Origin of the sequence: Chryseobacterium sp. JUb7 (assembly GCF_024806495.1) — a bacterium.
Taxonomy (GTDB): Bacteria; Bacteroidota; Bacteroidia; order Flavobacteriales; family Weeksellaceae; genus Chryseobacterium.
Window position 1 is genome coordinate 1 of the sequence record NZ_JANUFF010000001.1, and the last position, 230,686, is coordinate 230,686.

Sequence of the window (230,686 nt, forward strand, 5' to 3'; positions counted from 1 at the left end):
ATTATCTTTTTTTTTTTTTTTATAATTTTTTTTTATAAAAACATAAAATATTACCCCCCCACTTCATTTTTTTTTTTTTTTTTTTTTTACCGGCGCCCCCCCCCCCCCCCCCCCCCCCCCACACTTCTCAAATAGCGAGTGCGGAGAGCGGGAAATAGCTCCAGATAAATAATTTAGTCATTGTTGTCCGATATGGTGAAATAAATTTTCGAAAAAATAAATCGAAATAAAAGGATAAAATCGGGACAATAGATAAACCATATGGTTCTTTGTGATTAAAAACCGTAAATTTGCGGCATGAATAACGATACCATTTGCGCACTGGCTACGGCCAATGGAGTAGGAGCTTTAGGCATAATCAGAGTTTCGGGGAACGATGCTTTATCGGTCGTTCAAAAATCTTTTCCGGCAAAAAGTCTTGTAAAACAAAAGTCTCATACGATTCATTATGGGTATTTTGTGGATGGTGAAGAGGCGATAGATGAGGTGATGGTTTCTATATTTTTAGCCCCAAAAAGTTTTACAACTGAAAACTCTGTGGAAATTGCTTTTCACGGCTCGCCGCATATTGGAAAACGTATTCTGGAAACCTTAATTAAAAACGGGGCGAGAATGGCAAAAGCCGGAGAATTTACGCTTCGTGCTTTCATTAATGGGAGAATCGATCTTTCTCAGGCTGAAGCGATTGCTGACGTTATTGCATCGGAAAATGAGGCTTCTAGAAAAGTGGCTATTAATCAGTTGAAAGGGGGAATTACCAATGAAATTTCTTTTCTGAGAACAGATTTGCTGAATTTCGTTTCTTTGATTGAGCTTGAGCTTGATTTTGCAGAAGAAGATGTAGAATTTGCGGACAGAAGTGCTTTGAATCAGTTGCTTGATAAAATTGAATTAAAATTAAATTCCCTGATCGAAAGCTTCCAGTATGGAAATGCTATTAAAAACGGAACTGCCGTCGCGATTATCGGAAAGCCTAATGCCGGAAAATCGACCCTTCTGAATGCATTACTGAAGGAAGAAAGAGCCATTGTAAGCAATATTGCTGGGACAACAAGAGATACGATTGAAGAAGTTTTACATATCAAAGGACATGCTTTCCGTCTGATTGATACGGCAGGATTGCGTGAAACAGTGGATGAAATTGAAGCAATCGGTGTGAAAAAGGCAAAAGAAAAAGTAGAGAATGCCAATATTCTTGTTTATCTGGCAGACGCTGCGACAGCAGATTTTTCTGAAGATATTGAAATGATACAGTCTTTGCTGAGAGATGATTTGAAATTAATTATCTGTGCTACGAAAATTGACGAAGTTTCTCCTGCTGCTTATGAAAAGGTAGAAGATATCTTTAGAAGTGCTATCTCTCAGGAGTTTGATTTTATAAAAATTTCGGCAGTCGAAAATCAGAATATTCAGGATCTTAAAAACGAACTGTCCTCTTATGTAGAACAGTTGAAATCAGCAGAAAATAATGTAGTCATCACCAACCAACGTCACTTCGAGGCTCTTGGAAAATCCTTAGATGCAGTAAATAAAGTGAAGGAAGCCATTTCTTTCCAAATTTCAACAGAGCTGCTGGCTTATGAGTTGAGAAATGCTTTGGAGCATCTTGGTGAAATTTCAGGTGAGGTGACCAATGATGAGGTGCTTGGGAATATTTTCTCTAAGTTTTGTATAGGAAAGTAGACGGCGTTTTAGATTGTATATAGATTGCAATTAAAATAATACGAAAAACCCTTTAAATGTAATGTTTAAAGGGTTTTTCATTTGCATTCTATTTTGTTTCAAAATTTAATATTGCAACATATATACATTCTATTTGTTTCTATTTCGTTTCTATGAATTTGATTTGGAATAAAATTTGTAATTTTATCGTTAAAAAATGTTACATTTTGAAACAGTGGGAAACATGGGGAAACAATATGAAACATTTTTGGGGAGAATTTAGACGTTATGGAAGTCAATAAAATTTGTCAATTCTGCGGAAATAGGTTTGTAGCTAAAAAGACTACAACAAAATGCTGTTCCGATGACTGTGCTAAGAAATTCTACAAAAAGAGAAAGCGTGATGAAAAGATTCAAGCAAGTGATAAGGATTTAGAAGTACAAATTAAAGGTTATGATATTGAAGAAATCCAAAAGAAAGATTACTTATCAATCAAAGAAGTTATGCTTTTGCTTAATATTAGTAGAACATCAATTTATCGAATGTTAAAAGATGGCAGATTAAGCAAATTAGAAGGCTTTAAAGCGGTTAGAATTAGAAAGGTTGACTTAGATATACTTTTTAGGCAAAAAGTCGAAAATAATGAAGAAAAACAATATAATTTACCATATTTCTGCGATGATAATTATTACACGATTAATGAGGTCTTAGACGCATTTAAAGTTAGTTCAGGTTCATTTTATCATTTATGCAAAAAACATAATATTCCGAAAATTCCCAAAGGTAAAAATGTGTATGTTCCCAAAAACTTAGTAAATACAATTTTCAATAATGAGTAAAAAAGTAACAGTGCTAAAAAAACTTGTAAAAGGAAATAAGAGCAATCTTTCACTAAATTTTTATCCTCCTGTTTTCAATCGAAAAACTGGAAAAAAGACTCGCTATGAAAAAACGAGCTACTTTGTTTATAATGAATTTCAAAGTGAGACTGTGTATTATACAGATGCAAATGGGAAGAAGCAGTCAAAAATTGAAATTTTAATAGATAAAAAAGGTAATCCTAAGAAATTAACTTTGACTCCTGCTCAAAAACAACATAACAGAGAAACTAATGAAATGGTTGAATTGTATAGAGCTAAAAGATTTAAAGAAGTCATCAATCCAGACATTTACACCGAAGCAGAGTTGAAAGCTTTGGAGTTAGCAGAAAATAGAAGTAAAATCTTTACAGAGTATTTTAAGGAAAAAGCCCAGAATGCAACCAGTTCCGAAGGAGCGTGGAGTGGTTGTTACGGACACTTTGTTAAGTTTTATGGAAATGTTCTATTTCAAGATATTAACAAAACTTTAATTGAAGATTTTAAATCAAAATTACTTAATGCTTATCAGTTAAGAAGTACAACACATAAAATTAGTAGAAATTCAGCAGCAAGTTATTTTATCAGGTTTATACAAGTTTTAGAAATAGCTTATGAAGAAAATTATATTTCTCAAAGTTTTAAAGCACGTATAGAGTGGATTGAAGAGGAAGAAGTGATGAAAAACTTCTTAACTTTAGATGAATGCAAAAAATTGTTTACTACTGATTTTTCTGATGAAGTCTTAAAGAAATATTGCATTTTCGCCCTTTTAACAGGCTTGAGATATAGTGATATTAATAATTTACAATGGTGTGATGTGGTTGAAAGAGAAGGGATTAATTATATATATTTCAGGATGAAGAAAACCTCAGCTTTTCAGTATCACCCTATCTCGAAAGAAGCTGTAAAGCTAATGGGAGATAGAAAATTTAGAACAGATTTTGTTTTTGATAGAATTGCCTATCATTCGCTCAATGATAATTTTAGGAAATGGTTATCAAAAGCTGAAATTGAAAAGAAAGTTACTTTTCACAATTTTAGAACGTCTTATGCTGTTGCACAATTAGAAGCAGGAGCAGATATTTATCTAATTTCTAAAATGTTAGGTCACAAGAATGTAAGTACTACAGAGATTTACGCAAAAATTGTTGACAGTCGTAAAGCAAGTACGGTTAATAATATAGTTTTAGGAATATGATAGATTTTTTACCTGTTTTAGATAATGATTTTGATTTCTCTCCGCTATTTCAACACTTTGAAGAAGGGAACAAAGATGAAGTGGAATTTGGCGTATATCCATTTTCAAAGTTACGTTATTTCTTTTGGGATAAAGAAAGTTTACGTCCAAAAGGTTTAAATATTGATGAGACTAAAATAGAGAACTTTGATATGTTTAAAAATATCTTCATTAGAGGTGATTACTTTTATCTTATAGCATATCATTACTTTATCAATGTTAAAGAATATGAATTTGAGTATAAAGTTGAAGGTAAGATGAGAATTGAAGGTGAAGGTGGAGAGCTTAAAATGGTTTCTTTTTTTGAACCTTTATATAATGCTTTATTAAAAGAAAAGACAAAATCGCAAACTTTGCTTCGGCATGAGTATATCCTGTCAAAGAATAAGTTTAACTATATTAACAAACTTACTGAACTTTTGTTGAGTGATTATAATGATTTAGATGACGCAATTCGCAAGGAAAAAAATGTATTTTCCAAATATGGAATTGCTGTTAAAGAGATCTATTTAGATATTTTTCGTGATTTCTATTCTAATTTTGTTGATTATTTATCTAAAGATAATTTTAATACTTTAAAAAAAATTGTTTATCCATCTAAAAAAGAAATTCAATCTTTTCAAATAGAAAATAGACCTAATTTTAAAAAAGGATTAACTGATGAAGCGAGAAGAGTTGTGATAAATTCAATTAAAAATAGCTTGATAGGTAATGGGTTTATTTCGAATGTAACAACTTATGAACAGGTAGATGATTTGTTCAATAATCGAAGAAGAGAACGAGATAAAATTATTTGGCTTAAAGCACCTTCACTACTAAGAAGTTTTTATAAAGTTTTGAATGATAAAAATATTATTAGTTCAACAAATAATACACATTGGAAGATTTTATCCGATTTTTTCATTTATAAAGATAATGCTGAAGTAAATTCTGATAAGCTAAAAGATTTAAAATATTCTACTAACCAATTAGATATTTTGAACATAGAAAGTTGCTTCAGGATTTTTGATGAAATAGTAAGCATAAAATAGCAAACTCCTACTTTGTATTTTTTATAAAAAAATTATATTTTATTAATAACATCAGATGTTACAAATGAATTGATATTTTATTGACAGCTATAAATAACTGATTGTTAATCGTTTAAAGCTCCTATTGTAAAGTAGGAGTTTTTTTGTTTTTGGCACAGTTGCTAAATTCTTGATGGGTGTTGTGTTATGAAATTAAAACATAACACGACAAAATCCAGTCATAACGGAAATTTCGATTCAATACTCGAAAAATTGGTGCAGACAGAAGTAGATAATCGCTTCACTGCTTACGCAACAGAATTAGAAAAATTAAGTGAAATAGCTCTTTCAAAAGCTGTTTTAACAGTAAAAGATGTTGCAGAACTTCTTGATATGAACGAGCGAGTAATAGTTCAAAAGATTAATACAGGATTAATCCCTGCTTACAAATGTAAGATTACCAATAAGTTTCTTGTTTTGAAGCGTGAATTAATAAAAGAAATTACTTCAGGAACACACTATAAGTCAATTTCAATGGTGGAAGCTGAGGTAAATAAAAATTTTGAAACCAAACAATTTGTATAATTTAAAAATCTCTAAGATCATGTCAAAAAAACTATTATCTAAAAATCAAACAGCAAAAAAGCTAACTAGAAGTGAGAAACAAAGTATTACGATCGCTAATCTAGCATTAATTCCTTCTGTAATTAAAAATTATATAGATGCGCTTCTAAAAGCTTATAATCCTACTTTTACCTACAAATTAAAAGTTGAATTTTTCTATTATATCATTACAACGATAATAAAACGCCAAAATACTTATGAAAATAAAGCGCTTGAAAATATTCCCGTTGCACTTAATGCAACGATTTTAAGAGGTATAAAATCAGATTATAATGAGTATATAGATTGGCTTATTGGGCAAGAAGTTATTTTCAAGGCCGAAAATTACGAGCCTGGCTGCTCTTCAAATAAATATTGCTTTACCGATTTTATATTGCAGTCCCTAAAGGAAGATTCAACCTCTGAAACAGTTGAGTTGAAAGCTCTAGAATCTAGTACAATAACAGTGGCGAGATCAATTCAGGAATCTGAAGTTTATGAAGAAAACAAACATCTTTTAAAGTGGTTTAATGATGGTTTGGAGATTGATTTTGAAGGGGCTAAAACATATATTAAAGATTTATCCTATTATGAAGGGGAGATTGTGAATTTAACGCATAAAAAAGTTCATTGGAATCATCAAATGTCAACTCTAAATCACAAGGCTTTTTATGCTACCCGAAATGAGGAAAGTGATTTTCGTTTACATACAGTTTTAACAAACTTGAAGAAAATATTTAAACCTTTTGTAACATATGAAGGTCAAGAACTCGTAGGATATGATCTAAAAAATTCGCAACCGTTTTTCTTGATATTTTTAATAGATTCTATTATAATTAACAATGATAGAATAAGTAATATATTAAGTAGAATATATACTCATAAAGTTAATAATACCTTTATGTTGCAGAATCTTCGTGAACGCCTTTCTACAGAGGGTTTTCAGAAAGAGTATGAGGTTTTTAAAATATGGGTTCTTAATGGGGAAATTTATGAAAGTATGGAAACCGTAATTAAACATGAGAAACGCTTAGGTTCTTATTTTGCTAATAAATATAATGCTAGAAAGAAAGTGACAGAGATAAAAAAAGTGGATAATGTTAGGGCTTTGATGAAAGGAGTTATTTTCACATTATTCTTTAGTGGTATTAACACTAGAAACTCAAATTACAAAACTTTTAAAGAAGCTTTTCCAAATTTAATTGGGTTGATAGAGGTTTTCAAGATGGAAGATAATGCTCATTTTTCTAAACTCTTACAAAATATTGAATCAGCATGTATAATTGATTTTGTATCGAAGAAAATTGCCAAAGAGCACCCAGAAATGCCTTTGTTTTCAATTCATGACTCTTTGTCTACAACAGAAAAATATGCTCATATTTTGAAGGATTTGATGCCTAAATACATCTTTGAGTATACAGGATTAATACCTAAAATAGAGGAGGAAAAATGGAAGAAGCATGGTTATCAAGTTGATTATAAAAAGAAAGTTAAATTACATCCTGAATGGTATGCTTATAATGGTTTTTGAAATTGTTTTTATCACATTTTAAGCCAATGTGAAATATTAGATGTTTATTTACCACACTAATGAAACTTAAAACAAAGAATTATCATATATTATTAAAAAAAGTAGCTACTTATAAAATTAACGAGAGTAGAATAACCTACTCTCGTTTTCTATTAATTTAAATGTGACTCTTGATTTTAACGATTGAATGCTCGAAAATTATCTGATTACTAAATCTGATACATGATCTTAATTTCGGATAATTTTTTATGAAGCTCTTCTTTAGACATAATTTTTTTGAAACTATCGTCATTCTTAAATTTTAATTGTATTTTTTTTATTTGTTCAATATTTATCCCATATGAGTTCTCTTCGAATTCCATGTAATCAAATTCATTCATATATAGGCTTGCTATAATATTAGGAAAATACCTAATACAGTCTTTTTTGAATTTTAATTTTACATTTTCATTATAAAATATTTCATCCATTAAATCAATCTCTAAATATTTGTGTGTAAACTCTATCAAAGCATAGAAAGAAAAAGAATTAGTGAAATTTTCAATCAAAATAATAATATCATTATAAATTATATTTTCCCATAACTCTGGTAAGCATGCTAATAATTGAACAGTGTAAGTTTCATTTACCATTTCTAAATTATAAAAAAGAAATTCTAAATGATTCACTGATAGTATTTTTTCTAAATAATTATTATCTAGTATATAAAATTTATCCATAGGATAGTATCTTATCTTTTCTGTTTTCCTATCATTAAATAAAGAATCTGATAACTCTTTTACATGTGATGTGATATTAATTTTGTTCATTATTCTTCAAATATTGTTAATTTTGCCTTACTTGTATCTACTCCTGTATTAGATAATATTGAAGGGAAATTTTTCGTTTCTGTTGCAGAAGGAGCATAATGTCCTGAAACATTGTTTATTTCTATGACTTGACCATTGTGCAATCTTAGACTTCCCGCAGCTTGTACGTTTTCAGCTTGCCCTGACATATAATAATGGCCATCACCAGCTTTTAATTCTCCTGACTCAGTAACAATAAAATCAAAATTTCCATTCACTTTACCACCTACCGAAATATTACCATCTTTTATAGTTACTCCTAAACTTTCACCTGCTTGTGGTGCTGTACTTTTTGCAGATATTAAATTACTTGCCTCTTCAATTGCATTAACTGCTTTTGTTGCTCTTCCATACCCACCCCACATATTATATCCACCGCCGCCAAAATCTAGCATCTCTTCTCGTTTACTATTCCCAATTAATCGAAAAATTCTATCTGTTTTTGTTTCTCCTTCATTATAAAAAGGGCTAGCTTGCCATTGGCGATAAGAGTTCAAGCCACCATATTTGTCTGCATTAGTTTTTGGACTGTACTGATTTGTAAAAGCACTTTTAACTTCATTCCAAACTCTACTAAAAAAACTATTTGTGTTTCTTCTTACATTAATGACAATTTCCTGTATCTCAATAGTTTTTCCATCTGTTCCATCTCCTGGGCCTCCTGCAGGAGCCCTTCCATCTGGATCAATAAATCTAATTGGATTATCAAAAGCATAGTTATATGGACTGTATCTTCTCATTTCAGTTGCAAGTGGATCTATAACACCCCATCTTCCAATGTCTGCCATGTAAAATCTCGCCCCATAATCATACATTCCTGATTCCTGTAGTTCTTTCCCGTTGTACTTGTAGTTTTGATATCCGCCTAACAGCCCTTTATTGCCACCGACATGATTCAATCCAAACGGGTAATAATCATTGGTATCTGTAATTTCAAGAGCTCCTGCGCTGTTTTTTGCAAAACTAACCCTGGCATTTCCTAGATGATCTCTGTACTGGTAAATATAGCGATTTTCTGCAAAACTGTAAAATCCTTCCGAAGTAGGTACAAAATCGAGCTTCCACTGTGGATTTACAGGATTAGGATCCAAAGGTATTTCACTAAATGCTCTTTGCTCAAATGCAACACTTGTTCTGCACCAATCACACGGAGCTGTTGTGTCAGTATAATTATACTGGAAACCATTTAAATAATCAGTGATTTTACTGGTAAGGGGTTGTCCTTTTCCACCACCACTTGTATAAATTTTACGAAGCTTTGTTCCATCAGCCTGATACAAATAACTTAATCCAAAATTTACAGATGTTCCGAAGGGATCTTTTTGGGTGATGGAATAGGAGTCAGGCAGGCTTAAATGGTTATAGGCAATACTCTGAATTCCTTTATCTTTCATATTGACCATGTTTCCGTTAAGGTCATAGTCTATTGTATTTCCGCCCCCTTCATATCCTGATGGGTTCATTGAAGCATCGGTCACTGAGCTCAGTCTGTTTCCTGAATAATTGTATGTCAGGATATCAATTCCTTCATACCCACCCGATGGGTTTTTAGCATTTCTCCATAAACTGGTGATATTCCCGTTAGTATCATAGGCAGCTTCTTCGTTATAAAAATTATTATAAGGTACTGAGCTCATCGGTTCACGGTAATGAGCCAAAGTCATTCTGTTTAACCCGTCATAATTATAGTCATACCTTTTCAGGATATCATCATTTGAATTTTTCCAGTCAACTTCCAGAATATTACCGTTATACCTGCCTGCTGTAATCGAAGTATTAGTAGGGGTTTGATATTTTATTTCATACCCGAACAATTTGCCATTCAAATTTGCAGGATCATTGATCTTTGTCATCCAGCCCCGAATATTGTAAGCATAATCTATGGTTTGAAGTGGTGTTGCGATATCAATTCCTCCGACTTTTTTCTTTTCAAGCTGAGACAGCTCATTGTATTTGTTTTGAGCTAAGATCTCCTCAGGATTGCTGTCTACCTTATGTTTGTGAACCAATAATCTGTTTTGATTATCGTACTCAAAATTTTCTGTAATTATTCTGTCTGTATCTGTATCTAACCTTTTATGCGTTGTAATTGTTTGCTGAACAGTGCCAGAAAAATCCAGTTTGGAATCAACTTTTGTACGTCCTCCTAAGTGATTGATAGCATAAGATCCAATTACTCTTCCTTTCTGATCATAATAGCTGTAGTTTTTAGTCCAGTTATCATCTTCGATGTTTTTAACTAAACTCATGACAGGAAGACTTTTCGTACTTTTTCCATCCACAGAAGGATTTTCCGTCAGAGTGGGTTCTCCCAGAATATTGGCAGGGAAAGTAGGATTGAAACTGTATTGAGGGTAGGTGTCATAATAATTCACCGTCAATGCTGTATCAAAATACGGGAAGCTGTCATTGGAATAATAGATCTGCATTCCGTTTTTTGTGAATCCTGTGACATTTCTATTTTCTGTAAGAATAAGATTATTACCGATTGCTGTCTGCATATCGTTTCTGTCTGTTCCCGAAACAAGCCCTGTGATGATCGGTCTTCCCAATTGGTCATATTTGGTAAAAAGCCATTTGCTTTGCGCTCTTAAATTAGCATCCTGAGTAAAGATCAAACGATCTGCTTTGTCATATACCATATGCTCCCAGCCTTTGCCAGGAATTTTCTTTTCAACGAGTCTACCTCTTCCGTCATATCGGTATTCATAAGCAAGAGCCTGTTGATCACTCAAATCCCATGTCTGTTTCTTAGATAGTAAAGGGGGAATGACCCATGCCAGCTGATTATACTCATTGTATACATAATAAGTATCAACATTTTCTGTGCCGTTGATTTTTCTCACTAATACAACCTGTCCCTGACCGTTTTTAAACTCAATAGTTTTGTTTCCGTCTTCATCGGTTACGGTGTTTTTGTATAGTTGATTGGCTCCGTAATTCCCTCCATAATTAATGGTAGATTTAGTTGCATTGTTTTCCCATGTTGTCGTGGTGGTATACTTAATAACCTCACCTGCAATATTAGCATCATAATCAAACTTTATAGGTTTACTACTCCAGTCTGTTCCCACCTGAATCTGTTGCTGAATTCTATCCAACGGGGAGTTTTCCAGTACTTTTTCTGCATAGATCTTTTCAGTTCCATACGATGCAGAAGCATTGGCGAGTGGAGTTGGGAAAATAGCTCCGTTTAATGTTTGAGATTGTGGAATGGGAAGGAAGTCTTTGGTCTGTCTTCCGAATGCATCATATTCGATATGGCTTACTACATCTTTTCCTAAGGGTGATGCTTTGACATTCACCACCTGTTTCGCTCGCCCTAAACCATCGAAATACTGGACCACCTCCGAGGTTTTAGTTGCCGTAGATCCGTTGTAATCTAAATACGTTTTACTATAAACATAGTTTTCTGTCGTAGAAAGCTGACCATACATTATATTGGATAGAAGTATTGCGCCTATTGGGATTAATATTTTTTTCATCGGGTCTTAGTTTTTGTAGTTGTATTTGAATTCTTTTAAAAGTTTTCCTGCCTGATCATTTTCCCTTATCTCCATTAATCGATTGGCTGTATCATACAGATAAACCTCACGGATTCCTGATGGTGGAGTAATACTTCGCACTCCAATCAAAGGATCGAAAGTATAGGTTGTTATCTGATAATTTGATAAACTGTTTCTGAATGTTTTTAAGGCATCTAAAAAGGTTGTCTCATCGTTGTTTCTTCCCGCCAAAGCATCCGTATCGGACGCAGTAATAATTGCAGAGGCTAAACTTTGTACCTGAGCATAGGTTGCTCCTTCGATCTTGGCAATTGGCTGAGTCTGATTGTATCCCCAAATAATAGCTACAGGAACATCATCTTTTGTGGTATATTGTTGTAAGTTACCTTTACTGTCATAAAGATCATAAATAACTTCTGTAGATGGAACTCCATTTTGTAAATCGAAAATTAGTCCTGAACTAGGATAAATATTAACAGGATTATCATATTTAGTTTCTGTTTTTGATATTAATTTTCCAGCATCATTCATATCTTGTTTTTCTAAAACTGAAGTTTCTAGTGGTGTATCTACAATATTAGCATTGATTAATTTTTGATTTCCTTTTTCGTGAGCATATTGATATGAAGTCTCAGTAATTTTACCATCAGAAGCTGTATTTTTGACTTTTGATAGATTTACTTTATTAACAGCTTCGTAAGAATATTCTGTTTTTGAAGAGATCAAATTATTATTGATTATGTCACTGGAAATAGTTTTGCTTGGTGAGAATGACCCTCCAAATAATTTAAAAAAATATTTAGACAATACTCTATCTGTTGAATAAGTGACAAAATTATTGGGCATCACCTCAGATACATCAATAAAATCAGTTGTAGAAGATTTAAGCTTTGTGAAGTTCTGATCATAAACCTCTTGCTTGTATAATTTGCCTCTCTTATAATTATTGGAACGATAAGGTAAATTTATATTTCCCATATTACTAGGTTCATAAGAAATATTACCGTCGGAAGTATTAGAAATATTATTATAAACCTCTTTAAATTCAGAGGAGTCAGGATATATATTATAATCAGTAAAATAATATTTTGTGTATCCCTTATTATCTTCAATTTCTGTCACTTCCGAATATTGAACAGGAAAAGAATTCATAGCAGTTTCCAAAATATTGTCCGAATACAATTTTAAAGATTCTCTATTAATAGTTATACTTCCGTTGGGGTGCTCTATTGTTCTTAAGTAATCTATATTTCTATAATAATTAGACATAATACCACTTGATGTTGTATTTGTACCAGTCGGTGAATAATTATTAATATATTTATATTCTTTTACCCCAATTTGTAATCCGTCATTCGAATAATTGATAATCTTATTTAAACGTCCACCACCTACAGAGCCTGATGCTTGTATCAAAACATTTTTAAACTGTGAGGCAGGATTTCTGTCAACTTTTTTGCTATACTGATGTGGTTCATAGATAAATTCACTCTTCCCTTTAGTAGGATAAGTAATTGTTTTTAGTAGACCGACTGAGCATACTGACGGATTAGGCTCTCTAGTATTATCTGTTATAGTATAATCACCAGTCGTATTATTTAATACAAAATCAGGTATCATTTTATACATAGGTCTGTTATTAAAATATCCCCAATAATCAAGCTTTCCATCATTTTCATAAGGTAAATCATCCACATTATAATAATCAAAACTATATTGCTGAAAATACTCTGCTGAAACTGGTGTTTTTTTGAACATTTTAAGATTGTTTAAAAAGAAATAGTCTTTATGTCTGTAATAGTCAAGAGCTACTTCTTTAACAATATGAGTTCCTGTGAGATCATAAAATGTAATATTTTTGAGCTTCCAAGATGGTATAGCCTGTGTTAGAGCATACTTTTCATATCTTTGATAATCAAAATTCATAATCGTCTTCCCATCTAATAAAACGGAACTTGGAAAACTCTTTTTAGTCCCCGAACGTCCTTCTACAGGACCACTCGCTGATGAAGTGGTGTTTCCCCAATGTACAGCTCCATCATATACTAAATTCCCCATTATGAAATTGAAATTATCCAAATTAATGTACTGTTTATAAATTATGTTGTGATCCAACATTAATTGAAATGGTTCTTTTATATTAAGAACATCCGCAACATTTACACAAAAATTTCTGTCAATAGTATTGATTGCATCTGCTCGGTATTTAATTTCTAAGGTTTTAGAATTAGGATACTCTATTTTATAAAGGTTCCATGCAGTAATGGTAAATCTACTCTTCTTGTCATCAGAATTTGTTTGAAGGCTATAGGAAATATCCAGATTTTCATAATTCCCACCGAAAGAATATTTTATCCCTTTTTCATCTGTAATAATTATAGTGGTAAGTTTCGTTAAACATTTTGAGCCGTTAGCTAACAGCGAATGAAGCGGTTGTCTGGACGAAAGCCCCGAAATGTCAATTTTTAGGTTTTTATTATCAGAAATAATGATTGGTTTCAGATCATTTCCAATAAAGAAATAACCACTTTTACCCATAAAATTAAAACTGAACTTATCAGGTTCAATTTCATAGTTATAAGTTCCGCATTTAATACCTATTCCTCCGTTTCCACTTGGAAGGTGATTGTAGTTTTGGTTATAAATATCATTATTAGTTTTATTACAAACTCTCATTCCTTCTAGATAGCCATATAAAGTATTTGACGAGGGACTATTTTCAGGATAAAAATCATCTGTAACTCCTCTTACCTCCCGACTTATAGTGCCTCCTATATCCAAAGTCCAATCCAACCCCGTATAATTAGATTTTTTTGCGGGTACGAATCCTGTTCCATAATATCTTAATCCTATATTGTATCCTTCCCTATTATAAATGTCTCCATAGCTAAAAAGATTAATGTCATAGGAAACACTTCCTGTATTCAGACTGACAGGAATATTTCCAAACTTTTCGATACTGTAAGTTTGAGGTGACTTTATTATAGGTATTATCTCTTCTGTTGCTGCTTGTCCCATATAAAAAGACATTCCCAGTATGAAAAAAAATAGTGATGTTATTTTATGATATTGTTTCTTCATTGTTTTAATTTATTTCTTAATCAATTTAGCATTAGCAGTTTTATTCGCATCTGTTTTAATAGTTACCAGATAAGCCCCCTGAATGAGTGGCTGAGTATTAATTTTGGTCACCTTATTGTTGGTTTTCAGGCTTTGTAACTGGCGTCCAGACATATCGTAGAGCAGAATCTCAGCTTCTTTGAAATTATGTCCGATTTCCACATATGCATAATCAGATACAGGATTGGGATAAATTTTGATGTCCTGTTTTTCAATCAGCCGATCAATCTGGCTATCTCCAAGCTTTACAATCTTCCAGTTTTCTTTTCCTAATTCCTCAGTACTTGTTCCAGCAAGGATAATCGATCCGTCTTTACTTAATGTAATGTCAGATAATCTTTCTTCTTTTTTAAAAGACTTCCCTTTAACATGTTTTCGCCACTTTTCATTTCCACTTTCGTCCAAATAAAGCATCCAGAATTTTTCATCATCAGCTTCAATTCTTCCCTCAGCTTGTGTGTATCCTCCTAACAGGATTCCTTTTGAAGTTTTATCATCTGAAGAATGTAAAACGCTCATTCCCATCAAAACGTCTCTGTTTTTGAAATTGTAGGATTTCTGCCAAAGTTCATCTCCTTTTTCATTCAAAGAAATTAACCAAAGATCAGTACCTTCTTCAATACCAACTGTCTTGTTGCCAGATCGCTCAGAACGACTTTCGCCACCTATTAAAAATCCTGTAGATGTCAAAGCCAATGTTTTTAAATGATCATCTCCTTTTCCTCCGAAGTTCTTTTCCCATTCTACTTTTCCGTCTTTTGAGAGTTTAATGATCCAATAATCACCTTCGCCATAGTTTTCTGTTTTCTTAGAACCTCCGACACTGCTTCTTGAGTACATCCCTAATAAAACACCTCCATCATGGGTTGGAATCATTTTTTCTACTTCATCTAAACCTTTGCCGCCTAAAATTAATTGGGATAATTCTTTTCCGTTTTTATCAAGTCTGACGATTAAAGCATCTTTCGACCCGTAACCTTTTGCTGAATTCTGAACATTTCCAGCTACAAAGAATCCTAAATCTGTAGTTTGAATCACGGCTCTTGCTTCTTCATCAAAAGTTCCGCCAATGGTTTTCTGCCACAGTTCATCTCCAAATTCGTTCAGACGGATCAGCCAAATGTCGGAACCCCCTTTAGAATCCTCTTTTTTATCCAGAGATTTTGAAGAATAGGAAGTTGAAGAGATCAAAAATCCACCATCCTGAGTGGCTACAGTTCCTGCTAAAAAGTCATGGTTATTTCCAGCGAAATACTTTTCCCAGACCTCCTGACCTTGCTGATCCAATTTGACCAAATGCAGGTCATATCCGTTATTCTGCGCCTGAAGCTTACTGCTTTGAATACTGCTGCCTGAAATTAAGTACTGTCTGTCAATGGTTGTGCTAATCTGATTTAAAAAATCCTGAGTACTGGATTTAATATCTTTTTGCCAGATAACCTCTTGAGCAGACACATTAACTGCCGTGCATAAAAGTAATGCACCCATGTAGAGTTTTCTCATACCTTAGTTTATTTTAATTAAAAAACTTTGCAAAAATATCTTTTTTAGATTATTTTGAAAAGACTTACTACAGAGATTTCATGCAAGTTTTGTCATGTTATATTTTTTCTAAATTATCTTGTAGCAAAGATATTACTGCAAAGCGACAAAATGTGTCGTATAATATTTATAGATGCAAATATTTATACGTAGGTTGGGAAAGTATTTAAACTTCTTCTTTTTTGAAATGATTTTTCATTTTGTTTGTTGTAATTCTTAATCCAAGCATAAAGTAATAAGCAATTCCTGTGTACAAAACAAGGAACGCGAACAGCATCAAGAAAAATAGAATCTCATCCCAAATGCTAAATTCCCTGTATTCCAATGGCGGTATGCAACTTCTTTGAAATTGCAATATCATTTCGCATTATTAAAAGGATTTTTCCCCTCGCGCATAAACACGGTTCCCATTTTTTGATACTGGATTGGCTGTCCTTTTACACAAGCTGTATAAATCCCACTTCCAAAACCATTTTGCGCTCGAATGATAACTACCTCTTTTTCTTCAACTCCGTTATCAATTGCTACGAATTTTTTGAGACGGTTATTTTTGATTGGTTCTTTAAAATCCTTTGGTAAGTCACATTCTTTGGCGGCTGGTGATTCTTTTGGTTTTTCTTCCTGTGCGAAATAAAAAGTTGGTAATGCAAACAGTAAAGTGAAAATTAATTTTTTCATAATGTATAATTGTTTTAAAAGTTAATTTGTAATATCAATAGACTAATAATTCCCATTATTAGTAATAGAACTCCCATACAACCACTTTGTGAGGTGGTGTTTGTATAGGTAGATGATGATTTGATTGTATTTTTTTCAGAATTGTATTTATTGATAACTCCTTGCGGAGTTAAACCACTCATAAATAATGGCTTATTGCCTATCTTTTCTTCAAATACTTCGCAACATTCTTTTGCGTAAATATAAATTGTCGGGGTGAACATGAGACGTGCTATTGCTCCGTCAAGGGGATATTTGTCTTCTCTCCAAAATGCAATATCGCCCTTTGCCCCAATCATTTTGTAGGCATTTATCAAGTGTGGATTGGGTTTTAAATCTCCGAACATGAGATTTTTATGAAAGTCTTGATTAAGAAGATGTTTGGTTTTGCTTACAAATTCCCAGTATTTCATGTTTGTTTTTTTTTCGCCCCATTCAGTTTGGTTATAGCTGATTTCGGCTTCCATGAAAAGAGTAGTAGCAATCTCTTGCAAGTTCTTTTGTTTTTCTAATTCTATGATTTTGTGTAGATACCCCATTTTATAATGTATTATAAACGACAAAGCGTGGAACTGAAGTCAATCTGTTACTGAGGTACTAGGATACCCGACAACCAGAAAGACTACGCCCACGCCCGTATGGAGCATGAGCGTAAATCAATCGGATTTGGTTGTCTTGAAGATTCCTAGTTTTCAGTAACCAATGCGATAGCTTTACGCTTATTATTCGTTGATGTTATTCTAAAATAGCTTGATAGCTTTTTAGATAAATTTTTCTATATCAATAATTAAACCGTTTTTAGTTATTTATCGTTTGCAAAAATGAGAATTTTATTTTTAATCATAAAAGTTTTTATTCATAAATTCATTTGCCCTTCTAATAGATTCTTGTCTTATCCTTTCTTGCTCATTTGCATAATTATGTTTAACATCTTTAGGTGTTATTATAATTCCTAATGATTTTAGTCTGTATTCAACACTTTGTTTACTCGTCCCAAAATGATCGGATAAATGATCTATATAGATGTGAAAGTCTTTTCTATTCTGTTCTTGATGGTCAATATAGATTGAACCTTGATTTCTACTAACTCCCATTTTTCTTTGAACTTCTATTAATCTTGCAAGTATTGAAGTATGAGGCATTAAAATTGAAGATGCAAAACAGTTAGCTTGCCATTCAATCCAGTTTCTATCATTTTTCAATTCATATTGTTGAGAAAATATATTATGAACCGAATCTTTAAAGTTATTATAAATGATTTGGTTCATTTTCAAATTTCTATGCAAAACAAAATGTCCAATTTCGTGTGCTAGGGTAAAAGGAAAGCGTTCTGTTCCAATTATAGAATAATCAATAAGAATTTTATTGTTTTCTGAGTCAAAATAGCCTAACAATGAAGTATTGTCATTATTTAATAGATTAACATATTCTATTTTTAATTGATACTTATTTTCTAAAAAAATTGTCAGTCGTTGTAAATCTAATTTATGTGCGCCTGTTAAAATAGTATTATCAAAATCATTTAAAAAAGTGTTTGCGATATTCTGTATCTGTTTTGCAGAGAGTTGTTTTAATCCGTCTATCTTTTTTGGTAGTAGTGCGTTTTCGATTGTTTTTCTAATCTTTTCATCAAGTTCAATGTCTTTTTCATCTTGATTTTTTAGCTTATCTGTTCTATGGAAAATAATACTATAGTCGTTATCATTTACCTCAATTAACATCATTCCATAAGATTTTAATGTTTCAACAGCACTGCTTTGAAGTCTATTATTGCAAATAAAAATACCTTTTTTGGTAACATCATTTATTTGATTCATATACTCTCCAAATACTGCTATATCGTCGACTGGAATGCTGTTTGAGTAATTTTTACACTCAATTAAGTACAAAAGTGTTGGGTTTTTAGCATTAGGTGGAGTAACCTCAATAGATAAATCGAAAATAATTTCTTTTTTCCTCCTAAAAGAATAGTAACCTTTTTTTCGATAAATTTTACAATACTTCGGTATTAAGCCTAAATCATCATTATTTAGTGCTTGTTCAATAATATGATAGGATTTCTCCTCAAATTCATCTCCGAGCTTTACGGTATTCATGCAATATGGTTTCTTACAAATGTAAAAACATAAATTTTCACTTCAAAATTGAATTACTAACATTATATGTCTTGAAAGAGTACCCATATTAGTCTTAGGGGGAGGGGGTAAGGCGAGTTTTTGATAGTACCCCCACCTTTGGAAATTAGGTCAAAAGTTTTCGAGAGGTCTAAAAACCTGAACTCTTTTTCTGAACATTTTTAGACTGTAACTCAAAGTTAGTACAGGTTTGAGAGAATTTTGTACAGGTTTAAAATATTTCTTCTGTTTCATTCAAAAGTACCCTAAAATTCACACATTTGGCACAGTTTTCGACTACTATAAACCAACAAAAAACCCCATCAATACTACTAATATTGAATGGGGAAGTGTGAAAATTCTAACGTGTAATTAAAACTTATCTACAATGACAAAGTTACAAAATTGTTTGGAGGACTTCCAAATCTATGTCGGTACTTATGGCAAGTACAATTCAGGGAGTATTTATGGCTCATGGCTGAAACTATCAGATTATTCATGTTATGACGAGCTATTAGAAGCTATGCAGGAACTACACCAAGACGAAGAGGAACCTGAATTTATGTTTCAGGACTATGAATGTTCGGAGTTCTTTATCAAACAAAAGCTAATCAGCGAATGTCATCTTTCAGCAAACATTTATGAGATAGCCGAACAAATCGACAGTTCAGATTATGATTTCGAAGTTATAGAAGCCTATGCAGAGTGCATGAGTTATTATCATAAGGACGTAAGCGACCTATTAGACAGTCTTTCGGATTCTTATTATGGCGAGTACGGTTCAGACGAGGATTTTGCGCAGTGTACTTTAGAGCAGGACGGCTCAATTCCTGAAAATTTGCCTTCTTATATTTACATTGATTGGGAAGCGACCGCCAGACAGTTGATGTACGACTATATGAGTTCTAACGGGTATTATTTCAGAAACTAATTACAACAATAATCTGTGCACCTTGCTTAAATGTAGGGTGCTTTATAACAATTTAAAGATGAAAGCAAGATATATAAGAGTTTCCACAGGGGCACAGAATACCGCAAGACAGGAAGAGAGACAAGCTCAGGGAGAAAAAGTCTTTATTGATATTGTTAGCGGTTCTACACCTTTTAAGGATAGAGAACAGGGAAAAGAACTGATAAAGACTATTGAGAATGACGAAATTAATTACGTGTCTGTAAGTTCTATTGACAGGCTCGGAAGAAATCTTTATGATATTCTTACTACTTTGGAATTTTTCAAAGAAAAAGGCGTTATCCTTAAAGTAGATAATCTCGGGATAGAAAGCCTGATTAAGGGTAAAGAGAATCAAGCATTCAAACTTATTATTTCCGTTATTGCTAACATAGCCGAAATGGAGCGAGAAACAATTTTAGAACGTCAACGAGAGGGAATTGCACTTGCCAAAGCTCGTGGAACTTATAAAGGGCGTGAAAAAGGTTCTACGGAAAGCATTGAAGATTTCCTTTTCAAGTACAAAGAGGTAATTAAAAACCTAAAGAAAGGAAATTCTATCAGAGATACGGCTAAAATTTGTAATATTAGTATTGGAACTGTTCAGAAGGTTAAAAATAAAATTTACCCAAAATAATAATTGCTGTTTATAATAAAACTACAAAAAAATTCTTCACAATCAAAAAATGGTGAAGAATTTGTATTTCTGACTTAAAAAATTATTTTTAGTAGTTGATTTCATCAATTAAATGGTCGATTTGCCTTCTGAATTTTAAATGTAAATCGGAATTACTATCAAAGGTTGTATGAAAATGCCCTAGTTCACTTAACTTTTCCTTGAATTCTAAAAGAGTTTTAATCGAATTGTCAATATTTGCAGAACTTATTGATGCGTCTTTGAAATATGTCCATATACGAGGCTTCCCTGTAGAAGAGAATTTTTGATAAGCCGTATCAAATTCTTCTTCTGTAAATTTTCCGACTTTTGAGAAAAATAGACATACTGCGATATCACAATCTCCTAAAGCTTTATTATAATCATCTTGTTTCCTAGTTGTAGAAATATCATCTAAGAAGTTTTCCCAATTAACAAGATTTAAATATAATCCACGTTTAATTAATTGGTCGTTTTCTTCTCGTAAGAAATTACTGAATGCATCCCGCTCATTTTTTAGCTCATTAGACGATGCTAAAAATATTTTGATTGTTTTCTTAAGTTTAATTTCCTTTTTATCACTAAGATTAGAGGTTTTTTTCAAAGGTGATATACCGATATTATATAATAATGTTTCAACTGAAAATCTTTGATCACTAATATTACAGTACACTCTGGCTTCTGTATTTTCCTTTAGCTTATCTAATAACATGTCGTACGAGAAAATTGTTGGATCATTTTTATTTATACATTTCTCACACGGGCACGGAATAACTATTTTAGGTATTACACCTTTATACCCGTCCGTGATATCTTTAATTGCATTCATGATTATCGACATTAACCCTCGACTATCATCTCCCTGGGTCGTAATTACAATTTTACGTTTAAAAAAATCTTCAAATATCTGGCCTGTTGCATTGGAAGCATGCAGGTTAACTGCATTATTCCAAATTTCATTATCATTTACAAAACGGCTAAGCTCAGCACTAATCTGGTTAACAAGACCTTTAGGCATAAAGTCATAAAGATATTCGACTTTGAGAGTGCTGTCTATGTCTGACCAAATATTGTGTGGCTCTATTGATTCTAATCTAGTAGGCATTATATAATCTCTCTTGTTACTTTTTTTAGGAAAAGCAATTTTAAAAACCTCCAACATATTTTTTAAAATGCCATGTTTATCATCATATATTTTGGCTTTCCATACTTTGTCGAAGTCTTCTGATAAAATAATACCATTATTGATATTTTTTTTAAAATCAATAATCTTATATACAGCATCTACCGCCCATTTAGGATTTAGAATAACCCAACTTTCTAATTGTGACTCATTCTGATACCATAATACGACTCCAATTGAATGAAAGAAAGATATGCAATCTTCAATATCTTCCTTTGTTTTAAAACTATCTGAATTACTTTGAATAATTTTTGTTTTTAAGTCAATATAAGAAATACAATTTTGAGATTTGATTTTGTTAAGTAGATCTCGAACTGAAATCCATGACTTAGGGACATTTTTTTTATAGTGTGGTAGATTAGTAATCTGTGCAATAATGGACTTTTTAATTTGTGCTAATCCCTTGTTACCTTTTGGTAAATTTAATTCATGATAATATTTACTATGGTCTTTAATTATATTAAAATTTTCATTTCCAATATAATCACCAATATCATTCCAGTTTGCAATATGTCCATCGTGACAAGTTTGACCAATAATTATTGGACTCCTACCTCCAAACTGATAAATTGTTGGAATCCAATAATCAAAATGATGAGTATTTTGACGAGAGGAAGCCAACAAAACAAATACTGAGTTTTCTGTTAAAAAAAATCTATGCACTGGATAATAAACATCTTGCCCACCGAAATCCCATATATGAGCCACATGTTTTTTGTTTTTTAGCTTTTTGAATTCCCAATCTTCTATGGAAATACCTCTAGTTCTGTTTTTCTCCTGTGGAAACTCTGCTTTTGAATTAATCAATCTTCTCATTAAAGAAGTCTTGCCCGCACTTCCTTCACCTACAAATGTTAATTTTGCTTCATATATTATTCCTTCACCTTCAGCATCTATTTTCTTAAAAAATCGTAGTATTGCCGAATTACCATGTCTAATTGTCTGATATGAAGGGTATTCAAGAGGATTTTCTTCAATAAAGATACCCCTATAATTGTCGTCTCCTTTATTTACAGGTAATCCATTCTCTATTAATGTAATTAAAGGTCTGATATCTTTAATATTATTATTATTTAACCCTAATTGAATTAATTTTGATAGTGGAATGAGGGGGGTTAAATCAGTGATGAAATTATCGTCAATATGCAGTTTAGTTAGACCTTGTAAATCTGTGAGATTTGTTAAATCATCTAATTTATTATGAGCTAAATGTAATTCAGTAATTAGAGGTGAAAAGATGTCTGTAGGTATATTATAAATGTTGTTCGAATTCGCTATTAATATTTTGAGTGAATTTAAGCCCTTAACAACACTTAAATCACTTATGTTGCATTTAGTTATATTAAGTTCAACTAGATTGCTTATTTTATTAATATTCTCAGTATCAGTGATAAGGTTATAACTTACATCTAATCTACGTAGATTGTCTATATTACATAATGGCTGTATGAGTGATACCTTATTAGAGCTTAAATAGAGTGTTCTTATACTTTTCAACTTCGATAAAGTACTGATTTCTGATATGTCGTTATCATCTAAATCTAAATAATTTAAATTCGTTAAAGACGAAAGAAATGAGATATTTGAAATTTTATTATCCCATAAGGTTAATTCTTCTAATTTTGTTAGGCTTTTTATTGGACTTATATCAACTATTTCGTTTCCCCTAAAATTTAGAGATTTTAGAGATTTTAGATTTTTACATTGTGAAATGTCTTTTAATCCACATCTCTTAATACTTAAATTTTGTAAATTTTTATATTCACCTAAAAAATCTAGGTTAGAAATTTTCGATTCAGTTATATGTAATTCTTCTAAGTTTTTTAATTTTTTTAATATTTGAATGTTTTCAGCACAATTTATTATTGAAATCAATTTTAAAAAGGGATAATCTTTAAGAAATGAAATATCAGGAAGGTTTGTTATTATGCCAATAATGTCATTTTCTTCAATTATTATTTTGTTCTCACTTATGTGCTCATTAAATAAGTCATATTTTAAAATGCCGAATTCTACACCAGTAATATTTTTAATTTGGTTGATAGTTACTTCCATTTATTAGTTTTTTGTTATAGCGCAATAATAGAAAATAAATCTTGTAGTACAAAACTATTGGAAATAAATAGCAGTCATTAAAAATATTTGTATGAGACTTCTTTTTCTGCCGCATTTTTTCCGATATCATAAAGCAAAAATCTATTTGCCGCATTACTCATTTTTGATAAATTTATACTATCTTTCATTATGAATATTTTCCCCAGCTCTAATTGGTTTAATGTTCCTTCAGATAAGGATGTATTAAACCTTAAATAGTTTAGTAATGGTTTTTCAAACAAAAATTCGTCTTTCAAGTTCTCCATTTCTAAGTCTATATGTACTGCTGTAGGTGATTTAGAAAGCCATTGAAGTAGTACTTGATTTTGCCAGCTGGCATCTTGCATTAGCATTTCAGGAACGCTTCGTACCCATGATAACAACCAAGCTTTATTGATTTGTTTGGGTTTTTTATGATATTCTGTGTGCCCAGTTCCAACAGATATTAATGTTAATTTGTCTTCTCCTGCAATCCAATTAAATGGGAAACTTTTCATAGTTGCTATCATAAACAAACTTAGCGCTGGGTTGTTTGCCATACTAACGCCGCCATCCACAAATGCTCCAATTTCACCGTTTCCTATATCAATTGATTGAGGAATGAAATATGTGGGAGCCGCAGAACTAGCTCTTAGAAGCTTCCACAATGGAATATTTTTGTTGAATTCATAAAATTTTCCTCTAGGATGGTTAATGAAAAACCAAGGACTATTAGAATCTACTCGTTTGGCAACTATACATAACCCTGTTTTTAAATCATTGCTACCTAAAGTAATTTCTCCAAGATGTTTTTTTAAATTAGTGACTAATTTTTTTTCACTAAACTCTGCTTTTAAGTAGCTATAAGTTTCAAAAGGATTCCACCATATTCGTCTTCCTGAAAAAATTTCACCTCCTAGCTGCATATACATATCTTTTATTTCGTCAACGGACTTACCTAAAGCTAATAAAGTAGCTATTATTGAACCTGTTGAAGTTCCACCTATTAAATCGAAATAATCACTGAGAACATATTTTGGATTTTTTTTTTTTCACGAAAAGTATAATAAAAAAAGAATCGACTCGAACTGTTGCCTACCTCAATTTAGCAGACAGTTATTGGGCAGTAAACAAAAAAGATTTAGCAAAAGAAAATTATAAAAAATATGTTGAGCTTATGAAATCTCAGAAGAAAGATTTGAATAAAATCCCTAAACAGGTTTGGGAGAGGATAAAATAAAGCTCAGTTAATGAAAAAAATATTGTTGTTTGTAGTGTTCACGAATAATTTATTTCATACACAAACAAAACCTATAAAAGACATTATTTAACCTTTTCAAATATCAACAAATCAACAACAGCCTGTATTCGCCATCATGTTCCACAGGAGCACGATGAACACAAGGTAAAACCTTCTGCTCCGGATGATCTACGGCCAATCTCCAGAGATGTCCAAGCCCTAAATTGATGGGCTGAGCATTGGATTTAGGCTGATAATGCAGGTCGAAGAAACAGTCTTTGAGGAAGGTGTCAAATTCTGATTCTGGGCCGTCATGTAGTTTTTTAAGCTTTTCCCGGATCTCGGGAATTAATATTTTTTGTTCGACCTGATCATTGGAAATTAGATCACTTGCAGCACCATGATAAGTGCATAAAAAAGTATCTGTACCAATAGGCGAGCGGTCTACGTGATAAGAATAAACATCGGTGGAAATGAAATCGAATTCTTCATCCCGGTCATAGTTTTTAAGTAAATTAAGCGAAGGTGAAGCTCCAAAATCGGTCAAAAACTGTAAATCAGCTAAAATAATCTCTCTTGCTATAGAACCTTCTTCTGAGAGTTGTAATGCCAAAAGATCTTCAGCAGAAACTTCTGTAACATTTTCTTTTAATTGAAGCTTAGATACAATTTCTTTAAAATCACCTGTTAAATTTCTGTGCCAGCATATTGCATTCATACTTTCCTGAAAATGAGTGTTTACCAGTTCAGAAAAAGAAGAGGCTAATCCAATTTGTGGGTTGTCAGAAAATATAGTGCTCATAAGGTCGAAATCAACAATGGAGTTGCTTAGTTCTTGGCAAAAATAAGGAATAGATTAGAAGATAAGGTTGGTTTACATTTATTTTAGATGGAAATAAACTTAAAAGCAATTCAATTAAAAGTTTAAATAACTTCATAGAACACTTTTATCACTAAAAAATAAAGACCGACTCACCAGAAAAGCAAGTCGGTCGTTTTTATATACTATTTTATGAATTTACCATCCCAGATAATACTTTTCACTCAGCCAGTAAGGGCGATCCAGTCCAAAATATTCCTGCAGCATTTTTTCAGCCTCACAGAATGCACCTTCCACCCAGCCCTGTTGATCGGAATAAGCTTCACCACAGATATGAATCTGTTCATCGGCTACCGGTTTTCTCATATATGGCATTACATTCTTAACAGAGTAGCCTGCTTTCCAGGCATGGTAACCAGCTCCGAAAGGATCATCTGTCCAGTCTTTAAAATAAGTGACATAAGGTTCCGGAATGGTGACCTTATCACCGTGAAGTTCACGAAGCTGATTCATTAATTCACCAACCATCAGTTTGGTAGCCTGTACATCATCGAGCTCATGAAGTTCTTTTAGCGATGCCGATTTGGCGGGTTTTACTTCAAAAAGAATCTTGTCATCGGTAAGAGCTTTCCAGAATGTTTCCGTTTCCATATCTCCGTAGCTTCCCAAAAGCATGGAGTTGTTGGTTTGAGGGTCTGTTCCGAAATAATAGCACTGCCTCATTGGTAAGTCGGTGATGGAATGTCCTGAATCAATTTCAAGTTCAGGTTCTTTCCACCAGGGATATTCAAAGCCCATTAAAATTTTAAAAGCGGGCTCCATAATAACAGAACGAATATTGTAATTAAGAGTTGAGTTTTCATTAGCATTAAAAAAGAAGTTATTTTGATCTAAAAGTTCCAGTGATTTTCTTGGCATGGCAAGAATAAGTTGATTAGCATAAACTTTCCATTGTTTATTGGTTTTAAGATTCAGGAAAGTCAGCTGATATTTATGAGAGCTTGTTAAAGCATGTTCTTTGGTGAAGGTCAGCAATTTATTTTCAGACCAGATACATGCTCCTTCATGTTCCATATAAGCATTGGCTACGGCATAAGCGATGCTGTCGTACCCTTCTTCAATGGTTTTATAAATAGTTCCTGCGGAGAAATCTCCCACCATATAGGGAAACGCTTCAGCAGAATTCCAGTTAATGGTATTAGAATAATATCCACCGGCATTGGCCAAAAATTCATAGCCTTCCTGTGAAACCTGATCTTTGATCAGATTCCAGAAACCTATATCATTTACTTTACGCCCATCGTATGGCGAATTGGGAAAATTATAGACCAATTTAGGCTTAACATCGTCCCAGTCTCTGCTGTCCAGTTCGAAAGAATAATCCAAAGGTGAAGTTCCTTTAATTTTGCTTCCGTAAGTTGAAGCCACCCACGGATCTGCCATCAATACATCATGAATAATTTTATTGAAAAGCTGATCTGAGCTGAAACCTATATCACCTTCATTCAGATAATATCGGGTGGGCAGTTTTTTGCCTTCTCCCTGAGCAACATTCCAGGCGTCCTGTTTGAAGCGTTCTTTTCTAAGATACATGAGAAGTTTTGTAGGATCACCCATTGGAAAAGGAACTGGGGTCATTACATCTTTCAGAACCGGGATACGCTTTGTAGGATCTTCGGGAGAAGGATAACCTTCAATTAAAGTCGTTACAATCTCTTGGGAAGTAAGATAACGCATGCCGCCCAGTTCACCCCAGAAATTCATTCCCGGCATGATGACAGATTCCAGTCTGCCACCCAGTTTGTCGTTCATATCGAAAATCTGTATCTCATGAGCCTTAAACTTTTTATCAGTTACAAGACGATAGGCAGAATATAATCCGGAAGTTCCGGCTCCGATAACAGCGACCTCCACTTTCAGGTCAGGGTGCATTCCTGTGTTTAAAGGAGTGTTTTTATTCATTATTTTTAGTTTTAAAGTGCTTTAAAGTATTTACGTCCTAGCTGGAAAGGGGTAATATCAAAATCCGTATGCCCGTCTAACGCAAGATCTGACATGATTTTTCCTAAAAAAGGTGTGAATTTTGCAGCCCATCCCGTAGCGTATAACACAATGTTTTTATGATTGGGCACATATCCCGGAGCAAAATCGATCAATAGTTCTTTATTCGGTATTTTGCTTAGAGCAATAAGACATGTTGAGGTATATTCCGGTTCGGTGCTTAATCCGGTCATGTGTTCTTTTACCCATTCAGAAGTGTAGTCAAGTTCCTGCTGATTAGGTATTAATGTTCTGTCACCGGGTTCTTCTAAAGGGTTGATCACAAAATCCGGGGCAACTCTGATGTATTCCGGATGATCCCAATCTACTGACGGAAAACCATAAAACTGATTTCCGTTATCACCGATCGAATTTTGAAATACAAACCAGGTCGGGTATTGAATACCCGGATCAGTTTTTTTAAAATAAGCCGAAGACATATTCCAATAGGTAGCCTCAATTTTAAAATCTAATAAGTTGATCACACTGTTGATGTACGGACCGGGGATAATTGCCAGTTTTTTAGCGATATAAATTCCGTTCGGAGTCGTGATTTCAAAAAGCTCTCCGATCTGGTTGATTTTAAGAACAGGCGAGTTCTCTTCTAAATGTACAGTTTCTTCTTTTTTGCATAAATCCAAAAGAGTTTCTATGGTTGCTTTAAAATTGATGCTTGCGCCGTCCGGCTGGAATAATCCGGTATAAGTGTCTGGTAAGTTTCTGAAATGGTATTTTTCTTCAATTTCTTTTGCTGTGAGGGTCGTGTAGGGTACATTAAGTGCTTTTAAAGCTTTCTCAGCTTCAGCAATATTTCCCTCTGTAGAATGTACATTGGGATCTCCAAACCAGAGCGTGCCTACTTTATCAAGTAAAGAAGTATCTGTCTCTTTTTCTAATTCGTCCCAGTAAGGTTGGGCATCCAGAGCCATTTGTACCATATATTGGTCCGGATACGGAATTCTGAACTGGCGCGATACTCCCGCAGAGCTTCCCAGCTGATTCACAAACGTGAACTGTTCCAGTACCAAAGTCTTAGCCTTACGTTTTCCCAGATGGTACGCCGTGGCCAGACCTATAGCTCCGCCACCAATGACAATGACATTGTAGTTTTCCTGATTCATGTGTTATTTTTTAGCTTTTATTGTTGCAATGAGACGGCAGAGAGGTATTAATCCCAAGTTGTCTCAGTATATTCAAAGTAACAAAGAAGAAAAAAGCTGATCTAGAGTAGAAATAACTAATTGCGATATTGAGTAGAAATACGGAATGTTGAAGGCTGTTAATGCTGGAAGAGGGAAGAGGAAGGGTTGGGAGTATAATTAGTTTTGCTATTTAATAATTATTATTTCCAGACTTTATCCAGTATTAGCTAATACTTCAAAAAACGAAAGCTCACCTTTACCGGCAAGCTTTTGTTTATTTTTGATGATGCAAACAGGAGATTATCCTGCTTTACACATAGCGTCCCACGTTGTCCAGAAATGGGCATTGATGGATCCGGGAGGCGGAGTTGTACTGTCTGCAACGATTCCTACCATGGAAGCGCAGTTCGAATTACAGCCTATCTCATTGTAGCTTCCTGCCTGAGGAGGTATTTGGCGCCATGTACCTGTGGAACCGTTTAATAATTCTACTTTTATTTCAAAAATTCCCGAAAGATTTGGGGTTTGAATCTGCTTAGTCGGAGTCTCACTTGAAATGGAATCACTCCAGTTTCCCTGTGAAAAAGTTACACGCCAGGTTGAAATCATTTTGGCAGTATTGTTTTGTGGTGAAAGATATACCCAGAATTGAGCACCTCCTCCTAATTGAACCTGACCGGTTGAGTTTACATTTACGTCTGACATATTAGTTTGTTTTAGTGGTTATTAGAAATGTTATTTGTAGGTCAAAGTAACAACGATAAAGAGAAATAAGGTAGAGTATAAATCACCAATTAATATTTTGAGTATAAATACGTATCCATTGAAAAAAACTTATAACAGAAAGTTTTCGGGGCAATATCTTTCGGCATGCAACTTCCTTACCCAATGAAAAAATATTATCTTCGTACTGATAAATAATCTCATGATGAAAAAAATAATATTTCTGGCCTCGGCCGTTTTTCTGCTAAATTCCTGCGTGGTGCGAACGGCAACAAAAGTGGTAACCGGCGTTGCTAAAGTAGGTTACAAAGCTGTAAAAGGAACCGTAAACGGGATCAGTTGGGCTGTCAGTAAAGCCAAAGGAAAGATTGACGAAGACCGCGTGGATGGTACCTGGAAAGTAGTGGGTGTCTATCGTGGATCTTTTGAAGATTTTTCTAATGATCAGAACCCGGAAAGTTCATTTAATTCAGACTGTGCAGATAGTTTTGATCAGATTATTTTCAATGCTAAAAAATCGAAGTTCAAGCCGGTACATTGTAGTTCTGAAAAAGAAGATTGGGTAAAATATTCAATGGAATTCGGAAAAAATCCGTTGACCAAAGAAAAGGAAAACTATATAGAATACAATTCCAATAATTATATTTCGGTCATTGATGTTAACAATAAAACCATGGTTTTAGAAGGAAATCTGATGCCTAAACTTGCATTTTCGGGTGCCAAATTATACCTGTTGGAAAAGGTGAAATAATAATAAGCATTAAAAACAACAGCAATATTCATGAAGCAAAATATTCCTACCTATGATTTACCGGATGTTTCTCAACATCAGTTTATCATTGAAAGAATGATGCATCCTGAAAATGCTGAAGAAGCTTTGCTGGATAAAGGGATACATCGTGACAGCCATTATATTTTTACGATAATGGAAAGTGGGTATGTCAAAATGATGGTAGATTTTGCTATTGTTGAAGCGCAGGGATCAGGGATCTTTTGTGTATTGCCGGGACAGGTACATCAGGGACTGGAGATGAAAGATGTTGCAGGCTGGTTTTTGGCAGTAAAAGCTGATTTTGTGCCTGACATTATACGATCTGTTTTTGAAGAATCTCTGATAGAAATAGAACCTTTATTTCTTGATAATAAAGAGATTGAAAAAATGGGCATTACTGCGGGCTTGCTTTATGATTTTTATAGGGATGAAGGGTCTGTTTCTAAGGAAGGTATTTTGGTTATCCGCTCTTTGCTGAATGCATTTATGGGAATGTTTGCACACCGTTATTCTCAGGAAAAAGGGTTTGAAATATCCGATAAAAACAGGTCAGCACAACTGACAAGAGCTTTTAGAATTCTGGTTCGTAAAAATTATAAAACAACCAAAAGTCCATCAGCTTACGCAGATCTTTTACATATTTCAAGAGGATATCTTACGGAAGTTATTCGTGAAGTCACGGGGAAGTCTGCTCAGCATTGGATACATCAGGAAATTTTAATAGAAGCTAAAAGATTATTGGTGTTTACAGACCTTACAGTAAAAGGAATTGCTTATGAATTGGGATACAGTGATCATGCTTATTTCAGCAGATTATTCGCTAAGCTTGTAGATGAATCGCCGTCGGAATTCCGGGATAAACATCGTGGAGCGGTATAATCCACGAATAGTCCAATTAAAACCTTGAAAAAGCTATTGAACGAAACATGTTTTGCAGCTTCCTTTGCAATAAAAAAGTATGTCTAGTTTACCAAAATGGATTAATGATGCAGTAGAGAATGTGTTGTCATCCAAATTCCGGGAATGTACTATTATCAAAACTGAAAATATTTCGGATCGGCTGCGTAAGATTCAGTTTAAAACAAATCTGGAAAATCTGTATTTCGAGCCTGCTTATGCAATAGGTATTAGAATTAATGAAAGGGATTTCCGGAATTATTCACCTTTTAATTTTAATGAAAAAGAAGGTTGCTTTGATGTTCTTTTCCATTTGCATGATAAAACGGCATCCGGTTGCCACTTCATTAACAGCCTGTCAGACAGTGGTTCTTTGAAGGTTCTCATTCCCCGGGGGAAAAGATTCTTTGCTAATGAAGCAAAAATTCATTTTTCCATAGGCGATGAAACTTCTTTGGGAACTTCAATTTCTATTAAAGAGGCTGCGGAAAAAATAAACACCTCCTTTTTATGCCTTCATGAAATTGATCAGCCGGAATCTTTGGAAATATTGGGGCTTTTCGGTTATTATGTTGAAAAGAATAATCCATTAAAAATGATCGAAACTTTAACTGAATTTTTAAGAGAGGAAAAGAAGGCGATTTACAATGATGAGGTTGTTTTTTATCTTACCGGAAACGGACAAACCATGAGTCTTATAAGAAAATTCCTTAAAGCAAGCGGGGTTTCAGCGAAATGCATCAGATCTCAGGCTTACTGGATAGAAGGAAAGAAGGGGCTTTAACCGGGTGACGGAAGGTGGAAGTTATCGAAAAAAGAGTACATTGTCATTATAAATTGATTTACTTACTAAATAAAAAAGATGTCCAGACTTATCTGAACACCTTTGTATTAATCATAATAAAAACTTTATTGAAGTAATTTTTGAATCTTCGAATAATTTTCACCCATCTGTGCGCTGGCTTCCTGTAAATAGGCGCGGGTAGTAGGTCCTACGTTTGCTCCGAAAATGATCATGGCTTCATCTCCGTAAGTTTTTCCTCTGTACCGTTGGCTGTTCCAATATATGTATTCGAGAAGTCCAAGTTTTTTGTTATTTTCTATGGTTCTTGCCTGCTTCAGGATTTCCTGAACCTGAGGAGAAAAAAAGACAGTACCGATTTCCTGTTCTCCGATGTTTCCGAAAAACAGATGAATTCCCCGTATGGCAATATGAGCTCCGGCTCCCACTTGGGTATAGTTGAAATCTTTGGTGGCTATTATTGCCCCAAGTCTTCCGCTTTTATCAATTTTATCAGGATTGTTGAGAGCAAATACCTGCTGGTTGTAATTTCTTTCGACCCATTTATAACTTTTTAGGCTACTATACCGAAGACCGATAGTCGCACTGTTTAACAGTAGTTTGTATTTTTGCATAATAATATGATTAGAATAATGTTTGGGATTTATTATTTTTGAAAATAGCCTGTTACAAATGACCAGAACTGTTTCCAGCTTGCTGAGGGTATAAGTATTGTGAAGCCTTCCTGTTCAAATTTAAACTGTGGATTTCTGTTGAAATGAAGTCTTCTGTCCGTTACTCCGAGAGGATTGCCTACATTGGGAGATAAATAATTAATTAAAAATGTTTTGAGTTTCGGGGTCAGATTAATTTTTATTAGATGTTGATAATCGTCTCCATTGGCATTGCGCTCAGCATCCGAAAAGGTGTATGTTTTGTCAATAGCAAATGCTTTCATACCTTCTATCCCTTGCGGGAAAATATCTTCCTTAAGTGCACCTCTTCTATAAGCCTCTTTTTCTGCAGCAGACATTTTTCTAATGAGATAATCACCTTCTATGATTTCGCGTCGAACCCTCTCCAGCTGCTTCAGATAATTACGCTGGACCTGTTCTTCCTGCATTTTTGCCCTTTTGATAGGATTAAAAGTTGTCTTTACGATGTTTCCGCCTTGAAATAAATTGGAAAATACCTTTTCCTGTCTGCTTTCAATAGCATTTAATCCTTGAGTTATTTCTTTTCCTGTGGTACCACTGAGAATTTGTTGTATTCTTTTTTCAGAGCGAGGTTTAGGAATGTATTTCTGACCTCTTTTTCTAATCGCTGTTTTGTCTAAAGAAAAAGAAGATGATCTTTCCCAATTTTCTGCAATATCAATAAGTCTTTTTTCTTCGGAGCTGAGAGCCCAGTCAAAATAAGCATGAGCTTCTTCTTGCATTTCCTCAGCCAGTTCTTTTTCTCCAGCATCAAATACATCGTTAATAAGAGTGATGACTTTTTCTTCGTTTTCTAAAGTCATGAAATAATTCCATATTTTGTTAGACCTTTCAGGATCTTCCATATTGTTCAGAAGTCGTAAGTAATATTTCATAATGTGATGGTTTTATGATCACAAATTTCTACGTAATGATTCTGATAGATCAAGGGGTAAACACCTATTTTTAAAAATTAGGGGCTTACCCTTATCTGCAACTAAAGCATTAGAATGATATTTCTTGGAAAGAATGAGGAAGATAGAAGAGGGAAGTGATGATTAAAGCTATAGCCAGTATGTTATTATCAAAGATATTTAAGGATTAACTTAATCTCAATTCTAAGGAAATACCGGTTGATATTAACTTTCAACCTCCCTCTTCCAACTTCCAACCCAATAAAATAAGCATAAAATCACCAAACATTTCACCTTTGAGAGAATTCCCTTATTTTTTAAAATTCAGTTTTTTCCCTTAACGATGATTTGTTTTTGTTTAAGAAATTTGTAACAGACAAAAGAGATAAAGTAAACGAAATTACTTAAGGCTCACTCGCAATAGAAAAGATTGGCTTGCGATGAATAAAACTAAAAGATAATAACCATTTAAAACCAAAATATGGCAGATACAGTAAACAACCAGACTACAGATGCAGTGACGCAGACGAATGTTACCGTGCTTGGCGAATCTCCGGCACAGGCCATGAGTATGCTTTATCAGATGGCCACCCATGCCAGCGGAATTTCCATTCAGAATTCGGTGACGAATCAGCAGAACTTAAATCAGCTTAACCCTGCGATTGTTGCAGATGCCATAAAAATTTTAAAAGGATAATGTAAAACTTAATAACCATGGATGAGAACAACGAAACAACAGGATCTCAAGGTGCAAATGCAACCACTCCTGCAGAGAAAGCGGTAGTATTTGTGAATACTGAAGTTTTATCACCGCCCAAAGGTGATCCGATGTCCGGAATTGCCAAGGTAATGATCGAGCAGTCTACGGGAATGATGGTTCAGGATTTACAGTCTTTTTTAAAAGGTTTTGAGCAGGTGGGACTTGTCGCATTGAGCAGATTGGCTAATAATTTCCTTACCTACGGAACCTATAGTGAAGAAAAACCTCATCCGGGAAGCAAACCCAGTGATAAAGACGCTCAGAATCTGGCAGCAGGCAATGGAAATGATATGATGAAAGATTTATTTAAAATCGTAAGTGATTATGCTGAAGCTAAAACGAAACTTTCAGGGGCTATTTATAACGGAAACCCGAATCCCGGCCCAACAATAACGCCGGTAGCTCCTGTCGAAACTCAAAAACTTCCCTCATATACTGATGTTTCTCCCGAGCCTGAAGATGCTGAAAAAAAAAACGAGTAACGGCACCGGAGCCTTTTACGGAAGCTATAGCTACCTCAGAACCTAAGGATAATATGAGAAAAAACTTTATCGCGACTGATGATGGGGGAAAATTAGTCTTAAAATCAGTAAAACTGACTCAGCCACTCGTAAAACCGGAAATTAAAGAAGCAGTGATCCCCGCGGAAATCAATGTGAGCGAACCTGCAAAAAAAAATATAATCATAAAACTAATCGAAAAACTAAAAAAATTAAAAGATGAATTATTCTAGCGAAACAAAACCTGCAAAAATTTTAAATTTACCCTCATTAAAGGAACTGAATGATAGTATTTATCTGTCAAGAAATCAGGATAATGTGTATTTCAGTACAAAAACACCTGCCAACAACAGTGACAGAGCTGTATTCAGCCTGGGAACGTCTGATATCAATATACAGCCGATTGTAAGACAGGTAACCTGTACCAGAGGGAAGAGGCCTTATAATTACCAGTCATTTGTCATAGAACCCAAAGATAAAGCTACAGGAATAGCAATAATTATGATCAAACTGGAAGAGCATCAGACTTTTCTGTGTAATGTAAGAATCCTTCCGCTCAATACTTTAAGTGAAATTGCAGATCCGGAAGCAGAATCAAAACTACTTACTGTAAATCTCGAAAAATCAAAATGTGTCCTGAAAACAGATATTACGATCACTGCATCTAATACCGGCGAGGCTCTGTATTCTGTACACGACGTAGATGTAAATGCCGTTTCCGATCTTATTACGCCCGATGAAATTGTAGAATTAAAAAGGGAACTGGAATTTCAGGGTTCAAAACTGATTGCCCATTATTTTCAGGAAGTTCTGGAAATTGTACTGAATGACAATCCTTCGAATACCACGAAAGCTCCCGTTATTCCGGATGATTATATTTTAAACCTTCCTTCGGAAAAATTAAAAGAAATGATGTCAGCCAATGCGATCTCAGGAAGTATTGCCCTTGAAATTATCGGAAGCAACGTAATTAAAGATCTCAATAGAGACTGGACGGCAGCCGGTGCTTTTATAGGCTATTTATTATAGCGGTATTGTCTTAATACGATCAATCAACAAAAAATTAATAACATGCGAAGACGAATCACCAGAAAAAAAACGAATCCGGCCCCAATTCCCGCTCCGGTAGTTGTGGAACAGACCGAACCTGAAATAATAGGGGAAGATATAATGCCGTTTATTCTCAGGCATGAAGATGAAATTATTGATTATATAAAAGATAAGGCGACCAAAGCTACCCTTACTTCATTGGCTCCTTTACTGGAAAAACTGGAACAGGCTGTTCAGGAACAGCAGGCATACCAGGCAGCAACAGTACCTGCTGCAGAACCTGCCCCGATGGATTATGATGCCCAACTGAAAAAACTTCAGGAATCTTCCATGGTAAAAGTAAAAGAAAAAGAACTGAAAATTGCAGAAAGAATGAATAAGCTGCAGGTAAGATTTGCCAATATCCGTAAATAAAATTATGAATCAAAAGCTAATAATATGAATGAAATTAACATAGCAGTCGTAGGAATGTCTGCCTCTTTACCCGCAGCCATATCTGCCCAGGTAAGCGCACATTCCACAGGGCTTATGCACATCAATTCTGCACTGAATCAGCAGCGCGATGCAATGCTGGGAATGAGCAATTATGTGATGGGAGTGAAAAAAATGGGCTCGGGAAGATTAAAATGTAAAGATCCCTTACCCTTTAGAAAAGGACGTTTTTAATTTCCTGTAAAAACCACGGATGCGGTTGAGTTTCTCTGAAGATTATTCAGTGCCCCTCAGCATATATACAGTCAGGTCAACATTTTTGCACTGAGTGATGATGCTGTCAGTCTACAAAAGCAACTCTTATTACTTAGTATTACATTTCTTCAGCCCACGGAATAGAGGCTGGCAGTATAGCTACAGCAGAAATTTATTTTTAGGATATACCTAAAATCTTAACCGCATCCTTTTCTTATATCAATAAAGACGTAAACTCACGCAGATTGTACAGATTACGGTTTCAGCAATTGTATCAGGAATCACCCGTACACCGATCGAATCATCATCTATAAAAGTCTAGAACAATGCTTTTGAAATCTGTTTCATCCGCATGATCTGCTGCGAGCTTACAATACAATAAAAAACTAGTTTAATTCAAATAATTATTAACCGAGAGCGAATCTCAAAACAAACAATCACAATTATGGCAACAGTCAATGAACAAATCACAGATGCAGTAACTCAGTCTAACGTAAAAGTAGTAGGTGAGTCTCCTGCAATGGCTTTAAGCAACGTGTACCAATCAGCGGCACACTCTACAGGAATCATGTTTGAAAATGCAGTAAACACGCAAAATCAACAAAACATTTTAGGACAGGCAGCAACGACACAGGGAATTATGCAGATCTACAGCATGGATACGGTAGCAGATGCAGTTTCTATCGCTAAAATCCTTAAACCTTAATTTTTATCATTAAAAATTAATCTCTTACAACCGGAAAAACCGGTTGTTTTTAACCCCACATTAAAAAAATAATCATTTATGGCAACAGTTAACGAACAAATTACAGATGCAGTAACGCAATCCAACGTAAAAGTAGTAGGTGAATCTCCGGCAATGGCTTTAAGTAACGTGTATCAGACAGCAGCACATTCTACAGGAATTATGTTTGAAAATGCAGTGAATACACAAAACCAGCAAAATCTTGTAACTCAGGCAGCCACTACGCAAGGGGTTACGCAGATTTACAGCAAAGACACCATCGCAGATGCTATTTCTATTGCTAAAATCCTGAATCCTTAAACTTGTCTGTTAATAATAGATAAAAAAATGTACAGCCGGATAAACCGGTTGTTTTAAACCCAATAAACAATAATCATTATGGCAACAGTAAACCAACAAATCACAGACGCAGTTACCCAGACTAATGTAAAAGTGGTAGCAGAATCTCCGGCAGTAGCTCTGAGCAATGTGTACCAGACAGCTGCACATTCTACAGGAATCATGTTTGAAAATGCAGTGAATACGCAAAATCAGCAGAATATTGTAACGCAGGCAGCTACCACTCAGGGAATTACTCAGATCTATAGCTTAGATACGGTAGCGGATGCAGTTTCGATTTCTAAAATTCTGAATCCTTAAGAAACTTTCTGCTAATACCAGAAAAAAATAAACTTTACAGTCGGATCATCCGGTTGTTTTTAAATCCAAATAAACAATAATCATTATGGCAACAGTAAACGAACAAATTACAGACGCAGTTACCCAATCCAACGTAAAGGTGGTAGCAGAATCTCCGGCAATGGCTTTAAGCAACGTGTATCAGACCGCTGCACATTCTACAGGAATTATGTTTGAAAATGCAGTGAATACGCAAAACCAACAGAATATTTTAGGTCAGGCAGCCACGACTCAGGGCGTGATCCAAATCTATAGCCTGGATACCGTAGCAGATGCTGTTTCTATCGCTAAGATATTAAATCCTTAATTTATATAGCGTGTTTTTAGATTTTACGTCAGGGAGTGCTTTATGTACTCTCTGATTTTATGGTTTCATGAGTCACGGAGAAGAGAAGGGAGGTCAGGAAGCGGGAGGCTGGAGGTTAGTCTGAAAATCAATATAGATTGTCCAAGTATGAACTTCCGGGCTCTCTCCTCCAGCTTCCAACCAACTAACTACTTATCAAACAAAATGATTTCATTGGGATCTACAATATTGTTCTGTACTGCATAGATCACCAATCCGGCCATATTTTTAACACAGGTTTTAATCATCAGATTTGTTTTATGGGTTTCAACGGTTTTGGGAGAAATAAAAAGGCTGTCAGCAATCTCTTTTGTGCTTTGCTGCTGGCAAACCAACCGTAAAACATCAACTTCCCTTTCGGTAAGTTCATCTTTAGAAAAAGCATGAAACTCGGGGAGTTTATTAGACAGCTGACCTCTCATTACATCAATCTGCTCGTTGGAAAAATAATGTCCTTTATGATAAACCGAATCGATAACGTGCAGTAGTTCTTCAAGTTCAATTTCTTTGGGTAAAAAGGCATGAGCTCCCATTTTCAGCATCTGCCCCATAAAACTGCGGCGGTAAAAACTTGAAAGAACAACGATTTTTATTTCAGATTCTTTCTGAGATAAAGCGGACATCACTTCAAGCCCGTCACCATTGGCCATCCGAAGATCGAGAATAAGAATGTCTATAGAATGATGATCTATTTCACTCATAAAAGCATTTCCGCTTGTTGCCATCAAACTGACATGATACCGATCGTCCTGCTCGATGTATTTTTTTAATAATTGTACAAAAAGTAAGTCGTCATCTGCAATGGCGATATTAAGTTTTCTGTTTTCCATGTTTATAGTGTTATGGTATTGACAAAGAAGATGTATTTTGTTCCTCTCTGTGGTTTGGTTTTTAGTTTATAAATAGCGTTAATTTGTTTTGTTCTTGACTGAATACTTCGTAAACCAATTCCCGCCGGCTGAGTTCCGGTTTTAAAGCCTTTGCCGTTATCTTCAACAATTAAACTGAGATACTGCTTTGAGATCCTTACCGATACGGTGATCTTTGTAGCATTGGCATGTTTTAAACTGTTGTTGATCAGTTCCTGAAGTATCCGGAAAATATTTAATTTTGTTTGATTATTGATGGTGTATTCTTTTAAAATCAGTGAATAATAATCGACCTTAATATTAGTTTTCACCTGCTCAAGATAATCTGCAATCAGGTCTGATAATTCAATTTCGCTGAGATCGGGAGGTGTCAGATTATGAGAGAGTTCCCGGATAAGCTGCATCGAATTTTTTAAGTCCAGATTCAGTTCATTCATATTTTTGTGTTGCGCATTCAGACGGATAAGGTTAAGCCGCGATATGATATTGTCATGAAGTTCTTCAGCCAGTCTTTCCCTGTCTTTTTCCTGTAGGAAGATGGTGTTTTCCCAACATTCTGTCTGCGTATTCCGGACCATCTGCATGACTTTATGTTTATTTTTTCTGATACTTTTCATATAACTGATCACCAGTAGGGTTATGAATAAGGTGGTTAAAAAAAATAGTCCGATACCTATCCATATCCATACAATTACCACACTTTCATTTTCCCCGTGCGGCATCCCAGGTTAATAAAAGCAACATAAAAAGACCACAGCAGTACGCCTCTAAAAAGCCAGACAGGCGCTACCCATTCCAGATGATTATTAATTAAAAAATTAAAAGTCGTTGAAATAATACTTTCTATTGAGAAAAATAAAAAGATAAAAACATTTAAAATAAAAAGAGTTTTATCTGCTTTTGTATTTCTGATCACATTAAGAAAGTAAACTCCTGCAAAACTGCAGATCAAAATATTGGTAATAATGTTTGAATAAAAGGTAACCGATTCTATATCCTGCTGATAAATGATATTAATTGTTAGTGATACTCCGGCAAAGAGATAAATAATCCATCGTGCTGCGCGGGAAATTTTAAAAAAATATTTATTATAAATTTCCGTAATCATCAAAAGACCAAAACACTGGCTTATGGAATAAATGTAAAAATTAACGGTGTTGATCTTCAGAAGGCGAAAGATGAGATCTGAAAATTCCAGCGCCAATTCGCCCAAAAGGAATAATAGCAACAGCGTTTTTACTTGTTTTCTGTGTTTCAGAAACAATCCAAATCCGATAAGCAGTGTAAAATTGATGGTAAACTGTAAATAAAATGACAGCTCGTTATACGTAGGCATCACTTTTCAGCAATAGTTGATAATTGTCAACAGGATCATTGGCACTAAATGGAGGCCTTGGAGTGGAATAGTTTTCCGCAGTAAGACTTATGGTATCGATGCCGATATTTTTCACGGTAATGATTTCAATGTGATAATCGGCTATTGAAGAATCTTTCAGTGTTTCATTCGTAAGCCCGAAGAAGCAGGTGCATGATTCGTCATCGGTAAGATTCATTCGCTCATAATCGTCAAAAGGAATAGAAATAAGTCGGAAAGGTTCTGATTTTTGAGTCTCCAGCCATGCGCTTCCGTACATATTGAAGCGAAAATTACGATAAACAGCAGCTTCGGAAGTAATCGGAGGATTTGAGATCAGCTCAGAAGACGGCATTAGAGGGTTTTCCGGAGAGCTACGATTAAACTGTTTGATAATAACAGTACTAAAATCTGCATCTGCATCACTTTTAGCATCAATTAGGAAAAATTTCAGCTGATCCTCATCAATGCCAAGATAAGCATGGATCGTCTTTTCTGACTCATTTTCAAGGTTTTTTTTCCATTCTGCAATATTCTTTCCTTCAACAGAAAAGTGGGAGCCTTGGTTCAGATATCTCATGATCTCTTTTCCGCTTTTTTCATTTCCGTTTTTGTAAGAATCGCTTAAGGTTTTCCAGTTTTTAATAGATTGGTAAATGGTGTCAATTAGCATGGTATTGTTTGTTTGTGAAGGGTAAAAAATTTTGTGTTGAAATTTACAAAAAAAAGCGTTTATATTGGTGGTTAAATCACGTTTGAGTGGGAATTTGAAAATGTTTATTATAAATTAATAATAAGAATGCAAATTATGATATAAAGTGTATTTTTCTTAAATGTACAGAGGTCGTAAAATATTTACACATTTCAGGTGATTATATTTGATATTGAAGAAAGGAAACAACGCGAGTGTTTTTTATGTTCTGAGCTAAGACTTTAAGTAATAATGTCTATCGAAAAATAATTTAACGAACTAAGGGTTTAGTTACCAGAATTTTAATAAAATTAATATAAAATATTTCTTTTATTTATTATCTTTATAAAAACTAAAACACTATGGAAACCAGAAACTTAATTGCAAATCTATTTGCAGTAGATTTTACCTGTTTATTAATTTATAGCAACTTTTTGTTGAGCTGTAAAAGAATTCCCAAAGATTTTTCAACTTGATATAAAATTTCTAATCTGGAGATTTTAAAGAATGTTAATGCTATATAATAGCAAATCAATACTCTGAAATTTTGGAATATTGATCGAGTACTTAAATAAAATTGTAAAATGATTTTAATGACATTTCTATTAAGTTGATAATTATGGAAAATTATAAAAAAAAGGAAATTAATAAAAGCTTTGAAAAGATCATCAGAAAGTATGGTCATTTAAAAGCATCGGAGAAAGATAAAAAAACGATCACTGACAGACTTGAGTACCTCAAGAAAAATGGGAAATTTTCGGATGTCACATCTGATGATCCAAATGAAGCAAAAACAAAATTGCAATGGATAGACTTTGTTCAGCAGGGTGGAGGAACATTAGGGATCTCTCTGGTAGGATATACCTTCGTACTGGAATATGTCGGAATACGTTTTTTGAGATTGGCTGGAACCAGTGCTGGGGCTATCAATACGCTTTTCTTAGCGGCTATTGGAGAAAAAGATGATCCCAAAACTCCGGAATTATTTGATATGATGGACGATGTGAGCAGATTTAATATGAAGAGTTTTATTGATACAAAAAATAAGCTGATCAGACAAATGATTTTTAAAGGAAAAGGATTGATAATGAATTTTTTAGGAATTTCGCTTGTTTTACTGCTGCTTGTGCTGTTTCCGTTGCCGGTAATAGGTTATATCGGTGTTGAAGGAAAAGTTGTTTATGTAATCTTTATGATTATTTTCATAGTTTGGATAGGTTACATATATTATCTCTTAACAAGTTTTGGAAAAAATAATTTCGGAATCAGCCCTGGAAACGCTTTTGAATCATTTCTTGAAAAAGAGCTCAGGGATTTTGGCGTGGAAAATCAGAAAAATCTTGATGACAAAGCAAAATTATGCTTTAAGTTCAAAGTAGAAGGCGATCATGCTATAGGTATTGAAATTATAGATGGTCAGACAAAAAATAATAGATCCATTATCTTAAAACTTGACTTGAAAAATAATAAGTTTGATGAAGCTTATCAGTGGCTTAAAGTTGATTATTCTTTTGTAACAACAGACATGTACAATGAGTGTAAGATTGTACTGCCCAGAGAAGCCAATCTGTATTTTGAAAATTCTTCGACACAGAATCCTGCGCAATATGTAAGAGCTTCTATGGCAATTCCTTTTTTCTTTAAGCCTAAAATTTTTAAAACCTATAAGGAGAAAGTAAAAGACAACTACCTCTGGGAATCATGGAAAGGAATAAATATTCAGCGTGTAAAAACGTATGGTGTTTGTATTGATGGGGGATCGTTATCAAATTTTCCTATTAATCTTTTTCACAATTCTAAAATTGAAGTGCCGAGAGTTCCCATATTTGGAGCGAGAATCGTAGATGAAAAACCCATTAACAGAGAGGAAAGAATAATGTCTTTCGGAAGTTTCCTTAAGAAAATAATAAATACACTCCGAAGTAATGAGGACAACTCTTTTTTAGCAATTAATCCATTTTATAAAAAGTATTGTATTGCGGAAATAAAAACTTATGATACCCAAGTTAGCTGGCTGAATTTTGATTTAACACAGAAACAAAAAGATGCACTTTTTATAGAAGGTGTTGAAGAAGCTTTATGCTTCCTTGAAAAATTTGACTGGGAAAATTATAAACTTGAAAGAAAAAAAGTATGATACAGCGCGTACTCAAAGATTTAGGGCTTTTCATGGCAACAGCCTTATGGGGAATAATGACTTATTTACAAATTTCGAAATATCTGGAAGTTCTTAAAAGTGGAAATTGTTTTACTTATCATCCTTTGCAAGATTGGTGTAAGGTTTGCAAATTCGAAATTGATACTTTAAAATATGATAATTTCTTTATCTTTTTTTTCGGGATGTTTTTGATTTGTTATGTGATTACTTTAATGAGTATTCTTGTTACACCGGACCGAACATCAAAAATAAAGGAACAGACTAAAAAAAATATTAAAATATTCTTATGGATGCTTCTTGTTTTTTCAGTTTTGTATATGATCTCCGATGGCTATGAAAATAGCCTGTCGTGCAGAAAATTGATTGAAAAAGGTGGCGATTTTAATTATTTAAGTCAATTAAAAACAATAAAATGGGTATCGGCTTTATTTGTATTGTTTGCGTGTTTATATATCGACTGGATATATTTTAAGAATTATAAGAACATTGGCTTTAGGCTAAGTATACTTCTGATTTTAATATTTATTGTTGTTATCGGATTAGATATCTATCATTATTTTACAGAAGGAAGCTTTCGGTTAAAAGAATTGGTTGATCGGGTCTTTATGTAAATGTTTTTTAGCTGATTAATATTGATAATACAGTGTGTTTTAATAAAAAATGGCGGCTTAACTGAGCCGCTATTTCTATTTTTTCCTTCCATACATCAAAATCCTTTTAAAAGAATAAATAGCTGGGAGCTTGGTGAAGTTTTTCGCAATTCGTTGTTTGAATTCTTTTGTGAAAAGCTGTTGCTGCTCATCATTCAATTTTTCCAGATAAGGAATCAAAGCCGATCCTGATATAAAATTGAATAGTGTCTCATGATCTTCGGCAATAATAGGATATACTTTTTGCGAGAGATTAAGATCTTCGATTCCATTTTCAAATAAAATCTGTGCATATTCATCAATGGAGAGGACTGCAGATGGGCGGTTCCAGCTATTGAGCTGAGTTTTGAAAGGCTCTTCGTTGGCCAGCTCGAATAATATTTGATTCAGGATATTCCCCGGCTGGTAAGGCATTTGAATAGCCAGCTGACCGCCGGTTTCCAACCTCGAAATCAAAGTGGGGAAAAGTTTTTGATGATCATCAGACCATTGGAGTGCAGCATTGCTGAAAATAAGATCCCATTTTTCGTCGCTGTCCAATACCTCTTCGGTAGTTGCCTGTCGGAAATGAAGGCGGTCATTTTCAAGACCTTTTGATTTTTCAAGCATTTCAGCAGAAGAATCAATGCCTACCCATGTTGCGTCAGGAAATTTTTCGGCAAGAATAGCTGTTTGCTCACCGGTTCCACATCCCAGATCGATGGCTTTCATCTGTGGTTTATTCCGGATCAGATCGGCAAGATCAAAAAAAGGTTTGAAGCGTATATTTTTAAATTGATTATAAATATCGGGATTCCAAGGCATAATTTGTAAGTTTAATGATAGTTCAAGTTAACCTTTTTTAGCATTAAAATAATAACTGAAGTATTAAAAAAGCCTTAAAAATTATACATTTTTCATTCGGAATTTAGAATATCTGTTCAGTTTATCTTATAAATCAGGATGAGAAAATTTAGATTATACTACAATAGAAAATCAAAGAATTTGCGGACTTTCCTTGATGCTATTCATGACGAAAATACTTTTTGTCTGTCCGATTCCTTCAATTTCGGATAGTTTATTGACAAAAAATTCATGAAATTCATCCATATTGGGAGCCAGAATCTTCAGCATGAAATCAAAATCACCACTGATATTATAAAATTCCACGACTTCTTTCAGCTTGCTCACTTCTTCAATAAACTGTCCTGCCATTTTTTTATTATGAGCATTCAGTGCAATCATACAAATGACCATCATCCCTTTATTCACTTTTTTGCGGTCTACAACAGTTGTGTATTCTTTAATGATTCCAAGTTTTTCCATACGTTTGATACGCTCATGAGTAGGTGTGGGGCTCAGATTAATTCTGTTGGCAATATCACGGACGCTTAGTTTGGCATCTTTCTGCAAAATTCTCAGGATTGATAGGTCTTTTTCGTCAGGACTGTAATTTTCTGTTGCCATTTGTTCTGTTTTTAGGAAGTAAGTATTGCTTAAAAGAATATTTGTTCTTTTAAAGAGGTTTAAAATGTAAATATGTTCCAAATTTACCACTTAATTTTTATAAATGTTCTATTAAATATAATTTTGCAGGAAATTTGAATATTATGGACGCAAGGAAAAATTTGATATTAATTTTAGCATCGGTGGGAACTTTTGTAGAGGCTTTGGATATTGCCATTATTAATTTAACGATTCCTGCTATTCAGAAACAGTTTGGTATTGGAGCTGAGATGGTTCAGTGGCTTCAGACCTTATATGTATTATTTTTCGGTGGTTTTTTAATTATCGGAGGGAAACTTTCGGATCAGATCGGAAGAAAGAAAATATTTTTGATAGGAGGGTTAATTTTCATGCTGACATCCTTAGGAGCCGGATTATCTGCAAGTTTTGAAACTTTAGCTATTTTCAGAGCGCTTCAAGGGTTGGGGGCTGCCTTTATCATGCCTTCGGCAATGTCTATTGTGACCAATACCTTCAAAGAAGACCAGGAGCGTAACCGTGCGATTGGAATTTTCAGTTCTTTTGCTGCCATCGGATCGGGTAGTGGTTTGTCTATCGGCGGTATCATCAGTACTTATCTGAGTTGGCATTGGGTCTTTCTGATCAATGTTCCTATTTTATTAGTTACCCTGATTCTTGCCTATCAGTATCTCCCAAAAGATGAAAAAGCAGGAAATACTCAAAAAACAGATATATTTTCAGGCATATTATTGGTGGTAGGACTGTTGAGCTTAACCTATGGGACGCATGAACTCATCCATATCAAAGAACAGCCGTTTATGATTGCAGGCTCTCTGGTACTGGCAATTGTATTGTTATTAATGGTATTTTACCGGTTGAAATCAATTTCTGAACCCTTAATTGATCTGAAATTATTCAGATACAAATCACTGGTGATCGCGAATATCGCATTTGTAGCATTAGGTGCATTTTTCATCGGATTTTTATTTTTAATCTCATTAATGTTGCAGAAAGATATGAATCACAGTGCAGCTTCAGCGGGGTTAATGTTGGTTCCTTTCAGTGTAATGTCGGCTTTGGTGGCCAAATTTATACTCCCTCACGTTTCCAAAAGATTAAATTCTTCGCAGATGGGCGTTTTTGGATGGCTATTTATGCTGACAGGTGCTTTGACATTACTGATCTCGGTTTATACGGGACATCCGCTGACGGTTGTTTTATTGGGGGCAGCCTGTATTTCAGGAATCGGAATGACTTTCTGTTTTACTGCTCTGTCGGTTTTAGGAATTCAGGATGCTGATCCTTCAAGTTACGGCGTGGCTTCAAGCTTAAGTTCTACAAGTTATTTCTTAGGAGCAGGAATAGGTTTGTCATTCATGACCTTGATGAGCCAGATTTTTCCGTCAAAATATGCGGTAGGAGAACTGAGTGTTATGATTTTAGTAGCTTATGCAGTATTGGCGCTGGGAATGTTGTTGTATTTTATATTTAAAAGCATAAAAGTGAAAAAAGCAGTTATAGCGGTTTCTTAAGATGGAGTAACAGTGAGCCTGGCGACGCTTTTATTTGAAGCTTTTTCCTGCTCTTTGCACTCGCTATTTTTGTGGTTTCTGCGGGCCAAAGGCCCGCAGAAACCACAAAAATGAGCTCAGACAAATGCGACGATCAGGGCTAGGATAAAGTTATCTTTTCAATCGCTGTCAGTAAACTTCTAACCTTGATCTTCCAGCCATCTGAAAAATTAAAACTATATAAAAGAAAGGATCGGTATTATGCTGATTCTTTTTTATTTTAGCAGCATGAAAATTCAAATCATCAGCGATCTGCATCAGGAATTCGGACTGACAGATCTCTCTTTTGATCATGCAGATGTGGTTGTACTGGCTGGAGATGTCAATCTCGGAACAAAAGGTATTGAATGGATTAAAACTAAAATCCCGGATAAACCTGTTATCTATGTTCTTGGAAATCATGAGTATTATAAAGGCTCATATCCGAAGACTTTAAACAAAATAAAAGATGCTGCGCAAAATTCTAATGTGTTTGTGCTTGAAAATTCTTTTGTCGATATTGATGGGATACGTTTTCACGGAACTACATTATGGACAGATTTTTCCCTTTTTGGAAACCCTATGCATTATGGCTTTATCTGTCAAAATGGGATGAATGATTATAAACAGATCAGAAGAGATCCGTCGTATTCTAAAATGAGATCGGTTGATATATTTAAAATACACCAGCTTTCAAAGGTATGACTTACGGAAAGTCTTGAAAGCTCGGAAGGTCTGAAAAATATAGTCGTTACCCATCACGCACCGAGCATCCGGTCTGTTCCGGAGCAGTATAAAGAAGATCCGCTTACCTCAGCCTATGCGTCAGATTTTGAAGATTTTATTATAAAGCAAAAACCATTGTACTGGATTCACGGACATATTCACACACCTTGCAGATACAGAATTGGCGAAACAGAAATTATCTGCAATCCTCACGGCTATATCGATGAAAAATACAATGGTTATGATAAAGAATTGATTATAGAAGTTTAGTTGTTGCTGATTTCGATCATGAATTTTTTTACGGCATCATAGGCATCAGTTCTTTTGGAAAAGGCTGGATATATTTCTACATGAGCCGCTCCAGAGCTTTTCAGCCACTGGGTCCATATAATTTTCATGATTTCAAAATCTGTAGGCTGTACCGTTGTTGAACCGTTCTTATCAAGTGATCTGTCAACCATTTCTAAGACCAGAACATTCACATTTTTCAAATTATTACTGGTTTTTTTAATTAGATATTCCGGTTTTGATTGAATAAATTTTTCAAGATCTACCGATTTACTATTGATAAATTCCTGTCGTATTTTTTTTATAGACTGTTGATCAAAAGTATATCCGGCACTGTTGTTAGCACTTTCTATATAGCCATCTGTGAAAAGAACCACTACATTTTTGGTGTTCTTGATGATGCTGTTTTTTCCATTAGAAATAGTTATACTGGGCTCATTAATTAGAGAAGGAGTTATTGTTTGATTGAGATAATTCCATACATCTGATCCTGCGGGGTTTTTAAGAGAATAAGTGTAAATTTTTGATATATTTTTTTTAAAAATGGAAATAGCTGGTTTTAAATGATGTCTTTTAAAATTAGAAGCATCTCTTATTTTTCCTTTAAATTCTCTGAAATTGATTTGAAGATTTTTGGCATCAGCTACTTGGGAATTATTAAGAACTCCACGATTAATAAAATCAAATTTATAACTATCCAACTGATTCATTCGCCTGTTATTAACGGTAAGAAAATTTCCGATACTATCAATGACTGTATTTAGCAAAAGGGTATCGTGTATAGGTTTTGGATGGATATCAGGATTGATTCTGTTGGACAAATCCGGTACTAATAATACATTAAAGTCATATGTTTTTGAAACTTTATTGACAATCTCGTTACAGTCTTCTTTTTTGCAACAAATTGTATTCAAGGAAATTATAATGATATATAATAAAAAATAAAATATGTTTTTCATGATTTATAAAATTAATTTTGTGCAAATTCAGAATTAAAACTTTTTTGAATATTGGTTATACTCAGCCAGTTTTCACATTCTCTGATGGCTTCTGTAGTCTTAGCTTCTGCTTTGTGTATTGCATAGATTTCAAATAAATATTTACTCCAGCCTTCCATGAAAATATTCACCCTATTTTTCATTTCAGCTTTTGATACAGGAAGTTTATCATTATCTACCTGACTTTGATAAATATGGGCCAGATTTTCTACTTTTTCTGTAAAGGATAATAAAAGCTGTTTGAGATTATTGATTTTTGTATTTGCCTGTATCGGAAGCTCTTGTAATTGTTTGATGAGGGCGATGTTTTGTTTTTCTAAAGAGGCTATTTCACTATTTATTCTACCATTTTCTTCTTTTAACTCATTAATTTGGGTCTGATGGACAAGCATTTCTTCTTCATATTTACTCACAATGAATTTTGTCTTTTCCTGATGATGAGTTTGTGTTCTTTTTTGATAAGAATGATATAATTTGTCCATGACAAGACCAAACAAATACACGCCTAAAGTTCCAAGTATAAAAACTAACCAAAAGTTTTCTGTTACAATAATATCTTTAAAGCCAATTATTTCATTGGTTTGATTCATCATATAGTCAATATAATTAATGTTTTTGGCAACTCTGTATGCAATAAAACAGTCAACAACAAAAATTAAAAAATAACCTCCATAATTATTATAAAATTTAATGAATTTTGAATTTTGATTAGTTTTAATATCATTAGACTCATCTTTATTTGAAGTAATAATTTTCATAATGCCCAGCCCCAAAGGAATACAGACAAAGAGAAAAAGAAATAAAATTCCTCCTATTCCTTTACTCCATATTTTTGATATGGCTTCAGGATCAAAAACTTCAGGAGTTTCAGGTTTTATATTTGCATCAATAGCAGCTAAGGTTTCGTTTTTGGAAAATATAAAAATGTAGGCAACAGAGGAGTAAAATACAAAGATGTAGAAAAGTAACATTGTAAACATAAAAAGTAATATTGCTGTCAACGGCCAGTTCACAGGAGGTTTTACAAAATCTACTTTAAGCTCATTGATCTTCTTTAATAAAGAATCAATCTTATCTTGTATAAACGGAATTTTAATCGAGTTGGTAGACTCAGCAATCTGTTTTTTCTCTTCAATATTCTTTTCGTTTTGCTGAATATTCTTTTCAGTATTTTGAAGGTCTGCTGTAAGGTTATAGTTCAGGGAGTCAATTTCGTTCTGCGTTTTCATTTCTACATTTCCGATGCTTACTTTCAGCTGTTCTTCGATTCTGTTTTTAAGTCTCGTTTTCTTTTCGGCAATCACTTCGATTTCGTTAATGAAATTCGAATAGAGACTGTCCATTGCCTGAGGAAGCACCTGATGATCACCCTGATTTTCAAAGGCCCTCTGATAAGCATTGTCTTTTAACAGATTTTTATCAAAAGAACCTACTTCAGTAGCAATGATATTATCAAGCACATCTTTAAAATCTTTTAACGACTGTTCCTGAAAATTAAGGGGCTTTGTTTCTGCTTCATTTTTCTCAGTGATGATCGGGCTTACAAAAGCTTTTTCGTCTCTTTCAATTTCCTCAAGACTGTATCCGTTGTTGAGTTTTTCTACACGATCTTTTATTTTAAAAAAACTATCGGTCAGTTCATTTACGGTTTTAGGGAAATTGGTTACCAATACCTGTTCATGGTTGTTTTTTGCATTATTAGACCAGTTGTAGGAGCCGGAAATCGCAATGGTACGGTCGATAACACAGAATTTAAGGTTCATCATCCCGTAACCGACATTTTTTATGCGGGTAAAGTTCAGCCCCTGATTAACCAATACATCAAAGTCTAGTTTTTCATTGTCAGGCTGATCGGATAAGATTAATGAAACCTTTACGTTTTCAGAAAGCTTCTCCTGAATAATGCTATACAATTCGTGATTGGTAAACCAGGCCATGGCAATTAATATTTCTGACCTGGCGTTCTTCAGTTCCGATTTAATTCTTTCCAGAATTTCATCAGTATTCGAAATGGAATCTTGAATCATGCTGTTCATAATTATGGTTATAAAGTTTTATAATGAAAAGTTTTCTATGGTTTAGTTTGTATCGTGATTTTTATTTCACGTTTCAAAAGTAGAAATACTAAAAATGTGTTCTTTACGGTTTCCCGTAAATGAAAAAAGACTTCCCAATGAATATTTTCCATCATTGCATAACATCAAGCCTGAATTCTATAACAGTCCGCTGATCTTTACCTCGATCTTTGCTCAAAAATTTAGAATGAGCAGTAAAATATTAATTGTCGGAGGCTACGGAGCTGTCGGAAGCATTATTGCAGAGAATATAGCTGAAATTTATCCGGAGAAAGTCATTGTTGCAGGAAGAAGTTTTTATAAAGCTAAAAAATTAGCAGAAAAGCTTCATGGAAAAGTGATTCCTATTCAGTTTGATGTCAATAATTCTGAAGATTTTTCAATTCTGAATGAAGTAAAACTGATCATTATGTGTCTTGATCAGAATAATACAGAATTTGTTGAATATTGTATTGCAAAAAGCATTGCTTATGTGGATATCTCGGCACAATATCAAACACTGAAGAATATTGAAACCTTACATTACCAGGCTGTTCACGGTCATGCAAATGTGATTTTAAGTGTTGGTTTAGCGCCTGGAATTACGAATCTGTTGGCTCAATATGCGGTTTCTCAACTTGAAGATACTGACTCTATTGATATTTTTATTCTTCTCGGACTTGGGGAGAAACATGGCGACTTTGCTTACAGATGGACATTTAATAATTTAGACAGCCGGTACAGGCTCACCATTGATAATAAAATTAAGGTTATGAAAAGCTTTACCCAACCTGTAAACACGAATCTTTTAGGAAAACGAAACTTTTATCTTTTTGATTTTTCAGATCAATATTTTTTAGCCAATACATTGAATGTTCCGAAAATTCAGACCAGAATGGCTTTTGATGTTGAATGGTTTACAGAACTGACGGCTATTTTAAGAAAATTGAGAATTACAAAATTATTTAAAAATGAAACCGTTCAGAATTTGGTAATCCGGAGTTTTCACCATTTTCCATTGGGAACAGATGTGTACGGAGTAAAGGTTGTAGCCAAAGATAAAGATGGCAATACCACAGACTTTACTGTTTCCGGAAATAATGAAGGTAAGATTACAGCTTGTGTCGCTACTGAAATAGCTTTATTGGTATTAAATGAAAATCTTCCGAAAGGAGTATTACATAGCCACCAGATCGTAAAAAATATTCCGTTGTTTTTAGATAATCTTAAAAAGTATGATTCAAGTTTTCAATATAATATTTGATTTTTTGATGGTTTTATTCAGTACTTTCGCATCGTAATTTTCACTTCATGTCCAGAAAATCAAATGCCGTGCTTTCCGAATTTATTTCAGTTTTTACCTTTGAAGAACTTCTTCAGGAGGTCGAATTTGATTTAAGGATCAAAGAATTTGTGGTCATGGAGATTGAAACGGTTAATCATGCTGTGGAATTAAATAAACCTTTCCGGTCAGATTATTTTGCCATGTTTATGATTCAAAAAGGGAATATCGGCTTTAGACTGGAAGATAAAAGTTATGAAGCAGAAGAAGGAGATATTGTTTTTTCCCCGATGGCGGAAACCATTTGTATAGAAAAAATTTCTTCGGATTATAAAGCAAAATATATATTTTTCTCTCTTGATTTTATTTCGGAAGCAGGATTCAATTATAAATCAAATGATGTATTGAAAAGTCTTTCTTCAGATCCCACCAACATCATTCGGAATGAACCTGATTTATACCGAAGAATGAATTTCCATCTGGATGAACTGAAGGTTTTAAATAATACCGAAAAAGATAATTATTACTTCAACGAAATGATCTGGCATCATTTTTCGCTGGTCGTTTATGAGGTAGATAATTACTTTAAAAAAATTGATAAACCTCATCAGGTAACGTATCGTGAAGATGAGATTACAACAAGTTTCTTCATTTTGGTTCGGGAACATTTCAAAGAACAGCATAATGTTCAGTTTTATGCCGATCAGCTTTGTATCAGCCGAAAATATTTAACAAAGGTCATTAATAAAACCATGTTCAAATCTCCTCGGGATATTATTCATCAGGTATTGGCGGTGGAAGCCCGGCTATTGTTGAGAAATTCAAATTCCAACGTCAGTGAAGTCGCTTCACAGCTGAAGTTTGCTGATCAGGCATCTTTCAGTAAATTCTTTAAAAAACACGTCGGAAAATCTCCACTGGAATATAAAAAGGATGATTTGTATTAAAAGTAAAAAGTAAAAAGTAAAAAGTAAAAAGTAAAAAGTAAAAAGTAAAAAGTTTTTTGACTAAATTTTTCTGGTGTCTTTTAGATAAATTTGAGTCCTTTTTGAATATAAAAATTAAAATATCAATAAGAGCATGTTTAAATTTGGTTCAAAAAATATCTAAGATTTCGATAGTTTGACAAGCTCACTACAGGCTAAGCTCAATCTGACACCGTTAAATCATACATTTAGTATTAGGTTTGTCAGTCTGAGCCTGTCGAAGACTAGAATTAATATGTATTGAAAATCAATATAATAAAAATATTAGAAAGAATTTTAAACAGGCTCTATATATAAAAAAATCCGGAAAATTATTCCGGATCTTGCTTGTTTTTATGAATTTAAAGCTTTGTTAAGTTTTACAGCGTCCTGATTGGTAGGGTCATACTGTATCGACTTAGCAATATGCTCTTTTGCTTTAGCCGGATCAGTCTTTTGTTCTGCGAAGGCTAAATAAAAGTATGCATAGGCTAGATTTTTCTTATTTTGTTCCACCTCCTCTGGTTTTACAGTGGCTATATACTTTTCGTAAGCAATTTTTGCGTTGGCATCATCTTTAGCAGATTGATAGGCATATGCCTGGCTGTAATAAGATGGAGCCCAATCTGGCAATAATGCTGATATTTTTTTCCATGTTTCCACTGCGTTCGTCCAGTCTGCGGCTTCCTGATAAGCACCAGCAAGTTTTGCTAAGGACTCTGTATCTTTTGGATTGGCCTCAATTTGTTTTTTTAGACCGTCAATAGTAGAATTATTTCCGGTTTGAGCGGTTGCCGTTGTGCTGTTTACTGTATCTGTTTTGGTAGTTTGTGCATTAGCAAAGCTTGCAGTTCCTACTAATATTAAACCTAAAAAAAGGTTTTTGATATTCATTTTAGTCATTTTCATATTCTTACATTTTTCAAATTGTAAAAACTAAAGTTCAATAATAATTCCACAAAATTTTAAATTTTAGAACCTTTAAGTTTTTTTAGAAAATATTAACGGATAAACGATTTTTTTTATCTTAATTTTTGATTCGTTCAGGTTTGAGTTATCTTTGTCATTCAACTATTTTTTTAATCAATTTAATTTTGTATGAATATCATATTAGCCTCAACATCTACACTTTTCGGGGGAGAATATTTAGAATACCTGAGAGAAGAATTAATCAAATTATATAAAGGGATTGATGAGATAATATTCGTTCCGTTTGCGAGACCGGGCGGAATATCTCATGACGAGTATACTGCAAAAGCCAGATCTTTCTTTGAAACAATAAATATCAAAGTACAAGGTCTTCATGAGTTTGAAGATAAAACAGAAGCTTTAAATAATGCCAAAGGTTTTTTTACAGGAGGCGGAAACACCTTTTTACTGGTAAAAACATTACATGAAGAAGGGCTAATGTCTGTTTTGAAACAGAATGTGGAAAAGGGCAAACCTTATCTTGGATGTAGTGCGGGAAGTAATATCGGCGGGCAAAATATGAAAACTACGAACGATATGCCCATTGTTTATCCGCCAAGTTTCGACTGTATGGGATTGGTGCCATTTAACTTAAATCCACATTATCTTGACCCTAATCCGGATTTGAAGCATAACGGAGAAACCCGAGAAACCCGAATCAAAGAATTTTTAACTCAGAACGATCTGATAGTAGTAGGGCTGCGTGAAGGAAACTGGATCAGAAGAATCGGCGATAAAATAACCGTTGAAGGAAATGAATTGACCCGGATTTTTGAGAAAGATAAAGAGCCTTACGAGATTGAAGCCGGTTCAGAATTATAAGAGCATGTTTAAATTTAGTTCAAAAAATATCTAAGATTTCGATAGTTCGACAAGCTCACTACAGGCTAAGCTCAATCTGACACCGTTAAATCATATATTTATTATTAGGTTTGTCAGTCTGAGCCTGTCGAAGACTAGAATTAATATGTATTGAAAATCAATATAATAAAAATATTAGAAAGAATTTTAAACAGGCTCTAATAGTATTTTAATTATATTTGAATAAGGTTTAATTGGTGCTTCGACAGGTTCAGCATGACATTCTAATACTAAAACGTCATTTTGTGGCGTTGTCATGCTGAGCCTGTCGAAGCATACTCTATATATTAAGAAAACAAAAACGCAATGAAAAAAACAGTTGCTGTACTTGCCCTGTCAACACAAATATTTTTTGCTCAGAATATCACTCAGAAGCTTGATGAAGCTACAAAAAATTTAATGAACTCCTCAGGAGCAATTGCAACCAATTTATCTTTTTATGTTGCCGATGAAAACGGGAACCAGATCTATGATTATCAGGGTAACAAAGGTCTTTCTACAGCTTCTACACAGAAAATATTCACCGCAGCGGCGGCTCTGGAAACTCTGGGGAAAAATTATACTTATAAAACCACTTCAGGTTATTCCGGGAATATCTCAGGAGGTCAGCTCAATGGAAATCTTTTTATCAGTTCAAACGGCGACCCTACTCTGGGAAGCTGGAGATATGATTCATATAAGCCGGAAAATTTCAGAAAAAAATTGATCGACGCTGTAAAAAGCTCTGGAATTACAAAAATTTCCGGAGATTTGGTTATTGATGATTCTTATTTTGATCATCAGACAATTCCTGGTGGATGGCCTTGGGATGATTTGGGAAATTATTACGGAGCAGGGGTTTGGGGAATCAACTGGAAAGAAAATCAGTTTGATATCAATATCAGTGGAACGGATTTTAAAAGTTTTTCCTATCCTCTGGAAGGCGTAAAATGGCTGAATGACCTGAAAACAGGAGGAAGCTCTGATCAGAGCCTGATTTTTACGGCTCCTCATTCTGAAGTGGCTTTAATAAACGGGACTTTACCTGCCGGTAAAACGGTGACGGTTTCGGGAGCTACACCTAATCCTCCTTTGCAGTTGGGAACGGAAGTAAAACAATGGCTGAAAGAATCGGGAATTGAAGTTTCCGGAAAGGTAATTACAAATTCCCAGCTGGAAATTGAAGGAAAACAGACTTTAACAGTTCCGAAAAATAATATAATTCTTACCTATCAGTCGCCTACACTGGATAAAATTGTATACTGGTTTTTAAGAAAAAGTATCAATTTATATGGTGAAACATTAATTAAAACATTAGGAAAAGAAAAAAAAGATAATCCGGGTTTTAAAAGTGGAGTAGCTTATCTGAAAGAATTTTGGAAAGGAAAGGGAATTAATGGAAATATGATCAATTTTGCCGATGGAAGTGGGCTTTCACCACAGAATTATGTTTCTGCAAAAGCAGAAGTTCAGGCTTTATTGTACGCTCAGAAACAACCTTGGTTTGATGTGTATTATGATGGATTTCCGACACAGGATAACGGAATGAAGATGAAAAGCGGTACGATGAGAGATACAAAATCTTTTGCAGGCTATCATACCGCTAAAAATGGAAAGAAATATGTATTTTCGATCATTATTAATAACTATCAGGGCGGTGGAAGTGCTGAATTACAGAAAATCCTGAATGTTTTAAAATAAATTATTTTGAGAAAATCCATCTTTGCCAGATTAAATAACTGGATTATTTTTACTTTAATGACCATTGTTGTATTGACGATCGTTATTGCATCTACAATTCTGATTAATTTTTTACGTAAGGAAGAAGTTAAAAGGGTGGATATTTTGGTAAGTGCTCTGAAATTTCAGCAGGAAGTTGAAAGTCCTAATTTGGAAGTTCAGGCATTGCTTCTTCAGATTTATAGCTCAAATACGACAATTCCCCTGATTATTTTAGATAAAAACGATCAGATTATTGAACATAAAAATATTCCTCAGGATATAGGAGATAATCCTGAAGAAATAAAAGCTTTAGCTAATAAAATGGCTAAAAGCTACGTTCCTATTGAAATTGAACTGGTAAAAGGAAACAAGCAGATTGTTTTCTATGATAACTCTCCGTTGCTGAATAATCTTCAGTATTCTCCTTTTATATTGGGCTTTTTCATTCTTTGTTATTTTCTTTTCTCATTCTGGTTTTTACGGACGATTAAAAAAACGGACGAAGGTTATCTGTGGGCGGGTCTGGCAAAAGAGACGGCCCATCAGATCGGAACTCCATTGTCTTCGATGATCGGATGGATGGAAATTATGAAGCTGGATACTCCTGATTCTGAAGGGGTACATGAAATTGAAAAAGATATTGAAAGACTGAGAACAATCTCCGAGAGATTCTCTAAAATAGGCTCTATTCCTGAATTAAATGATATGAATTTTAATGAAACAATTCAGGAAAATTATGATTATTTGAAGACCAGGATTTCAAGGAAAATAAATTTTGGACTGCATCTTCCCAATTATAATATCCTAGTTCCTCACAATAAAATTCTGATGAGCTGGGTGATTGAAAATCTTGTTAAAAATGCGGTTGATGCCATGAAAGGGGAAGGTTCGATTTCGATGTCTGTTTTTGAAAGAAATAAAAATATTTTAATCGAAGTACAGGACACCGGAAGCGGAATGACAAAACAACAGGCTAGAAATGCTTTTAAACCAGGATATTCAACCAAAAAAAGAGGCTGGGGTTTGGGATTGTCATTGGCTAAAAGAGTCATTCAGGAATATCATAATGGGGATATTAAAATTGCACAAACCGAAGTAGGAAAAGGAACGACTTTTAGGATAACGATAAAGAAGGGATAAAAATCAGATCGCTTGTTACTGAGATTACTTTATTTTTGTTTACAATGATCTGAAAAAAGCGGAGAAAATTCCCCGCTTGTCTATTATTTTATGATGATGGTATTATTTCTTACCGGTCAGCCACTGAGTCTGTAGTTTCAGTTCTGCCGGGGTAGGATTTGCCTTGTACTGAAGTGTTTCCACTGTGAGTTTATCTAAAACGGCTTTTCCTTTCAGGTCAATTTTTTCAGTTTTTCCGCCGTTATTTCTAAGGACTGTTAGAGTTACATTCTGCCCGTCTTTAATGGTTTTGGCATATTCTATAAAAGCTTGAATATTTTTAATATCTATTGTTTTACCGTCCAATGCCGCCACTTCATCTGTAATTTTGAAACCGATGCTTTTCGAGAAAGGTGATAATGCTGAGCTTTCGTCAAAAACAAAAGTATTGTTCTTTTCGTTGTACCCGGTTTGGCTGGGGTCTTTTACAAACCAGAAAATAGGAGGAGTTTCCTGCTTTTTGATTTCCACGCCTACCTGATTCAGATAATCTGCATAAGGAGTCGGCTGATTTCCTGCAATATATTTAGTATAGAAATCTTTAATTTGAGGATATCCGGTAACAGTAACCAGTTCATCAATCAGTTTGTCGTCTTTGAAAGGTTTATTTTCTCCAAATCTCTGAGATAACTTTCTGATCATATCACGATATCCCATTTCGCCGTTTGATAATTTTCTCAACTCGATATCAAGACACATGGCTAAAAGAGTTCCTTTTTCATATACATTTCTGTACTGATCTTTGTAAGGCTCTTTTAATACATTCTTGCTCATAACAGTGAATGGCATCGTATCATCGTAGTTCTTAGAATTGGTTATTTTTTCATTAATTCTCTGCAAAAATTCATCCTTATTGATCAGGCCTTCCTGAATCTGGAATAAATTGGCGAAATATTCTGTTCCGCCTTCATACATCCAAAGATGCTGAGACATTTTCGGATCTGCATAATCAAAATAATGAATTTCTTCAGAATGAGTTTTTAGAGGATTCACGGTATGGAAAAACTCATGGGAAACAACATCTGTTAAGGTCTTATCAATAGCATCTTTCGGCATCATTTCAGGAAGCACGACACTGGTAGATTCATGGTGTTCCAATGCTCCGAAACCTTTGATCTGAGGTCCGTCTGTACCTGCAAGATAAAGCATAATGGCGTACTTTTTATTGGTATTCATGTCCCCTAAGAATTTCTTCTGGGCAACTACCATTTTTTCTAAATTTTCTTTAAAATCGGCAGCTTTATACTTGCCTGAAGGTGAATATACTCCCAACACAAGATCCATTCCTCCGGCATTAAACGTAATATAATCAGGTTTGGTGTACATTAATGGAGAGTCGGTCACTTTTGCATAATTGGCCAAAGTATAAGTGTCGGTGGATTCAGATTTATCCTGGTCAACCAATGCTGTCGTTCCGTAGAAATCCGTTGGTTTCTGGATCACGAGCTGATAGGGTACATCCTGCATATTATCGATATAGCCCACAAAACCATGAGTGTTGATCAGATATACTTTTCCCTGTTCGATATCTGTTCCTGAAGGTGAAAATACAGCTTTATGTTTTGACGTATCTGTTTCTTCATCGAAACTGTCATTTACCAGATAGGTCACTTTGGTTAGATTCTGGGCATTTTTTAAAGCATAAGTATTATCATTAACTTTTGTATAGGTTAATTCTTTTCCTTTGTTATCGTAAAACTTAATACCTTCAACGAATCTTCCGTAATCATCTTCAGAGTAGGTTCCCGGAACTGTTTTTGGAAAATGGAATTTCACATCCCCGGATTTCATCTTTGGAAATTCCATGGTAACGGCTACTTTATCATCTTTTACATTCACCAGATCAATGGTGGTCTTTATCGATTGGGCATTTGCCGCAAAAGCAGCCAGAATCCCTACGCTAAGTGCTATTTTTTTCATTAAGTTTGAATTTATAGTTAAATAGTTGTTCTAAAAATCATTTTGTTACGAACGGTCATATTAAACTTTTCTTAAAATTCTGAAGAATCAGTTTATTGATTAATAAAAAAGGCAAATTCATGCTTTCACGAATTTGCCTTTTACCTTCAATTACTGTACCTTTTTATAGTTGATATAATAATTTTTGTTGAATTCCACCGGAGTTGCTTTCTTTAATTTTACGGTTTGCCACTGCTCAGTCGGGGTGATGGTTTGTTCACCGTCAATTCGGATCGGAAGCTTAAGATTTTTAACGACATCTGTATATCGGAACTTCAGGGCTTCTCCATTTTGAGAATACTCCAGGGTCGGAATTTTTGTTGTTCTTAAATATTGATTAAATACACTTGAAAAGTCAATTCCTGACTTTTTGTTGATATAGCTTTCAATTTGTTCAGTTGTTACGGTCTGGTGATAAAAATCTTTGCTGATTCCTCTTAAAATTTGTCTGAATTTCTCATCATTATTGATGATCTGGCGGATGGTATGAAGCATGCTTGCCCCTTTAGGATACATATCGCCGCTTCCTTCGTTTCTTACACCGTATTTTCCGATAATAGGTACATCGTTGGCAACTTTCGTCCGATATCCTAAAGCATATAAATCTGCGGATTTTTTATCCATGAATTTTTCTGTAAATAGCGTTTCAGAATAAGTGGTAAAGCTTTCATGAATCCACATATCTGCCTGATCTTTTGCTGTGATATTATTGGCAAACCATTCGTGGCCGCTTTCATGAATGATGATGTAATCCCAATTCAGACCAATTCCCGAACCGAAATAGTCTCTTCCGCGATAGCCGTTTTGGTAGCCGTTTCCATAGGCTATATTACTTTGATGTTCCATTCCAAGATGTGGAGATTCCACAATTTTATAAGAATCCTCATAGAAAGGGTAAGGTCCAAACCAATATTCAAACGCCGAAAGCATCGGTTTTACCTGTTGGAATTGTTTTTTTGCTTTTTCTAAATTATAATCCAATACCCAATAATCTAAGTCTAATTTTCCTTTTTCTCCATTGAAAGTATCTTTAAAATTCACATACTTTCCGATACTTGGAATGATAGAGTAAGCATTGATCGGATTTTTAACTTCCCAGGTATAAGAGGTTTTATTTCCTTCGGTTTTTTTGTCAGTTAACCTTCCGTTTCCTATTCCAACCAAGTCTTTTGGGGTAATAATTTTCATAACAATACCATTATCCGGTTCATCACTCCAGATATCTTTTGTCGGAAGCCAGATTGAAGCTCCGATGCCTTCATCTGCTGCAGTCATCCATGGATTTCCTTTTTCATCTTGTGTAAAGATCCAGCCTCCATCCCAAGGGGCATTTTGGGCGATTACAGGATTTCCGGAATAGGCGACATCAATGGTGTATTGCTCTCCTTTTTTAAAACTTTTTTTAGTTTTAATCCAAATGAAATCACCTTCCTGCTTGTATTCAGCGATGGGGAAATTGCCTTCCACTTTATCGGCTTTCATGGGTTGCTGAAGATCAATCTGAAAAGTCGGATTGGTAATATCTTTTGTAATTTCGAAACTGATTTTATTGTTTCCTTTTATACTTTTCTGGTTAAAATCAGGCTCAACAGACAGATCATATTTTTTTACGTCCCAAAAATTTCGAAATTGTGTATTGGAACCTTTTAAAGTATCTTGTTTCGTGAATGCCTTACCATGTTCGAAGAATTGCCCAAAAACCAATCCTGATGCAAATAAAAGGGTATACGACAGCTTTTTCATTTGAATTTAAATTATTCTTTCAAAAATAGAAAATTTAATGATTGCAATATTGTGAAAAAGGAAAAATATCGCAAATACTTTTATTTAATTAATACAAAAAAATCCCGCAGAATGAATCTGCGGGAATATTTTAAAACTTAATTTTCAGTTTTATTTCTGAACTGTCGGAAGATTTCCGGCGGCTTTCTGAACTCTTTTATAAGTATAAGAACACATTAAAATACTGAATTCATATAACAATAATAGCGGAAAAGCGGCCATCATCATACTTAAAACGTCGGCTGGTGTTATAATAGCTGCAACTACCATGATCAAAACAATCGCATGACGACGGTAGGTTCTCATAAACGTAGGCGTTAAAATTCCGATGCTTGTAAGGAAATAAATAAGAACAGGGAAAAGGAAAATAACGCCCATTCCCAAAACAACCTGTAAAAATAAAGTTGTATAGTCACTTAAGTCATAAAGAGGAACAATAATATCTGAGATTTTGAAAATAACTCCAAAATTTACAGCAAAAGGAAGAATTAAAAAATACCCGCATAAAACACCCGTCATAAATAAAATCCAGACTGCATTAATGATAAATATTGAATTTTTTCTTTCTTTTGGATGCAAAGCAGGACTGATAAATCTCCAAAGCTCCCAAACGATATAAGGAAAAGCTGCGACCATTCCTCCAAAAATGGAAACCGCCATCATGACATTAAACTGCTGATAAAGCTTACTGGCACGTACCGGAAAATCTTTGGGAAGATGAATGCTGTTTTCTCCTAAAAGCATTCTGGAAAAGTGATTCACTAGCTCAAAAGTCGGAAAATCATTTCTCGTCGGACCAAAGAAAATATGATCCATAATCCAGTTAATATTAAATCCGACAATGAATGCCGCTACTACAATCGCAAGAATCGAGCGGATGAGGTGACCTCTTAATTCTCCAATATGCCCAAGAAAGGACATGTCTTTACCTTCACTCACAGAATAATATTTTTAAGGCTTCAAATTTATGAAAAAAGTTTCAGTAAAGGAGGACGTTTTGCTGTTTAAAGTTTTGAAGTCCTCGTTTAATTTTTTTTGTTTAAATATTATGGTTTTTGATGAAAGATGCTTCGAGAGCCTCAGCATGACACTGCTGTAAATAAGTTGTTAAGATATGAAGGCTGGTATAGGTAATAGCTGAATAGTTAGCTTGTTGAATAATTGAAGGATTGTTTCATTATATGGTTTTTGATGAAAGATGCTTCGAGAGCCTCAGCATGACACTGCTGCAAATAAGTTGTTAAGATATGAAGGCTGGTATAGGTAATAGCTGAATAGCTAGTTTGTTGAATAATTGAAGGATTGTTTCATTATATGGTTTTTGATGAAAGATGCTTCGAGAGCCTCAGCATGACAATACTATAAATACGGTTTGTTATATTAAATTATATCAAAGCAGTTTAGTATCAGAAGTGTCATGCTGAGCCTGTCGAAGCATTTAGTTATCCTTAAAAATCGAGGCTTAATTTATCCCTTCATCCAATAATTTATGTAGATCAATAATCCCGAAATATTTTCCGTTTTCAGTGACGATAAGCTGACCGATATTGTTGTCTTTTAAGATCTTCATCGCTTCTTTTGCCAAAGCATTTTTTTCAACCGTTTTAGGATGCAGAGACATAATGTCTTTCGCTAAAACTTTTGTTACATCATCGCCTTTCATCAACATTCTTCTCAAATCTCCGTCTGTAATTACTCCAATAATTTCATCACCGTTGGTAACGACTGTAATACCGTGACGCGAGGCACTGATCGAAATAATTACGTCTCTTACAGGAGCATCTTCCGCTACCTGAGGTTTTTGTGAAGAAAGAAAATCATCAACTTTAGAGATTAAATTTTTCCCTAAGCTCCCGCCCGGATGAAATTTTGCAAAATCATTGGCCTTGAAGTCATTCATTTCCATTAAAGAAACAGCTAGAGCATCGCCTAAAGCCATTTGCAGGGTCGTCGAGCTTGTAGGAGCCAGTTTATTCGGACAGGCCTCCATATCAACATGAGTATCTAAAATAACCTCGGAAAATTCCGCAAGTTTACTTTTTTTATTTCCGGTCATCCCGATCAGAGCAGAAGAATAATCTTTCAGATAAGAAACCAGGTTTACAATTTCAGGTGAGTTTCCGGAATTGGAAATACATAAAACCACATCCTGTTTCTGAATTACTCCCAGGTCGCCGTGGATGGCTTCTGAAGCATGTAAAAACTGAGAAGGCGTGCCTGTAGAATTTAAAGTGGCAACAATTTTATTGGCTACGTGAGCAGACTTTCCGATTCCTACTACGATTAACTTTCCTTTCGCATGATGTATGATTTCAACTGCCTTTACAAAATCTTCATCGATTCTGTTTTTTAATTTTTCAAGTTCTGAAATTTCTATTTCTAAAGTGCTTTTTGCTATTGAAATGATCTTGGCTTTTTCCATTTTACTTTTATAGGGTATACAAAAAATCTCTTAAAAAATGTTATATTTTAAAAACAATATTTAATATAAATTTTATTTTTAATAAATTCGTTCGCTTTTATTTTAAGCAAAAAAGTTATAACTTTGGGTTAGATGCAAATTTAGCAATAGAAAATTAGATGAGCGCAAAAAAAGCCAATTTATCAGGCGAATTGAAAAAATATTTCGGGTTTTCTACTTTTAAAGGACAGCAAGAGCAAATCATAGAAAACCTGTTAGAAGGAAAGGATATATTTGTCTTAATGCCGACTGGAGGTGGTAAATCCTTATGCTATCAACTTCCGGCACTTATTTCTGAAGGTACGGCAATCGTGGTTTCACCTTTAATAGCGTTAATGAAGAATCAGGTAGATGCCGTAAATGGTCTTTCTTCCGATGACGGAGTAGCACACGTTTTAAATTCATCATTAAATAAAACACAGACCAAGCAAGTCTTTGATGATATTAAAAGTGGGAAGACAAAACTGCTGTATGTAGCTCCTGAATCATTGATTAAGGAAGATTATTTAGACTTTTTGAAAGAAGTAAAGATTTCTTTCTTTGCGATCGATGAGGCCCACTGTATTTCAGAATGGGGACATGATTTCAGACCGGAATACAGAAATTTGAAATCCATTATTGATAAAATTGCAGATGTTCCTGTGATTGCATTGACGGCTACGGCAACGCCTAAAGTTCAGGATGATATTCAGAAAACTCTGGGAATGATCAATGCTCTGGTTTTCAAAGAGAGTTTCAACAGGCCCAACCTTTATTATGAGGTACGCCCGAAAGTGAATATTGATAAGGAAATCGTAAGATTTATTAATCAGCATAAAGGGAAATCGGGGATTATCTACTGTTTGAGCCGAAGAAAAGTTGAAGAATTCGCTCAGCTTTTGCAGGTTAACGGAATTAATGCACTGCCTTATCATGCAGGTCTTGATCAAAAAGTAAGGGTGACTAATCAGGATAAGTTTCTGATGGAAGAGGTGGATGTAATTGTGGCAACGATTGCATTCGGAATGGGCATCGATAAACCTGATGTACGATTTGTGATCCATTATGATTTTCCAAAGTCTTTAGAAAGCTATTATCAGGAAACAGGTCGCGCAGGTCGGGATGGCGGAGAAGGCTACTGTCTGGCATTTTACGATCCTAAGGATATTGAAAAACTGGAAAAATTTCTGGCTCAAAAGCCTGTTTCCGAGAGAGAAATCGGACTACAGCTTTTAAATGAAGTGGTGGGTTATGCCGAAACTTCAATGAGCAGAAGACAATATATTCTGTATTATTTCGGGGAGAATTTTGATCCTGAAAAAGGAGATGGAGCAAAGATGTGTGACAACGCATCAAACCCGCCAAAATTAAAAGATGCAACAGATGATTTGAAAAAAGTTCTTCAGCTGATAGATGATAATGCGGAAAAATTTAAGTCTAAAGATTTGATTTCTGTTATTGCAGGAAAAGAAACAGCCGTTACAAAATCATATAAACTCGAACAAAGTTCTCATTTTGGTTTCGGAAAAGATGAAAAAGATAATTACTGGAAAACCATTATAAGACAGGCTACGGTGCAGAATTTTCTGCAGAAAGATATTGAAACCTATGGTGTTTTGAAAATTGCAGAAAAAGGACGACTGGTTTTAAATGGAAAACTGGAACATTCTTTTCTGATTGCAGAAGACCGGGAATTTGATCTGTCTCAGACAAAAGCTGAAAGTGACCAGATTCAGATGCAGTCCGCTGGCGGCTTAGACCAGAACTTATTCAATTTATTAAAAGAATTAAGAAAAAAAGTAGCCAAGAAATACGGAATTCCTCCTTATACGGTATTTATGGATCCGAGTCTGGAAGATATGACGGTTCAGTACCCTATCACAGTAGAAGAAATCGCTAAGATTTATGGAGTAGGAGAAGGAAAGGCAAAAAAATACGGGAAAGAGTTTGCAGATTATATCACTAAATACGTAGAAGATAATAATATCGAACGTACTCAGGATATGGTTTTAAAACAGGTGGCCAATAAATCAAGCCATAAAGTTTTTATCATTCAGAGTACGGATAAAAAAATTGATCTTGAAGACATTGCGAAAGCTAAAAATCTTTCCATGGATGATCTGTTGAAAGAAATGGAACGTATTGTTTATCAGGGAACAAAGCTTAATATTGATTACTATATTGAAGATAATTTTGACGAAGATATCGTAGACGGATTCATGGAATTCATGAATGAATCTGAAAGCGACAGCATGAAAGTTTTACTGGATGAATTCGGAGATGAACTTTCTGATGAAGAAGTAAGAATGTTAAGAATAAAATTCATTAGCGATGTAGCTAATTAATATGATCTTAAATAGTAATGAAATAATATTGAAAGAAATTCTTCCCCGGAAGAGTTTCTTTTTTAATTTTACAGAAAAGCTCAGGATAATTCTTTCTTTTTGCTTTTTAATTTTTGTTGTATTTTTTGTGGTAGCGACTTTTAGAAGTATTGTGGTTCTATTTGCAATTCCATTTTTGGTTGCCGCTCTTTATAATGCATTTTTCAGATGGATTATCAGATATTATGATTTGAAAAACAACTGTTATCTGATTACCAATCAAAGGATAATTATCACCAGAAAATCAAAGACAGAGATTTTAAGATATAAGAAGCTTGAAGAAATAGACCAGGTTCATGCAGAGATGAATGATCAGTTTTTCGGCAATATCATTTTTGGAGAACCTGAAGGGGTAATTGAGAATTCTCCCAATTATTTTGAAAATAATCGGGGCGTAATGATTTTTAAAAGCGACGAGTATGCTTTTCTGAGTGTTGAAAATATTAATAAAATAATTCCTTTAATTAATGAGTTGGGATTGAAGGTTAATAAAACTTTTTACTAACTTTACATTGATGAAAAAGATCTCTATCATATTTATTCTGCCGGATTTGGAAACCGGAGGCGCAGAAAGGATTGTCACCACTATTGCGAATCACCTCTCCCGAGATCGGTTTGAGCCTAAGATTTTGCTTTTACGTAAAAAAGGAGGCTACCTTAACCTTCTTAAAAATGATGTAGAGATTATTGATATTGATACCGAAAGGATAAGGCATTCTTTAAAGCCTATCTTAAGGGAAATCTACCGCAGAAAACCGGATATTGTATTTTCTGGTTTTGGTGAAGTAAATGCTTATTTATCACTGTTTATTAAACTATTTCCGAGAACGAAGTTCATTGCAAGAGAAACGAATGTCGTTACAGAACATGTGACCCGGAAAGAAATCAAATTTTTCTATAATTTTTATAATAATTACGACAAAATCATCGCACAAAGTGATGATATGATGAAGGATCTCACCAAAAATTTCAGAATAAAATCCAGCAAAATCATTAAAATCAATAACCCTGTTGATTTTGACTTTATCGATGAAAAAATGAGAGCGTCTGTAAAGCCTGAGAGCTTTAAGTATAACTATAAAAATGTAGTGGCTATCGGAAATTTATCGTCCAGAAAAGGCTTTGATAATTTATTGAAGGTGTTTTCAAGACTTAAAAATGAGAATATTTTGCTTCATATTCTGGGAGATGGCCAGGATCGGGAAATTTTGCATCAGATGAAAGATTTTTTAGGGTTAAAAAATGTATTTTTTCATGGCAGACAGGAAAACCCGTATCAGTTTCTGAAATATGCAGATTTGTTTGTATTATCTTCAAGATATGAAGGCTTTCCCAATGTTTTACTGGAGGCGGGAGCTTGTGGAACTTATTCTTTAGCCAATAACTGTCCGGGCGGAATTAATGAAATTATTCAGAATAATATCAACGGCGAGATTTCTGATATTGAAAATCATGAAGATTTTTCACAGAAAATTATGAGGGTTCTTCACGAAACATATGATAAAGAGTCTATTAAAAACTCTATTAAATCAAGATTTTCTAAGAGTATTATTTTAGATCGATATGAAAAGGTGCTATTGGATCTTATGAAATAATTTTTCGTATTGTGCTATGGATGCTTATTTTCTTACATTTGGCGATTATTAAATTAATGTAATCAATGAATAAAATCCCTAAAATTGGATGCCTTTGTGAAAAACCGACCTCGGACTATACTGAATACAGAAGTTCTGAAATAGGAATCGACCATACCAACGGAAGAAATGCGGAAGTAACGATTCAGCAGTGCAAGCTTTGTCAAAGAATATGGATTCATTATTTTGTTGAATCTGAAAATATTTCGAGCTCTGCAAGATGGTATAAGGGGATCGTTTCGAAAAAAGACCGCCCGAATATTACTCCTGAAAACGCAGTGGAATTTTTGGAAAGCCTTGATTGGTATGTTTATGGTGGGGATTTTTTTGGAGGTGAAGCTGCTTTTGGAGAAGGAAAATTAAATTTGGATTGATAATATCATTGATTTAATTAAGTGAAAGCTTTGTTTAAAATAATAGTATATTTCATTACTTCGATCGGATTTTTCTGGTCACATCTTGATTTTGTAAAATTCGCTTATAACTGTCATGTTGAAGGTGATGTGTTTCCAGACTATTATGCAGCGATGCCTTTTATTTATAAATCCGATTCTTTGGCAAGCTCAATGGCTACGGAATACTATGTTTTGGGTATTTTATTGAATTCAATACTTTTGACATTGATTTTTCTTTATTTAGACTCTTTAATTTGTAAATTTTTCGATAAAAAGAAATTGTTGTTAAAATTATATTTTGCAGTAAAAATTTTTGTGTTTCTTTTTTCCATCTTAAATATTTACTTTTCTTATACCTTTATTCGTGACGATCATTTTACCTTTAAAAGTAATTTTAGAGAAGAGATAAAAATGTATAAAGCTAATTGTAAGGCAAGAATTGTTTTCTTTTCAAGGTAAAACTCTATTAAAAATGAAACATAAAATTATTCTTTTTTTACCCGTTTTGATTTTAATGATTAATTGTAAAAGCCCTAAAGAGAAGATAGAGGATATAATTTTCTATCAAGATAGTATTGGATATTGGAATTACGAGTGGCCAAGAGAAAGAGCGGAATATTATGGTTTTACTTTCAAGTTTATGAAAAAGAATAAACTCCAAAAATTCTCTTTTAATAAAGTTAAAAATAAAAGATGGACATGGAATGATTATCCTTATGATGAAGCAATTTACAGATGGGGAGTTGCGGATGATTCAGTTTTTACTTTTATGAATTATAATTCGAAAATCAGGGTCACAAAATATAATAAAGACACAATTTGGCTCTATGATTATGAGGATAAAAGAAATCTTCTTTTAATAAAAGCAAAAGGTGATCTGAATATTGAAAAACCTATGGAGATAAAAGGAATTAATGGAGATACAGGAGAAGAAATTCAAAGTATTAATCTTTAAGTTTTGATTTAATATTCTTAAAAGAAAAATTTGACAAATCTCACTTTCTCACGTGGTAATTAATCAGTAAATTTGTAAGAATTAAAGAGATAATAATAAACAAATTCATAAAATAACATGAGTCAATTTGATGTTACCGTAATCGGTTCTGGTCCTGGTGGTTATGTTGCTGCAATCCGTGCTGCACAATTAGGTTTCACAACAGCAATTATTGAAAAATACCCAACTTTAGGAGGAACTTGTCTTAACGTGGGATGTATTCCGTCAAAAGCACTTTTAGATAGTTCTGAGCATTTTGAGAACGCAAAACACAATTTTGCAGGTCACGGAATCATTATCAACGAGCCTCAGGCTGATATCGCAAGAATGATCGAGCGTAAGAATGAGGTCATCAAGCAAAATACTGACGGAATCAGCTATCTGATGAACAAAAACAAAATCACTGTTTTTGAAGGAGTTGGAAGCTTCGAATCTGCTACTCAGATTAAAGTAACGAAAAACGACGGTTCTACAGAAACGATCGAATCTAAATATACCATCATTGCAACCGGTTCTAAACCAACTTCTCTGCCATTTATTACATTGGATAAAGAAAGAGTGATTACTTCTACGGAAGCTTTAAATCTTAAGGAAATCCCTAAGCATTTAGTAGTTATTGGTGGTGGTGTTATCGGTCTTGAGCTTGGTTCTGTTTATTTAAGATTGGGTGCTCAGGTAACTGTTGTTGAGTTTATGGATAAAATCATCCCTGGAATGGATGGAGCTTTAAGTAAAGAATTAACTAAAGTTCTTAAGAAACAAGGAATGAAATTCATGCTTTCTACAGCTGTTTCTGCGGTTGAAAGAAATGGAGATACAGTAAAAATTACAGCTAAAGATAAGAAAGGAGAAGAAGTAACAGTTGAAGGAGATTATTGTTTAGTTTCTGTAGGTAGAAAACCTTACACAGACGGTCTTGGATTAGAGAAAGCAGGTGTTGAGCTTGACGAAAGAGGAAGAGTAAAAACTAATGATCATCTTCAAACTAATGTTGCAAATATCTACGCTATTGGTGATGTTATCAAAGGTGCAATGTTAGCTCACAAAGCTGAAGAAGAAGGCGTTTTCGTTGCTGAAACTTTGGCTGGACAAAAACCTCACGTTAACTATAACTTGATTCCTGGTGTTGTTTACACTTGGCCGGAAGTTGCAGGAGTTGGTAAAACTGAAGAGCAGTTGAAAGAAGAAGGTGTAGCTTACAAAGTAGGATCTTTCCCAATGAGAGCATTAGGAAGAAGCCGTGCAAGTGGTGATGTTGATGGTTTGGTTAAAATTATTGCTGACGAAAAAACGGACGAAGTTTTGGGGATGCACATTGTAGGTGCAAGAGCTGCTGACCTTATTGCAGAAGGGGTAATTGCTATGGAATTCCGTGCTAGTGCTGAAGATATCGCAAGAAGTTCGCATGCTCACCCGACTTATGCAGAAGCGATTAAAGAAGCTGCGTTGGATGCTACGGGGAAAAGACCAATTCACATGTAATATTTGATTTTTAATCATCTATATAAATTTAAGAGAGGCGTTTGTCTCTCTTTTTTGTTTTTTAATTAGAATTTATTGATGCTTCGACTAAGCTCAGCATGACATTGCGAATACTGAACATTTTATTAGTTAGAGATTTTCATGATGTTAGGAAGCTTGAAGTTGTTGAGATCCCAATGATAATGATAAAACAACTTGGATCTAATACAGTCCATTAATAACACATTAACAGTTTCTTCAAATCTCTCTCTTCCAGCTTCCAGCCGTATTATACCATTTTCCATTCTGCAATAAGTTTTTTTGGTTAACCCCTGAATTTTGTTAACCAGTAATTTTTTATCAAATACGCAATATTCTTTTCATGAAATATATCAAGTCTTAAAAAGGATAATATTATTTTTATTTAGAAAAAATATAAATAATTTTGCCAAAAATTGTTAAAATTGAAGAAAAGAGTTTTACTTCTTGCTTTTCAGTTTGTTATCATTTCCGTGAGTGGTCAGACTCTGACAGGGATCGTGGTAGAAGCAGACAACAAGAAGCCCATTTCGGGAGTCAAGGTCGGTATAGAAAATACAGGAATCTGGACGGTGACCGATCAATCAGGAGTTTTTCAAATTAATTATAATGCCAATCAGACCTTGGTTTTCTCAAGGGCTGGTTTTATAGAGGATAAAAAAACATATACTGTTGTTCCTTCTTCTCAGCAAACCTTTTCGATGCAGATAGCTTCTATCAGAATCAAGGAAATTTCATTAGCCGCCAAAAAGAAAAACTATTCTGAGATTGAAATTAAAGAAGAAGCTTTGAAAAATATTCAGGCATTCTCTTTAAATGAGGTTTTGGAGCAAATTCCGGGACAGAAATTACAGAATCTTAACCTGAATGAATTTAAGCCTATTGTTTTTCGTTCAACACAGCCAACAAGTGTATCGGATCAGGGTTTTGGAAATAAATCCTTCGGAACGGCCATTGTCGTTGACGGAATTCCGATTTCCAATAACGAAAACATGCAGAGCTATACTGGAAATTATTCGCCCATCGGAAGGTCATGGCAAAACGAAGGTTCTGTCTTTATGCCTAATCTTATTGGGTTTGGAGCTGAAGGCGGTTATTTTTCGAATACCAACTATGGCGCAGATTTAAGAGAAATTCCTGTTGAAAATATCGAAAGTGTAGAAGTTGTTCAGGGGATTCCTTCTGCAAAATATGGAGATTTAACGTCAGGTTTGGTAACAATTCAGCAGAAAAGTGGTAGAGCTCCTTACCGAGCCTATCTGGCGATGCGGGATGGAACTCAGGAATATAATCTGAATAAAGGTTTTCAGTTGAGTGAAAAACTGGGATTTCTGAATGTAAATGTTAATTATTTAAGTTCAAATTCGGAACCGAGAACAAAATTTAACCGATACCAAAGAATTACGACCAATTTGATGTGGACGGTTTACAACAAGAACAAAAATATTAAAAACTCCTTCTCTGTCGATTACGGGAATAATTTTGACAATGCCAATTTTGAGGAAGAAGATTCAACAAACTTAATTGTAAGGAATAAAAAGAGAGATGTCCGTATTTCCAATCGTTTCAACTGGAGATTTAAAGACTGGTTTTTCGATAATTTAGACATTAATGCCAATTATTCTCAGGGTTATCAGAATACATACAGATCAAGCATTCTCAACAATGGGGGAGATCTTGTAGGAACAAGTATTAGCGAAGGTGTTTATACAGCAACTTATTCACCACCAAGCTATACACAGGTTCAGGAAATTGAAGGAAAGCCTATCTCTATGTTTTTTTCTGCCGATTTAAAAAAGAATATAAGAACCAAATCCAACTGGAATCATAATTTCTTAATAGGTACCTCTATGAGAAGCAGTGATAATAAAGGAGCAGGAAGGTTGGGCAGTCCGGAGACTATTCTCAGCCAGTTTGCGGGTGGTGGACAAGCTTTCAGACCTTATAACTACGGAGATAATGTAAGAGCGGAATATCAGTTTTCAGTATATGCTGAAGATAATATTTTCAAGAAATTCGGAAACTATATTTTCAATTTGAATACAGGTGTAAGATATGATAATCAGTTTGGAGCTTCTGTTCTTCAACCAAGAGTTAATTCTTACCTAATTTATAAAAATTTCAAGTTCAGAGGAGGATTCGGGATTGCATCAAAAGCACCTTCTATCAATATGATCTACACAGGACCTAGATATTATGATATGATTCTGGCAGATGTAAGGCTTCCCGGATATTATAATTTGGGTGTAATGCAGACCTTTATTGATTATGCGGATAATAAGAATCTGAAGCCTTCAAAAAGTATGCGTTCAGAAGTGGGGATAGATTACAAATTTGCTTACGGAAATGTTGGTTTAACGGCATATTACAATAATCTTTATGATGGTTTTACCAATGAAGTGTACGGAGCAAAAAGAGATTTGGCAAAACTTCAGATCAATTATAACGGAACCAGCCTGCCGACATATGATATTGCGGGATACAGTAAGTACTATTACCTGCAAAGCAGAATGGTAAATTCTCTACAGTCTAAAGATAAAGGTTTGGAATTGATGCTTGGTTTAGATAAGCTTCCGATTAAAAATATCAGTTTAGATCTTAACGGAGCTTATGTTGAAACAACAAACAGATCCGAAATAGACCGGTATTTTAATAAAAATGCAAATCTTGACGGAAATGTAGCAGGAGATGTAATCTGGGGAGTATACAGGCCATTTGATTCTAAATACAAACAATTTAATATCAGTGCTGCTTTAAATTATCATTTGCCGAAAGCAGGTTTGGTCATTACCTTAAGAAGTCAGCATTATTTTATCGATGATCAGACAATTTTTAATCCTAAAAACCTGTATGCATACATCAATAGTAATTTAGAAAAAGTAATGCTTACCCAGGAACAGATTAATGATCCGAGCCAGTTTGCAAGCATCAAAGACACCGGATATCTGGAAGATAATAAAAAGCTGGATAAGGTTTTTCATAATATCAATCTTAAGATTTCTAAAGATTTCCAGAACGGTTTCAGGTTTTCTTTCTATGCGAATAATTTCCTTGATCTAAAACAAACTCAGACTACGTTCTCAGAAACTACAGGCAGATCTACCACCAATTTGAGAGCTGATTTGCTAACACTTTCTTTTGGTGCCAAGATCGAATATCAATTTTAATATATAAACACTATCCGTATGAAACAGTTATTAAGTTACTTTGCAATTCTGATGTTGCTTTTTTCTTGTCGTGATGACGATTTTGGAAACAATAATAATACATTGCAGCCTACAAACTTTAAAGTTGAAGTAAAATATGATGCTTCTTACAATGATGTGAGTGGTAATGCAAGGCATGCAAAAAATGCAACAGTGGTCATGGTAAACAACAGTTCCGGAGATACGTATACAGTATCCACTGATGCTGATGGTTTTGCTAATTTTTCTAATGTAATTCCCGGGACCTATAAAATTACAGTATCTAAAAAGATGCTTTCCGATGAATTTTATACTACATTCAACTACGTTTCTCCGGCAGCAGAACTTAGTTTCAACGGGACACAGGAAGGAGCAACTATTAATGTGAATGTTCCAAGTACAGTGATTGAAGTAAGATCTGCAAGAATTGGGGATTTACTGATTAAGCAAATTTATTACGGAGGTTCTCATATTACACAGGGAGCAGGAATCAGAGATCAGTTCATAGAGCTTTACAATAACTCAAATGAAGTGATTTATGCAGATGGTTTATACTTGGGGCAGCTTTACGGAAAAACAAATACAACCGTTAACAGCTATACTCAGGCAAACGGACAGTTTGACTGGAGTAAATCCTTGGGAATGACTATGGGAAGTGCTGCCAATACAAATTATGTGTACGCAGATTATGTCATGAGAATTCCGGGAACAGGAAATCAGTATCCTATTTTACCAGGGCAGAGTTTGGTTATTGCTCAGAATGCTTTAAATCACAAATCTCCTTTAGTAGATAATACAGGATCACCAATTAATATTTTAAATCCTTCATTAACGATTGATTTGAGTGGAGCAGACTTCGAAGTGTATTTGGGAACATTTAATAATTCGATTGGCGAGGCGATTTATAAATTTGATATCCAGAATCCTGCTGTAAAAGATTTGGAAATTGCCTATTGGGGAAGACCCGGCAACTGGAGCGGAAATAATGATTTTGTAATGGATAGTCCGGGAAGAGACAGTTTTATTATTTTTAAAATGGATACTTCTGAGTTTACATCGTTGGCAGATTATTCAGATCCTTCAGTAACGAATGCTACTACATCCACAAAATATTTTAAACAAATTCCAATCAGCGTAATTATTGACGGAGTGGATCTTCAACATTATAATCCGAACTCTCAAAGACCAAAAATGCTGAATGCCTCAGTAGACGCATCTTTCATTGGATGTGACCAGGCATATATTTCTCAGGCGGTAATAAGAAAGACAAAAACCACAATTCCGGCTCAGGGAAATACTCCGGCAAGGAAAGTTTTGGAAGACAGTAACAATTCAGCAAACGATTTTATAAGACAAACGGCAAATCCAAGAGGGTTCCAACAATAATAAATAATGAATTTTAAGATTTTACACGTAGTTTCTTTTCTGTCATTTGGTTGTGTTTCGGCACAGCTGAATGACAGTATTTTTATACCGAGAAACCAGATATATTACAATCAGTTAAACAGAATCTGGGACAATCCGATTCAGTTTTCAAAACAGAAATTTTCAGACTTTACAGAAACGGAATTGAGTGCTGTTGTAAAAGATCTGAATATGAAAAGAGCCCAAACTGCCGAAAGTTCAAGCGAGTTTGGCTTTAAAACGCAAGGGATTTTCAATATTTCTGAAAAATTGAGATTATTGGGAAGTTTTGATTATCAGTTTATCACAGAAAAGAATGTAGGATATAATTTAACAAACGGAAGAACCGAAGACCAATTTGTATTAAACCCGAACTATCTTTTTGTCCCGAAGAAAGCCAACTGGGAAAACCAGAACTATCACGTAAGAGGAGGTATTTCATATAATCTCTGGAAAGGGCTGGAACTGGGAGCAACAGTGGATTACAGAAATCAAAGTTCGTTCAGAAAATCAGATCCGCGACCGGAAATTAATACCGCTGATTATTCAGGGAAAATTTTTGCAGGATACCGTTACAAAAATCATCAGTTATCAGTTTTCGGAGGCTTAGGAAGAAAGTCTGAAACGTATGATATTATGGCTGTTAATGAGTTTATCAATGCGCCCGCCAATCCTGAATATTATGTGAGATTTTCCAGTGGTTATGGCAGAATTGTTTATTTTCCGTCTTACACAAATTTCAGCTACAGAACAATTGACAGAAATTTTGGAGCAGGATATGCTTTTGAAAATCAGAAGAATTTTTTCAATATTAATTTTTCTTACAGCAAAGCGATGCAAAATCTGTATGGAAATACTGGAGAATTATATAATCTTCCTACCGGATCAACTTATTTTGCGGAAAGCTTAGAAAAGATGAAATACCGTCTTGTTAATTATAAAACTGATGCGAACTACTGGTATAAAGGAGGACAAATAGACTTTATGTCCAATGTTAATTTCCAGAGTATTACCGGAGATAATTACAATAATGTCGAATTTGGACAGAATTACAGAATGACATTGGATAAATTATCTGCTTCCAATCATTTCCTTTTAAGAGACGGTAAGAAAATAAAATTCGGAACAACTTTAGAAGGGGTTTATAATGACTTTTCAGCGATTGATCTATTGGGAATAACCTATAAATATGTTAAAAGTTTAAACTTAAATTTGAAATTTAACAAAGATATTTTTTACAGAGATACTCAAAAAATAAATCTTGAAGTAGGGGCAATGTCTTATTTTCCATTAAGTGAAAGCCTGCAATATACACCGGCATCATCCAATACATTGTTGTATGATAATGTAATTAAAAATGATCATGAGTTTGACAGCACGTCAAAACTGGGTCCTCAATTGGGATTGCAGTTTTATCAGAAGGTAAGTTCTAAGACAGACCTGAAAATATTTACTAATTTTGCAACGCTGTTCCCATTGAGTAAAGATTTAGAGCAAAACACCGATTACAACGGAAATCCTAACCTCTATTTCAACGCGGGAATATCATTGTTTTATTAGAAGATTATGAAGTATTTTTTATCGCTTTCGGCGGTGTTGTTTTTGGCGTATTCCTTTTCCGATTTTAATGATCGTCCTCAAAAAGGATTTACAAATCAGGAATTGAGAGATTTATATGGAAGCGGAGATCAGAATCTTTGGCCAAAACCTCATCTGTTTGATGAAGCGAAGGAAGGGTTTAAAGATATCGGACCTCTGTCGAAACCTGAGTTTCCAAAAGATAATCCTTATTCTGAAGCAAAGGAGGAACTAGGGAAAATGTTATTTTTTGATCCCAGACTTTCAAAATCAGGGCAGATTTCGTGCGCCAACTGCCATGATCCGGAATTGGCCTGGGCAGATGGAAGAAGAGTAGCGTACGGTCACGACAGGCAGTTGGGAACAAGGAATGCACCCACTGTTCTGAATATTGTATATGCGAAAGAATATTTTTGGGATGGGAGAGCGGCAACCCTTGAAGATCAGGCTAAGGCGCCTATTGAAAATCCTGTGGAAATGAATTTTCACTCAAGATTGGCTGTAAAAACAATTGCTAAACTAAAAGGATATAAAGAATATTTTCAAAAAGCTTTCGGAGATGATAAAGTGACGGAAGAGAAAATTACAAAAGCTATCGCCACTTTTGAGAGAACGATTGTAAGTCCGAAATCAAAATTCGACAGGTTTGTTTCGGGTGAAAAAAAAGCAATGAATGATTCTGAAATCAATGGACTGCATTTGTTCAGAACAAAAGCGAATTGTATTAATTGTCACAACACGCCTTATTTTTCGGATCAGAAATTTCATAATTTAGGACTTACTTATTTCGGAAGAGAATATGAAGACCTCGGATTGTATAATATTTCGAAAAAGAATGAAGATGTAGGGAAATTTAAAACACCGACATTAAGAGAAGTTACTCAGACTGCTCCTTATATGCATAATGGTTTATTTCCCAATATCAAAGGCGTTCTGAATATGTATAATGCAGGAATGCCTAATGAAAAGCGAAACAGAGACAGTCCGCTGGCTCCTCACAAATCTAAAATGCTGGAAAAACTGAATCTTACAGATGATGAGCTGACAGATTTGGAAAATTTTCTGAAAACATTACATAGCTATCAGTATAAAATGCGGGCGCCGCAATTACCTAAATAACAAAAAAGGAGATCATCATGATCTCCTTTTTTAATTGTGTAAATATTCTTCTTAAAAAGGAAGAATCTAAACCTTAGTCTCAACCTTAATTTTTTCCGTACCTTTGCCAACTAATTTATCATACATGCTACTCGGACAAACTCAAACTTTAAAAATTTCAGAAAAAAACAATTCAGGATGGATTTTAACTGATGAATCAGGTGAAAAGGCTTTTTTACCTAAGATTTTCGTTCAGGATGATAAAGAAATTGGGGATGAAATTGAGGTTTTCGTGTATCAGGATGATCACAAATTAAAAGCTACCACTGAAATTCCTTTGGCTGAGGTTGGAGAATTTGCAGTAATGAGCTGTGTTCAGAGTCTTCCAAGCGGAGCGTTTATGGATTGGGGAATCATTAAAGATCTTTTTATTCCTTACAAGCAGCAGAAATCAAAAATCGTTGAAGGAAAAAGATATCTGGTTAATATTTACATTGATGAGGATCTGGAATTAATTACAGGTACTACAAAATTCAAAAGAAACCCGCAATATGAGGATCTGCCTTTCAAAAAAGGAGATAAAGTGGATTTAATCATGATGAATGAAAGCGAACTGGGCTGGAATGTGGTGATCAACAAAAAATATATCGGACTGATTTATACTTCTGATGTATTTAAAAAACTATATCCTTTATCAGAAGAAGGAGGTTATATCAAAGCGATTCGTGAGGATGGAAAAATTGATGTGTCTCTTCAGCCTGAAGGCTTTGAGAATATTGATGAGTTTAAGCAGAAAATTCTGGATAAACTGGAAGAAAACTACGGACTTCTTCATCTTTCAGATAAATCTACACCGGAAGATATTAAAGATGAACTTCAGATGAGCAAGAAGAACTTTAAAAAAGCCATCGGAGGGCTTTACAAAGATAAAGTGATTGATATTTTAGAAGATAAAATCAAGTTACTATAAAATTAAAAAGGGCGGGCAGAAATTTTAATTTCTGCCCGCCCTTTTTTTTAATTACAATTTAATTCATATTGATTTTCTGCAAACTTTTGACCTTCTAGTTTTAAATAATGCCATATTTTACATGCTCTATTTTTTTCTCCTAGAGCAAAATTTATATCAGCAGAATTGTAATATGCGTCTAAATTTTTTGGATTGATTTGGTATGATAAATCAAAAAATTCAATTGCTTTTGTATAATTATTTTTTTTATACTCTTGGAGAGCTTTCGTAAATAATGCTGTTGATTTCTTTACTTCTTCATAAGTAGGATCAAAATCAGTCAAAAAATGTAATGTAAATAGATTGCAAACATCACCATAAGTTTCAATTTCAGTATCTAAAGTATAATAACTTACAAAAGAAAATGGGATTTTAATCACTTCAAAATTACTCACTGATGAAAAATTCCAATTGCTAAATTTATAAAATTGTTGATTTTTTAAATTTATCTCATTTATGAAATTTTTGTCATACTCATTTAATTTGATATCTATTGTCTCCCTTTTGAGGTTGATTAAGATATAGCCATTAAATTTAAAATTTGGGAGTTTCTCTTTTAGTGGTTTTGTATTTGTCAGATCTTTTAACATTCTACGAATTAAGAATGGTCTGAATCTAGGTCCTAAAATACTTGTCGCTCTTAAAGTGTCTTTTTTTTCATTTTTCTTTATTTCTTCTTCAATAGCTAACACCTTTCTAACATAATAATATCTTTGGAGATCTTTAGATTCAAAACCTTTTATATTTTGAGATAGTATTAAACTGTCTTTATTTAATTTTTCTATTGTTAAATAGGATTCCGGAGATGTAATTAATTTATTGCCTATTAGATTATACTTAGTTTTGAAAACAGGATCTTTTCTAGTTTCAATAAGTTGTTGGTCATTAACTAAATAATAATCTGTTTTATCTATAATAATACTATAATGCTTACTGCTATGGATATCTTTTAAAAGAAAAGGCTTACTGCCATCTTGCATTTCTATTTTATAGATATACCATTCATTAATAAGATGATTATGTTCAATTTGAGAATTACAATTTAACGAAAAAGAAATAAAAAATAGAAAAAGAAGTCGCATTTTCATAATAATAGTTTTGTAGTCTTAATCTTTCGGCAAATATATGAAAAGACTCTAAATGTGGTATGTTAGTAAGAATAATCTTATATATCTAATTCAAAATATGATGCATGTCATACTATTTTGTTTAATTATTTTGTTTAACAATTTTGTCAAAAATGAAAAATGATTTAAATTTGCACAAATTTGTTTAACAAAAATGTCAAAACAAGCAAAAAAAGACCAAACACAGGAACTCATTAAAGAGACAGCAAAGAATTTATTTTTTGTGAAAGGGAAGTTTGATGCTACAACGCAGGAAATTGCTGATGAAGCAGGAGTGAACAGAACGTTGATCAATTACTACTTCCGTTCGAGAGATAATTTGATCCAAATCATTTTTGATGAGGCTCAAAAGGTGGAACAGGAAAAATCTAAAGTGATTCAAAACTCAGATCTTCCTTTTAAGGAAAAAATGAGTCAGTTTATTGAACATAGTTTATCGACAAGTCTGCAGTATCCGTACCTGGAAACATACATTGTTTCTCAGATCAACAAAGGAAACTGTCACAAAAAAGACATCGAAGAAGATGAACTGAAAAAATTGTATAAAGACATAAAAAAAGAAATGGAATTGGGAAATATTGAAAAAATGGAGCCCATTCAGTTTGTCTTGAACATGGTATCACTACTGGTATTTCCAAGTGCAATAAGACCATTATTAATGGAAAATCTTATGATAAGTGATAAAAAATTCGATCAGATTATTGCAGCAAGAAAGGATATCATTCTGAATATACTTTTCAAAAACTAAGAAAATGTTAAAGTATTTTAAGAAATGATTCGTCCTTTAGAAATAAAAACATCGAAGATAAAAAATTACATTAAAAAAATAAACGAAGTATAAAATTATGAAAAGAAAACGTATAACTGCAAAAAAGCTAAAATTGGGTATAGCTGCTGCATTTATGATTTTCGGTTTTTCATCAGTGTCTGCACAACAGCAGGTTTCTTTACAGGAAGCCATTAAACAGGCACTTCAAAACAAAGCAGAGGCTAAGAAAGCTGCTTTACAGATCAAAAAAGCCGAATATAAAATTGATGAAGCAAGAGCCGGAGCTTTGCCACAGATAAGTGCGACGGCGGGATTGACCTATAATCCTGTAATTCAGGAGTCTTTGCTGGAATTTGGAGGAGAAAGAATCAGAGCACAGCTGGGACAGCCTTGGAGCTCTACAGCTTCAGTACAGGTTCAGCAGGCTATTTTTGATCAAAGGGTTTTTACAGGTCTTAAAGCTGCAAAGTCAACAAGAGAATTCTATGTTTTGAATGCTCAGCTAACCAATGAACAGATTATTGAAAATGTAGCAACCGCTTATTATCAGGTGTTTGTTCAGGAAGAAAACCTGAAAACAGTAGAAGCAAGCTATGCCAATACGGAAAAAACAAGAAATGTAATCAAAAGTTTGGTAGATAACGGTTTGGCAAAAGCAATTGATCTTGACAGAACAAATGTACAGCTGACGAATATTGGTTCCAACAAACAGACGTTGATCAATTCTGTAGAGCTTTCAAAAAATGCTTTGAAATTCTATATGGGAGTTCCTATTTCTACAGATATCGAGCTTGAAGAAAAAACAATAGAGCCAAAACCTGAACTGATTGCAAGTAATATCAATCTTGATGACCGTACAGAAATTAAAGTATTAAATAAAAACAGAGAACTTCTTGTGTTTAACAAAAAGGCAACGGAAGCCTATCTGTATCCTACCGTAAACTTGGTAGCCAACTACGGTTGGGGAGGTCAGGGGAGAAAATTCCCTCTTACCAACGGGATGAATAACGGAGTGCTTTGGAGCGATTATTCAGCAATTGGGTTAAATATAAATATTCCGATTTTCACGGGTGGTGCTACAAAAGCGAAGATCAACCAAGCAGAAGTGGATATTCAGGATCTGGATGTGGATATTCAAAATACACAGTTGAGTTTAAGCTTAGATTATAAAAATGCAATCACCAATATGGAAAATGCATTAATCAATATCGAAAGTATGAAAGATAATGTAGGGCTGGCAGAAAGAGTGCAAAAAAATACCCAGGCCAATTATCAGTATGGCTTAGCAACACTTACCGAAGTTTTGGATGCTGAAAATGCTTCAACACAGGCAAAACAGAATTATGCCAATGCATTGTTGGATTACAAACAGGCTGAGATCAAGTTAATAAAAGCAAAAGGAGAGTTAAACACACTACAAAACCCGTAATAAACTATGAAAAAGACTTTAATATATATCATCGTGGCCGCTGTACTTGTTGGGTTGGCAGCATACAAAATCGCTGATAATAAAAAGAAACAGGACACCGAAGTAAAAGAAGTTGCCAAGCAGGTTGACAAAATCAACGTTAATGTAGTAACGGTAGCAAGAGAAAATATCAATACAGATTACTCAGCAAACGGAACTTTTATTCCAAAACAGGAGATGAATCAGTCCGCTGAAATATCAGGACGTATCGTAAGTGTTTTGGTGAAAGAAGGCTCAAGAGTTGGTGCTGGTCAGGTATTGGCAACAATTAAAAAAGATGCGATTGAGGTTGATATTTCTCAGGCTCAGAATAATTTACAGAATGCAATTATCGATAACCAGCGTTATGAAAATGCCTTCAAAACAGGTGGAGTTACAAAACAGCAGGTTGACAATTCAAGATTACAGCTGAAAAATGCTCAGGCTGCGGTAAGAGCACAGGGTGTAAAAGTAAATGATACAAGCATCCGTGCGGGAATCAGCGGTACGATCAATAAAAAAATGGTGGAGCCGGGAATGGTCGTTGCTCCGGGAACTGCACTTTTCGAAATTGTCAATATTAATTCTTTAAAACTTTCTGTTTTAGTGGATGAAAGCCAGATTGGAAAAATCGCGCTGGGTCAGGAAGTGCCAATTAATGTCAATGTTTTACCTGATGACTCGTTCAGCGGAAGAATTACCTTCATCGCTCCCAAGAGTGATGCTTCTTTAAATTTCCCTGTTGAGATTGAGGTTCAGAACAGAGGAAATCTGAAAGCGGGTATGTATGCAACAGCAACTTTCAAAACCAACAACGGAGCTGAAACTCAGAATATGCTGACTGTTCCTGCGGAAGCTTTCGTAAACGGAGTAAGTTCAGGACAATTATTCGTTGTGAACAATGGCACTGCTAAATTAATCAAAGTACAAACCGGAAAAGTTTACGGTGATAAAGTTCAGATCTTAAACGGACTTAATGGTGGGGAACAGGTAATTACCAGCGGACAGATCAACCTTGATAACGGTTCAAAAATCAATATCGTAAAGTAAGAGAAGATGAAGTTAGCAGAAATATCCATTAAAAGACCGTCCCTTGTTATCGTATTATTTACGATATTGACGCTGGGAGGTTTATTAAGTTACTCTATGATGGGGTACGAGTTGATTCCGAAGTTTGAAACCAATATGGTAACGATTTCTACAGTATATCCCGGAGCTTCACCTGCTGAGGTGGAAACTTCGGTAACCAGAAAAATTGAGGATGCCGTTGGTTCTTTGGAAAACGTAAAAAAGGTAGAATCTTCATCTTACGAAAGTTTGTCGGTAATTATGGTTCAGCTGAATACAGGTGCCGATGTAAACTATGCGTTGAATGATGCTCAGAGAAAGGTAAATGCTATTCTGGCAGACCTTCCGGACGATGCAGATCCGCCGTCACTTCAAAAATTCTCACTGGATGATTTACCGATCATGACGTTGAGTATTTCCAGTGATAAGCTGAATAATAAAGATCTTTACGACCTTTTAGATAAAAAAATAGAACCTATTTTCTCGCGTGTAAACGGTGTTGCTCAGGTTGACCTTGTAGGTGGACAGGAGAGAGAAATTCAGGTAAGTTTAGATGAAAAGAAAATGCAGGGATACGGTCTTGCCATCGCAGACGTACAACAGGCTATCCTTTCTTCAAACTTAGATTTCCCGACGGGAGCTTTGAAGACGAGAACTTCAAGATCTACGATCAGACTTTCGGGGAAGTATAGAAACGTTCAGGAGATGAACAACCTTGTTGTTTCCAACAAAAACGGGGCACAGGTTCGTTTATCTGATATTGCAACTGTTTTTGATACTCAGAAAGATGTGGAGAAAGTAGCAAGATACAATCAGAGATCAACTATTTTACTTCAGGTTAAGAAACAGTCTGATGCCAATGCAGTAGCAGTTTCTGAATTAGTTCAGAAAACGATTGCTCAGGTTCAGGACAATTATAAAGCTCAGTCGATTAAAATCAATATTGTAGATGATACTACAGACTTTACGCTTGAAGCGGCAGACCATGTAATTTTCGATTTATTCTTAGCGATTATTCTGGTAGCAGTAGTAATGCTATTATTCCTTCACAACATCAGAAACGCATTTATCGTAATGGTTTCTATTCCGATGTCTTTGATTGCAACAGTTATCGGAATGTATCTGATGGGTTATACCTTAAACCTAATGAGTTTACTAGGACTTTCATTAGTGGTAGGTATCCTTGTGGATGATGCGATTGTGGTTTTGGAAAACGTTTACCGTCACATGGAGATGGGGAAAAGCAGAATCCGTGCAGCCTACGACGGAGCTTCAGAAATTGGATTTACCGTAACGGCTATTACCTTGGTAATTGTAGTGGTATTCTTACCGATTGCGATGAGTTCAGGACTGGTATCTGATATCCTGGCGCAGTTTTGTGTCACGGTAGTTATTGCTACATTGTTCTCGTTATTGGCTTCATTTACCATTATTCCTTGGTTATCTTCAAGATATGGGAAACTGGTACATCTTACAGGTAAAAATCCTTTTGAGAAATTTATCCTTTGGTTTGAAAAGCAATTGGAAAAATTCACACACTGGATCACCGGAATTTTAGAATGGGCGTTGAAATCTACATTAAGAAGAATTATGACCGTGATCGTAACGTTCATTATCCTGATTTCTTCATTCATGCTGGTAGCATTCGGATTTATCGGAGGTGAATTCTTCCCTAAAATGGACAGAGGACAATTCCTTGTTCAGATGGAGTTACCAAAAGATGCTTCTGTAGAGAAAACCAATCAGGTTACTTTAGCTGTTGAAAAATACCTGAGAAATGATAAAGATGTAGTTGATATGATTACTACGGTAGGTCAGCAGTCATCAGGTTTTGGTGGGGCACAGGCTACATTATACCAATCAGAGATTCAGGTTATTCTGGTAGATAAATCCGAGCGTAATGAAAGTACGGATATTAAGTCTGCAAAGATCAAAAGAGCTTTAGAAGAAAAATTCACAGGAGTTGAGTTTAAAACAGCACCAATCGGATTAATGGGAGCGGACAACGCGCCGATTGAGATGGTGGTAACGGCTCAGGATAACGAAACGGCCAATAAAGAAGCAAACAGAATTCTTGAATTACTTAAAAAAGTTCCTGGTTCCGTAGATGCAGAATTATCCACGGACTCTGGGAATCCGGAAGTTCAGGTGAATATCGACAGAGATAAAATGGCTTCTTTAGGTTTAAATCTTTCAGGTGTAGGACAAACGATGCAGACAGCATTTAGCGGAAATACAGACGGAAAATTCAGAGCCGGAGAGTATGAATATGATATCAATATCCGTTTTGGAGATGCCAACAGACAGTCTATTGATGACGTAAGAAACTTAATGTTTACAAATCCTCAGGGAGAGCAGATCAGACTAAGTCAGTTTGCTGATGTGAAAATGGGTTCAGGACCGAGTTTATTGGAACGTAGAGATAAAGCACCGTCTGTAAAGGTAAAATCCAAAGTAGTAGGTCGTCCTGTAGGGGATGTTGCCAACGAATGGGCGGCTCAGTTTATGGATAATGAAAAAACAAAACCTGCCGGAGTAAGCTATATCTGGAGTGGTGATATGGAAAACCAGACCGAAGGTTTCGGTACGCTGGGAATTGCACTGGCTGCAGCTATCGTATTAGTTTATCTGGTAATGGTTTCATTGTATGACTCATTTGTATATCCGTTTGTGGTATTATTCTCCATTCCTCTGGCATTGATCGGGGTAATGGTAATTCTGGCCATCACCGGGAATTCATTAAACATCTTTACGATGCTGGGGATGATTATGTTGATTGGTCTGGTAGCGAAGAACGCGATTATGATTGTCGACTTCGCGAATATGAGAAAAGCTGCAGGTGCGAATACACATGACGCTTTGATTCAGGCCAACCACGCCCGTCTTCGTCCGATTTTGATGACTACGATTGCAATGATCTTCGGGATGATTCCGATTGCGATTGCAAAAGGAGCAGGAGCAGAGATGAACAACGGATTAGCCTGGGTAATCATTGGTGGTTTAACATCGTCATTATTCCTTACGCTGATCATTGTACCGGTAGTTTACTCTTTATTCGATTCAATTTTAAGAAGAATGGGTAAAGGTGAAAAAGTTGACTATGACGCTGAAATGAAAGCTGAATATGAACATAAAGAGCTAAGTGAAGACGGTTACACCCCGAAACACGTAGATTAATATAACAACCTTTAATTAACCTAAAAGCGTATCAGAAATGATGCGCTTTTTTCGTTATTAATTATGACGCGGTTTGACTACTTAAAATGAGTATATATGTTGCCGTCACTTCGAGTAGCAAAGCGTATCGAGAAGTGCTGTATCAGACTAGGACCCCTATATCAGTCTATCTATTAAAAATAGGCTCAAAAAATTCTCGATACACTTCGCTTTGCTTCGTTACTCGAAGTGACGAGAATATGGATTTGCTGAATGAAAAGCACTCGCGAACGAAAAATATCTTCAGTAATTTAAATAAAACCTTCGTACTCCTTTGCATTTAAAAACCATACAGTTGGTATTAGCAATGTCACGCTGAGGTTCTCGAAGCGTTCATCATAGTCCAACAATAAAAAAAGCTTCCAGAATCCCTGAAAGCTTTCATTATGTTTAAAATTAAATTATTCAATTGCAGTAAATTTTTTTATTAGTAAAGAATCTCCGTAAAATAAAGTTAACAAGCAAATCGACAAACAAGGCAGCAAACCAGTCACAAAAGCTGTCGGAAATCCTACTGTAACTATTGCTAATACAATGTAAACTAAAAAACCACTTCCAAATTTCAGAAGTCTTTGGGTTCTGCTTGTTTTTAAAGTGAAAAACACAATACAGATTGGAAGTAGAAAACTCAAAAGTAATCCTGCAAACCGGGAGTTCAAATTGGCTTCCGAATCCAACGTCATCCAGCCAATAACTGACATTAATGCAAGATTTATAATAATTAAAGAGAAATATTTAAAACTGATTTCTATAAAATTTGCAGGCTTTGTTACTGATGATGGATCTATTTTCGGAATGGTAATTTCCAGCGTATCACAAATTAATTTCAATGTATTTTCTCTGGGTATGTTTTCATTGTTTTCAATTCTTTGAATGGTTCTTAGATTTACTTTTGAAAGATCAGCAAGTTGTTCCTGAGTCAGGTTTTTATTCTTTCTGGAAGCGATGATAATTTCGCCAATTGAGTTCATAGATTTTTTTTTCAAATTTAGTTTTTTATAAAAGGAAATGATGAAATTTAGTGCGACAAATGTACGACATTTGCTTTGTCGGGCTGTTTTATCAAATGTCAAGAAATATTTTAAAAGAAAAAAGCTTCCAGAATCATCTGAAAGCCTATGCTTACTGTATATATGAAAAATTAATCAGCCATTACTTCACCCGACTTTCTATAGACAAAACTTCCATAGATGTGTCTTCTTGCAAAACGGCTTGGAGAATCAGAATTCACCATTTTGATATACGTGTTTCTTGGAACTCCGATATATTCGTACATATTTCCGTTCAAATGTTGAACCGTCAATACTGATTTCTCTAAATAAAAATCCTGAATATTAGATTTTGTAATCGTTTCCGTATATTCTTCTTTATATTTTTCCTGAGTTTCCGGATTAATACTTACCAAAAAATGGTAGGCTTCAATCACAGACTTACTTTTTTCCTCTGCTTCAAGCTTTCCTTCTTCATCATTGATAAATTTATCAGGATGCGTATCTTTCATCGTATTCCTGTAAATTGTTTTTAGTTCCTTCAACGTAACGGTTTTATCAACTTCAAGAAGCTTTCTGTATTCGCCTAATTTTTTCATAACTGTAGAATCCTTATTTCGGGGTGCAAAATTAAGGTTTTATTTTTGAAAATCGTAAGTTTTTGATTGTTAATTTGTTTTGTTTTTAAATTTGTGAGAATGTAAATCTTCTTATAAACATGTTATGATCTTTAAACATTTTTGTATTCATATTTAATAAGGTTTCATGAGTTCTATTTGTATTGAAAAGAATATTCTCTAGTTGATTTCTTAAACCTATTAAGTCAGTAGAATCCTGCTCAAGTTCAAAGTAATGTCTTATTTTTTCAAAACTATTATGTTCTTTGTTGATAAAGTTTTCAAAAGAAGGAACTAATTTTTTATATTTTCCAAGAGGTAACGCAATCAAAAATAGAATAGCAATTATTTCCTGATTTAAAGAATGATCCGAATAACCAAATTCCTCATGCGCTTTAATAACTCGGAATATATTTACAAACCGTTTAATGCATCGAGGATTATTTCCTATAATTTCAGACATATCTTGCATTAGTTGAATTTCGTTGTCTGCTAATATCAAACTTTCAGTCTCTGAAGCAGAACTACTATTAGTAATAATATCTGTTTTTGAAGTCTCAGTTGTCTCTATTTCAGTATAATCTACTTGTATTGAACTATTAGTTGCTCGAATATTTGTATCTGCTTTTAATGTGTAGTCGTTGTCATTTCTATTAATGTTTTCATTATTTTCGACAAAATTTTCACTTATTAATGACTTGACAGATGATGTATGTTGAGCAAGATTTTTAATCATATCTTTTACATTATTGGAATTAGCATCTTTTAAATGAAAAGGAATTTGAAATATTTTTTCTAAATAATTTGAAACCTCTAGAACTTCGATATGTTTCTTAGAATCTTTAAATTGAGAATTATATTTTTTATTTAATGCATTTTTAATCCATCGAGAATCAACACCAACAACCACAACAAAAAGAGGAAATGCCATTAACAGATTTACAGCTTCAAGAACTTGAACTACATTTTCTTCGGGACATCTATCTAGATCATCAATGTAAAGTATAATTCTTTCTAAAGGCTTTTTAAATTTACTTTTAAAATCATTATTAGAATTGTTTTGATCAATCTCTTTATGATGTCCAATAAATAAATCACTTAATATTTCAAAATCTTTTCTTATAATTGAAATTATACCTAGATGTTTTTGATAATCATTACTTTTTGATCTCTTGTCTATAAAAGAATATAAAGTTTCAGTAGCTAAGGCATTATTTATTCTGAATTCAATATCTGTTTTTTTTCTTTCTGCATTTTGAATCTGTTCAGAAATAATGAGAATTTTTGATTTATTTTCTTTTATTTCAAATATTAAAACTTGTTTTTCTTTTTCGTAATTAATAGTTACCTCTTCTACTTTTTTCTCATATTCTTCTTTAATATTCCAAAATGATGCGATAAGTGGTTTTAGATCTTTGTAAACATTTTCAGCTCTTTTCCATACAGCAGTTAGGGTGACAAAAAGAGACAGTGTAGCTTGGGGGATAATAAAGTTTGTTTCTTTAATTCTGCCTGTAAGCCAATCTAAAAAAAGAGGAAATAAAATTATTATTGTAAGAATGCCAAAAAGCCAAACTAAATTTAAAACAATTTTATCTTTTTTAAAAAATTCTTTGAAAAATGTATATCTTGATTTAGCTATTTCGTAGACTTTTTTTGGATCATTTAAATATTCTTCTGGAATATTTTTTTCAATATCATCTTTAATTCTTGAAAATGATGGATTGCTATTTAGTTCTTTTAATATTCTTTCTTTGGCGTTAAATTCTTTATTTAAATTTTGTATTACATTCCAAATAGTTTCTTTTTTTATTTGTGATATTTTTTTTGATAAATCTTCTTGAATTTTTTTTCTTTTTCTCTTTAATAAATCTATTTCTTTTTTTACTATCTGTTTTTTATTATTGAGAACACCTATCTCTTCTTTTGTAATTGATAAATGAGATGTAAGTTCTTGTTCAATCATTTTTTTTTCACTTTCACCAAGAGTATTATCACTAATATAAATATTAAGTTCTTCAAAAATTCTTGTTACAATGCTCGCCCACAAATTAGAATCAATATATGACCAAGCATTGAAGTGGATTTGTACAATACCCTCACAATAAAAATTACTATTTTCGGATAAATCAATAATCCTATTTTTTAACTTTTTCATAAAAAAGCTTTTCCCGGAACCCCATTTACCAAATAAAGAAATGGCTAAAGGTGGCTCAAAATTCTTTGCTGCAATCACTTTAGAAAATGCATTTATATCTTTCTCAATTTCCAAATAATCAATACCGTCATCGGAGTCACTTATTAAACCGGCTATTTTTTCTTTTTGAAACGAAGAAAAAATACTTTTTGTAATATCAGGATTAATCTCATGAAATTCGGCTAAAAGTCTTCTTATACTGTTTTTAGATATTGCTTTGACAAAATATTTTGAATATAAAAAGTCTAGATTATCAATATTGATTGGCATTTGTATTTTTAACCAATCAATTTTATATGTATGTTGCTTCTTTTCTTTAATTACTCCAATTGATTTTATTCTGATAAGCTGTTCATTTTGAGCATTGATGTAAGCATTTTTTACAATTATTATATCATTTTTTTGGATTCTGGAAATAATAGTATATTCGCTACTATTAACAGGATAGTTTTCTCTTTGTAAGACATTCCTATTTAAAGTATGGTTATTATCATCAATACAATAAAAATTGCCGGAATAATTTTTTGTGAAATTAATTATATCTTGATTATAATTTCCTTTTTGTTGTTTATTATTTAATATTTCATTGAATAATTGAACTCCTTCCTGTGTACTGGGAATTGAGATAATGAATGTTGTATTGATTAAGAAATCTTCTTTCAATTTATTAATAACCTCAACTGTAATTCTATAACTTTCGTACAATGATAAACTACCAACACCTACCCCCATGAGAGGAATCCATAATTTCTTTCCAATAATTTCTTCATGATAAAAATTTATACTTTTTAATAAATTTCTTTTAAGATTATGAGATACATTTTCCCCATTTACTGTAACGACAAAAAGTATAGGTTTTAGATTGTTTTTTTTTATAATTGCTATTCCATTAGCTAAATCTTGCTGTTGTGGTAGATCAAATTCAGAGTAACCATATTCTTTCAACACATATGAGTTAAGTTGGCCTTCTGTACCTAAATCATTAATTGATGTTATAGCAATATCTCCTTTATTTGGAGAAGAATTAAGTTCTATTATATTATTTAAAGATATTTTCGGTAATTCTGTTTTCATGGTATCAGTTTTATAATCAAGCCTTAACAATAATTATTAAGCATCTATACGAAAATAGTAGAATTTATTTAATTTAACAACTTACATTATAAAAACCAGGAGCCCCTAAAGAGGCCCCCGAAAAAAATAAATATCAATAAATTAATTTAAAGCGTCTGTAAAGCAAACTCCTTACTCGCTTGTTTAGAAGCCTCCACCATCGCAATCAATGCCTTTTCTGTTTCATCCCAATGACGGGTTTTCAAGCCACAATCAGGATTTACCCAAAGTTGCTGTGCAGGAATTACGGCTTGTGCTTTTTTCAGCAATTCCACCATTTCTTCTTTGGAAGGAACTCTCGGTGAGTGAATATCGTAAACTCCCGGTCCAATCTCATTCGGATATTTGAAATCTGCAAAAGCATTCAGCAGTTCCATCTGGCTTCTTGAGCATTCAATCGTGATAACATCAGCATCCATATCGGCGATATTTTGAATGATGTCATTAAATTCAGAATAGCACATGTGCGTATGAATTTGCGTCGCATCTTCCACACCGCTTGCCGAAATTCTAAAGGCTTCAACCGCCCATTTCAGGTAATTCTGCCAGTCAGATTTTCTCAACGGAAGCCCTTCACGTATCGCCGGTTCATCAATTTGGATAATTCTGATTCCTGCTTTTTCCAAATCATTCACCTCATCACGAATCGCCAAAGCAATTTGTTTACAAGTCAATGAACGAGGCTGATCGTCACGCACAAAAGACCATTGGAGAATCGTCACAGGCCCCGTCAACATTCCTTTTACCCATTTTTGAGTCAAAGATTGTGCATATTCCGACCAGTAAACCGTCATTGGATTCGGTCTGTGAACATCTCCGAAAATCACCGGAGGTTTCACGCACCGGCTTCCATAACTCTGAACCCAACCGTTTTGTGTAAATGCAAATCCTGCCAATTGCTCCCCGAAATATTCCACCATATCATTTCGTTCAAATTCTCCGTGAACCAATACATCAATCCCGATTTCTTCCTGCCAACGAATCGTTCTTTCGGTTTCCTGTTTCAATAAAGTATCATATTGTTCAGCATTCAGTTCTCCTTTTTTGAATTTTGCACGCCAGTTTCTCACCTCTTTTGTCTGCGGAAACGAACCAATCGTCGTCGTTGGAAACAAAGGAAGTTGTAGAACATCTTGTTGCGTTTCTTTTCTGATATTGAATGGTGAATTTCTCTGTGCATCATCTTCAGTCGTCACATCAACACGGTTTTTTACGTCCTGATTATGAATTAAGGTTGAGGTTTTACGGTTTTCAACGGCTTTTTTATTTTCAGCTAATGCTTGTAACGCATGGTAATCCGGATTTTCTGAAGCTAATTTTTTTAAATTAACAATTTCATCCACTTTCTGTTTTGCAAAAGCCAACCATTGCTTGATTTCAGGAGATAAAATATCTTCGTTTTTCTCTGAATCAAGGTCGAAAGGCGAGTGCAGCAACGAACAAGACGGAGCAATGAAAATTCGTTCTGAACCAATCTTTTCAACAGCAGTTTTAATAATATTTAAAGACTTTTGAAAGTCATTTCGCCAGATATTTCTTCCGTCAACGATTCCCAATGAAAGGCTTAAATTTTCAGGGATTGTATTTAAAACTTCATCTAATTGCTCAGGACAACGAACCAAGTCGATATGCAAAACATCGATCGGAAGGGAAGCTGCCAATGAAAGATTGTCTTTTAATCCTTCAAAATAAGTCGCTACAATAAATTTAAGTTTAGGAAACTGTTTTCTGATTTCAGCATAAATAAACTGATAGGTTTCTTTTGCTTTTTCATTTAAATCTAACGCTAAAAAGGGCTCATCAAACTGAATGTATTCTGCACCGTGATTTTCCAGTTCTTTCAGGATTTGAATATACACCGGAAGTAAGTTTTGCGCTAAATCCAATTTGTCAAAACCTTCTTCTTTCTCTTTTCCTAATAATAAATACGTCAGCAAACCAATAATCACAGGTTTTGCATTAATTCCTGCCTGTTTTGCGCTGATGAATTCTTTAATAATTTTATTGGAAAATAATTTAAACTCCTGATTTTTCTGAAATTCAGGAACGATGTAGTGGTAATTGGTATCAAACCATTTTGTCATTTCCATTGCCGTGATATCTAAACCGTCTTTCTGGAAACCTCTTGCCATGGCAAAATAAACATCCAGTTCAGACTTTTTGAAAGCAATTTCCTGATAACGTTCCGGAATGGCTCCAACCGTTAAGGTCATATCTAGAACCTGATCGTAATACGAAAAATCATTACAGGGAATAAGACCTATTCCTGCTTCCTGCTGTAGTTTCCAGTTGTTTTGTGTGATCGCTTTGCCGACTTCCAATAATTCTTCTAACGTGATTTTGCCTGCCCAATATTGTTCGCTGGCTTTTTTAAGTTCTCTGTTGCTACCAATTCGCGGATAGCCTAGGATGTGTGTTTGCATTTCTTTTAAACTTTTTAAATTAAATTTCATGTTAAAAAGTTCTTCAGACACTTCGAAATGCTATCGAGGAAAAGAGTTTATGGAAAAGAGTAGATACAGTGAAGATGTGGTTTTTTCTTTAAATAAGAAAATTGGCTTAATATTTTTTTATTTTTTTGACGCAAAGTTTTAATTAAACTTTCTTTATCATTTAAGTGGGCAAAGAGAAATCAAAACATTGATTTTATGAAGCGTGAGTTTACCTTAAGCTTCATCAGCGATAAAATCGCAGTTCTTTGCTCCTTTAAAATAAGAAGTCTAAACAGAAAATCTTTGCGTTTAAAAAATAAAAAGTTAAAATTTTAAACCAAAATACCTTCAAAAGTATCATCTGTATGACCCAAAAACTCCAAACCGCGAGAGCATTGTCAATTCGGAACAGGCAGGTCTCCTGACTTGTAACAGCTTTGTCATCCTTCCCGTTTGCACAGTGGATCTACTTGGACAAAACCTTTGGTATATTACTTACAGTTGCGCGACAGCTCGTGATTTTCACACGATTCCCTATTAATTTACGGTATGTAAAACCTTTTCCGTTTGATGAAGTATGTTAAAGAACAAAATAGGATTCAAAGATATCGATTAAAGTAAATTGATTGGTTATAATTTAAATATTAAGGAAAATGTTTGGATTTATTTATCTTTAGAAGTGAATTATTCTGTAAATTTGAAAAACATAACTAAAAAAAGAATATTATTCTGTGGAGAGACTTGATGAAAAGGATTTGCAGCTGCTGAGAATCCTTCAAAAGAATGCAAAACTGACGGTAAAAGAACTGGCTAAAGAAGTAAATCTTTCAGCTTCACCTGTTTTTGAGCGGATGAAAAGACTGGAGCAGGAGGGATATATCAAACATTACGCTGCTGTTTTGGAAGCCGAAAAACTGAATCGCGGATTTACCGTTTTTTGCCAGGTCAAACTGAAAATTCACGACCGTTCTGTAGGAAATCAATTTGTGAATGATATTCTACAAATTGATGAAGTGGCGGAATGTTATAATATTTCCGGAGATTTTGATTTTTTACTGAAAGTTCAGGTAAGAGATATGAAACACTATCAGGATTTTGTGTTCAATAAGTTAGGTTCTGTAGATTCTATCGGAAGTACCCACAGCACTTTTGTGATGGCGGAAGTGAAGAATACGCATGGGGTAAGTATTTAGAATACTGAATGTCATTTATTTTTTTAATCAGAATAAGTACTCACCTCAATCAGATTCAGATCCGGATCTCTGAAATACACCGATTTTATTTTACCCAATGCTCCCGTCCTGTCAACAATTCCTTCGATGATCTCAATGTTTTTTTGTTTTAATTCTTCCAATACATCATGAATATCTGTGTTGGAAATAAAGCATAAATCAGCCGAACCTGAGGTTGGATATTCTGCTTTGGGTTCAAATTCGTTTCCTTTCTGGTGAAGATTTATTTTCTGATTTCCGAAAGTCAACGCTTTTCTGTTATCTCCAAAATTTACCACTTCAAAACCCAGAATCTGAGTGTAAAATGTTATGGTCTTTTCGATATCAGCTACCGTTAGAACGATATGATCGATGTTTTTGATTTGCATGATTTCTTTATTGATACAGCAAATTTCGGAAGAATTTTTAATTGAATAAAACGCTTTTTTTCGATACAAATGATCGGTTAGGGCGATTTACATTTTCTGCATTAGAGCTAATATGAATATAACCTTCAACCAAATCAGGATAAAAAATTATTCTAAAGTGTTGAATAAATTACAAAGGATCAAAAGGAATTATATTGTTTTTTGTCAATATAGTATTTAAAAAATCTGCATATTTATGAGCAAATTTTTCTTTTTCAGCTTTAGGTAAGGTAAAATATAAATCCATTCTTGCTTCTTTTATTTCGTAATCTTCATCTTCCTGTGCGGGCCTCTCGACTGTATCCAGATAATGAACATAGTGCCCGAATTCGTGTAAAAGAGTTCTGTAAAGCTGGGTATTTCTTGAAGGAATTGGGTTCAGTACTGTTGCAAAATTTCTCTTATTTTCAATGAAAATGTGCCCGTCATTTTTAAGTCTTTCAAACTCTTTCTGATCATCTATTTTTTGTTTTTTAGACCACACCAGTTTTTTATTTATATCGACGGCTTCTAAGATAATGGCAGGGAAATATTCGTTTTCGAATTCGTAACTATAAATGAGCCTTCCCCAAACTGATGATAATATTTCCTCTTTTCTTTTTGGCTGTCTTAAAATGATAAATTTTAAATCTCCGTAATCTTTTGAAGGAATTTGTTCAATGATTCTGACTATATCTTCAACGGAACAGGGATGCATAGAGCTGTCACGGGTTTCCTCAACGATAAATAAAAACTTATGGTTATTAATTGTTCGCCTCTCTTTTTTATAATTTTCAAGCCTTTCGTGGAAAGATTTTAAAGTATCGTAAGGCTTGGGAATTTTCAGTTTATTATTCTGACCAAAGCCTTGATTATCAGTTCCTATATTTCTGTTGCGCTTGATTGGGTTGTACATTTTTACTATTCAATATAATTAACATTTATGATGCCTTTTCTGAAGTTGATTCTTACAGTATCATTAGTATTAAAAAAGAAAACCGATTGTAAATTTTTTAAAATTCTGCTTCTGTTGATATTTTCCAGATCCTTTTCCGAATATATTGATTTGTTCCCATCATTAAGCCAGAATACTTTTTTATCTTCATGGTTTACAACAGAATAGATTTTTGTAATTTGTTCTTTTTCAGTTTTAGTATTTATATAGAGTAAAACATGATCAATCATCCTTTGTGTGGCTAAAAATAAAGAGAACCAGGTAATTACACCAAAAATTAAAATCTCTGAAATTTGAGATGATTTTATTCTTTTTATTTGTAATAAAAATGTGAAAACAACCATTATTGAAACAAAAATTACTTTATATATTAATGAGTTGTCTTTAAAGCTCCTGATATCATTTTCTAAATACTTTTCTCTTATAATAGGTTCTAATGTATAATGGTCGAGCGCAAAAATTGCAATAAGAATAATTACAATGATAATAGCTCCTTTGGGTATTCTGGACATGAATAAGTTTAAAAGTTTGGTTATTAGTTTTTATATGATGTAAAGATTATTAATCAAACTTTCGTTGTAATACAAAAGTCAGCTTGGCATTTTTTATAAAATCTTCCATCGATGTCTCTTTATTGGCTTCTTTATTGGTCAATTCGATTAAATACTGGATGGGTCCTGACAGTTTGTTGTCTTTGCAGATGAGATTAAAGGCTTTAACTTTTGGATCTGATTCCAGAAAGTTCAAATAATCGATATCATTTATTCTCATATTATTAACGTCAAAAGAAGCACGTGGATCTTTTTGGAGTTTTAAAAACCTTTTCTGTGTTCTGTCGGTGGTTTCATCAATGAATTTGTTCATCTGATAATCGGTAAGAAGCTGTGGATAGATCAGCCCTTCCTGCAAAATTAATTTTACAGTAGGATTGGTTTTATCATAAAAGATTATTTTATCATCAAACTGTACCAGATTATCCTTTACGATTATTTTACCTTCAAATTTTTTATAATTTTTCTTTTTGTAAGCATTTTTGTACTGTTCGGTTATGGCTTTGTTTTTTGCAGTAGAGGCTTCCTTTTTCTGGGCAAAAGCTCCGGCTGATAATAATAGGGAAAGGCTTAGTGAAAATAGCAGTTTCATAATATATGGATTTTAACGTGGTCGTTTTTACAAAATATTTTTAATTCGGATATACTGAAGAAGCATAATGGTTTTTGCATCTTTGATTTCTCCGTTGTCTATCATTTTTAAAGCCTCATCAAAAGAAAGTTCAAGTACTTCTATATTTTCACCTTCATCAGCGAGCCCGCCACCATCGGTAATTTTCATTTCTGCAGCATATTCAGCAATAAAAAAATGAAGAATCTCTGTCACAGATCCCGGCGACATATAAGCTTCAAAAATCTTTTCAACTTTCGATATTTTATAGCCGGTTTCTTCTTCGGTTTCTCTTTTGATGCATTCTTCAGGGTTGTCGTTGTCCAGCAGTCCGGCACAGGCTTCAATCAGCATTCCGTCAGCGTTTCCATTAATAAAAGTGGGCAATCTGAATTGCCTGGTCAGGATAATTTTATTTGTAGACGTATCATATAATAAAATAACGGCTCCGTTTCCTCTGTCATAGGCTTCTCTGCTTTGGGTTTCGATGGAACCGTCTTTTTTTGAGATATTAAAAGTTACTTTTTTTAAAGTGTACCAGTTATCGGATAAAATTTCAGTTTTTTCAATATTTACTTTTATATCTTGCATTATGTCGTATGTGTTATATCAATTTTTTATTATTTGTTGAGTAAATCCTCAAGAGCTGTTTTCAAATCGGGAAATTCAAACTGAAAACCTTCTTTCTGTATCTTCTCTGAAGACGCTCTGGAGCCTTCCAGTAAAGCATCTGCCAGCTCCCCAAAGATAAGTTTTAATACAAAACCTGGAACATTCGGCATAAATAAAGGTTTTTTTAAAACCTCTGCTATCTTTTTGGTTAGATTTTCATTGGTGGTATGCTGTGGAGAAGTTGCATTATAACTGCCTCGTATTTCAGTACTTTTTAATGCAAATTCATACATTGAGCAAATGTCTTTCAGATGAATCCATGGCATGTATTGTTTTCCGGTTCCTAAGGGTGAGCCGATATAATTTTTTATCGTTGGAACCATTTTTTTTAAAGCTCCGTCTTTTTCAGAAAGAACGACTGCTGTTCGCATTTTTACAACTCTTTCTGCTAGATTTTGTTCTTTAAATTCGTCGGCTGCTCTTTCCCAAAGAATAACGACTTCGCTTAAAAAATCATTTCCGGGAGGATCCTGCTCTGTGAAAATTTTCTCTGAAGTCAGTGTTCCGTAATAGTTGATTCCTGAGGCTGAAATAAAAGATTTTAATTTGATATTTTTCTTTTTTAAAGTATTCAGAAGCAATTTTGCAGACTCTACACGACTTGATATCAATTCTTTTTTTCTTTCGTCTGTCCAGCGTTTTTCAGAAATATTGGCACCAGCCAAATGAATGATGTGTGAAATGTCTTCAAAAGCAGACTCATCGATAGTCTGCTGATCTGTATTCCACTCATATTCGTTGATTTGTTTCTTTTTTCGGGTTAAAAGCCTGACTTCATATTCGTTGCTCAGCTTTTTTGACAGTTCTTTAGCAATCATACCGCTGGCACCCGTGATCAAAACAACTTCTTTCATACTGTTACATTTAAATTTACTATTATCTATGCCTGATTTCTGACGATCAGAATAAAGTCATCATCCAGAAGTTTATAACCGTAATCGTAAATAAATTTGTATTCCGAACCGTTTTTATAAACTTTTACGTTGGTGAAATAGTCAAAATCAAAACCCAAGCCATCCAGCTTAGATTTTGAAATTTTTGTTTTTCCGTCAATGTTGATATCTTTTAAAATCCTGTAATTCCTGCGAAGTTTGTTGTTGACATTTCGCATCAGATTATTAGAATCCTTATTCTGGTGGTTATTGTAGGTATTCCGACAGGCATCGTTACAGAACTTTTTATCGGACCTGCCGATGATTTTTTCGCCGCATTCTAAGCAATTCATAAATTTATTTTTTCATGTTGTGTTTATGTTTTTTCTGAAGCAGTCTTTTGAATCTGCTGTGGGTAGGATAGCTTCTGTTGGGGGTAATATTATTGAAAAATAAAGCAACCAGTAATAATATAATACACCCAGATAATACAGGAGAAAGCACATACCAATAACCAAGTTCAGGAATTTTCCCTGTTGAGCTCACTGCAATCAGAGCGGTAGCACCACCTGGTGGATGAAGCGTTTTTGTATACTGCATTAGTACAATGGAAAAAGCTACAGCTAATGGAGCAGCCAGCCAGATAATATCCGGAACGAGTTTGTAGACGGTAACGCCTACAATGGCTGAGATGACATGTCCGCCAATCAAATTTCGAGGTTGGGCCAACGGGCTTTGAATAGCTCCATAAATTAATACGCTGGATGCTCCAAAAGAACCGATCAGAAAGATGTTTTCTGTAGCCGACAATGTATGTGATTGTATGAAAGCAATAATTCCTATGCCAAAAAATGCTCCCAGAAATGACCAGAAATGTTCTTTGTAATCCACCAGTGTTTCTTTGTAAATTACATATTTTGAAACTCTGAAAGTTCTTTTGATTGTCTTCTTCATTTATTCTTCTTTATTTATTATTTGAATTAATTTATCTGTAAAAACTTGGGTATATTCACCATTTTCATCATAATCGGGATCTAAAATTGTAATTTCAATTCCAAAACATTTTTCGTGATGAATGAGAGGGTTTAAAATCTCATGTAAATCCTGATAATCTATACCGTCTTCCATTCGGCTGTCTACACAAGGCATGATTTTGTCCTGTAAAACATCTACATCGAAATGAATGAAAAAACCAGTCAGATTTTTATCTTCAACAAGATGAAGAAAGTCATGGGCTATTTTTCTGAAGCCGTGTTTCCTCGCCTGATATAAATCAAAATATGTGATCCGTGACTTTACAATTTGCTCTACATATTCCTCATCATCCGTTTCAGCATTGCCTATACAGAAAATATTTTCTTCTAAAAAATAGGGCTTAAGATAATCAATGTTGGTTAACTTTTCATGACCAAGTCCTGATACAATGGCGAGGTCCATTCCGGCTGCTCCGCCACTGGGTGAGAGTCGGGGAGGAATATAATCCGTATGTCCGTCAAGATAAAAAAGTCCAAAATTTCCAAGCTTCTTCAGGGCAATGGCATTTCCTATTAAAATGCTGCAGTCGCCACCCAGAATAATATTGAATATATTTTTATTAAAATGGCTGAGGATCAGTTCAGACTGTTTTTTTGCATATTCTATAATGAAATCAGTATTTTTAACTCCAGTCTCTGCATCGGGATTCATTGTATATTTGGGAGATTCCAGCCGGATTATATGAAAGGGATTAATTCTTTTATGAAAATGAAATTTTCTGAACCAGTCAGGGAGTTTTCTGACGCCGGGCTCAGCTTCATGCTCTTTTTTTATCAGGCCTAAATTAAAAGGAAACTCAAAAATATTAACACTTTTTTTCATAAAGAATACTTTATCAAAGATACGGAATTATCCATTTGCAAACGGCTGGAGATGATAATTAAATCTTGTAAAAATCATCTCGAATTTTGTATAAAATAAAACAGCATATCCGTTTTCAAATGACTACAAACGAATTTAAATAGTTTATAACCGACTCTGGTTTCCATATTCAACAATCTTTGCAACAGAGATTTGAGAAAAACAGTGAGCCTCTCTGATCTGAATATTAATCTTAAAATTTGAAAATTATGTCACTAAGAAACAAAGTAACATTAATAGGTTACACAGGGAAAGACGTTGAAACAGTAAATTTCGACAACGGAAGTTTAAAAGCAAGTGTGTCCTTGGCGACAAGCGATCATTACACCAATGCAAAAGGAGAGAAAATAGAAGAAACGCAATGGCACAATCTGGTGGCATTCGGAAAAGTAGCCGAAGTTTTTCAAAAGTATGTGTCAAAAGGAAAAGAAATCGCAATTGAAGGCAAATTAACTTACAGATCGTATGATGATAAAGACGGAGTAAAAAGATATATCACAGAAGTCAAAGTGGATGAAATTCTACTTTTAGGAAGTAAATAACGGCAAAAACACAAATGATGAAAGTAAAAGTTTTTAAAATCAGGCTGGCTGATGATTTTCTTCATAAAGATCAGCAGACCTTAGATGCTTTTTTAGAGTCAAAGGATATCCTAAAAGTAGAGACCGCTTTTGTGAATGATGACAATTATTGGTCAGTAGTTCTGTATTTTGAGGAATTAAAACCGGTTCAGCAGAATACCGTAAAAGATTCAAAAGCCATCAAATATTCTGCGGAAAATGATGCACTGAATTCCGATGAGGAGAAAATACTGGATGCATTGAAAGAATGGCGGTCTGAAAAAGCCAGACAGCAAAGCTTACCGACCTATTTTATTGCAACCAATAAAGAATTGATTTCTGTTGCAAAATATAAGCCCGCCAAAAAAGAAGAATTGCTGGATATTAAAGGTTTTGGAAAACACAAAATAGAAAATTATGGTGAAGAGATTTTAGAAATCCTGGAAAGTATTTGATTTAGTACGATTAAAAACACAAATGAACGAAGTAAAAATGAAAGCCGGAGAAGATTATTTCTCCGGTTTTTTATCTGAATGATTGTATAAAAGTTACACATAGTTGTACAACTTTTGTGCACAATAGTCTTTCCAAATCACTATTTTTGCATCTTTATCAAATATTAATCATCATTTATCAATTATAAAATGAAACCAGGTTTAGCAAAAGGAACGAGAGATTTTACAGCATTAGAAGTTTCAAGAAGAAGATTTATCATCAATACGCTGCAGAAAAATTTTGAATTATTCGGATTCCAGCCATTGGAAACACCGAGCTTTGAAAATCTTTCTACATTGACGGGTAAATACGGAGAAGAGGGAGATCGCTTGATTTTTAAGATATTAAATTCAGGAGATTATACTTCAAAAGTAAATCAGGAAGACTGGGAAAATAAAAGTCATCAGAAACTGACTTCCCAGATTTCGGATAAAGCTCTTCGCTATGACCTTACCGTACCTTTTGCAAGATTTGTGGCTATGAATCATAATCAACTGACTTTTCCTTTCAAAAGATATCAGATTCAGCCGGTCTGGAGAGCAGACCGTCCGCAGAAAGGAAGATTCAGAGAGTTTTACCAGTGTGATGCCGATGTGGTAGGAAGTGAGAGCCTGATTCAGGAAGTGGAATTAATCCAGTTGTATTTAAAATCTTTTGCAGACTTGCAGGTTTCAGTAACAATTCACCTTAACAACAGAAAAATTCTTTCAGGTCTGGCTGAATATGCAGGAATTACGGATAAACTAATTGATTTTACCGTAGCTCTTGATAAATTAGATAAAATCGGAAAAGAAGGTGTCGTAAAAGAATTGTTAGAAAGAGGCATTTCTCAGGAATCTATTGATAAGCTGGATTTCTTATTCACCCAATCGAATGATGCACTGGAAAATCTTCTTCAGTTAAAAGAAAAATTTGCAGGAAATGAAGTGGGATTGAAGGGAGTTGAAGAATTGGAATTTGTTTTAACACAATCGATCAATCTAGGCGTTAATATTCAGAATCTTGTGTTTGATATTACTTTGGCCAGAGGCTTAGATTATTATACAGGAGCTATTTTTGAGGTGAAAGCTGATGAAGTTCAGATGGGATCTATCGGCGGCGGCGGAAGATATGATAATCTTACGGAAGTTTTCGGAGTAAAAAACATTCCGGGAATCGGTATTTCTTTCGGATTGGACAGAATATATCTTGTCATAGAAGAACTGGGACTTTTCCCGGAGGAAGCAGCTTCAAAAGTAGACTATCTATTTGCCAATTTTGGTGGTGAAGAGACTCTTGAAGCTTTAAAATTAATCAAACAGTTAAGAGAAAAAGGTATTTCTGCCGAAATTTATCCTGAATCTGCGAAAATCGGAAAACAATTCACTTACGCAGAGAAGAAAGGAATTAAAAATCTTGTTTTCTTAGGCGAGGAAGAAATCAGAAACGGAAATGTAACGTATAAAGATCTTCAGGCAGGAGAACAGAAAACGGTTTCTTTGGAAGAATTCTTAGGAAATTAAATGCATAAAAAGGTCTCCATAGAAATTTTAGAAAAATGGCTTACGGGCTGGTCGTTATCAAGAGCATTGCCTTTGCCGACCAGCCATAAGACTGGTTTTAAGGTGAATGTCGGAGATGAGAAACAAAAAATGCGTTATGTTTTTTCAGAACCTGATGCATTTTTTTTGCATTTAGCAGAATCTATTGATGAACCATGGGTATTTTTAAAGGTCTGTACTTGTTTTGATGATTTTAAGGATAAAATTCCTGATCGATGGATACTTCAGCCGCAAGGTTATATGATGTCCTGTTTGGGGTTGATGAAAATTCCAGATACTGTCTGCTTGCCAAGAGGCTATACATTGGAATTTGAAAGCTACCCATCAGCTTTTGTTGCAAAAATTATGACGAAAACCGGCGAGCAAGCAGCTATTGGACGTGTTGTTATAGTTGATGATATTGCTATTTATGATCGGATTTTAACTGAAAAAGAGTACCAGAGAAAAGGTCTTGCTACATTTCTGATCAAGCAGCTTGAAAAAATAGCATTGTCAAAAAAAGTATTCAAAAATTTCTTAATAGCGACAGAAGAAGGAAAGATGCTTTATGAAGCATTAGGCTGGGAAGTGTATAGTTTTTATACCTCCATCGTAATTCCATCTAAAATTTGAGTATTCAGCTTGATTATTCATATTATTATGATTAAAATTGTATTATTAATCCTCGGATTGTTGATAAATATGATTTTTTAATTTTAATTTAAAAAAATATTAATGACTGAATATTGTAGTGTCTGTAAAGTACGTTTAGGCTTTGGAAATAAAGGTTTTTTTGGCGGTTATAAGCTTTTGGACGGATTTAAAATTTGTTCAAACTGCTATTCCTTGATTAACGAAATAGACAAAAATAAATACGTATTTCATTATACACTTGAGGAGGCCGAAAACATTTATGAGACCCATCAGCTTGAAAAATTAAAAGAGATCAATCCGCAGGTTTGGGAAATGAGAAGTCAGATCCGCAAAATGAATCCTCCATTGTATTCATTCGCGGATGCAGAAATGAATCAGCTTCCTAATGTTTTGCTGGATGATGAAAAGATCATTCATGCCGTTGAAGGATGCTATAATAATGATAAAAACGGGATCCTCTTTGCAACGAATAGTAGAATTATCTTTTTCAGAGTAGATCCACAGGGCAATTTTACTGAAATTATTCCTTATGAAGACCTGGATGCTATAAAATATCTTTCCAATGAAGAACTTATATCTATTACAACAAAAGAGAAAATAGTAGGTATTATAGATGTTGATAAATACTATGGATGGCAGTTTTGTGAAGAGGTTAACAGGTATCTTTCAAAACCTGTAGAGAAAAAACCTGAAAAAAATAAGCCGGATATGCAAAATATACAATATCAAGTAAGAAAAATAAATCCTGATCTTTCCTCATGGCTGGAAAAAGATATTGACAGACTTTCAGATATTTTAATGGACAATGAAAATATTGTTCATATTATCGATGGTCTTAATGAAGAAAAAACGGCTGTAATTTTACTTTCGACTGAGAAAAGATTTATTATAAAAGGAATCGGAATCGATTTTATTGAAGTGATTGATCACGAAAAGGTAAAATTATTGGAATACGTCCTGCCGGAAAAGAAAATTTCTATACATACGGATGAAAAGATTTTTAGTATTGATACCATTGATGAAGTTTTGGCTCCTCAATTTTGTGAAGTTCTAAATGCTCTGCTGTTTGGAAGTACGGTAGATAAAAACCAAGCGACAGGAAAAGAGGATGCTTCGACTTCCGTTTTTGAGCTTTTGGAGCAACTCGGAAAACTAAGAGATAATGGTATTCTGACAGAAGAAGAATTTACAGATCAAAAGAAAAAAATTCTTGATAGACTATAATAATTAAGGTCAGTCAAAGAAAAATCAAACGCAAATTCGTAATTTGGATTATTATTAACGGAACCTTCGTGCCGGTTGATATTAATTTAAAAAACTATTAAACATAAAATCAGATGAATACCATTTGTGCATTGTGCGGAACACCCTTAACGTCCATGGATACGCTTTTGGGAGAAAATAAACTGTCTGACGGCAGTATTTTATGCAATAAATGCTTCAATAAAGCAACAAATATTAATAAAGACCTTGTCAATACAATAGGAAACTTCAATCTTCCGGAAGTAAGAGGAATTATTCTTAGCGGGAAAGTTGATGACCTTGAGCCAACGATAGTCGCTCCAACACTTGAAACTCCAAAAATTGAAGTGCCGGTTACGACCTATTTTGATCCAAATAGTTTTCAGGATTATGATCAGCCGACAAGACTGGATGATATAAAAGATCAGATTGTAGCGTTAAATGCAAAACTCAGTATTTTCGTAGACAGTGAGGTGAAAGAATTGGTGAATGTGCTTGAGAATGGCGAAAAATTAATAGCCATTGCTGAAGGTAAATATTTACATAATAGTCTTGAAGGAATTGTTTTTTCTACTCAGAGAAGAGTCGTGTTTATCGATAAAAAATTCTTTGGAGGTGTTGATGAGAATGAATTTATGCATGATAAAATTGTTTCAGTAGAACACAATTCAAGTCTTTTGACTTCTTCTCTAAAAATAAATACGCCTGGTTTTACTGCAGAGTTTAAACTATATAATAAGAATGCTGCAAAAGCATTTTATGATGGCGTAAAAGGTTATATAGGACATTCTCAGAGGGATCAGCAACAATCCTTTCAGCAGGAAGCTCCAAAAAGTGTTGTGAACGATTATACCTATACTTCTCAAAAACAATCTTCTCCGCAGGATATATTTCAGCAGACTATTCCAAAACCTCAGCCAGCCTCTTCAAACGCAAGAAAAGAACCTGCTGAAGTTATTTTTGGACAATTGGAAAAATTGGGTAAACTAAGAGAGCTTGGGGTACTTACCGAGGCTGAGTTTGCAGAACAAAAAAAGAAATTGCTGGAAAGGCTGTAAAAGCTTTAAATTAAAAAACATGAATGAGTATTGCGCATTGTGCAGACTTGAACTCTCTTCAATGGATGTTTTGTTGGGAGAAAACAGACTGGCAGACAATGAAATTCTTTGTAACAAATGCCTTGAGAAAGTAAGCGAGATCAATCAGGAAGTATTAAACAATCTGAAAAGTTTCAGTCTGGATGATATGAAGAAAATATTATCCGGCGAATTTATTATCAAGAATAAAGAACAATCTTCAGAAACAGAGTCTGTAAATACTGAACCGCCAAAACTTTCGGAAGAAGAATATGACTTTCGGCTAGGACAGATCAAAAATGAAATAGCAGGACTTAATGCTGATCTGGGCATAACTACGAGAGGAGAAATCCGGGCACTTCCCAACATTCTTTTCAAAAATGAAAAAATAACAGATATTGTTGAAGCTCAGTTTATCAACGGCGGATGGTCCGGTGTTTTAATGATGACGGAGAGCAGGCTTATTTTTGTTGTAAAATATCTATTCAATGATTTAAACAAAGCCATTATCCCTATTACTGATATTAAGTTTGTAGAGGTAGATTTAACGATTAAATTAAACAGGTTAATCGTACATTTTAAGAATACGGATATTGCTGAATTCAGTATTTACAGTCCCGAGGTTACCAATAGATTTTGCAATAAACTGAATGCTGGTATAAAACCTAAAGGCATCGTTGCTGTAAAAAACGAAAACTATCAGCCTTTACCAAAAGAATCGGTTGACGATATTTTCAATAAACTGGAGAAGTTGGGAACACTTAGAGAAAATGGCATTTTAACGGAAGAAGAATTTACAGAACAGAAGAAAAAGCTGTTAGGAAAAATTTAATTAGATTAATTCATGAAGGATAAATTTTGTTCATTATGCGAAGCTGAGCTGACGGAAAATGATCTTGTTAAGGTAAACAGGCTCGCTGATGGGAATATTTTATGTAATAATTGCTTAGAAAGAGTGGGCGCTATCAATGAGTATGTTTTGTATAATCTTGAATGGAATACATTATCTCATATTCACGAAATTATAAAGTATAATATAAAAAGCAGAAAAACGATTGACGAAATCGCCCATGAGGAAGAAAAAAATGCTACAGGTCCTATTCCAAAAGATTATAAAAGAAGAGAAAGACAGTTGATTTATCAGCTTAATCAGGTTGATGCCAATCTTTCTCCATTTGCGGCAGGTGAGATAAAACAGCTTCCGCATATTTTGGAAGATGATGAGGAAATAATTGCAGCGACCGATTCTAAAGTTGGGATACTGGTCGTTACCCAGCGAAATATGGTTTATGTAGAAAAACAGATATTTTCTTCTGTCAAGTTTAAGATAACTCCCAATGAAGAAATAAAATCTATTATCCTTTTAGGTGACAATACATCTCATAACATGAGTGTTTATACCAAAAATGAAGGGATCTTGATTTATCCGTTCACGGCTAATAAGGCAGTCGTAGACGTTTTTTTTAATAAAATAAAAAATATCTATAACAAGCCAAAACCGGAATCTCAGCCTCAACCAATATCATATCAGGAGACTGTTCCTCTGAAAAAACAGTCATCTGCAGAGATCTTCTCCCAACTTGAAAAACTTGGTCAGCTCCGTGAAAACGGAATATTAACGGATGAAGAATTCACAGAACAAAAGAAAAAACTATTAGAAAAACTATGATAAAAGCTTTCATGATCAGAGTACTCAACGGAAAATGGTACTCGGCACCGTTCTTCGTTTCCCTATTCAGTATTTTTTGCTGGATATGTATTTTTATTTTTCCTGCTGGTAAATTCACCTGGAATTTATTTTTTTTATTGCCTCTTTTAGCAGGATTTATATGCTTTCTTTTGGGGGTCTCAAAGCTATTTAAAAAAGAATTTAAAGAAGGAATTAAACAATGTTTTTCGACATTCGCTATAACAATGACTGCAGCAATATTTTTTACTGTATTACTTCCTAAAAGCCCTTATAAGAAATACAATGGCGATGTAAAAAATCCCGATAATGTAAAATTGGAGCAGCCTTTACAGTTATCTTTTAATGATGAAAAACCATTATTTAAAGTTAAAGCCCAGGATGTTATTTTATATGATTATAACCAGCCTGGCATGTATAAATATGAGGTTTTCCTTAATAAAATTGAAAAAGGTAAAGCTTACCTAAGAATTTTTGATCTTACGACCGACCGTGTACTTTCAGAAGCAGTAATAAAAAAAGAATCTCAAATGGAAGTTTTTAATCCAACTGATGAGCTGAAAGAATTTGGATTAAGCAAACAATTCACTGTTGACGAAGGAGATTGGGGGAATTATTATGGAAGCAGAGTAGAGGTCTGGTTTCAGCCGGAGGACACAAATCAGCCTGAAAGAAAATTACTGACGAAATATTATGTAATTCAGGGTTGGTAATAAACAAAGCATAATTTAATCTTACATTAGTATTCGGATCTTTATGGGATGACAAACTTTTTAGATGTTTTTCTAACTATTGAAAAAAAAATCATTATTCTAGCCCTTGATGATTTTAAACTGAAAATAAAAAAATGGAAAATTATTTAGACATTAATAAAAACTCTTGGAATGCCAAGGTAGAACCCCATCTTAAATCGGATTTTTATTTTATAGATGAATTTCTGAAAGGACGAACATCATTAAACTCTATCGAATCTCAACTTCTGGGAGATATTCAAGGAAAAAGTATTTTACATTTACAATGTCATTTTGGCCAGGATTCTATTTCATTATCGAGATTGGGCGCTAAAGTTACAGGAATAGATTTGTCGGATAAAGCGATTGAAACGGCAAAAAAATTAGCTGAAAAATGCAATACGGATACAGAATTTATCTGTACGGATGTGTATAATCTTCCCAATGTTTTAGATCGCAAATTTGATATTGTTTTTACCAGTTATGGTACGATAGGATGGCTTCCTGATCTTAATAAATGGGCTAAGGTGATCAATCATTTTCTAAATCCTGACGGAGAATTTATTATGGCAGAATTTCATCCTGCAGTCTGGATGTTCGATGATGATTTTACAAAAGTTTCATATAATTATTTTAATGAAAAGCCTATTATAGAAACTTATGAAGGAACCTATGCTGATCAGTCTGCTGATATCGTTCAGGAGTATGTTATGTGGAATCATTCACTGGCGGAAGTTCTTCAGAATCTGATCAATAATCAATTAGAAGTTAAAATATTTCAGGAGTTTGACTGGTCTCCTTATCCATGTTTCAGGCATGTTGAAGAATTTGAAAAAGGAAAGTGGCGAATACCGCAGTTTGGAAATAAACTCCCATTGGTATATGCTTTAGCAGCACAAAAAAAGTCATCGCAATAAAATTACGATGACTTTTCTGTATATATGAATGTTAAAAAAACTAGTCTTATTTTACGGATTCCTGTGCTTTATTTTTCACTTCATCCACTTTATCCTGAACTTGGGAAGCAACATCATTTGCTTTGCTTTTTAGGTCATTTCCCCACTTATTAAAGTTATCCTTTGCAGTGTTAATCTTATCTTTTACGGCTTGTTGCTCTTCCGGAGTTGACTTTTTATACTTCCAATAAGCTAATGCTCCTAAACCTAATAAAGCTAATAAACCTTTTGTCTTATTTCCCATGATTTCTATTTTTTTAAGTGATTAATATTAAAATTTGTTATTAATAAACATGTAAAATACGTGCCAAAAAAATAGATTCACTTATAAAATAATGTTAAAATTAATTAAACACGCTAAAGCTTTCTCCATCAAAACTTGCAAACACCATAGTAGGATAAGAATCCTGATGGTATATATTTCCATTTTGATCAATAGCGATAGCCCCTGCAAACCCGTCAATTGTTTTTAATTCTTCAAAAGTTTTATCAAAAGCAGTTTTTAACGACATTCCGTCTGTAACTCTGGTGACAATTTTTGTTGCCGTTGCATTACTTACGATATCTTCTCCTACACCTGTACAGCTTACTGCACAAAATGAATTGGCATAATTTCCGGCTACTGTTGCAGAATCAGAAATTCTTCCCGGTATTTCAAAACCTTTTCCTCCGGTAGAAGTTGCCACAGCCAGCTTTCCGTTGCTATCGATGGCTACACAGCCCACCGTTCCTTTTCCGCCATTCTTTAGCTTGGCTTCATATTCTTTTCTTCTTTGTGGAATTTCAGTCGAAAAATTTTCAAAACCATGTTCTGTTGCATAATTTTTGGCTCCGTTTCCTCCTAAAACCCGATCGTCTTCACTGATGAGACTTTTGGCCACAAAAACAGGATTTTTAACATCCTGAATATTGATAACTCCGCTTAATTTCTGAGTTTCACCATCCATAATTGCGGCGCTCATTCTGATGATGCCGTCACTTTGAATCTGTGAGCCTATTCCTGCATTATACAGTTCATCATCTTCCAATAAAGAAACAGCATAGGCGACCGTATCGAAAGCTGAATTTGTTTTTAGATATTCAAATGCCTTTTGGGCAATCTTTTTCAGAGAGTTTTGTTTGGCCGTTTTTACTTCTTGGCTTTGATCACTTTCGGAGAAAAATCCGCCATGGATGATTATTTTCATGTATATAAAGTTATGAGTTGTAAGTTATGAATTATGAGTTTTGATTATACCAATTTTAGATTTTTTTCTCCCAAACTTATAATAATTCATAACTTGAAAACTTTTACCGGTCCTGTGGTATCGGATTAAACTGTGAATTTTCGATTGTTAATGTTTTTGTTGTTAAGTCATAATGATCATTCATTGACATAACATGAACAGTTAAATTATCAATAGAAATAGGTTCTCCAAGATTAATATTTGTCAAATTAGTATCTTTAATAAATCTTCCGTCTACTAAAATGACAAGCCCTGATCCCACGGCGGTCATAACGTCGTTATGAATGAAAAGTCCGGTATCTTCACCCAATCCAATTCCTAATGTTCTGGGATTATTGACAACAGCCTGAAAAAGACGTCCTATTCTTCCTCTTTGTACGAAATGGGTGTCAATAATTACATTGTCAATTAATCCTAGCCCTTGGGTTGTTTTAATTTCTCCTTTCAGCAAAGCCTCAGAACTGCTTCCCTGATAAATCATATTTTCAGAAGCGGCTGCCGCACCAGCGGAAGTCCCGGAGTAAATAAAATCCTGCTCCTGATATTTTAGTAAAATAGTATCGTGGAATCTTGTTCCGCCAAGAATTGAGGTCAGCCTCAACTGATCGCCACCGGTAAACATCACCACATCTGCAGCATTTGCTCGGGCTACCATGGCATCAGAATTGGCTTCTTCGCGATTATGAATGTCTAAAATATTGACATTTTTAGCACCCAGAAATTCAAAAGCTTTTTTATATTCCGAGCCAACAATTTGTGGAATCTGAGAAGCGGTGGTTACCACTTCGATTACAGAATCTTCTTTGTGCTTAGACTCATTGATAATTTTTCGTAATATACCTCTTTCAAAGAAATTAAGGTTTTTTTCTATATTCTGATCAAAATCGGTTTCTGCAAAACTTCCCTTGTTTACAGCTCCTCCGATCACGATTAATTTTCCAACAGGTTTCATCATAGTGTGCAAATTTAAAAAATAATTAACATTTGGCGAAATCTATGCCACATTTAACTTGATTTTGAGTATTTTAGAAATGTTGAGAGATATTCTTAATTTTTTAATAAATCTTTAAGTGTGGTATAGTTTCATTTAGGGTTTTGCATTATCTTTGATTTTACAAGGAGTTATTGTTAACTATAAAAATGCAAAGTGAATATGAAAATTGAGAAGATACAGGCATTGCGTGGCCCGAATATTTGGAGTATCAGAAGAAAGAAGCTGATACAGATGAGGTTGGATCTCGAAGAAATGGAAAATTTCCCAACAAATAAGATTGAAGGGTTCAGAGAAAGAATAGAAAAATTAATGCCTTCTCTGTTGACCCATCGCTGCTCAGAAGGAGTAGAAGGTGGTTTTTTCCATAGAGTGGAAACGGGAACTTGGATGGGCCATGTGATTGAGCATATTGCTTTGGAAATCCAGACTTTAGCGGGTATGGATACGGGATTTGGAAGAACCCGTGAAACAAAAACTCCGGGTGTTTATAATGTTGTTTTTAATTATATTGAAGAAAATGCAGGAATTTACGCTGCAGAAGAAGCCGTGAAAATTGCGGAAGCTTTAATTGAAGGCAAAGAATATGATTTAAATGCCTGTATTCAGAAATTAAAAGAAATCAGAGAAAGGGTTCGTTTAGGTCCGTCAACAGGAAGTATCGTGGAAGAAGCCGTTTCAAGAAAAATCCCTTGGATTCGTTTAGGAACTAATTCTCTGGTACAGCTTGGTTATGGGGTCAATCAGCAGCGTTTTCAGGCTACGATCACAGGAAAAACAAGTTCAATTGCTGTAGATATTGCCTGTAATAAAGAATTAACAAAAAGAATGCTTCATGATGCTGCAATTCCTGTTCCTATTGGGGATTTGATCGTTGATGAAGAGGGATTGGACAGTGTAGTCAGAAAAATTGGCTATCCGGTCGTGATAAAACCTTTAGATGGCAATCATGGAAAAGGATCCTCTATTAATGTTAATGATTGGGAAGCTGCAAAAACGGGACTGGAACACGCTCAGAAATATTCAAGAAAAGTAATCGTTGAAAAATATATTACCGGATATGATTTCCGTGTTTTGGTGATCAATAATAAGATGGTTGCAGCAGCGAGGAGAGTTCCTGCCCATGTTGTCGGAGATGGTGAATTGAACCTTCAGCAATTAATTGAAAAAGAAAATAAAGATCCGAGAAGAGGTTACGGGCATGAAAATGTATTAACCGAAATTGAGGTTGATAAAGATACGGCAGAACTTCTTGAAAAATTGGAATATACACTTGAAACCGTTCCTCATAAAGGTGAAGTGGTATATTTAAAATCAACAGCCAATCTTTCAACAGGCGGAACTTCTATAGATGTGACAGATATGGTTCACCCGGAAAATATTACGATGGCTGAAAGGATCTCAAAAATTATAGGTCTTGATGTCTGCGGGATTGATATTATGGCTGAAAACCTTACCCAGCCTTTAAAAGAAAGCGGCGGTGCCATTATTGAAGTAAATGCAGCTCCGGGGTTCAGGATGCACCTGGCGCCAAGTGAAGGACTTCCGAGAAACGTTGCTGCGCCGGTGGTAGACATGCTTTATCCGCAGGGAAAACCTTTTACAATTCCTATTATCGCGGTAACGGGAACGAACGGGAAAACCACAACAACAAGGCTGATTTCTCATATTGTTAAGAATAACGGTTACAGAGTGGGTTTTACCACTTCAGACGGTATTTATATCCAAAATACGATGTTAACAAAAGGAGATACTACAGGTCCTCTTTCTGCAGAATTTATTCTGAAAGATCCTACCGTGGAATTTGCTGTTCTCGAAACGGCAAGAGGCGGGATTTTACGTTCAGGATTGGGTTTTTCTCAATGTGATATCGGGGTTTTGACGAATATCAAAGAAGATCATTTGGGAATGAACGATATTCACAATTTGAAGGACTTGACGAAGGTAAAAAGAGTCGTTCTCGACAGTGTAAAGAAAAACGGCTGGAGCGTAATGAATGCCGATGATGAGTATTCTATGAGAATTGTTAACGATATGCATTGTAACGTTGCGATTTTCAGTATGGATGAGAATAATAAGCATATTAAGAAATTTGCAAAAGAAGGAAAAATTACCTGTGTTTATGAAGAAGGTTTTGTAACGATCAAAAAAGGAGACTGGAAAATCAGAATAGGAAAAGCGAAAGATTTCCCGATTACGATGGAAGGTAAAGCTAAATTTATGATCGAAAACGTGCTGGCTGCATGTCTGGCAAGTTATCTTCATGGTTTTGGTATTGAAGATATTTCCAACTCTCTGAGGACTTTTCTTCCAAGTGCACAGCTTACTCCGGGAAGGCTGAATGTTTTTAAATTTAAAAGCTTTAAAGTATTAATTGATTTTGCTCATAATCCTGCAGGATATGAAGCGATTGAAGATTATCTTAAAAATGTAGAATCGACCAAGAAAATAGGAATTATTTCCGGTGTTGGAGACAGAAGGGATGAAGACATCAAATTATGCGGAAAAATCGCCGGAAGAATGTTTGACTATATCATTATCAGAAATGAAAAACATCTTCGCGGAAGAAAAGAAGAAGAAATAAACGGATTAATTATAGACGGGATTAATGAAGCCGGAAAAGATGTAAGCTATGAAATTATTCCTAAAGAAATAGAAGCTCTGAAACATGCCATGGGAATGGCTGAAGAAGGAACTTTCATTACTGCTTTAAGTGATGTGATTTCTAATGCAATTGACCTTGTTCAGGAGTATCAGGCAAGAGAATTGCTTGAGGATGATAAGATTTAATTAAAGAATTTCGGCGGCATCGAAGATGCCGCCGAAATCAAAACTAATTCTTTTAAAAACAATTAACCTTCGGATTTTTCGAAGGTTAAATTTTTGTAATTATTTTAAGATGCTTCAGAAGATATAAATGATACCTTTAATAAAAATAACGATTAACAGCAATAATTAATAGTAGCAGTGTTATGCTGAGCCTGTCGAAGCATTTGATCTATTCTTCAGCAAAGAACGCATTCGAACTTCCAATCCAGATCGCATCCTTCTTGTTGAAATCTACATTTACCATGGCGGCTTTCGTCATTCTTCCAAGATTTTCCAATAGAATAGGGCGTTCGTCATTTTCGCGCCAAATATATAATAATCGGATTTCAGCTTTTGAAAACTCACCGTTTATGTCTTCAAAAATAGGCTCATAAGTTACTTTTCTTTGCAAAATATAGTTTTCTTTATCTTCAATAGAATCGGTAATTTCCTTTGTTGGATTAAGGTTAACGCCACTTCCTGCAAATGAAAATAAAGGTTTTAAAACAAAATTTTCAAGGGCTTCACTTTCCGGAAACTCATGTAAGAAATAACTTTTCGGCACAAACTGATGCTGTAAAAGTGGTAGTAAAAACTTAGATACCTTAAAGAACCAGTTTGGATGGGTAACCCAGGTTACATCCACCTCTTCACGGAAATCAAATTCTGTTTTCAGATCGGGGATTCGGTCTAATTCATCAAAAATAACCCGATTATAAATTCTTTTTATTTCAGTTAATTTCCCATCATTTTCATAGAACAGCGTTTTGCCTTCTTTCTTTATTTTGGTTAGACATACTGTTTTTATTCCTAATAATTTTTCAGTTAAAACAAAATCAATGGCTGTTTTTTGTTTCTCAGGATAAATTTCAAGTAGAATTACATTTTCTGGCTTTTCATCACCTACAATAAGATCTTTTAAATAGTTTTGAAAGCTTTCAAAGGGTATTTTATTTCTTATTTCTGAAATGAAAGGATAAATTTCACAAAAAGTATCTTCAAAAACCCGTTGAAATGCATATAAAGAAGGGAAAGCCTGAAGTTCGATTAATTGAGGCTCTATCTCACCGTTTTCACCCTTACAAATTCCGAAATCTATCGTAAAAAAATGTGGTTTGGCAGTATCATTAGGAACCCTGCAATTATCCGGAACTGCTTTTTGCAGCAGCTCAGAAGATAAATTTTTAATCTGATCAATAATGCTTTCACTCGCATTAATCAATTTAGATTCAAAATCTTTAGTTAAAAAAAGCGGACTTTCTGAAATTCTGAATCCGGGTTCAATACCACTTTTTTCTTTTAATACTTCTTTAAACTGTTTATACTTTTCCTGTGAAAATTCCTGATTAAATTGTTTTCTGTATTTCGGAATCATATTTTTTTCTTTGTGATTTTAAAAAATCGGACAATTGTTGCCCGATTTTCTTTATTAATAATTTAATTTTGAGGTGCGTTGACAAGTTAGTATGACAGTGCTACAAATGAATCTCTAATAAAAAACACTTAGTATTAAAATGTCATGCTGAGCCAGTCGAAGCATTTGTATTTTATTCAATTTAAGCCATTGCTTCTGCGTTCTTCAAAATGTTTTTTTTTGCTAGTTGCAGAAATCTCGGGAGAATCTGAGCCTGCGTCAGAATGATTTTGTCTTCATCATCCATTCTGTCGACGGTTTCTAAATACTTTTCCATACCATAATTTTCAATCATAGCGGTTTTGTATTTTTCATCTTTTAAACTCTCAACCATGCCTGCAGGGTTGGCTTCAGGATGAAACTGAGTGCCAAAAATTTCCTCTGAAAAACGTACTGCCATCACGGCTCTTTCCAGGTCAATATGAGGCCTGAATTTTTCAAGAGCTACGATTTTCATTCCCAGTTCTTCGAATCTTTCATAATCAGGTTCTATAAACTGGAAAGCCCTTGAATCGACAGCATAAAAAGGATCCGGAAGATTTTTAAATAAAAATTCCTGTTCTCCATCTTCAGTTTTATGAATAGGCATCACTCCGAAAGAATAAGATTTTCTTTTGCAGATGTTTCCCAGTTCCCAGTGAATACTTGCCAACTGAAACGAATGACAGATTAAAAATAAATATTTTTTATGGTCGTTATATTTATTGTGATCAAAAACAGAGTCTAAAAAATTAGCGAACTTTTCTTCCCATTCAAGACCTTCTTTGTGAGGATTCCCGGGACCTCCCGAAGAAATAAAAATATCGAAATCTTCAATATCAGGTATTTCGTTTTTAAATCTTACGTCAAAAGTTGTAATGCTTACATTTTCCTCAGAGCTCTGCTGAAAGGCCTCAGAAATTTCTTTTATATTTTTGAAACCCTGATTTGTCTGATTGTTGTTCATATCCAGCAAAGCGATTCGAATATCCTTCATACTACATTATATTTTATGCAAAGTTACCAAATTATTACAAAGTATGTTCACCATGTGTGATGCCATATTCTGTTTCAGAGATCATATAATCAACTACTTTTGTAAGATCACCTGTTTCCTTGAAGATCTGTAACTGTCGGTCTGCTCCGGTTCCGTTCTCTAAAATTTTCCAGGCATATTCTACTTCGTTTCGGCAGCCTAAATCATCCACTACATCATCAATGAATTCCAGAAGTTCTTTTAATAAGTGCGGATATGGCACCGACTCTTCTTTACCAAAATCAATAAGATGTGCCTCAATACCGCTTTTGGAAGCTCGCCATTTATTTTCATTTAACAATAATCTTCGATAACTTCTGAAGCTTAAGTTTTGCTGATGAAGTTTGTAGATTTTTGCCACTAGACTTTGCATAATGGCTGCCATACAAACCGTTTCTTCAATTCTTAAAGGCATATCACAAATCCTGAATTCAATAGTAGGGTAGAATGGGTGAACACGAAGGTCCCACCATATTTTCTTGGCATTATCAATCGTTCCGGTTTTCACCAAAAGATCAACATAGCTGTCAAACTCCGCCAATGAGTTAAAATAACTTGGAATACCTGTTCTTGGGAACTTTACAAAAATTTCCTGCCGGTAAGACTTGAACCCCGTATTTCTTCCGATCCAGAAAGGCGAATTGGTTGAAAGAGCATACACGTGAGGAAGGAAATAACGCATTACATTCTGGATCCTAACGCCTTCTTCACGATTCGGAATCCCAATGTGCACATGGAGTCCGAAAATTAGGTTCCCACGGGCAACATCTCCCATATCGTCTACAATTTTGTTGTAACGTTCTCCGTTGGTAATGGTATTGTGCTCCCAGTTTGAAAAAGGGTGTGTCCCTCCTCCGGAAACCCGTAGTCCCTGTTCATGAGCGATTTTAATAAGATGCCTTCTAAGATTCGTTAATTCAGCTCTAGCTTCCTGAATATTTTGGCAGATACCAGTCTCCATTTCAATCATGGATTCATGCATTTCATGCTTTAAATTTTCACTTAAAACCGCTTTTCCGCCTTCAATAATTTTTGAAACATGAGAGACCAGATCTCTGCTCTCAACATCTATAATCTGATATTCTTCTTCGATGCCAATAGTAAACTGATGCATTTTTTTTCGTGTTTTTATTTTGAATGTTTTTATTTTTTTACTGAATCTTTCACGAAAGTTCCCCAAGAAATATTGGGTTTTCCCGGAACATATTCTTTAGCCTTTTCAATCGCTAATTTTGCTGAATGTTCTACAATCCAAGCGAAATTTTCTTCTCCTACAGAATTTCTGTCTGCATCGGGCGCGGGATTACAGAAGTCAATAGCATAAGGGATACCGTCTCTGATGGCAAATTCTACCGTATTGAAATCATAGCCTAAAGCTTCATTCATTTTAATGGTATAATCATGAATTGTTTTTAGTAATTTTTCCAATTCTGCTCCTTTTGTCTGATGTGTTGTTGCATATCTCAAATGGTGCGCATTTCTTGGTTCGTAAGGCATAATATGAACATATTTTTGTCCTAAACAATAGACTCTGTAATAGTCATCAAAGACAATTTCTTCCTGAACCATCATCACCAGTTGCTCTGTTTCACTCAGTTTATTCCAAAGATCTTCAGGATTTTCTACTCTATAAACGCTTTTCCAGCCTCCGCCATCGTGAGGCTTCATATAGGCAGGGAAACCAACATAATCGAAAATATATTCCCAGTCATGCGGGAATTTTAAATTTCTAAACGATGTTTCTGAAGTATCTGTCGGTCTTTCATGGGAAGGAAGTAAAACTGTTTTTGGAAGTGGGATTCCCAGTTTTGACATTAATGCATTATTGAAGAATTTTTCATCAGCACTCCACCAGAAAGGGTTATTGATTACATATGTTCCGTTCAGTGCTGCATTTTTTAAATATGCTCTGTAGAAAGGAACGTCCTGCGAAATTCTGTCGATAATAACTGCATAACCGTAATCTGCTCCTTGTTCCAGTTTATCAATAGTTACCGGTTCTGCGATAATTTCTCCGCCACCCAGTTCGTTTACTTTATCGATAAATGCCCAAGGAAATGTATCTTCCATACCGAATAGAATTCCTACTTTTTTTGCCATAATTGTATTTTTTTATGTTTTTGATTTAAATAACTTGATTTTGAATTAAATTTTTAAGAAAAGAAAGTCCCGATGAAGGTTGGGAAAACCATTCGCCAAAGCGGCCAGTCGTGGTTGATCCATTTTCTTTCATCGTACCAGAAATCAATTCCTTTTGCTTTTAAAATTCCAGCCATTTCCAAATTTTTATCTTTACAGATATCCTGATCGGAGGTGCTTAAAACGATGTGCATATGTTTGTATTTCCAGGCTTCGTCATTTTTTACGAACTCTCTGGGGCAATTGAAATATACGAGCTCATCGGAATATCCATCCATAAAATTTCTTATGCTGAAGGCTCCTGAAAGGCAGAATAAATGTGAGACAACATCCGGAAATCTGAAGGCGAAATTAGCCGCATGGTATCCTCCAAAGCTGGCTCCTGCCACAGCAACACGATGTGTTTTATGAATTTTCTGAATATAAGGAACGAACTCCTGAATCAGAAACTGAACATACCTTTCATAATTTTTAATCCTTTGCTGCGGTGAGATCTGTTCGTCATAAAAACTCCAGCCATCAATGGTCTGAATATTATATAATTTAACTTTTCCCTGTTCTATAAACCAATTGATACTTCCGTTTAAATGAAAATCATGGTTTTGGGTATATTGTCCCTGAGAAGTTGGAAACATGATAATCGGATATCCGTAATGTCCCGTAACTTCCACTTTAAGGCTCGTTCCTAATATATGTGAATAATAATCTGTGTGTTCTATATGAGGCATATGATTAGATTAAATTGAAAATAAATTTTAGCTCGTCGGTCTGCTCTGTGGTGGAATAATATTGAGAAAATGCGCCTGAATCTTTTCTGCTGCACAGTCTAATCTTTCCTGGACTTTTGTGGAGTCACTGGATTTATATACAATCCCTACATGGTAGTCGATAGGGATGAATTTTGCCACTTCTTCACATTCAAACTCATTGTAATTGGGTTCTTTATCTTTAATTAAAGCAACAATAAGCCCTGAGTAATATCCTGTGGGTTTAGCAACTTCATATTTTTCTCCCCTTAACAAAGCGTCTTCTATTTTTGCCCACTCTCTCCAGATATTAATATTACTGGATGCTTCCACCAGATCCGGAATGTGAGCTCCACCCACTCTTGAAGAAGTTTCCAGAAAGTACCATTTTCCGTCTTCTTTTCCACGGATAAATTCCGTATGAGTGGCTCCGTTGAGTAGTCCAAAACTTAACAATACTTTGGCATTAACCTCTTCAAGGGCTTTGAATTCATCAGAATACCTACCTAATGTTTTTGTTCTGAAAACACCGCCTTCATGAGATACCTGCATAGGAGGAGCCAAATATTTTGACGCAGATGTAAATACAATTTCTTTATTAAAAGTTAAACTGTCAACATGGTAAACATCTCCGGGTTTGAAGCTTTCCAGTAAAAATAGATGGCGTTCTTCTCCCAATTGGTTTAAAGCTTCCCAAAGTTGATCTTTATTCGTGATTTTTTTAATTCCTGATGCTGAAGCTTCAGAACGCGGCTTTAAAACCCATGGTCCCGGAACCTTTTCAATGAAATGATTAACTTCATCATTGTTAAAAACTGCCGTAAACTCAGGGACATTTATTCCTGAATCTTTAGCTTTCTGTCTCATAGCCAGTTTATCTCTGAAATAACGGTGTGTGGTCTGACCCATTCCCGGAATTCTGAAGGTCTCCCGAATTAAAGCTGCTTTTTCTACATCATAATCATCAAGAGCAATGACTGCATCTACTTTTCTAGTTTGCATTAAGTGTGAAAACCCCTGAACAAGGTGATCCAGATTCCAGACAGACGGCTTTTGTTCAGGCATATAAAATACCTCATCAATGGCGTGCCATGGCCAGTTTTTACCTTTAAGATTTTCTGATGTTACTAAGATTATTTTATTACCCAGCTTTTTCATTTCGTCCATGAAATCATAGCCTTTGTAATAGCACGAAATACATACTATAGTTTTTTTCTCCATATAATGTTTTTAAATTTTTTATAAATTTTCAAAAATAATATTAAAAATTTGTTAATTATTTAATATTAAATATTGATTAGGGAAGTGTTTTTGATAATTTATATATCAATTATACTGAGAATTTTTGTAATAAACTAATTTTTAGTGATAATTTTCAATTAAATCCGTTAATAATTGCACTCCAAAGCCGGTTGCAGCCTTTTCTTTTGCATAACCGACATTTCCAAAAGCAACCCCTGCAATATCAAGATGGGCCCATTTTGGGTGACCTTCAATAAAATGTTCGAGAAATTTTGCTGCAATGATGCAATCTCCGATAGGTTTCATGGAGATATTCTTCAAATCAGCTACATCTGACTGAATATCGTCTTTCCAGACATCCCACAACGGAAGATTCCAAAGTCTCTGATTGGTTTTGTCACCTGTTTTTATCAGAAGGTTTTTAAGTTCATCATCATTGGAAAAAAGAGCTCCGCATGTGTCCCCGAACATTCTTACCGAACTTCCCGTCAATGTTGCAAGGTCGATAAGGAAATCTGTCTTATAGTTTTTGGCAAGATAAGACAGCCCGTCCGCTAAAATCATTCTTCCCTCAGCATCTGTATTTAGAACTTCAATGGTTTTACCGTTATAAGCGGAGATAACGTCGCTTGGAAGAAAAGCATTTTCAGAAATGGCGTTGTCTGTGATCGGTAAAATAGCGATAATATTAACAGGGAGCTGCATTTCTGCAGCGTAAATCAAGGTTCCCAAAACAGCAGTTGCGCCGCCCATATCCGATTTCATATAGTGCATATTGTCCGGATTTTTCAAAGAAATACCTCCGGTATCAAACAACACACATTTTCCTACAAGACCGAAAGTTTTAGCATTTTTAACACTGGTTTTATATTCCAGAATTGTGAAAGCAGCATCATAGGCACTTCCCTGATTAACGGAGAGATAAGCTCCCAATCCAAGCTCTTCACATTTTTTTCGGTTAAATGAGGTGTATTTTAAGTCGTGTGTTTTTGCCAGATTTTTAAGATACGAACTGAACATGTCAGGCTTTTTAAGATTGGCTGGTTTATTCAGCCATTCCTGACAGGCGATTTGTCCATTACTTAAAGCTATGGCTCTTTCACTGATTGTATCTAATTTTTTCTGACTTATATTTTCAAAATGTATTTCAAATTTAGAATTCCAGAATGGATGGCTGTTTTCAAAAGGATAGTTATATGTTCCGATCAGTAAGCCTTTTATAAATTCTTCGAATTCTCTTTCACCGAGGAAATCTGCGACCACTAAAGTAGGAACTGCGTGAATGCTTTTCTTTTGAGTCTGTGTGAATTTATGGGCAACCTGTTGAATTTCAAAGTTTTTAAAATCAGATTTCCCCAGCCCGATAAAATAAGCGATTCCTTCTTCCTGAGCATTAATAAAAACTTCATGCTTCTTTCCTGTAAAAAAAGTCGAAATATTTTTATTGAAATTTTTTTCCGTTTTTGTCCATTCTTCTTCCGTAAATAAGTGAAATATCTGGGTGTAGTCTTTGTTTTTTTTGTTGATTAATTTCATAAGATTAATTTTTAAAACTTTTTTGTTGTGGTTTTACTTCTACCGGATTTTCGGTGTTGTTATAAAAAAGCCATTCAATAGCTCTTGGAAATTCCTGCGACCAATAGAATTCATTGTGAGTGCCCTCAGGATTTATACTTGTTTTGAATTCAAAATCAAATAGATTTTTCTTTTCCCATCTCTTTAAATATTCTTCGAAGATCCGAATTCTTTTAACCATTTTTGAGCCTTCCTGAGCGCCTCCATATAAGTAAATCTTGGTTTTAAAAGGTACTCTGAAATTCATCATCGGAAAATTATTATTCGGCTCAACCCAAAGAGACGGTGAAAAAATTAATAACTTGGAATATACTTCAGGATAAAGAAAGCCACTGTAAATACTGATGAGTGCTCCTAACGAGCTTCCTCCGATTCCGGTGTTATTCCTATCCCTTTTTGTGCGGTAATTTTCATCTACGAAAGGTTTTAAAGTGTCGGTGATGAAACGGATGTATTTTTTGCCTTCCGAACCGTTGGCTACGTTGTCATTATCAAAAATATACTCTTTGATTCTTTCTTCACTGCCATGTTCTACAGCAATTACGATAACATCTCCACGTCCGTATTCTGCCAGAATAGAAAGCTTCTTGTCTATTTCCCAGTTCCCGTAGCCACTTCCTTCATTGAATAAATTCTGAGCATCCTGAAGGTATAAAACCGGATAACTTTTATCAGAAACATAATAATCATAGGGGAGCAGTGCCCAGACTTTTCTGTAGCGGTCAAGCTGAGGAATATAAAATTCTTCTGAAATGATTTCTACAATCGGGAAATATTCGTCTTTAAAAGGGCCCCAGTTAAATCTCCATTTTTCAACAATATTCAGAGATTTCCCAGCCGACTTTGAAATTTTCCGATTGGGAGTGATATTCCCATATTTATCTAATTCGACATTTTCCCAGCCTCCTTTAGTGAACTTATATTCAATAACCTGAGGAAGGATCTGATCGTCAATTTCGATAAAATAATTATTGGAGTCTACCTGTTTAAGCGGATAGCTGTAATCTTTAGGATTCCAGTTGTTGAAATTTCCTGTAATGTATATAGCTCTATCGTCACTCTCTTCAGTGTAAAGTTCAAATCGCATCATGTGTGTTTAATAATTTTAACCTTTAAATTTATAAAAAATATTTTTAGATTAATTATTTTAAAATCATAAATCCGTGAATAAAAAAATGATATATTTGATAAACAGGCTATGGATAGGGAGTTGGATTAACAATTATTTCAATCGAAATTAACTGTTTTTATTAATATTTTTCGTAGTTTCAAACAATATATAAATTTAAATCAAAACCGTGATGAATTCGGTTAAAACATATACGCTTTTTACAGATCACGACATCTATCTCTTTAAAGAAGGTAGACATTATAAGCTATATGACAAATTTGGTGCACATTCTGTAGAGAAAGATGGGATAGAAGGGGTTTATTTTTCAGTTTGGGCTCCAAATGCAAAAAAAGTTTCAGTGATCGGAAACTTTAATAACTGGAACGATAAAGATCATATTTTGTTTCCCCGATGGGATGGGTCGGGAATTTGGGAAGGTTTTATTGCCGGATTGACCTGGGGAACACTTTATAAATATGGAATAGAAAGCCCCCGCGGAGAAATTTTGGAAAAAAGCGATCCTTATGCTTTAAGCTGGGAGCAGAATATTCAGGCGGCTTCGTTGGTTTCCACAACCTGGTACGAATGGAATGATAAAGAATGGCTTGAAAACCGTTGGAAAAAAAACAGTCTGAATGCTCCGATTTCAGTTTACGAAATGCATCTGGGCTCCTGGATGAGAGAGCATGACGATCCCGACCGGTTTTTAAATTATCGGGAAGTAGCCCAAAAACTCATTCCTTATATTAAAGAAATGGGTTTTACCCATGTAGAGTTTATGCCTTTAATGGAATATCCTTATGATCCGAGCTGGGGATATCAGATTACCGGTTTTTTTGCTGCCAACTCACGTTTCGGCTCACCGCAGGATCTGATGTTTTTAATCAATGATCTTCATCATAATGATATTGGCGTAATTTTAGATTGGGTTCCTTCACATTTTCCCGGTGACGCCAATGGTTTGCATCGATTTGACGGTTCTTATTTATATGAACATGAAGATCCCCGAAAAGGGTTTCATCCGGACTGGAAGTCTCACATTTTCAATTATGGAAGAAATGAGGTGAAATCTTTTTTGATTTCAAATGCTATGTTCTGGCTTGAACGGTATCATGTTGACGGTTTGCGTGTAGATGCGGTAACATCGATGCTTCATCTGGACTATTCAAGAAATGAAGGCGAGTGGGAGCCGAATATTTACGGAGGAAATGTAAATCTCGAAGCTCAATCTTTTTTACAGGAATTCAATACGGCTGTTTATAAAGAATTTGGAGATAATATCATCACTATTGCTGAAGAAAGTTCAGATTTTCCAATGCTCACAAAGCCTGTTCATGACGGTGGAGTGGGTTTCGGAATGAAATGGATGATGGGCTGGATGCATGATACGTTAGATTATTTTAAAGAAGAACCTGCTAACAGGAAGTTTTTTCATCATAAACTGACTTTTGCTTCGATGTATATGTATAATGAGAATTATATGATGCCTTTATCACACGATGAAGTGGTACATGGGAAAGCAAGTCTTATCTATAAAATGAAAGGAGACGAATGGCAGAAATTTGCCAATCTTCGCGCTTTGTATGTGTATATGTTTACGCATCCGGGGGCAAAATTACTTTTCATGGGTGATGAATTCGGGCAGACTAAGGAGTGGAATTTTACCCAAAGTCTGGATTGGCATTTATTGGAATACCCTATTCATAGGGGTTTACAGACTCTGGTTAAAGATCTGAATCATTTATACACACATGAAACTGCTTTTTATGAAAATCAATTTGATAAAAACGGTTTTGAATGGGTGGAAGCTGATGATCTTGAAAATTCTGTGTATATCTATTTAAGAAAAGGGAAAAAGAGAGATGATGTATGTATGGTGATTCTGAATTTAACGCCCAATGTTTTAGATTATAAAATTGGAGTAAATAGCGGAACTCACTGGGAAGTTGTGTTCAACTCAGATGATGAAAGATATAATGGAAGCGGAGCAGAACCTCATATATTTAAAGAGGAGAATGAAGAATATGCGGGAAGGCCAAAATCGATCAGCATCAATTTGCCACCGCTTGCCGGAATTATTCTGAAACAGAAAAAAGACAAGAAATATAAATTAAACAGGATAAAACAACACAAAAGATAAAAATGATTCAGATATTATATACTTAATGAAAAAAATAGGATGATATCAAAGATCTTGTTATGAGGGAAGAATCAGAGCGTAATTTTTGAACTTTCACATAATATTAATAAACACGATAATAGAAAAATATGGTAATTTATCATCTCAGTACGGAATGTTATCCGATAGCAAAAGTAGGCGGTTTGGCGGATGTTGTAGGAGCTTTGCCGAAATATCAGAACAAAATTAAAGATGTTGATGCTAAAGTCGTTATCCCTTGGTACAACAAACCTTTTGTGCATGAGCATGAGTTTGACATAGTTTTTGATGGCTTCATTCACCAGGGGCAGAATATGCTTCAGGTTCAGGTGATGAAGGAGAAAACAGATGTTCTGGGATTCGAATTGTATTTGGTGAAAATCCCCGGACTTTTAGATCGCGATAATCCCTACGGATATCAGGACGAAAGCTTCCAGTTTCTGGCTTTTCAGCATGGTGTTTTGCATTGGCTGAGCGCGATGGAGATTCGCCCGGATGTACTGCACTGTCACGATTATCATACAGGACTGGTTCCTTTTATGATTGGTCATTGTGATGAATTTAAGTTTTTAAAAGGCGTAAAAACCATTGGAACTATCCATAATGGTGAATATCAGGGAATGATGAGTTGGGAAATGGCGAATTATATGCCGTCTTTTGATTCTTATAAATGGGGATTGATGGACTGGAACGGATATATGAATCCTCTGGCAAGTATGATTAAATGTGCCACGGCTTTCACAACAGTGTCTCAAGGCTATCTTGAAGAGCTATTTATCAGCTTCAGAGGGTTGGAAAGTCTTGTTCGTGACGAATTTGGAAAGGCATACGGAATTATCAACGGAATAGATACTGAAGTCTGGGACCCTGAAACTGATCCGATGCTGGATTTTAATTTTAATATTAAAAATGCCATTGCTCAGAAGAAGAAAAATAAAGAAAAACTTTGTAAAGAGTATGGTTTAAAACCTGAACTTCCTCTTTTTGCTTTTATAGGAAGGTTTGCAACAGAAAAAGGGGCAGATTTTCTTCCTGATGTAGTATGGAGAAGTATCAAACAAAGTTATGGAGCTTTAAATATGATGATTTTGGGTTCAGGAAATTCTTATATTGAGAATAAACTGAAAGAATACGATTATACCTACAGCAACTTTGCATTGGATTTAGGATATAAAGAGCATCTTTCCCATAAAATATATGCATCGGCAGATTTTTTACTGATGCCTTCAAGGGTTGAACCTTGTGGATTGAACCAGATGTATTCCATGAGATACGGAACAGTTCCGATTGTGAGATATACTGGAGGATTAAGAGATACGGTGGAGGATATTTCTACAGGAGGAGCGGGGATTAATTTTACCTATCCCGGAGTAGATGATATCATTCATGCTATGAACAGGGCTTTAAATATTTATAATCAAAAAGGAGCGATGGAAAATCTTATTCAAGCCAATATGAATTTTGATTTTGCATGGGAGAAATCGGCAGAAAAATACATAGCTTTATATAATAATTAAAAAATGTTGAAAAGATTTTCTTTTCTGTTTGTATTAATGATGGTTTTTTCCTGTAAAGACAATGGGAATTATCATGGAGGTTATTACTGGATTTACAGTTATGGCTATCCAAGAATAGATTTTCATGATGCTGCAGAAGGAATTTCTGAGAAATGGAAGATTAGATATCACTCGGTTTCGGGCTGTATGATTGATAAAAAGCTTATGGACAGTGTAGATGCCGAAAACAAAAAGACATATGCTGCAATCGGAAAGAAATATGGAAAAGATTGGCGCAAAAAATACAATAAAGACATTGATGGGTTCATGATGAGAAAAGTAGATGTTATGGATGTCCTTATTACCAATAAATTATTCAGAAATGAACTTCAGAAATATTATATAGCCATTGATAATGTAGATAAAGAGGTGAAGGAATTAAATGATGATGCATATAAAGTTGTGGTTTATAATGAAAAGCTAAAAGCTGAAAACAAAGAATGCTTTACCGTAAACGTAAACACTAAAGATAGAACAGTAAATTTAATAAGATAAAAACGCAAGATAATTTATGAATCACAATGTTATTTCCATTGTTTTGGGAGGAGGAAGAGGAACTAGGCTTTTTCCATTGACGTATACAAGATCAAAACCGGCTGTTCCTATCGCGGGAAAATACAGGTTGGTAGATATTCCTATTTCAAATTGTTTAAACTCAGGATTAAATAAAATTTTGGTGTTAACGCAATTTAATTCAGCATCTTTAAATTCACATATCAAGAATTCTTACCACTTTGATATTTTCAGCAAAGGATTTGTGGATATTCTAGCTGCGGAACAAAATGTAGAAAATGACAGTTGGTATCAGGGAACAGCAGATGCCGTTCGACAATCGATGAAGCATCTTGAAAAATATGATTACGATTATATTTTAATCCTTTCCGGTGATCAGTTGTATCAGATGGATTTCAGAGAAATGCTGGATTTCCATATTGAAAAAGGCGGAGATGTAACCATTGCTACGATTCCTGTCAATGCTAAAGATGCAACAGGTTTCGGAATTTTAAGTTCCGATGATGAAGGAAATATTACTTCTTTCGTTGAAAAACCTGGGTACGACGTTTTAGATGGCTTGAAATCTGAAGTTTCAGAAGATAATAAGCATAAAGGGAAAGAATACCTGGCTTCAATGGGGATCTATATCTTCACAAAAACGATTCTTAAAAAGATGTTTGATGAGGGAGCAGGAGATGATTTCGGAAAAGATATCATTCCTAACTCTATCGGAAAATATACAACATTAAGCTATCAATACGAAGGATATTGGACAGATATCGGAACTATTGAATCTTTCTACGAAGCTAATATTGATCTTTGTCAGGATTTTCCTCAGTTTAATCTTTTCTCTTCTTCACCGATTTATACAAGAGCGAGAATGCTCCCACCATCAAAAATCAACGGCTCTTATGTGAGTAAAGCAGTTTTTGGTGACGGATGCATCATTATGGCTGATAAAATTGAAAATTCAGTAATCGGAAACAGAACAAGGATTGACAAAGGAAGTACGATTGTGAATTCATACGTCATGGGTGCCGATTTTTATCAGAATACAACAGAAATTGTAATAAACGATAGGAAAGGTCGTCCCAATATGGGAATCGGCAAATATTGCTATATTGAGAAGGCGATTTTAGATAAAAACTGTTATATCGGAGATAATGTGAGAATTATCGGCGGAAAACATCTCGCAGACGGTGATTATGGAACACACTCAGTTCAGGACGGTATTGTCGTTGTAAAGAAAGGAGCAGTTCTTCCACCGGGAACTCATATTGGATAAAAGCTGGAAGTTTTGGGAAATATCGAGATTGAAATTTCATATCTCTCTTAAATCTTCTGTTCTATAAATTTAAAACAAGAGTGATCAACATATTGGTCACTTTTTTTATTTGTATTACATTTGTGCGATGCGTTTTTTTAAGGTTATAATCATAATTGTTATCTTACTGGTAGGAGCTTATGCTGCTTCCATGTATTATTTTGTGGATGATAGTAAGAGTTTTAAAATTGAAAAAGAGATTGATTATCCGGTGGATAAGGTCTTTGCACAGTTTAATAATCTTCAGCATTTCACCCGATGGAACAACTTCTTTACAAGTTCCCAAAGTATGGATATTGATTATTATACGCCTTACGAAGGGCAGGGAAGTTCGATCAGTTATGTAGATCCTAAAAATGATACCGACGGAGAAATGTTTATCCGTTATGAAAACTTGAATAAAACATTGAGATATCAGCTGTTTGAAGACAGAAATGAAAATCCAACACTGGTAGATGTTAAGTTTAAACCTGTTTCTGCCGAGAAAACAAAAATTATCTGGTTTGTCCATACTCCGAAATTATCCGTTCTAAGAAGAGTTGAGAACTTCTGGACAGAAGACCGTTTTGCTGAAAACATTACGAAGAGTATGAATAATCTTAAAAATGTTCTGGGAAATAAGGTCGAAAAAGACAACCAGATGGCTGCCATCAAGTATGACAGCTTAATGGTGGAAAATGAAGAATCATCATTGGTGTTGGGAATTAATGTCAGCACTTCAAACAAAAAAGATGCTCTTTACAAAAATATCGTGATGAATTATAATAAAGTTTATAATTATACAACGATGGACCTTGGCAAAAAAGATGATGAATTCGGTTTTCCGGTTTTATTGACAGACGCTGATAATTATAAAGACAAAGAAGTGTCTTATTTTCTTGGAATTCCATTATCGAAAAAGTTTGGAGTAACAGATAATAATTTCAATTTCAGGACCATAAATGCTTCTCAGGATTATGTGATTTACTATAAAGGAACTTACGAAGGAAGAGTAAGGGCTATACAACAATTAATCCAGAAAGCAAAGAAAGATGAGATGCGTTTTAATGACATTCGTCAGACTTTTATTGAGCGCCCGATGGAAGGCCAAGAAGTGAATATGAAGCTGTCTTTATCCGTTTATAAGTAAATTGTTTACATTTATTTCTTTTATAGTTTTTTTAATAGTTTGAAACTATCTTAACTCGGTTTTTTTTATTAAATTTGAAGCTTAATTCTACAAACAAATTTTAATAATAGATAAACTGTAATAATGGACAGATTTTCATTCCTAAACGCAGCTCATTCTCAGTTAATTGAGGATTTATACCAACAGTACTTAAAATACCCAGATTCTTTAGAACCATCATGGAAATCCTTCTTTCAAGGATTCGATTTTGCTCTGGAGAACTATGGTGATGACGAAAATATCCAATATATTCAGGCATCAGCCAGTTCAGCTCCTGCAGTACAGCAAGCTACTCAAGCGGCAGCAAACGGTGAGGTTCCTGAGCACATCAAGAAGGAATTTAAGGTCGTAAACCTTATTGAGGCGTACAGAACGAGAGGGCATTTGTTTACTAAGACAAACCCAGTTAGAGAAAGAAGACATTATACTCCGACTTTAGATATCGAAAATTTCGGTCTTGATAAGTCAGATTTAAACACAAAATTCAACTGTGCTGTTGAAACAGGTATGAAAGAGCCTGCAACTTTACAGGAACTGATCAAGCACCTTGAAAACATTTACTGTGATTCTATTGGTGTTGAATATACATACATCAACAATGTTGAAGAAAAAGACTTCATCAAAAAATGGTTGCAGGTAAACGAAAACCATCCAAGTCTTTCCGCAAATGAAAAAACCGAGATTTTACTTAAATTAAATCAGGCTGTAGCTTTTGAAAATTATCTGCATACAAAATTTGTTGGCCAGAAAAGATTCTCATTAGAAGGTGGTGAAACTTTGATTCCTGCTTTGGATCAGTTGATTTCAAGATCTTCACAGTTGGGAGTTGATGAGGTTGTATTAGGAATGGCTCACAGAGGAAGACTGAATGTATTGACCAATATTTTCGGAAAGTCTTACAAACAGATTTTCTCAGAATTTGAAGGTAAAGAATTTGAAGAAGATGTATTCTCCGGTGACGTAAAATATCACTTGGGATCATCTAAAAAAATAAAAACAGCTTCAGGAGAAGAAGTTTCTATCAACTTAACTCCGAACCCATCTCACTTAGAAACCGTAGCTGCTCTTGTAGAAGGGATTTGCCGTGCAAAAGTAGATGATAAGTATAAAGGGGATGCTTCTAAAATATTACCGATCGTTATTCACGGAGACGGTGCATTAGCAGGTCAGGGTATTGCTTACGAAGTTGCTCAGATGATGACATTGGAAGGATACAGAACGGGAGGTACCGTTCATATTGTGGTGAATAACCAGGTTTCATTTACAACCAACTATATGGACGCAAGATCTTCAACATATTGTACAGATATTGCTAAAGTTACAGAATCTCCTGTAATGCACGTTAATGCTGACGATGCAGAAGCTGTAGTTCATGCTATTCATTTTGCGGCTGATTTCAGAGCCAAGTTTGGAAAAGATGTTTATATCGATCTGTTAGGATACAGAAAATATGGTCATAACGAAGGGGATGAACCAAGATTCACTCAGCCTAACTTATATAAATTAATTTCTAAGCACCCGAATCCAAGAGAAATTTATAAAGATAAACTATTGAAGGACAGCATCACTTCAAATGATGTTATTGCTAAAATGGAAGCTGATTTCAAAGGTCTTTTAGATAAAGACTTTGATGCTTCTAAAGAAATTGAGAAAAACGTAATGGACGTTTTCATGGCAGAAGACTGGACCAACTATCCGATAGGAAAAAGAGGAGCTGTTCAATTGCCTGTTGATACTAAATATGACTTAGCGAAACTGAAAGAACTGGCTATTAAAATGTCAACTCTTCCTGCTGATAAAAAGTTTATCAACAAAATTACAAGACTTTTTGAAAACCGTATCAAAGCAATCGAAGGAAACTCTTTGGATTGGGCATTAGGAGAATGGCTGGCATATGCAACCTTGCTTACTGAAGGTCACAACATCAGAATTTCCGGAGAAGATGTAGAGAGAGGAACATTCTCTCACAGACATGCTGTGGTAAAAACAGAAGACACGGAAGAAGAATATATCCCGTTAAGACATGTTTCTGAAACAAGATTTGATGTTTTCAATTCTCACCTTTCAGAATACGGTGTTTTAGGTTTTGATTACGGATATGCAATGGCATCTCCAAATACATTGACAATTTGGGAAGCTCAGTTCGGAGACTTCGTTAACGGTGCTCAGATTATTGTTGATCAATACTTAGCTGCTGCAGAAGAAAAATGGAAAATTCAGGATGGTTTGGTAATGCTATTGCCTCACGGATCTGAAGGTCAGGGCGCAGAACACTCTTCAGCAAGATTGGAGAGATTCTTAACGCTTTGTGCAAATGAAAATATGGTAGTGGCAAATATCACTTCACCAGCCAATTATTTCCACTTGTTGAGAAGACAGCTGAAATGGTCATTCAGAAAACCATTGATCGTGATGAGTCCAAAATCATTGTTAAGACATCCGAAAGTGGTTTCTCCACTGGAAGATTTCGCAACAGGAGGTTTCCAGCCTATTTTAGACGATCCGAGTGCTGATGCTAAAAAAGTAGAAAAAGTAGTGCTTTGTTCAGGTAAATTATACTTTGAATTATTAGCTAAAAAAGAAGAATTAAATGCTGAAAATATCGCTTTAGTAAGATTCGAACAGCTGTATCCGCTTCAGAATGATGCAATTGAAGCGATCTTCAATAAATATGAAAACAAAAAGCAGCTTATTTGGGCTCAGGAAGAACCTGAAAACATGGGAGCATGGTCTTATATTTTAAGAAATTTCAGAGATACAGGAATTCAGGTAGTTGCTCCGGTACCAAGTGGTGCTCCGGCTCCTGGAAGTCATAAAATGTTTGAAAAAAATCAAAATGCAGTAATCAACAGAGTATTCGATACGAACGATGCACCTGTAAAAAGACCTGTAACAGCTTAATTAAAAATAGAAGTTAGAAACTAGAGGTTAGAAAAGTCTTTTCTATCATCTAGTTTCTTAAAGTCTAAAAAAGAAATAATAATCATTTAAAAAATAAAAAATACGATATGTCAGTTTTAGAAATGAAAGTTCCTTCGCCGGGCGAATCAATTACAGAAGTTGAAATTGCTACTTGGCTTGTAAAGGATGGTGATTACGTAGAAAAAGACCAGCCGATTGCTGAAGTAGATTCAGACAAAGCAACACTTGAATTGCCTGCTGAAGAAAGTGGAGTTATTACTCTTAAAGCAGAAGAAGGTGATGTAGTGCAAGTAGGTCAGGTGGTTTGTTTAATTGATAGAGATGCTGCAAAACCTGCAGGTAGCGCAGCTCCTGCTGCTGAAGCTCCAAAACAGGAAGAGGCTCCAAAAGCGGCTGAACCGGTTAAGCAAGAAGCTCCGAAACCTGCTGCTGCGACTCAGACATATGCTACGGGAGCTCCATCTCCTGCTGCCAAGAAAATTCTAGACGAAAAAGGCATCGATGCTTCTCAGGTTTCAGGATCTGGAAGAGACGGAAGAATCTCTAAATCTGATGCTGAATTGGCTGCTGTACCTGCAATGGGAGGAAACTCTTTAACGGCTACAGGTTCTAGATCTACAACAACAACTAAACTTTCAGTTCTTAGAAGAAAAATCGCTCAGAGATTAGTTTCTGTGAAAAACGAAACAGCCATGTTAACTACTTTCAACGAAGTTGACATGTCTGAGATCTTTAGACTAAGAAAACAATATAAAGAAGAATTTGCTCAAAAGCACGGAGTAGGACTTGGTTTCATGTCTTTCTTTACGAAAGCGGTTACAAGAGCATTACAATTATATCCGGATGTGAATGCATCAATTGACGGAGATTTCAAAGTAAACTATGATTTCTGCGATATTTCAATTGCCGTTTCAGGTCCTAAAGGATTAATGGTTCCCGTATTGAGAAATGCTGAAAATATGTCTTTCAACAGTGTTGAAGCCAACATCAAAGATTTAGCAATCAAAGTAAGAGACGGGAAAATTACGGTTGACGAAATGACTGGTGGTACTTTCACGATTACAAACGGTGGTACTTTCGGATCAATGTTGTCTACACCGATTATCAACCCTCCTCAGTCTGCGATCTTAGGTATGCACAATATTATCCAGAGACCGGTTGCGGTTGACGGGCAGGTAGTAATTCGTCCAATGATGTATGTTGCAATGTCTTATGACCACAGAATCATTGACGGAAAAGAGTCTGTAGGATTCCTTGTTGCAGTAAAAGAAGCAATCGACAACCCTGTTGAAATTTTAATGGGAGGAGACGAAAGAAAAGGTCTTGGATTATAATTTTTAAGAAAATTATAATATAAATTTCTAATCTCGCCTCAAAAAGGCGAGATTTTTGTATTTATTTAGAAAATACTAAAATGATGTTCTCAAAAATGACCTCAAATATCAAAGTTTCAGTTATACCTGAATATGATAGTAAAAACAGTTATCCGTCTGAAAACAGATACGTTTTCAAATACAACATTACCATCGAAAATGATGGAAGTTTTCCTATAAAAGTTCTTAAAAGAAAATGGTTGATTTTCGATGTTGGCTTCGGATATACAGAAATAATTGGTGATGGAGTGATCGGATTGACACCGGAAATTCCAGTAGGTGAAAATTTTGCTTATTTTTCGAATGTAATGCTTCGTTCAGGAGTGGGAAATATGAGTGGAAAATACCTTGTTAAAAACATGGAAACCCAGGAAAGTTTCGAAATAGATATCCCTAAGTTTAATTTATTGTCAGAAGTTTTGAGTAATTAAACCAAAAATAGCTGCAGCTATACTTTAAATCTAAAGTTTTTTTATTTTCAACTTCATATACTCTTGTACTTCTTCATTGCTTGTGAGAAACAATTTTTCAAAAGCCAATAGAGAAATCTTTGCACATGCCTCAGCGTCATCTCCGGCCCGGTGATGCTTAAACTGAATTTGATGATATTCTGCAAGATGTTTTAAACCATATTTCGGAAGGTAATTCCATGATTTCTTTGCAAGCTGAATGCTGCATAGATAATTTAAATTAGGTTTAAACATTCCGTAATGATCAAGACATCCTCTTAAAACTCCCGCATCAAAACTAGCATTGTGGGCGATCATAAGAGTTCCATACATCATTTCTTCTACTTCATACCAGATCTCATCAAAAGATGGAGAATCTTTAACATCATCCGGTTGAATACCGTGTACTGCAACATTAAATTTATTGAAATACGGAAAACTCGGAGGTTTTATTAGCCAGGTTTTAGTTTCCACGATTTTAGAATCTTGCACCATACAGATTCCTAGCTCACATGCTGAGCTGCGGTCATGAGTAGCAGTTTCAAAATCTATTGCGCAAAAATCCATTTAATTTATTTGTCTGGTTAAAGTGTCCACTTTCTTTAGAAGGGTAGGAATTCTAAAGGTTCCGTTCATTTTTCTGATCAAATCGTATGCGGTATTCATTTCAATTCCTACACTTGAAATATACAAAGGATTTTCACTGTTTCCTCTTTTCAGGGGTAATTTATATTTTTCTACCGTTGCAAAATTTGTTTTAGCAACGCCTATTACAGGAATATTACCGTTTAGCTGATCATATAAATGTTTTCCTAATCCGGGTTTCATATGATCATCCAGATAAACAAAACCATCAATGACAATACATGAAATATCTTGAATCTGAGTTTTAATCTTCTCTAAAAGACTTATAATGCAGGGAAGTTCTCTTTTATAAAACTGTCCGGGGATGTATTCCTCCACGCCTTCTTTTATTTCAGAGAATTCAAAATCAGGATGAGCTGATTCCCAGTTTTCGAAGACCAGACAAATGGTATTGGCCTTGTTCTCATCAAAATAATAGGTATCAAAGACTAAATTCATGTCTATTATAAAAAATGTTTAAAAATCAACCATTTGGTTTGATAGAAATGATTCTTTTGTTGATTCTGACGAAGCTTCCAAGTTCCCGATGCCTGAGCATAAAATCCAAAATGAGCTCTTACCACGGCCCAAAGATGAGGGAAACCTTGTTTAAGCCCGAAATAAATTCCTGCAATACCATCCAGGCACAATCTGAAAAATATTAATCCGACTAACTTGGGAAAGGGTAGGTTTTTCAACATCATTGAAAGATTATTCCGGATATTCAGATAGGTTTTTTGAGCACTTTGTTTATTCAGTGTTCCGCCGCCTACATGGTATACGGTTGATTTTCCGGTATAAAATATCTTTTTTCCTGAATTGATTAATCGCCAGCAAAGATCAATTTCTTCCTGATGCGCAAAAAATCTTTTATCAAAACCATTTTGTTCCCAAAAATCCTTTGAACGAATAAATAAACTGCATCCCGAAGCCCAGAAAATCTCTGTTTCATCATTATATTGCCCTTTATCTTCTTCCACATCATCGAAAATACGCCCTCTGCAATATGGATAGCCAAGATTATCAATCATTCCGCCTGCAGCGCCTGCAAATTCGAAATAATTCTTGTTGTCAAAAGATAAAATTTTAGGCTGAACCGCTGCGATGGAAGAGTCTTTTTCAAATAAATTCAAAATGGGATCGATCCAGTTTTCTGTCACTTCTACATCGGAATTCAACAGACAGTAGAATTCATGATTTATTTTTTTTAATCCTTCATTGTAACCGCCTGCAAAACCGTAATTTTTATCATTCTTGATTATTCTTACAGTAGAAAAATGAGTCTGTAAAAATTCTACCGAATCATCTGTAGAAAAATTATCAATGACGTAAATATCGGCGTTTGGGGAAAACTGAATGACACTGGGCAAAAATTTCTCAAGCCAGCTTCTGCCATTCCAGTTTAAAATGGCCACGGCTATTTTTTTCGACATGTTGATCTATTTTTTTTCAGAATCGTAATTTTTTATAGAGTCCTGATATTTCCATTTTCTATGTGACCAAAGATAATTGTCAGGCCTTTTATGTAAGGTGTTTTCTAACAGCTTATGGAATTTTTTAACGACTTCATTTTCTGCAAATTTTTCTCCGTCAGGATAAATTCTGTGGTAATTTACCTGATAGAATCCACGCTTTACCTTTTTCATTTCACAGTAAATGAATGCAAGATCCATTCGTGTGGCCAGCTTGTCATAACCTATGAAAACAGGTGTTCTCTGGTTAAGGAATTCCAAACCGTAATTAACATGTGATGAATGTGGAGTCTGATCGGCAACAAACATGTAAATTGAATTTCCGTCATTTTTAGATCTGAAAATATTAAGAATGACTTCATTGGCTTCCAGTGCTTCATTTCCGAATTTATTACGGACTTTCTTCATCTGGTTTTCCCAGAAGTCACTGTTTACTTTTCTGTAAACAGGATGGCAGTGTTCCTGAGGAACAATTCTGGCTAAAGCATTGATCCATTCCCAATTGAACACATGTCCGGCCAATAAAATAATATTTTTACCTTCTTTCTGTATTTCATGAAACAAATCCTGATTAATGTGCTGCATTCTTACTCTGGCTTCAGTTTCACTGATGCTGAAGGACTTTATGGTTTCTACCAGATAATCTGAAAAGTTGAGATAAAACTTTTTCCGTATTTCACGGATTTCTTCTTCAGATTTTTCCGGAAAGGAATTTTGTAAGTTCTGCGTGATCACTTTTTTTCTATAACCTACCATATAGTAGTTTAGAAAGAAGATAATATCTGAAAAAATATATAATATTTTCAGAGGCAGCTTAGAGATTAAGTATAATATTTTGATCAGAAAATTCATAAAACACGCAAATTTACACATAATAAAATTATGGTTCTATTTTTGCTTGGAATAAGTATTATTTTTTTATTTTTATATTATGAAAAAAGTATCGTTAATAGCATTTTTGGGGTTAAGCTTTCTGGCTTTTTCTCAAAAAGTACCCAATACATCGGCAGACAAGGCTAAAAGCTCAAAAGCTTTAATTACAAAAGCAGAGTCTGATGCAGAGGCAAAAAAGAAATCAGCGGAGGAGAAAGCCAAATTACCGAAACCTTATGATCCTAAAGCGAACGCTGAAGCTGATATCAATAAATTGGTAGCTCAGGCTAAAAAGGAAGGTAAAAATGTTATGATTCAGGCTGGAGGGAACTGGTGTATCTGGTGTCTTCGATTTAACCAATATGTACAGACCACTCCTGAGCTGAAGGAAATTGTTGATAAAAATTACCTTTACTATCATTTAAATTTCTCTCCGGAGAATAAAAATGAGAAGATTTTCGCTCAATATGGTAATCCTGGTGAAAAATTTGGATATCCGGTATTTATCGTTTTAGATAAAGATGGAAAAATGATTCATGTGCAGAAAAGTGATGTTTTGGAAGAAGGAAAGGGATATAGCCTTGAAAAAGTGAAAGAGTTCTTTAACGAATGGGCTCCGAAATCATAAAAATAGAAACCGAGAAATTTTCTCGGTTTTTTATTTTAAAGAAATCTTTTAATCCATTTTAATTTATTTTCGGAATAAGGAGGATATTTTATGTTCGGTTCGCCCCAGGTTGCTTTTTCCAGAATCGATTTTTGGTGAGAAAATGTTTCAAAGCCAAATCTACCATGATAATTTCCAATTCCGGAGTTTCCGACTCCTCCAAACGGAAGATTGTCATTTCCTAAATGCATGATCACATCATTGATACAGCCACCACCAAAAGACAGTTTATTTGTGAAATTTTCCTTTTCTTCAGAATTATTGGTGAATAAATAGGCTGCAAGAGGTTTTTCAAGTTCCAGAACTTCATTTAATGCAAGATTGAAATTTTTAAAAGAAAGCACGGGTAGAATGGGTCCGAAAATTTCTTCGCGCATTACTTCATCACTCCAATTAATATTTGTTAAAACCGTCGGTTCAATATATAATTTTTCTTTATCGAACTTTCCTCCAAAGTATATTTTATTTTTATCAATTAATCTGATCAGACGTTCAAAGTTACTTTGATTAATAATTTTGGTATACTGTTCAGCATCGGGTTGATAACTGAATTCTTTGATATAGCTTCTGAGCGTTTCCAAAAACTGTTCCTGAACAGATTCTTCAACGAGTAAGTAGTCTGGAGCTACACAGGTTTGCCCGGCATTTAAAAACTTACCCCAGACAATTCTTTTGGCAGCAACTTCAAGATGGGCATCTTTGGTAATAATTGCAGGAGATTTTCCTCCTAATTCTAAAGCAACAGGCGTAAGGTTTTCCGCAGCAGCTTTGTAAACTATTTTTCCGACTTTTGTACTTCCTGTAAAAAATATTTTATCAAACTTTAATTTCAGCAACTCGGTTGTTTCATCAATTCCCCCTTCATAAACATATAAATATTCCGGAGGAAAGTGCTCATTGATGATTTTGGACATCGCTTTCATTGTATTTTCTGCAATTTCACTAGGCTTTAAAATACAGCAATTTCCGGCTGCCAAAGCAGCAATGACAGGGGAAAAGGAGAGTTGATATGGATAATTCCAGGCTCCGATAACGAGAATGTTTCCCAATGGTTCGGGATGAATTCTGCTTTTTCCGATTTGATTGGCAAGATTGGTTCGTATTTTCTTAGGCTTGGAAAGTGATTTTAGATTTTTCAGATAATAATCGATATCATTTAGAATAAAAGAGATTTCTGTCGTAAAAGTATCAAACTTTGACTTGCCGAAATCTTTATAAATGGCTTCATATAAAAGATTTTCATTTTTTATGATAAGCCCTTTCAGCTTTTCAAGATACATCTTGCGAAACTTAAGGTTTTTTGTTTGCTGGGTCTTAAAAAACTCTTTTTGACTTAATATAACTTCCTGAATTTCCATAATTTAATTTTCTGAATTATGCGGTAAATGCGTGTTGTCTTTGATGTGTAAAATATTAACAATAAACTTACCATAATTTCTATTTCGAATAAATAATATACTAAGAATAGTAAAAAATATATCTTATATCATTGTTTTGTGAAAAAAAAGTTTGTAGTTTTATTTCGCCAAATTATTAAGATGAGAAAAATTCTACTCCTAACTTTTCTGCTGATAAGTTATGTCTTACAATCTCAATGTACAAGCTGTACAGTTACTAATCCTACAGATCCAAATTATCATTTTCCTGATAATTCCACCATATGTTTTACATCGGATATGACATTTAATAATCCGACATTCGGACAAAATGTAAGGATTTGTATCAATGCCGGAGTGACGGTGGAATTTCAGAATAATATTTCAGGAGTTAATAACGCCATGAACTATTTTGATGTACATGGTACGCTGCATTTCAATCAGGCTGTGACAACGGTTGCGGATCTGAATGTACATGTTTACAGCAGTGGCGAAGTATCTGTAGGATCGGGAAACGGAAATTTTACCATGGAAGGTCAGCAAAATACCATTTTAAATGAAGGAACTGTCCAGTTGGGAGTACTTCAGTTTGGAGATAATACCAATAATACCATTGATAATTATGGAAGCCTGACCATTAACGGAAACTTAAATATGAGCAATTCTGCTGTGACAAAATTCAGAAATGAAGCAGGCGGCCTGATCCAGCTGACGGGAAATTACAGTAATAATGAAAACAGTGTTTATATCAACTGCGGAACCATCGTTTCCAACAGTGGATTTAATATTAATGGCGGAGCAATTTACAACACCGGATTTTTTACAGTGGCAGGCGATATCAATATGTCTGGAAATTCCAGTGAGATTTACAATTTCGGACTTTTTACTTCAACCGGAAATATGAATAATGCGCCCGCAGATGCTGTCATTTATAATGAAGGAAAAATTTCGATTAATCAATATCAAGGTGGAAATGCCGCATTCCACGGTCCCAGTTCTTCTTCTAAAAAAGGCTATATTGAAGTTCAGAATGCAATTCAGGTGAATAATGCGGTCATAGGTCCCAATCTGGATTTTAAAAGAACAACGGGCGTTTCCGATCCAAGTACGGTATTTATGAACAGCAATCCTTCTTTTCTTGCCAATGTTACTTATGACTGTACTTCGACGAATAGCTGCAGTGCCCCTCTTATATTCACTCCCGGATTTTGTCCGACAATTAATGGGGAACTTCCCCCCATGGCTGTTGATGATTCTTACACGATTTCATCAGGAAGTTCTTCTGCAGGGATTGTTCTGGATAATGATTTTGAAACTTATGACGGGGCTCCGGCGACCATTACCAATGTTATTATGTCTCAGCTTTCAACGTCAAATTCTAATATAAATTTGAATATTAATGACGGTCATGTAGAGGTTTTACCGGGAACACCGGCAGGAACATATACATTAGATTATCAGATTTGTCAACAGGCAAATCCTTCTAATTGTGATACAGCAGTTGTAACAATAACTGTTCCTGGAGTTACAGCATGTTATAAGCCAGCTGTAACGACAGGAACGGTGGTTTCTTCTAATCTGGGAATAACTTCGCTGGGAAGAGCTGAAAGTGGTGATAGCAACTGGCCGGGTGTAAGAAAAGGAGGCTGGATTGTTCTTGAATCAAAAACGAAAGGTTTTGTTTTAAACCGATTGAGCGATACGCAGGTTTCTGTAATTCCTGTGGCGAATCTTAAAGAAGGAATGATCGTTTACAATACGAGTCAAAACTGTTTGCAAGTAAATATTGACGGGACATCTGCGGGGTGGAGATGCTTTAATAATCAGACATGTCCCGATTAATTTTAAAATTCGATTGAAATGAAAAAAGGATTTTTTACATTGATAATAATGATTTCCGGAAGTTTATATTCACAGGTTGCTATTGGAAAAACAACGTTGGAATCTGCATCTTCCTCATTGGAATTCGGAACAGAAAACAAAGGAATTGTTCTTCCATGGGTTACAGATACATCGGGAATTCAAAATCCTGTGAACGGCACCTTAATCTTTGACGCCTCCGATAAGAAAGTTAAAGTCTATCAGAATAACATCTGGGAGGATCTTTCGGTAGATGCCACAGGAATTGCCGACACAGGCCTGCAGGATGCTTTGACTGAAAATTCTATGGCAAAAATGTCTATCGGGGTACCAACTGCAACTTCAGGAATTCTGGTACTGGAAGACAATGACAAAGCCATGATTTTGCCTAAAATTGCCAGTCCGCATCTCAATATCATTTCTCCTTCCGCAGGAATGATGGTTTATGATACGGTGAAAAAACAACTCGCTGTTTTTAATGGTTCGGTCTGGACATTCTGGGGCGAGTGAGTTGTGGCTGGAAGTATAAAGAGTTTTAGAAGGGCTCATTTACCTCCGGCTTCCATCACCAAGCTTCCAACCAAAACTTACATAATATTTCTGACGGCAATTTTTACAGGATGGTATAACAAAACCACAAAAGCAGTAACTAAAGCCAGCCAAAATAATCCCGTGAAAATTTCCATATTGGAGAGAAGAATTGCCTGTGCATTAATTTTTGTTTTAAAAGCTCCTGCCGTCATGGATAATGATTCATTGACAGGAAGTTTAGCCATATTTGCCCCAAAAATCTGACTCCATTGTGAATAAAAAACTGGATTGGTGTCTGTGAAATTTGAGCTTAAAGTGTCCGAATGTTTTAGTGTTAAAAATAACATCAGGTTTTGCATTAAAGCATATCCGATAGCAGTTGTCCAGAATCTGGTTGCAGTACCGACTGCGGTTGCATTGGAAACGTATTGCTCGGGCGTTCCTGCAATTAAAAAGAATACCAGAGGTGTAAACAGCAACCCCTGTCCAAGGCCCTGAAGAAATAACGGCGGACAGATCATCTGAAGGGTAGTGTCGGGATAAAAAGTATAGGTGAACCACGCGCAATCAATTGCCAGGATGAGGAATCCGGTGAAGAAAACCAATCTTGAAGATGCTCCTTTTGTAATACATAATGCAGACAGAAAAACGCCCAAAATGCTCCCTGCAACATTCCAGTATTGAATTTCGACAATATAATCCCAGGGCCATTTCCAGACTGTTGCCATGATGCTGTAAACGTTATTGATAGATGATCTCAGAATATAGAAAATAAAAAAAAGAATGACTCCTGCAATCAAATTCTTAGAACTGAAAACTTCAAAATGAAAAAAAGGACGAGGCTGATTTCTTTGTTTTAACATAAATAATCCTCCAAAAATCAAGAAAATAAGAAAACAGAAAATAATAATATCAGATTCAAACCACATCAGTCTTTTGCCATAAATCAAAGCGTATCCACCTGCCTGAAGACAGACCCAAAGGAGAAACCAGCTTGTAATATCTAACTGATACAAAGGTTTTTTAGGAAAAAATCTGTTTTTATTGAAAATAGCAAAGGCAATGATCAAAACAAAAACATGGAAATAGACCATCATTAAGATCATATGTTTAAAATCGTAATCTTCAATGCTGGATTTCATTAAAGAAGTCGTCAATGTTCCACCTGTAAGAATAATCGTATACATGAATGTGTAAGCGATTTCTTTGGCATGTCTGGTCTTGAGTTCGGCAATAATCAACGGTAAAAAAATGGCGCCCTCCAATACACCGAAAACACCTTCCAGAAAACGGATCACCAAAATAATATGATAATCACTCGTCACCGAAAGTCCGTAAAGAATGAGGATGGAAACGGAAGACATCAGCAATGTGTAGTATTTCACACTGAAGTAGGCCATAAACCGCTGTATAACTAAAAGGGTAACCACAAATGTCCCGTACATCAAAATCATTAAGTATTGGATGTCGTCTGAATCTACATCCATAAAAGAAGACGTGAAGGCGCTATTGGAGTGCAAAAGCGACAACAACATCAGGTGGGGAAACAATGCCAGAATAAGAAGTGGCAGTTTCAGCCATTGTGGTACCCATTTATGATAAACTGTATTGTGCTGCATAACTATTATACATAAAAAGTAAATTAGATTACTAGTTAATTTGAGAATGATTTAATAAAATTTTCGTCAGTTCGGGTGCTTTTCGTAATGAAATGAAGAAAAATGTATCGGGAACCTTGTGATTCGATTGAACTTCTCGATACGATTTTTTTCAAAAATCTACTCGAAGTGACGTGAGTTTCTATTCAGTAATTAGCTAATAGTTTACTTAAAAAAATGCGAAAAGACAAAAGGGCAAAGGTGTAAAAAAAGTAAAAGGTAAAATGGCAAATATGCTCAAGAAAAAATCTGCAAATTCGCGATTTTGCGGTTTTGCCTTTTCGCTAAAAAAATAATTTAATTGGTTGTTTTAAACTTGAGAAAAAGGAATTCGAAAAATTTAAATCTTTTACATACATCTAACGGCTAAAAACGCTCAAATTCCCCTGTTCTCAAACTCTATATCTTTTTTGCACTCACCAGAACATTCATGCCGGAAAGTAGCTTTTCATTATTTTGATTATGATCAAGAATAATTTTTACAGGAAATCTTTGTTCGATTTTAACGAAATTTCCCGTTGCATTGTCTGGTTTTACTAACGAAAACTGGGAGCCTGAAGCGGGCGAAACAGAAACGATTTTACCTTTGAATTCTACGTCAGGATAAGCATCTGCTGTGATGATAACTTCTTGATTCTGGTCGATTTGCCCCAACTGGGTTTCTTTATAATTGGCAATGATCCATTTTTCTTTGCTTACAATCTGAACCAGAGCCTGACCTTCTTTAATCAACTGACCTTCCTGAATCGTTTTCTTACCGACCCAACCGTCGTAAGGCGCTGTAACCACTGTGTAGGATAGGAAAAGCTTAGCATTGTTCAAACTTGCTGAGCTTTGCTGGATCTGGCTTTTTACCGGAGCTACTTTTGTTTCCTGTTCGTTTACGCTTGCTCTCACAGCATTTTTCTGCTGTTCCAAAGCTAAAAGGTTAGCTTTTGCCTGTTCGTAAGAGGCTTTTACGTTTTCAAACTGTTGCTCAGTTGCAGCATCTTCTGAAACAAGATTTTTATATCTTTTAAAATCCTGTTCGGTTCTCCATATATCGATTCTGGCAGAAGCGATTTTGGCGTCGATGATTTTTGTATCACTTGCTTTTGTATTTACTCCGCTTTCAATGGTATTAATATTCTCAGAATTCGCATGAAGACTGGCTTCAGCCATTTTCACCTGATTGACGAATTCACGATTATCAATCACAATCAGAGTATCGCCTTTGTGAACAAACTGATTTTCGTTAAACTTAATTATTTTAATGAAACCCGAAACTTTACTTGAAACAGGCGTAATATATTGTTCGATTTGCGCATCGTTGGTCGTAACATTTTTTCTGGAGAAAAGATAAAAGCTTACCATTCCCGTAATCCCACTGATAATAAGGATCCACGCCAATAAAGTAATCGTTTTGTTGATTCTTTTTTCCTTTCGTGTTAATTGCTTCTGTGCCATAGTTTTTACAGGTTTCCAATCGTGTATTGGAGTTGATAATATTTAAGTTGTCTGTTTATTTTTACGGAAATAAGATTGGATTGAGCTTCCAGATAAGCATTGTCAGCATCGATTAATTCTGTGATTAAGCTTAGTTTATTCGCATATTTTGTTCTTACAATGCGGTAGTTTTCCTTTGCCTGAGTAATTGCTTCTTCTGCAATTTTTACCTTCTGGTCTGTTTCTTCAAACTTTTTATAAGCTTCATATACATTATGTCTGATGTTTTCTTCATTTTCCTCGATCTGTAATGTAGCCAGGTTAATATTTTCCTTTGCTTCCTGCATTTTGTATTTATTTTTATACAAACTTTCGATAGGATAGGTAAGGTTGACTCCAATCATTCCTAAACGGTAGGCATAAGGCTCGGGTGGAAAAAACATCATGTTCGGATATTTTAAAAAATATTCTCCACCAGCTGTAATTTTCGGTAAATAATTAGCTTTTGTAATTTTTTGATCAAGTTCTTTCAACGAAAGATTTTTGGTCGCCATTTCAACAGATTCATTTTTGTGTAAAGCAGTTTCCGTTAGCTCATTTACATAAGGGATTTCCGCTTTTTCTGAAATTAAATCTTCGGTATCAACGTGCATTTCCTGAATTTCGGGAAGTGACAGAATGGTTTTCAGCTTATGTTCGGCGATCTGTACATCGTTATCCAGTTCTGTCCAGCTCATTTTGTGATTGGAAAGCTGTAAAGATGTTCTCAGTACTTCATTTACCGTGACAACACCATTGGCTTTTAAGGATTTCACCTGTTTGATATTGACAGAATCTTCTTTCATTTTATCATTAATCAAACCTTGCTGTTCTTTTAAATGGTGAATCTGAAGAAAAGCAGTGATGATTTCCATCGTTAACTGTCTCTCGTCCAAATGTGTTTTCAATGAAGAAATTTCAGTGTCAATGGCTGCTTTCTTTTCGGTATTTTTGATCTTTCCGCCCATATAAACGGGAATGGAAGCAGAAAGGGTAAAATCATACATTCCATTGATTACATCATATTTTGTCGCTTTTCCAAATACGCCATTTTCGTGCTGAAAAAGATTCGAAACCTGATTGTAGCTTGTATGGAATTCAATATCCGGAAGTTTTTCCATTTTGAGGTCTTTCTCTTTGGTCTCGGACATTTCATTTTTCAAATGACTGATCTGAATTTTTTTATTGTTTTTTAATCCGATCTCAACTGCCTGTTGTAGGCTGAGATGTTGAAAATCTATCATCTGTGAGTGTAAAAGGTTGCTTATCAGTAATAAGCACAACGCAATACAGTGATATCTGTGTGCGTCAAATATCATTTTCATAAATTTATTAAAGGTTTTTTGCTAAATTGATTTTGATGTTGCAAAGTTACGATGCCCATATAGGGACACGATTTGTGAAAACAGAAAAAGATTTGCTCATTTACGCCAAATTGAAATTTTCTTCTTACCTTTATTTTATGAATGACAGTCATTTTGGAGCCGTTGAAGAAATTGATGCTGAATTTTATGTTTATCATGTTCTTACAGGAAGTGTAAAAACTGAGATTCATCATCACAGTTCTGCACAATTAGTATACGCAGAAGGCGGTATTGTGCATATTTTTACTGATTTGAAACACTGGTATTTACCAGCAAGATGTTTCATGTGGATTCCTGCAGGAACGCCTCATTATATTTTTTCTACCAGTCCGAAAGTAGATTTATATAACTTTTATTTTAAAAAAGAGGATAATGAAAGTGGCTTTTTTGATGAAATTAATATCTATTCGGTCAGTCATTTATTGAGAGAGATGATTTTATATACAAAAGACTGGGATGGGAAAATCACAAAAAATGATGGCGCCAGATATTATTTTCTCAAAGCATTAAAGGGGATTCTGCCTGAAAAGCGTGATAAAAAACTGGCATTTCCTGTTCAGCATCCTTTTCCTAATGATGAAACCCTGTTAAAGATCGCACAATACATTCATGCGAACCTTGAAAAGCCTTTAAGTATAGAGTCTACGGCTAAAGAATTCGGGATGAGCACAAGAACCCTTTCAAGAAAATTTAAAGAGATGCTGGGGATGAATTACGTGCGTTTTTTGCGGTCATTAAGAATTACACGTTCGTTGGAATTAATGATTGAGGGAAAGTATAATATGTACGAAATTGCCATGATGGTGGGATATAACAGCCTTTCATCTTTCAGTAATATTTTTAAAAAGGTAATTGGGGTTGCTCCGAGTGAATATCAGCAGAAACTGAAAGGAAATAGGTGAGTGGAAGTATTTTTAGAGTATTTTGGGGAAGCAATCTCAAAATAAAATTAGCTCAATAATTGGATTTCCATGAAGTTTGTCATTCTGAAAGAATTTCAACAATAATTTTTATCATTAGGCCCCTACAAAAAGAGTCTAGATTCCTACGGAATGACAAATTGGATGTAAAAGTTTAATATAGTAATAGTTTATTTTTAAAGATTGCTTCGTCGCTATGCTCCTCGCAATGACGACATACAAAAGCAAAAAACCACTTCAAACGAAGTGGTTTATATATTTGAGAAAATCTCTTTAGAATCTTAAGCTTCTTCAGAAGGAGTTTCTTCTACAGCAACTTTAGCTTTAGGAGCAGCTGGTTTAGGAGCTTCTACCGGTGCGTCAGATACGATGTCGAATTCGAAGTTGTACTCAACATTTCTGTGTAATCTGATGTTAGCAGTTACTTTACCAGTTCTCTTAATTGTGTTACCAGGGATTTTGATATATTTCTTCTCTACAGAAACTCCAGCTTTAGCAAGAGCAGCAGAAAGATCTGCATTATTGATAGATCCGAATAATTTATCACCAGAACCTACTTTTGCAGGAATAGTAACAGAAGTTTTCTTCAATTGGTCAACTACAGCGTTAGCAGCAGCAACTAATTTAGCTTCTTCTTCTTTTCTAGCCTCCAAAGTAGCTTCAAGAGCTGCTACATTTTTAGGAGTAGCCAAAAGTGCAAATCCTTGAGGGATTAGGAAGTTTCTAGCATAACCAGGCTTTACGTTTACTGTGTCGAATTCAAGACCTAAGTTTTCTACGTCTTTTTTTAGGATAATGTTCATTGTTGTTGTCCTTTTTTAGATATTAGAAGTTAGATGTTAGAAGTTAGAAGTTAGACATTGTCTGTTATCTGAAATCTGTTGTCTGAAATCTAAAATCAAGTTAGAATTAAAATTTATTCAGCAACAAAAGAAGAGATTGCTCTCTTCTTTTATTTATTTTTTTAGCTTATTTCAATAAGTCAGCTACGTACGGCATCAAAGCAAGGTGTCTTGCTCTTTTGATTGCTGCAGAAACTTTTCTTTGGTATTTCAAAGAAGTTCCAGTGTATCTTCTTGGTAAAATTTTACCTTGCTCGTTTACAAATTGTAATAAGAAATCAGCATCTTTGTAATCAACGTGCTTAATTCCGAATTTTTTGAATCTACAATATTTCTTTTCAGATTTTGTATTGATATCAAGTGGAGTAAGGAATTTTACTTCTGATTCTCCTCCAGCTGAGGCTTGTTTAGCCATTTCATCTATTGCCATGTCTTGTCGTTTTAAAAAATTGGGTTAATAATTAAGCTTTAGCTGCTTTTACTTTAGTTCTTCTAGTGATAGCGTACTCTACAGCGTGCTTGTCTAATTTTGTAGTAAGGTAACGGATAACTCTCTCGTCACGTTTGAATGCTAATTCTAGATCAGCAACTACAGTACCTTCTCCTTTAAATTCGATTAAAGTATAGAACCCATTCTTTTTTAATTGGATTGGATAAGCTAATTTTTTTAATCCCCAGTTTTCTTTAGCAACGATTTCGCAATTCTTTTCTTTGATAAGATCTACAAATTTGTTCACTGCTTCCTCCACCTGTGACTCAGATAGAACGGGAGTTAAAATGAAAACAGTTTCGTAATTGTTCATAATGTTAAATGAATTTGTTAATTATTTCGAGGTGCAAAATTAATGTAATTTTATAAACTATACAACTTTTTGTTGTGTTTTAATGTATTTGATTGTATTTTCGCTCATCTTTTAAAAAAAGAGTTAAGACCGTGAAAAACAAGAATTATATTTTACCTTTATTATGTTTTAGTACATTCTACTTTTGTCAGGATAAAATTTCTAAGAAAAATGGTCATCAGCTTGATGCTAAAATCATTGAAATAGGTCCTTCTAATATCATTTATAAAGAACTCGATAATCTCGACGGACCAACGCGTTCTCTTGATAGATCCGAAATTTTTCAAATAACGTATAATAATGGAAAAACTGAGGTTTTTGGAAAATATTCCAATACCAACGATGTTAAAGATTTTATTGTTAATAAAATAAATGAATTTGGAATTGACAGAGATGATGACCATCAAAAGCTCCAGGCGAAGTTTGAGGGAGATCAGATTGAAATTAATTCTATCAATAAAAAAGGAAAAGTTTTAAATGAAGACGTTTTTTGGGATTTAAGCAAGGTTATTAAATTTCATAATATTTCCGCAAGAAAGAATAATGTTTACTATTTGAATATCGTCACCTATAAAACTGAAAAATCTAAAGTAGAAATAGATAAATTAGTGATTAAAATGACGGATTATGAAGCTGCAGTTAATGTATTGGAAGCAATGAAGGATTTACAAATTATGCTTAAGAAAGATTAATCTGTTTTTTTGATTTATTAAAATCCAAGCAAATTTTATGGTGCTAATTTTTATGCTATTTCAATAAGTTAAAATTCGTTGCCCCAATAATTCAGTCTTTATGTTCCTGCCTTATTTCCTTTAAAAAATTAACCTTAATCAGATCATAAAGTGAATGTCTGCTGACCAGGATAGAAGCAATAGAGGATACCATTCCTGCAAGCATTAAGTGAAAAATCAGCGAATGTCTGTCGGTCATTTCCAAAACAATAATGGCTGATGTAAACGGTGCTCTGGTTATCCCTGTAAGGAAAGCGACCATCCCTGCAAGAACAACTACATTCGTTTCATTAGGAGTTAAATGGATAGCCCCCGAAATTACGGATCCGATGCTGGCTCCGGCTGTAAGTGCAGGAGCAAAAATACCTCCGGCGCCACCAGAAGTAAAAGATAGGGCAGGACCCAGCATTCTTAAAATCGGAACATACCAATCCTCATGTTTATCCTTGGTAAAGAGTACACGCTCCATGATTTCCTTTCCCGAACCTAAAATTTCTTTATTGATGAAGAAAGCAATGGAAGCGATGATGAGAGCACAAATCACCAGAAAGGCAACATTGGCGCTGTCTGTTTTCAGGTTTTTCTTTTTCCAGTCGTTCATTTTAAGCATCGTAACGGATAGCTGACTTGCCAGAATACCCGCAACACCACCTACTAAAATAATCGGAAACATAACCATTAATGAGACATCATTCGTTTTTGGATACCCTAAGTATAAATAAGAACCAGCTAATGTCTGAGCGGTTAATCCTGCAATGATAACCGCTGTGAATAAGGCTGTTTTGAAATAATTAATGTGAGTTTTTGAAAGTTCCTCAACCGCAAATACAATTCCGCCAAGAGGTGTGTTGAAAGCTGCCGCAAGACCTGCCGCTGCTCCTGTCATAATCATATTTTTCTTGGATATTTTCGGCCACCATTCCGGAAGATATTCGTTAACTTTTCTGAAAACCGAACCTGCAATCTGAATGGTGGGACCTTCACGGCCAACAGCTCCTCCGCCAATGACCAGAGTCACGGAAGAAATGATTTTAAAAACAATGATCTTTAAACTTAATAAACTTCTGATTTTTGTATGCTCTTTTGGGTTGGCCAGTTCAACAGCAGCCATTACCTGAGGAATTCCGCTTCCTTTAGCATTAGGTGCAAATTCTTTCACCAGCCACCACGAAAGGACAAAGCCAATCGGTGCTATGATAAAAATCGTCCATGCATGCCAGCCCATCATCGCATGAAGCAGGTTTTCGCCCCATGCAAATATTTTAGCATACATCACTGCCACAAAGCCTGTGATTACAGAACCTATCCAGAAAGGAATAGCCTGAAGTAAATTGTATTTCAGTTGTTCGTTCCGGATATTATCGAAAGATTTTTTGAGGCTTCTTCGGATGAGGGTAAAGATTTTCAGCATTTGTTTGTTTTGGGGATATAAAAGTAAAAGAATTTAGGATTAATTTCCAAATAAAAATCCCAACGTCTGTCGGGATTGATTTTTTTTAAGGTAAATTTATTCGAAATTTCACTGAAAATTACATGCAGATTTTAATTTTCATGTATACTCCTAATAGTAGGCTAGTATGAATGTTGCCTTCTTAATAAAAGGTGTCAAATCTTTATTCAACATAAAAAAATTGCATTTTAAAGCATTTCTGCCAATATGAATTATTTTTTCATCAGCTTTTCTATTTGATCAATCATATTTTGAGCATTTGTGTTCTGTGGATTCAGTTCAAGGGATTTTTTATAATTTTTTAAAGATAAATTGTAGTTTTTAGCTGAAAAATAACCATCTCCCAAACTATCAAAAGCGTTGGCAGACTGTGGGTGTTCTTTTAGATTGAGTTCAAAAACTTTAACGGCTTCATCAATTCTTGAATTTCGTAATAAGATATAACCGATATTATTTAAAGTGTCTTCAAAATCCCATTTTGAACTTTCTGATTTTACTTTAAAATAATTTTTTTCAGCATTCTGATTGTTTGGTTTGGCAAATTCAGCAATAATAGATTCTTCAGCCAAAGAATAATTATCCATTAATTTTTTATCGATAATAGCTGCAATGCCATTAATCATATGATACTGTGCCGGGAAGAAATTATATCCATTAGACATCATAATAATGGTCAAATTGTTTTGTGGAAAAATCCTGTATGCGCTTACATTCCCGCCAGAAAATCCGTATGACGGAATATTATTCACTTTATTAATCTCCCAGCCATAGGCAAAAATGTCTTTCTTGTTTCCAAATTCGAAAGGCTGCCACATCATTTCTTTGGTTTTTTGATTCAATAAATTATTCTTACTAAGGTGGCTGCTCCATTTTAAAAAAGCGGGCAGAGTAATTGCAATTCCATTTCCTGGATATGCCTTTTTTCCTTCGACATCTTTAGATTTTTCATATTTTTTCGTTTCCGAATTGTAATTATATTTTATAATACGATTGGGGATTTTTTCAAGAGCATTTGATGAATAAACAACCTGATTTTTTACATCAGAAAATTGATTGTTTAGAATGAAGTTTTCAAAAGACTGTCCTGTAATTTTCTCAATAATCATCGAAAGAAGCATATAATTTGTTTGATTATATCTGAATTCATTTCCTGCTGTAAAATCCATTTTCTCTTTACTCAAACGTTCAATCGCCTGAGAGCTGGAGTATTCTGGTAAAATATCATTGAAAGCAACAAAATCCGGCACTCCTGAAGAATGAGTTAGAAGATTCTTCACCTTCACATTTTGCCAGTTCTTTGGTATATTTTCAACGTATTTTGAAACATTATCTTCTAAAGATAATTTACCCTGTTCAATCAGTTGAAAAATACCGACGTTGGTCATTAATTTTGAAGTTGAATAGACCCTAAACATCGAATTGGGATCAACTTTTTTGTTGTCTTCCAGATTTTCTGTACCATAATATTTTTCAAAAATTATTTTGTCATCTTTTAAAACTCCAATTGCCAAACCTGGAATATTATTAGTTTTAATAGCTTCTTTTACATAATTATCGATCGATTTTTGTTGTTCGGTTTGCTGTGAGAAAGCTACGGGGGAAACATTTAGAGCTAAAGCTGCAATAAGAATTTGTTTCATATTTTGATAAATCTGGTTACTATTTTTATATAAGACAATTGGGTAATAGGTTTTATTACAAGGTTAGTCTGAAGTTTAGATAAATGTTACAGCTCGTTTCAAAAAAAACCTCCGAAAAATATTCGAAGGTTTGTATTTTAAAGATATTTCGACAAGCTCAATATGACAATAGATCATTTATGGGCTATCGATGATCATTTATAATTAAATTTCAGTGTTCAGATCCCAGTTTTGAAGGTAATCGTGAACATGTTTCAGCATCATGCCTCCTAAAGATCCGTCTACTACTCTGTGATCGTAAGAGTGAGACATGAACATCAACTGACGGATTGCGATTACATCACCATCTTTAGTTTCAAGAACAGCCGGTTTCTTAACGATAGCTCCGATTGCCAGAATAGCCACCTGTGGCTGAGGAATAATAGGTGTTCCCATTAGATTTCCGAAGCTTCCTACATTTGAAATTGTGTAAGTAGCCCCTTGTGTATCTTCCGGTCTCAATTTTTTGTTTCTTGCTCTGTAAGCTAAATCATTGATCGCTTTTGCAAGACCTGAAAGGGATAACTGATCTGCATTTTTAATTACAGGAACGATAAGATTCCCGTCTGGTAAAGCAGTTGCCATACCAATGTTGATATTTTTCTTCTTAATGATGTTCTCACCGTTGATAGATACATTGATCATTGGGAAATCCTGAATCGCTTTCACGACAGCTTTCACGAAAATCGGCATGAAAGTCAGTTTTTCACCTTCACGTTTTTCGAAGATATCTTTATGTTTGTTTCTCCATTTTACAACGTTGGTAACGTCAGTTTCAATGAAAGAAGTTACGTGTGGAGCAATTTGTTTTGCTTTCACCATGTTTTCAGCGATGATTTTTCTCATTCTGTCCATTGGAATGATTTCGTCACCTGCAGCAACAGGAATTGTTGCAGCTGGAGCTGAAGTAGCAACCGGCTGTGGAGCAGAAGCTACTTGTTGTACCGGAGCTTGAGGAGCTGGCTGGCTTCCTCTGTTGTTAACGTAAGCTAATATATCTTCTTTTGTAATTCTTCCTTCTAAACCGCTTCCTTTAATAGTTTTAAGTTCAGTTTCAGAAATATTTTCTTGCTGTGCAATTGATTTTACAAGTGGAGACAGGTAAAGATCTCCCGAAAACTCTGTCGAAGCAGCTGCCTGTAGAGGCTGTTCGATTGTTTTTAATGTTTCTGAATCTGGAGCTGAAGCCGGAGTTTCAGTTGATGCTTCCTCAGAAGCTGTGTTTCCGCCTTCTCCTTCAATTTCTAAAATAGCAATGGCTTCACCCACTTTTGCAACCTCGTCCTTCTGTTTCAAAATCTTTACGATTTTCCCCGAAACTGGTGTCGGAACGTCTGAATCTACTTTATCTGTTGCAATTTCAACTACGGAATCATCTTCTTTTACATTATCGCCTTCGTTGAATAACCAAGTGATAATTGTCGCTTCCATAACACCTTCTCCCATGGAAGGAAGCAATAATTTGTATTCTGCCATTTTTAATTTTTAGATTTTGACAAATATATAAAAAAAATCGGTTTTTTTATGAAATAGATAATTTTAGAAAAATTCAATGTAAATATTTTCTCCAACGTTCAATCCAAATAAAGATTTTGCGCCGTTTTTTTTGCTTCCCTTATAGATCGTAAGCTCCAATAGCTGACTGTCATTGAAAATTGCTGCAGACTGTCCGTGGTATTCGGTCTCTCTTTCCCAATCTGAAACAACTTCTGTATGGCTCGAAAATACTTTTGAAAGGCTTAAGTTTCTGAATTTTATGGTGAAATTCTCATAACCTTTGCCCAGAGTTTCAAAAAAATCTTTGTTGATATTTGAGATTATATTTCCGAAATTATCAATATAAGTAACCTCGCCGATGATCATCTTTTCGGACTCGTTATACACCGGTTTCGGGAATAAAAGCTGCTTGGCCGAATCGATCTTTCGTCCGATCACTTCCGGAAGTCCCCCGTTGGCCAGATGTACGGCCGCCGGAACAAAAACATCTGTTGAAGTGAAATTGACGATATCGTCAAACCTGTTGTTTAATGTGATTTCATACATGGCTTCAGGTTTAATATCAAAAAAAATTAAACTTAAAATTCCATTATCTGCTGCGATGAAATAAGATCCATCTGCTTTGTATAAAATATTTTTCCTCGATTTGTGGTGAAAACTATCGACGGAAATGATATGAATAGTGCCTTTCGGAAAGTGTTTATAGGCATTTCTGACAATATACGAAGTCTGTATAAGGTTGAAAGCCTGGATATCGTGAGTAACATCAACAATATTAACCTTCTGATTCAGAGAAAGAATGCTGCCTTTTACAGCGGCAACTCTGTAATCCAAATTTCCGAAATCTGAAGTTAGGGTAATAATTGACATTAGTAATTTGTAGAATAATAGTATTGCAAATTTATCTAAAATAAAAAGAATGCCCGAAAGATTATGGAAAAGAATTTGATATAAATTTGAAAAAAAACTTTAAATTTAAAATCTAAAAATAAAAATACTGCATGTTTGAATTAACATATGATTTGGAAGATATCGATGCGAAAATCTTCTATGGAGTTAATAACCAATATTTCAATTTAATAAAATCAAGCTTTCCAACGCTTAAAATCACCGGTAGAGATCACTTTATCTTTGCTATGGGAAATCAGGAAGCGCTTGATATATTTAAACAAAAACTTGATGATATCGTAAAATTTATTTCCAAGAACAATTCTATCGATCTTAAAGACGTTGAAAATATATTAAATATCAAAGACGAACACGAAAAACAACTGGTTTTTGACCAGGATATTATCGTAAAGGGTGTCAATGGTAAAATTATCAAAGCTAAAACCACGAATCTTAAAAAATTAGTAAAAGAAACTGAGAAAAAAGATATGGTTTTTGCCATCGGACCTGCGGGAACCGGAAAAACGTATACCAGTGTAGCATTGGCGGCCAGAGCTTTGAGAGATAAGCAGGTGAAAAGAATCGTTCTGACAAGGCCTGCTGTAGAAGCAGGTGAGAGTTTAGGCTTTTTACCCGGAGATCTTAAAGAAAAGCTCGATCCGTATTTGCAGCCTCTGTATGACGCGCTTCGTGATATGATTCCTCATGAAAAACTGGAAGGTTTTATAGAGAAGAAGGTTATTGAAGTGGCACCATTGGCCTTCATGCGGGGAAGAACACTTGATGATGCCTTTGTAATCCTTGATGAAGCACAGAATACAACCCATTCGCAAATGAAGATGTTTCTTACCAGAATGGGGATGAATGCTAAATTTATCATCACCGGAGATCCAAGCCAGGTCGATTTGCCTCCGAAGCAACAATCCGGGCTTAAAGAAGCGATGAGAATTCTGAAAGATGTAAAGGAAATAGGATTTGTACACCTTACGGAAGAGGACGTGGTACGACACCCGGTAGTTAGAAAAATTATTTTAGCCTACAATGACGAAGAAAAAAGACTGAAAGATTAAATTTATGTTACTTAAAAGTTATGTTTAGGTAAAATGATGTTAAGGCCTATAAAACCTCATAAAATTGAGAATATATTTGCCGGAAATCTAAAACTTAACCATGAAAAGACTTTTATCTGTTGCTTTTTTCTCTTTAACAGGGCTTTTATTAAACGCTCAACAAAATACATTCGGAATCAGAACCGGTTTAGGACGTTCAACTTTAAAAACGGACTATGCAGGATCTGATTCCGATTTTGTATCTAAAGGAAAAATCTTAGCGTATGTTTCTGTTTTTTTAGAACATAAAATTGACCCGCATTTTGCTTTGCAGGGTGAGTTGGGTATTTCGAATGTCGGAGGCCGGAACAGTTGGTATCAGGATCAGGACTTCAATGATTATAAAATAGTCAATGCGATTTCCATTGGACGGATCAATGTTCCGTTGATGGCTAAATATTATTTTAACGAAAAAATGAATATCAACGCAGGGGTAAACCTGGCTTTAAATATAGAAGCAGAAAGTAAATACAGAACAAACGGATATAACGGACTTGAACTTTTTGCCAATCTTTTATACGAAACAGAAAATATTAAAACATATGTTAAAACTTTTGAAGCCAATCCTTTTTTGGGAGCTGAGTTCCACTTTAACGACAGATTGTTTTTAGATGCACGATATGTTTTTGGGGTGTATAATGTAGGTAAGAACATTCACGGAGAAGGTTTTGAAACTTTAAAAAACAGTTTTTTACAAGTTGGAATAGGTTTTAAAATTAAAAAATGACATTAAAAACGTTGTTTTATAAACGTTCATATTCGTAATTGTGATTAAAATGAGTTTTATTTTTGTTAAAATTTGTTAATTCCAAAAAATGTCTTAGTTTTGCGGCACATTAATTAAAAAAACTAATACAATGAAGAAAATTTTACTTCTTGCAGCGGTAGCTGTTATGGGAATTTCTGCAAATGCACAAGAATTCAAATTCGGACCTAAGGCTGGTTACTCTTTATCAATGCTTAAAGCAGAAGGTGATGGAGAATCTTATAAGTTCGACTCAAAATCAACTTTCTATGCGGGTGTTTTAGCTGAATATAAAATCAGTGATAAATTTGCTGTACAAGGGGAGGTTTTATATTCTCCACTAGGAGGGAAGCAGGAAGAATCTGTTTCTTATACTGAAATGGGAGTTACTGTAACCGGAACTCAAAAATCAGATTGGAAATTTGGAACTGTACAGATTCCTGTAAGTGCAAAATATTATGCTACTGAAAATTTAGCTTTTGGTTTAGGTCTTAATGTAGGTATCGTTACTTCTGCAAAAGTAGAAGTTTCTGCTACAGTATCGGGATCGGCTATGGGGCAATCTTTCTCTGAGTCAACAAGTTCTACTGAAGACGTGAAGGATGAAGTTAATACGTTGAATCTTGCTCCATTTATTGGTGCTGAGTATACATTGGAAAACGGATTGTTTTTTGATGCAAGATATAACTTAGGAGTTTCTAATCTTATTAAGAACCCGGAAGGAAACGAAACATTAAAAAATAGCTTCTTCCAGATCGGTGTAGGATTTAAGTTTGGAGGTAAATAATATTTTTTTCCTTTAAAAATATAAAGCGGTACAAAATTTGTACCGCTTTTTCGTTGTATTAAATAATATGATACTTTAATTTTCTACTTATGTAGAAGATTTTAATTTCAATATTTAAAAGTTATTAAAAAATGAAAAAACTATTATTGTTGGGTGCTTTTGCACTGTTGGGAGGTGCAATGCAGGCACAGGAAGGATTTAGATTAGGAGGTCATGTGGGTGCTCCACTAGGTGATGCAAGTGATGCGGCGAGTGTTACATTAGGTATTGATGCTGCTTACATGTGGAACATTACTAAAGGATTGGATATTGGGGTTACTACCGGATACTCTCATTTTTTCGGAAAGGATCATGTGGATGATTTTGGTTTTGTACCTGTTGCTGCTTCTGCAAAATATAAGTTCAATAAGATTCCGCTTTTTGTAGGATTGGATTTGGGAGCAGCTATTTCTACAAGAGATTATATCAATAGTGGCTTATATGTGGCACCAAGAGTAGGATATCAAATGAAGAAGGCTGAATTATATTTAGGATTCCAGAATATTGGAAGCAAATATAAAGATCATGGCTATTACTGGCATGGTGACGACAGATTTAATTTCGGAGCCGTTAACTTCGGAGCCAATTTCTTCTTAAATTAAGAATATTAAAAAATAAGAATTTTAACACTCCAATTGAAAAATTGGAGTGTTTTCATTTAAAATTTTACAAAAAAGTTAAAAGCCTTTATTTAATACGCTTTACAGCCGAAAATCGCTAATATTTACCAATGATATTAATCACATTAACAAATTTTAATATTACGTTAACCCAGTGTAATTTTGCCCTCAGAAAGTATTAAAATTTTTTAAAATGAAAAAAGTATTATTAGCGGGTGCTATTGCACTGTTCGGTTTATCTAATGCTCAGATTGCTAAAGGAACTACGTATGTATCAGGAACTTTGAGCTATTCTTCTACTGAAAACAACAACACAGACAATAAAGTAAACGAATTGAAATTAGTTCCTACTGTAGGTTACTTCGTAGGTACTAACCTAGCTGTTGGGGTTGGAGTAGGTTATACAAACTCTTCAGACAAAACTGAAACTGCTGCAGGATATGATAAATTCACTAAGTCTGCTTTCGTAGTAGAGCCTTTCGTAAGAAAGTACTGGACTTTAGGTGAGAAATTATATATCTTCGGTCAGTTATCAGTTCCTATGGAGTTCGGAAACGACAAGAATGAAGTTTCTACTGCAGCTGCTACAGTTTCTACAAAAGACAAATTCAACTCTTTCGGAGTTTCAATCAAACCAGGTCTTGATTATTTCTTGAACAAAAACTGGACAATTGAAGCTACAATCGGAGATTTCGGATATAGCAACTTCAAGTACAAAGAAGCTAAAAGTGTAGATAACTACAGATTCGGTCTTGATTTAGCATCTGTTGGTATCGGTGTAAAATATGTTTTTGCTAAGTAATCAGCAATAAAGCATACATAAAATAAAGTCCTAAGTTTTCTTAGGGCTTTTTGTACATATTAAAACAAACATTAATTAAAAAATCATGAAAAAACTTTTACTAGCTGGTGCAGTTGCACTTTTTGGATTATCAAATGCCCAAATGACTAAAGGTGACTGGGTAGTGAGTGGAAACACTGGATTAGGCTTCAACAATGTTTCAACTACAATTAAAGTTGGAGATCAGTCTGTGGACGGTCCTAAAGTAAATACATTCTCTATTTCTCCTTCAGTAGGATATTTCGTTATTGATAAATTGGCTGTAGGTATCGAATTGGGATATGTAAACGCTACTACAAAATACCAAGGTGCTAAATCTAAAACAAGCAACTTCTCAGTAATGCCTACGGCTACTTATTATTTTACAAATTCTAGCAAATTGGTTCCTTTCTTAGGAGCGGGGATCGGATATGCTTCTGTAAAAAATAGTAATGATGCCAACTTTATGGGTTCTGTTGTTTCCAGTGAAACGACTACGGATGGTCTTGCCTGGAAAGTAAAAGGAGGAGTAACGTATATGGCGACTCAGTCTTTAGGGATTAACTTAGGTGTTTCTTACGATCAGTTTTCAAACAAAGAAACGATCATGAATACAGATGTTAAAACTAATGTAAAAACTTTCGGTGTAAACGTAGGTTTCTCTTATTTCATCAAAGCTAAAGCTCAGAAATCGGATAAATAATCATCTTATTTTAAGATAAAAAACAAAACTCCGACTCAGTATTGAGTCGGAGTTTATATTTTGAATTGTTTTAGTTAAAATTATTTCCCAAACATTCCACCCATTCCAGGCATATTTGGCATTTTGCTCATCATCTGCATCATTTGCTTTCCTTGTGGCCCCTGCATCATCTTCATCATTTTACCCATCTGATCGAATTGCTTCATCAGTTGGTTTACATCTTCCACTTTTCTTCCTGCACCTTTTGCAATTCTGCTTTTTCTTTGAGTATTGATAATTGAAGGTCTTCTTCTTTCATCCGGAGTCATAGAATAAATGATCGCTTCAATGTGCTTAAATGCATCATCACTGATTTCAACATCCTTGATTGCTTTTCCAACTCCCGGAATCATTCCCATCAAATCTTTCATGTTACCCATTTTCTTGATTTGATTAATTTGCTTTAGGAAATCGTCAAAACCAAATTCGTTTTTAGCGATTTTCTTATGGAGTTTTTTAGCTTCCTCTTCATCAAACTGCTCCTGAGCTCTTTCTACTAAGGAAACAACGTCTCCCATTCCCAGGATTCTGTCTGCCATCCTTTCTGGGTAGAAAAGATCTAAAGCTTCCATTTTCTCACCTGTAGAAATAAATTTGATTGGTTTTTCAACCACAGAACGGATCGTTAACGCAGCTCCACCACGAGTATCACCGTCTAATTTCGTTAAAACAACTCCGTCAAAATTCAACGTATCATTGAACGCTTTTGCCGTATTTACAGCATCCTGACCCGTCATTGAGTCAACAACGAATAAAGTTTCGTTAGGTGTAATCGTAGAATGAACGGTTTTAATTTCCTTCATCATCTGCTCATCAATCGCCAAACGACCTGCTGTATCCACGATCACAACATCGTGACCATTAGATTTAGCAAAATTAATTGCGTTTTGAGAGATGCTTGAAGGATCCATAGAACCTTCTTCCGTGAAAACAGGAACCCCGATTTGCCCGCCTAAAACTTTAAGCTGATCAATCGCAGCCGGACGATAAACGTCACACGCTACCAAAAGAGGTTTTTTATTTCTTTTTGTTTTTAAATAATTCGCTAATTTTCCTGAGAAAGTAGTCTTACCAGAACCCTGAAGACCTGCAATAAGAATCACAGAAGGTTTTCCCGAAAGATTAATACCTTCCTGAGAACCTCCCATAAGGCCTACCAATTCGTCGTGAACAATTTTTGTCATCAACTGTCCCGGAGTAAGCGATGTAAGAACATTTTCTCCTAATGCTTTATCCTGAACTCTTTTGGTAAGATCTTTGGCAACTTTATAATTAACATCGGCATCCACCAATGCTCTACGAATCTCTTTTACGGTTTCCGCAACATTGATTTCCGTGATTTTTCCTCTTCCTGAAATATTATGAAGCGCTTTGTCTAATTTATCCTGTAAACTATTAAACATATGTATTGTAAATTATAGGTTTGCAAAAATAAGGAATTTTTAATAATATATATTATATAAGGTGTTGAGATTTGTTTTTCTTTGGATTATAATTTTATTTTTGCAAAATGAATCTATGGGATAATTTGATTGTTATACTTTTGATAGCAGTATTTAATATTGTGGTATATATAATATTTAAAAAATATTTTTATAATAAACAAGATGCGGGCATGAGATTTCTTGCGGTAAACATTTCTAAGGATATTATATGGTTAATTATTTCTTTGGCAATTGTAGACAAGACAAGAGATAATTTTCTGTTTATTGTTATTTGCTTTATTATAGCATCATTCCTTATATATATACCTATAATAAAACTCATTAACAAATCTCAATAAAATTGATGATAAAAATCAATTTTTAATATTGGTAAAGTTTAATAAAATCGATATATTTGCACACGATTAAAAAAGAGATATGAACAGAAAAATTTCTTCATTATTTTTCGCATTTTTATTTGTGTTTATTAGCAGTTTAGCTAGTGCGCAGCATGAATCAGAGGGTGAAAAATCAGCTGAAAAAGTAGAGCACAAAGAAGCGGGAGAGAGCTTCAATGCAACCAAGATGATCATGGAACACATTGGTGATTCAAACGAATGGCATTTATGGACTACAAAAGATGATAGTGGTGAAGAGCATCACGTTTCTGTTCCTTTGCCTGTGATTATTAAGGATAATTCGGGATGGCATACTTTTCTTTCTAGCAGTATTGCTCACGGTCACGAACATGATGGGTATACTTTAGAAGAAGGTCAGGTGGTTTCTACTAAAGGAATTGAAAAAGCAACTTTATTTTCAATCATCAGTGGAAAACAAAAAGCAGATCAGGTATTCTTTGATCTTTCAATTACAAAGAATGCGGCTTCCATGCTATTGTCAGTAGTTTTCATGGCATTTATATTTATAGGAATGGCTAGAAACTACAAAAAGTCTCAACTGCCAAGAGGAGCTGGGAAATTATTAGAGCCTGTTATTGTATTTATCAGAGACGAGGTGGCTATTCCAAACATCGGGTCTGTTAAATATAAAAGATACATGCCTTATTTATTGACTGCATTCTTCTTTATCTGGTTTAACAACTTATTTGGGTTGATTCCTTTCTTCCCTTTTGGAGCAAATCTTACAGGTAATATCGCAATCACTGCGGTTTTAGCAATCATTACATTGTTAATTACATTATTCAGTGCTAATAAAGATTACTGGAAACACATCTTTATGCCACCGGTTCCGCTTTTATTGTATCCTATTATGGTTCCAATTGAAATTATCGGGATCTTTACAAAGCCTTTTGCTTTAATGATGCGACTTTTCGCTAACGTTACAGCGGGACATATTATGATCTTGGCGATCATTTCATTGATCTTCATTTTCAAATCTCCGTTCTTAGGATTTGCATCTGTACCATTGGCATTATTTGTTTCAGTACTGGAGTTATTGGTAGCTGCATTACAGGCATATATTTTCACCGTATTATCAGCATTATTTATTGGTATCGCTGTAGCGGAACACGAGCATGAGCACGGACACGAAGAGCACGCTCACTAATTAAAACAAAATTTAAAATAATTTTTAACTAATATAATTTATTTATTATGGATTTATCAACTGGAGCAGGATTAATTTACGTAGGTATCGGTTTAGCAGTACTAGGTGTAGGTCTAGGTATCGGTAAAATCGGTGGGCATGCAATGGATGCTATCGCTAGACAACCTGAGCAAGCTGGTAAGATTCAAGGAGCAATGCTTATTGCTGCTGGTCTTATTGAAGGTGCTGGTCTTATCGCGATTATCTTTGGTGCTTTCATCAAGTAATCTATCCTCAAAAAAACATTCTTAGCAGTGAAGCGGTTGGCTGCTGCTAAGAATTTTAAAAACAATCCATAAAATAACACTTAAAAAAGAATTTACAGATATGGGAATTATTGAACCTGGAATTGGACTTTTGTTTTGGATGACCCTTACTTTTGTTATCCTATTGTTTCTTCTTGCAAAATTCGCTTGGAAACCAATCGTTAATGCAGTAAATGACAGAGAAACTTCTATCGTTGATGCATTAAACCAAGCTAAATTGGCTAAAAAAGAAATGGAAGAACTTAAAGCTGATAACGAAAGAATCATTCGTGAAGCTAAAGTCGAAAGAGATGCTATCCTTAAAGAAGCTAGAGAGATTAAAGATAGAATCGTAGGGGAAGCTAAAGATGCTGCAAAATCTGAAGGAGATAAAATGATCGAAGCTGCTAAGCAAACTATCGATGCTGAGAAAAATGCTGCTATGGCAGATATCAAAACTCAAATCGGTGCTTTATCAGTAAACATTGCAGAATCTATTTTGAAGCAAAAGCTAGACAACAGCGAAGCTCAAAACGAATTAGTTCAAAATTATTTAAACAAATCTAACCTTAACTAATAATGCTTACATCTAAAGTAGCTAAAAGATACGCACAAGGTTTACTTGATTTCACGAATGAGTCAGGGCAAACGGCTACTGTATTTTCTGAAATGAAAGATGTAGTGAAGATCATGGCTGAATCTCAGGATTTAAACAAATTCTTCAATACGCCTTACATCGATTCTAAGAAGAAAGTAGAAGTAGCAAAGGAGATTTTCAAAAGTTTATCACCTTCTTCTCAGAATTTGATTACTTTGGTAATCAGACAAGGGAGAGAAAATCAATTGAAAAATATCGCTCAGGAGTTTATCAATAAAGTTGAAGATATCAACGGAGTACAGAGAATTACTCTTACAACAGCGACTCAGCTTTCAAAAGAAAACCTTGATCAGATTTTAAAATCTACCAACCTGGTTAATGCAAATTCAAATTACGATTTGAAATTACATGTGAAACCTAATATTCTTGGAGGTTATATTTTAAGAGTAGGAGACCAGTTAATTGATGCTTCTGTGAAGTCTAAACTAAACCAAGTTAAAAAAGATTTCCAATTAAACTAAGAAATACATTCTTGTGATATGAAGAAACTTTTATTTAGTTCAATGTTTATCATCTCTTGTTTAGCTTTTGGACAGGATATAAAGATGAAAAAAGGCCTTATCAGCATAGACGGTAAAGAGTGGGCTAAGTATGATGGTTGCGGGTTATTTGATGCTGAATGTAATATCCAGTATAAAGATAGTGAAGTCGCAGTTATTCTTCATAAAATCAATGATATTGCGAGCAGGGATAAGTATAATAAAGATGGTGAGGTAACATGGTGTGAGGTGAAGTTTTTAGGAACAAACTTATCTTATGAAGTAATTGAAACCAATAAATCTACTGTTAAAACACTCTACAAAGCTGGAGTATTTAATGAAGACGGAAGTTTTAATATGGACAAAGTGAACAAGCTTGTTGAAAAATACGGACAGCAGTTTTCTAAAAGATATTATCAAAACAATTCTACTCAGACAGTAATTATTCAGGACACAAGACCCGCTAGCGGAGTGAATATTAGTATAGGAAAATAAAATTATTTTAAAAAAAGAAAAAACAACCATACAATGGCAGAAATAAATCCGGCAGAAGTATCTGCGATCTTAAAACAGCAATTGGCCAACTTCGATACTCAATCAAATGTTGAGGAAGTAGGTACAGTTTTAACCATCGGTGATGGTATTGCTCGTGTATACGGGTTAGAAAACGTACAATACGGAGAGTTGGTGAAATTTTCTAGTGATGTAGAAGGTATTGTACTTAACCTTGAAGAAGACAACGTAGGTGTTGCTTTATTAGGTGAAAGTAAATTAGTAAAAGAAGGAGACACAGTAAGAAGAACAAACAGAATCTCTTCTATCAAAGTAGGAGAAGGTATGTTAGGAAGAGTAGTAGATACTCTTGGTAACCCTATCGATGGTAAAGGTCCTATTACTGGGGATTTATACGAAATGCCATTGGAAAGAAAGGCACCTGGAGTTATCTTCAGACAGCCGGTAACTGAGCCTTTACAAACAGGTATCGTTGCAATCGACTCTATGATTCCTGTAGGAAGAGGTCAGAGAGAGCTTATCATTGGTGACAGACAGACAGGTAAAACTACTGTTGCTATTGATACGATCATCAACCAAAGAGAATTTTTTGATGCAGGAAATCCTGTATACTGTATATATGTAGCTATCGGGCAAAAAGCGTCTACTGTAGCACAAATAGTTAAAACACTTTCTGATAAAGGGGCTTTAGCATATACTGTAATCGTTGCTGCTAACGCATCAGATCCAGTTCCAATGCAGGTATATTCTGCAATGGCAGGAGCTTCTATCGGTGAGTTCTTCAGAGACACTGGTAGACCGGCTTTGATCGTTTATGATGATTTATCTAAACAAGCGGTTGCTTACCGTGAGCTTTCTCTACTATTGAGAAGACCACCAGGGCGTGAAGCTTATCCTGGAGACGTTTTCTATCTTCACTCAAGATTATTGGAAAGAGCGGCTAAAGTTATCGCTGATGACAAAATCGCTAGCCAGATGAATGATTTACCTGATTCTTTAAGACCAATCGTAAAAGGTGGTGGTTCATTAACAGCACTTCCAATTATTGAAACTCAGGCGGGTGACGTTTCTGCGTATATTCCTACAAACGTAATCTCTATTACAGACGGACAGATCTTCTTGGAGTCTGATCTATTCAACTCAGGGGTTCGTCCTGCGATCAACGTAGGTATCTCTGTATCGAGAGTAGGAGGTAATGCTCAGATCAAATCAATGAAAAAAGTTTCTGGTACTCTTAAATTAGACCAGGCTCAGTATAAAGAACTGGAAGCGTTCGCGAAATTCGGTTCTGACCTTGATGCTTCTACTTTAGCAGTTATCTCTAAAGGAGAAAGAAACGTTGAGATTCTTAAACAACCGGTAAACTCTCCGCTTCCTGTAGACAGCCAGGTAGCAATGATCTACGCTGGAACTGAGAACTTACTAAGAAACGTTCCTATCAGAAAAGTAAAAGAATTCCAAATCGAATATATCGAGTTCTTAAGATCTAAGCACCCTGATACAATGGCTGCTATCAAAGCTGGGAAAATCGATGATTCTATCACAGGTGTTCTTAAGCAGGCTGCTAATGATTTAGCTGCAAAATATAACTAAAAATTAGTTGATGGTTTTTGGTTGGTAGTTGACGGAATTTTCTAAAACTAACAACCAACAACCGACAACCAACAACTAACCCAAATATGGCAAACTTAAAAGAAATACGAGGCAGAATTAGTTCAATTTCATCTACGATGCAAATTACACGTGCTATGAAAATGGTTTCCGCTGCGAAACTTAAAAAAGCACAGGATGCAATCGTGATGTTAAGACCTTATTCTGAAAAACTACAGGAGATCATCCAGAATGTAAATTCTAGCTCAGATCCTGACCAGGTTTCTATTTATGCTCAAAAAAGAGAGGTTAAAAGAATACTTTTTATTGCCGTTACTTCAAACAGAGGTTTGGCAGGTGCTTTCAACTCATCTATCGTTAAAGAGCTTAATGTACAGTTTCAGAATAAATCTCAATACGAGGTTGAAGTTCTTTCAATCGGTAAAAAAGCTTACGATGCTGTAAGAAAAACCCGTACAGTATATTCAAACGAAAGTGCTGTTTTTGATAACCTGAACTTCGATACTGTTGCTAATGTTACTGAAGCGGTAATGGCTAGCTTTAAAGAGGGGAAATTTGACGAAGTTTATGTAATTTACAATAAATTCGTTAATGCTGCTACTCAGGAAGTTACTACTGAACAGGTTCTTCCTATTACAATGGCTGACGTTGATGAAACAGAACCTCAGGTAGAAACAGATTATATTTTTGAGCCGAACAGAGCAGAAATCTTAGATAATTTGATTCCTAAATCTATCAAAACTCAGATTTTCAAAGCAGTTTTAGATTCAGTAGCATCCGAACACGGAGCGAGAATGACTGCAATGCACAAAGCAACAGATAATGCACAAGAGTTGAAAAATAACCTTGTAATTTTCTACAACAAAGCAAGACAGGCAGCTATTACAAACGAAATCTTAGAAATCGTTTCCGGAGCAGAAGCCTTAAAAAATTCGTAAGAATTATCTTAATAAAAATACTAAAGCATCGACCTAGTCGGTGCTTTTTTTGTTGAACTTTGGCTGGATGATGGATGATGGATGCTTGAGTTTATCACTATTTCGTTGATTTTTTTGTTTTAAGCTTAATTAAAGCTTAATTTTAAATAAAATTCACGCCTCAAAACCTCCATCATCCATCATCCAGCTCCCTTTCCCAATGAAAATATAGCAACAACCTCTAGGGTAATTTTTTTTTATATATCTTTGTACCAATAAATTTATATAATTTTTAAATGGACTCGGACATAGTCAGGCTTTTGCTAGCCTTATTTCTTGTATTATTAAATGGCTTTTTCGTAGCCGCAGAATTTTCAATTGTTAAAGTTCGTTACTCACAAATCCAGTTAAAGGCAGCCGAAGGTAACTCTATGGCTAAGCAGGCAGAGCACATCATCAAACATCTTGATGAGTATCTTTCTGCTACTCAACTTGGAATTACGTTGGCCTCTCTTGCTTTAGGTTGGGTAGGGGAAAGCGCTCTTCACCACGTTGTTGAAAGCATTTTTCATTCTTTGAATGTAGAAATGGCTCAGGCAACAATCACCACAATTTCGGTGGTGACCAGTTTTGTACTGATTACAGTAATGCATATTGTATTTGGGGAATTGATTCCTAAGTCTATAGCAATCAGAAAATCAGAAGCAACGACAATGGCAACAGCTGTTCCATTGAGAGTTTTTTATACTGTTTTCAAACCATTTATCTGGTTGATGAACCTGATGTCGAATACATTCTTAAGATTAATTAAAATTCACCCTGCTTCAGAACAGGAGATTCACTCTACAGAAGAGCTTCAGCTTTTGGTAAAACAAAGTGCCGACAGTGGAGAAATTGAAGAGGAAAATTATGAGATCATTAAAAATGCATTTGATTTTACGGATCACTCCGCAAAACAGATCATGGTTCCTCGTCAGAATATCACATCTATTGATTTTGAGGAAGACATTAATGAAATCATCAACAAAATTATGGACAGCGGATATTCCCGTATTCCGGTATATGTTGATTCTATTGATAATGTGATAGGTATTTTATACACAAAAGAAATCATCCGTGAGTTCGTTAAAAGAAAAGGCGAGCTTAATCATGATGATCTTAAAGAATTAATGCGTGATGCATTTTTCGTGGTGGGAAGTAAGAAGATTTCAGATTTATTGAAAATTTTCCAGCAGAAGAAGCAGCATTTAGCGATTGTTATCGATGAATTCGGTGGTACAGAAGGTATTATTACCCTTGAAGATATTCTGGAAGAACTTGTTGGGGAAATTCAGGATGAAGAGGATGATGAAGAAAAAATTGTTGATAAAATAGATGACAATACTTATTGGGTTCAGGCGACACAGCCTCTGGATGAAATCAATGAGTTTTTACCTAAAAAACTGCCTCTTTCGGAAGAAAGCGAATATAATTCATTGGCAGGTTTCATTCTGCATGAATTAGAAGATATTCCGGAAGAAAATCAGGAATTTGATCTTGAAAATTATCATTTTAAGATTCTGAAAATGAATAATAAGAGTGTTGAAATTGTAGAATTGGTTTATGAACAGCCAAACAATTTAAATGATCTCGTAGAAAGACTGGAAGTTTAAAACTAACTAAAAATGGTTTATAACAATATTAAAGATTATGAAAATCCGAAACGTCAGTATGAAGAAGAAGTACTCGTTTTGGATGAAACAGATGATGTCTATAAGTTGATTTTACACAATGATGACATCCATACTTTTGATTATGTGATTGATTGTCTGATAGAAATCTGTAAACATACACTAGAACAGGCCGAACAGTGTACCATGTTGGTTCATTATAAAGGCAAATGCACCGTAAAAACAGGCTCCATGGATATTTTGAAGCCTATGCATGAAAGATTAATTTCAAGAGAATTAACAAGCGAAATCGTATAGAAAGTCCGGCAGTAATGCCGGATTTTTTTGTTTATACATAAGTTCAGTTATTGTATTCACAGACCTTTGTCCTCGGTTGATAAGAGTTGCCGGTTTTATCAGAACCAAATATATTTTTTCGAATAAAAGCTTTCATCTTCGTGCATCCTTCTTCCAACTTTTAAATAAAATAGTATATTTGTACCAACTATAAAGAAACTCAATAGAATGCTTGTAATAGGAATTGCGGGAGGTACAGGATCCGGCAAAACTACAGTTGTTGACAAGATACTGCAGCAGCTGGATATCGAAGGAATGAATATCCTTTCTCAGGATAATTATTATCACGATAATCATAATTTAACACTTACAGAAAGAGAAGCTTTAAATTATGACCATCCAAAATCAATCGATTTTGAATTAATGTTAAAACATGTAAAGGCGCTGAAAAACCATGAAACGATTGAACAGCCGATTTATAGCTTTGTTACCCATTCCAGAACAGGCGATCATGTAACCGTAGAACCTAAAAATGTGTTGGTTGTAGAAGGGATTCTGGTCCTTACCAACAAAGAATTGTTAAAGGAATTTGACCTGAAAGTTTTCGTTCATGCAGATTCTGATGAAAGACTGATCAGGAGGATCAGGAGAGATACACAGGAAAGAGGAAGAGATCTGAATGAGGTTTTACACCGTTATCAGACTACACTGAAGCCTATGCATCAGGAATTTATCGAACCGTCTAAAAATGAAGCCGATTTGATTATTCCGAATATGAAACAGAATTCAGTAGCCATCGATTTTCTGACTACTGTGATTAAAAACTCATTGAGGAAACACTAAAAACGCTATAATGGCTGAAAAAAAATTAATAAAAGACATTCAACCCACATCGGATACGATTAAGTTTCTTAAGCATTATGTGCTTAATAAATATGTATTGACGATCTGTCTGTTTCTGGTTTGGATGATTTTTTTTGATAAAACTTCTTTTCTGGTAATTAATGAGCTCAATGGTGAGATTAATAAATACGAGGACCAGCTGGAGTATTATAAAAAAGAATACGAAAAAAATGATGCTTTCTATAAAAAGCTGATGAATAATAAATCTGAAAAGGAAAAATACGCAAGAGAAAATTATTTTATGAAAAAACCAAATGAGGAAATCTTCATTCTGGTGGTCGACAGTACAAAGGTCGCAAAAAAATAAACATTCATAATAGATAACTCTAAACTCATAACTCTAAACTAAATGTCAAATACAGATACTTTCTCAAGCTGGGAAAATTTAGTAAAAAAGCAACTTAAAACTGAAGATATTTACACCATTCTTAAAAAAGATAATTTAGAAGGAATTGAGGTGAAACCGTTTTATGATTCAGTAAAAACGCCTTTAGTAAACCTTCCGAAAATCGAGGAAAGCACTCATTTGGTTGCCAGATATCACGAGAGTTTAGAAGATGACGTATTTGCCTTTATTTTGGATCATAATGTAGAAGGACTTCAGCAGAAGACTATTTTTGTGAATAATAAAGATCTGGCTGGCCACATCAGTCCGACAGAAGAGGATCAGTACTTTTCTCTGATTGATGTTTTTGATGAAAAAAATGCATCAATTGACGATCAGCTTGTGAAAGAATTATTAGCAAAGCAATTCAAAAGAAATATTTGTATCGATATTGCACTTCATCAGAATGCGGGAGCTGCCATTTATCAGCAGTTGGGGCTTGCTTTAGCAAAAACTAAAGAACTTGTGGAACTGTATGGGGCAGACATTATCAATAAATTAATTTTTAAAATTGCTGTCGGAGGAAGCTACTTCTTTGAAATGGCAAAATTGAGAGCTTTTAAAATGGTTTTCAATCAACTTTCAAAAGAATACGGTTTAGATGAAATTCCTTATATTTTTGCAGAGACCTCTCTTAGAAATAAAGCGGTTTCTGATAATGAAAATAACCTGATCCGTTCCACACTGGAGCTTGCGTCAGCGATGATTGGCGGTGCTGATGCTGTTTTCAGTAATAACTATCTCGTGGATAGAAGCACTGATAATTCTGAAGAAATCTCGTTCAAACAGCAGATTGTTCTGGCTTACGAAAGTATCATTAATGTTTTTGAAGATGCATCCAACGGAAGCTATTATGTAGAAGATATTACGCAGCAAATTGCAGAGAAATCCTGGGCTTTGTTTGTAGAAATTGAAGAAAATGGAGGTTATCTTGAGCTTTTAAAACAGGGAATAGTCCAGAAAAAGATTTATAACCATGCTGTAGAAGAGCAAAAATGGGTAGAAGAAGGCAAAATAAAGCTGATCGGTGTAAATTTATATCCAAAACAGGAAGTCAAGAGATCAGTTGAAGATCTATATGACGAAAAAGAAATAAAAGCCGTACGTTGGGCAGAAATGTATGAGTGATGAAAGAAAAACTGATTGATTTATTTAAATATACCTTTCATTTCAATAAAGAAATGATTAAAATTATTTCTGAAAACATCCCGAAAATTGATGAGAAGACAGTCAGTTTAATCAATCACACCCTCAATGCTCAGCAGATCTGGAATGCTCGGATTTCAGGTGAGAAAACATTTGAAGTCTGGCAGATTAATTCTTTTGAAAGTTTAGAAGAAATTAATCAGCAGAACTTTCGGAACAGCATTCAAATTATTGAAAATTCTGATATTGATCAGAGGATAGAATATTATAATTCAAGAGGAACAGCATTTGAAAACAGTATTTTTGAAATGCTTTTTCAGGCGATCAATCACTCGACATATCATAGAGGACAAATCAACTCTCTGTTGAAGCAAAACGGTATTGAGCCAGTATTGACAGATTATATTTTTTATAAAAGGTAATTTATAAAAATGCTTCGACGGAGCTCAGCATGACATCTCTAAGATAGATTGTTTTTACTGGCGACTATTTGTAACGGTGTCATGCTGAGCCTGTCGAAGCATTTTCAAATAAAAGATTTACAAAATCGGTGTTAAATAAAGCAATTTTAAACAAAGAAATTCAAAATTATATCAATGCAAATCTGTCTGCCGACTTGCATTCTTTATTATTGAAAAAATCACCGTTTCCGGACGTTTCAATTCAGGAAATTGTTCAGCAGATTAAAGGGAAGCAGGTGGCAGAGAAAAAGTTTCCTTTCTTGTTAAAGGAAGGCATTATTTTCCCTCCACAGCTTAGTTTAGAGCAATCTTCATCGGAAAAAACAGCGTTTTATAAATCCACAATTTTAAAAGGTGGAAAATATATTGATCTGACGAGTGGTTTCGGAATTGATGCCTACTACCTGTCTCAGAATTTTGAAGAAATTACCCTGATTGAACAAAACCGGGAGCTATTGGAAATTGTAGAGCACAATTGGACTATTTTGGGTAAAAAAGCTCGGTTTAATAATCAAAAACTTGAAGATTTTTTATCTGACAATAAAGAAAATTTTGATACAGTTTATTTAGATCCGGCCAGAAGAGATGCTCAGAAAAATAAGGTCTTCTTATTGGAGGATTTATCTCCAAATATTATAGAAATACAGCAAGAACTGCTTTCTATTTCGAAGCAGATTGTGATAAAGCTGTCTCCGCTGATTGATCTTAAATATTTAATCTCTGTTTTGCCCAATATTTTCAGAATTGAGATTATTGCCGTAAAAAATGACGTAAAAGAAGTCGTAATTTTTCTGTCCAAAGAAAATCCGGGGAATATCATGTGTAGATGTGTGAATCTGGAAAGCGGAGAATCTGACTTTGATTATCTGTTTTTAGATGAAGAAAATGCCGTTTCTGAGTATTCTGAACCCGAAAAATTTATTTATATCCCCAATAACTCAATTTTAAAGGCCGGTATTTTTAATTTGATTTCGCAAAAGTTTGGATTGAAAAAACTGCATCCTAATACTCATTTTTATACTTCCCATGATAAAAAGACTGATTTTCCGGGAAGGATTTTTGAAGTGGAAGTGATTGAAGCTAAGCAGATTAAAAAGAAAGGACAGTTTAATATAATCTCCAAAAACTATCCTTTAAAACCGGAAGAAATAAAGAAAAAATATGCCTTAAAAGATGGGGGAAAAGATTATCTTATTTTTACCCAATCCAAAAAAGGCAAAATAATTTTAAAATCAGTATAAAAATGTTGCCGAAAAAAGGAGGATTTCTTAATTTTGGGCAATTAAAAAATTAAACATGAAATCGTCAGCTGTTAACTGGCTAAATAATGCGATTCCATATGACCTTTTAAAAAATAAATTTTACATATGAAAAAATTAGTTATATGTTTAGCCCTTGCTACAGTTGCTGTAAGCTGTAAAAAAATTCAGGCTGGTGGAAATAAGAATATTATCAAGCTTGAAGAAGGAGCAGACAGATATTCTGAAGATGTACAGGGTGGTGCAGAGGCTCACGGCCATGGTCACGAAGCTGCTGCTGCTCATAAAGAGGATGCAACTGCAGAAAAACATGAGGCTGAAGCTCCAAAAGCAGATAGCGCTGCTGCCACTGCAAAACCTGCAGAAGCTCAGACTCCAAAAGCTGAACACTAATTATTCAGTAACAATATAAAATGTCCTGCAGAAATGCAGGACATTTTTTGTTGAGAAAAATTGATAATCGTTTAATTATCAGAAAATAATAAACCTGAGGAAAATTATATGTTTTTGTTTGCTCCTGCAGGGCATTTTTTTTACTTTTAACAAAACAAAATTTTACAATGCAAGAGACATTAAATTACATTAACGAAAACAAACAGCGTTTCGTGGATGAATTATTTGAGTTATTGAGAATCCCTTCTATTTCTGCAGATCCGGCATATAAAGATGATGTATTGAAGTGTGCAGATGTGGTAGCAGAACACCTGAAGAATGCAGGTGCTGATCAGGTGGAAGTTTGCCAGACAAAGGGATATCCTATCGTTTTCGGAGAAAAAATTTTAGATAAAAGCTTACCGACGGTTTTGGTGTACGGACATTATGATGTTCAGCCGGCTGATCCTTTGGAATTATGGACAAGGCCACCTTTTGAACCGTATATTGAAAAAACGGAGCTTCATCCGGACGGAGCGATCTTTGCAAGAGGTTCTGCAGATGATAAAGGTCAGTTTTTCATGCATTTAAAGGCTTTTGAAGCGATGATGAAAACTAATACTCTCCCTTGTAATGTTAAATTTATCCTGGAAGGTGAAGAAGAAGTAGGCTCTGTAAGTCTGGGAGATTTCGTCAATGAAAATAAAGAGAAATTATCTTGCGACTGTATCTTAATTTCTGATACACATATTTATAGTAATGAACAACCGACTGTTACAACAGGTTTAAGAGGTTTAAGCTATGTGGAAGTAGAGGTGGAAGGTCCAAACAGAGACTTGCACTCAGGTCTTTATGGAGGAGCTGTTCCCAATCCTATTCATGTACTTTCAAGGATGATCGCTAAGCTGATTGATGAGGACGGACAAATTACAATTGATGGTTTCTACGACAATGTTGAGGATGTTTCTGACGAAGAAAGAGCAGAAATGAACAAGCTGAAAGATAATCCTGAAGAATTCAAAAAATCAATCGGGTTGAGCAATGTTGAAGGTGAAGAAGGTTATACAACTCTTGAAAGAACATCCATTCGTCCTACCTTAGACTGCAACGGAATTTGGGGTGGTTATACCGGGGAAGGTGCTAAAACGGTAATTCCTTCAAAAGCTTTTGCTAAAATTTCTATGCGTCTGGTTCCTTATCAGACTCCCGAGGAGATTACAGAGAAATTCACGACTTATTTTAACAAAATAGCTCCTGATACTGTAAAAATAAAGGTTACTCCACATCATGGAGGAATGCCTTATGTATTACCGACAGATACGAAAGAGTTTTTAGCGGCTAAAAAAGCAATGGAATCTACATTCGGCAAGGAAGTTCTTCCATACAGAGGAGGAGGAAGTATTCCTATTACGTCAATGTTTGAGAAGGTTTTGGGAGCTAAATCAGTATTGATGGGCTTTGGTCTCGATTCGGATGCTATTCACTCTCCAAATGAGCATTACGGCTTATTTAATTTCTATAAAGGAATTGAAAGTATTCCGTTGTTCTTTGAGAACTATTCAAAATAAAACAGACTTTTATAATATTAAAAACGCTTCAGAAATGGAGCGTTTTATTTTTTATAAAATTTTTGAAAAGATGAAAATTAATCTTCCATTTATTTTAAATACTGTGAAATCGACAGACAAATCACATTTTATTGAACTAAACATTGTTTTTTATTATGCATAAAAATAGTTTTGTTAAAGTTTTGAGTGATTTTATCTTCTTTAAGACGCGCAGGTTGGTATTTAAACAAATTCTGTCTGCAGTTTTATAAAGAGCATTCAAAAAAATAAAAATTTTTAAAAATAAAAAAGATGAAAAAAATTTTACTTATTGCCGGATTGTTGAGTTTATCTCAATTTAATGCACAAACAACAATTTTTAGCGAAACATTTGAGTCCAATTCTCCTACACTTGCAGGATGGAATGCTGTTGATAAAGATGGAGATTGGATAAACTGGTCATTGTCTGATGATTCTTCAGTGGCAGCTATGGGATTTTCGGGGTACGTATATGCTTCGGTTTCTATGTATGGAGCTCAAAATAATTTGCTTATTTCTCCAGCTATCAACTTACCAAGCAGCGGAAATTTATCATTATCTTTCAAAGTAGGGTCTTATTTTCAGTCAAGTCCTGCAGAACATTATGCGGTATATATTTTACCGGCAAACAGTACTTTTACGGGTAATGAAACTCCTGCTTTTGTAGAAACACTAAGTCAGGGAGGGGTTGCAATGACTAAAACGATTAATATTTCAGGAAATGCAGGACAAAATGTAAAAGTTTGCTTCAGACATTTCTTGAGCGAGCAGTCAGCAATTATATTGGATGATGTAAAAATAATACAGAATACCTCATTAGGAACTTCAGAAACTAAAGCGACTGAACAATTTGAAATTTATCCAAATCCGGCAACCGATTATCTTTATTTTAAATCAAAATCTAAAATCTTAAATGCAGAGGTTTATGATTTATCAGGAAGAAAAATGACTAGTCAACTGTCAGATAATAAGGTAGATGTAAGCAATCTTCAGAAGGGAAATTATATGATCAAATTACATACAAAAGAAGGTGAGGTAACACAGAAGTTTATCAAAAAATAAATATTTTCAATTTGTCATTATAAGCGCTTCAACTGAAGCGCTTTTTTTATGGAACAAACTCATAGGGTTTCGTTTAAATGCCCTATTAATGAGTATTTTCAACTAATAAGTTTGGTTTACTAATTCAATAAAGTTATTTTTGCGCTTTATATTTAAAATAATTTATGATGAAATCAATTCTACTTTTTGGAGCACTGGCGCTGGCTACTTCTCAAATAAATGCTCAGTCAACGATTTTCGAAGAAACCTTTGTGTATACATCTTCAGCAATACCTCCAAACTGGGCTACATTGAATAACGATAATGATGTTTCTTCATGGTACAGAACTACCAACCCGATCAGTATGTACGGCTTTTTAGGAGGAGTGATGATGTCGTTTGGAGAAAAACCGGATAATGTATTAATTACCCCTGCTATTAATTTACCGACAGGAAGTTCTTATAAATTATCTTTTCAGATAGGATCATTTATTTACGCATATCCTGAAAATTATTATATGGTTTATGTACTTCCGGCTACGAGTACATATACAGGAACAGAAACTCCGGTTCTTGCAGAAGCTATTACAGTGGGAGACCTTGCCTTTAATAAAACAGTTGATTTAACAAGTTTTGCAGGACAGAGTGTGAAGATATATTTCAGACATTATTATCCGAATTCCGTTGATAACCGAGTATTGGTACTGGATAATGTGAAAGTTACCCAACAGGTATTAGGAACTTCTGAAGTGGCAGCTGATAATACAAAAATAGGCCTTTATCCTAACCCAGCAACAGATTACATTAATATAGACTCAAAAACAGCTGTTTTAAAGGCTGAAGTCTACGATATGACAGGACGAAAAATAAATGCAGATTTAGAAGGGAATAAATTAAATATCACGGAGCTTCAGTCCGGAAATTATCTTCTTAAAATTGAAACAAAAGAGGGAGTGACTTCTGAAAAATTCATTAAAAAATAAATTGCTGATAAATCTTAGCTTAATAAAACGCTCTATTTGGGGCGTTTTTGTTATTTTTAAGAACTTAAATCTATAAATTTATGATAGAAAATAAAGTTGCATATATAACAGGCGGAACCAAGGGAATAGGTTTCGGAATGGCTAAAATATTACTTGAAAATGGTGTTTCAGTGGCATTTTCGGGACGAAAGAGAGATGATGTGGAAAAAGCAGAGCATGAGCTTCAAAAGTATTCAAAAAATGTTTTGGGGATCGTTTCTGATGTCAGAAGCCTTGAAAGCGAACAAGAAGCTGTAAAATCGATCACAGAAAAATTCGGAAGACTGGATTTTGTGATTGCAAATGCAGGTTTAGGTATTTTTAAGCCAGTAGACGAGCTGTCAGCCGAAGAGTGGAATGATATGATCGAAACTAATTTAACAGGTGTATTCTATACTTTGAAAGCTTCCGTGGAAGAGCTGAAAAAGACAGAAGGCTATTATATCACGGTTTCAAGTCTGGCAGGAGCCAATTTCTTCGAAAACGGAACAGGGTATAATGCTTCAAAATTCGGAGTTGTAGGATTCACTCAGGCCGCAATGATTGATTTAAGAAAATACAATATCAAATCAACGGTAATCATGCCGGGATCGGTTGCCACTCATTTCAACGGAAATATTCCATCTGAAAAAGATGAATGGAAGATTCAGCCTGAAGATATGGGAAATCTGGTTTTAGATATTTTAAAAATGAATCCGAGAGTTTTGCCCAGTAAGATCGAATTTAGGGCGACAAAACCCGCAAAGTAAGGAGTTTAATGCATTGAATAGTAAAATAATAAGTGCTATGCATGCATAATATATTTTTTATTTATATTAGCAAAAATTAATTAAAACAAAATCTCTGTATAAAATCCCTAATTTTTATACAAAAAGAGAAACAATAAAATAGTACACATGAAAATATTAGTTTGTATAAGTAGTGTTCCGGATACTACTTCCAAAATTAACTTCACAGCGGATAAATCTGCTTTCGACAAAAATGGAATTCAGTGGGTTATCAACCCGCTAGATGAATTTGCATTAACAAAAGCAATTAAATTACAAGAATCTCAAGGGGCTACCGTAACAGTAATCAACGTAGGTGATGCTGCTACAGAACCAGTAATCAGAAAAGCACTGGCTATTGGTGCAAATGACGGAGTAAGAGTAAACCTTGATCCTAAAGACAGCTATTCTACAGCAAAAGAAATCGCTGCTGTTGCTCAAAACGGTGGTTATGATTTAATCCTTTGCGGTAAAGAATCTATCGATTATAACGGAGGTTCTGTTCCTGGAATGGTGGCTCAGTTATTAAATCAGCCTTTCGTAAATGCATCTGTAGGTTTGGATGTAAACGGAGCTGAAGCTACTGCTGTAAGAGAAATTGAAGGAGGTAAAGAAACTATTTCTGTGAAATTACCGGCTGTAATCGCTGGTCAGAAAGGATTGGTAGATGAAAAAGATCTTATTATTCCAAACATGAGAGGGATTATGTCTGCAAGAACTAAGCCTTTGCAGGTTGTAGAGCCTACTTCTACAGAAGTGAAAGTGCAGGGAGTTTCTTATGACAGTGTTCCTCCAAGAGCTACTGTAAAGTTGGTTTCTCCGGATAATTTAGATGAATTGGTAAGATTACTTCACGAAGAAGCTAAAGTTATCTAATCTTTTAATCATTAAATTTTTAATCTTTTAATTTTAAAACAATGGCAGTATTCGTATACGCAGAAAATATAAACGGAGTTTACAAAAAAGCAGCTTTTGAAGCAGTTTCTTACGCTAAAGCTGTTGCAGATCAAGCTGGTGACACTGTTACAGCGATCTCTGTAAACCCAACAGATTCTTCAGATTTATTATACAAATATGGAGCTTCAAACGTAATCAATATCAAAGACGAAGGTCTTAAAAGCTTCTCAGCTAAAGCTTATGCTCAGGCTGTAAGTGAAGTGGCAAACGGAAACATTATCGTTTTCCCTCACACTACAGATGCTTCTTCTATTGCTCCTATGTTAGCTGTAATGAACGGACATTCTTTAATTACGAATGTTTTGGAAGCTCCGGAAAGCCTTTCTCCATTCCAGGTGAAAAGAAAAGCTTTCTCAGGAAAAGGTTTCATGCATGCAAAATCTGAAGCAACAGGAGTGATCTTAACGGTTTCTCAAAATGCTTTCGGTGTTAAAGAAAATGCAGTTTCAGGTTCTGAAGAAGTAAAAAACTTATCAGTTGCCAATGAAGATACTAAAGTGATTTCTCACGAGCAGAGCTCAGGAAAATTAGATCTTAAAGAAGCTGAAATCGTAGTTTCTGCTGGTAGAGGATTGAAAGGTCCTGAAAACTGGGGAATGGTAGAAGATCTGGCAAATGTTTTGGGAGCTGCTACAGCTTGTTCTAAGCCTGTTTCTGATATCGGATGGAGACCTCACACAGAGCACGTAGGACAAACAGGTAAGGCAATTGCTCCGAATCTTTATATCGCAATCGGTATTTCCGGTGCCATTCAGCATTTGGCGGGAGTAAACTCTTCTAAAACCATTGTTGTTATCAACAGTGATGCTGAAGCGCCATTCTTTAAATCAGCTGATTACGGTGTTGTAGGTGATGCTTTCCAGATTATCCCCGCATTAACGGAAAAAATTAAAGCTCTTAAAGGATAAGAGAAAACAAAAAGTGAAGAGTTATTTCGTTCTGTTTGTTGATTTTTTAATTAAAACAACCTCCTTGCGAAGTAAAATTTACTCTTGATTTTTGACAATCAACAATAATATAATAAAAGCCCTTTCCGGGCTTTTATTTTTGTCTAAAAGTAAATCCTACAATAAAAAAAATGATTTATATTTGTAGCTATGGATTATAAGCAGCTAATTATTCGCGGAATATCGTACAGCCAGACCCAATCCGGGGCGTACGCATTGTTATTGGAACATGAAGAGACACATATAAAATTACCTGTTGTTATAGGAAATTTCGAGGCCCAATCCATTTCTCTTGGCCTTGAGAAAGACATTCATCCGCCTCGTCCTCTTACCCATGACTTATTCACAAAATTTATAGTTTCTGCCAATTACGAATTGGTTTCTGTGATCATTTATCAGATCGTAGATGGTGTTTTCTTCTCAAATATCAATTTCAAAAACAAAGAAAATGATGAGGAATTAATCCTTGATGCGAGAACTTCAGATGCTGTAGCAATGGCAGTGAGATTTGATGCCCCTATTTTTACAACGCAGCAAGTCTTAAACGAAGCCGGAATTCTGCTGGAACTGGAAGATGTTTCAAAAGAAGAGCAATCGTTTTCTGAAACAGTTCCTGCTGAGGATAATTTAAGATCTATTTCTATGGAAGAGCTTCAGAAATTACTGGATGAAGCCGTGAAAGAAGAAGATTATGATACTGCCTTGGAGATTCAGGAGGAGATCAAAAGGAGAAAGAAAAGAATTGACTAAAAGATATTTTTTATACTAACTATGAATTTAAAACTACGACTTACCATTCTGAGCTTTCTTCAGTTTGCGGTTTGGGGAGCTTATTTAACCTCTATGGGGAATTATTTGGGCTCAGTGGGATTGGGATCTAAAATAGGACTGTTTTATGCAATGCAGGGAATCGTTTCTATTTTTATGCCTGCCTTGATGGGGATTATTGCTGACAGATGGATCCAGGCTCAGAGATTACTGGGGATTTGCCATCTTTTGGCGGCCGGTTTTCTGGTAGCAGCCGGATATTACGGAATGGCAGCCGGTGCGAATGTAGAATTTTCCAAACTATTCCTTTTGTATAGTTTAAGCGTGATGTTCTATATGCCGACGATAGCACTTTCCAATTCTGTAGCTTACACTGTGCTTGTTAATAACAATTTTGATACGATTAAAGCATTTCCGCCTATTCGTACTTTTGGAACAATCGGTTTCATCTGTGCGATGTTATTTGTGGATTTTACAGGATATCAGAATAATTATTCTCAGTTTTTTGTATCGGGTGCCTTAGGAATTGCATTATTCCTTTATTCCTTTACATTACCGAAATGTCCTACTAATAAAAGTGAGGAAAAACAAAGTCTTTATGATGCTTTGGGATTAAAAGCCTTTAGTCTGTTTAAAGATAAAAAAATGGCTGTTTTCTTTATTTTTTCAATGTTATTGGGAGTTTCACTTCAGATTACCAATGGATATGCTAATCCGTTTATCACAAGTTTTAAAGATATTCCTTCTTTTAATGACTCTTGGGGAGCCAATCATGCCAATGCATTGATTTCTCTTTCTCAGGTTTCCGAAACAGCCTGTATTCTTTTAATTCCTTTTTTTCTAAAGAGATTCGGAATCAAAAAAGTAATGTTAATGGCCATGTTTGCATGGGTGCTGAGATTCGGATTATTCGGACTTGGAAATCCTGGTGGAGGAGTCTGGATGTTTGTTTTATCCATGATCGTGTATGGAATTGCATTTGATTTCTTCAATGTTTCAGGATCATTATTTGTTGACAAAGAAACAGATAAAAGCATCCGTTCAAGTGCACAGGGAGTTTTTATGATGATGACCAACGGTTTTGGAGCGACTATCGGTATGCTGGGAGCTCAGGAAGTGGTTAATCATTATGTGTTTTCACAGACAGACCCTACCTTACAGCTTCAGGGATGGCAGACCTCATGGTATATTTTCGCAGGATATGCCTTAATTGTGACCATTCTATTTGCGATCATTTTTAAGCATAAACATAATCCGGAAGAATTATCTACGGTAAAACATTAATTTATTTAATTGAATTTTTAAAATATTAAATTGCACTTTCTAAAAAAGTGCAATTTTTTTATTTCATAGTCAACCTTTTAAAATTTTCACCGTCTTATTGATAGAAACTGATCCATGGAGAATTTAGTTTACAATAAGTATTCTACAGAGTTTTCCAACAGAATTGTTGAACGTGAGTCGGTAAGAAGTGGAATGAATGATTTTATTTTTGGAGCAAAGCTGGGAATCGGGCTGGGAGGGCTCAATTTATTTATTCAAAAAGATCTTACCCCGGCATTTAATAATAATGCTCAGCTGAAGAAGAAATACGGATTACAAATCGGACTTGAAATCGCGAATGTCAATTTTTAATTAAATAATGTTTTTAGTTTTTTATTACATAATAATTAATTTATTGTTAATTTTTTTATCATTCGTTAGTCATTGAATCTAAATCAATTGATTTTAAAACACACTCATTTTAAGTGTGTTTTTTTTTGTATTTTGGCACTTTAAGAATTATGAAAAATATTCAGTTATTAGCTTTGCTATTAGTCGTTGTGGGTAGTTTTCTTCCATTGGTACATGTTCCGATTATCGGAAACTGGAATTATTGGAAATTAGACCATTCACTGGCTATTATCTGCTGGATTCTTTCAGCGATTGCCTTATTTGGGATTGTGAATAATCAATCCAAAATAGTAAGAGTATTGGGAATTACTCTTATCCTGTTTTTTATTTTCACTCTGGCAGCTGTAAAAATGCAGTCTCTGCAGTATTTCAGCTTTCTTCCTTTTAAATCATGGCAGGAAACCTTTGCTGGTGTTGTAAAATTAAAATGGGGGTGGATCGTAGAATTTCTGGGAGCTTTTATCCTGATTTTTGCTAAAAATAATAATAAATAGACACAGATATGGATTATGTAAAAACAATCTCCGTTGCCTTATTGTTCTTGGGAATTTCCTCAATCAATGCTCAGAAAAAAACAACGGATACCAAAAAGCAAGAAGTTGTGCAGAAAAAGGCGGCAGATAATCCTGCTAAATGCAGCAATATCAAAGAAGGGACATTTCTACGTACCAATTATCCTAAAAATCTTTGGTATATGACGGTAAAAGATAATGTACAGACAGAATTTTACAATAATGGTAAAGATTATATCAAATCTACGATGGTTTTTGTAGATGATTGTAATTATAAAGTGATTGTCCTGGAAAAAACAGAACAAAATAATCCTGTAAAAGTAGGAGATGTTTTTAATAATAAAGTGGTTGCCACTCAGGATAATTATATAAAGATCAATTCTCAGCTTAATGGAGAACAGTTTGATCTGGTTTTAATGAAAGCAAAAGAAAACAAAAAATAAAATATAAATGAGACTGAAAGGTCTTGTTGAATTAAAAAAGTATACACATGAAAGAAGTATTCATCGTTTCCGCAGTGAGAACCCCAATGGGAAGTTTTTTAGGAAGTTTATCAACCGTTCCTGCTACAAAGTTAGGTTCTGTTGCAGTGAAAGGAGCATTAGATAAAATAGGTCTTGATCCGAAAAACGTTCAGGAGATCTATATGGGGAACGTTTTGCAGGCTGGCGAAGGACAGGCTCCAGCTCGTCAGGTAGCTCTTGGTGCAGGACTTTCTATTGAAACGCCTTCTACTACGGTAAACAAAGTTTGTGCTTCAGGAATGAAAGCGGTTACCATGGCAGCACAGGCTATTAAAGCTGGCGATGCAGAGGTAATCGTTGCCGGAGGTATGGAAAATATGTCTTCAGTTCCTCATTATTATAATGCAAGAAACGCAACCAAATTAGGGGATGTAAAAATGCTGGACGGAATGGTTCTGGACGGTCTTACAGATGTTTACAATAAAGTTCATATGGGTGTTTGTGCAGAAAAATGTGCAACAGATTATAACATTACTAGAGAAGATCAGGATAACTTTGCTATCGAATCTTATAAAAGATCAGCAAAAGCCTGGAGCGAAGGTAAATTTGCTGAAGAAGTAGTACCTGTTACTATTCCTCAAAGAAAAGGAGAACCTGTTGTTTTTGCTGAAGATGAAGAGTATAAAGCCGTAAATTTTGACAGACTTCCGACACTTCCGACAGTATTCAAAAAAGAAGAAGGAACTGTAACTGCTGCCAACGCGTCTACTTTAAATGATGGTGCTTCTGCATTAATCCTTGTTTCTAAAGAAAAAATGGAAGAATTAGGTCTTAAGCCTTTAGCTAAAATTGTTTCTTATGCAGATGCAGCTCAGGAGCCTGAGAATTTTACAACAGCACCTTCAAAAGCATTGCCAATTGCTCTTAAAAAAGCTGGACTGGAACTTACAGATATTGATTTCTTCGAATTTAACGAAGCTTTCTCTGTGGTAGGTTTAGCCAACAATAAAATTTTAGGACTAGATGCTTCAAAAGTGAATGTAAATGGGGGAGCGGTAGCTCTTGGTCACCCGCTTGGAAGTTCTGGTTCAAGAATCATCGTAACTTTAATTAATGTATTGAAGCAAAACAATGCAAAATATGGAGCTGCGGCCATCTGTAATGGTGGTGGAGGTGCTTCTGCCATTGTTATTGAGAACATGTAATTTTAACAAAACAATAAAAGAAAATAAAAACCGCCGAATATTCAGCGGTTTTTATATTTTTGTGCTACTAATATTTATTTGAAATGTCTGAAATTGAGAATCAACAGCCTAAACACATAAAGAATAATCCAAAGATTATGAAGGCCTGGGCCGTTTATGACTGGGCCAATTCTGTATACTCTCTGGTAATTACCTCTACCATTTTCCCGATTTACTATTCTATTCTTACCACCGCCTACGAAAAAAAGGAATATGTGGAAGAAACAAAATCATGGATTGATGTACCCGTAAGACATATGATCAAGGTTTTCGGAAGAGAATATCAGCCGGATGCAGTGTATGGATACTCGCTTACGATTTCGTTCTTTATTGTTGTTTTACTGTCGCCGTTTTTATCATCTCTGGCAGATACGATCGGGAACAAAAAATCTTTCCTGCAGTTTTTCTGTTACCTGGGAGCAACATCGTGTATGGGACTGGCAATGTTTACGGGAATGCACAACGTCTTTTTAGGCTTACTTTTCAGTATTACGGCGAGCGTCGGATTCTGGGGAAGTCTGGTGTTTTATAATTCCTTTTTACCGGATATTGCGACAAGAGATAAACAGGATGCACTTTCTGCTAAAGGATATGTTTACGGATATATCGGTTCTGTAGTATTGGTGGTAATTTGTTTGTTATTAATTCAGGTTTTTGCGAAAGGACCGGCTCAGCAGTTGCTGTTTACCAGAATCAGTTTCTTACTTACAGGGGCATGGTGGTTTGGTTTTTCTCAATATACATTCAAACATCTTCCTCAGTTTGGCGATGTAAAAGAAAAACTTCCAAAAGATCTTGTACTGTTAAACTATAAAAATATCTTTAAAAAACACGAAGATCAGGGAGGTTTCTTTGAGGTTTTAAAAGACAATATGAGCTTCTATAAAGATATTGCGAAAGAAAGTTTTCATGAACTTTTTAAAGTAGGAAATGAGTTATTTAAAGATAAAAATCTGAAATTTTTCCTTTCTAGTTTCTTCTTTTACAGTGTAGGGATGCAGACTATTTTCTTAATGGCCACTTTATTCGGAAAAAGTGAAATCAATCTTGCTCAGGATAAATTGATCGGAACACTTTTGGTGATTCAGATTGAAGCCATTATCGGAGCTGTTATTTTCTCAAAATTATCAAGAAAAATTGGTAATAAAAATGTGATCTCTATTGCCATTGTTTTATGGATCGTAGCTTGTTTATGGGCTTACTTCCTCAATAAAGAAAACCCTACGGTAGAATATCAGTTCTATGGGGTAGCGGCAGTTGTCGGTCTTGTAATGGGAGGGCTTCAGGCGATGTCGAGATCTACGTATTCTAAACTTCTTCCGGAAGATTCAATGGAAAATACAACATTTTTCAGTTTCTATGATGTACTTGAGAAACTGGCCATTATTGTTGGTACATTTATTTTTGCCACTCTTATTGAGCATTTTAATAATATGAGATATGCAGCACTGTCAATGACAATATTTTTTGCAGTCGGATTAATTCTTATACGATTTCTTAAAGTCAAAATGTTAAAAGACAGAGACACATTATAAAATTTAAAAGACGTTATTTTTAACGTCTTTTTTTTATTTCAAAAATAGCTTTTCCCTTTATTTTCATTTCTAAAAGACAAATGAATAATTTATATTAATTTTTCACCATGTTTGGAATTATTTGTTTATTTGCAGTAAATAAATTGTTAAAATGATAAAAAAAATTCTACTATTCTGCATTTTACAATGCTCAGTTTTTGGTCTGTCTCAAAATTTAAGACCCGTTGCTCAAAAAATTTCGGAATATCATAATCAAAAGAAAGCTTTTGAAAAGTATGATGTATTTGAATTGAATTCCGGTTCTGAAAAGCTTTCCGAGTATAAAAGATCTGCAACAGACATCACGGTGATAAAGGTCAAATCAAAAGAGCTTAAGAAGCTTATTCATGAAAAACCTGAAGCTGTTGAAATTTCGTTTCCTTTTGATGGAAAGCAGCTAACTGTTGAGCTTTATAAAAACCAGATTTTCACCAATAACTTTAAAGTGACAACAAATAAAGGAGAAATTGTAAACTACACTCCTGGCGTCTATTATCAGGGAGTTGTAAAAGGAGATAATAAATCTGTAGTAGCATTCAGTTTCTTTGATAATGATATTGTAGGAGTTGCTTCTACCCCCGAATTGGGAAATGTAGTCATAGGAAAAGTTAAAAACAGTGAAGATTTTGTGAGTTATTCGGATTCAAAACTGACCGGGCTTAATCCTTTTATCTGTGGAGCAGATGAATTACAGGAAAATCAAAAGAAAAAAAGCTCTTTTGATCCTAACAAAGAAACTGCGGCTAAAAAAGTAGCTACTCAAAACTGCGTAAGGGTATACTATGAAGTTTGCTACACACCTTATGTGAATAATGGCTCAAACACTACGACAACCACCAACTGGTTAACAGCCGTTCACAATAATATTGCTACGCTTTATAGCAATGATGATGTAAGAATTGCATTAAATGAAATCAACATCTGGACTACTCAGGATCCTTATACAGGCGCGCCAAATGCAAATCTGGGAAATTTCAGAACAAACAGACAGACATTTAACGGTGATCTTGCGCATTTGGTCAATTCACCTTCTACAACGAGTGTTGCCTATATCAATTCATTATGTACCACTTACAAACATGCCTACTCAGGTATTTCACAGACTTATAACAACGTTCCTGTTTATTCATGGACGATAGGAGCGATGACTCACGAGATGGGACACAGTTTAGGATCTCCTCATACCCATGCCTGTGCCTGGAATGGGAATAATACAGCCATTGATGGATGTGGTCCTCAGGCGGGATACAGTGAAGGTTGTACGGGACCGATTCCTTCAACGACTGAAAAAGGGTCAATTATGAGTTATTGCCACCTTATTTCAGGAGTCGGGATCAATTTCAGTAACGGTTTTGGGCCTCAGCCGGCAGCTTTAATTCGAAATACGATAGATTCAAAAGCCTGTATCGGAACAAATTGTACAACTGCATGCGCTACTACTATAACAGCGATGAATGTTTCAAATATTACACAGAATTCGGCCAGTGCAACATTTACTGATGCGACTTCTACGTCATGGAAATACAGATTGACAACAATAGACGGCACACCGGTTTCTTCAGGAAATACAACTACGCAGACCTTCAATTTTCCAAACCTTCAACCCGCAACTTACTACATCCTCTCTGTAGGAACAGATTGTTCAGCAGGCTATCAGAGAACACAGATGTTTATGACTGATGCAGATTGGTGCAGTGGTATTCTATTTACAGATTCAGGAGGCCAGGCCGGAAATTATGGAGATAATGAAACGATTGTCAAAACATTTTATCCGACATCCGGAAATTCTCTTACCATGTCTTTCACCGAATTTGCTTTGGAACAGGGGTATGATTTTATGTATGTTTACAATGGTCCGTCTACTTCTTCACCTTTATTTGCCAATGGAAACAGTTTAACAGGAAATTCATTACCCGGGACATTTACTTCTACGCATTCTTCAGGAGCGATTACAGTAAGATTTGTTTCAGATCCTGCAGAAAATGAAAGTGGTTGGAAAGCGAATTTTTCATGTGCTGTTTTAGCGGTGGAAAATGTTAATACGAAAGATAATTCAATAAATATTTATCCGAATCCTGCTAAAAATATGATAACCATTTCTTCAAAAAATGCTTTGCAGTCATTTAAAATCTATGACGAAGCAGGAAGACTGATTAAATCGGAATCCTCTTTAAAAGGACGTAAACTGGAGGTTGATATTTCGTCAATGCAGACGGGGAATTATGTAGTGACGGTGGAAACAGAAAACCAGAAAATTACAAAGAAGTTAATAAAAATATAGTCTTCTTCCCTGAATATAAAATAAAAGTCCTCAATTGAGGACTTTTATTGATTTTAGATCTTATGGTGCAGGTAATAATCTTCTATAATGATCAAACCTTTTTTAAGAATATTGTCAATACCGAAATCTTTATCATCTTTTTCCTCTTCGGTATCATAAAATGCAGTAATATATAGTATAATAAACCGGTCTTTTAAAGGAAAATACACCGCTTTAAAAATTTTATTTTTCTTTTCTATATATTCTGTATAAACCAGAGATTCCCTGCCACTGATTTCCGGGAGTGATTTTACCCATTTTCCCTCTTCATCCATATCATCATATCTTGCTTTTATATATGATTGCGGACTTTTTTTCATGGGAGCAGACTCGAGTGTTATTTTAATGCGCGGGGTACCATCTGAAAGAAAAGATCCATCTTTCTGTTTGGTATAAGGTTCATGCTGTGTATTCTGTGCAATATAAATTTTGTGCTTGCCAAGTCTCATAACAGCCACAGAGGTACTGTCGATAATAGTATCTCGTGCGATATTTTGTCCAAAAATGAGATTTGATAAAAGCAGGAAAAATAGAAGTTTCTTCATATTAGATGAGTATTAGAATTAATTTTTAGGTAAAAGTAGTGTTTTTTTTAAGGTTATTATCTGCTGGTTTTTAGCTGATAAAGGGGCTTTAGCTCATTAAGAAGAATAATTGTTAAAGAAATGTTATAATTCGGCGTACGTTTTGTATATATTGAGCAGAATAATTTTTAACTTTGTAAAAAGATTTATTGTCAATATGACCAACCCTCTATTTTATGCAAAAATAATTTTGTTTGGAGAATACGGAATGATTGAAGATTCCCAAGGTCTTGTAGTGCCTTACAGCTTCTACAAGGGGACTTTGAAATTCTCAGATTCGGGAGCTGCTTCTGAATTTGAAGAAAAATCAAATAAACATCTACAAAAATATTCCGATTATCTTTCAGAATTAAATCTTTCTGATGATTTTAAATTAGACGTTGAGAGATTCAAAAATGACATTTCAGACGGGCTTTTCTTTGACTCAAATATTCCGCAAGGATATGGGGTAGGAAGCTCAGGGGCTCTAGTGGCTGCAATTTTTGAAAAATATTCTATTCAGAAGCATGATCCTGAAAGTATTTCTAAAGATACTTTGAAATCCCTTAAAGCTATTTTCGGACAGATGGAAAGTTATTTCCATGGTAAAAGCTCCGGAATGGATCCGTTGATCTGCTACATGAATTTACCGATTCTTATAGAAAATAAAGAAAATTTAGACAGAGTTTCTATTCCTAAAGAGGAAGAGGGAAAAGGTGCTATTTTCTTAATTGATTCAGGAATTATCGGTGAAACGGGACCTATGATCCAGATTTTCTTTGAAAAAATGAAGACTGAAGGTTTCCGTAAAACATTGAAGGAAGAGTTTATCCGTTATAATAACGCATGTATTGATTCTTTCCTTAAAAAAGATATGAATCCTTTCTTCAGAAATTTGAAGAAGCTTTCGTATTGGGCGTATGAACATTTTCGTCCTATGATTCCTGAAAGTATTTTTAATATCTGGAAAAAAGGATTAGATTCTAATGCTTATTATTTAAAATTATGCGGAAGCGGCGGTGGCGGCTATATTTTAGGTTTCACTAAAGATTACGAAAAAGCAGAAAAAATGCTTGACGGCTTCCAGAAAGAAGTAATTTACAGATTCTAAAATGTTGTGAATGAATTCTGAAAAAGAAAGTTTCCAACAGAAAGATTATATCCAAAAATCTCTATTTTACAGATTTTCACAATTTGTGGGCTTTCTTTTGGGAGCTCGCTTTTTTGTTGCCATACTATTGACTTTTGCACTGTATGTTTCAACATTTTTTCTCTTTAATCAGGATGAAAGTTTTAGAAAATTCGTCTTTGATTTTAAAGTTCACGGGATTATTTTCTGTACGGTTCTGACGATTTTGGCAGGAGGAATTATTAATCAGTTTTATGATTTCGAAAAAGATCATATCGTGAAACCTTTCAGAACAAGAATTCAAAGCTTTATTAAGCAAAAATACTTCCTGTATGCCTATTTGGGATTAAGCATCATATCACTGAGTGTTGCCTGGCTGATATCTCATAAGGTTTTCGTTTTTTTTGTGATTTATCAGTTTTTTATGTGGTTTTACAGTCATAAACTAAGTAGGATTTTAATTGTCAATAACCTCACATTTGTCAGTCTTACTCTATATCCTTTCTTCGGAATGATGGTATATTACGAGACATTTTCCAAGAAAGTACTTCTTATGGCTATTTTCCTGTTTTTAATACTTTTATGTATTGATATTGTGAAAGATTCACTGACTAAAAGTGTAGATAAAGCGTTTGGGTACACAACGATTCCTAATTATTTTAAAAGCAAAAACTACAAAGGGATTATTATTTTCTTACTGATTGTGACTATGGCAGTTTCAATGAAATTGATCATGAGAACAGGTATTACCGGATTTATGGCCTATTACTTTACCGGAGGAATGTTTGTATTGATTGTCTGTATTTATCTCCTTTTAAATGCGTCCAGAAAAAGTAATTTTCTTACACTCAATATTCTGCGTCTTTGGGTTTTTGTAGGAATAATTGCAATGCTTTTGAACGGACTTGAAGGTAAATTGTAGAAAATTTTCTTTAAAAAGACTAAGGTTATTCTTACATTTGCAGAACCTTAAATTTATATAAAAGTAATGCCCATTTTTAACGATACTAAAGTTGCATTTGCAGACAAATCTGATGCACAGTTAAAGAAAGCGTACTGGATGTTCAAAATGATTGAGCAGCCTACTCTTACAAGTCTTGGAACTTCTGTTCTTAATTTCTCTATTCATAACAATCTTCCTTTCGTTACCGGAATTGTAAAAAACACTCTATTTGAGCAATTTTGCGGTGGAGAAACACGTGAGGAAAGTATGAAAGTGGTAAAACAGCTCTTTAAAAGAGGTGTTGGAAGTATTTTCGATTATTCTATTGAGGGTAAGGAGGATGAAGCAACTTTTGATGCAGTGTGTAAAGAAATTAAAGATATTGTAAGGTTTTCTGTAGGAAATCCGGCAATTCCTTTTATTGTATTTAAGCCTACTGCTTTTGGACGAATAGATCTTTATGAAGCCGTAGGAAAAAATGCTGAACTCACTTCAAGCCAAAAAGAGGAATGGGCAAGAGTAGTAAAAAGATTCGATGAGGTATGCCAGCTTTGTCATGAAAATGATAAAAAAGTAATGGTAGACGCTGAAGAAACCTGGATGCAGGATGCCGCAGATCAACTTTGTGAAGAGATGATGGAAAAATATAATCAGGAAAAGCCGATTGTCTGGAATACGATTCAGATGTACAGAACAGGCAGACTTGAATATATGGAGCAGCACCTTCAGAGAGCTCGTGAGAAGAATTATTTTATCGGTTATAAGATCGTTCGCGGTGCGTATATGGAGAAAGAAAGAGCCAGAGCGGCAGAAAAAGGATATGCAGATCCTATTCAGCCTAATAAAGACGCGTCTGACAAAAACTATAATGCGGGAATTGATTTTGTGATGAACCATTTGGATAAGGTTTCTGCTTTCTTTGGAACGCATAATGAGATCTCTTCCGAGTTGGTCATGGATAAAATGAAAGGAGCATCTTTAGAAAACGGAAATCCGCATGTATATTTCGGACAGCTTTACGGAATGAGTGATAATATTACATTCTATCTGTCTGATAAAGGGTATAATGTTGCTAAATATCTACCATACGGTCCCGTAAAAGATGTTGTGCCTTATTTGACAAGAAGAGCTCAGGAAAATACCTCTGTAGCAGGTCAGACAGGGAGAGAACTGGGTCTTATAAAAAAAGAACTGCAGCGAAGAAAAAAATAGCAATTGCTACTTTTAACATATAAAACTTCACATATTTTGTGAAGTTTTTTGTTTTTAAAGTCAATAAAAAGATAAGTTTTTAATAGAGTATAAATATTTCCATCATTGATAAATAAGATAACAATACTTTATATTAATAATTATTATTTACAAAATATAAGTTTTTATTGTTAATTTGATTGTATTTTGTTATATTTGATTACCACTAATAAAAACTTAATATCCATGAAAAAAATTTTACTCGCTGCTATAGGTCTTATAGCAAATTTTACCTTAGCACAAACCTATAATAACGGAGGTTTAAGTACCGGAGCTACTACGAAAAGCGGAGTCGCAGCACCCGCAGGATATACATGGTCTGAAGTTCAGAATAATACAGGAAATACAACAGAATCTAATACAAGTGCCGGATATGGGGGTACGTATAGTTCTGCTGCGGCAAGCTTTTTTCTAGCCGATGATTTTACAATTCCCGCCAATACACAATGGCAGATTACCAGTGTTGATTTCTTTATCTACCAGACCGGTTATACAGGAACTACCGCTCCGTTTAATACAGCCAGGGTAAATATTTACAGTTCAGATCCTTCGGTGACTGGTGCTGTAAGTGTTTTTGGTGATGATACGACCAATAGATTTGCTTCCGGTACAGATTCTAATATGTACAGAATCTTTAATACTCAGGTTCCGGTAGGGTCAGCCCCCGGAACAACGCGAAAAATCTGGAAAATTACAGCTAATACCCCTGTTACCCTAAGTGCAGGAACATATTGGATTAAATATCAACTGCAGAATACTGTAACAGCAAATGCCGGTTTTTTACCTGCTGTTACGATTTCAGGAACTAGAGGTCTGGCAGGGTTTAATGCTAAACAATATGATGCGATCGGAGGAACATGGACTCCTATCATTGATGATGGAAATCCGACAACAGCTCCCGATTTTCCTATGGATATGCCTTTCGTAGTTACATTTACTTCTACAGGAACATTAGGAACGAATGAGGTAATGCAGTATGATAACAGAATTCAGGTATATCCGAATCCTGTAAGAGATAATTTTAAAATTAATAATCCTGAAAAAATTAAAATTACAAGCGTGGAAATTATCGACGTATCCGGAAAGCTTGTAAGAACATTAAAAGGAGCTGAAGAATATAATGTTTCCGATCTGCCGAAAGGAAATTATATTTTAAAAATAAAAAGCAATGAGCTTACAAAAATTACAAAACTATTAAAGCAATAGCTTTAGTTTTCTTCTTCAAATATTTTTTACCTGATCATTTTTTGATGATCAGGTTTTTTTATGGCTCAAAACTTTCAAATTTTCCATTTTCATAAAATATAACGATACGTTTTATCTTATTGCTTTGATTACCAATAGCTTGATTAATTATTTGATCATTAGAATTTTCTAATCGCTGAGAATTGGATATTTTTTCTTCGGCTGCACTCTGATGAGAAATAAACGATTCTGCAGAGCTCTGTTTGGGCTGCTCTGACATCGGCTCTTCACTTCCAAAATCGTCATCATTATTCATCATCGTGAAAAGATCGGGTAGAGAAGTGGGGATGATTTTTTCATCCTCCGGTTCTTCTTCAATATCCTCACTTACTTCAGATAATTCAGACTTTAACATTTCCCCTTCACCAGTTACTAACCAATCCCAAAGAATTTCGGGAAAGCGTGATTTTATTTTTATAATAAATTCTAAAGACGGCTTATTTCTCCCTGAAGTAATATGTGAAATTGATGAACGCTGCACATCGATCTCATCTGCAAATTCGGAAGGAGTAAATCTGGAATACTCTATAACTTTTGAAATTCTTTCGTTTAAGCTCATAAAATGATTATTTAATCACTTTACAAATGTAAAAAATATAATTTACAAATGCAAATTAACAGATTACACATGTGTAAACAAATGTAAAATACAAATGTAAACAAAATAATTAACTGATAAACAACTTATTATATATTTGTAAACATGAATTATAAATTATTGATATGCTTAAAAGTAAAAAGTAATTATTAAAATTTTGAGCTATTTAAAGGGTAAAGTTTATAACTTATTAATAAGTTTATTGATATTATTTCATGTAAATACTGATAAAAGTTATTTTTGTATCGCTATTTATTATGAATTCATTAATAATGGATAGGAGAGTGTCTTAATAACTTAAATGACCTATAAATAGCCATTAATAAACTGTTTACTGTTGTAATTTATATAGTATTATACTTATTAAACCTCTTTTAAAGCCTATTTCAAGATGTAAATTTTGGATACTGCTGAATTGATTATTTAGAATTTACATAACTAAATTCAGACTCAATAGAATTCATAAAAAGCAGATTTTCTATAAAATTCGACTTATTTACATTTGTATATGATATTTTTAGTAAGAATTTATCCACACTTTCTTGTTTAATATAAATCTCCTCAATTAGGCATAAGTGCTTAATTTTACACTTAAAGTATTCTTCAAATAATCATTTAAATAAAATGCATAATTATCTGATTTTGTGATTTTTAAATATTCGATATTAAATTATTCACAATCCACAATTTTATCCACAGACAAAATGACAGATCAGTCTGTTTAGTTAATTTACAAATGTTAATTTTATTTTTTCCTTTAAAATGGTTAAATTTGACTCTTGTAAACTATTAAGTAATGAACTTCGAACAGATTTATCAGCCTCACCCTGATTTCCCAAATCGTTATATTTCTCCTGAAAAATTATTTTCTTATCTACAGACAAATCTCAAAGATTATATTCAGGAGATTGGAACATCATATTTAGATAAGCCTATTTATAAATTAACAATAGGAACAGGAGCTATTAATATTCTTGCCTGGTCACAGATGCACGGGAACGAATCAAACGCTACTCATGCCATGCTCGACTTACTCACTTCTCTGGATAAATCTCCTGAGTTAAAAGAAAATTTATTCAGTAAAATAAAACTGGATTTTATTTTTATGCTTAATCCGGATGGATCAGAAAAATGGACAAGGCTTAATGCTGCTGATATAGATTTAAACCGCGACTTTCATAATGAATCAAGCAAGGAAATTAAATTCCTTAAAAATACGGTCGCATCAAAAAAATATGACTATGCTCTTAATCTCCATGAGCAGAGAACAATTTTTACAACTGACGGAATTCATCCTGCTACATTATCTTTTTTGGCCCCTTCTGAAAATGTGGAACGCACAGTTACTGATAACAGAAAAAAATGCATGGCCGTTATTGCCGAAGTGTATCATCATCTTAAAGAATTAATTCCAAATCAGATCGGCAGATATTCTGATGAATTTTATCCGACATCTACAGGAGATAATTTCATTAAGGCAGGAATGCCGACAATTTTGTTTGAAGGCGGGCATTTCGTAGATGATTATACCAGAAGAGGAACAAGAAAATATTATACGATTGCTTTGTATTATGCTTTGAAAGCCATAAGTGAATTAAATTCTGATATTTCAGGTTGGGAAACCTATTTGGAAATCCCGGAAAATCAGGAAACACACTATGACATTGTCTACAGAAATGTAAAGCTCAATACCGATCATGAATGTATTCTGGATGTGGCTGTTCAGTATCGTGAAATTGTAGAGCAGGGAAAAGATGAAATATCTTTTGTCCCTTTTGTAATGGAAGTAGGAGATGTAAAGAAAAAAAAAGGCTGGCTCGAAATCGACTGTACCGGAAAGAAATTTGTTTCTGCTACAAAATATCCGAAGCTGGATGCCGAAGTAAGCTTTACTATAGAAGATTAAAAACTAAAAGCGGAACAAATTAATTTGCTCCGCTTTTTTTATTTTTTATGCAAAATTTTCGCAATTTAGTTGACAACTTTAATTCCGTTTGCTACAAATCGGATCTCTTCTTTTGGAGTTGTTATTGCATCGATTTCAGATTGAGGTTTTTTAGCATCTTCTGCGTAATGCTTTTGCTCATCAATAGAAGTTACTTTTCTTTCAGCTGCTCCGTCAAGGACAACCGTTTTACCTTTTAAAGCAGTAGGAACGAAAAAGGCATAATCTTTCATTTTTACGAAAAACTGAGAATTATCTTCAGTTTGGATTGTTAGCCAACATCCTTTTTTCTCGCAAACGTCTGTTACCTTTCCTTTTACCGCTACGTTTTCAACCTTTTTGTTATCTTTTTTAAGCTTTTTGCTCAATTTATCTACAGAAATTGCTTTAGACTCAATACCTGAAGCTACTCCGCCTCCATAAGTATCACCCACCAATGCATTTCCTGCAGGAGGTCCGAATTTTTTTGTCTCTTGTGCAAAAGCCAAAGTAGAAATACTTACTGCGATTGCGAATGCTATTGATTTGAATTTCATTTTTAATATTTTTTTCAAAAATACTAATAAAAATTGAATCATAAATCGCGAAAAACTTGATAAAAAACAGGTCGCGCTTTCTAGTGTTTAAATTCATTTTAAATAAATAATTTTTAGCATTTAAAATTCTCTGATTTAGCTCGACTTGATGTAAGATTCGTCAGTTCTGTGTTTTTCATAATGAAAATGAAGAAAAATGTATCGAGAACTTTTATTTAATTACTACTCGAAGTAAGTAGCATGATAAAGCTGTTCGAAAATTAGTATTTTTAAAAATGAGGTATTCTTTTGATTTAATAAATAATATTCAAAACCCGTTGTGCATTTTAATTTGTTTTCGTCACTTCGAGTAGGTTTTTGAAAAAAAATAGTATCGAGAAGTTTATAATTTTGAAGATGAATCTTTTCTCGATACATTTTTTCTCCACTTTGTTGCGAAAAAACACTCGAACTGACGAATCTAATACCAAAATTTTGCAAAATGCACAACGGGTCATTCAAATAATTAATGTGTTAATCTTTTGTCACTTTTGTAGTTAAAATAAAAAGGGAATGAGATATTCTTTTAATTTCAAACAAAATAAAAAAACAATCTTATATTTATTTATATTTGACGCCTATACTCAATTATGCAAAAAAAACTGAAACTTTGGGACGCCATTATGTTGGTAATGGGTTCTATGATCGGAAGCGGAATCTTCATTGTAAGCGCAGATATGATGCGAAATCTGGGTTCCGGATTCTGGCTGATCGTCGTTTGGGTAATTACAGGGATTATGACAGTCGCTGCAGCGATAAGTTATGGTGAGCTTTCTGCGCTGTTTCCTAAAGCTGGCGGTCAATACACCTATCTTAAAGAGATCTTTGGAAAAAAGATGGGATTTCTTTACGGATGGGGGCTATTTACGGTGATTCAGACGGGGACCATTGCAGCAGTGGCCATGGCTTTTGGAAAATTCACGGCTTATCTTGTGCCTGCACTTAATGATGCAGCTCCGATTATTCAGAGTGGTGAGTTTAAAATCACATGGATTCAGATTTTAGCCATTGCTGTGATTATCTTGCTTACATACATCAACACCAGAGGAGTAGAAAGCGGAAAACTGTTACAAAATATTTTTACGGGTTCAAAAATTATTGCTTTATTAGGATTAATCGCTGCCGGATTTATTTTAGTTGACTTTTCCCATTTGGCTGAGAATTTCAGTTTAGGTTACGATTCTTTTAATAATCTTAAAAAAGACAGTCTTGGGAATTTCCTTAAAGAAGGTTGGGAACCTATTGGCGGAATGACCTTAATGGGTGGAATTGCTGCAGCTATGGTAGGCTCTGTATTCAGTTCTGTGGCTTGGGAAAGTGTAACTTTTGTATCCGGAGAAATTGACAATCCAAAGAAAAATGTCGTAAAATCAATGATTTACGGAACTTCTGCGGTGATGATCTTATATATTGCGGTGAATTATGTTTATCTGAATGCTTTGGACAGAGATGCAATTGCTTTTGCTGAAAACGACAGAGTAGCAGTAGCAGCTTCACATTTTATTTTTGGAAGTGCAGGAACGGTGATTATAGCCGTTCTGGTAATGGTATCAACATTTGGATGCAATAATGGATTGATCCTGGCTGGCGCAAGAGTTTTTCAGACAATGGCAAAAGACGGAATGTTCTTCAGACAGGCTGAAAAAAACAATAAAAATGAAGTTCCTGCCAATGCACTATGGATGCAGGGAATTTGGGCTTCTTTGCTATGTCTTAGCGGTCAGTATGGAAATCTTTTGGATATGATCTCTTTCGTAATTGTTTTATTTTATATGATTACCGTTTTCGGAGTAATTTATTTAAGATTCAAACAGCCGAATTTAGAAAGACCTTACAAAACATGGCTATACCCGGTTACACCGATTATTTACTTATTGATAGGGGCAGGTTTCTGTATTTTACTTTTAATTTATAAACAACAATATACCTGGCCAGGCTTCGTAATGGTCTTGCTCGGACTTCCGGTGTACTATTTTATCAATCGGAATAAAAAAATTGAAAAATAAACCTAGAAGCTGTCCGACTTACTCGGGCAGCTTTTTTTTAGTGTTTTCTGGAGCTATTCCCGCTTGAAATTTATGCTGAGCTTGTCGAAGTATTGTATCTTTTTGGTCTACTGGCTGAGTCTGTGATTTCTATTAAACCATAATAACTGTGAGTGTTTACGTATTATTTGTCTCTGAAAAAGTCCGAAAGTAAGTGTTGAAAATTTTATACAGCAATTTTAAAATCTTAACATATCCTATTTCGCTAAAAATGTTTAATTTGGTATTTAGTTTTATATAAACAAGACAATGAAGTAAAAAATTAAGAAGTTGAAATCATGGACACACCAAATTACAGAATGCCTTTTGTTCCATCAGCATTAATGACGGAAGGAGGAAGTATAGACACTTGCGACATGGGTGAGAGTATTGCCCACAATATTATGCTGCTGATCACTACCAAAAAAGGCGAAAATAGATATGATGAAAATTACGGAAACGACGTTTGGAATCTGGAATTCGATAATGGCATTACAAGTGCTGTTTGGGAAAACGTTTTTATTAAAAGCTTAAGAAGACAGATACAGGAATACGAACCCCGGATTGTTCAGCCACAGATCGATGCCCATATACAAATTGTAGAGCATAGCTACGATACAAAAGAACATACCGAAATCAAAAAGAAAGTAAAAATTGCCATCAATGCAAAAATGGAAGAGTCAGGAGAGCGTTTCAGCTTTTTGACGGAGCTGTTTTTGAGCCCGATGTCAATTGATTAATTACTTATTTTAAACTGTAACCAAACTTATGAATTTAGACCAGAATATATATTCGAAAGAATCCGTAAAAGCAAGAATGCTTCAGAATGCAACCAAAGTCTGGGGACTGAAGAGCCCGCAATCTTTGGATCCGTTTGTCAAATTATTAATCGATGCATTCAGTACAGAAGTTTTCAAAGCAAATAATGAAATACAAATCGTCAATGCCAGAATTTTGGAAAAGCTGGCAAAATTGTTAACACCATCTATTTATACCCATCCGATTCCGGCACATTCCGTTGCATTTACTCAGCCATATGATGCTTCGGAAATTTTATTGGAACATACCGAATTTTTCTTCAGAAAGCAGATGACCTCCACTGTAAAATCTGAATCGGATAAACAGATCAATATTCCTTTTACCCCTATTGGAAACATAAGAATAAATAAAGCACAGACTTCTATTATGTTTGTTGGAAATACCTGTTATAGCATTGATGACAGACTGAATAAAATTCCGATTGCCAGATTTCAGGGAAAACCGGAAGACTACAGAAAAGTGACGATTGGAATTGATGTTACCAAATATTCTTTTGAAACGTTTCCGAAATATTTAAGCATTTACTGTTCAAATCCGGCTTTTGAGCATTTGGATTTTGTCTACAAACTATTACCCTACATTTCTGTCAAGAGTAATGATAATCCTTTATTTATCAGAGAAGGCTTAACATATCTTCCCACTCATCAGACAGAAGGCTATGAGCAGATGTTCCGTGAGCAGTCGATTCAGAATAAAGTGATAGAAGATGTTAAAAGTATTTATCACCATAAATTTATTGAAGTAACCGGACTTTCGGAAAGCTTATTTTCTGATGCCGGAAAGCTTCCTGAAAATCTTGAATTTGTAGATTACAAAGAAGAGATATTAAAATATATTGACGGAAAGCGTTATTTATGGCTGACATTTGAATTTCCGCCGCAGTTTTCTGCTGAAATTTTAGATAATTTTTCATTTGTGCTCAATGCTTTTCCTATTTATAACCGAGGTTGGAAAAAAACAGAATACAGCTTAGATATTATGGGAAATAATATTCCGCTGGTTACTGATGAAGGCGAACATTTTTTATATGTTGATGAAGTTCAGGATGGAGAAGGCAGAAAATACACGGAAATTCCTTTTACCCCAAATGATGATTTGAAAAAAGGCTTATATACAGTACGAAAAGGTGGAATGGAACGTTTTACCAACAGAAACGCAGTGGATATGATTGCCAACGTTCTGGAATTGACACGCGATGAAATTGCTGCATTTTCTTTATTGAACAGAGATAATGTAAAAGGCGTTTTAAGCGAAATGTCCGATAAGATGAAATCGATGGTTCAGAAAGTAAATAATGCCAAAAGGAGTATTAAACAAGAGCTCAACTACGTAATCATGGAGCCTGTAGATAAAACCGATCATACTTACGCTTCATTCTGGATTACTCACTGTACTCTGGCCAACCATATGCGTCCCGGAACGGAACTTTCCAATCAGTTGAAGTCACAGACACTGGTACTTTTAACAGAAACCATAGGCGGTGCGGAAGAACAGAAGGGAACCGACAGTATTCAGGCTTATAAATACGCATTAACGACAAGAGATAAGATAATTTCTCTGGAAGATGTTAAAAACTATTGCAGAATGGTTTTAAAGGACGAGCTGAAAGATGTTAAAGTTACCCGCGGCACGATGATCAGCAATAAACCGAAAGAAGGTTTTGTAAGAACAGTTGAGGTTGAGGTTATTCCGCAGAATTATGCATTTTACGGAAGAGGATACTGGGAAAACATGGCCAACATTCTCCGAAATCAGATTGTTGCCAAAGCGATTGACGGTATCGAATATGTTGTGAAAGTAACGAATGAAGATTCTGAGTTTTCAGATAATTAATGATAATGTAAATCTGATGATTAAAAAAATCCTTCGACGGACTCAGAATCACAGAATTCTAATACGATCTGCCATTTTATAAGCTGTAATATACATGAGATTTTTGCGGCGTCATCCTGAGCTTGTTGAAGGATCTACTGTAATAAAAAGTATCGGGCAAACCTTTGGTTTGCCCGATATTTTCAAAAAACATACGATTAAAATAATCGATTCATAAGAACTACCTCTCTGTTTTCCAGCAAAGGGACAACCTGTTCCAAAACAATTTTTTTAAAATGTTCAGAATTGCGGTGTTCTTCCACTGCATTGGCATCTGCATAGCCTTCATATAAAATAATCGTGTTTTGGTCTTCCTGACTCTGGTGCAGTTTATAGAATAAATTTCCTTCTTCCTGAGTGCTTTTTTCTCCAGCTTCTTTCATTAATTGAAGCACGGCATCCAGTTTCCCTTCTTTCACCTGCCATTTAGCGTGTACAAATACATTATTTTGATCCATTTTACTAATTTTAAAATTAAATTAAGATTTTTTAGCTTCCAAAAGAACTACAATTTTTTCACCAACTCCTTTTGCAGAAGCTGGATTCTGACCTGTTACAAGATTTCCGTCTGCAATACTGTTTGCTGACCAAGGTTCAGCAGCATGGAAAATAGCTCCCTGTTCTGTCAACGCTGTTTGCAAATCGAAAGGAACATCAGGTCTTGCATAATGATCCTCTTCTTCAGTAGTGAAGGAGGTAATATTTTTGCCGTTCACTATATAGGTGCCGTCACTCAATTTTACATTTAAAAGAGAAACAGGACCATGACAAACAGCTCCTACAACACGATCGGATTCATAAAATCTTGCAATCACTTTTTTCAGTTCGGGAGCTTCCGGCATATCTGCCATTGGTGCAATTCCTCCGGGAATGAACATGGCGTCGTATTCATCGATATTTACATCAGATAATTTTCGGGCGTTATGCATATCCTGCCAGCCTTTTCCTGTTAAGAATTTTAAATTATCAGGATCATCGGCTAAATTTAGAGCATCTAAAAATGGAGACTCACCCGTTAAGCTTGCGAAATCGATTTGATACCCTGCTTTTTCAAATTCTGCGTAAGGATGGGCTACTTCAGATAAGAAAGTTCCCGTTCTTCTGTGATTAGGGCCTATTGAATTGGCGTTGGATACAATGATTAATACTTTTGGATTCATGACTTTAAATTTTTTGGTTAATTACTTTTGATTGATCGTTTGAAATTGTTTTTAATTTCTATAGCAAATGTATGTCGATCCGATGCCTCAACAGAAGGAGTGAAGTCACAAAAAAAGTGTGATTAGGATCACGCTTCGATATTTCGTTTATAAATAAGAGTTTTTAAATTTTTATTTGAAGCTATTTCCCGCTTTCCACTATATCTTTTGTTCCGCTTCGCTACACAAAAGGATGTCGTTGCAATCGGGGCTAGACGGAAGTTATTCATTAAGACACAGGAGAATTTCCACAAAGTTTGTCATTCTGAAAGAATCCATACATAGGATTAGAAATAAGTTTAGGCGATTGCGAGGAACGAATTGACGAAGCAATCTCGTGAAATGAAGCGCAAAAAGTAGTGTCATTTGTCTTTAAAGAAACAGATTGCTTCGTTCCTCGCAATGACAGGCTACAACAAGCAATCACTTATTAGTATTCGAATATAATCTGCTCAGTGTTTCCCGGCTTACTCCAAGATATTCAGCAACGTATTTTTTCGGAATTTCAGAAATAAGATCCGGATATAACCTCACAAATTCTTCATACCGTTGTTGAGGTGTACTGGATAGCAGAAGAATAATTCTTTGCTGTAATGCAATATAGCCGTTCATCAGTTTTACTCTGAAGAAATGCTCCATCTTATGAAGTTCTGAAGATAATTTTTCCCGTCCTTCCAGGGTAAGGCAGACAACAGCGCCATCCTGTAAACATTCTACAAACATCGTAGCATTATTTTGTTTGAAAAACCCGATATAATCAGTCATCCACCAGTTTTTTTTCGCAAACTGAAGAATATGCTCTTTCCCGTTCTGATCGATATAAAAAACTTTATAGATGCCGTCTAAAGTCAGAAATTCATATTTTACTTCGTCACCTTCATGAACCAAAAACTGATTTTTGCGAACATTTTTAAGAATAAAAAAATCTTTTACATAATCAAACTCCTCGTCCGTAAGAGGAGTTATGGCTTCAATATGTTCCCGGAGTCTGTTCATGATGGCTTTTATGGAATGTAAATTTAATTAAAAATTTAAGATGCTTTTCTTCTAAACTGAATATATAGATCCTTCGGCTGCTTTGCGCTCAGAATGACACCGTTGAAATCTCCCGCATACTTTATTTTCAGAAAGTTAAAAAAGTTAATAGTAGAAATCTGTCATCCTGAGCCTGTCGAAGGGTCTCCCGCGAGAAAATCATTTCAAATTATTCAATCAAATCAGAAGAAAAATTTTTACATCTATCGCGCAAATAAACTAACATTTTTTAACACAAAAAATTCCTAAAATTTCCGTAATTTTGCACATCGTGATTTTCAGGTAAAATCACACCAAATTATGAGTAAATCAACAGAATATATAGAAGTTTACGGCGCACGCGAGCATAATCTTAAAAATATCAATGTTAAAATTCCACGCAACGAATTGGTAGTGATTACCGGACTTTCGGGAAGCGGAAAATCTTCATTGGCTTTTGATACGATTTTTGCGGAAGGTCAGCGTCGTTATATTGAAACGTTTTCTGCCTATGCGAGACAGTTTTTGGGAGGTTTGGAACGTCCGGATGTCGATAAAATCGAAGGACTTTCTCCGGTAATTGCTATCGAACAGAAAACAACCAACAAAAATCCACGTTCAACGGTAGGAACGGTGACAGAATTATATGACTACTTACGTCTTTTGTATGCGAGAGTTTCTGATGCCTATTCTCAAACCACAGGACAAAAACTCGTAAGTTATACCGAAGATCAGATCCTTGAAACCATTAAGGAAAATTATAAAGGCGAAAAAATTATGCTGATGGCGCCTGTTGTACGTTCCAGGAAAGGTCATTATCACGAGCTTTTCGTGCAGATGGCTAAAAAAGGATACGGACAGGCGAGAATTGATGGTGAATTGCAGGATATCGAATATGATTTAAAACTGGATCGTTACAAAACCCACGACATTGATATCGTTATCGACCGTTGGATCATCGGAGAAAGTGCTTCCGAAGCCAGAATGGAAAAATCATTGCGAACAGCAATGGAAATGGGTGAAGGATTGATCGGAATTCAAAAACTGGGAAGTACGGCTATTGAATATTTTTCTAAAAATTTGATGGATGCGGAAACAGGACATTCATTGGCTTTACCGGAGCCGAATACGTTCTCATTCAATTCTCCTAAAGGAAGCTGCCCAAGCTGTAAAGGTTTAGGAACCATCAAAAAGATCAATACCGATTATTTTGTTGAGAATCCGAAATTGTCAATCAATCAGGGTGGTTTGTTGCCATTGGAAGATATTAAATCTAATAAATGGATTCTTTCTCAGATTAAAAATATTCTTGAAATTTTCGGCTTAGGTTTAACAACTCCTTTTCAGGATATTCCGGAAGAAGCATTGGATTACATCTATAACGGATGTAATAAGGAATTTAATAAAGATTTAAAATACGCAGGAATTACCAAAAAGATTAAAATTAATTTTGATGGTCTGATTCCTTTTATGGAAGAACTGATCGAAGAGAGAGAATCTTATGAAGCAATTTTGCTGGAAAGACATTTTACAACAGAGGAAACATGTCCTGAATGTAAAGGGACACGTCTTCAGCCTTCGAGTTTAAGTTTTAAAATTGACGGCAAAAATATAGCTGAGGTAAACGGACTGAGCTTATCAGATTTAAAAGAATGGCTAGCCGATGTAAAAGATAAATTCTCAGAAAAAAATAAAATCATTGCTCATGAGATTTTAAAGGAAATCGAGACCAGGCTGCAGTTTTTACTGGATGTCGGTTTGGATTATTTAAGTCTGAGCAGAAGCTCAAAGACCCTTTCGGGTGGAGAATCTCAGAGAATTCGCCTGGCAACACAGATTGGATCGCAACTGGTGAATGTTCTTTATATTTTGGACGAGCCGAGTATCGGGCTTCACCAGAGAGATAATGAAAGGCTCATTGCTTCATTAAAAAATCTTCGTGATATCGGAAACTCTGTATTGGTGGTTGAGCACGATAAAGATATGATTCTGGAAGCCGATGAGGTATTGGATATTGGTCCAAGAGCCGGAAAATTCGGGGGCGAAATTCTTTGGCAGGGAAAACCTAAAGATTTGCTGAAAGCCGATACAATCACAGCTCAATACATCAATGGGAAAAGAAAAATTGCCATCCCTGAAAAAAGAAGAGAAGGAAATGGTAAAAACATATTATTAAAAGGAGCAACAGGAAACAATCTTAAAAATGTTACCCTTGATATTCCACTTGGAAAATTGGTGGTGGTTTCAGGGATTTCGGGAAGCGGAAAGTCTTCTTTGATTAACGGAACACTGTATCCCATTCTAAACAAGCACTTTTACAGAGCTGTTCAGGAGCCTTTGCCTTACAAAAAAATTGAAGGTCTTGAAAATATTGATAAAATAGTAGATGTAGACCAGACTCCGATTGGAAGAACACCTCGTTCGAATCCAGCAACGTATACAGGAATGTTTACGGATATCAGAAATCTTTTTGCAGAATTGCCGGAAAGTAAAATTCGTGGTTACAAACCGGGACGATTTTCTTTCAACGTAAAAGGCGGAAGATGTGAAACCTGTCAGGGAGGCGGTCTGAAAGTTATTGAAATGAATTTCTTACCGGATGTCTATGTTCACTGTGAGACATGTAATGGAAAACGTTTCAACAGAGAAACGCTGGAAGTTCGCTACAAAGGAAAATCAATTTCTGATGTATTAGATATGACAATCGATGAAGCGGTAGATTTCTTCCAGCCGATTCCTAAGATTTTTGCTAAAGTGAAAACTTTGCAGGATGTTGGCTTGGGATATATTACTTTGGGCCAGCAATCGACAACGCTTTCCGGAGGGGAAGCTCAACGTATTAAGTTAGCAACGGAACTGGCAAAAAGACAAACGGGGAATACACTATACATTCTTGATGAACCTACAACAGGACTTCATTTTGAGGATGTAAAAATCCTGATGGATGCGATCAATCAGCTAGTGGAGCTAGGAAACTCATTTATTATTATTGAGCATAATATGGATGTGATAAAACTGGCGGATCATATCATTGATGTTGGTCCTGAAGGGGGAAAACACGGCGGACAGATCGTTGCGCAGGGTACACCCGAGGAAATTGTGAAGTCGAAGAAAAGTTTGACCGGGAAGTTCTTAAAGCGGGAATTGGAGTAAAATAGTTAAAAATCAACATTAAGTTTGTTATTCCGTAGAATTTCGATGCTGGATTTAATGTAAATGAATGTAGATTCCTACGTAATAACAAATAAGATATAAATACTAAGGCTAAACCTATCAAGTTTAGCCTTTTTTATGCCCTAATATTAGCTCCAATATTAATTTTTCAATTATTTTTAAAAATTAAACATCTTAAAACCAGTCTGTTATTATTTAATGTTAACTCAATGTTAACTGATTGTGAATTTAATGTAAATTATTTTTAATAACTTTGGTAAGAGATACAAAATAATTCAATTATAATATTTAAAACCAAATAGTTATGAAAAATAAAATTCAAGTACTTATTATTTCCCTTTTAGTTTGTGGAGGAATGTCTGTAATGAATACAGCTAAAGCACAAACAACTAATAATAATACCATTCAGGAAATTAAGCTGAATAAAAGTGATGCTTTGGATGAGGTAAGAAACGAACTGATAGGTAATTTTGATTTTACCAATTATGAATATAAACAGGGGATCGTCAATTCAGAAGTGAAATTTGATATTTCGGAAAATGGTAAAATAACAAATGTACATTCTACTGGCGATTGCAAAAATGTAAGCAAAGAAATAGAAAATGTTCTGACTAATCTTAAAGTAGACCGCAAAAAGTTAAAAGAAAATATGACGGCTTATACGTATGTAATGCCGGTAACCATAGAAATCTATAATAAATAATAAGGAATATAAATTTTTTATAAAACCATGCAAATTTACTCTTACATGGTTTGTTTTTTAATGCAAATCATGAAAATTTTAAATAAAAATCTGTAATAAAAAATAAATTCCTTCGTTTTAACTTTAATCCACAAAATTAAAACGATATGAAAAATTTAAAGAAACTTAACAAAGCTGAGTTAAAATCAGTGTATGGAGGGCAGCCGAAAAAGTATTGTGTCTACTGCGAATGGATGAACCAAGTGGTTTGCAGTGAAGTACCCATTGCCCAATGTCCTTAAAAATGTAAGCTGCTTGATTCAAGCAGCTTTTTTATTTAAATTTTTTTAATCTATTTTTTAGTAACAGAAATAAAGTTCTGTAAACTTGTTTTAAGATCTTTTGCGGTTGCCGTTTTCCCTGAAAAATTGATATTGTCTACTTTCCATCCGCTGTCAAGTGCATTTATGAGATGTACAGTGTCAGTCCATGTGATTTTAGGGGTAACACTTGAGTTTTCCAATTCGACTGTCACGTCAGCATGTGAGCCTATTGGTTTTGTACTTTCTGAGACATCGATTGTTTTTATTTTATATGTAGTATAACCTTCATATAAGCTTGTAAAAATCGAACCTTCCATCAAAGATGGTTTGTCAGTAGGGTGAGTGCTCTTTTTTACTTTGTCAATATCAGCTTTTGATACATCTATTGCTTCCTGAAATGTATTTTCCAGATCAGGTGAAAATAAATCCTTAATAACAGGTTGGGAGTAGATAGCATCACTGGACTTTCCGTAAGTGGAATAAAGGGTTTCGAGCTTTTTTGTGATTTCTGCATCCGCGTTTTCAGGACGCTTTTCATTTTTGACACAGCTGGTCAGTAGCATCGAGATGCCAAGGCAAAGAAATAATCGTTTCATATTTGTGTATTATGTTATTTTTAATAATTAGGATAATCGACAAAACGTATGCCAGTTGCTGTTGCTATGATTTATTTATCTCATATTTCTTTTTAAGGTTCAGAAAAAACCTTTCATATGTTACAAAAGAAAACCAGGAAATAAAAATCGTTGCCAATAAGACAGAAGAGTATAGTACCAGATTATAAAGGTAAATATTATCAACTTTAGGAAGGTATTTTATCAGAATAATAATAATAATCCAGTGATAAAGATAGATTCCATAAGATATTTTTCCTAAAAATCGCGTCATCTTATTGTCTATATTAATCTTGGAATGGTCTACAATCTGGTAGATTGAAAATGCAAATAATACAGCATAAAGCTCATCATTCAAGTGGTCTGTATGAAATTTGAAAAACCACAGTACGAAAGGAAATAATGTAAAAAAATAAATAACCAGCTTGTTTTTTAAAACAGCAGGAAATTTAATCTCATTTCTCTTAAAATATAGAAAACCCAGCAAAACTCCAATTCCCATACAATTGAACTTGGTCCCGTAGAAAAACCGACTGATGAAAATTTCAAATCCGTTGTTTTTTATGAAAAATAAATTGATAAATTTTAAACCAAACGGCAGTAAAGTAAAAAACAGAATAAGTGAAATAATATAACTGAAGGCTCTTTTACTTTTAGAAATTAGGATAAATAACAACGGCCAGACAATATAAAACTGCTCTTCAACGCCGATAGACCATATTTGAGGACTCACATCCCAGGTTTCCTGAATCGCATAAGCCACATTCGGAAATATAAAAAGAGGCAGTAAAGTTCTTATCAAGGAGTAGTCAGGATTAAAAATAATATAAGAAAGGAATAAAATCAGGTAATAGAGCGGCCAGATTCTTAAAACTCTTCTCATATAGAAATCTTTAAGACTTATTTTTCCGGTATTGCTTTTTTCAATAAGTAATAAATAAGTAATGAGAAAACCGCTGATTACAAAGAACAAAATGACAGAAAGATGTCCGTCGGGATAGATAAGACTGGGATGATCAATAAGATTGCTGATATGATGGTCCTGTTTTATAATTTCCACATGGTCTACAACAACTATGGTCGCTGCAAGCGCTCTTAAAGTATCTAATCCCTTTAAATGTTTTGTCATATTTTATCTATCGGTTATAAATCTGCAATTGGCTGACAAATTTAATGTTTAAATTAATTAAATAGCCAGCGTTCGGAATATTATCTATAGGCTGGAGGTTGGAAGCGAGATGCTGGTGGTTAATGTCTTTGTCTTTGTCAGAATTTTTATTAGGATCAATTTTCCTCCCAGCTTTCCTTTTCCGGCCTCAGGTTTCCTCACATATTAAAAACTAAATGTTTTGTCCCGGACTCAGTTGAATAAGAATTGATATAAAATTTAGGTTTATATCTCTACCAATCATAAAAATTAATACATTTGATTTATAAACAAACTATCGTGGATCCGATACTTAATGTAGTTATTCGCTCACTTTGCGTCTATCTTTTCATGGTCATTGCCATCCGTCTGTTTGGTAAAAATCAGCTTTCTCAGCTTAATGCAGGGGATGTTGTTTTACTTTTACTTATTTCAAATGCTGTTCAGAATGCGATGGTGGGACCTGATACATCTTTACAGGGAGGTCTTATTGCGGCTTTGGTATTATTTGTGGCCAATTTTATTTTAAAAAGATTGATGTTCTCAAGCCCGGCTTTTGAAAGTTTTATGGAAGAAGATCCTGTAATTCTTATAAAAGATGGTATTTTGGATAAGCAGGCTTTAAATAAAGTTAAAATTACCAAAGACGAACTTGAAGAAGCGATAAGGGAGCACGGAGTGGATAAAATTGAAAATGTAAAATTATCTATTTTAGAAGTTGATGGAAATATCAGTGTTATTTCAGAAGACGAAAAAGATAAGCAAACCCACTATTCAAGAATAAAAAGGAAAAATAAAAGAAAATACCATTAAAATACGATGAATTACGAATTGAGAGAAATGCTTCCGAGTGATGAAGCAAGGGTGTTGGAAATTTTTCAGCAGGGAGTAAACGGAGGATTGGCTACTTTTGAAACCACAGTTCCAACTGCGGAGGCTTGGAATATGGATTATTTCAACGATTGTCGCTGGGTATTGGAAAACGAAACCAATGAAGTGGTAGGCTGGTGTGCTCTGAAACTTGTCAGTAAAAGAGAGGTTTATAAAGGCGTGGCAGAAGTGAGTATTTATTTCGATAATAATTACCAGGGTAGAGGTTTGGGTTCGGTTTTACTTAAAAAGATGATTTTGGATAGCGAAAACCACGGATTCTGGACTTTGCAGGCTAACATCTTCTCCGAAAATGATGCGTCCTTAAGATTTCATCAGAAAAATGGGTTTAGAACTGTTGGCGTAAGAAAAAAATTAGGCAAATTGAATGGAGTGTGGAAAGATGTTATTATGTTGGAAAAGAGAAGCGAAATTATTTCTTAGATAGTCGCTAAAATCAGAAAAAATATTAAAATTTCTTAAAATTTTCACAGAATTCAATAATAATGCATTATTGGCACTGGTCTTGCAAGTTTTCTCACTGTAAATTTGAAAATAACTTGTTATGAATTTTTTAACTAAAGTGCTGGGATTTTTCTTAATCGTCTTTTCCTTTGCTTTTTATCAGGCTTCACCTATGCAGAGGGGGCGAGGACATGGTCATGGTCACGGTCCGAAACACTCAAAACATTACTATCACGGTCCACGCAGACCACATTACAGACCTGTAGTTTATCACAGACCACCAAGACATCATTATAAAAAGCATTATTACAGACCTGTAAGACATAGACATTATTCTCACAGACCGCACCGTGTCTATCACAGCAGACCGGTAGTTGTGGTCAATTTATAAATAAAAAAGCACTGATGTTTTCAGTGCTTTTGCTTTGTATAATAATGAACAGAAAAGGGTTCAGTACCTCTTAACCTTAATTTTTATAATCTCGACTTTTTCGGATTTAAAAATGTATTGAATATCATTACTTCCTGTCCGAATTTTGCTTCAATTCTTTCGGCAATATTTTCTAATTCACTTTTAACGAAATCTTCTCTCAGTTCATTATTGTCAAACAATAAAAGAAGATTGTAATTTTTTCCTTCGTCAATAAAATCACTGTGTACTTCAGAAAGAATATATTTGTTGACATCCATTAAATTTTCGGTCATTAAAACCAGTGTCTCATCAATATAATTTTCCCATTCTTCAAGATTATTTTTCGTACAGTGGAAAGTTATACTTAATACGCTCATATTTTATGATTTTTTAAGATTTTGTGGATAAATTCTACCGCAAAAATCGACAAATTTTTCGTAAATTAGCACGTTAATAAAAAAACGAAATAGATAATTTTCAGACACACAGCTAAGGGTCTGACTATCATTATAATAAAATTTGTTTATGCAAAAAGAAGGAGAAAGACTGATTCCTATCAACATTGTTGATGAAATGAAGTCATCTTATATCGATTATTCGATGTCGGTTATCGTATCTAGAGCGTTACCTGATGTAAGAGATGGCTTGAAACCCGTTCATAGAAGAGTGCTTTATGGTATGTATGGATTAGGGGTTTTTTCTAATAGAAAATATTTAAAATCTGCGAGAATTGTTGGAGATGTTTTAGGTAAGTACCACCCACACGGAGACTCCTCTGTATATGATGCAATGGTGAGAATGGCTCAGGACTGGAGCTTACGCTATCCTCAGGTTGACGGCCAGGGTAACTTCGGTTCGATGGATGGCGATCCGCCTGCAGCAATGCGTTATACCGAAGCCAGATTGAAAAAAATCTCCGATGAGGTATTGTCAGACTTAGACAAAGAAACGGTAGACTTTCAGAATAACTTTGACGACAGTTTAACGGAGCCAACGGTAATGCCTACTAAGATTCCAAACCTTTTGGTGAACGGAACTTCAGGTATTGCAGTAGGGATGGCAACAAATATGGCGCCTCACAACTTAACAGAAGCTGTGAATGCAATCTGTGCGTACATTGACAATAGAGAAATTACTATTGATGAGTTGATGCAGCATATTATCGCTCCCGATTTCCCAACCGGAGGGATTATATACGGTTACGACGGAGTAAGAGATGCTTTCCATACAGGAAGAGGAAGAGTGGTGCTTAGAGCAAAAGTAAGTTTCGAAGAAATTGGAAACAGAAATGCTATTATCGTTACCGAAATTCCTTATCAGGTAAACAAGGCTGAAATGATCGCAAGAACAGCTGAGTTGGTAAAGGATGAAAAAATTACCGGAATCTATGAAATCAGAGACGAATCTGATAGAAAAGGTCTTCGCGTTGTATATGAATTGAAGAACGATGCTATTCCTAACGTTGTTTTAAACTTATTATATAAATATACTGCACTTCAGACTTCTTTTAGTGTTAACAATATTGCTTTGGTACATGGAAGACCGGAGCAGTTAAACTTAAAAGACATCATCCATCATTTTGTGGAGCACAGACATGAAGTGATCATAAGAAGAACTCAGTTTGAGCTTAAAAAAGCCAAAGAAAGAGCGCATATCTTAGAAGGTTTCATGAAGGTGATCGGAACGCAGGATTCTCTAGACAGAGCGATTGCTATTATCCGTCACTCCGCAAATCCTCAGGGTGCAAAAGAAGGGTTAATTGAGGCATTTGAGCTTTCTGATATTCAGGCTCAGGCAATTCTTGACTTGCGTCTTGCCCGTTTAACAGGGATGGAGCTTGACAAGATCCGTGATGAGTACGATACCATCATGAAAGAGATTGCAAACTTAGAAGATATTTTGGCTAATGAACCAAGAAGATTTGAGATCATTAAGGAAGAATTAATTGATATCAGAGAAAAATACGGTGACGAAAGAAGAACGGAGATCGACTATTCAGGTGGTGAAATGTCTATTGAAGACATTATTCCGAACGAATCGGTAGTTCTTACTATTTCTCACGCCGGATACATTAAAAGAACATTACTTTCAGAATACAAAATCCAAAGCAGAGGAGGTGTTGGAAATAAAGCAGCTACAACAAGAGATGCCGATTTCCTAGAATACATTGTTTCCGCAACAAATCACCAGTACATGTTGTTCTTCACAGAAAAAGGAAGATGTTACTGGTTAAGAGTATTTGAAATTCCCGAAGGTTCTAAAACGGCTAAGGGTAGAGCGGTTCAAAACTTAATCAATATTGAACCGGATGATAAGATTAAAGCATATATCAGAACCAATAACCTTAAGGATTCTGAATACGTAAATCAGATGAGTGTAGTGATGGTTACTAAAAACGGGACGATCAAGAAAACATCATTGGAAGCTTATTCAAGACCAAGGGTAAATGGAGTAAATGCTATTGAAATCAGAGATAATGACCAATTGTTAGGGGCTTACTTAACAAACGGAACTTCTCAGATTATGATCGCTACGAAAAATGGAAAATGTATCCGTTTCCCTGAAGAAAAAGTAAGAGAAGTAGGTAGAGGCTCTATTGGAGTACGTGGTATCAGCATGGAAGACAACGATGAGGCTATCGGTATGATCGTTGTGAATGATATTGAAAACGAAACAGTTCTTGTGGTATCTGAAAAAGGTTACGGTAAGAGAACTGCCGTAGAGGATTACAGAATTACCAACAGAGGTGGAAAAGGCGTAATTACCCTGAATATTACTGAAAAAACCGGAAATCTTATTGCTATTCAAAACGTAACAGACGAAGATGGATTGATGATTATCAATAAATCTGGTGTGGCTATCCGTATGAATATGGATGAGATGAGAGTGATGGGTAGAAATACACAAGGGGTAAAAATGATTAACCTTAAGAAAAATGACGAAATTGCAGCCATTGCAAAAGTAGAAATGGATAAAGATGTAGAAGACGATTCTGAAGAAAGTGAAGAAGGAGCAGATACTGTAACTGATAACCAGGAAAACAATACAGAAACAACACCTCAGGTAGAAAACGAAAACCCTACGGAGGAAACTGAGAATTCTGATTCAGAAGAATAAAATTGTACAATTAATATAAAATAGTGATTATGAGAAAGCTAATTTTGGGTATGGCTATCGTAGCATCCGCTTTTGTTTTCGGGCAGAAAGAAGATTTAAATGCTAAATTGCAGAGTGCTAATAAAGCTGCAATGGATGCGTATAATGCAAAAAATTATACTCTTGCAGCACCGAAGTTTTTAGAAGTTTATGAAATACTAAAAACTAATGGAAAAGAAGATAAAATTTATTTGTATTATGCAGGGCTTAATTATGCATTATCAAACAATATTGATGAGGCTGTAAAAATCTATACAGGTTTAATTGATTCTGGATATACTGGAGTTCAGACTCAATATACCGCAAAAGATAAAAAAACAGGGGAAGTTTCTAGTTATGATAAAGCTACTTGGGATTTATTGAAAAAAACTCCGGATGCTTATTCAGATTTTAAAACAGAGCAAACTAAAAGTGTTGAATCTGATTTGTATGAAACTTTATCTACGTTATTATTAAATGCTAAAAAAAATGATGAGGCTTTAAAATATATAGAGAAGGGATTGGCGAAGTTTCCAAATAACGCTAAGTTAAAAGAGTTTCAAGGAACAGCTTTGTACGCTTCTGGAAATACAGATAAATTTAAACAAAATCTAACAGAACAGTTAGCGAAGAATCCTAATGATGCTACGAATTGGTATAATCTAGGGGTTTTACAAGCTAAAGATCCTGCTACTGCTGCTGATGCAGAAGCTTCATTTAAAAAAGCAATTGAACTTAAGCCTGGTTTTTCTGATGCTTATCAAAACTTGGTTTTTGCTGTAATTGGTGATGATGCAAAGACGGTAGATCAAATTAATGCTCTTAGAAAAACAAATGCTGACGAAGCAAGTAAATTAATTGACGCCAGAAAAGAAAGATTTACAAAGGCTTTACCTTATGCTGAAAAATGGTACCAAGCAAATCAGGAAAATATTGATGCAGTTTCTATGCTAAAACAAATTTATATTATTACTAAAAATAATGATAAGGCAAAAGAAATGAAAGCAAAAGAAGATGCACTTGAAGCAAAAGCAAAATAATCTTCAGTGCTTAAATAAATTGAAAACCGAAACATTTTTTGTTTCGGTTTTTTTATTAAAATAAAGGTGTTGAAATCTGATTTTTTTTCGGCGATAATCATAAAATTTGAACTCAAAAATTCTCTGTAATTCCGTATCTTTGAGAAAAATTTTTACAAGATGATCGAGTGGAAAACCGTTAAAGAATATGAGGATATTACTTATAAAAAATGCAATGGTGTAGCGAGAATTGCTTTCAACAGACCGGAAATTCGTAACGCTTTCAGACCAAAAACTACTTCAGAACTATACGATGCTTTTTATGATGCGTCAGAAGATCCTTCCATTGGGGTTGTTTTGCTTTCAGGAGAAGGGCCAAGTCCTAAAGACGGAGGCTGGGCTTTCTGTAGTGGAGGTGATCAAAAGGCAAGAGGACATCAGGGATATGTAGGAGAAGACGGAAGACATCGCCTGAATATTTTGGAAGTTCAGCGTTTAATCCGTTTTATGCCAAAAGCTGTTATCGCGGTTGTTCCGGGATGGGCTGTTGGTGGAGGGCATTCTCTTCATGTGGTGTGTGATTTGACATTAGCAAGTAAAGAGCATGCTATTTTCAAGCAGACCGATGCAGACGTTACGAGTTTTGACGGTGGTTATGGCTCAGCCTATTTAGCAAAAATGGTGGGGCAGAAAAAAGCCCGTGAAATTTTCTTTTTAGGTAGAAATTATTCGGCTCAGGAAGCTTTCGAAATGGGAATGGTAAATGCTGTAATTCCTCATGACGAATTAGAAGATACAGCCTATGAATGGGCACAGGAAATTCTGGCAAAATCTCCGACTTCTATCAGAATGCTGAAATTTGCAATGAACTTAACGGACGACGGTATGGTTGGCCAGCAGGTTTTTGCAGGTGAAGCAACCCGCTTAGCTTATATGACGGAAGAAGCTCAGGAGGGAAGAAATGCATTCCTTGAAAAAAGAAAGCCGGACTTCGGAAAAGATAAATGGATATCATAAAATAAGAAGTTAGAGGTTAGAAATTAGATATTAGACTTATGCAGTTTTAAAATCTAACTTCTAACTTCTAATATCTAACATCAAAATATTTATGACAGATTGGATAAAAGCCGCAAGGCTAAGAACGTTGCCGCTATCTTTAAGCGGAATTATAATGGGAGCTTTCATTGCAAAATGGAGGCTTTATGGTGAAGGAGGAATTTGGGACTGGAAGATCTTCGCATTGGCGCTGGTTGTGACTTTGTTATATCAGGTTCTTTCAAATTACGCGAATGATTATGGAGATGGTGTAAAAGGAACAGATGCCAAAAGAGTAACTGAAGCAGAAGCAAGAGCAGTGGCATCAGGAAAAATTACAGCAAAACAAATGAAAAATGCAGTAATTCTTTTTTCAGTTTTATCTTTTGTAGCTACTGTCGCTCTTTTGTATGTGGCTTTTATTCCTGAGTATATGAATGAATTTTACATTTTTATCGGACTGGGAGTGGCAAGTATTTTAGCAGCAATAGGTTATACCGTAGGAAAAAAACCTTACGGATACATGGGGTTGGGAGATCTTTTTGTATTTATCTTTTTTGGATTGGTGTCTGTGTGCGGAAGTTATTTTCTGTTTACAAAATCTTTCAGTTGGGATATGTTATTGCCGGGGACAGCGATCGGAATGATGAGTATGGCTGTTTTGAATCTGAATAATATGAGGGATATAGAAAGTGATAAACTTTCAGGTAAAAATAGCCTTGCATTAAGAATAGGCTTCAAAAATGCAATGATTTACGAAATGGTATTATTACAGCTTCCATTAATATTAATTCTTATCTTTTTAGGGGTAAATGGCTTTATTCAGACAAAAAACTACTATGTTTTCATTGTGATGATTTTACTTTTCCCTTTGGCTAAACTGAGAAGAAGTATTATGGCGATAAAAGAGCCGAAAGAACTAGATCCGTTCCTGAAGCAAGTGGGAATAATGACTTTTGTAATGGCAGTTCTTACTGCGGTGGGACTTAATTTTTTTCATTAAAAAATATAAAATGAAGATTGCTTTAAAAGTAACATCTTGTCTATCAATTCTTTTAGCTTTATTTCTTATTTATACTTGTATTTGTGAGCTGCAAGAAAATGCAACAATTTCAGATATAAGCTTTCTTCCTCTTTTAATTTTAATTATTGTTTTAGCTAATGCAGTTTTAGCTTTATTTTTATTAATTGGAAAAGTAAAACAACTAAGAGAATTTTTAATTCTTCAAATTTTTATAATAGTACCAACGAGTTTATTGTTGTATGAGATTTTATTCAATTCAACAATTTCATGTACTTAAGTTTAAAATACAAATATTTTGAAAGTATTAAAGAAATAAAAATTATAATTAAAAAGATGCTTCGACAGGCTCAGCATGACACTGTTTAAAGTGTATAACAGTTAGTATTAGCGTTGTCATGCTGAGCTCGTCGAAGCATCTTTTTAAAAAATTAAAATAAATAGTGTTATTCATGAAAAAAAATAATACTATTTGTGTTTAAAAACAAAAAAATAATTAAAAATGAAAATACAATACTTAGGACAAAACTGTTTTTTGTTCACTTACAAAGACAAAACGATTTTATGTGACCCTTTCTACAACTACAAAAAAGCAGAATCAGGGTTTGATATTTCTGCTCAGAAAATTGATTATATCTTATTGACTCACGCACATGGAGATCATATTGCAGACGTGGAAGAAGTATTGCAGTTTCACCCAGAAGCAACGATTATCGCTGTTCCGGAAATCTGTGGATATTTCAAAACTGCAAAAAATAAAGACGATGTAAACTTAGGAGGATCGGCAAAAATCGACGATCTTAAAATTTCCATGGTTCCGGCTCACCATACAAGTTCATTCCCTGATGGAAGCTACGGAGGCGTTCCTGTAGGATATATTTTCAGGCTTCCTGAAGGTAAAAACGTTTATTTGGCGGGTGATACTGGTGTAATGGCAGATATGGAGCTATTTCCAAGATTATACGGAAATTTAGACCTTTCTATCCTTCCCATCGGAAGTCATTACACGATGTGTCCTAGAAAAGCGGCTTTTGCAGCAGCAGAGTTATTGAAAACTCCAAAAGTAATCGGATGTCACTTTGATACTTTCCCTGCGATTGAAATTAATCATGAAAGTGCATTGAAGCATTTTGCAGATAAAAATGTAGAACTTGTTTTACCAAAATTGGGAGAGACGTTCGAATTTTAAATAAATTAAGGAAGGTAATTTGAAAATTAAAATAGAAATGTTGGAAAGTTTAGACATAAAAAAAGATAATCTTCAAATTACCTCTCTTCAACTTAAACCAAAAAAAAATGGCAAGCTACCTAAATCACACCGCTACGACCAATTACCTTTGCTGCGTTCCCACCCTGGAGGATTCTCAGGAGCTGGTTGTTTAGGACTTGCCGTTGCAAAGGTAGGAATATTTTATAAACTTCAAAACATTATTACAGAAAATTAATTGAAAAAAAACGCTGATAGAGGTAGATTGCTGAAATTCAGACTAATAATTTTTCAAAAATTTTCAAAAAATTTAGATATGACGAAAAGCCCTTCCACATTAGGAATTTTACTGTTTGGAACTACGATGATTGTTTTTTTCGTGGTGTATTACTTCTTTTCAGGAGTTAATTATTTTGATATTTCACTGAAAGCTAATGCGTTCGTGTTGCCGCTGATTTATGCGGGAGCAGCATTTTGGTCAGTGAAATCGTACTGGAACAAGAATAAAGTTGTGACTTTTAAAGATGCTTTTAAGAGAGCATTCATCCCGATGTTTATTGGAGGAGCTCTTTCTATTTTCAGTATTTATGCATTCCTGAATTTTGCTGATCCCGATGCAAAAAAGCTGCTGAATTATCAATATGTAACAAGACAAAAGGCAGAAATGGATAAAGAATATGAGTCTGCAAGAAAGGTTTTGAAGCATCAGAAAGATATTGATGAGTTGGATCAAAAGTATAAAGAGAGGCTTCCAAGCTTTTCTCCTGATGCTGTAAAAGGAAAAGATATGCTTACAGCAAGTCATTTTTCAGGATATTTTGCAGCGATTCTTATATTTTACGTAGTTTTGTCGGTGTTTTTTGGAGCGTTTTTCAGAACAAGAAGTATTTACCAGGAAACAACAGAACAAGAATAATTTTTTATTAAAATTAAATGAATTTATCTATAGTTATTCCGTTACTGAACGAAGAAGCCTCTTTGGAAGAGCTTTTTTCAAGGATTGATAATGTTTGTAAATCAAACAGTTTATCCTATGAAATATGGTTTGTAGATGACGGAAGTACAGATTTGTCGTGGAGTATTATTGAGAATTTAAAAATTCAGCACCCTCAGATCCACGGTATTAAATTTTCCAAAAATTATGGAAAATCCCAAGCTCTTCATGCAGCTTTTGAAAGAACAAATGGCGATGTTATTATCACAATGGACGCTGATTTACAGGATTTTCCGGAAGAAATTCCGGAACTCTATAATATGGTAGTTCAGGATAATTATGATATTGTTTCCGGTTGGAAAAAGAAGCGTTTTGATAATGTAATGACGAAAAATGTTCCGTCAAAATTATTTAACGCCGCCGCAAGAAAAGTTTCAGGAGTTGAACTTCACGATTTCAATTGTGGCTTGAAAGCTTACAAAAAACAGGTTGTAAAAACAATAGATGTATATGGTGATATGCACCGATACATTCCTGTTTTAGCTGCCAATGCAGGTTTTAGAAGAATTACAGAAAAAGAAGTTCAGCATCAGGCAAGACCTTACGGAACTTCAAAATTCGGAACGGAAAGATTCATCAGAGGTTTTCTGGATTTGGTAACCCTTTGGTTTGTAAGTCGTTTTGGAGGAAGGCCAATGCATTTCTTCGGAGCAGTCGGAACATTGATGTTTATTGTAGGTTTCCTTTCTGCTCTTTGGCTGGGAATTTCAAAATTAATTGATGTTGCCAGAGGAATTTACGGACATTTAATAACCAATAATCCTTGGTTCTTTATTGCTTTGACAATGATGATTATGGGAACATTGCTTTTTGTGGCAGGATTTTTAGGTGAAATGATTATCAGAACAAATAGAGAACATAAGAACTATAATATTGATGAAGTGATTTAATATGGAAAATAATTTACCCAAAATTTATTCTCAAAAAACGATTTTAGGTTTTTCTATTGTTTTTTCTACTCTTTTTGGAGGAGTATTGCTTTATCAAAATTTAATTGATGCTAAAAAGAAAAAAGAAGCTTATATCATTTTAGGGATTTCTATTTTGTTGACAATCATCACTATAGTTGTTGTTAATATCCCCGAAGAGCCTAAAAGCTCGTTGGCTTATTTATGTGGTTTAGGAGGGGGGAGTTTATTATCCTATTATTTTGTTCCAAAATATTTTCCAGACGAAGAAAAATATCCTAAAAAACAAATTTGGAAACCATTAATTATAAGCGTTATAATTGCTGCAATTTTTGTAGCTTTAATTATTTACGCAGGATCATTTGAAAAAAGGTAGCGATGTAATTATCTTAATAATGAATAGAAAACGTTGTTTGAACTGTGGTCATTCAATTTCCGATGAGTTTTGTGCTCATTGCGGACAAAAATCTGACACAGCAAGAATAACTCCTCATTCACTTATTAAAAATGATATTCTCGGATCAATCTGGCATGTTGAAGCCAAGTTTTTCAATACATTGAAAGATGTTTTATTCAGACCCGGTACAACGGCGATGGATTATATTTCAGGAAAAAGAATCAGATACAACAATTTTATATCGTTGTTACTGATTCTTTTTGGTTTTAATGTGTTGGGGCTGCATTTTTATGAAAAATTTGCGCCGCCGGAAACATTGGCGAATGATTCTGAGATTAAAGATTTCTTTTCAAAATACTCCAAAACAATTCTGTTTGTGATCATTCCGATGTTGGCAATCAATGCTTATTTTCTCTTCAAAAAAATAAAATTAAACATTGCAGAGCATTTTATCATCGGAACAGTGAGTCTTTTAGGAATTTTAATCATATTTTTGTTGGACGATATTGTAAGTTTAATAGGTTTATGGAAGCCTGTTTCAAAGATTTTCAATATTTTTGATAAAGTTATATTCGGTCTTTTTATTCTCTTCCCCGCAGTCACATATTGGAATGCTTTTAAAAATTCATACTCAAAAACAGGTTTACTGTGTCGAGTATCAATTCTTTATGTTTTGATGGGAATAGAAAGTCTCACTATAATTATTATTTTATATAGAATATTTTAAGTTAAATATGAAAAATATATTTTACACATTCATGCTTGTTGCTATTGTTTCCTGTGGAAAAGTTTCTCCGAAAGGAACTATTGAAAGGAAAGATGTAGATGTTTCAGAATTTGTAAATCTGGATCTTGATGGGAAGTTTCGGGTATTCTATGCGAGAGGGACAAAGAACTTTGTAGAAATAGAAACTTATCCTAATGTTGCTGATAATCTTGATGTTGATGTGAAAGATAAAACATTATCGATCAAAGAAAAAAGAGGAACAAAAGGTGTTGATTTTTACAACGTTACCATCTATTCAAAATATAATCTTGAAAAAATTTCGATTTCTGATTCTGTAGAAATGAATATTTCAAGTGAAATTAAGACAGATAACTTTAAGCTGAATTTAAAAAATTACGCTACATTTATGGGTTCGGTAAATACCAGAAGAGCAGAAGTTGAAATGCTGAACCGAAGCAGAGCCAACTTTTTAGGTCAAACCAAAGATGCTGTAATAAAGATCTCTGATACAGCAAGTTTAATCGCTCCTTACTGGAAAATAGACAATCTGAAAATAGATTCTAAAAATGGAAATTATGCAGAAGTAAACGTAAAAGATTCATTAAAAGGACATGTTCAGAATACCGCAAAATTTATTTATTATAATGACCCAATTCGTGCATTTAAAATAGATAAAGATACGCGAGTGGAGAATAAGAAATTAGACTAGGATTTGGAAGAAAAAAAATATACAGCGAGTAGCATTCAAACTTTGGAAGGAATGGAGCATGTAAGGCTTCGTCCTCAAATGTATTTTGAAGATTGTTTTAAAGAAAACAATTTAAATTCTCTTGTATTTGAATCTCTTTGTCATGCAATTGATGAATATTTTGATGATAACTGTACTGAAATTATTATTAATGCTAATGGAAACTTGTTAAATATAGAATATAATGCAGGAATGTCTTTAGATAAATCTTGGGATTTAACTAAAGCTGAATGTATTATGACAAAAATTGGAGCTTGTAGCAATGAAAAAAAACATTTGGAAGTCGGGGATGAATTTTGCAGGGTTGGAATGGCTACAATTAATGCAGTTTCAGAAAAATGTGAATTAAAAACAATCTGGAATAAACGAAAAGCTCATTTTATTTTTGAAAAAGGAAAAACGATTTTTAGAGAAATTTCTGAAGCGGATATTTCTGAAGATTCAACAACAATAAGCTTTGAAATCGACAAAGAAATTTTTGAAAATTCTGTATTTGAATTAAATGAGTTACAATTAAAAATAAATTCATTAAAAGACAGATTACCAAGCTTGGAAATTAAATTTAATAAATAAAAATACTATCATTCAGAACAAGACGAAGTGACGAATCTTTTTTAAGTAAAAAATAGATTTCTGCTTCATCGAAATGATAATGCTGAAACGATAAACAAAAAACAAAGGAACTTTACAAATTATAAAATACAAATATGACAACATTAGAAAAAGCAAAACTTTGGTTAAGCGACACATTTGATAAGGAAACGAGAGACGCTGTTCAGTCATTAATTGACAGCAATTCTCCCGATTTGGAAGACTCTTTTTACAGAGAGCTTGAATTCGGAACTGGAGGGATGAGAGGAATTATGGGTGTCGGAACCAATCGTTTAAATAAATACACGTTAGGTCAAGCTACACAAGGACTTGCAAATTATATGTTAAAGCAGTTTCAAGGTGAGGAAATCAGTGTTGCGATTGCTTATGATGTAAGAAATAATTCAAAAGAATTCGGGAAATTGGTGGCTGATGTTTTAACGGCAAATGGAATTAAAGTATTGCTTTTCAAGGATCACAGACCGACTCCGGAATTATCTTTCACGGTACGTGACAAAAAATGTAACGGAGGAATTGTTTTAACGGCATCTCACAACCCACCGGAATACAACGGTTACAAAGTATATTGGAATGACGGGGCTCAAATTGTTCCACCACATGATGAAGCGATCATTAATGAAGTTTATTCTACAAAATTTGAAGATATTAAATTCGATGGAAACGATGAGTTAATCGAATGGATCGGAGAAGAGCAGGATGAAGTGTATATCGATGCTTGCATCGAAAATTCTACCTATCAGAATGTAGGAAAAGAAAATTTAAATATTGTTTTCACATCGATTCACGGAACAACCTATACAACAGTTCCTCAGGCACTTAAAAAAGCAGGTTTCAAAAAAATCGATTTAGTTAGAGAGCAAATGATTCCCAGCGGAAATTTCCCAACGGTAGACTCTCCAAATCCTGAAGAGCCTGCGGCATTGGAAATGGCGATGGATCTTGCTAAAATTACCAATGCAGACATCGTTATCGGAACAGATCCGGATGGTGACAGACTAGGAATTGCAGTTAGAAACCTGGATGGTGAAATGCAGCTACTGAATGGTAATCAAACCAATACGATTCTTACATACTACATTTTAAACGAGTGGAGAAAGCTTGATAAGATTACTGGAAAAGAATTTATCGGTTCTACGATTGTAACTTCGGATATTTTCTTTGATATCGCTCAAAAATTCGGTGTTGACTGTAAAGTTGGTCTTACCGGATTCAAATGGATCGGAAAAATGATCCGGGATTTTGAAGGCAGGGAAAAATTCGTATGTGGTGGCGAAGAAAGTTTCGGATTCATGACGGGAGATTTTGTACGAGATAAAGATTCATGTGGCAGTATTCTTCTAGCTTGTGAAATCGCAGCTTGGTGCAAAGCAAACGGAAGAACGATGTACCAGTATATGATTGAAATTTATCAGGAAACCGGAATGTATTACGAAGGTTTGGTAAATTTGGTAAGAAAAGGAAGAGACGGGGCAGAAGAAATTCAGAATATGATGAAAAACTTCCGCGAAAATCCTCCAAAAGAGTTGGCAGGATCATTAGTAGAAGAAGTAAAGGATTTCAAAGAGCAGACCAATTTCATCGTTTCAAAAGGAGAAAAAGAAGTGATGAATGACATTCCGAAGTCGAATGTATTGATTTATTACACTCAGGACGGAACAAAAGTTTGCGTAAGACCTTCAGGTACAGAGCCGAAGATCAAGTTTTATATCTCTGTAAAAGATTCGATTACCTCTGAAGCAGATTTCAGAGACAAATTAAAATCTCTGGACGAAAAAATTAATCAAGTTAAAAACGATCTTCAACTGACATAAAATATAGGGCTTAGGATTTAGGATAAGGAATTAGGTAATTTTTGCACGCAGAAACTAAGCCCTAAAACCTATTTCCTAAGCCCTCAAAATAAATTCTAATTAAATAAAAAATAAAGTGAAAGTTTCAAAATTAGCGGCGAACCTGATTGGTTCTGAAATTGTAAAAATTGGTAACGAAGTAAATGATTTAAAGGCAAAAGGAGCGGAAATTGCTAATCTTACCATTGGTGATTTGAATTCTAATATCTATCCGATTCCTGCAAAGTTGAAGGAAGAAATTCAGAAGGCTTATCAGAACAATCTGACAAATTATCCGCCTGCTAACGGGCTTTTATCTTTAAGAAAAGAAGTTTCTAAAGACTTAAAAACGAGATGGAATTTAGACTATTCACCAAATGATATTTTAATCACAGCGGGTTCAAGACCATTGATTTACGCAGTTTATAAAACAATCGTTGACGAAGGTGATAAAGTAGTTTATCCTACGCCATCTTGGAACAACAATCATTATGCATACCTTACTTCAGCTGATGCAGTAGAAGTAAAAACGACTCAGGAAAATAATTTCCTTCCGACTGCGGATGATTTAAGATCTCATTTGGAAGGAGCGGTTTTAGTAGCACTTTGTTCTCCATTGAACCCGACGGGAACAATGTTTACAAAAGAACAGCTTTCTGAAATCTGTGAATTGATTTTGGCTGAAAATAAAAAGAGAGGTGAAGATGAAAAGCCGTTGTACTTAATGTATGACCAAATCTATTCCAACCTTACTTTTGGTGCAGAACATGTTGACCCTGTATCGCTTTTCCCTGAAATGAGAGATTATACAATCTATATCGATGGTATTTCAAAATGTCTTGCTGCAACGGGAGTTCGTGTAGGTTGGGGATTCGGCCCTGCGCACATTTTAGATAAAATGAAGGCTCTTTTAACACACGTTGGAGCCTGGGCACCAAAACCAGAGCAGGAAGCTACAGCAAAATATTTTGAAAATCCTGATGATGTAAATGCTTTCGTTGAAGATTTCAAAGGAAAACTGGAGGCTAGCTTAAAAGTTCTTCACGGCGGAATTCAGGATTTAAAAGGTAAAGGTCTTGCGGTTGACAGCATTGAACCGATGGGAGCGCTTTACTTAACCATTAAATTAGATTATATCGGAAAAACAAAACCTGATGGGTCTGCTATCGAAAATTCCTCCGATTTGGTATTTTATCTGATTAATGAAGCTGGAGTTGCTTTAGTTCCTTTCTCGGCATTCGGTGAGGAGAAATCTGAGCCTTGGTTCAGAGCTTCTGTAGGTGGTTTGGCTACTGACGAAATTTCTGTAATGATGCCGAAATTAGAGAATGCTTTGAATGCTTTAAAGTAATATTTTAAATAAAAATAGATGCTTCGACAAGTTCAGCATGACAACTCTAAACCAACTGTTACTAGCAGATTGTTTTTATAGATGTCACGCTGAGCAGAGTCGAAGCGTTTTTTTTGAAATGTAAAATTTTCTATTTATAAGAATGAAATTCCAAAAAAAATCCTTCCTTGAAACAAAATTGCTGAGTTTTTCAACAGTAGGAATTATTATTTTGGTGATTCTAAGTGTTTGGTTTTCAGGCATTGGTTCTCACAGGTCTCTATTTCAAAATTCTATTGTTTCAACATCAATTTTAGCCGGTGCATTTTTCCTTTTTATTAGTTTAGGGTTGTATTATGGTTTGAAATTAAAAGATAATATTGGGCATGTTTTGAATAAAGAAAGAATAAAAAAAATTTCAGACCGAGGTTCGATAATTGATGGATTTGATTTTGATCCGACTTCTGTCGGTGACGGATTGGGAGGAATTATAATTTCGATTGTTTTATGGTTTGTGATTTCAATTCTTTTTACCATTTTATTGTATGTTTTAGGAGTTTTCTTTTGGGTTGTAATTTTATTATTTGCGGCAATGTTATATTGGATTTTTTTCCGAGCTTTACGTTTGGTATTTAAAAATTCGAAGCATTGTAAAGGAAATTTATTAAAAAGCTTGGCTTTTGGATTTTTTTATTCATTTCTGTACATCTCGTGGATCTATGGAATTATCTTTTTGGTTAATTATCTAAACTAAAAATAAATTTATAATTAATAATTCATAACTAGTTAAAAATGAAAATAATAGCAGTTATTCCTGCACGCTATGAAGCAAGCCGTTTTCCTGCAAAACTGATGCAGATATTAGGCGAGAAAACCGTTATTACAACAACCTATCAGAATGTTGTGGAAACAGGTTTATTTGATGAAGTTTTTGTAGCGACAGATTCAGAAATTATTTTTGATGAAATTACCAAAAATGGTGGAAAAGCTGTGATGACAGGTCAACATGAAACAGGAAGCGACCGAATAGCAGAAGCTGTACAAAATATTGACTGTGACATTGTGATCAATGTTCAGGGGGATGAGCCTTTCCTTAAACTGGAGCCTTTACAGCAGTTGATCGAAGTATTTCATAACGATGAAAATCAGGAGATTTCTTTAGCTTCATTAAAAATAAAACTAACTGAAAAAGAGGAAGTTGAAAACCCTAATAATGTAAAGGTTATCACTGATAATAATGGTTTTGCCCTGTATTTCAGCCGCTCTGTAATTCCTTTTCACAGAGAAATTTCTTTTGATGTGAATTATTTTAAACACATCGGTGTTTATGCTTTCAGAAAACATGCTTTAATTCAGTTTTCAAAACTGGAAATGAAGCCTCTGGAAATTTCAGAAAAAATTGAATGCATCCGTTATCTTGAATATGGCATGAAGATCAAGCTGATAGAGACCAATTTCGTAGGCGTGGGTATTGATACGCCCGAAGACCTTGAAAAGGCCAGAAAATTAATTTGAAAATATAATGATTGAAGTGGAGGAAGTGTAATGAAATATTCCGTCACTTCGAAAAAAACTACATTTTTTGTCTGTTTCTTTACACAAATATCATTTCAAAATTTTACTTTTTTACAAAATCGCAGCAAAAGCCTTATATTTGAATTTATAAATTGAATTAATGAAGAAAATAATCTTAGTATTCGTCCTGATACTTTCACAATTATCTTTCGCTCAGACAGCAAAGGAAATTATAGATAAAAATATTGAAATGTCCGGAGGTTTAACGAATTGGAAGTTGTTAAATTCAGTCTTACTACAGGGAAAAGTAATTTTAGGAATAAAAGATGAATATCCTATAAAAATATTTCAGCAACGCCCGAATCTTACTAAAACGGTGATTACTATTAATGGAAAAGATACCGCTATTGAAGGCTACGACGGATCTAAAGGCTATGCCATGAACTATGCAACCAATAAAGTTCAGGAATATCCGGATTATAAAGCTGAAAGTTTTGATAATGACTTTATAGATTGGGAAAATAAGGGTTTTGAGGCTAAATATTTAGGGAAAGAAAAAATAGGTGATATTTACTGTCATAAAGTTGAACTGACTAAAAACGTCAATAAAAACATTTATTATTTTGATACAAAGAGCTATATGCTTTTAAAAGAAATAA

Annotated in this window: 214 protein-coding genes, 1 other RNA gene, 1 pseudogene and 1 riboswitch (1 of these 217 cut by a window edge); of the genes and pseudogenes, 137 read left to right on the top strand and 79 right to left on the bottom strand. The window is 34.6% G+C overall.

Annotated features, from left to right (window positions below; translation table 11 throughout):
• Positions 1-297: 297 nt before the first annotated feature.
• The 6 genes from mnmE (at position 298) to M2373_RS00030 (ending at position 6,904) form a co-directional block, all read left to right on the top strand.
• The gene (mnmE, locus tag M2373_RS00005; RefSeq protein WP_259106203.1) at positions 298-1,683 is read left to right on the top strand and encodes a tRNA uridine-5-carboxymethylaminomethyl(34) synthesis GTPase MnmE; all 1,386 of its coding nucleotides are present in this window, start codon (positions 298-300) and stop codon (positions 1,681-1,683) included.
• A gap of 267 nt (positions 1,684-1,950) precedes the next feature.
• Positions 1,951-2,502: a helix-turn-helix domain-containing protein gene (locus tag M2373_RS00010; RefSeq protein WP_259106205.1), complete on the top strand. Its 552-nt coding sequence runs from the start codon at positions 1,951-1,953 to the stop codon at positions 2,500-2,502.
• Positions 2,495-3,721: a site-specific integrase gene (locus M2373_RS00015; protein WP_259106207.1), complete on the top strand. Its 1,227-nt coding sequence runs from the start codon at positions 2,495-2,497 to the stop codon at positions 3,719-3,721. The genes M2373_RS00010 and M2373_RS00015 overlap by 8 nt, the downstream gene beginning before the upstream one ends.
• Positions 3,718-4,791, top strand: a complete 1,074-nt coding sequence (locus M2373_RS00020) for a hypothetical protein (RefSeq protein WP_259106209.1) — start codon at positions 3,718-3,720, stop codon at positions 4,789-4,791. Before M2373_RS00015 ends, M2373_RS00020 begins: the two co-directional genes overlap by 4 nt.
• A gap of 255 nt (positions 4,792-5,046) precedes the next feature.
• Positions 5,047-5,355: a helix-turn-helix domain-containing protein gene (locus M2373_RS00025; RefSeq protein ID WP_259106211.1), complete on the top strand. Its 309-nt coding sequence runs from the start codon at positions 5,047-5,049 to the stop codon at positions 5,353-5,355.
• Between the two features lie 19 nt (positions 5,356-5,374).
• Positions 5,375-6,904, top strand: coding sequence for a hypothetical protein (locus M2373_RS00030; RefSeq protein WP_259106214.1), 1,530 nt, complete (start codon positions 5,375-5,377; stop codon positions 6,902-6,904).
• Between the two features lie 209 nt (positions 6,905-7,113).
• Here the strand turns inward: M2373_RS00030 and M2373_RS00035 are convergent, their stop codons facing one another.
• The 7 genes from M2373_RS00035 to M2373_RS00065 all read right to left on the bottom strand — a co-directional run bounded on the left by M2373_RS00035 (position 7,114) and on the right by M2373_RS00065 (position 18,733).
• Positions 7,114-7,713, bottom strand: a complete 600-nt coding sequence (locus M2373_RS00035) for a hypothetical protein (RefSeq protein WP_259106216.1) — start codon at positions 7,711-7,713, stop codon at positions 7,114-7,116.
• Complete coding sequence (locus tag M2373_RS00040; RefSeq protein ID WP_259106219.1) at positions 7,713-11,237, bottom strand: RHS repeat-associated core domain-containing protein; 3,525 nt, start codon at positions 11,235-11,237, stop codon at positions 7,713-7,715. Before M2373_RS00040 ends, M2373_RS00035 begins: the two co-directional genes overlap by 1 nt.
• A gap of 6 nt (positions 11,238-11,243) precedes the next feature.
• Positions 11,244-14,339, bottom strand: a complete 3,096-nt coding sequence (locus M2373_RS00045) for a hypothetical protein (protein WP_259106220.1) — start codon at positions 14,337-14,339, stop codon at positions 11,244-11,246.
• 9 nt (positions 14,340-14,348) lie between these two features.
• Positions 14,349-15,881 carry a T9SS type A sorting domain-containing protein gene (locus M2373_RS00050; RefSeq protein WP_259106221.1) on the bottom strand — a complete coding sequence of 511 codons (1,533 nt, stop codon included), beginning with the start codon at positions 15,879-15,881 and terminating at the stop codon, positions 14,349-14,351.
• Positions 15,882-16,277: 396 nt separating this feature from the next.
• Positions 16,278-16,598, bottom strand: coding sequence for a hypothetical protein (locus M2373_RS00055; protein ID WP_259106222.1), 321 nt, complete (start codon positions 16,596-16,598; stop codon positions 16,278-16,280).
• 14 nt (positions 16,599-16,612) lie between these two features.
• A complete protein-coding gene (locus M2373_RS00060) occupies positions 16,613-17,176 on the bottom strand; it encodes a hypothetical protein (protein WP_259106223.1) in 564 nt (187 codons plus the stop codon).
• A gap of 297 nt (positions 17,177-17,473) precedes the next feature.
• Positions 17,474-18,733 carry an ImmA/IrrE family metallo-endopeptidase gene (locus M2373_RS00065; RefSeq protein WP_259106224.1) on the bottom strand — a complete coding sequence of 420 codons (1,260 nt, stop codon included), beginning with the start codon at positions 18,731-18,733 and terminating at the stop codon, positions 17,474-17,476.
• 406 nt (positions 18,734-19,139) lie between these two features.
• Here M2373_RS00065 and M2373_RS00070 point away from each other — a divergent pair, with 406 nt between their 5' ends.
• Positions 19,140-19,682 (top strand): antirestriction protein ArdA, encoded by a 543-nt coding sequence (locus M2373_RS00070; RefSeq protein ID WP_259106225.1) that lies wholly within the window; start codon positions 19,140-19,142, stop codon positions 19,680-19,682.
• A gap of 58 nt (positions 19,683-19,740) precedes the next feature.
• Positions 19,741-20,337: a recombinase family protein gene (locus M2373_RS00075; protein WP_259106226.1), complete on the top strand. Its 597-nt coding sequence runs from the start codon at positions 19,741-19,743 to the stop codon at positions 20,335-20,337.
• Between the two features lie 88 nt (positions 20,338-20,425).
• Here M2373_RS00075 and M2373_RS00080 read toward each other — a convergent pair whose 3' ends face one another.
• The 6 genes and pseudogenes from M2373_RS00080 to M2373_RS00105 form a co-directional block, all read right to left on the bottom strand.
• Positions 20,426-23,593, bottom strand: coding sequence for a COR domain-containing protein (locus M2373_RS00080; RefSeq protein ID WP_259106227.1), 3,168 nt, complete (start codon positions 23,591-23,593; stop codon positions 20,426-20,428).
• Positions 23,594-23,670: 77 nt separating this feature from the next.
• A pseudogene (locus tag M2373_RS00085) lies at positions 23,671-24,624 on the bottom strand (patatin-like phospholipase family protein); the annotation flags it as partial.
• A gap of 330 nt (positions 24,625-24,954) precedes the next feature.
• The gene (locus M2373_RS00090) at positions 24,955-25,653 is read right to left on the bottom strand and encodes a DUF1826 domain-containing protein (protein WP_259106229.1); all 699 of its coding nucleotides are present in this window, start codon (positions 25,651-25,653) and stop codon (positions 24,955-24,957) included.
• A gap of 216 nt (positions 25,654-25,869) precedes the next feature.
• A complete protein-coding gene (locus M2373_RS00095; protein ID WP_259106231.1) occupies positions 25,870-27,633 on the bottom strand; it encodes an FAD-dependent oxidoreductase in 1,764 nt (587 codons plus the stop codon).
• Between the two features lie 11 nt (positions 27,634-27,644).
• Complete coding sequence (locus M2373_RS00100) at positions 27,645-28,832, bottom strand: FAD-dependent oxidoreductase (RefSeq protein ID WP_259106233.1); 1,188 nt, start codon at positions 28,830-28,832, stop codon at positions 27,645-27,647.
• A 321-nt stretch (positions 28,833-29,153) separates the two neighbouring features.
• Positions 29,154-29,558: a hypothetical protein gene (locus tag M2373_RS00105; protein WP_259106235.1), complete on the bottom strand. Its 405-nt coding sequence runs from the start codon at positions 29,556-29,558 to the stop codon at positions 29,154-29,156.
• A gap of 223 nt (positions 29,559-29,781) precedes the next feature.
• Here M2373_RS00105 and M2373_RS00110 point away from each other — a divergent pair, with 223 nt between their 5' ends.
• From M2373_RS00110 to M2373_RS00120, 3 genes are all read left to right on the top strand, one after another.
• Positions 29,782-30,327, top strand: a complete 546-nt coding sequence (locus M2373_RS00110; RefSeq protein WP_259106237.1) for a hypothetical protein — start codon at positions 29,782-29,784, stop codon at positions 30,325-30,327.
• Positions 30,328-30,357: 30 nt separating this feature from the next.
• Positions 30,358-31,227: an AraC family transcriptional regulator gene (locus M2373_RS00115; protein WP_259106239.1), complete on the top strand. Its 870-nt coding sequence runs from the start codon at positions 30,358-30,360 to the stop codon at positions 31,225-31,227.
• A 79-nt stretch (positions 31,228-31,306) separates the two neighbouring features.
• Positions 31,307-32,029, top strand: coding sequence for an iron transporter (locus M2373_RS00120; protein ID WP_259106241.1), 723 nt, complete (start codon positions 31,307-31,309; stop codon positions 32,027-32,029).
• 125 nt (positions 32,030-32,154) lie between these two features.
• Here M2373_RS00120 and M2373_RS00125 read toward each other — a convergent pair whose 3' ends face one another.
• Both M2373_RS00125 and M2373_RS00130 read right to left on the bottom strand, forming a co-directional pair.
• Complete coding sequence (locus M2373_RS00125; protein ID WP_259106243.1) at positions 32,155-32,661, bottom strand: hypothetical protein; 507 nt, start codon at positions 32,659-32,661, stop codon at positions 32,155-32,157.
• Between the two features lie 32 nt (positions 32,662-32,693).
• Positions 32,694-33,617 (bottom strand): hypothetical protein, encoded by a 924-nt coding sequence (locus tag M2373_RS00130; protein WP_259106245.1) that lies wholly within the window; start codon positions 33,615-33,617, stop codon positions 32,694-32,696.
• 499 nt (positions 33,618-34,116) lie between these two features.
• Between M2373_RS00130 and M2373_RS00135 the strand changes: the two genes are divergently transcribed.
• The 10 genes from M2373_RS00135 (at position 34,117) to M2373_RS00180 (ending at position 38,362) form a co-directional block, all read left to right on the top strand.
• Positions 34,117-34,332 (top strand): RebB family R body protein, encoded by a 216-nt coding sequence (locus M2373_RS00135; protein ID WP_047400697.1) that lies wholly within the window; start codon positions 34,117-34,119, stop codon positions 34,330-34,332.
• 17 nt (positions 34,333-34,349) lie between these two features.
• A complete protein-coding gene (locus M2373_RS00140) occupies positions 34,350-34,877 on the top strand; it encodes a hypothetical protein (RefSeq protein WP_259106247.1) in 528 nt (175 codons plus the stop codon).
• A gap of 53 nt (positions 34,878-34,930) precedes the next feature.
• A complete protein-coding gene (locus M2373_RS00145; protein ID WP_259106249.1) occupies positions 34,931-35,128 on the top strand; it encodes a hypothetical protein in 198 nt (65 codons plus the stop codon).
• Positions 35,115-35,924, top strand: coding sequence for a hypothetical protein (locus M2373_RS00150; protein ID WP_259106251.1), 810 nt, complete (start codon positions 35,115-35,117; stop codon positions 35,922-35,924). The genes M2373_RS00145 and M2373_RS00150 overlap by 14 nt, the downstream gene beginning before the upstream one ends.
• A gap of 42 nt (positions 35,925-35,966) precedes the next feature.
• Complete coding sequence (locus M2373_RS00155; RefSeq protein WP_259106254.1) at positions 35,967-36,359, top strand: hypothetical protein; 393 nt, start codon at positions 35,967-35,969, stop codon at positions 36,357-36,359.
• A gap of 24 nt (positions 36,360-36,383) precedes the next feature.
• Positions 36,384-36,611, top strand: coding sequence for a RebB family R body protein (locus M2373_RS00160; RefSeq protein WP_259106256.1), 228 nt, complete (start codon positions 36,384-36,386; stop codon positions 36,609-36,611).
• A gap of 466 nt (positions 36,612-37,077) precedes the next feature.
• On the top strand, positions 37,078-37,338 hold the full coding sequence (locus tag M2373_RS00165) for a RebB family R body protein (RefSeq protein ID WP_259106258.1): 261 nt from the start codon (positions 37,078-37,080) through the stop codon (positions 37,336-37,338).
• Between the two features lie 78 nt (positions 37,339-37,416).
• Complete coding sequence (locus tag M2373_RS00170; RefSeq protein WP_259106259.1) at positions 37,417-37,677, top strand: RebB family R body protein; 261 nt, start codon at positions 37,417-37,419, stop codon at positions 37,675-37,677.
• 78 nt (positions 37,678-37,755) lie between these two features.
• A complete protein-coding gene (locus tag M2373_RS00175) occupies positions 37,756-38,016 on the top strand; it encodes a RebB family R body protein (protein WP_259106260.1) in 261 nt (86 codons plus the stop codon).
• Positions 38,017-38,101: 85 nt separating this feature from the next.
• The gene (locus tag M2373_RS00180) at positions 38,102-38,362 is read left to right on the top strand and encodes a RebB family R body protein (protein WP_259106261.1); all 261 of its coding nucleotides are present in this window, start codon (positions 38,102-38,104) and stop codon (positions 38,360-38,362) included.
• Between the two features lie 188 nt (positions 38,363-38,550).
• Here the strand turns inward: M2373_RS00180 and M2373_RS00185 are convergent, their stop codons facing one another.
• The 4 genes from M2373_RS00185 to M2373_RS00200 all read right to left on the bottom strand — a co-directional run bounded on the left by M2373_RS00185 (position 38,551) and on the right by M2373_RS00200 (position 41,297).
• On the bottom strand, positions 38,551-39,231 hold the full coding sequence (locus tag M2373_RS00185; RefSeq protein ID WP_259106262.1) for a response regulator transcription factor: 681 nt from the start codon (positions 39,229-39,231) through the stop codon (positions 38,551-38,553).
• 2 nt (positions 39,232-39,233) lie between these two features.
• Positions 39,234-39,887, bottom strand: coding sequence for a sensor histidine kinase (locus M2373_RS00190; RefSeq protein WP_259106263.1), 654 nt, complete (start codon positions 39,885-39,887; stop codon positions 39,234-39,236).
• Between the two features lie 74 nt (positions 39,888-39,961).
• Positions 39,962-40,606, bottom strand: coding sequence for a hypothetical protein (locus tag M2373_RS00195; protein WP_259106264.1), 645 nt, complete (start codon positions 40,604-40,606; stop codon positions 39,962-39,964).
• A complete protein-coding gene (locus tag M2373_RS00200) occupies positions 40,593-41,297 on the bottom strand; it encodes a hypothetical protein (RefSeq protein ID WP_259106265.1) in 705 nt (234 codons plus the stop codon). The genes M2373_RS00195 and M2373_RS00200 overlap by 14 nt, the downstream gene beginning before the upstream one ends.
• A 637-nt stretch (positions 41,298-41,934) precedes the next feature.
• Between M2373_RS00200 and M2373_RS00205 the strand changes: the two genes are divergently transcribed.
• Together M2373_RS00205 and M2373_RS00210 are read left to right on the top strand one after the other, a co-directional pair.
• On the top strand, positions 41,935-43,452 hold the full coding sequence (locus M2373_RS00205; protein ID WP_259106267.1) for a patatin-like phospholipase family protein: 1,518 nt from the start codon (positions 41,935-41,937) through the stop codon (positions 43,450-43,452).
• On the top strand, positions 43,449-44,084 hold the full coding sequence (locus M2373_RS00210; protein ID WP_259106269.1) for a hypothetical protein: 636 nt from the start codon (positions 43,449-43,451) through the stop codon (positions 44,082-44,084). Before M2373_RS00205 ends, M2373_RS00210 begins: the two co-directional genes overlap by 4 nt.
• A 75-nt stretch (positions 44,085-44,159) precedes the next feature.
• On the opposite strand, the gene M2373_RS00215 is transcribed toward M2373_RS00210, so the two are convergent.
• Positions 44,160-44,927: a methyltransferase domain-containing protein gene (locus M2373_RS00215; RefSeq protein ID WP_259106271.1), complete on the bottom strand. Its 768-nt coding sequence runs from the start codon at positions 44,925-44,927 to the stop codon at positions 44,160-44,162.
• 171 nt (positions 44,928-45,098) lie between these two features.
• The gene (locus M2373_RS00220) at positions 45,099-45,569 is read right to left on the bottom strand and encodes an Lrp/AsnC family transcriptional regulator (RefSeq protein ID WP_259106273.1); all 471 of its coding nucleotides are present in this window, start codon (positions 45,567-45,569) and stop codon (positions 45,099-45,101) included.
• A 143-nt stretch (positions 45,570-45,712) separates the two neighbouring features.
• Between M2373_RS00220 and M2373_RS00225 the strand changes: the two genes are divergently transcribed.
• The 3 genes from M2373_RS00225 (at position 45,713) to M2373_RS00235 (ending at position 48,115) form a co-directional block, all read left to right on the top strand.
• Entirely contained in the window at positions 45,713-47,101 is a 1,389-nt protein-coding gene (locus M2373_RS00225; RefSeq protein WP_259106275.1) for an MFS transporter, read from the top strand.
• Positions 47,102-47,368: 267 nt separating this feature from the next.
• A complete protein-coding gene (locus M2373_RS00230; protein ID WP_259106277.1) occupies positions 47,369-47,824 on the top strand; it encodes a metallophosphoesterase in 456 nt (151 codons plus the stop codon).
• A gap of 156 nt (positions 47,825-47,980) precedes the next feature.
• On the top strand, positions 47,981-48,115 hold the full coding sequence (locus M2373_RS00235; RefSeq protein ID WP_259106279.1) for a hypothetical protein: 135 nt from the start codon (positions 47,981-47,983) through the stop codon (positions 48,113-48,115).
• Here M2373_RS00235 and M2373_RS00240 read toward each other — a convergent pair.
• Positions 48,112-49,092 (bottom strand): hypothetical protein, encoded by a 981-nt coding sequence (locus tag M2373_RS00240; RefSeq protein WP_259106281.1) that lies wholly within the window; start codon positions 49,090-49,092, stop codon positions 48,112-48,114. The two genes, M2373_RS00235 and M2373_RS00240, sit on opposite strands and share 4 nt — an antisense overlap.
• A gap of 11 nt (positions 49,093-49,103) precedes the next feature.
• Positions 49,104-51,158, bottom strand: coding sequence for a phospholipase D-like domain-containing protein (locus M2373_RS00245; protein ID WP_259106283.1), 2,055 nt, complete (start codon positions 51,156-51,158; stop codon positions 49,104-49,106).
• 235 nt (positions 51,159-51,393) lie between these two features.
• Between M2373_RS00245 and M2373_RS00250 the strand changes: the two genes are divergently transcribed.
• Both M2373_RS00250 and M2373_RS00255 read left to right on the top strand, forming a co-directional pair.
• Positions 51,394-52,449 (top strand): saccharopine dehydrogenase family protein, encoded by a 1,056-nt coding sequence (locus M2373_RS00250; protein ID WP_259106285.1) that lies wholly within the window; start codon positions 51,394-51,396, stop codon positions 52,447-52,449.
• A 47-nt stretch (positions 52,450-52,496) separates the two neighbouring features.
• Positions 52,497-53,414, top strand: a complete 918-nt coding sequence (locus tag M2373_RS00255; RefSeq protein WP_259106287.1) for an AraC family transcriptional regulator — start codon at positions 52,497-52,499, stop codon at positions 53,412-53,414.
• Positions 53,415-53,786: 372 nt separating this feature from the next.
• On the opposite strand, the gene M2373_RS00260 is transcribed toward M2373_RS00255, so the two are convergent.
• A complete protein-coding gene (locus tag M2373_RS00260; protein WP_259106289.1) occupies positions 53,787-54,341 on the bottom strand; it encodes a tetratricopeptide repeat protein in 555 nt (184 codons plus the stop codon).
• A 189-nt stretch (positions 54,342-54,530) separates the two neighbouring features.
• Between M2373_RS00260 and pepE the strand changes: the two genes are divergently transcribed.
• The 3 genes from pepE to M2373_RS00275 all read left to right on the top strand — a co-directional run bounded on the left by pepE (position 54,531) and on the right by M2373_RS00275 (position 58,103).
• The gene (gene pepE, locus M2373_RS00265; RefSeq protein WP_259106291.1) at positions 54,531-55,223 is read left to right on the top strand and encodes a dipeptidase PepE; all 693 of its coding nucleotides are present in this window, start codon (positions 54,531-54,533) and stop codon (positions 55,221-55,223) included.
• A 345-nt stretch (positions 55,224-55,568) separates the two neighbouring features.
• On the top strand, positions 55,569-56,942 hold the full coding sequence (gene dacB, locus M2373_RS00270; protein ID WP_259106293.1) for a D-alanyl-D-alanine carboxypeptidase/D-alanyl-D-alanine-endopeptidase: 1,374 nt from the start codon (positions 55,569-55,571) through the stop codon (positions 56,940-56,942).
• 3 nt (positions 56,943-56,945) lie between these two features.
• Positions 56,946-58,103 (top strand): HAMP domain-containing sensor histidine kinase, encoded by a 1,158-nt coding sequence (locus M2373_RS00275; RefSeq protein ID WP_259107581.1) that lies wholly within the window; start codon positions 56,946-56,948, stop codon positions 58,101-58,103.
• Positions 58,104-58,205: 102 nt separating this feature from the next.
• On the opposite strand, the gene M2373_RS00280 is transcribed toward M2373_RS00275, so the two are convergent.
• The 4 genes from M2373_RS00280 to M2373_RS00295 form a co-directional block, all read right to left on the bottom strand.
• On the bottom strand, positions 58,206-60,062 hold the full coding sequence (locus tag M2373_RS00280) for a peptidase M61 (RefSeq protein ID WP_259106295.1): 1,857 nt from the start codon (positions 60,060-60,062) through the stop codon (positions 58,206-58,208).
• 150 nt (positions 60,063-60,212) lie between these two features.
• Complete coding sequence (locus M2373_RS00285) at positions 60,213-61,844, bottom strand: M1 family metallopeptidase (RefSeq protein WP_259106297.1); 1,632 nt, start codon at positions 61,842-61,844, stop codon at positions 60,213-60,215.
• A 150-nt stretch (positions 61,845-61,994) separates the two neighbouring features.
• Positions 61,995-62,822 carry a twin-arginine translocase subunit TatC gene (gene tatC / locus M2373_RS00290; RefSeq protein WP_259106300.1) on the bottom strand — a complete coding sequence of 276 codons (828 nt, stop codon included), beginning with the start codon at positions 62,820-62,822 and terminating at the stop codon, positions 61,995-61,997.
• Positions 62,823-63,345: 523 nt separating this feature from the next.
• Positions 63,346-64,305, bottom strand: coding sequence for an SIS domain-containing protein (locus M2373_RS00295; RefSeq protein ID WP_259106302.1), 960 nt, complete (start codon positions 64,303-64,305; stop codon positions 63,346-63,348).
• A 158-nt stretch (positions 64,306-64,463) separates the two neighbouring features.
• On the opposite strand from M2373_RS00295, the gene recQ reads away from it, so the two are divergent.
• From recQ to M2373_RS00350, 11 genes are all read left to right on the top strand, one after another.
• Positions 64,464-66,668, top strand: coding sequence for a DNA helicase RecQ (gene recQ, locus M2373_RS00300; protein ID WP_259106303.1), 2,205 nt, complete (start codon positions 64,464-64,466; stop codon positions 66,666-66,668).
• 127 nt (positions 66,669-66,795) lie between these two features.
• Positions 66,796-67,212, top strand: coding sequence for a hypothetical protein (locus M2373_RS00305; protein WP_259106304.1), 417 nt, complete (start codon positions 66,796-66,798; stop codon positions 67,210-67,212).
• Positions 67,213-67,222: 10 nt separating this feature from the next.
• The gene (locus M2373_RS00310; RefSeq protein WP_259106306.1) at positions 67,223-68,302 is read left to right on the top strand and encodes a glycosyltransferase; all 1,080 of its coding nucleotides are present in this window, start codon (positions 67,223-67,225) and stop codon (positions 68,300-68,302) included.
• Between the two features lie 65 nt (positions 68,303-68,367).
• Entirely contained in the window at positions 68,368-68,715 is a 348-nt protein-coding gene (locus tag M2373_RS00315) for a hypothetical protein (RefSeq protein WP_259106308.1), read from the top strand.
• Between the two features lie 493 nt (positions 68,716-69,208).
• The gene (locus M2373_RS00320; protein WP_259106309.1) at positions 69,209-69,691 is read left to right on the top strand and encodes a hypothetical protein; all 483 of its coding nucleotides are present in this window, start codon (positions 69,209-69,211) and stop codon (positions 69,689-69,691) included.
• A gap of 117 nt (positions 69,692-69,808) precedes the next feature.
• On the top strand, positions 69,809-71,212 hold the full coding sequence (gene lpdA, locus M2373_RS00325) for a dihydrolipoyl dehydrogenase (protein WP_259106310.1): 1,404 nt from the start codon (positions 69,809-69,811) through the stop codon (positions 71,210-71,212).
• Between the two features lie 443 nt (positions 71,213-71,655).
• On the top strand, positions 71,656-74,397 hold the full coding sequence (locus M2373_RS00330; protein ID WP_259106311.1) for a TonB-dependent receptor: 2,742 nt from the start codon (positions 71,656-71,658) through the stop codon (positions 74,395-74,397).
• An 18-nt stretch (positions 74,398-74,415) separates the two neighbouring features.
• Positions 74,416-75,801 (top strand): DUF4876 domain-containing protein, encoded by a 1,386-nt coding sequence (locus M2373_RS00335; RefSeq protein WP_259106312.1) that lies wholly within the window; start codon positions 74,416-74,418, stop codon positions 75,799-75,801.
• A gap of 6 nt (positions 75,802-75,807) precedes the next feature.
• Positions 75,808-77,379, top strand: coding sequence for a DUF6850 family outer membrane beta-barrel protein (locus M2373_RS00340; protein WP_259106313.1), 1,572 nt, complete (start codon positions 75,808-75,810; stop codon positions 77,377-77,379).
• A 6-nt stretch (positions 77,380-77,385) separates the two neighbouring features.
• Positions 77,386-78,516, top strand: coding sequence for a cytochrome-c peroxidase (locus tag M2373_RS00345; RefSeq protein ID WP_259106314.1), 1,131 nt, complete (start codon positions 77,386-77,388; stop codon positions 78,514-78,516).
• Between the two features lie 124 nt (positions 78,517-78,640).
• A complete protein-coding gene (locus tag M2373_RS00350; protein WP_259106315.1) occupies positions 78,641-79,465 on the top strand; it encodes a S1 RNA-binding domain-containing protein in 825 nt (274 codons plus the stop codon).
• Between the two features lie 47 nt (positions 79,466-79,512).
• Here M2373_RS00350 and M2373_RS00355 read toward each other — a convergent pair whose 3' ends face one another.
• Positions 79,513-80,592: a lipopolysaccharide assembly protein LapB gene (locus M2373_RS00355; protein ID WP_259106316.1), complete on the bottom strand. Its 1,080-nt coding sequence runs from the start codon at positions 80,590-80,592 to the stop codon at positions 79,513-79,515.
• A gap of 193 nt (positions 80,593-80,785) precedes the next feature.
• Between M2373_RS00355 and M2373_RS00360 the strand changes: the two genes are divergently transcribed.
• The 4 genes from M2373_RS00360 (at position 80,786) to M2373_RS00375 (ending at position 87,092) form a co-directional block, all read left to right on the top strand.
• Positions 80,786-81,379 (top strand): TetR/AcrR family transcriptional regulator, encoded by a 594-nt coding sequence (locus M2373_RS00360; RefSeq protein WP_259106319.1) that lies wholly within the window; start codon positions 80,786-80,788, stop codon positions 81,377-81,379.
• Positions 81,380-81,476: 97 nt separating this feature from the next.
• Positions 81,477-82,829 carry a TolC family protein gene (locus tag M2373_RS00365; protein ID WP_259106321.1) on the top strand — a complete coding sequence of 451 codons (1,353 nt, stop codon included), beginning with the start codon at positions 81,477-81,479 and terminating at the stop codon, positions 82,827-82,829.
• A 6-nt stretch (positions 82,830-82,835) separates the two neighbouring features.
• The gene (locus M2373_RS00370; protein ID WP_259106322.1) at positions 82,836-83,897 is read left to right on the top strand and encodes an efflux RND transporter periplasmic adaptor subunit; all 1,062 of its coding nucleotides are present in this window, start codon (positions 82,836-82,838) and stop codon (positions 83,895-83,897) included.
• 6 nt (positions 83,898-83,903) lie between these two features.
• Positions 83,904-87,092 carry an efflux RND transporter permease subunit gene (locus M2373_RS00375; protein ID WP_259106324.1) on the top strand — a complete coding sequence of 1,063 codons (3,189 nt, stop codon included), beginning with the start codon at positions 83,904-83,906 and terminating at the stop codon, positions 87,090-87,092.
• Between the two features lie 440 nt (positions 87,093-87,532).
• Here the strand turns inward: M2373_RS00375 and M2373_RS00380 are convergent, their stop codons facing one another.
• From M2373_RS00380 to metE, 4 genes are all read right to left on the bottom strand, one after another.
• Positions 87,533-88,102, bottom strand: coding sequence for a helix-turn-helix domain-containing protein (locus M2373_RS00380; RefSeq protein ID WP_259106326.1), 570 nt, complete (start codon positions 88,100-88,102; stop codon positions 87,533-87,535).
• A 170-nt stretch (positions 88,103-88,272) separates the two neighbouring features.
• A complete protein-coding gene (locus M2373_RS00385) occupies positions 88,273-88,719 on the bottom strand; it encodes a KTSC domain-containing protein (RefSeq protein ID WP_259106328.1) in 447 nt (148 codons plus the stop codon).
• 85 nt (positions 88,720-88,804) lie between these two features.
• On the bottom strand, positions 88,805-92,008 hold the full coding sequence (locus M2373_RS00390; RefSeq protein WP_259106330.1) for a KAP family NTPase: 3,204 nt from the start codon (positions 92,006-92,008) through the stop codon (positions 88,805-88,807).
• A 146-nt stretch (positions 92,009-92,154) separates the two neighbouring features.
• The gene (gene metE, locus M2373_RS00395) at positions 92,155-94,470 is read right to left on the bottom strand and encodes a 5-methyltetrahydropteroyltriglutamate--homocysteine S-methyltransferase (protein ID WP_259106331.1); all 2,316 of its coding nucleotides are present in this window, start codon (positions 94,468-94,470) and stop codon (positions 92,155-92,157) included.
• A 402-nt stretch (positions 94,471-94,872) separates the two neighbouring features.
• Positions 94,873-95,056: riboswitch (cobalamin riboswitch) on the bottom strand.
• Positions 95,057-95,210: 154 nt separating this feature from the next.
• On the opposite strand from metE, the gene M2373_RS00400 reads away from it, so the two are divergent.
• Positions 95,211-95,672 carry an Lrp/AsnC family transcriptional regulator gene (locus M2373_RS00400; protein ID WP_259106332.1) on the top strand — a complete coding sequence of 154 codons (462 nt, stop codon included), beginning with the start codon at positions 95,211-95,213 and terminating at the stop codon, positions 95,670-95,672.
• A 23-nt stretch (positions 95,673-95,695) separates the two neighbouring features.
• On the opposite strand, the gene M2373_RS00405 is transcribed toward M2373_RS00400, so the two are convergent.
• From M2373_RS00405 to M2373_RS00445, 9 genes are all read right to left on the bottom strand, one after another.
• Positions 95,696-96,079, bottom strand: coding sequence for a VOC family protein (locus M2373_RS00405; protein WP_259106333.1), 384 nt, complete (start codon positions 96,077-96,079; stop codon positions 95,696-95,698).
• A 169-nt stretch (positions 96,080-96,248) separates the two neighbouring features.
• On the bottom strand, positions 96,249-97,013 hold the full coding sequence (locus tag M2373_RS00410) for a hypothetical protein (protein ID WP_259106334.1): 765 nt from the start codon (positions 97,011-97,013) through the stop codon (positions 96,249-96,251).
• A gap of 5 nt (positions 97,014-97,018) precedes the next feature.
• Positions 97,019-97,564: a hypothetical protein gene (locus tag M2373_RS00415; RefSeq protein WP_259106335.1), complete on the bottom strand. Its 546-nt coding sequence runs from the start codon at positions 97,562-97,564 to the stop codon at positions 97,019-97,021.
• 49 nt (positions 97,565-97,613) lie between these two features.
• Positions 97,614-98,195, bottom strand: coding sequence for a hypothetical protein (locus M2373_RS00420; protein ID WP_259106336.1), 582 nt, complete (start codon positions 98,193-98,195; stop codon positions 97,614-97,616).
• 27 nt (positions 98,196-98,222) lie between these two features.
• Positions 98,223-98,804, bottom strand: a complete 582-nt coding sequence (gene nudK / locus M2373_RS00425) for a GDP-mannose pyrophosphatase NudK (RefSeq protein ID WP_259106337.1) — start codon at positions 98,802-98,804, stop codon at positions 98,223-98,225.
• A 29-nt stretch (positions 98,805-98,833) separates the two neighbouring features.
• The gene (locus tag M2373_RS00430) at positions 98,834-99,739 is read right to left on the bottom strand and encodes a TIGR01777 family oxidoreductase (RefSeq protein WP_259106338.1); all 906 of its coding nucleotides are present in this window, start codon (positions 99,737-99,739) and stop codon (positions 98,834-98,836) included.
• 26 nt (positions 99,740-99,765) lie between these two features.
• The gene (locus M2373_RS00435; RefSeq protein ID WP_259106340.1) at positions 99,766-100,110 is read right to left on the bottom strand and encodes a hypothetical protein; all 345 of its coding nucleotides are present in this window, start codon (positions 100,108-100,110) and stop codon (positions 99,766-99,768) included.
• Positions 100,111-100,114: 4 nt separating this feature from the next.
• A complete protein-coding gene (locus tag M2373_RS00440) occupies positions 100,115-100,711 on the bottom strand; it encodes an HPP family protein (protein ID WP_259106342.1) in 597 nt (198 codons plus the stop codon).
• Positions 100,712-101,614, bottom strand: a complete 903-nt coding sequence (locus tag M2373_RS00445; RefSeq protein ID WP_259106345.1) for an arginase family protein — start codon at positions 101,612-101,614, stop codon at positions 100,712-100,714.
• Between the two features lie 248 nt (positions 101,615-101,862).
• Between M2373_RS00445 and M2373_RS00450 the strand changes: the two genes are divergently transcribed.
• The 10 genes from M2373_RS00450 (at position 101,863) to M2373_RS00495 (ending at position 110,535) form a co-directional block, all read left to right on the top strand.
• A complete protein-coding gene (locus tag M2373_RS00450) occupies positions 101,863-102,195 on the top strand; it encodes a single-stranded DNA-binding protein (protein WP_259106346.1) in 333 nt (110 codons plus the stop codon).
• A 14-nt stretch (positions 102,196-102,209) separates the two neighbouring features.
• Positions 102,210-102,668: an HRDC domain-containing protein gene (locus tag M2373_RS00455; RefSeq protein ID WP_259106347.1), complete on the top strand. Its 459-nt coding sequence runs from the start codon at positions 102,210-102,212 to the stop codon at positions 102,666-102,668.
• A gap of 189 nt (positions 102,669-102,857) precedes the next feature.
• Positions 102,858-104,210, top strand: coding sequence for a histidine--tRNA ligase (gene hisS / locus M2373_RS00460; protein WP_259106348.1), 1,353 nt, complete (start codon positions 102,858-102,860; stop codon positions 104,208-104,210).
• The gene (locus M2373_RS00465; RefSeq protein WP_259106349.1) at positions 104,211-104,861 is read left to right on the top strand and encodes a GNAT family N-acetyltransferase; all 651 of its coding nucleotides are present in this window, start codon (positions 104,211-104,213) and stop codon (positions 104,859-104,861) included.
• A 102-nt stretch (positions 104,862-104,963) separates the two neighbouring features.
• Positions 104,964-106,106, top strand: a complete 1,143-nt coding sequence (locus M2373_RS00470) for a PH domain-containing protein (protein WP_259106350.1) — start codon at positions 104,964-104,966, stop codon at positions 106,104-106,106.
• Between the two features lie 113 nt (positions 106,107-106,219).
• On the top strand, positions 106,220-107,182 hold the full coding sequence (locus M2373_RS00475) for a PH domain-containing protein (protein ID WP_259106351.1): 963 nt from the start codon (positions 106,220-106,222) through the stop codon (positions 107,180-107,182).
• Between the two features lie 19 nt (positions 107,183-107,201).
• The gene (locus tag M2373_RS00480; RefSeq protein WP_259106352.1) at positions 107,202-108,032 is read left to right on the top strand and encodes an SHOCT domain-containing protein; all 831 of its coding nucleotides are present in this window, start codon (positions 107,202-107,204) and stop codon (positions 108,030-108,032) included.
• A gap of 12 nt (positions 108,033-108,044) precedes the next feature.
• Positions 108,045-108,869 (top strand): SHOCT domain-containing protein, encoded by an 825-nt coding sequence (locus M2373_RS00485; protein WP_259106353.1) that lies wholly within the window; start codon positions 108,045-108,047, stop codon positions 108,867-108,869.
• Positions 108,866-109,600 carry a hypothetical protein gene (locus M2373_RS00490; RefSeq protein WP_259106354.1) on the top strand — a complete coding sequence of 245 codons (735 nt, stop codon included), beginning with the start codon at positions 108,866-108,868 and terminating at the stop codon, positions 109,598-109,600. The genes M2373_RS00485 and M2373_RS00490 overlap by 4 nt, the downstream gene beginning before the upstream one ends.
• 134 nt (positions 109,601-109,734) lie before the next feature.
• A complete protein-coding gene (locus M2373_RS00495) occupies positions 109,735-110,535 on the top strand; it encodes a bifunctional 2-polyprenyl-6-hydroxyphenol methylase/3-demethylubiquinol 3-O-methyltransferase UbiG (RefSeq protein WP_259106356.1) in 801 nt (266 codons plus the stop codon).
• Between the two features lie 46 nt (positions 110,536-110,581).
• Here the strand turns inward: M2373_RS00495 and M2373_RS00500 are convergent, their stop codons facing one another.
• The 3 genes from M2373_RS00500 to M2373_RS00510 all read right to left on the bottom strand — a co-directional run bounded on the left by M2373_RS00500 (position 110,582) and on the right by M2373_RS00510 (position 112,752).
• The gene (locus tag M2373_RS00500; RefSeq protein WP_259106358.1) at positions 110,582-110,818 is read right to left on the bottom strand and encodes a YtxH domain-containing protein; all 237 of its coding nucleotides are present in this window, start codon (positions 110,816-110,818) and stop codon (positions 110,582-110,584) included.
• A 100-nt stretch (positions 110,819-110,918) separates the two neighbouring features.
• Positions 110,919-111,761 (bottom strand): isoaspartyl peptidase/L-asparaginase, encoded by an 843-nt coding sequence (locus tag M2373_RS00505; RefSeq protein WP_259106360.1) that lies wholly within the window; start codon positions 111,759-111,761, stop codon positions 110,919-110,921.
• A 103-nt stretch (positions 111,762-111,864) separates the two neighbouring features.
• Positions 111,865-112,752 (bottom strand): cyanophycinase, encoded by an 888-nt coding sequence (locus M2373_RS00510; protein ID WP_259107582.1) that lies wholly within the window; start codon positions 112,750-112,752, stop codon positions 111,865-111,867.
• 201 nt (positions 112,753-112,953) lie between these two features.
• Here M2373_RS00510 and cphA point away from each other — a divergent pair, with 201 nt between their 5' ends.
• Positions 112,954-115,581: a cyanophycin synthetase gene (gene cphA, locus M2373_RS00515; RefSeq protein WP_259106362.1), complete on the top strand. Its 2,628-nt coding sequence runs from the start codon at positions 112,954-112,956 to the stop codon at positions 115,579-115,581.
• Positions 115,582-115,789: 208 nt separating this feature from the next.
• Here the strand turns inward: cphA and M2373_RS00520 are convergent, their stop codons facing one another.
• From M2373_RS00520 to M2373_RS00555, 8 genes are all read right to left on the bottom strand, one after another.
• A complete protein-coding gene (locus M2373_RS00520; RefSeq protein WP_259106364.1) occupies positions 115,790-116,974 on the bottom strand; it encodes a hypothetical protein in 1,185 nt (394 codons plus the stop codon).
• Between the two features lie 181 nt (positions 116,975-117,155).
• Positions 117,156-117,989, bottom strand: coding sequence for a type 1 glutamine amidotransferase (locus M2373_RS00525; RefSeq protein WP_259106365.1), 834 nt, complete (start codon positions 117,987-117,989; stop codon positions 117,156-117,158).
• Between the two features lie 34 nt (positions 117,990-118,023).
• Entirely contained in the window at positions 118,024-119,142 is a 1,119-nt protein-coding gene (locus M2373_RS00530) for a carboxylate-amine ligase (protein WP_259106366.1), read from the bottom strand.
• A 29-nt stretch (positions 119,143-119,171) separates the two neighbouring features.
• Entirely contained in the window at positions 119,172-120,128 is a 957-nt protein-coding gene (locus tag M2373_RS00535; RefSeq protein WP_259106367.1) for a RimK family alpha-L-glutamate ligase, read from the bottom strand.
• Between the two features lie 53 nt (positions 120,129-120,181).
• Positions 120,182-120,895, bottom strand: coding sequence for an alpha/beta hydrolase-fold protein (locus M2373_RS00540; protein ID WP_259106372.1), 714 nt, complete (start codon positions 120,893-120,895; stop codon positions 120,182-120,184).
• Between the two features lie 27 nt (positions 120,896-120,922).
• Positions 120,923-122,134 (bottom strand): acetyl-CoA carboxylase biotin carboxylase subunit family protein, encoded by a 1,212-nt coding sequence (locus M2373_RS00545; protein ID WP_259106373.1) that lies wholly within the window; start codon positions 122,132-122,134, stop codon positions 120,923-120,925.
• Between the two features lie 141 nt (positions 122,135-122,275).
• Positions 122,276-123,691 carry a leucyl aminopeptidase family protein gene (locus M2373_RS00550; RefSeq protein WP_259106375.1) on the bottom strand — a complete coding sequence of 472 codons (1,416 nt, stop codon included), beginning with the start codon at positions 123,689-123,691 and terminating at the stop codon, positions 122,276-122,278.
• A gap of 4 nt (positions 123,692-123,695) precedes the next feature.
• Entirely contained in the window at positions 123,696-124,817 is a 1,122-nt protein-coding gene (locus tag M2373_RS00555) for an alpha/beta hydrolase-fold protein (RefSeq protein ID WP_259107583.1), read from the bottom strand.
• A gap of 214 nt (positions 124,818-125,031) precedes the next feature.
• Between M2373_RS00555 and glgB the strand changes: the two genes are divergently transcribed.
• The 8 genes from glgB to apaG all read left to right on the top strand — a co-directional run bounded on the left by glgB (position 125,032) and on the right by apaG (position 136,268).
• Positions 125,032-126,981 (top strand): 1,4-alpha-glucan branching protein GlgB, encoded by a 1,950-nt coding sequence (glgB, locus tag M2373_RS00560; RefSeq protein WP_259106377.1) that lies wholly within the window; start codon positions 125,032-125,034, stop codon positions 126,979-126,981.
• Positions 126,982-127,109: 128 nt separating this feature from the next.
• Positions 127,110-128,516: a glycogen synthase gene (locus M2373_RS00565; protein WP_259106379.1), complete on the top strand. Its 1,407-nt coding sequence runs from the start codon at positions 127,110-127,112 to the stop codon at positions 128,514-128,516.
• A 3-nt stretch (positions 128,517-128,519) separates the two neighbouring features.
• Positions 128,520-129,050 (top strand): hypothetical protein, encoded by a 531-nt coding sequence (locus tag M2373_RS00570; RefSeq protein ID WP_259106382.1) that lies wholly within the window; start codon positions 128,520-128,522, stop codon positions 129,048-129,050.
• A gap of 16 nt (positions 129,051-129,066) precedes the next feature.
• Positions 129,067-130,335, top strand: a complete 1,269-nt coding sequence (locus tag M2373_RS00575; protein ID WP_259106384.1) for a glucose-1-phosphate adenylyltransferase — start codon at positions 129,067-129,069, stop codon at positions 130,333-130,335.
• 127 nt (positions 130,336-130,462) lie between these two features.
• Positions 130,463-131,503 (top strand): SRPBCC domain-containing protein, encoded by a 1,041-nt coding sequence (locus tag M2373_RS00580; RefSeq protein ID WP_259106386.1) that lies wholly within the window; start codon positions 130,463-130,465, stop codon positions 131,501-131,503.
• 123 nt (positions 131,504-131,626) lie between these two features.
• On the top strand, positions 131,627-134,443 hold the full coding sequence (locus M2373_RS00585) for a 2-oxoglutarate dehydrogenase E1 component (protein ID WP_259106387.1): 2,817 nt from the start codon (positions 131,627-131,629) through the stop codon (positions 134,441-134,443).
• A gap of 107 nt (positions 134,444-134,550) precedes the next feature.
• Positions 134,551-135,798, top strand: coding sequence for a 2-oxoglutarate dehydrogenase complex dihydrolipoyllysine-residue succinyltransferase (gene odhB, locus M2373_RS00590; RefSeq protein WP_259106388.1), 1,248 nt, complete (start codon positions 134,551-134,553; stop codon positions 135,796-135,798).
• Positions 135,799-135,893: 95 nt separating this feature from the next.
• Positions 135,894-136,268, top strand: coding sequence for a Co2+/Mg2+ efflux protein ApaG (gene apaG / locus M2373_RS00595; RefSeq protein WP_259106389.1), 375 nt, complete (start codon positions 135,894-135,896; stop codon positions 136,266-136,268).
• A 30-nt stretch (positions 136,269-136,298) separates the two neighbouring features.
• On the opposite strand, the gene M2373_RS00600 is transcribed toward apaG, so the two are convergent.
• From M2373_RS00600 to M2373_RS00615, 4 genes are read right to left on the bottom strand one after another with little or no spacing between them, the layout of a single operon-like run.
• Positions 136,299-136,853, bottom strand: coding sequence for a 3'-5' exonuclease (locus tag M2373_RS00600; protein WP_259106390.1), 555 nt, complete (start codon positions 136,851-136,853; stop codon positions 136,299-136,301).
• Entirely contained in the window at positions 136,854-137,369 is a 516-nt protein-coding gene (locus M2373_RS00605; RefSeq protein WP_259106391.1) for an endonuclease V, read from the bottom strand.
• A gap of 5 nt (positions 137,370-137,374) precedes the next feature.
• The gene (locus tag M2373_RS00610) at positions 137,375-138,343 is read right to left on the bottom strand and encodes a glycosyltransferase family 2 protein (protein ID WP_259106392.1); all 969 of its coding nucleotides are present in this window, start codon (positions 138,341-138,343) and stop codon (positions 137,375-137,377) included.
• Positions 138,344-138,349: 6 nt separating this feature from the next.
• Positions 138,350-139,234 (bottom strand): lysophospholipid acyltransferase family protein, encoded by an 885-nt coding sequence (locus M2373_RS00615; RefSeq protein WP_259106393.1) that lies wholly within the window; start codon positions 139,232-139,234, stop codon positions 138,350-138,352.
• A gap of 79 nt (positions 139,235-139,313) precedes the next feature.
• Here M2373_RS00615 and M2373_RS00620 point away from each other — a divergent pair, with 79 nt between their 5' ends.
• Complete coding sequence (locus M2373_RS00620; protein WP_259106394.1) at positions 139,314-139,883, top strand: thioredoxin family protein; 570 nt, start codon at positions 139,314-139,316, stop codon at positions 139,881-139,883.
• A 35-nt stretch (positions 139,884-139,918) separates the two neighbouring features.
• Here the strand turns inward: M2373_RS00620 and M2373_RS00625 are convergent, their stop codons facing one another.
• The gene (locus M2373_RS00625; RefSeq protein WP_259106396.1) at positions 139,919-141,280 is read right to left on the bottom strand and encodes an aldehyde dehydrogenase; all 1,362 of its coding nucleotides are present in this window, start codon (positions 141,278-141,280) and stop codon (positions 139,919-139,921) included.
• A gap of 180 nt (positions 141,281-141,460) precedes the next feature.
• On the opposite strand from M2373_RS00625, the gene M2373_RS00630 reads away from it, so the two are divergent.
• Together M2373_RS00630 and M2373_RS00635 are read left to right on the top strand one after the other, a co-directional pair.
• Positions 141,461-143,140, top strand: coding sequence for an Ig-like domain-containing protein (locus M2373_RS00630; protein WP_259106397.1), 1,680 nt, complete (start codon positions 141,461-141,463; stop codon positions 143,138-143,140).
• Between the two features lie 18 nt (positions 143,141-143,158).
• Positions 143,159-143,668 carry a hypothetical protein gene (locus M2373_RS00635; protein WP_259106399.1) on the top strand — a complete coding sequence of 170 codons (510 nt, stop codon included), beginning with the start codon at positions 143,159-143,161 and terminating at the stop codon, positions 143,666-143,668.
• Positions 143,669-143,745: 77 nt separating this feature from the next.
• Here the strand turns inward: M2373_RS00635 and M2373_RS00640 are convergent, their stop codons facing one another.
• The 3 genes from M2373_RS00640 to M2373_RS00650 all read right to left on the bottom strand — a co-directional run bounded on the left by M2373_RS00640 (position 143,746) and on the right by M2373_RS00650 (position 148,136).
• A complete protein-coding gene (locus M2373_RS00640) occupies positions 143,746-145,308 on the bottom strand; it encodes a hypothetical protein (RefSeq protein WP_259106401.1) in 1,563 nt (520 codons plus the stop codon).
• A gap of 438 nt (positions 145,309-145,746) precedes the next feature.
• Positions 145,747-146,793 (bottom strand): HlyD family secretion protein, encoded by a 1,047-nt coding sequence (locus M2373_RS00645; protein ID WP_259106403.1) that lies wholly within the window; start codon positions 146,791-146,793, stop codon positions 145,747-145,749.
• Positions 146,794-146,798: 5 nt separating this feature from the next.
• Positions 146,799-148,136 (bottom strand): TolC family protein, encoded by a 1,338-nt coding sequence (locus M2373_RS00650; protein WP_259106405.1) that lies wholly within the window; start codon positions 148,134-148,136, stop codon positions 146,799-146,801.
• Between the two features lie 35 nt (positions 148,137-148,171).
• Here M2373_RS00650 and M2373_RS00655 point away from each other — a divergent pair, with 35 nt between their 5' ends.
• Entirely contained in the window at positions 148,172-149,077 is a 906-nt protein-coding gene (locus M2373_RS00655; RefSeq protein WP_259106407.1) for an AraC family transcriptional regulator, read from the top strand.
• Positions 149,078-149,376: 299 nt separating this feature from the next.
• Here the strand turns inward: M2373_RS00655 and rplI are convergent, their stop codons facing one another.
• The 3 genes from rplI to rpsF form a co-directional block, all read right to left on the bottom strand.
• Positions 149,377-149,898 (bottom strand): 50S ribosomal protein L9, encoded by a 522-nt coding sequence (gene rplI, locus M2373_RS00660; RefSeq protein WP_259106408.1) that lies wholly within the window; start codon positions 149,896-149,898, stop codon positions 149,377-149,379.
• A 166-nt stretch (positions 149,899-150,064) separates the two neighbouring features.
• Positions 150,065-150,367, bottom strand: a complete 303-nt coding sequence (gene rpsR, locus M2373_RS00665; protein ID WP_007844708.1) for a 30S ribosomal protein S18 — start codon at positions 150,365-150,367, stop codon at positions 150,065-150,067.
• 31 nt (positions 150,368-150,398) lie between these two features.
• On the bottom strand, positions 150,399-150,740 hold the full coding sequence (gene rpsF, locus M2373_RS00670) for a 30S ribosomal protein S6 (RefSeq protein WP_259106413.1): 342 nt from the start codon (positions 150,738-150,740) through the stop codon (positions 150,399-150,401).
• 131 nt (positions 150,741-150,871) lie between these two features.
• Here rpsF and M2373_RS00675 point away from each other — a divergent pair, with 131 nt between their 5' ends.
• A complete protein-coding gene (locus M2373_RS00675; protein ID WP_259106415.1) occupies positions 150,872-151,471 on the top strand; it encodes a hypothetical protein in 600 nt (199 codons plus the stop codon).
• A gap of 91 nt (positions 151,472-151,562) precedes the next feature.
• Here the strand turns inward: M2373_RS00675 and M2373_RS00680 are convergent, their stop codons facing one another.
• The 4 genes from M2373_RS00680 to M2373_RS00695 all read right to left on the bottom strand — a co-directional run bounded on the left by M2373_RS00680 (position 151,563) and on the right by M2373_RS00695 (position 157,006).
• On the bottom strand, positions 151,563-152,921 hold the full coding sequence (locus M2373_RS00680) for a chloride channel protein (protein ID WP_259106417.1): 1,359 nt from the start codon (positions 152,919-152,921) through the stop codon (positions 151,563-151,565).
• Positions 152,922-153,172: 251 nt separating this feature from the next.
• On the bottom strand, positions 153,173-154,600 hold the full coding sequence (locus tag M2373_RS00685; protein WP_259106419.1) for a beta-lactamase family protein: 1,428 nt from the start codon (positions 154,598-154,600) through the stop codon (positions 153,173-153,175).
• 204 nt (positions 154,601-154,804) lie between these two features.
• Positions 154,805-156,115 (bottom strand): dihydrolipoamide acetyltransferase family protein, encoded by a 1,311-nt coding sequence (locus M2373_RS00690; protein ID WP_259106421.1) that lies wholly within the window; start codon positions 156,113-156,115, stop codon positions 154,805-154,807.
• A 63-nt stretch (positions 156,116-156,178) separates the two neighbouring features.
• Positions 156,179-157,006 (bottom strand): S-adenosyl-l-methionine hydroxide adenosyltransferase family protein, encoded by an 828-nt coding sequence (locus M2373_RS00695; protein ID WP_259106423.1) that lies wholly within the window; start codon positions 157,004-157,006, stop codon positions 156,179-156,181.
• A gap of 131 nt (positions 157,007-157,137) precedes the next feature.
• Between M2373_RS00695 and M2373_RS00700 the strand changes: the two genes are divergently transcribed.
• The 6 genes from M2373_RS00700 (at position 157,138) to M2373_RS00725 (ending at position 161,847) form a co-directional block, all read left to right on the top strand.
• A complete protein-coding gene (locus M2373_RS00700) occupies positions 157,138-158,094 on the top strand; it encodes a PhoH family protein (protein ID WP_259106425.1) in 957 nt (318 codons plus the stop codon).
• A 100-nt stretch (positions 158,095-158,194) separates the two neighbouring features.
• Positions 158,195-158,860 carry a porin family protein gene (locus M2373_RS00705; RefSeq protein ID WP_259106427.1) on the top strand — a complete coding sequence of 222 codons (666 nt, stop codon included), beginning with the start codon at positions 158,195-158,197 and terminating at the stop codon, positions 158,858-158,860.
• 130 nt (positions 158,861-158,990) lie between these two features.
• Positions 158,991-159,665 carry a porin family protein gene (locus M2373_RS00710; RefSeq protein ID WP_259106430.1) on the top strand — a complete coding sequence of 225 codons (675 nt, stop codon included), beginning with the start codon at positions 158,991-158,993 and terminating at the stop codon, positions 159,663-159,665.
• Positions 159,666-159,796: 131 nt separating this feature from the next.
• A complete protein-coding gene (locus tag M2373_RS00715) occupies positions 159,797-160,306 on the top strand; it encodes a hypothetical protein (RefSeq protein WP_259106432.1) in 510 nt (169 codons plus the stop codon).
• Between the two features lie 211 nt (positions 160,307-160,517).
• Positions 160,518-161,126, top strand: a complete 609-nt coding sequence (locus M2373_RS00720; protein ID WP_259106433.1) for a porin family protein — start codon at positions 160,518-160,520, stop codon at positions 161,124-161,126.
• Positions 161,127-161,211: 85 nt separating this feature from the next.
• Positions 161,212-161,847 carry an outer membrane protein gene (locus M2373_RS00725; RefSeq protein WP_259106435.1) on the top strand — a complete coding sequence of 212 codons (636 nt, stop codon included), beginning with the start codon at positions 161,212-161,214 and terminating at the stop codon, positions 161,845-161,847.
• A gap of 80 nt (positions 161,848-161,927) precedes the next feature.
• On the opposite strand, the gene ffh is transcribed toward M2373_RS00725, so the two are convergent.
• Positions 161,928-163,289 (bottom strand): signal recognition particle protein, encoded by a 1,362-nt coding sequence (gene ffh, locus M2373_RS00730; protein ID WP_259106438.1) that lies wholly within the window; start codon positions 163,287-163,289, stop codon positions 161,928-161,930.
• 459 nt (positions 163,290-163,748) lie between these two features.
• Here ffh and atpB point away from each other — a divergent pair, with 459 nt between their 5' ends.
• From atpB to M2373_RS00875, 29 genes are all read left to right on the top strand, one after another.
• Positions 163,749-164,876 (top strand): F0F1 ATP synthase subunit A, encoded by a 1,128-nt coding sequence (gene atpB / locus M2373_RS00735; protein WP_259106440.1) that lies wholly within the window; start codon positions 163,749-163,751, stop codon positions 164,874-164,876.
• 47 nt (positions 164,877-164,923) lie between these two features.
• Positions 164,924-165,142: an ATP synthase F0 subunit C gene (locus M2373_RS00740; protein WP_007844726.1), complete on the top strand. Its 219-nt coding sequence runs from the start codon at positions 164,924-164,926 to the stop codon at positions 165,140-165,142.
• Between the two features lie 100 nt (positions 165,143-165,242).
• On the top strand, positions 165,243-165,737 hold the full coding sequence (locus tag M2373_RS00745; RefSeq protein ID WP_259106441.1) for a F0F1 ATP synthase subunit B: 495 nt from the start codon (positions 165,243-165,245) through the stop codon (positions 165,735-165,737).
• 2 nt (positions 165,738-165,739) lie between these two features.
• Positions 165,740-166,279: an ATP synthase F1 subunit delta gene (gene atpH, locus M2373_RS00750; RefSeq protein WP_259106442.1), complete on the top strand. Its 540-nt coding sequence runs from the start codon at positions 165,740-165,742 to the stop codon at positions 166,277-166,279.
• A gap of 18 nt (positions 166,280-166,297) precedes the next feature.
• Positions 166,298-166,792 carry a hypothetical protein gene (locus M2373_RS00755; RefSeq protein WP_259106443.1) on the top strand — a complete coding sequence of 165 codons (495 nt, stop codon included), beginning with the start codon at positions 166,298-166,300 and terminating at the stop codon, positions 166,790-166,792.
• A 33-nt stretch (positions 166,793-166,825) separates the two neighbouring features.
• Positions 166,826-168,403, top strand: a complete 1,578-nt coding sequence (gene atpA / locus M2373_RS00760) for a F0F1 ATP synthase subunit alpha (protein ID WP_259106444.1) — start codon at positions 166,826-166,828, stop codon at positions 168,401-168,403.
• Positions 168,404-168,489: 86 nt separating this feature from the next.
• Complete coding sequence (gene atpG, locus M2373_RS00765) at positions 168,490-169,359, top strand: ATP synthase F1 subunit gamma (RefSeq protein ID WP_259106446.1); 870 nt, start codon at positions 168,490-168,492, stop codon at positions 169,357-169,359.
• 275 nt (positions 169,360-169,634) lie between these two features.
• Positions 169,635-170,990 carry a hemolysin family protein gene (locus M2373_RS00770; RefSeq protein ID WP_259106449.1) on the top strand — a complete coding sequence of 452 codons (1,356 nt, stop codon included), beginning with the start codon at positions 169,635-169,637 and terminating at the stop codon, positions 170,988-170,990.
• Positions 170,991-171,002: 12 nt separating this feature from the next.
• On the top strand, positions 171,003-171,305 hold the full coding sequence (locus M2373_RS00775; RefSeq protein ID WP_259106451.1) for an ATP-dependent Clp protease adaptor ClpS: 303 nt from the start codon (positions 171,003-171,005) through the stop codon (positions 171,303-171,305).
• Between the two features lie 207 nt (positions 171,306-171,512).
• Positions 171,513-172,127 (top strand): uridine kinase, encoded by a 615-nt coding sequence (gene udk, locus M2373_RS00780; protein WP_259106453.1) that lies wholly within the window; start codon positions 171,513-171,515, stop codon positions 172,125-172,127.
• Between the two features lie 10 nt (positions 172,128-172,137).
• Complete coding sequence (locus M2373_RS00785; RefSeq protein WP_259106454.1) at positions 172,138-172,494, top strand: septum formation initiator family protein; 357 nt, start codon at positions 172,138-172,140, stop codon at positions 172,492-172,494.
• Between the two features lie 42 nt (positions 172,495-172,536).
• Positions 172,537-173,700 (top strand): methylmalonyl-CoA mutase family protein, encoded by a 1,164-nt coding sequence (locus M2373_RS00790; RefSeq protein WP_259106455.1) that lies wholly within the window; start codon positions 172,537-172,539, stop codon positions 173,698-173,700.
• Positions 173,700-174,140 (top strand): DinB family protein, encoded by a 441-nt coding sequence (locus M2373_RS00795; protein ID WP_259106456.1) that lies wholly within the window; start codon positions 173,700-173,702, stop codon positions 174,138-174,140. The genes M2373_RS00790 and M2373_RS00795 overlap by 1 nt, the downstream gene beginning before the upstream one ends.
• Before the next feature lie 128 nt (positions 174,141-174,268).
• The gene (locus M2373_RS00800; RefSeq protein WP_259106457.1) at positions 174,269-175,420 is read left to right on the top strand and encodes a class I SAM-dependent methyltransferase; all 1,152 of its coding nucleotides are present in this window, start codon (positions 174,269-174,271) and stop codon (positions 175,418-175,420) included.
• Between the two features lie 126 nt (positions 175,421-175,546).
• Positions 175,547-175,831 (top strand): hypothetical protein, encoded by a 285-nt coding sequence (locus M2373_RS00805; RefSeq protein WP_259106458.1) that lies wholly within the window; start codon positions 175,547-175,549, stop codon positions 175,829-175,831.
• 167 nt (positions 175,832-175,998) lie between these two features.
• Positions 175,999-177,378, top strand: a complete 1,380-nt coding sequence (locus tag M2373_RS00810; RefSeq protein WP_259106459.1) for a dipeptidase — start codon at positions 175,999-176,001, stop codon at positions 177,376-177,378.
• A 291-nt stretch (positions 177,379-177,669) separates the two neighbouring features.
• Positions 177,670-178,458: a T9SS-dependent choice-of-anchor J family protein gene (locus tag M2373_RS00815; protein ID WP_259106460.1), complete on the top strand. Its 789-nt coding sequence runs from the start codon at positions 177,670-177,672 to the stop codon at positions 178,456-178,458.
• A 167-nt stretch (positions 178,459-178,625) separates the two neighbouring features.
• Entirely contained in the window at positions 178,626-179,420 is a 795-nt protein-coding gene (locus tag M2373_RS00820; RefSeq protein WP_259106462.1) for a T9SS-dependent choice-of-anchor J family protein, read from the top strand.
• 80 nt (positions 179,421-179,500) lie between these two features.
• Positions 179,501-180,208 carry an SDR family oxidoreductase gene (locus M2373_RS00825; protein WP_259106464.1) on the top strand — a complete coding sequence of 236 codons (708 nt, stop codon included), beginning with the start codon at positions 179,501-179,503 and terminating at the stop codon, positions 180,206-180,208.
• 147 nt (positions 180,209-180,355) lie between these two features.
• Entirely contained in the window at positions 180,356-181,102 is a 747-nt protein-coding gene (locus tag M2373_RS00830; RefSeq protein WP_259106466.1) for an electron transfer flavoprotein subunit beta/FixA family protein, read from the top strand.
• A gap of 41 nt (positions 181,103-181,143) precedes the next feature.
• Entirely contained in the window at positions 181,144-182,091 is a 948-nt protein-coding gene (locus tag M2373_RS00835; protein WP_259106468.1) for an electron transfer flavoprotein subunit alpha/FixB family protein, read from the top strand.
• Positions 182,092-182,280: 189 nt separating this feature from the next.
• Complete coding sequence (locus tag M2373_RS00840; protein ID WP_259106470.1) at positions 182,281-182,880, top strand: bifunctional nuclease family protein; 600 nt, start codon at positions 182,281-182,283, stop codon at positions 182,878-182,880.
• 21 nt (positions 182,881-182,901) lie between these two features.
• The gene (locus tag M2373_RS00845) at positions 182,902-184,182 is read left to right on the top strand and encodes an MFS transporter (protein ID WP_259106472.1); all 1,281 of its coding nucleotides are present in this window, start codon (positions 182,902-182,904) and stop codon (positions 184,180-184,182) included.
• A 114-nt stretch (positions 184,183-184,296) separates the two neighbouring features.
• On the top strand, positions 184,297-184,533 hold the full coding sequence (locus M2373_RS00850; RefSeq protein ID WP_259106474.1) for a hypothetical protein: 237 nt from the start codon (positions 184,297-184,299) through the stop codon (positions 184,531-184,533).
• Positions 184,534-184,682: 149 nt separating this feature from the next.
• Positions 184,683-185,066: a hypothetical protein gene (locus M2373_RS00855; protein ID WP_259106476.1), complete on the top strand. Its 384-nt coding sequence runs from the start codon at positions 184,683-184,685 to the stop codon at positions 185,064-185,066.
• Between the two features lie 8 nt (positions 185,067-185,074).
• On the top strand, positions 185,075-185,527 hold the full coding sequence (locus M2373_RS00860; protein WP_259106478.1) for a hypothetical protein: 453 nt from the start codon (positions 185,075-185,077) through the stop codon (positions 185,525-185,527).
• Between the two features lie 47 nt (positions 185,528-185,574).
• Entirely contained in the window at positions 185,575-186,753 is a 1,179-nt protein-coding gene (locus M2373_RS00865) for an acetyl-CoA C-acyltransferase (RefSeq protein ID WP_259106480.1), read from the top strand.
• An 83-nt stretch (positions 186,754-186,836) separates the two neighbouring features.
• Positions 186,837-188,327 carry an MFS transporter gene (locus tag M2373_RS00870; RefSeq protein WP_259106482.1) on the top strand — a complete coding sequence of 497 codons (1,491 nt, stop codon included), beginning with the start codon at positions 186,837-186,839 and terminating at the stop codon, positions 188,325-188,327.
• A gap of 151 nt (positions 188,328-188,478) precedes the next feature.
• Positions 188,479-190,647 carry a T9SS type A sorting domain-containing protein gene (locus M2373_RS00875; RefSeq protein ID WP_259106485.1) on the top strand — a complete coding sequence of 723 codons (2,169 nt, stop codon included), beginning with the start codon at positions 188,479-188,481 and terminating at the stop codon, positions 190,645-190,647.
• A gap of 53 nt (positions 190,648-190,700) precedes the next feature.
• On the opposite strand, the gene M2373_RS00880 is transcribed toward M2373_RS00875, so the two are convergent.
• Positions 190,701-191,231 carry a hypothetical protein gene (locus tag M2373_RS00880; protein WP_259106487.1) on the bottom strand — a complete coding sequence of 177 codons (531 nt, stop codon included), beginning with the start codon at positions 191,229-191,231 and terminating at the stop codon, positions 190,701-190,703.
• A 196-nt stretch (positions 191,232-191,427) separates the two neighbouring features.
• Here M2373_RS00880 and M2373_RS00885 point away from each other — a divergent pair, with 196 nt between their 5' ends.
• The 4 genes from M2373_RS00885 (at position 191,428) to M2373_RS00900 (ending at position 195,778) form a co-directional block, all read left to right on the top strand.
• Entirely contained in the window at positions 191,428-192,360 is a 933-nt protein-coding gene (locus M2373_RS00885) for a mevalonate kinase (protein ID WP_259106490.1), read from the top strand.
• Between the two features lie 10 nt (positions 192,361-192,370).
• Complete coding sequence (locus M2373_RS00890; protein WP_259106492.1) at positions 192,371-193,300, top strand: UbiA family prenyltransferase; 930 nt, start codon at positions 192,371-192,373, stop codon at positions 193,298-193,300.
• Positions 193,301-193,366: 66 nt separating this feature from the next.
• Positions 193,367-194,533, top strand: a complete 1,167-nt coding sequence (locus M2373_RS00895; RefSeq protein WP_259106494.1) for a proline dehydrogenase family protein — start codon at positions 193,367-193,369, stop codon at positions 194,531-194,533.
• 225 nt (positions 194,534-194,758) lie between these two features.
• Positions 194,759-195,778 carry a T9SS type A sorting domain-containing protein gene (locus tag M2373_RS00900; RefSeq protein ID WP_259106496.1) on the top strand — a complete coding sequence of 340 codons (1,020 nt, stop codon included), beginning with the start codon at positions 194,759-194,761 and terminating at the stop codon, positions 195,776-195,778.
• A 58-nt stretch (positions 195,779-195,836) separates the two neighbouring features.
• Here M2373_RS00900 and M2373_RS00905 read toward each other — a convergent pair whose 3' ends face one another.
• Positions 195,837-196,376 (bottom strand): helix-turn-helix domain-containing protein, encoded by a 540-nt coding sequence (locus M2373_RS00905; protein ID WP_259106498.1) that lies wholly within the window; start codon positions 196,374-196,376, stop codon positions 195,837-195,839.
• Positions 196,377-197,211: 835 nt separating this feature from the next.
• On the opposite strand from M2373_RS00905, the gene M2373_RS00910 reads away from it, so the two are divergent.
• The gene (locus tag M2373_RS00910) at positions 197,212-198,321 is read left to right on the top strand and encodes a M14 family zinc carboxypeptidase (protein ID WP_259106499.1); all 1,110 of its coding nucleotides are present in this window, start codon (positions 197,212-197,214) and stop codon (positions 198,319-198,321) included.
• Between the two features lie 65 nt (positions 198,322-198,386).
• On the opposite strand, the gene M2373_RS00915 is transcribed toward M2373_RS00910, so the two are convergent.
• A complete protein-coding gene (locus tag M2373_RS00915) occupies positions 198,387-198,896 on the bottom strand; it encodes a DUF4920 domain-containing protein (protein ID WP_259106500.1) in 510 nt (169 codons plus the stop codon).
• A gap of 629 nt (positions 198,897-199,525) precedes the next feature.
• Here M2373_RS00915 and M2373_RS00920 point away from each other — a divergent pair.
• The 3 genes from M2373_RS00920 to M2373_RS00930 all read left to right on the top strand — a co-directional run bounded on the left by M2373_RS00920 (position 199,526) and on the right by M2373_RS00930 (position 203,611).
• Complete coding sequence (locus M2373_RS00920) at positions 199,526-200,941, top strand: APC family permease (RefSeq protein WP_259106501.1); 1,416 nt, start codon at positions 199,526-199,528, stop codon at positions 200,939-200,941.
• A 317-nt stretch (positions 200,942-201,258) separates the two neighbouring features.
• Complete coding sequence (locus tag M2373_RS00925) at positions 201,259-201,699, top strand: GPW/gp25 family protein (protein ID WP_259106502.1); 441 nt, start codon at positions 201,259-201,261, stop codon at positions 201,697-201,699.
• Between the two features lie 28 nt (positions 201,700-201,727).
• On the top strand, positions 201,728-203,611 hold the full coding sequence (locus tag M2373_RS00930) for a type VI secretion system baseplate subunit TssF (protein WP_259106503.1): 1,884 nt from the start codon (positions 201,728-201,730) through the stop codon (positions 203,609-203,611).
• A gap of 197 nt (positions 203,612-203,808) precedes the next feature.
• Here M2373_RS00930 and M2373_RS00935 read toward each other — a convergent pair whose 3' ends face one another.
• The 3 genes from M2373_RS00935 to M2373_RS00945 all read right to left on the bottom strand — a co-directional run bounded on the left by M2373_RS00935 (position 203,809) and on the right by M2373_RS00945 (position 205,845).
• Positions 203,809-204,108, bottom strand: coding sequence for a putative quinol monooxygenase (locus tag M2373_RS00935; protein ID WP_259106504.1), 300 nt, complete (start codon positions 204,106-204,108; stop codon positions 203,809-203,811).
• Positions 204,109-204,129: 21 nt separating this feature from the next.
• Positions 204,130-204,810: a type 1 glutamine amidotransferase domain-containing protein gene (locus M2373_RS00940; protein ID WP_259106505.1), complete on the bottom strand. Its 681-nt coding sequence runs from the start codon at positions 204,808-204,810 to the stop codon at positions 204,130-204,132.
• Between the two features lie 462 nt (positions 204,811-205,272).
• Entirely contained in the window at positions 205,273-205,845 is a 573-nt protein-coding gene (locus M2373_RS00945) for a Crp/Fnr family transcriptional regulator (RefSeq protein ID WP_259106507.1), read from the bottom strand.
• Positions 205,846-206,184: 339 nt separating this feature from the next.
• On the opposite strand from M2373_RS00945, the gene uvrA reads away from it, so the two are divergent.
• The 3 genes from uvrA to M2373_RS22555 all read left to right on the top strand — a co-directional run bounded on the left by uvrA (position 206,185) and on the right by M2373_RS22555 (position 210,021).
• Positions 206,185-209,016 (top strand): excinuclease ABC subunit UvrA, encoded by a 2,832-nt coding sequence (uvrA, locus tag M2373_RS00950; protein ID WP_259106509.1) that lies wholly within the window; start codon positions 206,185-206,187, stop codon positions 209,014-209,016.
• A 325-nt stretch (positions 209,017-209,341) separates the two neighbouring features.
• Positions 209,342-209,740, top strand: a complete 399-nt coding sequence (locus M2373_RS00955) for a hypothetical protein (RefSeq protein WP_259106511.1) — start codon at positions 209,342-209,344, stop codon at positions 209,738-209,740.
• 146 nt (positions 209,741-209,886) lie between these two features.
• Positions 209,887-210,021 (top strand): bacteriocin-like protein, encoded by a 135-nt coding sequence (locus M2373_RS22555; protein ID WP_409013170.1) that lies wholly within the window; start codon positions 209,887-209,889, stop codon positions 210,019-210,021.
• Positions 210,022-210,071: 50 nt separating this feature from the next.
• Here the strand turns inward: M2373_RS22555 and M2373_RS00960 are convergent, their stop codons facing one another.
• Complete coding sequence (locus M2373_RS00960) at positions 210,072-210,638, bottom strand: hypothetical protein (protein WP_259106514.1); 567 nt, start codon at positions 210,636-210,638, stop codon at positions 210,072-210,074.
• A gap of 64 nt (positions 210,639-210,702) precedes the next feature.
• A complete protein-coding gene (locus tag M2373_RS00965) occupies positions 210,703-211,785 on the bottom strand; it encodes an acyltransferase (RefSeq protein ID WP_259106516.1) in 1,083 nt (360 codons plus the stop codon).
• 318 nt (positions 211,786-212,103) lie between these two features.
• Between M2373_RS00965 and M2373_RS00970 the strand changes: the two genes are divergently transcribed.
• From M2373_RS00970 to M2373_RS00980, 3 genes are all read left to right on the top strand, one after another.
• Positions 212,104-212,616 carry a DUF421 domain-containing protein gene (locus M2373_RS00970; RefSeq protein ID WP_259106519.1) on the top strand — a complete coding sequence of 171 codons (513 nt, stop codon included), beginning with the start codon at positions 212,104-212,106 and terminating at the stop codon, positions 212,614-212,616.
• A gap of 6 nt (positions 212,617-212,622) precedes the next feature.
• Positions 212,623-213,117: a GNAT family N-acetyltransferase gene (locus M2373_RS00975; protein WP_259106522.1), complete on the top strand. Its 495-nt coding sequence runs from the start codon at positions 212,623-212,625 to the stop codon at positions 213,115-213,117.
• 121 nt (positions 213,118-213,238) lie between these two features.
• The gene (locus M2373_RS00980) at positions 213,239-213,529 is read left to right on the top strand and encodes a hypothetical protein (RefSeq protein ID WP_259106524.1); all 291 of its coding nucleotides are present in this window, start codon (positions 213,239-213,241) and stop codon (positions 213,527-213,529) included.
• An 83-nt stretch (positions 213,530-213,612) separates the two neighbouring features.
• Here the strand turns inward: M2373_RS00980 and M2373_RS00985 are convergent, their stop codons facing one another.
• Positions 213,613-213,927 carry a DUF4286 family protein gene (locus M2373_RS00985; RefSeq protein WP_259106525.1) on the bottom strand — a complete coding sequence of 105 codons (315 nt, stop codon included), beginning with the start codon at positions 213,925-213,927 and terminating at the stop codon, positions 213,613-213,615.
• Positions 213,928-214,075: 148 nt separating this feature from the next.
• Between M2373_RS00985 and gyrA the strand changes: the two genes are divergently transcribed.
• From gyrA to M2373_RS01015, 6 genes are all read left to right on the top strand, one after another.
• Complete coding sequence (gene gyrA / locus M2373_RS00990; protein WP_259106526.1) at positions 214,076-216,667, top strand: DNA gyrase subunit A; 2,592 nt, start codon at positions 214,076-214,078, stop codon at positions 216,665-216,667.
• Positions 216,668-216,696: 29 nt separating this feature from the next.
• Positions 216,697-217,725, top strand: a complete 1,029-nt coding sequence (locus tag M2373_RS00995) for a tetratricopeptide repeat protein (RefSeq protein ID WP_259106527.1) — start codon at positions 216,697-216,699, stop codon at positions 217,723-217,725.
• Positions 217,726-217,884: 159 nt separating this feature from the next.
• Positions 217,885-218,721 (top strand): 1,4-dihydroxy-2-naphthoyl-CoA synthase, encoded by an 837-nt coding sequence (locus M2373_RS01000; RefSeq protein ID WP_259106528.1) that lies wholly within the window; start codon positions 217,885-217,887, stop codon positions 218,719-218,721.
• Positions 218,722-218,812: 91 nt separating this feature from the next.
• Positions 218,813-219,742: a 1,4-dihydroxy-2-naphthoate octaprenyltransferase gene (menA, locus tag M2373_RS01005; protein WP_259106529.1), complete on the top strand. Its 930-nt coding sequence runs from the start codon at positions 218,813-218,815 to the stop codon at positions 219,740-219,742.
• Positions 219,743-219,752: 10 nt separating this feature from the next.
• Positions 219,753-220,040, top strand: a complete 288-nt coding sequence (locus tag M2373_RS01010; protein WP_259106530.1) for a hypothetical protein — start codon at positions 219,753-219,755, stop codon at positions 220,038-220,040.
• A 222-nt stretch (positions 220,041-220,262) separates the two neighbouring features.
• Complete coding sequence (locus tag M2373_RS01015) at positions 220,263-220,949, top strand: metal-dependent hydrolase (RefSeq protein WP_259106531.1); 687 nt, start codon at positions 220,263-220,265, stop codon at positions 220,947-220,949.
• A gap of 105 nt (positions 220,950-221,054) precedes the next feature.
• On the opposite strand, the gene ffs is transcribed toward M2373_RS01015, so the two are convergent.
• Positions 221,055-221,152: signal recognition particle sRNA small type (gene ffs / locus M2373_RS01020), an RNA gene on the bottom strand.
• Between the two features lie 131 nt (positions 221,153-221,283).
• Here ffs and M2373_RS01025 point away from each other — a divergent pair.
• The 11 genes from M2373_RS01025 to M2373_RS01075 form a co-directional block, all read left to right on the top strand.
• Positions 221,284-221,883 carry a DUF4199 domain-containing protein gene (locus M2373_RS01025; protein ID WP_259106532.1) on the top strand — a complete coding sequence of 200 codons (600 nt, stop codon included), beginning with the start codon at positions 221,284-221,286 and terminating at the stop codon, positions 221,881-221,883.
• Positions 221,884-221,900: 17 nt separating this feature from the next.
• Positions 221,901-222,851 carry a glycosyltransferase family 2 protein gene (locus tag M2373_RS01030; protein ID WP_259106534.1) on the top strand — a complete coding sequence of 317 codons (951 nt, stop codon included), beginning with the start codon at positions 221,901-221,903 and terminating at the stop codon, positions 222,849-222,851.
• 1 nt (position 222,852) lies between these two features.
• The gene (locus M2373_RS01035; RefSeq protein WP_259106536.1) at positions 222,853-223,245 is read left to right on the top strand and encodes a hypothetical protein; all 393 of its coding nucleotides are present in this window, start codon (positions 222,853-222,855) and stop codon (positions 223,243-223,245) included.
• Positions 223,246-223,264: 19 nt separating this feature from the next.
• Positions 223,265-223,993, top strand: a complete 729-nt coding sequence (locus M2373_RS01040; protein ID WP_259106537.1) for a DUF3667 domain-containing protein — start codon at positions 223,265-223,267, stop codon at positions 223,991-223,993.
• Between the two features lie 7 nt (positions 223,994-224,000).
• The gene (locus M2373_RS01045; protein WP_259106538.1) at positions 224,001-224,702 is read left to right on the top strand and encodes a DUF2807 domain-containing protein; all 702 of its coding nucleotides are present in this window, start codon (positions 224,001-224,003) and stop codon (positions 224,700-224,702) included.
• A gap of 3 nt (positions 224,703-224,705) precedes the next feature.
• Positions 224,706-225,314, top strand: a complete 609-nt coding sequence (locus tag M2373_RS01050; RefSeq protein WP_259106539.1) for a hypothetical protein — start codon at positions 224,706-224,708, stop codon at positions 225,312-225,314.
• A gap of 134 nt (positions 225,315-225,448) precedes the next feature.
• Positions 225,449-227,164, top strand: coding sequence for a phospho-sugar mutase (locus tag M2373_RS01055; protein ID WP_259106540.1), 1,716 nt, complete (start codon positions 225,449-225,451; stop codon positions 227,162-227,164).
• 115 nt (positions 227,165-227,279) lie between these two features.
• Positions 227,280-228,533 carry a pyridoxal phosphate-dependent aminotransferase gene (locus M2373_RS01060; RefSeq protein ID WP_259106541.1) on the top strand — a complete coding sequence of 418 codons (1,254 nt, stop codon included), beginning with the start codon at positions 227,280-227,282 and terminating at the stop codon, positions 228,531-228,533.
• A 142-nt stretch (positions 228,534-228,675) separates the two neighbouring features.
• Positions 228,676-229,266: a hypothetical protein gene (locus tag M2373_RS01065; RefSeq protein ID WP_259106542.1), complete on the top strand. Its 591-nt coding sequence runs from the start codon at positions 228,676-228,678 to the stop codon at positions 229,264-229,266.
• Between the two features lie 38 nt (positions 229,267-229,304).
• Positions 229,305-230,027, top strand: coding sequence for a 3-deoxy-manno-octulosonate cytidylyltransferase (kdsB, locus tag M2373_RS01070; RefSeq protein WP_259106544.1), 723 nt, complete (start codon positions 229,305-229,307; stop codon positions 230,025-230,027).
• Positions 230,028-230,187: 160 nt separating this feature from the next.
• Positions 230,188-230,686, top strand: partial view of an outer membrane lipoprotein-sorting protein gene (locus M2373_RS01075; RefSeq protein WP_259106546.1) — the 5' portion only. It continues 164 nt past the right edge of the window; 499 of the gene's 663 nt are visible here — the first part of the coding sequence; the start codon lies at positions 230,188-230,190; its stop codon lies off the right edge, out of view.

Bases quoted from the DNA above. Each gene is read 5' to 3' on its own strand.
- mnmE (WP_259106203.1), top strand. From the start codon at position 298: ATGAATAACGATACCATTTGCGCACTGGCTACGGCCAATGGAGTAGGA.
- M2373_RS00010 (WP_259106205.1), top strand. From the start codon at position 1,951: ATGGAAGTCAATAAAATTTGTCAATTCTGCGGAAATAGGTTTGTAGCT.
- M2373_RS00015 (WP_259106207.1), top strand. From the start codon at position 2,495: ATGAGTAAAAAAGTAACAGTGCTAAAAAAACTTGTAAAAGGAAATAAG.
- M2373_RS00020 (WP_259106209.1), top strand. From the start codon at position 3,718: ATGATAGATTTTTTACCTGTTTTAGATAATGATTTTGATTTCTCTCCG.
- M2373_RS00030 (WP_259106214.1), top strand. From the start codon at position 5,375: ATGTCAAAAAAACTATTATCTAAAAATCAAACAGCAAAAAAGCTAACT.
- M2373_RS00035 (WP_259106216.1), bottom strand. From the start codon at position 7,713: ATGAACAAAATTAATATCACATCACATGTAAAAGAGTTATCAGATTCT.
- M2373_RS00040 (WP_259106219.1), bottom strand. From the start codon at position 11,237: ATGAAAAAAATATTAATCCCAATAGGCGCAATACTTCTATCCAATATA.
- M2373_RS00045 (WP_259106220.1), bottom strand. From the start codon at position 14,339: ATGAAGAAACAATATCATAAAATAACATCACTATTTTTTTTCATACTG.
- M2373_RS00050 (WP_259106221.1), bottom strand. From the start codon at position 15,881: ATGAGAAAACTCTACATGGGTGCATTACTTTTATGCACGGCAGTTAAT.
- M2373_RS00055 (WP_259106222.1), bottom strand. From the start codon at position 16,598: ATGAAAAAATTAATTTTCACTTTACTGTTTGCATTACCAACTTTTTAT.
- M2373_RS00060 (WP_259106223.1), bottom strand. From the start codon at position 17,176: ATGGGGTATCTACACAAAATCATAGAATTAGAAAAACAAAAGAACTTG.
- M2373_RS00065 (WP_259106224.1), bottom strand. From the start codon at position 18,733: ATGAATACCGTAAAGCTCGGAGATGAATTTGAGGAGAAATCCTATCAT.
- M2373_RS00070 (WP_259106225.1), top strand. From the start codon at position 19,140: ATGACAAAGTTACAAAATTGTTTGGAGGACTTCCAAATCTATGTCGGT.
- M2373_RS00075 (WP_259106226.1), top strand. From the start codon at position 19,741: ATGAAAGCAAGATATATAAGAGTTTCCACAGGGGCACAGAATACCGCA.
- M2373_RS00080 (WP_259106227.1), bottom strand. From the start codon at position 23,593: ATGGAAGTAACTATCAACCAAATTAAAAATATTACTGGTGTAGAATTC.
- M2373_RS00090 (WP_259106229.1), bottom strand. From the start codon at position 25,653: ATGAGCACTATATTTTCTGACAACCCACAAATTGGATTAGCCTCTTCT.
- M2373_RS00095 (WP_259106231.1), bottom strand. From the start codon at position 27,633: ATGAATAAAAACACTCCTTTAAACACAGGAATGCACCCTGACCTGAAA.
- M2373_RS00100 (WP_259106233.1), bottom strand. From the start codon at position 28,832: ATGAATCAGGAAAACTACAATGTCATTGTCATTGGTGGCGGAGCTATA.
- M2373_RS00105 (WP_259106235.1), bottom strand. From the start codon at position 29,558: ATGTCAGACGTAAATGTAAACTCAACCGGTCAGGTTCAATTAGGAGGA.
- M2373_RS00110 (WP_259106237.1), top strand. From the start codon at position 29,782: ATGAAAAAAATAATATTTCTGGCCTCGGCCGTTTTTCTGCTAAATTCC.
- M2373_RS00115 (WP_259106239.1), top strand. From the start codon at position 30,358: ATGAAGCAAAATATTCCTACCTATGATTTACCGGATGTTTCTCAACAT.
- M2373_RS00120 (WP_259106241.1), top strand. From the start codon at position 31,307: ATGTCTAGTTTACCAAAATGGATTAATGATGCAGTAGAGAATGTGTTG.
- M2373_RS00125 (WP_259106243.1), bottom strand. From the start codon at position 32,661: ATGCAAAAATACAAACTACTGTTAAACAGTGCGACTATCGGTCTTCGG.
- M2373_RS00130 (WP_259106245.1), bottom strand. From the start codon at position 33,617: ATGAAATATTACTTACGACTTCTGAACAATATGGAAGATCCTGAAAGG.
- M2373_RS00135 (WP_047400697.1), top strand. From the start codon at position 34,117: ATGGCAGATACAGTAAACAACCAGACTACAGATGCAGTGACGCAGACG.
- M2373_RS00140 (WP_259106247.1), top strand. From the start codon at position 34,350: ATGGATGAGAACAACGAAACAACAGGATCTCAAGGTGCAAATGCAACC.
- M2373_RS00145 (WP_259106249.1), top strand. From the start codon at position 34,931: ATGAGAAAAAACTTTATCGCGACTGATGATGGGGGAAAATTAGTCTTA.
- M2373_RS00150 (WP_259106251.1), top strand. From the start codon at position 35,115: ATGAATTATTCTAGCGAAACAAAACCTGCAAAAATTTTAAATTTACCC.
- M2373_RS00155 (WP_259106254.1), top strand. From the start codon at position 35,967: ATGCGAAGACGAATCACCAGAAAAAAAACGAATCCGGCCCCAATTCCC.
- M2373_RS00160 (WP_259106256.1), top strand. From the start codon at position 36,384: ATGAATGAAATTAACATAGCAGTCGTAGGAATGTCTGCCTCTTTACCC.
- M2373_RS00165 (WP_259106258.1), top strand. From the start codon at position 37,078: ATGGCAACAGTCAATGAACAAATCACAGATGCAGTAACTCAGTCTAAC.
- M2373_RS00170 (WP_259106259.1), top strand. From the start codon at position 37,417: ATGGCAACAGTTAACGAACAAATTACAGATGCAGTAACGCAATCCAAC.
- M2373_RS00175 (WP_259106260.1), top strand. From the start codon at position 37,756: ATGGCAACAGTAAACCAACAAATCACAGACGCAGTTACCCAGACTAAT.
- M2373_RS00180 (WP_259106261.1), top strand. From the start codon at position 38,102: ATGGCAACAGTAAACGAACAAATTACAGACGCAGTTACCCAATCCAAC.
- M2373_RS00185 (WP_259106262.1), bottom strand. From the start codon at position 39,231: ATGGAAAACAGAAAACTTAATATCGCCATTGCAGATGACGACTTACTT.
- M2373_RS00190 (WP_259106263.1), bottom strand. From the start codon at position 39,887: ATGAAAAGTATCAGAAAAAATAAACATAAAGTCATGCAGATGGTCCGG.
- M2373_RS00195 (WP_259106264.1), bottom strand. From the start codon at position 40,606: ATGCCTACGTATAACGAGCTGTCATTTTATTTACAGTTTACCATCAAT.
- M2373_RS00200 (WP_259106265.1), bottom strand. From the start codon at position 41,297: ATGCTAATTGACACCATTTACCAATCTATTAAAAACTGGAAAACCTTA.
- M2373_RS00205 (WP_259106267.1), top strand. From the start codon at position 41,935: ATGGAAAATTATAAAAAAAAGGAAATTAATAAAAGCTTTGAAAAGATC.
- M2373_RS00210 (WP_259106269.1), top strand. From the start codon at position 43,449: ATGATACAGCGCGTACTCAAAGATTTAGGGCTTTTCATGGCAACAGCC.
- M2373_RS00215 (WP_259106271.1), bottom strand. From the start codon at position 44,927: ATGCCTTGGAATCCCGATATTTATAATCAATTTAAAAATATACGCTTC.
- M2373_RS00220 (WP_259106273.1), bottom strand. From the start codon at position 45,569: ATGGCAACAGAAAATTACAGTCCTGACGAAAAAGACCTATCAATCCTG.
- M2373_RS00225 (WP_259106275.1), top strand. From the start codon at position 45,713: ATGGACGCAAGGAAAAATTTGATATTAATTTTAGCATCGGTGGGAACT.
- M2373_RS00230 (WP_259106277.1), top strand. From the start codon at position 47,369: ATGAAAATTCAAATCATCAGCGATCTGCATCAGGAATTCGGACTGACA.
- M2373_RS00240 (WP_259106281.1), bottom strand. From the start codon at position 49,092: ATGAAAAACATATTTTATTTTTTATTATATATCATTATAATTTCCTTG.
- M2373_RS00245 (WP_259106283.1), bottom strand. From the start codon at position 51,158: ATGATTCAAGATTCCATTTCGAATACTGATGAAATTCTGGAAAGAATT.
- M2373_RS00250 (WP_259106285.1), top strand. From the start codon at position 51,394: ATGAGCAGTAAAATATTAATTGTCGGAGGCTACGGAGCTGTCGGAAGC.
- M2373_RS00255 (WP_259106287.1), top strand. From the start codon at position 52,497: ATGTCCAGAAAATCAAATGCCGTGCTTTCCGAATTTATTTCAGTTTTT.
- M2373_RS00260 (WP_259106289.1), bottom strand. From the start codon at position 54,341: ATGAAAATGACTAAAATGAATATCAAAAACCTTTTTTTAGGTTTAATA.
- pepE (WP_259106291.1), top strand. From the start codon at position 54,531: ATGAATATCATATTAGCCTCAACATCTACACTTTTCGGGGGAGAATAT.
- dacB (WP_259106293.1), top strand. From the start codon at position 55,569: ATGAAAAAAACAGTTGCTGTACTTGCCCTGTCAACACAAATATTTTTT.
- M2373_RS00280 (WP_259106295.1), bottom strand. From the start codon at position 60,062: ATGAAAAAAATAGCACTTAGCGTAGGGATTCTGGCTGCTTTTGCGGCA.
- M2373_RS00285 (WP_259106297.1), bottom strand. From the start codon at position 61,844: ATGAAAAAGCTGTCGTATACCCTTTTATTTGCATCAGGATTGGTTTTT.
- M2373_RS00295 (WP_259106302.1), bottom strand. From the start codon at position 64,305: ATGGAAAAAGCCAAGATCATTTCAATAGCAAAAAGCACTTTAGAAATA.
- recQ (WP_259106303.1), top strand. From the start codon at position 64,464: ATGAGCGCAAAAAAAGCCAATTTATCAGGCGAATTGAAAAAATATTTC.
- M2373_RS00310 (WP_259106306.1), top strand. From the start codon at position 67,223: ATGAAAAAGATCTCTATCATATTTATTCTGCCGGATTTGGAAACCGGA.
- M2373_RS00315 (WP_259106308.1), top strand. From the start codon at position 68,368: ATGAATAAAATCCCTAAAATTGGATGCCTTTGTGAAAAACCGACCTCG.
- M2373_RS00320 (WP_259106309.1), top strand. From the start codon at position 69,209: ATGAAACATAAAATTATTCTTTTTTTACCCGTTTTGATTTTAATGATT.
- lpdA (WP_259106310.1), top strand. From the start codon at position 69,809: ATGAGTCAATTTGATGTTACCGTAATCGGTTCTGGTCCTGGTGGTTAT.
- M2373_RS00335 (WP_259106312.1), top strand. From the start codon at position 74,416: ATGAAACAGTTATTAAGTTACTTTGCAATTCTGATGTTGCTTTTTTCT.
- M2373_RS00340 (WP_259106313.1), top strand. From the start codon at position 75,808: ATGAATTTTAAGATTTTACACGTAGTTTCTTTTCTGTCATTTGGTTGT.
- M2373_RS00345 (WP_259106314.1), top strand. From the start codon at position 77,386: ATGAAGTATTTTTTATCGCTTTCGGCGGTGTTGTTTTTGGCGTATTCC.
- M2373_RS00350 (WP_259106315.1), top strand. From the start codon at position 78,641: ATGCTACTCGGACAAACTCAAACTTTAAAAATTTCAGAAAAAAACAAT.
- M2373_RS00355 (WP_259106316.1), bottom strand. From the start codon at position 80,592: ATGAAAATGCGACTTCTTTTTCTATTTTTTATTTCTTTTTCGTTAAAT.
- M2373_RS00360 (WP_259106319.1), top strand. From the start codon at position 80,786: ATGTCAAAACAAGCAAAAAAAGACCAAACACAGGAACTCATTAAAGAG.
- M2373_RS00365 (WP_259106321.1), top strand. From the start codon at position 81,477: ATGAAAAGAAAACGTATAACTGCAAAAAAGCTAAAATTGGGTATAGCT.
- M2373_RS00370 (WP_259106322.1), top strand. From the start codon at position 82,836: ATGAAAAAGACTTTAATATATATCATCGTGGCCGCTGTACTTGTTGGG.
- M2373_RS00375 (WP_259106324.1), top strand. From the start codon at position 83,904: ATGAAGTTAGCAGAAATATCCATTAAAAGACCGTCCCTTGTTATCGTA.
- M2373_RS00380 (WP_259106326.1), bottom strand. From the start codon at position 88,102: ATGAACTCAATTGGCGAAATTATCATCGCTTCCAGAAAGAATAAAAAC.
- M2373_RS00385 (WP_259106328.1), bottom strand. From the start codon at position 88,719: ATGAAAAAATTAGGCGAATACAGAAAGCTTCTTGAAGTTGATAAAACC.
- M2373_RS00390 (WP_259106330.1), bottom strand. From the start codon at position 92,008: ATGAAAACAGAATTACCGAAAATATCTTTAAATAATATAATAGAACTT.
- metE (WP_259106331.1), bottom strand. From the start codon at position 94,470: ATGCAAACACACATCCTAGGCTATCCGCGAATTGGTAGCAACAGAGAA.
- M2373_RS00405 (WP_259106333.1), bottom strand. From the start codon at position 96,079: ATGCAAATCAAAAACATCGATCATATCGTTCTAACGGTAGCTGATATC.
- M2373_RS00410 (WP_259106334.1), bottom strand. From the start codon at position 97,013: ATGTACAACCCAATCAAGCGCAACAGAAATATAGGAACTGATAATCAA.
- M2373_RS00415 (WP_259106335.1), bottom strand. From the start codon at position 97,564: ATGTCCAGAATACCCAAAGGAGCTATTATCATTGTAATTATTCTTATT.
- M2373_RS00420 (WP_259106336.1), bottom strand. From the start codon at position 98,195: ATGAAACTGCTATTTTCACTAAGCCTTTCCCTATTATTATCAGCCGGA.
- nudK (WP_259106337.1), bottom strand. From the start codon at position 98,804: ATGCAAGATATAAAAGTAAATATTGAAAAAACTGAAATTTTATCCGAT.
- M2373_RS00430 (WP_259106338.1), bottom strand. From the start codon at position 99,739: ATGAAAGAAGTTGTTTTGATCACGGGTGCCAGCGGTATGATTGCTAAA.
- M2373_RS00435 (WP_259106340.1), bottom strand. From the start codon at position 100,110: ATGAATTGCTTAGAATGCGGCGAAAAAATCATCGGCAGGTCCGATAAA.
- M2373_RS00440 (WP_259106342.1), bottom strand. From the start codon at position 100,711: ATGAAGAAGACAATCAAAAGAACTTTCAGAGTTTCAAAATATGTAATT.
- M2373_RS00445 (WP_259106345.1), bottom strand. From the start codon at position 101,614: ATGAAAAAAAGTGTTAATATTTTTGAGTTTCCTTTTAATTTAGGCCTG.
- M2373_RS00450 (WP_259106346.1), top strand. From the start codon at position 101,863: ATGTCACTAAGAAACAAAGTAACATTAATAGGTTACACAGGGAAAGAC.
- M2373_RS00455 (WP_259106347.1), top strand. From the start codon at position 102,210: ATGATGAAAGTAAAAGTTTTTAAAATCAGGCTGGCTGATGATTTTCTT.
- hisS (WP_259106348.1), top strand. From the start codon at position 102,858: ATGAAACCAGGTTTAGCAAAAGGAACGAGAGATTTTACAGCATTAGAA.
- M2373_RS00465 (WP_259106349.1), top strand. From the start codon at position 104,211: ATGCATAAAAAGGTCTCCATAGAAATTTTAGAAAAATGGCTTACGGGC.
- M2373_RS00470 (WP_259106350.1), top strand. From the start codon at position 104,964: ATGACTGAATATTGTAGTGTCTGTAAAGTACGTTTAGGCTTTGGAAAT.
- M2373_RS00475 (WP_259106351.1), top strand. From the start codon at position 106,220: ATGAATACCATTTGTGCATTGTGCGGAACACCCTTAACGTCCATGGAT.
- M2373_RS00480 (WP_259106352.1), top strand. From the start codon at position 107,202: ATGAATGAGTATTGCGCATTGTGCAGACTTGAACTCTCTTCAATGGAT.
- M2373_RS00485 (WP_259106353.1), top strand. From the start codon at position 108,045: ATGAAGGATAAATTTTGTTCATTATGCGAAGCTGAGCTGACGGAAAAT.
- M2373_RS00490 (WP_259106354.1), top strand. From the start codon at position 108,866: ATGATAAAAGCTTTCATGATCAGAGTACTCAACGGAAAATGGTACTCG.
- M2373_RS00495 (WP_259106356.1), top strand. From the start codon at position 109,735: ATGGAAAATTATTTAGACATTAATAAAAACTCTTGGAATGCCAAGGTA.
- M2373_RS00500 (WP_259106358.1), bottom strand. From the start codon at position 110,818: ATGGGAAATAAGACAAAAGGTTTATTAGCTTTATTAGGTTTAGGAGCA.
- M2373_RS00505 (WP_259106360.1), bottom strand. From the start codon at position 111,761: ATGAAAATAATCATCCATGGCGGATTTTTCTCCGAAAGTGATCAAAGC.
- M2373_RS00510 (WP_259107582.1), bottom strand. From the start codon at position 112,752: ATGAAACCTGTTGGAAAATTAATCGTGATCGGAGGAGCTGTAAACAAG.
- cphA (WP_259106362.1), top strand. From the start codon at position 112,954: ATGAAAATTGAGAAGATACAGGCATTGCGTGGCCCGAATATTTGGAGT.
- M2373_RS00520 (WP_259106364.1), bottom strand. From the start codon at position 116,974: ATGATTCCGAAATACAGAAAACAATTTAATCAGGAATTTTCACAGGAA.
- M2373_RS00525 (WP_259106365.1), bottom strand. From the start codon at position 117,989: ATGAAGGATATTCGAATCGCTTTGCTGGATATGAACAACAATCAGACA.
- M2373_RS00530 (WP_259106366.1), bottom strand. From the start codon at position 119,142: ATGCATCAGTTTACTATTGGCATCGAAGAAGAATATCAGATTATAGAT.
- M2373_RS00535 (WP_259106367.1), bottom strand. From the start codon at position 120,128: ATGGCAAAAAAAGTAGGAATTCTATTCGGTATGGAAGATACATTTCCT.
- M2373_RS00540 (WP_259106372.1), bottom strand. From the start codon at position 120,895: ATGCCTCATATAGAACACACAGATTATTATTCACATATATTAGGAACG.
- M2373_RS00545 (WP_259106373.1), bottom strand. From the start codon at position 122,134: ATGGAGAAAAAAACTATAGTATGTATTTCGTGCTATTACAAAGGCTAT.
- M2373_RS00550 (WP_259106375.1), bottom strand. From the start codon at position 123,691: ATGAAATTAATCAACAAAAAAAACAAAGACTACACCCAGATATTTCAC.
- M2373_RS00555 (WP_259107583.1), bottom strand. From the start codon at position 124,817: ATGCGATTTGAACTTTACACTGAAGAGAGTGACGATAGAGCTATATAC.
- glgB (WP_259106377.1), top strand. From the start codon at position 125,032: ATGAATTCGGTTAAAACATATACGCTTTTTACAGATCACGACATCTAT.
- M2373_RS00565 (WP_259106379.1), top strand. From the start codon at position 127,110: ATGGTAATTTATCATCTCAGTACGGAATGTTATCCGATAGCAAAAGTA.
- M2373_RS00570 (WP_259106382.1), top strand. From the start codon at position 128,520: ATGTTGAAAAGATTTTCTTTTCTGTTTGTATTAATGATGGTTTTTTCC.
- M2373_RS00575 (WP_259106384.1), top strand. From the start codon at position 129,067: ATGAATCACAATGTTATTTCCATTGTTTTGGGAGGAGGAAGAGGAACT.
- M2373_RS00580 (WP_259106386.1), top strand. From the start codon at position 130,463: ATGCGTTTTTTTAAGGTTATAATCATAATTGTTATCTTACTGGTAGGA.
- M2373_RS00585 (WP_259106387.1), top strand. From the start codon at position 131,627: ATGGACAGATTTTCATTCCTAAACGCAGCTCATTCTCAGTTAATTGAG.
- odhB (WP_259106388.1), top strand. From the start codon at position 134,551: ATGTCAGTTTTAGAAATGAAAGTTCCTTCGCCGGGCGAATCAATTACA.
- apaG (WP_259106389.1), top strand. From the start codon at position 135,894: ATGACCTCAAATATCAAAGTTTCAGTTATACCTGAATATGATAGTAAA.
- M2373_RS00600 (WP_259106390.1), bottom strand. From the start codon at position 136,853: ATGGATTTTTGCGCAATAGATTTTGAAACTGCTACTCATGACCGCAGC.
- M2373_RS00605 (WP_259106391.1), bottom strand. From the start codon at position 137,369: ATGAATTTAGTCTTTGATACCTATTATTTTGATGAGAACAAGGCCAAT.
- M2373_RS00610 (WP_259106392.1), bottom strand. From the start codon at position 138,343: ATGTCGAAAAAAATAGCCGTGGCCATTTTAAACTGGAATGGCAGAAGC.
- M2373_RS00615 (WP_259106393.1), bottom strand. From the start codon at position 139,234: ATGAATTTTCTGATCAAAATATTATACTTAATCTCTAAGCTGCCTCTG.
- M2373_RS00620 (WP_259106394.1), top strand. From the start codon at position 139,314: ATGAAAAAAGTATCGTTAATAGCATTTTTGGGGTTAAGCTTTCTGGCT.
- M2373_RS00625 (WP_259106396.1), bottom strand. From the start codon at position 141,280: ATGGAAATTCAGGAAGTTATATTAAGTCAAAAAGAGTTTTTTAAGACC.
- M2373_RS00630 (WP_259106397.1), top strand. From the start codon at position 141,461: ATGAGAAAAATTCTACTCCTAACTTTTCTGCTGATAAGTTATGTCTTA.
- M2373_RS00635 (WP_259106399.1), top strand. From the start codon at position 143,159: ATGAAAAAAGGATTTTTTACATTGATAATAATGATTTCCGGAAGTTTA.
- M2373_RS00640 (WP_259106401.1), bottom strand. From the start codon at position 145,308: ATGCAGCACAATACAGTTTATCATAAATGGGTACCACAATGGCTGAAA.
- M2373_RS00645 (WP_259106403.1), bottom strand. From the start codon at position 146,793: ATGGCACAGAAGCAATTAACACGAAAGGAAAAAAGAATCAACAAAACG.
- M2373_RS00650 (WP_259106405.1), bottom strand. From the start codon at position 148,136: ATGAAAATGATATTTGACGCACACAGATATCACTGTATTGCGTTGTGC.
- M2373_RS00655 (WP_259106407.1), top strand. From the start codon at position 148,172: ATGTTGCAAAGTTACGATGCCCATATAGGGACACGATTTGTGAAAACA.
- rplI (WP_259106408.1), bottom strand. From the start codon at position 149,898: ATGAACATTATCCTAAAAAAAGACGTAGAAAACTTAGGTCTTGAATTC.
- rpsR (WP_007844708.1), bottom strand. From the start codon at position 150,367: ATGGCAATAGATGAAATGGCTAAACAAGCCTCAGCTGGAGGAGAATCA.
- rpsF (WP_259106413.1), bottom strand. From the start codon at position 150,740: ATGAACAATTACGAAACTGTTTTCATTTTAACTCCCGTTCTATCTGAG.
- M2373_RS00680 (WP_259106417.1), bottom strand. From the start codon at position 152,921: ATGCTGAAAATCTTTACCCTCATCCGAAGAAGCCTCAAAAAATCTTTC.
- M2373_RS00685 (WP_259106419.1), bottom strand. From the start codon at position 154,600: ATGAAACAAATTCTTATTGCAGCTTTAGCTCTAAATGTTTCCCCCGTA.
- M2373_RS00690 (WP_259106421.1), bottom strand. From the start codon at position 156,115: ATGGCAGAATACAAATTATTGCTTCCTTCCATGGGAGAAGGTGTTATG.
- M2373_RS00695 (WP_259106423.1), bottom strand. From the start codon at position 157,006: ATGTCAATTATTACCCTAACTTCAGATTTCGGAAATTTGGATTACAGA.
- M2373_RS00700 (WP_259106425.1), top strand. From the start codon at position 157,138: ATGTTTGAATTAACATATGATTTGGAAGATATCGATGCGAAAATCTTC.
- M2373_RS00705 (WP_259106427.1), top strand. From the start codon at position 158,195: ATGAAAAGACTTTTATCTGTTGCTTTTTTCTCTTTAACAGGGCTTTTA.
- M2373_RS00710 (WP_259106430.1), top strand. From the start codon at position 158,991: ATGAAGAAAATTTTACTTCTTGCAGCGGTAGCTGTTATGGGAATTTCT.
- M2373_RS00715 (WP_259106432.1), top strand. From the start codon at position 159,797: ATGAAAAAACTATTATTGTTGGGTGCTTTTGCACTGTTGGGAGGTGCA.
- M2373_RS00720 (WP_259106433.1), top strand. From the start codon at position 160,518: ATGAAAAAAGTATTATTAGCGGGTGCTATTGCACTGTTCGGTTTATCT.
- M2373_RS00725 (WP_259106435.1), top strand. From the start codon at position 161,212: ATGAAAAAACTTTTACTAGCTGGTGCAGTTGCACTTTTTGGATTATCA.
- ffh (WP_259106438.1), bottom strand. From the start codon at position 163,289: ATGTTTAATAGTTTACAGGATAAATTAGACAAAGCGCTTCATAATATT.
- atpB (WP_259106440.1), top strand. From the start codon at position 163,749: ATGAACAGAAAAATTTCTTCATTATTTTTCGCATTTTTATTTGTGTTT.
- M2373_RS00740 (WP_007844726.1), top strand. From the start codon at position 164,924: ATGGATTTATCAACTGGAGCAGGATTAATTTACGTAGGTATCGGTTTA.
- M2373_RS00745 (WP_259106441.1), top strand. From the start codon at position 165,243: ATGGGAATTATTGAACCTGGAATTGGACTTTTGTTTTGGATGACCCTT.
- atpH (WP_259106442.1), top strand. From the start codon at position 165,740: ATGCTTACATCTAAAGTAGCTAAAAGATACGCACAAGGTTTACTTGAT.
- M2373_RS00755 (WP_259106443.1), top strand. From the start codon at position 166,298: ATGAAGAAACTTTTATTTAGTTCAATGTTTATCATCTCTTGTTTAGCT.
- atpA (WP_259106444.1), top strand. From the start codon at position 166,826: ATGGCAGAAATAAATCCGGCAGAAGTATCTGCGATCTTAAAACAGCAA.
- atpG (WP_259106446.1), top strand. From the start codon at position 168,490: ATGGCAAACTTAAAAGAAATACGAGGCAGAATTAGTTCAATTTCATCT.
- M2373_RS00770 (WP_259106449.1), top strand. From the start codon at position 169,635: ATGGACTCGGACATAGTCAGGCTTTTGCTAGCCTTATTTCTTGTATTA.
- M2373_RS00775 (WP_259106451.1), top strand. From the start codon at position 171,003: ATGGTTTATAACAATATTAAAGATTATGAAAATCCGAAACGTCAGTAT.
- udk (WP_259106453.1), top strand. From the start codon at position 171,513: ATGCTTGTAATAGGAATTGCGGGAGGTACAGGATCCGGCAAAACTACA.
- M2373_RS00785 (WP_259106454.1), top strand. From the start codon at position 172,138: ATGGCTGAAAAAAAATTAATAAAAGACATTCAACCCACATCGGATACG.
- M2373_RS00790 (WP_259106455.1), top strand. From the start codon at position 172,537: ATGTCAAATACAGATACTTTCTCAAGCTGGGAAAATTTAGTAAAAAAG.
- M2373_RS00795 (WP_259106456.1), top strand. From the start codon at position 173,700: ATGAAAGAAAAACTGATTGATTTATTTAAATATACCTTTCATTTCAAT.
- M2373_RS00805 (WP_259106458.1), top strand. From the start codon at position 175,547: ATGAAAAAATTAGTTATATGTTTAGCCCTTGCTACAGTTGCTGTAAGC.
- M2373_RS00810 (WP_259106459.1), top strand. From the start codon at position 175,999: ATGCAAGAGACATTAAATTACATTAACGAAAACAAACAGCGTTTCGTG.
- M2373_RS00815 (WP_259106460.1), top strand. From the start codon at position 177,670: ATGAAAAAAATTTTACTTATTGCCGGATTGTTGAGTTTATCTCAATTT.
- M2373_RS00820 (WP_259106462.1), top strand. From the start codon at position 178,626: ATGAAATCAATTCTACTTTTTGGAGCACTGGCGCTGGCTACTTCTCAA.
- M2373_RS00825 (WP_259106464.1), top strand. From the start codon at position 179,501: ATGATAGAAAATAAAGTTGCATATATAACAGGCGGAACCAAGGGAATA.
- M2373_RS00830 (WP_259106466.1), top strand. From the start codon at position 180,356: ATGAAAATATTAGTTTGTATAAGTAGTGTTCCGGATACTACTTCCAAA.
- M2373_RS00835 (WP_259106468.1), top strand. From the start codon at position 181,144: ATGGCAGTATTCGTATACGCAGAAAATATAAACGGAGTTTACAAAAAA.
- M2373_RS00840 (WP_259106470.1), top strand. From the start codon at position 182,281: ATGGATTATAAGCAGCTAATTATTCGCGGAATATCGTACAGCCAGACC.
- M2373_RS00845 (WP_259106472.1), top strand. From the start codon at position 182,902: ATGAATTTAAAACTACGACTTACCATTCTGAGCTTTCTTCAGTTTGCG.
- M2373_RS00850 (WP_259106474.1), top strand. From the start codon at position 184,297: ATGGAGAATTTAGTTTACAATAAGTATTCTACAGAGTTTTCCAACAGA.
- M2373_RS00855 (WP_259106476.1), top strand. From the start codon at position 184,683: ATGAAAAATATTCAGTTATTAGCTTTGCTATTAGTCGTTGTGGGTAGT.
- M2373_RS00860 (WP_259106478.1), top strand. From the start codon at position 185,075: ATGGATTATGTAAAAACAATCTCCGTTGCCTTATTGTTCTTGGGAATT.
- M2373_RS00865 (WP_259106480.1), top strand. From the start codon at position 185,575: ATGAAAGAAGTATTCATCGTTTCCGCAGTGAGAACCCCAATGGGAAGT.
- M2373_RS00870 (WP_259106482.1), top strand. From the start codon at position 186,837: ATGTCTGAAATTGAGAATCAACAGCCTAAACACATAAAGAATAATCCA.
- M2373_RS00875 (WP_259106485.1), top strand. From the start codon at position 188,479: ATGATAAAAAAAATTCTACTATTCTGCATTTTACAATGCTCAGTTTTT.
- M2373_RS00880 (WP_259106487.1), bottom strand. From the start codon at position 191,231: ATGAAGAAACTTCTATTTTTCCTGCTTTTATCAAATCTCATTTTTGGA.
- M2373_RS00885 (WP_259106490.1), top strand. From the start codon at position 191,428: ATGACCAACCCTCTATTTTATGCAAAAATAATTTTGTTTGGAGAATAC.
- M2373_RS00890 (WP_259106492.1), top strand. From the start codon at position 192,371: ATGAATTCTGAAAAAGAAAGTTTCCAACAGAAAGATTATATCCAAAAA.
- M2373_RS00895 (WP_259106494.1), top strand. From the start codon at position 193,367: ATGCCCATTTTTAACGATACTAAAGTTGCATTTGCAGACAAATCTGAT.
- M2373_RS00900 (WP_259106496.1), top strand. From the start codon at position 194,759: ATGAAAAAAATTTTACTCGCTGCTATAGGTCTTATAGCAAATTTTACC.
- M2373_RS00905 (WP_259106498.1), bottom strand. From the start codon at position 196,376: ATGAGCTTAAACGAAAGAATTTCAAAAGTTATAGAGTATTCCAGATTT.
- M2373_RS00910 (WP_259106499.1), top strand. From the start codon at position 197,212: ATGAACTTCGAACAGATTTATCAGCCTCACCCTGATTTCCCAAATCGT.
- M2373_RS00915 (WP_259106500.1), bottom strand. From the start codon at position 198,896: ATGAAATTCAAATCAATAGCATTCGCAATCGCAGTAAGTATTTCTACT.
- M2373_RS00920 (WP_259106501.1), top strand. From the start codon at position 199,526: ATGCAAAAAAAACTGAAACTTTGGGACGCCATTATGTTGGTAATGGGT.
- M2373_RS00925 (WP_259106502.1), top strand. From the start codon at position 201,259: ATGGACACACCAAATTACAGAATGCCTTTTGTTCCATCAGCATTAATG.
- M2373_RS00930 (WP_259106503.1), top strand. From the start codon at position 201,728: ATGAATTTAGACCAGAATATATATTCGAAAGAATCCGTAAAAGCAAGA.
- M2373_RS00935 (WP_259106504.1), bottom strand. From the start codon at position 204,108: ATGGATCAAAATAATGTATTTGTACACGCTAAATGGCAGGTGAAAGAA.
- M2373_RS00940 (WP_259106505.1), bottom strand. From the start codon at position 204,810: ATGAATCCAAAAGTATTAATCATTGTATCCAACGCCAATTCAATAGGC.
- M2373_RS00945 (WP_259106507.1), bottom strand. From the start codon at position 205,845: ATGAACAGACTCCGGGAACATATTGAAGCCATAACTCCTCTTACGGAC.
- uvrA (WP_259106509.1), top strand. From the start codon at position 206,185: ATGAGTAAATCAACAGAATATATAGAAGTTTACGGCGCACGCGAGCAT.
- M2373_RS00955 (WP_259106511.1), top strand. From the start codon at position 209,342: ATGAAAAATAAAATTCAAGTACTTATTATTTCCCTTTTAGTTTGTGGA.
- M2373_RS22555 (WP_409013170.1), top strand. From the start codon at position 209,887: ATGAAAAATTTAAAGAAACTTAACAAAGCTGAGTTAAAATCAGTGTAT.
- M2373_RS00960 (WP_259106514.1), bottom strand. From the start codon at position 210,638: ATGAAACGATTATTTCTTTGCCTTGGCATCTCGATGCTACTGACCAGC.
- M2373_RS00965 (WP_259106516.1), bottom strand. From the start codon at position 211,785: ATGACAAAACATTTAAAGGGATTAGATACTTTAAGAGCGCTTGCAGCG.
- M2373_RS00975 (WP_259106522.1), top strand. From the start codon at position 212,623: ATGAATTACGAATTGAGAGAAATGCTTCCGAGTGATGAAGCAAGGGTG.
- M2373_RS00980 (WP_259106524.1), top strand. From the start codon at position 213,239: ATGAATTTTTTAACTAAAGTGCTGGGATTTTTCTTAATCGTCTTTTCC.
- M2373_RS00985 (WP_259106525.1), bottom strand. From the start codon at position 213,927: ATGAGCGTATTAAGTATAACTTTCCACTGTACGAAAAATAATCTTGAA.
- gyrA (WP_259106526.1), top strand. From the start codon at position 214,076: ATGCAAAAAGAAGGAGAAAGACTGATTCCTATCAACATTGTTGATGAA.
- M2373_RS00995 (WP_259106527.1), top strand. From the start codon at position 216,697: ATGAGAAAGCTAATTTTGGGTATGGCTATCGTAGCATCCGCTTTTGTT.
- M2373_RS01000 (WP_259106528.1), top strand. From the start codon at position 217,885: ATGATCGAGTGGAAAACCGTTAAAGAATATGAGGATATTACTTATAAA.
- menA (WP_259106529.1), top strand. From the start codon at position 218,813: ATGACAGATTGGATAAAAGCCGCAAGGCTAAGAACGTTGCCGCTATCT.
- M2373_RS01010 (WP_259106530.1), top strand. From the start codon at position 219,753: ATGAAGATTGCTTTAAAAGTAACATCTTGTCTATCAATTCTTTTAGCT.
- M2373_RS01015 (WP_259106531.1), top strand. From the start codon at position 220,263: ATGAAAATACAATACTTAGGACAAAACTGTTTTTTGTTCACTTACAAA.
- M2373_RS01025 (WP_259106532.1), top strand. From the start codon at position 221,284: ATGACGAAAAGCCCTTCCACATTAGGAATTTTACTGTTTGGAACTACG.
- M2373_RS01030 (WP_259106534.1), top strand. From the start codon at position 221,901: ATGAATTTATCTATAGTTATTCCGTTACTGAACGAAGAAGCCTCTTTG.
- M2373_RS01035 (WP_259106536.1), top strand. From the start codon at position 222,853: ATGGAAAATAATTTACCCAAAATTTATTCTCAAAAAACGATTTTAGGT.
- M2373_RS01040 (WP_259106537.1), top strand. From the start codon at position 223,265: ATGAATAGAAAACGTTGTTTGAACTGTGGTCATTCAATTTCCGATGAG.
- M2373_RS01045 (WP_259106538.1), top strand. From the start codon at position 224,001: ATGAAAAATATATTTTACACATTCATGCTTGTTGCTATTGTTTCCTGT.
- M2373_RS01055 (WP_259106540.1), top strand. From the start codon at position 225,449: ATGACAACATTAGAAAAAGCAAAACTTTGGTTAAGCGACACATTTGAT.
- M2373_RS01065 (WP_259106542.1), top strand. From the start codon at position 228,676: ATGAAATTCCAAAAAAAATCCTTCCTTGAAACAAAATTGCTGAGTTTT.
- kdsB (WP_259106544.1), top strand. From the start codon at position 229,305: ATGAAAATAATAGCAGTTATTCCTGCACGCTATGAAGCAAGCCGTTTT.